At 66.4% G+C, this 222,452-nt stretch carries 226 protein-coding genes, 3 tRNA genes and 2 pseudogenes (2 of these 231 running past the window's edge); 114 read left to right on the top strand and 117 right to left on the bottom strand.

What is annotated here, in order from left to right:
• Positions 1-462: the 5' portion of a pyruvate, water dikinase regulatory protein gene (locus IFT67_RS11755; RefSeq protein ID WP_192238445.1), read on the bottom strand. The gene continues 372 nt to the left of window position 1, outside the view; 462 of the gene's 834 nt are visible here — the first part of the coding sequence; the start codon lies at positions 460-462; the stop codon falls past the left edge of the window.
• A gap of 328 nt (positions 463-790) precedes the next feature.
• Here IFT67_RS11755 and hemE point away from each other — a divergent pair, with 328 nt between their 5' ends.
• The 4 genes from hemE to IFT67_RS11735 all read left to right on the top strand — a co-directional run bounded on the left by hemE (position 791) and on the right by IFT67_RS11735 (position 4,805).
• Positions 791-1,840 (top strand): uroporphyrinogen decarboxylase, encoded by a 1,050-nt coding sequence (hemE, locus tag IFT67_RS11750; protein ID WP_192238685.1) that lies wholly within the window; start codon positions 791-793, stop codon positions 1,838-1,840.
• Positions 1,837-2,298, top strand: a complete 462-nt coding sequence (locus IFT67_RS11745; protein ID WP_192238444.1) for a CopD family protein — start codon at positions 1,837-1,839, stop codon at positions 2,296-2,298. The genes hemE and IFT67_RS11745 overlap by 4 nt, the downstream gene beginning before the upstream one ends.
• Before the next feature lie 302 nt (positions 2,299-2,600).
• Positions 2,601-3,857 (top strand): transcription termination factor Rho, encoded by a 1,257-nt coding sequence (rho, locus tag IFT67_RS11740; protein ID WP_031395107.1) that lies wholly within the window; start codon positions 2,601-2,603, stop codon positions 3,855-3,857.
• Between the two features lie 228 nt (positions 3,858-4,085).
• The gene (locus tag IFT67_RS11735) at positions 4,086-4,805 is read left to right on the top strand and encodes a TerC family protein (RefSeq protein WP_192238684.1); all 720 of its coding nucleotides are present in this window, start codon (positions 4,086-4,088) and stop codon (positions 4,803-4,805) included.
• Positions 4,806-4,920: 115 nt separating this feature from the next.
• Here the strand turns inward: IFT67_RS11735 and IFT67_RS11730 are convergent, their stop codons facing one another.
• Both IFT67_RS11730 and IFT67_RS11725 read right to left on the bottom strand, forming a co-directional pair.
• A complete protein-coding gene (locus IFT67_RS11730) occupies positions 4,921-5,622 on the bottom strand; it encodes a dienelactone hydrolase family protein (protein WP_192238443.1) in 702 nt (233 codons plus the stop codon).
• Positions 5,619-6,131: a methylated-DNA--[protein]-cysteine S-methyltransferase gene (locus IFT67_RS11725; protein ID WP_244647338.1), complete on the bottom strand. Its 513-nt coding sequence runs from the start codon at positions 6,129-6,131 to the stop codon at positions 5,619-5,621. Before IFT67_RS11725 ends, IFT67_RS11730 begins: the two co-directional genes overlap by 4 nt.
• Positions 6,132-6,145: 14 nt before the next feature.
• On the opposite strand from IFT67_RS11725, the gene IFT67_RS11720 reads away from it, so the two are divergent.
• The 6 genes from IFT67_RS11720 to IFT67_RS11695 are packed head-to-tail and all read left to right on the top strand — an operon-like array spanning position 6,146 to position 11,846.
• Positions 6,146-6,379, top strand: a complete 234-nt coding sequence (locus tag IFT67_RS11720) for a DUF6489 family protein (RefSeq protein WP_192238442.1) — start codon at positions 6,146-6,148, stop codon at positions 6,377-6,379.
• A gap of 7 nt (positions 6,380-6,386) precedes the next feature.
• Complete coding sequence (mnmE, locus tag IFT67_RS11715) at positions 6,387-7,664, top strand: tRNA uridine-5-carboxymethylaminomethyl(34) synthesis GTPase MnmE (RefSeq protein ID WP_192238441.1); 1,278 nt, start codon at positions 6,387-6,389, stop codon at positions 7,662-7,664.
• A 54-nt stretch (positions 7,665-7,718) separates the two neighbouring features.
• Positions 7,719-9,554: a tRNA uridine-5-carboxymethylaminomethyl(34) synthesis enzyme MnmG gene (gene mnmG, locus IFT67_RS11710; protein ID WP_192238440.1), complete on the top strand. Its 1,836-nt coding sequence runs from the start codon at positions 7,719-7,721 to the stop codon at positions 9,552-9,554.
• Between the two features lie 59 nt (positions 9,555-9,613).
• The gene (gene rsmG / locus IFT67_RS11705) at positions 9,614-10,171 is read left to right on the top strand and encodes a 16S rRNA (guanine(527)-N(7))-methyltransferase RsmG (protein ID WP_244647337.1); all 558 of its coding nucleotides are present in this window, start codon (positions 9,614-9,616) and stop codon (positions 10,169-10,171) included.
• A complete protein-coding gene (locus IFT67_RS11700; protein ID WP_056487592.1) occupies positions 10,168-10,950 on the top strand; it encodes a ParA family protein in 783 nt (260 codons plus the stop codon). Before rsmG ends, IFT67_RS11700 begins: the two co-directional genes overlap by 4 nt.
• Positions 10,947-11,846: a ParB/RepB/Spo0J family partition protein gene (locus IFT67_RS11695; protein WP_192238438.1), complete on the top strand. Its 900-nt coding sequence runs from the start codon at positions 10,947-10,949 to the stop codon at positions 11,844-11,846. Before IFT67_RS11700 ends, IFT67_RS11695 begins: the two co-directional genes overlap by 4 nt.
• 276 nt (positions 11,847-12,122) lie before the next feature.
• Here IFT67_RS11695 and holA read toward each other — a convergent pair whose 3' ends face one another.
• From holA to IFT67_RS11675, 4 genes are read right to left on the bottom strand one after another with little or no spacing between them, the layout of a single operon-like run.
• Complete coding sequence (holA, locus tag IFT67_RS11690; RefSeq protein ID WP_192238437.1) at positions 12,123-13,142, bottom strand: DNA polymerase III subunit delta; 1,020 nt, start codon at positions 13,140-13,142, stop codon at positions 12,123-12,125.
• Positions 13,139-13,669, bottom strand: coding sequence for an LPS assembly lipoprotein LptE (gene lptE / locus IFT67_RS11685; protein ID WP_192238436.1), 531 nt, complete (start codon positions 13,667-13,669; stop codon positions 13,139-13,141). The genes holA and lptE overlap by 4 nt, the downstream gene beginning before the upstream one ends.
• On the bottom strand, positions 13,666-16,254 hold the full coding sequence (gene leuS / locus IFT67_RS11680; protein WP_192238435.1) for a leucine--tRNA ligase: 2,589 nt from the start codon (positions 16,252-16,254) through the stop codon (positions 13,666-13,668). The genes lptE and leuS overlap by 4 nt, the downstream gene beginning before the upstream one ends.
• An 11-nt stretch (positions 16,255-16,265) precedes the next feature.
• Positions 16,266-16,697 carry a DUF3576 domain-containing protein gene (locus tag IFT67_RS11675; protein WP_056053843.1) on the bottom strand — a complete coding sequence of 144 codons (432 nt, stop codon included), beginning with the start codon at positions 16,695-16,697 and terminating at the stop codon, positions 16,266-16,268.
• 291 nt (positions 16,698-16,988) lie between these two features.
• Between IFT67_RS11675 and IFT67_RS11670 the strand changes: the two genes are divergently transcribed.
• The gene (locus IFT67_RS11670) at positions 16,989-17,696 is read left to right on the top strand and encodes a hypothetical protein (RefSeq protein ID WP_183037995.1); all 708 of its coding nucleotides are present in this window, start codon (positions 16,989-16,991) and stop codon (positions 17,694-17,696) included.
• Positions 17,697-17,824: 128 nt separating this feature from the next.
• Here the strand turns inward: IFT67_RS11670 and IFT67_RS11665 are convergent, their stop codons facing one another.
• The gene (locus IFT67_RS11665) at positions 17,825-18,385 is read right to left on the bottom strand and encodes a thiamine phosphate synthase (RefSeq protein ID WP_342450608.1); all 561 of its coding nucleotides are present in this window, start codon (positions 18,383-18,385) and stop codon (positions 17,825-17,827) included.
• A 22-nt stretch (positions 18,386-18,407) separates the two neighbouring features.
• Between IFT67_RS11665 and IFT67_RS11660 the strand changes: the two genes are divergently transcribed.
• Both IFT67_RS11660 and IFT67_RS11655 read left to right on the top strand, forming a co-directional pair.
• Complete coding sequence (locus tag IFT67_RS11660) at positions 18,408-19,082, top strand: YggS family pyridoxal phosphate-dependent enzyme (RefSeq protein WP_192238434.1); 675 nt, start codon at positions 18,408-18,410, stop codon at positions 19,080-19,082.
• Entirely contained in the window at positions 19,079-19,759 is a 681-nt protein-coding gene (locus IFT67_RS11655) for an HAD-IA family hydrolase (protein WP_192238433.1), read from the top strand. The genes IFT67_RS11660 and IFT67_RS11655 overlap by 4 nt, the downstream gene beginning before the upstream one ends.
• A gap of 135 nt (positions 19,760-19,894) precedes the next feature.
• On the opposite strand, the gene IFT67_RS11650 is transcribed toward IFT67_RS11655, so the two are convergent.
• The 6 genes from IFT67_RS11650 to IFT67_RS11625 form a co-directional block, all read right to left on the bottom strand.
• Positions 19,895-20,377 (bottom strand): ElyC/SanA/YdcF family protein, encoded by a 483-nt coding sequence (locus IFT67_RS11650; protein ID WP_192238432.1) that lies wholly within the window; start codon positions 20,375-20,377, stop codon positions 19,895-19,897.
• 29 nt (positions 20,378-20,406) lie between these two features.
• A complete protein-coding gene (gene ribA / locus IFT67_RS11645; RefSeq protein WP_192238431.1) occupies positions 20,407-21,453 on the bottom strand; it encodes a GTP cyclohydrolase II in 1,047 nt (348 codons plus the stop codon).
• Positions 21,450-22,232 (bottom strand): exodeoxyribonuclease III, encoded by a 783-nt coding sequence (locus tag IFT67_RS11640; RefSeq protein ID WP_192238430.1) that lies wholly within the window; start codon positions 22,230-22,232, stop codon positions 21,450-21,452. Before IFT67_RS11640 ends, ribA begins: the two co-directional genes overlap by 4 nt.
• A 351-nt stretch (positions 22,233-22,583) precedes the next feature.
• On the bottom strand, positions 22,584-23,213 hold the full coding sequence (locus tag IFT67_RS11635) for a LolA family protein (RefSeq protein ID WP_192238429.1): 630 nt from the start codon (positions 23,211-23,213) through the stop codon (positions 22,584-22,586).
• Positions 23,214-23,419: 206 nt separating this feature from the next.
• Positions 23,420-24,808 carry a carbohydrate porin gene (locus IFT67_RS11630; protein ID WP_192238428.1) on the bottom strand — a complete coding sequence of 463 codons (1,389 nt, stop codon included), beginning with the start codon at positions 24,806-24,808 and terminating at the stop codon, positions 23,420-23,422.
• A 124-nt stretch (positions 24,809-24,932) separates the two neighbouring features.
• Positions 24,933-27,245, bottom strand: a complete 2,313-nt coding sequence (locus tag IFT67_RS11625; RefSeq protein WP_192238427.1) for a DNA translocase FtsK — start codon at positions 27,243-27,245, stop codon at positions 24,933-24,935.
• Positions 27,246-27,406: 161 nt separating this feature from the next.
• On the opposite strand from IFT67_RS11625, the gene IFT67_RS11620 reads away from it, so the two are divergent.
• The gene (locus IFT67_RS11620) at positions 27,407-28,621 is read left to right on the top strand and encodes a UbiH/UbiF/VisC/COQ6 family ubiquinone biosynthesis hydroxylase (protein WP_192238426.1); all 1,215 of its coding nucleotides are present in this window, start codon (positions 27,407-27,409) and stop codon (positions 28,619-28,621) included.
• On the opposite strand, the gene IFT67_RS11615 is transcribed toward IFT67_RS11620, so the two are convergent.
• From IFT67_RS11615 to IFT67_RS11595, 5 genes are all read right to left on the bottom strand, one after another.
• The gene (locus IFT67_RS11615; RefSeq protein WP_192238425.1) at positions 28,611-29,225 is read right to left on the bottom strand and encodes a DUF2238 domain-containing protein; all 615 of its coding nucleotides are present in this window, start codon (positions 29,223-29,225) and stop codon (positions 28,611-28,613) included. The two genes, IFT67_RS11620 and IFT67_RS11615, sit on opposite strands and share 11 nt — an antisense overlap.
• 51 nt (positions 29,226-29,276) lie before the next feature.
• Positions 29,277-29,936: an alpha/beta fold hydrolase gene (locus IFT67_RS11610; protein ID WP_192238424.1), complete on the bottom strand. Its 660-nt coding sequence runs from the start codon at positions 29,934-29,936 to the stop codon at positions 29,277-29,279.
• A 40-nt stretch (positions 29,937-29,976) separates the two neighbouring features.
• A complete protein-coding gene (locus tag IFT67_RS11605) occupies positions 29,977-31,278 on the bottom strand; it encodes a CitMHS family transporter (protein ID WP_056064457.1) in 1,302 nt (433 codons plus the stop codon).
• 229 nt (positions 31,279-31,507) lie between these two features.
• Positions 31,508-33,001 carry an OprO/OprP family phosphate-selective porin gene (locus IFT67_RS11600; RefSeq protein WP_192238423.1) on the bottom strand — a complete coding sequence of 498 codons (1,494 nt, stop codon included), beginning with the start codon at positions 32,999-33,001 and terminating at the stop codon, positions 31,508-31,510.
• Positions 32,998-34,080, bottom strand: a complete 1,083-nt coding sequence (locus tag IFT67_RS11595; RefSeq protein ID WP_192238422.1) for an ABC transporter substrate-binding protein — start codon at positions 34,078-34,080, stop codon at positions 32,998-33,000. Before IFT67_RS11595 ends, IFT67_RS11600 begins: the two co-directional genes overlap by 4 nt.
• Positions 34,081-34,189: 109 nt before the next feature.
• Between IFT67_RS11595 and IFT67_RS11590 the strand changes: the two genes are divergently transcribed.
• The gene (locus IFT67_RS11590; protein ID WP_200912584.1) at positions 34,190-34,855 is read left to right on the top strand and encodes a response regulator transcription factor; all 666 of its coding nucleotides are present in this window, start codon (positions 34,190-34,192) and stop codon (positions 34,853-34,855) included.
• On the top strand, positions 34,845-36,239 hold the full coding sequence (locus IFT67_RS11585) for a sensor histidine kinase (protein ID WP_192238421.1): 1,395 nt from the start codon (positions 34,845-34,847) through the stop codon (positions 36,237-36,239). Before IFT67_RS11590 ends, IFT67_RS11585 begins: the two co-directional genes overlap by 11 nt.
• 125 nt (positions 36,240-36,364) lie before the next feature.
• Here the strand turns inward: IFT67_RS11585 and IFT67_RS11580 are convergent.
• Positions 36,365-36,439, bottom strand: a tRNA-Gly gene (locus IFT67_RS11580).
• Between the two features lie 165 nt (positions 36,440-36,604).
• Between IFT67_RS11580 and IFT67_RS11575 the strand changes: the two genes are divergently transcribed.
• The 7 genes from IFT67_RS11575 (at position 36,605) to IFT67_RS11545 (ending at position 44,579) form a co-directional block, all read left to right on the top strand.
• Positions 36,605-37,387: a hypothetical protein gene (locus IFT67_RS11575; RefSeq protein ID WP_192238420.1), complete on the top strand. Its 783-nt coding sequence runs from the start codon at positions 36,605-36,607 to the stop codon at positions 37,385-37,387.
• Positions 37,356-38,825, top strand: a complete 1,470-nt coding sequence (locus tag IFT67_RS11570) for a Y-family DNA polymerase (protein ID WP_197983059.1) — start codon at positions 37,356-37,358, stop codon at positions 38,823-38,825. The genes IFT67_RS11575 and IFT67_RS11570 overlap by 32 nt, the downstream gene beginning before the upstream one ends.
• A 7-nt stretch (positions 38,826-38,832) precedes the next feature.
• Positions 38,833-42,357: an error-prone DNA polymerase gene (locus IFT67_RS11565; protein ID WP_192238419.1), complete on the top strand. Its 3,525-nt coding sequence runs from the start codon at positions 38,833-38,835 to the stop codon at positions 42,355-42,357.
• 314 nt (positions 42,358-42,671) lie between these two features.
• Positions 42,672-43,568 carry a tetratricopeptide repeat protein gene (locus IFT67_RS11560; protein WP_192238680.1) on the top strand — a complete coding sequence of 299 codons (897 nt, stop codon included), beginning with the start codon at positions 42,672-42,674 and terminating at the stop codon, positions 43,566-43,568.
• The gene (locus tag IFT67_RS11555) at positions 43,565-44,206 is read left to right on the top strand and encodes an LON peptidase substrate-binding domain-containing protein (RefSeq protein ID WP_192238418.1); all 642 of its coding nucleotides are present in this window, start codon (positions 43,565-43,567) and stop codon (positions 44,204-44,206) included. The genes IFT67_RS11560 and IFT67_RS11555 overlap by 4 nt, the downstream gene beginning before the upstream one ends.
• A gap of 35 nt (positions 44,207-44,241) precedes the next feature.
• Positions 44,242-44,391, top strand: a complete 150-nt coding sequence (locus tag IFT67_RS11550) for a hypothetical protein (protein WP_192238417.1) — start codon at positions 44,242-44,244, stop codon at positions 44,389-44,391.
• A 2-nt stretch (positions 44,392-44,393) separates the two neighbouring features.
• Positions 44,394-44,579 carry a Trm112 family protein gene (locus IFT67_RS11545; protein WP_192238416.1) on the top strand — a complete coding sequence of 62 codons (186 nt, stop codon included), beginning with the start codon at positions 44,394-44,396 and terminating at the stop codon, positions 44,577-44,579.
• A 10-nt stretch (positions 44,580-44,589) separates the two neighbouring features.
• On the opposite strand, the gene IFT67_RS11540 is transcribed toward IFT67_RS11545, so the two are convergent.
• Together IFT67_RS11540 and IFT67_RS11535 are read right to left on the bottom strand one after the other, a co-directional pair.
• Positions 44,590-45,756: an alpha-hydroxy-acid oxidizing protein gene (locus tag IFT67_RS11540; protein WP_192238415.1), complete on the bottom strand. Its 1,167-nt coding sequence runs from the start codon at positions 45,754-45,756 to the stop codon at positions 44,590-44,592.
• A gap of 26 nt (positions 45,757-45,782) precedes the next feature.
• Complete coding sequence (locus IFT67_RS11535; RefSeq protein ID WP_192238414.1) at positions 45,783-46,580, bottom strand: class II aldolase/adducin family protein; 798 nt, start codon at positions 46,578-46,580, stop codon at positions 45,783-45,785.
• Positions 46,581-46,675: 95 nt separating this feature from the next.
• On the opposite strand from IFT67_RS11535, the gene IFT67_RS11530 reads away from it, so the two are divergent.
• The 3 genes from IFT67_RS11530 (at position 46,676) to IFT67_RS11520 (ending at position 48,645) form a co-directional block, all read left to right on the top strand.
• A complete protein-coding gene (locus IFT67_RS11530; protein ID WP_192238413.1) occupies positions 46,676-47,341 on the top strand; it encodes a Crp/Fnr family transcriptional regulator in 666 nt (221 codons plus the stop codon).
• 41 nt (positions 47,342-47,382) lie between these two features.
• Positions 47,383-48,174 (top strand): DUF72 domain-containing protein, encoded by a 792-nt coding sequence (locus IFT67_RS11525; RefSeq protein ID WP_192238412.1) that lies wholly within the window; start codon positions 47,383-47,385, stop codon positions 48,172-48,174.
• Positions 48,175-48,501: 327 nt separating this feature from the next.
• A complete protein-coding gene (locus IFT67_RS11520) occupies positions 48,502-48,645 on the top strand; it encodes a hypothetical protein (protein WP_192238411.1) in 144 nt (47 codons plus the stop codon).
• A 259-nt stretch (positions 48,646-48,904) separates the two neighbouring features.
• On the opposite strand, the gene IFT67_RS20620 is transcribed toward IFT67_RS11520, so the two are convergent.
• Complete coding sequence (locus IFT67_RS20620; protein ID WP_244647336.1) at positions 48,905-50,554, bottom strand: uroporphyrinogen-III synthase; 1,650 nt, start codon at positions 50,552-50,554, stop codon at positions 48,905-48,907.
• Entirely contained in the window at positions 50,551-51,456 is a 906-nt protein-coding gene (gene hemC / locus IFT67_RS11505; RefSeq protein ID WP_244647335.1) for a hydroxymethylbilane synthase, read from the bottom strand. The genes IFT67_RS20620 and hemC overlap by 4 nt, the downstream gene beginning before the upstream one ends.
• Positions 51,457-51,520: 64 nt before the next feature.
• Here hemC and tsaD point away from each other — a divergent pair, with 64 nt between their 5' ends.
• The 3 genes from tsaD to IFT67_RS11490 are packed head-to-tail and all read left to right on the top strand — an operon-like array spanning position 51,521 to position 54,088.
• On the top strand, positions 51,521-52,546 hold the full coding sequence (gene tsaD, locus IFT67_RS11500) for a tRNA (adenosine(37)-N6)-threonylcarbamoyltransferase complex transferase subunit TsaD (RefSeq protein ID WP_192238409.1): 1,026 nt from the start codon (positions 51,521-51,523) through the stop codon (positions 52,544-52,546).
• Complete coding sequence (locus tag IFT67_RS11495) at positions 52,543-53,520, top strand: NAD(P)H-dependent glycerol-3-phosphate dehydrogenase (RefSeq protein ID WP_192238408.1); 978 nt, start codon at positions 52,543-52,545, stop codon at positions 53,518-53,520. The genes tsaD and IFT67_RS11495 overlap by 4 nt, the downstream gene beginning before the upstream one ends.
• 58 nt (positions 53,521-53,578) lie before the next feature.
• A complete protein-coding gene (locus IFT67_RS11490; protein ID WP_192238407.1) occupies positions 53,579-54,088 on the top strand; it encodes an MmcB family DNA repair protein in 510 nt (169 codons plus the stop codon).
• Positions 54,089-54,231: 143 nt separating this feature from the next.
• Here the strand turns inward: IFT67_RS11490 and IFT67_RS11485 are convergent, their stop codons facing one another.
• Positions 54,232-54,840: an ankyrin repeat domain-containing protein gene (locus tag IFT67_RS11485; protein ID WP_244647334.1), complete on the bottom strand. Its 609-nt coding sequence runs from the start codon at positions 54,838-54,840 to the stop codon at positions 54,232-54,234.
• Between the two features lie 79 nt (positions 54,841-54,919).
• Here IFT67_RS11485 and IFT67_RS11480 point away from each other — a divergent pair, with 79 nt between their 5' ends.
• Genes IFT67_RS11480 through IFT67_RS11470 form a run of 3 tightly spaced genes read left to right on the top strand, consistent with a single transcriptional unit; the run spans position 54,920 to position 56,611 of the window.
• Positions 54,920-55,501 carry an SCO family protein gene (locus IFT67_RS11480; RefSeq protein ID WP_192238679.1) on the top strand — a complete coding sequence of 194 codons (582 nt, stop codon included), beginning with the start codon at positions 54,920-54,922 and terminating at the stop codon, positions 55,499-55,501.
• Positions 55,498-55,932: a YcgN family cysteine cluster protein gene (locus IFT67_RS11475; RefSeq protein ID WP_133020171.1), complete on the top strand. Its 435-nt coding sequence runs from the start codon at positions 55,498-55,500 to the stop codon at positions 55,930-55,932. Before IFT67_RS11480 ends, IFT67_RS11475 begins: the two co-directional genes overlap by 4 nt.
• Positions 55,933-55,936: 4 nt before the next feature.
• Complete coding sequence (locus IFT67_RS11470; RefSeq protein ID WP_192238406.1) at positions 55,937-56,611, top strand: YgjP-like metallopeptidase domain-containing protein; 675 nt, start codon at positions 55,937-55,939, stop codon at positions 56,609-56,611.
• On the opposite strand, the gene IFT67_RS11465 is transcribed toward IFT67_RS11470, so the two are convergent.
• The 5 genes from IFT67_RS11465 to IFT67_RS11445 are packed head-to-tail and all read right to left on the bottom strand — an operon-like array spanning position 56,587 to position 62,083.
• Positions 56,587-58,773, bottom strand: a complete 2,187-nt coding sequence (locus IFT67_RS11465) for a transglycosylase domain-containing protein (RefSeq protein ID WP_192238405.1) — start codon at positions 58,771-58,773, stop codon at positions 56,587-56,589. The two genes, IFT67_RS11470 and IFT67_RS11465, sit on opposite strands and share 25 nt — an antisense overlap.
• A 44-nt stretch (positions 58,774-58,817) precedes the next feature.
• Positions 58,818-59,228: a peptide-methionine (R)-S-oxide reductase MsrB gene (gene msrB / locus IFT67_RS11460; RefSeq protein ID WP_192238404.1), complete on the bottom strand. Its 411-nt coding sequence runs from the start codon at positions 59,226-59,228 to the stop codon at positions 58,818-58,820.
• Between the two features lie 31 nt (positions 59,229-59,259).
• The gene (locus IFT67_RS11455) at positions 59,260-60,348 is read right to left on the bottom strand and encodes an NAD(P)/FAD-dependent oxidoreductase (protein WP_192238403.1); all 1,089 of its coding nucleotides are present in this window, start codon (positions 60,346-60,348) and stop codon (positions 59,260-59,262) included.
• Entirely contained in the window at positions 60,327-61,007 is a 681-nt protein-coding gene (locus IFT67_RS11450) for a methyltransferase domain-containing protein (protein ID WP_192238402.1), read from the bottom strand. Before IFT67_RS11450 ends, IFT67_RS11455 begins: the two co-directional genes overlap by 22 nt.
• A complete protein-coding gene (locus IFT67_RS11445; protein WP_192238401.1) occupies positions 61,004-62,083 on the bottom strand; it encodes a type III polyketide synthase in 1,080 nt (359 codons plus the stop codon). Before IFT67_RS11445 ends, IFT67_RS11450 begins: the two co-directional genes overlap by 4 nt.
• Before the next feature lie 501 nt (positions 62,084-62,584).
• On the opposite strand from IFT67_RS11445, the gene IFT67_RS11440 reads away from it, so the two are divergent.
• From IFT67_RS11440 to IFT67_RS11415, 6 genes are all read left to right on the top strand, one after another.
• Entirely contained in the window at positions 62,585-63,046 is a 462-nt protein-coding gene (locus IFT67_RS11440) for a winged helix DNA-binding protein (protein WP_107963338.1), read from the top strand.
• A 327-nt stretch (positions 63,047-63,373) separates the two neighbouring features.
• The gene (locus IFT67_RS11435) at positions 63,374-64,318 is read left to right on the top strand and encodes a hypothetical protein (protein WP_192238400.1); all 945 of its coding nucleotides are present in this window, start codon (positions 63,374-63,376) and stop codon (positions 64,316-64,318) included.
• A 26-nt stretch (positions 64,319-64,344) separates the two neighbouring features.
• The gene (locus tag IFT67_RS11430; RefSeq protein ID WP_192238399.1) at positions 64,345-64,818 is read left to right on the top strand and encodes a DUF11 domain-containing protein; all 474 of its coding nucleotides are present in this window, start codon (positions 64,345-64,347) and stop codon (positions 64,816-64,818) included.
• Between the two features lie 55 nt (positions 64,819-64,873).
• Positions 64,874-65,992 (top strand): DUF11 domain-containing protein, encoded by a 1,119-nt coding sequence (locus tag IFT67_RS11425; RefSeq protein ID WP_192238398.1) that lies wholly within the window; start codon positions 64,874-64,876, stop codon positions 65,990-65,992.
• Between the two features lie 122 nt (positions 65,993-66,114).
• Positions 66,115-71,091: a DUF11 domain-containing protein gene (locus IFT67_RS11420; RefSeq protein ID WP_244647333.1), complete on the top strand. Its 4,977-nt coding sequence runs from the start codon at positions 66,115-66,117 to the stop codon at positions 71,089-71,091.
• Between the two features lie 18 nt (positions 71,092-71,109).
• Positions 71,110-71,364 carry a hypothetical protein gene (locus tag IFT67_RS11415; protein WP_192238397.1) on the top strand — a complete coding sequence of 85 codons (255 nt, stop codon included), beginning with the start codon at positions 71,110-71,112 and terminating at the stop codon, positions 71,362-71,364.
• Between the two features lie 42 nt (positions 71,365-71,406).
• Here the strand turns inward: IFT67_RS11415 and IFT67_RS11410 are convergent, their stop codons facing one another.
• Both IFT67_RS11410 and IFT67_RS11405 read right to left on the bottom strand, forming a co-directional pair.
• Positions 71,407-71,559: a hypothetical protein gene (locus IFT67_RS11410; RefSeq protein ID WP_175518116.1), complete on the bottom strand. Its 153-nt coding sequence runs from the start codon at positions 71,557-71,559 to the stop codon at positions 71,407-71,409.
• Positions 71,560-71,638: 79 nt separating this feature from the next.
• Positions 71,639-71,725: transfer RNA gene (locus IFT67_RS11405), tRNA-Leu, on the bottom strand.
• A 112-nt stretch (positions 71,726-71,837) separates the two neighbouring features.
• Between IFT67_RS11405 and IFT67_RS11400 the strand changes: the two genes are divergently transcribed.
• Positions 71,838-73,214: an MATE family efflux transporter gene (locus IFT67_RS11400; RefSeq protein ID WP_244647332.1), complete on the top strand. Its 1,377-nt coding sequence runs from the start codon at positions 71,838-71,840 to the stop codon at positions 73,212-73,214.
• On the opposite strand, the gene IFT67_RS11395 is transcribed toward IFT67_RS11400, so the two are convergent.
• Entirely contained in the window at positions 73,211-74,029 is an 819-nt protein-coding gene (locus IFT67_RS11395; RefSeq protein ID WP_192238396.1) for an MJ0042-type zinc finger domain-containing protein, read from the bottom strand. The genes IFT67_RS11400 and IFT67_RS11395 overlap by 4 nt on opposite strands.
• Before the next feature lie 152 nt (positions 74,030-74,181).
• Here IFT67_RS11395 and ftsE point away from each other — a divergent pair, with 152 nt between their 5' ends.
• Genes ftsE through IFT67_RS11375 form a run of 4 tightly spaced genes read left to right on the top strand, consistent with a single transcriptional unit; the run spans position 74,182 to position 77,013 of the window.
• Complete coding sequence (gene ftsE / locus IFT67_RS11390) at positions 74,182-74,910, top strand: cell division ATP-binding protein FtsE (protein WP_056054749.1); 729 nt, start codon at positions 74,182-74,184, stop codon at positions 74,908-74,910.
• Positions 74,910-75,803 (top strand): cell division protein FtsX, encoded by an 894-nt coding sequence (locus tag IFT67_RS11385; RefSeq protein ID WP_192238676.1) that lies wholly within the window; start codon positions 74,910-74,912, stop codon positions 75,801-75,803. The genes ftsE and IFT67_RS11385 overlap by 1 nt, the downstream gene beginning before the upstream one ends.
• Positions 75,800-76,336, top strand: coding sequence for a YdcF family protein (locus tag IFT67_RS11380; protein ID WP_107963345.1), 537 nt, complete (start codon positions 75,800-75,802; stop codon positions 76,334-76,336). The genes IFT67_RS11385 and IFT67_RS11380 overlap by 4 nt, the downstream gene beginning before the upstream one ends.
• Entirely contained in the window at positions 76,333-77,013 is a 681-nt protein-coding gene (locus IFT67_RS11375; RefSeq protein ID WP_133029803.1) for a lysophospholipid acyltransferase family protein, read from the top strand. The genes IFT67_RS11380 and IFT67_RS11375 overlap by 4 nt, the downstream gene beginning before the upstream one ends.
• Positions 77,014-77,173: 160 nt before the next feature.
• Here the strand turns inward: IFT67_RS11375 and IFT67_RS11370 are convergent, their stop codons facing one another.
• Together IFT67_RS11370 and hisC are read right to left on the bottom strand one after the other, a co-directional pair.
• On the bottom strand, positions 77,174-78,082 hold the full coding sequence (locus IFT67_RS11370) for a prephenate/arogenate dehydrogenase family protein (protein WP_192238395.1): 909 nt from the start codon (positions 78,080-78,082) through the stop codon (positions 77,174-77,176).
• The gene (hisC, locus tag IFT67_RS11365; RefSeq protein WP_192238394.1) at positions 78,082-79,191 is read right to left on the bottom strand and encodes a histidinol-phosphate transaminase; all 1,110 of its coding nucleotides are present in this window, start codon (positions 79,189-79,191) and stop codon (positions 78,082-78,084) included. Before hisC ends, IFT67_RS11370 begins: the two co-directional genes overlap by 1 nt.
• A gap of 103 nt (positions 79,192-79,294) precedes the next feature.
• Between hisC and metX the strand changes: the two genes are divergently transcribed.
• The 4 genes from metX to IFT67_RS11345 all read left to right on the top strand — a co-directional run bounded on the left by metX (position 79,295) and on the right by IFT67_RS11345 (position 81,978).
• Complete coding sequence (gene metX, locus IFT67_RS11360; RefSeq protein ID WP_192238393.1) at positions 79,295-80,461, top strand: homoserine O-acetyltransferase MetX; 1,167 nt, start codon at positions 79,295-79,297, stop codon at positions 80,459-80,461.
• Positions 80,458-80,892, top strand: coding sequence for a GNAT family N-acetyltransferase (locus IFT67_RS11355; RefSeq protein WP_192238392.1), 435 nt, complete (start codon positions 80,458-80,460; stop codon positions 80,890-80,892). The genes metX and IFT67_RS11355 overlap by 4 nt, the downstream gene beginning before the upstream one ends.
• Positions 80,889-81,488: a methionine biosynthesis protein MetW gene (metW, locus tag IFT67_RS11350; RefSeq protein ID WP_192238391.1), complete on the top strand. Its 600-nt coding sequence runs from the start codon at positions 80,889-80,891 to the stop codon at positions 81,486-81,488. Before IFT67_RS11355 ends, metW begins: the two co-directional genes overlap by 4 nt.
• A gap of 103 nt (positions 81,489-81,591) precedes the next feature.
• A complete protein-coding gene (locus IFT67_RS11345; RefSeq protein WP_192238390.1) occupies positions 81,592-81,978 on the top strand; it encodes a response regulator in 387 nt (128 codons plus the stop codon).
• Here IFT67_RS11345 and IFT67_RS11340 read toward each other — a convergent pair.
• The 6 genes from IFT67_RS11340 to IFT67_RS11315 all read right to left on the bottom strand — a co-directional run bounded on the left by IFT67_RS11340 (position 81,968) and on the right by IFT67_RS11315 (position 88,041).
• The gene (locus tag IFT67_RS11340; RefSeq protein ID WP_342450607.1) at positions 81,968-83,500 is read right to left on the bottom strand and encodes a sensor histidine kinase; all 1,533 of its coding nucleotides are present in this window, start codon (positions 83,498-83,500) and stop codon (positions 81,968-81,970) included. The genes IFT67_RS11345 and IFT67_RS11340 overlap by 11 nt on opposite strands.
• A 5-nt stretch (positions 83,501-83,505) precedes the next feature.
• Positions 83,506-84,102 carry a single-stranded DNA-binding protein gene (locus IFT67_RS11335; protein WP_192238389.1) on the bottom strand — a complete coding sequence of 199 codons (597 nt, stop codon included), beginning with the start codon at positions 84,100-84,102 and terminating at the stop codon, positions 83,506-83,508.
• A gap of 8 nt (positions 84,103-84,110) precedes the next feature.
• On the bottom strand, positions 84,111-85,985 hold the full coding sequence (gene feoB, locus IFT67_RS11330) for a ferrous iron transporter B (RefSeq protein WP_192238388.1): 1,875 nt from the start codon (positions 85,983-85,985) through the stop codon (positions 84,111-84,113).
• Between the two features lie 9 nt (positions 85,986-85,994).
• Positions 85,995-86,270, bottom strand: coding sequence for a FeoA family protein (locus IFT67_RS11325; RefSeq protein ID WP_060526089.1), 276 nt, complete (start codon positions 86,268-86,270; stop codon positions 85,995-85,997).
• A gap of 128 nt (positions 86,271-86,398) precedes the next feature.
• Positions 86,399-87,052: a COQ9 family protein gene (locus IFT67_RS11320; protein ID WP_192238387.1), complete on the bottom strand. Its 654-nt coding sequence runs from the start codon at positions 87,050-87,052 to the stop codon at positions 86,399-86,401.
• The gene (locus IFT67_RS11315) at positions 87,049-88,041 is read right to left on the bottom strand and encodes a DMT family transporter (RefSeq protein WP_192238386.1); all 993 of its coding nucleotides are present in this window, start codon (positions 88,039-88,041) and stop codon (positions 87,049-87,051) included. Before IFT67_RS11315 ends, IFT67_RS11320 begins: the two co-directional genes overlap by 4 nt.
• Positions 88,042-88,092: 51 nt before the next feature.
• On the opposite strand from IFT67_RS11315, the gene IFT67_RS11310 reads away from it, so the two are divergent.
• Positions 88,093-89,181, top strand: a complete 1,089-nt coding sequence (locus IFT67_RS11310) for an alkene reductase (RefSeq protein ID WP_192238385.1) — start codon at positions 88,093-88,095, stop codon at positions 89,179-89,181.
• A 235-nt stretch (positions 89,182-89,416) separates the two neighbouring features.
• A complete protein-coding gene (locus IFT67_RS11305; RefSeq protein ID WP_244647330.1) occupies positions 89,417-89,911 on the top strand; it encodes a hypothetical protein in 495 nt (164 codons plus the stop codon).
• 3 nt (positions 89,912-89,914) lie between these two features.
• On the opposite strand, the gene IFT67_RS11300 is transcribed toward IFT67_RS11305, so the two are convergent.
• The 11 genes from IFT67_RS11300 to gltX all read right to left on the bottom strand — a co-directional run bounded on the left by IFT67_RS11300 (position 89,915) and on the right by gltX (position 98,210).
• Positions 89,915-90,313: a hypothetical protein gene (locus IFT67_RS11300; protein WP_192238384.1), complete on the bottom strand. Its 399-nt coding sequence runs from the start codon at positions 90,311-90,313 to the stop codon at positions 89,915-89,917.
• Between the two features lie 24 nt (positions 90,314-90,337).
• Positions 90,338-91,153 (bottom strand): DUF1206 domain-containing protein, encoded by an 816-nt coding sequence (locus IFT67_RS11295; RefSeq protein ID WP_192238383.1) that lies wholly within the window; start codon positions 91,151-91,153, stop codon positions 90,338-90,340.
• A 252-nt stretch (positions 91,154-91,405) separates the two neighbouring features.
• Positions 91,406-91,603: a DUF4169 family protein gene (locus tag IFT67_RS11290; protein WP_107963360.1), complete on the bottom strand. Its 198-nt coding sequence runs from the start codon at positions 91,601-91,603 to the stop codon at positions 91,406-91,408.
• Positions 91,596-92,141 (bottom strand): GNAT family N-acetyltransferase, encoded by a 546-nt coding sequence (locus IFT67_RS11285; RefSeq protein WP_192238382.1) that lies wholly within the window; start codon positions 92,139-92,141, stop codon positions 91,596-91,598. The genes IFT67_RS11290 and IFT67_RS11285 overlap by 8 nt, the downstream gene beginning before the upstream one ends.
• Positions 92,138-92,560, bottom strand: a complete 423-nt coding sequence (gene ribH, locus IFT67_RS11280; RefSeq protein WP_192238381.1) for a 6,7-dimethyl-8-ribityllumazine synthase — start codon at positions 92,558-92,560, stop codon at positions 92,138-92,140. Before ribH ends, IFT67_RS11285 begins: the two co-directional genes overlap by 4 nt.
• Positions 92,560-93,714, bottom strand: a complete 1,155-nt coding sequence (gene ribB, locus IFT67_RS11275; RefSeq protein ID WP_192238380.1) for a 3,4-dihydroxy-2-butanone-4-phosphate synthase — start codon at positions 93,712-93,714, stop codon at positions 92,560-92,562. The genes ribH and ribB overlap by 1 nt, the downstream gene beginning before the upstream one ends.
• On the bottom strand, positions 93,698-94,309 hold the full coding sequence (locus tag IFT67_RS11270; protein ID WP_192238379.1) for a riboflavin synthase: 612 nt from the start codon (positions 94,307-94,309) through the stop codon (positions 93,698-93,700). Before IFT67_RS11270 ends, ribB begins: the two co-directional genes overlap by 17 nt.
• Complete coding sequence (gene ribD, locus IFT67_RS11265; RefSeq protein WP_192238378.1) at positions 94,309-95,268, bottom strand: bifunctional diaminohydroxyphosphoribosylaminopyrimidine deaminase/5-amino-6-(5-phosphoribosylamino)uracil reductase RibD; 960 nt, start codon at positions 95,266-95,268, stop codon at positions 94,309-94,311. The genes IFT67_RS11270 and ribD overlap by 1 nt, the downstream gene beginning before the upstream one ends.
• 20 nt (positions 95,269-95,288) lie before the next feature.
• Entirely contained in the window at positions 95,289-95,636 is a 348-nt protein-coding gene (locus tag IFT67_RS11260; RefSeq protein WP_056053696.1) for a hypothetical protein, read from the bottom strand.
• Positions 95,637-95,691: 55 nt separating this feature from the next.
• Complete coding sequence (locus IFT67_RS11255) at positions 95,692-96,357, bottom strand: TonB family protein (protein ID WP_192238377.1); 666 nt, start codon at positions 96,355-96,357, stop codon at positions 95,692-95,694.
• A 527-nt stretch (positions 96,358-96,884) separates the two neighbouring features.
• Positions 96,885-98,210, bottom strand: a complete 1,326-nt coding sequence (gene gltX / locus IFT67_RS11250; protein WP_192238376.1) for a glutamate--tRNA ligase — start codon at positions 98,208-98,210, stop codon at positions 96,885-96,887.
• Between the two features lie 97 nt (positions 98,211-98,307).
• Here gltX and IFT67_RS11245 point away from each other — a divergent pair, with 97 nt between their 5' ends.
• Positions 98,308-99,246 (top strand): ribose-phosphate pyrophosphokinase, encoded by a 939-nt coding sequence (locus tag IFT67_RS11245; RefSeq protein WP_055874773.1) that lies wholly within the window; start codon positions 98,308-98,310, stop codon positions 99,244-99,246.
• Positions 99,247-99,490: 244 nt separating this feature from the next.
• Here the strand turns inward: IFT67_RS11245 and IFT67_RS11240 are convergent, their stop codons facing one another.
• Together IFT67_RS11240 and IFT67_RS11235 are read right to left on the bottom strand one after the other, a co-directional pair.
• Positions 99,491-99,820 carry a PilZ domain-containing protein gene (locus IFT67_RS11240; protein WP_056064110.1) on the bottom strand — a complete coding sequence of 110 codons (330 nt, stop codon included), beginning with the start codon at positions 99,818-99,820 and terminating at the stop codon, positions 99,491-99,493.
• A 44-nt stretch (positions 99,821-99,864) separates the two neighbouring features.
• Positions 99,865-100,395, bottom strand: a complete 531-nt coding sequence (locus IFT67_RS11235) for a sterol desaturase family protein (protein WP_192238375.1) — start codon at positions 100,393-100,395, stop codon at positions 99,865-99,867.
• A gap of 198 nt (positions 100,396-100,593) precedes the next feature.
• Here IFT67_RS11235 and sucC point away from each other — a divergent pair, with 198 nt between their 5' ends.
• The 4 genes from sucC (at position 100,594) to IFT67_RS11215 (ending at position 105,158) form a co-directional block, all read left to right on the top strand.
• Positions 100,594-101,796 (top strand): ADP-forming succinate--CoA ligase subunit beta, encoded by a 1,203-nt coding sequence (sucC, locus tag IFT67_RS11230; RefSeq protein WP_056053980.1) that lies wholly within the window; start codon positions 100,594-100,596, stop codon positions 101,794-101,796.
• A gap of 372 nt (positions 101,797-102,168) precedes the next feature.
• Positions 102,169-102,915, top strand: a complete 747-nt coding sequence (locus IFT67_RS11225) for an electron transfer flavoprotein subunit beta/FixA family protein (protein WP_192238374.1) — start codon at positions 102,169-102,171, stop codon at positions 102,913-102,915.
• A 96-nt stretch (positions 102,916-103,011) separates the two neighbouring features.
• Positions 103,012-103,941, top strand: coding sequence for an electron transfer flavoprotein subunit alpha/FixB family protein (locus tag IFT67_RS11220; protein WP_192238373.1), 930 nt, complete (start codon positions 103,012-103,014; stop codon positions 103,939-103,941).
• A 458-nt stretch (positions 103,942-104,399) separates the two neighbouring features.
• A complete protein-coding gene (locus IFT67_RS11215) occupies positions 104,400-105,158 on the top strand; it encodes an energy transducer TonB (RefSeq protein ID WP_192238372.1) in 759 nt (252 codons plus the stop codon).
• On the opposite strand, the gene IFT67_RS11210 is transcribed toward IFT67_RS11215, so the two are convergent.
• Positions 105,144-106,274, bottom strand: a complete 1,131-nt coding sequence (locus IFT67_RS11210) for an acyltransferase family protein (RefSeq protein ID WP_244647329.1) — start codon at positions 106,272-106,274, stop codon at positions 105,144-105,146. The genes IFT67_RS11215 and IFT67_RS11210 overlap by 15 nt on opposite strands.
• A 95-nt stretch (positions 106,275-106,369) precedes the next feature.
• On the opposite strand from IFT67_RS11210, the gene IFT67_RS11205 reads away from it, so the two are divergent.
• Complete coding sequence (locus IFT67_RS11205) at positions 106,370-107,611, top strand: dipeptidase (protein ID WP_192238371.1); 1,242 nt, start codon at positions 106,370-106,372, stop codon at positions 107,609-107,611.
• A 145-nt stretch (positions 107,612-107,756) separates the two neighbouring features.
• Here IFT67_RS11205 and IFT67_RS11200 read toward each other — a convergent pair whose 3' ends face one another.
• The 6 genes from IFT67_RS11200 to IFT67_RS11175 form a co-directional block, all read right to left on the bottom strand.
• Complete coding sequence (locus IFT67_RS11200; RefSeq protein WP_192238370.1) at positions 107,757-108,992, bottom strand: MFS transporter; 1,236 nt, start codon at positions 108,990-108,992, stop codon at positions 107,757-107,759.
• The gene (locus IFT67_RS11195) at positions 108,992-109,525 is read right to left on the bottom strand and encodes a hypothetical protein (protein WP_192238369.1); all 534 of its coding nucleotides are present in this window, start codon (positions 109,523-109,525) and stop codon (positions 108,992-108,994) included. The genes IFT67_RS11200 and IFT67_RS11195 overlap by 1 nt, the downstream gene beginning before the upstream one ends.
• A 60-nt stretch (positions 109,526-109,585) precedes the next feature.
• A complete protein-coding gene (locus IFT67_RS11190) occupies positions 109,586-110,611 on the bottom strand; it encodes a histone deacetylase family protein (protein ID WP_192238368.1) in 1,026 nt (341 codons plus the stop codon).
• Positions 110,612-110,702: 91 nt separating this feature from the next.
• Complete coding sequence (locus IFT67_RS11185; RefSeq protein WP_192238367.1) at positions 110,703-111,260, bottom strand: 2'-5' RNA ligase family protein; 558 nt, start codon at positions 111,258-111,260, stop codon at positions 110,703-110,705.
• A 217-nt stretch (positions 111,261-111,477) separates the two neighbouring features.
• The gene (locus IFT67_RS11180) at positions 111,478-113,043 is read right to left on the bottom strand and encodes a lysine--tRNA ligase (RefSeq protein WP_192238366.1); all 1,566 of its coding nucleotides are present in this window, start codon (positions 113,041-113,043) and stop codon (positions 111,478-111,480) included.
• Positions 113,044-113,100: 57 nt separating this feature from the next.
• The gene (locus IFT67_RS11175) at positions 113,101-113,406 is read right to left on the bottom strand and encodes a hypothetical protein (RefSeq protein ID WP_192238365.1); all 306 of its coding nucleotides are present in this window, start codon (positions 113,404-113,406) and stop codon (positions 113,101-113,103) included.
• Positions 113,407-113,711: 305 nt separating this feature from the next.
• On the opposite strand from IFT67_RS11175, the gene IFT67_RS11170 reads away from it, so the two are divergent.
• Entirely contained in the window at positions 113,712-116,411 is a 2,700-nt protein-coding gene (locus IFT67_RS11170; protein WP_192238364.1) for a helicase C-terminal domain-containing protein, read from the top strand.
• 8 nt (positions 116,412-116,419) lie between these two features.
• The gene (locus IFT67_RS11165; protein ID WP_192238363.1) at positions 116,420-116,956 is read left to right on the top strand and encodes a SixA phosphatase family protein; all 537 of its coding nucleotides are present in this window, start codon (positions 116,420-116,422) and stop codon (positions 116,954-116,956) included.
• 260 nt (positions 116,957-117,216) lie between these two features.
• On the opposite strand, the gene IFT67_RS11160 is transcribed toward IFT67_RS11165, so the two are convergent.
• Complete coding sequence (locus IFT67_RS11160; protein WP_192238362.1) at positions 117,217-117,741, bottom strand: YceD family protein; 525 nt, start codon at positions 117,739-117,741, stop codon at positions 117,217-117,219.
• Positions 117,738-118,244: a ubiquinol-cytochrome C chaperone family protein gene (locus tag IFT67_RS11155; RefSeq protein ID WP_244647328.1), complete on the bottom strand. Its 507-nt coding sequence runs from the start codon at positions 118,242-118,244 to the stop codon at positions 117,738-117,740. Before IFT67_RS11155 ends, IFT67_RS11160 begins: the two co-directional genes overlap by 4 nt.
• A 134-nt stretch (positions 118,245-118,378) precedes the next feature.
• Between IFT67_RS11155 and IFT67_RS11150 the strand changes: the two genes are divergently transcribed.
• The 7 genes from IFT67_RS11150 (at position 118,379) to IFT67_RS11120 (ending at position 125,955) form a co-directional block, all read left to right on the top strand.
• The gene (locus tag IFT67_RS11150) at positions 118,379-118,882 is read left to right on the top strand and encodes an outer membrane protein assembly factor BamE (protein WP_107963376.1); all 504 of its coding nucleotides are present in this window, start codon (positions 118,379-118,381) and stop codon (positions 118,880-118,882) included.
• 273 nt (positions 118,883-119,155) lie between these two features.
• A complete protein-coding gene (locus IFT67_RS11145; protein ID WP_192238361.1) occupies positions 119,156-120,556 on the top strand; it encodes a glycosyl transferase family protein in 1,401 nt (466 codons plus the stop codon).
• A gap of 25 nt (positions 120,557-120,581) precedes the next feature.
• A complete protein-coding gene (locus IFT67_RS20615) occupies positions 120,582-121,577 on the top strand; it encodes a hypothetical protein (RefSeq protein ID WP_244647327.1) in 996 nt (331 codons plus the stop codon).
• 83 nt (positions 121,578-121,660) lie between these two features.
• Complete coding sequence (locus tag IFT67_RS11135; RefSeq protein WP_107963395.1) at positions 121,661-122,575, top strand: sulfite exporter TauE/SafE family protein; 915 nt, start codon at positions 121,661-121,663, stop codon at positions 122,573-122,575.
• Positions 122,576-122,585: 10 nt separating this feature from the next.
• Positions 122,586-123,344, top strand: coding sequence for a TIGR02186 family protein (locus IFT67_RS11130; RefSeq protein ID WP_244647326.1), 759 nt, complete (start codon positions 122,586-122,588; stop codon positions 123,342-123,344).
• A gap of 196 nt (positions 123,345-123,540) precedes the next feature.
• Positions 123,541-125,193 carry an ATP-binding protein gene (locus tag IFT67_RS11125; protein ID WP_244647371.1) on the top strand — a complete coding sequence of 551 codons (1,653 nt, stop codon included), beginning with the start codon at positions 123,541-123,543 and terminating at the stop codon, positions 125,191-125,193.
• Between the two features lie 84 nt (positions 125,194-125,277).
• A complete protein-coding gene (locus IFT67_RS11120; protein WP_192238359.1) occupies positions 125,278-125,955 on the top strand; it encodes a hypothetical protein in 678 nt (225 codons plus the stop codon).
• Positions 125,956-125,982: 27 nt separating this feature from the next.
• Here the strand turns inward: IFT67_RS11120 and IFT67_RS11115 are convergent, their stop codons facing one another.
• Positions 125,983-127,494 (bottom strand): peptidoglycan DD-metalloendopeptidase family protein, encoded by a 1,512-nt coding sequence (locus IFT67_RS11115; protein ID WP_192238358.1) that lies wholly within the window; start codon positions 127,492-127,494, stop codon positions 125,983-125,985.
• Positions 127,495-127,692: 198 nt separating this feature from the next.
• On the opposite strand from IFT67_RS11115, the gene IFT67_RS11110 reads away from it, so the two are divergent.
• The 9 genes from IFT67_RS11110 to IFT67_RS11070 all read left to right on the top strand — a co-directional run bounded on the left by IFT67_RS11110 (position 127,693) and on the right by IFT67_RS11070 (position 135,323).
• Positions 127,693-130,185: a helicase-related protein gene (locus IFT67_RS11110; RefSeq protein WP_192238357.1), complete on the top strand. Its 2,493-nt coding sequence runs from the start codon at positions 127,693-127,695 to the stop codon at positions 130,183-130,185.
• Between the two features lie 7 nt (positions 130,186-130,192).
• A complete protein-coding gene (locus tag IFT67_RS11105) occupies positions 130,193-130,486 on the top strand; it encodes an RNA-binding S4 domain-containing protein (RefSeq protein WP_192238356.1) in 294 nt (97 codons plus the stop codon).
• Positions 130,487-130,740: 254 nt separating this feature from the next.
• Positions 130,741-131,082, top strand: coding sequence for a ferredoxin FdxA (gene fdxA, locus IFT67_RS11100; protein ID WP_031393648.1), 342 nt, complete (start codon positions 130,741-130,743; stop codon positions 131,080-131,082).
• 206 nt (positions 131,083-131,288) lie between these two features.
• Positions 131,289-131,822: a CarD family transcriptional regulator gene (locus tag IFT67_RS11095; protein WP_056053923.1), complete on the top strand. Its 534-nt coding sequence runs from the start codon at positions 131,289-131,291 to the stop codon at positions 131,820-131,822.
• Positions 131,823-132,193: 371 nt separating this feature from the next.
• The gene (locus tag IFT67_RS11090; protein WP_192238355.1) at positions 132,194-132,505 is read left to right on the top strand and encodes a hypothetical protein; all 312 of its coding nucleotides are present in this window, start codon (positions 132,194-132,196) and stop codon (positions 132,503-132,505) included.
• Between the two features lie 39 nt (positions 132,506-132,544).
• A complete protein-coding gene (locus tag IFT67_RS11085; RefSeq protein WP_244647325.1) occupies positions 132,545-133,360 on the top strand; it encodes a hypothetical protein in 816 nt (271 codons plus the stop codon).
• Between the two features lie 24 nt (positions 133,361-133,384).
• Positions 133,385-133,726, top strand: a complete 342-nt coding sequence (locus IFT67_RS11080; protein ID WP_206757930.1) for a Rap1a/Tai family immunity protein — start codon at positions 133,385-133,387, stop codon at positions 133,724-133,726.
• Between the two features lie 91 nt (positions 133,727-133,817).
• Complete coding sequence (locus IFT67_RS11075) at positions 133,818-134,549, top strand: head GIN domain-containing protein (RefSeq protein WP_192238353.1); 732 nt, start codon at positions 133,818-133,820, stop codon at positions 134,547-134,549.
• A 54-nt stretch (positions 134,550-134,603) separates the two neighbouring features.
• Positions 134,604-135,323 (top strand): GIN domain-containing protein, encoded by a 720-nt coding sequence (locus tag IFT67_RS11070; RefSeq protein WP_192238352.1) that lies wholly within the window; start codon positions 134,604-134,606, stop codon positions 135,321-135,323.
• 77 nt (positions 135,324-135,400) lie between these two features.
• Here IFT67_RS11070 and IFT67_RS11065 read toward each other — a convergent pair whose 3' ends face one another.
• Positions 135,401-135,805 (bottom strand): DUF1489 family protein, encoded by a 405-nt coding sequence (locus tag IFT67_RS11065; protein ID WP_056053914.1) that lies wholly within the window; start codon positions 135,803-135,805, stop codon positions 135,401-135,403.
• A 43-nt stretch (positions 135,806-135,848) separates the two neighbouring features.
• Complete coding sequence (gene mgtE, locus IFT67_RS11060) at positions 135,849-137,258, bottom strand: magnesium transporter (RefSeq protein WP_192238351.1); 1,410 nt, start codon at positions 137,256-137,258, stop codon at positions 135,849-135,851.
• A gap of 108 nt (positions 137,259-137,366) precedes the next feature.
• On the opposite strand from mgtE, the gene IFT67_RS11055 reads away from it, so the two are divergent.
• Positions 137,367-137,825, top strand: a complete 459-nt coding sequence (locus IFT67_RS11055) for a peptidylprolyl isomerase (protein ID WP_055882191.1) — start codon at positions 137,367-137,369, stop codon at positions 137,823-137,825.
• Positions 137,826-137,945: 120 nt separating this feature from the next.
• Here the strand turns inward: IFT67_RS11055 and IFT67_RS11050 are convergent, their stop codons facing one another.
• Positions 137,946-138,830 (bottom strand): LysR substrate-binding domain-containing protein, encoded by an 885-nt coding sequence (locus IFT67_RS11050; protein ID WP_056487937.1) that lies wholly within the window; start codon positions 138,828-138,830, stop codon positions 137,946-137,948.
• Between the two features lie 282 nt (positions 138,831-139,112).
• Between IFT67_RS11050 and IFT67_RS11045 the strand changes: the two genes are divergently transcribed.
• From IFT67_RS11045 to IFT67_RS11035, 3 genes are all read left to right on the top strand, one after another.
• Entirely contained in the window at positions 139,113-141,386 is a 2,274-nt protein-coding gene (locus IFT67_RS11045) for a CDC48 family AAA ATPase (protein WP_192238350.1), read from the top strand.
• A gap of 127 nt (positions 141,387-141,513) precedes the next feature.
• Entirely contained in the window at positions 141,514-141,978 is a 465-nt protein-coding gene (locus IFT67_RS11040; protein WP_192238349.1) for a nuclear transport factor 2 family protein, read from the top strand.
• A gap of 35 nt (positions 141,979-142,013) precedes the next feature.
• Positions 142,014-142,568, top strand: coding sequence for a TetR/AcrR family transcriptional regulator (locus IFT67_RS11035; RefSeq protein WP_244647324.1), 555 nt, complete (start codon positions 142,014-142,016; stop codon positions 142,566-142,568).
• Between the two features lie 15 nt (positions 142,569-142,583).
• Here IFT67_RS11035 and IFT67_RS11030 read toward each other — a convergent pair whose 3' ends face one another.
• A complete protein-coding gene (locus IFT67_RS11030; protein WP_244647323.1) occupies positions 142,584-143,906 on the bottom strand; it encodes an MFS transporter in 1,323 nt (440 codons plus the stop codon).
• On the bottom strand, positions 143,903-144,226 hold the full coding sequence (locus IFT67_RS11025) for an antibiotic biosynthesis monooxygenase (RefSeq protein WP_192238348.1): 324 nt from the start codon (positions 144,224-144,226) through the stop codon (positions 143,903-143,905). The genes IFT67_RS11030 and IFT67_RS11025 overlap by 4 nt, the downstream gene beginning before the upstream one ends.
• Before the next feature lie 183 nt (positions 144,227-144,409).
• On the opposite strand from IFT67_RS11025, the gene IFT67_RS11020 reads away from it, so the two are divergent.
• Positions 144,410-145,024: a class I SAM-dependent methyltransferase gene (locus IFT67_RS11020; RefSeq protein WP_192238347.1), complete on the top strand. Its 615-nt coding sequence runs from the start codon at positions 144,410-144,412 to the stop codon at positions 145,022-145,024.
• A gap of 209 nt (positions 145,025-145,233) precedes the next feature.
• On the opposite strand, the gene IFT67_RS11015 is transcribed toward IFT67_RS11020, so the two are convergent.
• Positions 145,234-146,394: a phospholipase D-like domain-containing protein gene (locus IFT67_RS11015; protein WP_192238666.1), complete on the bottom strand. Its 1,161-nt coding sequence runs from the start codon at positions 146,392-146,394 to the stop codon at positions 145,234-145,236.
• 118 nt (positions 146,395-146,512) lie between these two features.
• Here IFT67_RS11015 and rpoZ point away from each other — a divergent pair, with 118 nt between their 5' ends.
• A complete protein-coding gene (gene rpoZ, locus IFT67_RS11010) occupies positions 146,513-146,857 on the top strand; it encodes a DNA-directed RNA polymerase subunit omega (RefSeq protein ID WP_133020221.1) in 345 nt (114 codons plus the stop codon).
• Between the two features lie 453 nt (positions 146,858-147,310).
• On the opposite strand, the gene IFT67_RS11005 is transcribed toward rpoZ, so the two are convergent.
• Both IFT67_RS11005 and IFT67_RS11000 read right to left on the bottom strand, forming a co-directional pair.
• On the bottom strand, positions 147,311-147,982 hold the full coding sequence (locus IFT67_RS11005; protein WP_056487962.1) for an RlmE family RNA methyltransferase: 672 nt from the start codon (positions 147,980-147,982) through the stop codon (positions 147,311-147,313).
• The gene (locus IFT67_RS11000) at positions 147,979-149,040 is read right to left on the bottom strand and encodes a Ppx/GppA phosphatase family protein (RefSeq protein ID WP_244647322.1); all 1,062 of its coding nucleotides are present in this window, start codon (positions 149,038-149,040) and stop codon (positions 147,979-147,981) included. Before IFT67_RS11000 ends, IFT67_RS11005 begins: the two co-directional genes overlap by 4 nt.
• 164 nt (positions 149,041-149,204) lie before the next feature.
• Between IFT67_RS11000 and IFT67_RS10995 the strand changes: the two genes are divergently transcribed.
• A tRNA-Gln gene (locus IFT67_RS10995) sits at positions 149,205-149,278 on the top strand.
• A gap of 444 nt (positions 149,279-149,722) precedes the next feature.
• Here the strand turns inward: IFT67_RS10995 and IFT67_RS10990 are convergent.
• Positions 149,723-150,286 (bottom strand): TetR/AcrR family transcriptional regulator, encoded by a 564-nt coding sequence (locus IFT67_RS10990; protein WP_197983030.1) that lies wholly within the window; start codon positions 150,284-150,286, stop codon positions 149,723-149,725.
• Between the two features lie 122 nt (positions 150,287-150,408).
• Between IFT67_RS10990 and bdcA the strand changes: the two genes are divergently transcribed.
• The gene (gene bdcA, locus IFT67_RS10985; protein WP_192238345.1) at positions 150,409-151,122 is read left to right on the top strand and encodes an SDR family oxidoreductase; all 714 of its coding nucleotides are present in this window, start codon (positions 150,409-150,411) and stop codon (positions 151,120-151,122) included.
• Positions 151,123-151,141: 19 nt separating this feature from the next.
• Entirely contained in the window at positions 151,142-151,795 is a 654-nt protein-coding gene (locus tag IFT67_RS10980; RefSeq protein ID WP_197983029.1) for an NAD(P)-binding domain-containing protein, read from the top strand.
• 480 nt (positions 151,796-152,275) lie between these two features.
• Here the strand turns inward: IFT67_RS10980 and IFT67_RS10975 are convergent, their stop codons facing one another.
• Together IFT67_RS10975 and IFT67_RS10970 are read right to left on the bottom strand one after the other, a co-directional pair.
• Positions 152,276-153,118, bottom strand: a complete 843-nt coding sequence (locus IFT67_RS10975) for a hypothetical protein (protein ID WP_192238343.1) — start codon at positions 153,116-153,118, stop codon at positions 152,276-152,278.
• A gap of 69 nt (positions 153,119-153,187) precedes the next feature.
• Positions 153,188-153,403 carry a hypothetical protein gene (locus tag IFT67_RS10970; RefSeq protein WP_192238342.1) on the bottom strand — a complete coding sequence of 72 codons (216 nt, stop codon included), beginning with the start codon at positions 153,401-153,403 and terminating at the stop codon, positions 153,188-153,190.
• Between the two features lie 379 nt (positions 153,404-153,782).
• Between IFT67_RS10970 and IFT67_RS10965 the strand changes: the two genes are divergently transcribed.
• Together IFT67_RS10965 and IFT67_RS10960 are read left to right on the top strand one after the other, a co-directional pair.
• Positions 153,783-155,273 (top strand): exodeoxyribonuclease VII large subunit, encoded by a 1,491-nt coding sequence (locus IFT67_RS10965; RefSeq protein ID WP_192238341.1) that lies wholly within the window; start codon positions 153,783-153,785, stop codon positions 155,271-155,273.
• Positions 155,274-155,450: 177 nt separating this feature from the next.
• Positions 155,451-155,609 carry a hypothetical protein gene (locus tag IFT67_RS10960; RefSeq protein WP_192238340.1) on the top strand — a complete coding sequence of 53 codons (159 nt, stop codon included), beginning with the start codon at positions 155,451-155,453 and terminating at the stop codon, positions 155,607-155,609.
• Positions 155,610-156,200: 591 nt separating this feature from the next.
• Here the strand turns inward: IFT67_RS10960 and IFT67_RS10955 are convergent.
• The 6 genes from IFT67_RS10955 to IFT67_RS10930 form a co-directional block, all read right to left on the bottom strand.
• Positions 156,201-156,863, bottom strand: a complete 663-nt coding sequence (locus tag IFT67_RS10955) for a hypothetical protein (RefSeq protein WP_192238339.1) — start codon at positions 156,861-156,863, stop codon at positions 156,201-156,203.
• Between the two features lie 25 nt (positions 156,864-156,888).
• A complete protein-coding gene (locus IFT67_RS10950; protein WP_192238338.1) occupies positions 156,889-157,485 on the bottom strand; it encodes a hypothetical protein in 597 nt (198 codons plus the stop codon).
• Between the two features lie 109 nt (positions 157,486-157,594).
• Positions 157,595-159,364 carry a pYEATS domain-containing protein gene (locus IFT67_RS10945; RefSeq protein WP_192238337.1) on the bottom strand — a complete coding sequence of 590 codons (1,770 nt, stop codon included), beginning with the start codon at positions 159,362-159,364 and terminating at the stop codon, positions 157,595-157,597.
• Positions 159,361-160,554 (bottom strand): hypothetical protein, encoded by a 1,194-nt coding sequence (locus IFT67_RS10940; RefSeq protein WP_192238336.1) that lies wholly within the window; start codon positions 160,552-160,554, stop codon positions 159,361-159,363. Before IFT67_RS10940 ends, IFT67_RS10945 begins: the two co-directional genes overlap by 4 nt.
• A 7-nt stretch (positions 160,555-160,561) precedes the next feature.
• Entirely contained in the window at positions 160,562-161,686 is a 1,125-nt protein-coding gene (locus IFT67_RS10935; protein ID WP_192238335.1) for a hypothetical protein, read from the bottom strand.
• Positions 161,687-161,689: 3 nt separating this feature from the next.
• The gene (locus IFT67_RS10930; RefSeq protein WP_192238334.1) at positions 161,690-162,523 is read right to left on the bottom strand and encodes a gasdermin; all 834 of its coding nucleotides are present in this window, start codon (positions 162,521-162,523) and stop codon (positions 161,690-161,692) included.
• 161 nt (positions 162,524-162,684) lie between these two features.
• On the opposite strand from IFT67_RS10930, the gene IFT67_RS10925 reads away from it, so the two are divergent.
• Positions 162,685-163,770 (top strand): helix-turn-helix transcriptional regulator, encoded by a 1,086-nt coding sequence (locus IFT67_RS10925; RefSeq protein ID WP_192238333.1) that lies wholly within the window; start codon positions 162,685-162,687, stop codon positions 163,768-163,770.
• A 1,200-nt stretch (positions 163,771-164,970) separates the two neighbouring features.
• Here IFT67_RS10925 and IFT67_RS10920 read toward each other — a convergent pair.
• Positions 164,971-165,612, bottom strand: a complete 642-nt coding sequence (locus IFT67_RS10920; RefSeq protein WP_244647321.1) for a TlpA family protein disulfide reductase — start codon at positions 165,610-165,612, stop codon at positions 164,971-164,973.
• Positions 165,613-165,628: 16 nt separating this feature from the next.
• Between IFT67_RS10920 and argH the strand changes: the two genes are divergently transcribed.
• The 5 genes from argH to IFT67_RS10895 are packed head-to-tail and all read left to right on the top strand — an operon-like array spanning position 165,629 to position 170,244.
• A complete protein-coding gene (argH, locus tag IFT67_RS10915; protein WP_192238663.1) occupies positions 165,629-167,011 on the top strand; it encodes an argininosuccinate lyase in 1,383 nt (460 codons plus the stop codon).
• Positions 167,008-167,250: a hypothetical protein gene (locus tag IFT67_RS10910; RefSeq protein WP_192238332.1), complete on the top strand. Its 243-nt coding sequence runs from the start codon at positions 167,008-167,010 to the stop codon at positions 167,248-167,250. The genes argH and IFT67_RS10910 overlap by 4 nt, the downstream gene beginning before the upstream one ends.
• Before the next feature lie 11 nt (positions 167,251-167,261).
• Positions 167,262-168,524 carry a diaminopimelate decarboxylase gene (gene lysA, locus IFT67_RS10905; protein ID WP_192238331.1) on the top strand — a complete coding sequence of 421 codons (1,263 nt, stop codon included), beginning with the start codon at positions 167,262-167,264 and terminating at the stop codon, positions 168,522-168,524.
• Positions 168,509-169,294: a precorrin-2 dehydrogenase/sirohydrochlorin ferrochelatase family protein gene (locus IFT67_RS10900; RefSeq protein ID WP_197983028.1), complete on the top strand. Its 786-nt coding sequence runs from the start codon at positions 168,509-168,511 to the stop codon at positions 169,292-169,294. The genes lysA and IFT67_RS10900 overlap by 16 nt, the downstream gene beginning before the upstream one ends.
• The gene (locus tag IFT67_RS10895; RefSeq protein ID WP_192238330.1) at positions 169,291-170,244 is read left to right on the top strand and encodes a zinc transporter ZntB; all 954 of its coding nucleotides are present in this window, start codon (positions 169,291-169,293) and stop codon (positions 170,242-170,244) included. Before IFT67_RS10900 ends, IFT67_RS10895 begins: the two co-directional genes overlap by 4 nt.
• Before the next feature lie 3 nt (positions 170,245-170,247).
• Here the strand turns inward: IFT67_RS10895 and IFT67_RS10890 are convergent, their stop codons facing one another.
• The 18 genes from IFT67_RS10890 to IFT67_RS10805 all read right to left on the bottom strand — a co-directional run bounded on the left by IFT67_RS10890 (position 170,248) and on the right by IFT67_RS10805 (position 186,469).
• Entirely contained in the window at positions 170,248-170,646 is a 399-nt protein-coding gene (locus IFT67_RS10890; protein WP_192238329.1) for a flagellar export chaperone FliS, read from the bottom strand.
• On the bottom strand, positions 170,646-172,178 hold the full coding sequence (fliD, locus tag IFT67_RS10885; protein ID WP_192238328.1) for a flagellar filament capping protein FliD: 1,533 nt from the start codon (positions 172,176-172,178) through the stop codon (positions 170,646-170,648). The genes IFT67_RS10890 and fliD overlap by 1 nt, the downstream gene beginning before the upstream one ends.
• A 57-nt stretch (positions 172,179-172,235) precedes the next feature.
• A complete protein-coding gene (locus IFT67_RS10880) occupies positions 172,236-173,378 on the bottom strand; it encodes a flagellar type III secretion system protein FlhB (RefSeq protein WP_192238327.1) in 1,143 nt (380 codons plus the stop codon).
• Positions 173,378-174,151: a flagellar biosynthetic protein FliR gene (gene fliR / locus IFT67_RS10875; protein WP_082441389.1), complete on the bottom strand. Its 774-nt coding sequence runs from the start codon at positions 174,149-174,151 to the stop codon at positions 173,378-173,380. The genes IFT67_RS10880 and fliR overlap by 1 nt, the downstream gene beginning before the upstream one ends.
• A 127-nt stretch (positions 174,152-174,278) precedes the next feature.
• The gene (fliQ, locus tag IFT67_RS10870; protein ID WP_055874447.1) at positions 174,279-174,548 is read right to left on the bottom strand and encodes a flagellar biosynthesis protein FliQ; all 270 of its coding nucleotides are present in this window, start codon (positions 174,546-174,548) and stop codon (positions 174,279-174,281) included.
• A gap of 4 nt (positions 174,549-174,552) precedes the next feature.
• The gene (fliP, locus tag IFT67_RS10865) at positions 174,553-175,500 is read right to left on the bottom strand and encodes a flagellar type III secretion system pore protein FliP (RefSeq protein WP_192238326.1); all 948 of its coding nucleotides are present in this window, start codon (positions 175,498-175,500) and stop codon (positions 174,553-174,555) included.
• Complete coding sequence (locus tag IFT67_RS10860; protein ID WP_055874442.1) at positions 175,497-175,751, bottom strand: flagellar biosynthetic protein FliO; 255 nt, start codon at positions 175,749-175,751, stop codon at positions 175,497-175,499. Before IFT67_RS10860 ends, fliP begins: the two co-directional genes overlap by 4 nt.
• Before the next feature lie 5 nt (positions 175,752-175,756).
• Positions 175,757-176,047 carry a flagellar motor switch protein FliN gene (fliN, locus tag IFT67_RS10855; RefSeq protein ID WP_056054132.1) on the bottom strand — a complete coding sequence of 97 codons (291 nt, stop codon included), beginning with the start codon at positions 176,045-176,047 and terminating at the stop codon, positions 175,757-175,759.
• Positions 176,044-177,006, bottom strand: coding sequence for a flagellar motor switch protein FliM (locus IFT67_RS10850; protein ID WP_192238325.1), 963 nt, complete (start codon positions 177,004-177,006; stop codon positions 176,044-176,046). The genes fliN and IFT67_RS10850 overlap by 4 nt, the downstream gene beginning before the upstream one ends.
• Positions 177,007-177,009: 3 nt before the next feature.
• The gene (locus IFT67_RS10845; protein ID WP_192238324.1) at positions 177,010-177,633 is read right to left on the bottom strand and encodes a flagellar basal body-associated FliL family protein; all 624 of its coding nucleotides are present in this window, start codon (positions 177,631-177,633) and stop codon (positions 177,010-177,012) included.
• Between the two features lie 16 nt (positions 177,634-177,649).
• Positions 177,650-178,813 (bottom strand): flagellar hook-length control protein FliK, encoded by a 1,164-nt coding sequence (locus IFT67_RS10840; protein ID WP_192238323.1) that lies wholly within the window; start codon positions 178,811-178,813, stop codon positions 177,650-177,652.
• A gap of 834 nt (positions 178,814-179,647) precedes the next feature.
• Positions 179,648-180,073 carry a hypothetical protein gene (locus tag IFT67_RS10835; protein WP_192238322.1) on the bottom strand — a complete coding sequence of 142 codons (426 nt, stop codon included), beginning with the start codon at positions 180,071-180,073 and terminating at the stop codon, positions 179,648-179,650.
• 1 nt (position 180,074) lies between these two features.
• Entirely contained in the window at positions 180,075-181,400 is a 1,326-nt protein-coding gene (locus IFT67_RS10830) for a FliI/YscN family ATPase (protein ID WP_192238321.1), read from the bottom strand.
• Positions 181,394-182,131, bottom strand: a complete 738-nt coding sequence (locus tag IFT67_RS10825) for a FliH/SctL family protein (protein ID WP_192238320.1) — start codon at positions 182,129-182,131, stop codon at positions 181,394-181,396. Before IFT67_RS10825 ends, IFT67_RS10830 begins: the two co-directional genes overlap by 7 nt.
• The gene (fliG, locus tag IFT67_RS10820) at positions 182,124-183,134 is read right to left on the bottom strand and encodes a flagellar motor switch protein FliG (RefSeq protein ID WP_056485113.1); all 1,011 of its coding nucleotides are present in this window, start codon (positions 183,132-183,134) and stop codon (positions 182,124-182,126) included. The genes IFT67_RS10825 and fliG overlap by 8 nt, the downstream gene beginning before the upstream one ends.
• A complete protein-coding gene (fliF, locus tag IFT67_RS10815) occupies positions 183,131-184,807 on the bottom strand; it encodes a flagellar basal-body MS-ring/collar protein FliF (RefSeq protein WP_192238319.1) in 1,677 nt (558 codons plus the stop codon). The genes fliG and fliF overlap by 4 nt, the downstream gene beginning before the upstream one ends.
• A 1-nt stretch (position 184,808) precedes the next feature.
• On the bottom strand, positions 184,809-185,171 hold the full coding sequence (gene fliE, locus IFT67_RS10810) for a flagellar hook-basal body complex protein FliE (RefSeq protein WP_187504370.1): 363 nt from the start codon (positions 185,169-185,171) through the stop codon (positions 184,809-184,811).
• Positions 185,168-186,469 carry a sigma-54 interaction domain-containing protein gene (locus IFT67_RS10805; RefSeq protein WP_192238318.1) on the bottom strand — a complete coding sequence of 434 codons (1,302 nt, stop codon included), beginning with the start codon at positions 186,467-186,469 and terminating at the stop codon, positions 185,168-185,170. Before IFT67_RS10805 ends, fliE begins: the two co-directional genes overlap by 4 nt.
• A gap of 288 nt (positions 186,470-186,757) precedes the next feature.
• On the opposite strand from IFT67_RS10805, the pseudogene IFT67_RS10800 reads away from it, so the two are divergent.
• Together IFT67_RS10800 and IFT67_RS20990 are read left to right on the top strand one after the other, a co-directional pair.
• Positions 186,758-188,164: pseudogene (locus IFT67_RS10800) on the top strand (flagellin); the annotation flags it as partial.
• Between the two features lie 291 nt (positions 188,165-188,455).
• Positions 188,456-188,710, top strand: a pseudogene (locus IFT67_RS20990) (flagellin); the annotation flags it as partial.
• A 141-nt stretch (positions 188,711-188,851) separates the two neighbouring features.
• Here the strand turns inward: IFT67_RS20990 and IFT67_RS10795 are convergent.
• The 9 genes from IFT67_RS10795 to IFT67_RS10755 all read right to left on the bottom strand — a co-directional run bounded on the left by IFT67_RS10795 (position 188,852) and on the right by IFT67_RS10755 (position 196,239).
• Positions 188,852-189,811 (bottom strand): hypothetical protein, encoded by a 960-nt coding sequence (locus tag IFT67_RS10795; RefSeq protein WP_192238316.1) that lies wholly within the window; start codon positions 189,809-189,811, stop codon positions 188,852-188,854.
• A 109-nt stretch (positions 189,812-189,920) separates the two neighbouring features.
• Positions 189,921-190,670, bottom strand: a complete 750-nt coding sequence (locus IFT67_RS10790; protein WP_342450605.1) for a FliA/WhiG family RNA polymerase sigma factor — start codon at positions 190,668-190,670, stop codon at positions 189,921-189,923.
• Positions 190,667-192,727 carry a flagellar biosynthesis protein FlhA gene (gene flhA, locus IFT67_RS10785; protein WP_192238315.1) on the bottom strand — a complete coding sequence of 687 codons (2,061 nt, stop codon included), beginning with the start codon at positions 192,725-192,727 and terminating at the stop codon, positions 190,667-190,669. Before flhA ends, IFT67_RS10790 begins: the two co-directional genes overlap by 4 nt.
• A gap of 3 nt (positions 192,728-192,730) precedes the next feature.
• Positions 192,731-193,576 (bottom strand): lytic transglycosylase domain-containing protein, encoded by an 846-nt coding sequence (locus tag IFT67_RS10780; protein ID WP_192238314.1) that lies wholly within the window; start codon positions 193,574-193,576, stop codon positions 192,731-192,733.
• Positions 193,577-193,789: 213 nt separating this feature from the next.
• Entirely contained in the window at positions 193,790-194,107 is a 318-nt protein-coding gene (locus tag IFT67_RS10775; protein WP_192238313.1) for a flagellar protein FlgN, read from the bottom strand.
• Positions 194,094-194,411: a flagellar biosynthesis anti-sigma factor FlgM gene (gene flgM, locus IFT67_RS10770; protein ID WP_192238312.1), complete on the bottom strand. Its 318-nt coding sequence runs from the start codon at positions 194,409-194,411 to the stop codon at positions 194,094-194,096. Before flgM ends, IFT67_RS10775 begins: the two co-directional genes overlap by 14 nt.
• A 96-nt stretch (positions 194,412-194,507) precedes the next feature.
• Complete coding sequence (locus tag IFT67_RS10765) at positions 194,508-195,002, bottom strand: flagella basal body P-ring formation protein FlgA (protein ID WP_192238311.1); 495 nt, start codon at positions 195,000-195,002, stop codon at positions 194,508-194,510.
• Positions 194,999-195,535: a hypothetical protein gene (locus tag IFT67_RS10760; protein WP_192238310.1), complete on the bottom strand. Its 537-nt coding sequence runs from the start codon at positions 195,533-195,535 to the stop codon at positions 194,999-195,001. The genes IFT67_RS10765 and IFT67_RS10760 overlap by 4 nt, the downstream gene beginning before the upstream one ends.
• Complete coding sequence (locus tag IFT67_RS10755; protein ID WP_446740814.1) at positions 195,532-196,239, bottom strand: motility protein A; 708 nt, start codon at positions 196,237-196,239, stop codon at positions 195,532-195,534. Before IFT67_RS10755 ends, IFT67_RS10760 begins: the two co-directional genes overlap by 4 nt.
• A gap of 574 nt (positions 196,240-196,813) precedes the next feature.
• On the opposite strand from IFT67_RS10755, the gene IFT67_RS10750 reads away from it, so the two are divergent.
• From IFT67_RS10750 to IFT67_RS10690, 13 genes are all read left to right on the top strand, one after another.
• On the top strand, positions 196,814-197,092 hold the full coding sequence (locus IFT67_RS10750) for a flagellar basal body rod protein FlgB (RefSeq protein ID WP_056485319.1): 279 nt from the start codon (positions 196,814-196,816) through the stop codon (positions 197,090-197,092).
• Between the two features lie 3 nt (positions 197,093-197,095).
• The gene (flgC, locus tag IFT67_RS10745; protein ID WP_056485088.1) at positions 197,096-197,506 is read left to right on the top strand and encodes a flagellar basal body rod protein FlgC; all 411 of its coding nucleotides are present in this window, start codon (positions 197,096-197,098) and stop codon (positions 197,504-197,506) included.
• Between the two features lie 2 nt (positions 197,507-197,508).
• Positions 197,509-198,195 carry a flagellar hook assembly protein FlgD gene (locus IFT67_RS10740; RefSeq protein ID WP_192238309.1) on the top strand — a complete coding sequence of 229 codons (687 nt, stop codon included), beginning with the start codon at positions 197,509-197,511 and terminating at the stop codon, positions 198,193-198,195.
• Positions 198,196-198,225: 30 nt separating this feature from the next.
• Positions 198,226-199,494, top strand: coding sequence for a flagellar hook protein FlgE (locus IFT67_RS10735; protein ID WP_192238308.1), 1,269 nt, complete (start codon positions 198,226-198,228; stop codon positions 199,492-199,494).
• Positions 199,495-199,518: 24 nt separating this feature from the next.
• Positions 199,519-200,271 (top strand): flagellar basal-body rod protein FlgF, encoded by a 753-nt coding sequence (flgF, locus tag IFT67_RS10730; protein ID WP_192238307.1) that lies wholly within the window; start codon positions 199,519-199,521, stop codon positions 200,269-200,271.
• Between the two features lie 13 nt (positions 200,272-200,284).
• Positions 200,285-201,073: a flagellar basal-body rod protein FlgG gene (gene flgG, locus IFT67_RS10725; RefSeq protein WP_192238306.1), complete on the top strand. Its 789-nt coding sequence runs from the start codon at positions 200,285-200,287 to the stop codon at positions 201,071-201,073.
• 5 nt (positions 201,074-201,078) lie between these two features.
• A complete protein-coding gene (locus IFT67_RS10720; protein WP_192238305.1) occupies positions 201,079-201,768 on the top strand; it encodes a flagellar basal body L-ring protein FlgH in 690 nt (229 codons plus the stop codon).
• Between the two features lie 10 nt (positions 201,769-201,778).
• Positions 201,779-202,870: a flagellar basal body P-ring protein FlgI gene (locus tag IFT67_RS10715; protein ID WP_192238659.1), complete on the top strand. Its 1,092-nt coding sequence runs from the start codon at positions 201,779-201,781 to the stop codon at positions 202,868-202,870.
• Entirely contained in the window at positions 202,867-203,205 is a 339-nt protein-coding gene (locus IFT67_RS10710; RefSeq protein WP_192238304.1) for a rod-binding protein, read from the top strand. The genes IFT67_RS10715 and IFT67_RS10710 overlap by 4 nt, the downstream gene beginning before the upstream one ends.
• Positions 203,202-204,548: a flagellar hook-associated protein FlgK gene (flgK, locus tag IFT67_RS10705; protein ID WP_192238303.1), complete on the top strand. Its 1,347-nt coding sequence runs from the start codon at positions 203,202-203,204 to the stop codon at positions 204,546-204,548. The genes IFT67_RS10710 and flgK overlap by 4 nt, the downstream gene beginning before the upstream one ends.
• 5 nt (positions 204,549-204,553) lie before the next feature.
• Positions 204,554-205,474 (top strand): flagellin N-terminal helical domain-containing protein, encoded by a 921-nt coding sequence (locus IFT67_RS10700; RefSeq protein ID WP_192238302.1) that lies wholly within the window; start codon positions 204,554-204,556, stop codon positions 205,472-205,474.
• A 109-nt stretch (positions 205,475-205,583) separates the two neighbouring features.
• Positions 205,584-206,447, top strand: coding sequence for a flagellar motor stator protein MotA (gene motA / locus IFT67_RS10695; RefSeq protein WP_107963454.1), 864 nt, complete (start codon positions 205,584-205,586; stop codon positions 206,445-206,447).
• A 20-nt stretch (positions 206,448-206,467) separates the two neighbouring features.
• The gene (locus IFT67_RS10690) at positions 206,468-207,373 is read left to right on the top strand and encodes a flagellar motor protein MotB (RefSeq protein WP_192238301.1); all 906 of its coding nucleotides are present in this window, start codon (positions 206,468-206,470) and stop codon (positions 207,371-207,373) included.
• A gap of 87 nt (positions 207,374-207,460) precedes the next feature.
• On the opposite strand, the gene IFT67_RS10685 is transcribed toward IFT67_RS10690, so the two are convergent.
• The 5 genes from IFT67_RS10685 to IFT67_RS10665 all read right to left on the bottom strand — a co-directional run bounded on the left by IFT67_RS10685 (position 207,461) and on the right by IFT67_RS10665 (position 211,886).
• Positions 207,461-207,952: a Ros/MucR family transcriptional regulator gene (locus IFT67_RS10685; RefSeq protein ID WP_107963542.1), complete on the bottom strand. Its 492-nt coding sequence runs from the start codon at positions 207,950-207,952 to the stop codon at positions 207,461-207,463.
• Positions 207,953-208,391: 439 nt separating this feature from the next.
• Positions 208,392-209,243 (bottom strand): S1/P1 nuclease, encoded by an 852-nt coding sequence (locus IFT67_RS10680; protein ID WP_192238300.1) that lies wholly within the window; start codon positions 209,241-209,243, stop codon positions 208,392-208,394.
• Complete coding sequence (locus IFT67_RS10675) at positions 209,240-210,160, bottom strand: isoaspartyl peptidase/L-asparaginase family protein (protein ID WP_192238299.1); 921 nt, start codon at positions 210,158-210,160, stop codon at positions 209,240-209,242. The genes IFT67_RS10680 and IFT67_RS10675 overlap by 4 nt, the downstream gene beginning before the upstream one ends.
• Positions 210,157-211,296, bottom strand: a complete 1,140-nt coding sequence (locus IFT67_RS10670) for an acyltransferase family protein (RefSeq protein WP_192238298.1) — start codon at positions 211,294-211,296, stop codon at positions 210,157-210,159. Before IFT67_RS10670 ends, IFT67_RS10675 begins: the two co-directional genes overlap by 4 nt.
• A gap of 68 nt (positions 211,297-211,364) precedes the next feature.
• A complete protein-coding gene (locus IFT67_RS10665; RefSeq protein WP_192238297.1) occupies positions 211,365-211,886 on the bottom strand; it encodes a DUF1993 domain-containing protein in 522 nt (173 codons plus the stop codon).
• Positions 211,887-212,001: 115 nt separating this feature from the next.
• Between IFT67_RS10665 and ispG the strand changes: the two genes are divergently transcribed.
• From ispG to IFT67_RS10640, 5 genes are read left to right on the top strand one after another with little or no spacing between them, the layout of a single operon-like run.
• Positions 212,002-213,138 carry a flavodoxin-dependent (E)-4-hydroxy-3-methylbut-2-enyl-diphosphate synthase gene (ispG, locus tag IFT67_RS10660; RefSeq protein ID WP_192238296.1) on the top strand — a complete coding sequence of 379 codons (1,137 nt, stop codon included), beginning with the start codon at positions 212,002-212,004 and terminating at the stop codon, positions 213,136-213,138.
• Positions 213,139-213,174: 36 nt separating this feature from the next.
• Positions 213,175-213,462, top strand: coding sequence for an AbrB/MazE/SpoVT family DNA-binding domain-containing protein (locus IFT67_RS10655; RefSeq protein WP_192238295.1), 288 nt, complete (start codon positions 213,175-213,177; stop codon positions 213,460-213,462).
• Positions 213,459-213,839 (top strand): PIN domain-containing protein, encoded by a 381-nt coding sequence (locus IFT67_RS10650; protein WP_192238294.1) that lies wholly within the window; start codon positions 213,459-213,461, stop codon positions 213,837-213,839. Before IFT67_RS10655 ends, IFT67_RS10650 begins: the two co-directional genes overlap by 4 nt.
• Positions 213,836-214,735, top strand: a complete 900-nt coding sequence (locus IFT67_RS10645) for a DMT family transporter (protein WP_192238293.1) — start codon at positions 213,836-213,838, stop codon at positions 214,733-214,735. The genes IFT67_RS10650 and IFT67_RS10645 overlap by 4 nt, the downstream gene beginning before the upstream one ends.
• Positions 214,732-215,208, top strand: a complete 477-nt coding sequence (locus tag IFT67_RS10640; RefSeq protein ID WP_192238292.1) for a GNAT family N-acetyltransferase — start codon at positions 214,732-214,734, stop codon at positions 215,206-215,208. The genes IFT67_RS10645 and IFT67_RS10640 overlap by 4 nt, the downstream gene beginning before the upstream one ends.
• 82 nt (positions 215,209-215,290) lie before the next feature.
• Here IFT67_RS10640 and ppa read toward each other — a convergent pair whose 3' ends face one another.
• From ppa to IFT67_RS10625, 3 genes are all read right to left on the bottom strand, one after another.
• Positions 215,291-215,866: an inorganic diphosphatase gene (ppa, locus tag IFT67_RS10635; protein ID WP_107963463.1), complete on the bottom strand. Its 576-nt coding sequence runs from the start codon at positions 215,864-215,866 to the stop codon at positions 215,291-215,293.
• Positions 215,867-215,940: 74 nt separating this feature from the next.
• Complete coding sequence (locus IFT67_RS10630; protein WP_192238291.1) at positions 215,941-217,854, bottom strand: M61 family metallopeptidase; 1,914 nt, start codon at positions 217,852-217,854, stop codon at positions 215,941-215,943.
• An 82-nt stretch (positions 217,855-217,936) separates the two neighbouring features.
• Positions 217,937-218,590: a DUF1345 domain-containing protein gene (locus IFT67_RS10625; protein ID WP_107963465.1), complete on the bottom strand. Its 654-nt coding sequence runs from the start codon at positions 218,588-218,590 to the stop codon at positions 217,937-217,939.
• Between the two features lie 49 nt (positions 218,591-218,639).
• On the opposite strand from IFT67_RS10625, the gene hisS reads away from it, so the two are divergent.
• From hisS to IFT67_RS10605, 4 genes are all read left to right on the top strand, one after another.
• Positions 218,640-219,971, top strand: coding sequence for a histidine--tRNA ligase (gene hisS / locus IFT67_RS10620; protein ID WP_244647319.1), 1,332 nt, complete (start codon positions 218,640-218,642; stop codon positions 219,969-219,971).
• Positions 219,968-221,041: a peptide chain release factor 1 gene (prfA, locus tag IFT67_RS10615; protein WP_192238290.1), complete on the top strand. Its 1,074-nt coding sequence runs from the start codon at positions 219,968-219,970 to the stop codon at positions 221,039-221,041. The genes hisS and prfA overlap by 4 nt, the downstream gene beginning before the upstream one ends.
• An 81-nt stretch (positions 221,042-221,122) precedes the next feature.
• On the top strand, positions 221,123-221,986 hold the full coding sequence (gene prmC / locus IFT67_RS10610) for a peptide chain release factor N(5)-glutamine methyltransferase (protein WP_192238289.1): 864 nt from the start codon (positions 221,123-221,125) through the stop codon (positions 221,984-221,986).
• 256 nt (positions 221,987-222,242) lie between these two features.
• Positions 222,243-222,452, top strand: the start of a protein-coding gene (locus tag IFT67_RS10605) for a DUF4167 domain-containing protein (RefSeq protein WP_192238288.1). It continues 1,023 nt past the right edge of the window; 210 of the gene's 1,233 nt are visible here — the first part of the coding sequence; it begins with the start codon at positions 222,243-222,245; its stop codon lies off the right edge, out of view.

The following is a 222,452-nucleotide window of genomic DNA, read 5'->3' as shown; positions in this document are numbered from 1 at the left end:
CGACGAGCGCGACACGCCCGCGAGGACGATATCGGCCTCCTCCCATTCCTCCCACGCGATCCCGTCGTCGTGCGCGATCGTCCACTGGATCGCGTCGACGCGCGCGAAATAGGCGGCATCGAGGACGTGCTGGCGTCCCGGCCGCGCCTTCGCCTGCTGCCCGAGCAACCCGGAAAGCGCGTCGTTCACCGGGTCGAGCGGCGCCACCGCGGGCAGCCCCAGCGCGAGGCAGCGTTGCTCTAGGATCCGCCGCGTTGCGGGGTTCACGAGCGTGAACACGACCAGCCCCGGGTTCTGCGCGATCTCCTGGAGGATACGCTCGAGATGCGCTTCGGTCCGCACCATCGGCCAGAAATGGCGGACCGTCTCGACGTCGTCATATTGCGCCAGCGCCGCCTTCGCGATGTTCTCCAGTGTCTCGCCGGTCGAATCCGACAGCAAGTGAAGGTGGAGCCGCATCATCGGCGTTTTATCCCCAGCGGGAGGCTGGCTGGGCGTGAATCTGTGGATAACATGGGGAGAACGGCTAGCGTAACTCGTCCGCCTCGCCAAGCGACGGGTGCGCCGTGGATAACACCGATTCTATCCACACCGCCGCGCACAGGGCCGGATTTTATCCACAGGCTGTGGGTAACGGGGAGCCTTGAATCGAATCAGCGCGTTTGTGGCGGTGCGCGAGGGTCAAGCTGTTGGCAATTCCGGGATCACCGCATAAGTCCCGGGTTCAACCGCCCAACCACTGCAACAACCTATTTCTTGAATCTTCTTATAGTAGAAGAAGGGTGCTCCGCTGACCGATCCGACCCCCAACTCGCCGACCTTCAAGCCGCTCCTGGCGACTCTTCGCGGAGAGCGTCAGACCGTACCGCCGCTGTGGCTCATGCGGCAGGCGGGGCGGTATCTCCCCGAATACCGCGAACTGCGCGCCGAGAAGGGCGGGTTCCTCGCGCTCGCGACCGATCCCGACGCCGCAGCCGAGGTGACGCTCCAGCCGATCCGCCGGTTCGGGTTCGACGGCTCGATCCTGTTCTCGGACATCCTGATGATCCCGTGGGCGCTGGGACAGGATCTGAGCTTCGGGGTCGGCGAGGGGCCACGTCTCGAGCCGGCGCTGGTAGACCATGCTCTCGATCGGTTGCAGCCGGTGATGGGGCGGCTGGAGCCGGTCTACGGCACCGTCGCGAAGGTCGCCGCTGCCTTGCCTCCCGAGACGACGTTCCTGGGCTTTGCGGGGTCTCCCTGGACGGTCGCGACCTATATGGTGGCGGGCAAGGGCTCGAAGGATCAGTCCGAGACGCGGCGTTTCGCGTATCGCGACCCCGATGCGTTCGGTGCGATCATCAATGCGATCGCCGACAACACCGTCGAGTATCTCGTGCGGCAGGTCGAGGCGGGTGTCGATGTGGTGCAACTGTTCGACAGCTGGTCGGGGTCGCTATCGCCCGCGCAGTTCGAGCGCTGGGTGATCGCGCCGACCGCGTCGATCGTCGAGCGCCTCCACGCGCGTTGCCCCGGCGTGCCGATCATCGGCTTTCCGAAGGGGGCAGGGGGCAAGCTCCCGGCCTATGCGCGCGAGACGGGTGTCGATGCGATCGGGCTGGACGAGACCGTCGATCCGGTCTGGGCGCACGCATCGTTGCCCGCCGACATGCCGGTGCAGGGCAATCTCGATCCGTTGGCGTTGATCGCGGGCGGGGCGGATCTCGATGCGGCGATCGACCGGATCCTCGCGGCGTTCGTCGAGCGTCCGCACGTCTTCAACCTCGGCCATGGCATCCTTCCCGACACGCCCATCGCGCATGTCGAGCAGCTGATCGCCCGCGTAAGGAGCACGACATGAGCGGAGTTCTGGGCGCTGCGTACGACTGGGTGAAGGCGGCGCATCTGATCTTCGTGATCTTCTGGATGGCGGGGCTGTTCATGCTACCGCGCTACCTCGTGTATCATCAGGAGGCGCTGGCGGCCGGTAACACGACCGAGGCGGCGAACTGGGTCGAGCGCGAGAGCAAGATCCGCCACATCATCCTGACGCCGGCGATGATCGTCGTTTGGGCGCTGGGGATCGCGCTGGCGCTGAACCTGGGGCTGGCGGACGGCGCGCCGGGGTTGGGGTGGCTGCACCTGAAGCTGCTGATCGTATTTCTGCTGACGGGATATCACGGCTGGGCGGTCGGCTATGCGAAGAAGCTCGCCGCGGGGAAGCCGACGCTGGCGGGGAAGCAGTTGCGGATGCTGAACGAGGTGCCTGCGCTGGCGGTGACGCTGATCGTCGTGCTTGTGATCGTTAAGCCGTTCTGACTTCCTGATCCTCCCCCGCCAGGGGGAGGTGTCGCCGGAGGTGACGGAGGGGGAGGAACGCGCAACAACCGTTGTCCTTTCCTCCCCCTCCGTCTGGCAAGTGCCAGCCACCTCCCCCTGGCGGGGGAGGATTGAAGGGGCCGCTTGACTAACCCGCCCCCCAATTCTAACCCCCTCTCCCAACACGGCCTCCTGGCGTCCTGCCCGGTCGTGGGTTCCAGCAGACTCGTCTCGCCCAGTTCCGCTTCCCAAGCGCACCGCCGAACGAGCGTTCTCCCGTTGATTGCTATCCGGAAATCCCCATGCATCTCAAAGACCTGAAGAAAAAGAAACCCGCCGAGCTGGTCCAGCTGGCCGAGGAACTGGGGGTCGAGAGCGCCTCGACGCTGCGCAAGCAGGACCTGCTGTTCGCGATCCTGAAGGTTCAGGCGGACAATGGCGACCAGATCATGGGGCTCGGCACGATCGAAGTGCTGCCCGACGGCTTCGGCTTCCTGCGCTCGCCGGAATCGAACTATCTGGCGGGGCCGGACGACATCTATATTTCGCCGAACCAGGTGCGGAAGTTCGGCCTGCGCACCGGTGACACGGTCGAGGGCGAAATCCGCGGGCCGAAGGATGGCGAACGCTATTTCTCGCTGGTGAAGCTGACCGCGGTCAATTTCGACGATCCCGACGTCGTCCGCCACCGCGTCAATTTCGACAACCTCACACCGCTCTATCCCGAGAGCAAGCTGACGCTCGATCCCGCCGACCCGACCGTCAAGGACAAGTCGGCGCGCGTGATCGACATCGTCTCGCCGCAGGGCAAGGGCCAGCGCACGCTGATCGTCGCCCCGCCGCGCGTCGGCAAGACGGTCATGTTGCAGAACATGGCCAAGGCGATCACCGACAACCACCCCGAGGTGTTCCTGATCGTCCTGCTGATCGACGAGCGCCCCGAGGAAGTCACCGACATGCAGCGCAGCGTGAAGGGCGAGGTGGTCAGTTCGACCTTCGACGAACCCGCGCAGCGCCACGTGCAAGTCGCTGAAATGGTGATCGAAAAGGCCAAGCGCCTGGTCGAGCACAAGAAGGACGTGGTGATCCTGCTCGACTCGATCACGCGTCTGGGTCGTGCCTACAACACCGTCGTGCCGTCGTCGGGCAAGGTCCTGACCGGTGGTGTCGATGCGAACGCGCTGCAGCGTCCGAAGCGCTTCTTCGGTGCCGCACGCAACATCGAGGAGGGCGGTTCGCTCTCGATCATCGCGACCGCGCTGATCGATACGGGCAGCCGCATGGACGAGGTGATCTTCGAGGAGTTCAAGGGCACCGGCAACTCGGAAATCGTGCTCGACCGCAAGGTCGCGGACAAGCGCATCTTCCCGGCGCTCGACGTCGGCAAGTCGGGCACCCGCAAGGAAGAGCTGCTGGTCGACAAGGCCAAGCTCAGCAAGATGTGGGTCCTGCGCCGTATCCTGATGCAGATGGGCACGATCGACGCGATGGAGTTCCTGCTCGACAAGATGAAGGATTCGAAGACCAACGAGAATTTCTTCGATTCCATGAATCAATAACCGAGTGCGGCCTGCGCCAAGCTGGCGCAGGACTCGCACCGGTTCGGCCGGCGGGGCGTAAGCTCCGACCGACGACATGGGCTTTGCCCATGTCCGCCAAGAACACCCAAGACGGCACGCGAGAGCATGGCTTTCGCGTGCCGCTTTGCTATTAATCACTATGAAAACCGCCACTCCGCCCGCGGCGTGGCCACGTCACCGGGAGCTGACATCTTGAGTATCATCGCCATGCTGGCCGCCGCCGCATCGAGCACCGTGGGCCCCGGCTCGCCGCTGGAAATCTGGCAGCATATCGTCGCCGACTTCTCCAACCTGGGCGACCCGAAGGCGCTCGCCGCGTTCGGATCGGTCCTGATGATCGACCTCGTCCTAGCGGGCGACAACGCGATCGTCGTCGGCGCACTCGCCGCTGGCCTTCCCGCCGACCAGCGCAAGAAGGTCATCCTGATCGGTATCGGCGCGGCACTCGTCCTGCGCATCTTCTTCGCGTTGATCGTGACGTGGCTGATGGGGATCGTCGGGCTCATCTTCGCAGGCGGCCTGCTGCTGCTCTGGGTAAGCTGGAAGTTCTGGCGCGAAATCCGCGAGGGCGCGGAGAACGCCGGGTCCGAGGAGATCGAGGGCGACGAGCGATCGGGTATCCGTTCCTCTAAGGGCTTTGCAAGCGCGGCCTGGGCGGTCGCCGTCGCCGATGTGTCGATGAGCCTCGACAACGTCCTGGCGGTAGCGGGCGCGGCGCGCGAGCATCCCGGCATCCTCGTTATCGGCCTGCTGCTGTCGGTTGCGATGATGGGCCTCGCCGCGAACTACATCGCGCGCGTCATCAATAAGTATCGCTGGATCGCGTATATCGGCCTCGCGGTGATCCTCGTGGTCGCGCTGAAGATGATCTACGAAGGCTGGGTCGGCACCGGCGAGACGCTCGGGATCATCTCGCTGCTGCGTTGATCGCGGGGGCAGTTGGGATAAGGAAAAGGCCTCGCCGGGATCGTCCGGCGAGGCCTTTTTCATGTCTGCCGTCAGCACCCCGTCACCCGGAACAGGGGCGACGGGGAGGACGTGGTCAGCCAAAATTATCCGCGAAGAACTTCGCCGTCCGCTCGTCCGCCAGCTTGGCCGATGCATCCGAGCGACGCTCGCCGAACTCGGTCGCGAAGCCGTGGTCCTCGCCCGCGTAATCGTAGATCGTCACCTTGGGGTGATCGTCGAGCCCGGCGTGCATCGCCGCCTGTGCGTCCTTGTCGACGAAGTGATCCTCCTCCGGCACGTGCAGCAGCACCTGGTGTGCGATCGCGTGCTTTTCGCCGAGCAGGCCGTCGATCCCGACGCCGTAATAGCCGACGCTCGCATCGACGTCGGTCCGCGCCGCGGTCATGAACGCGAGGCGCCCACCCAGGCAGTAGCCGACCACGCCGACCTTAGCGTCGTCACCGAGTTCGCTACGGACGGCACGGATGCTCGCCTCGATATCGGCGATACCCTTGTCTTGGTCGAATTGGCCCATCAGTTCGAGCGCGCGGTCGAACTCGGGCTTGATGTCCGGATCGAGTTCGATGCCCGGCTCGAGGCGCCAGAACAGGTCGGGGGCGATCGCGAGATAGCCGGCCTCGGCGAGCGTATCGCACTTGCGGCGGATCCCGGCGTTCACGCCGAAAATCTCCTGGATCACGACGATCGCCGCCTTTGGCGTGCCTGCCGGGGTCGCGCGATACGCGGTGAATTCGCCATCGCCCGCGAGCGTAGCGATCTTGGTAGTGTTCGTCATAACAGTCCTCCTGGCGGCCGCTCGTGGTCGAGCAGCCGGGATTTGGTGATCGGGCCTTCCCCCGCGGAGTACGCACCAAGCGCTCCGCCGGCTCCAAGGATTCGGTGGCAGGGGACGATGATCGGAAAAGGATTGCGCGCACACGCCTGGCCGATCGCGCGCGGGCTGGAGCCGATCGCCTTGGCGAGCGCGCCGTAGCTTGCCGTGGTGCCGTAGGCGATGTCGACGATCGCTTGGCGAAGGTCGGCACCGCGTGGGGTAGGGGAGAGCGCGAGTGGCAGGTCGAACTCGGTCAGCCGTCCGGCGAAATACGCGTCGAGCTGGCGCAGTGCTTCCAGGATCGCGGGGGCATCGCTGGTCGAACCATCCTCCACGCCGATATCGATCGCGTCGATCCGGTCCCCGGTGCCGGTCACGCGGACCAGACCGATAGGCGTTGCGATCGAGGCGGCATCGCGCGCATACATTACCCAGCTATGCAGCGCCGCGATGGACCGCTCAAGCGTCATCAAGGGTGCGTCACATGAAGATGAATATCGAGATCGAATGCACGCCGGAGGAGGCGCGCCGCGCGGTCGGGCTGCCCGACCTGACGCCGATCCACGACCGCTATATCGCGATGATGATGGAGGCGATTCCGGACGGCCAAATGAAGCCCGAGATGCTCGAGTCGATGATGCGCGGCTGGCAGCCGATGGGCGAGGCGGGAATGGCGATGTGGAAGCGCATGTTCGACAGCGCGACGAAAAGCGGCTGAGTTTCCCGTGAAGACGATTTTCGCGGTATCGAGCGGACGACCGCCAGCGGCGATTGCCGTCGTTCGGGTGAGCGGGCCTCAGGCGTTTGCTGCGGCCGAGGCGCTGGCGGGACCATTGCCGGTGCCGCGCCATGCCAGCCTCCGGGGACTGCGGGACAGCTATGGGGCGCTTCTCGATCGCGCGCTGGTGATCGCGTTTCCGGGACCCGCGACGGCGACTGGCGAAGACCTGGTCGAGTTTCATTGCCACGGTGGTCGGGCGGTGATTGCGGCGGTCGAGCGTGCGTTGTCGGGGATGCCCGGCCTTCGTCATGCCGAGTCGGGCGAGTTCACGCGTCGCGCGCTGACCAACGGCCGCATCGACCTGACCGAAGCCGAAGGGCTCGCCGACCTTCTCGAAGCCGAGACCGAGAGCCAGCGCGTCGCTGCGATGACCGCGGCGGAAGGTCGCGTCAGCCAAGCCGTCCGCGGCTGGATGGACTCGGTCGCGATGCTGTCTGCGCGGATCGAGGCGATGCTCGACTTCGCCGACGAGGACGACGTCGCGAGCGATACCGCGGCGTTCGATGCGATCGTCTCGGAGATCGCTGCGCTCGCGGCGCAGATCGAGGCGGTGGTCGACGCCCCTCTGGTCGAGCGGCTGAAGGATGGACTACGAGTCGTCATTGGTGGCCCACCCAACAGCGGCAAGTCGACGCTGCTCAACCTGCTCGGCGAGCGCGATGCGGCGATCGTCTCGCCGATCTCGGGAACGACGCGCGACCGGATCGACGTTCCGGTGACGCGGAACGGTATCGCCTATGTGCTGACCGACACTGCGGGTTTGATCGACACGCTGGACCCGATCGAAGCGATCGGTGTCACGCGCGCGGAAGGTGCGCTCGCCGCAGCGGACATCGTGATGTGGCTGGCCGATACCGCGCCGCCCCGCGCCGATGCGATCTGGATTCATGCGCGCGCCGATCTGCCGGGGCGGGGGGAACTGCCCGCTGACCGGACATTGGCGGTCTCGCAGAACGACCGGGAATCGCTCGATGCCCTTTGGGGTGAACTGCATCGGCGAGCGATTGCGATGCTGCCGCGTGGCGATGAGATCGCATTGAAGCAGTACCAGCGTCGGCAGTGCGCTACGGCGGTTGAGGCTCTTCGGTATCGAAGCTCGGACGCGCTTATCGTTGCGGAACAGCTTCGACAGGCTCGCGCGATGCTCGCCGGCGTCCTCGGCCTCGATGCCACCGGGGAGATGCTCGACGCGCTGTTCGGACGTTTCTGCATCGGGAAGTGATGTTCCACGTGGAACATCTTTGACGCGTCGGTCGCGGCGTTCTACGGCCGTGACATGTTCGATGTAGTGGTGGTTGGCGGTGGCCATGCCGGAACCGAAGCCGCAGCCGCAGCGGCGCGGAGGGGCGCGCGTACTGCGCTCGTGTCGTTCGACGCTGCGCATATTGGCGCGATGTCGTGTAATCCGGCGATCGGTGGGCTCGGTAAGGGACACATGGTTCGCGAGGTTGACGCGTTCGACGGGCTGATCGGGCGCGCGGCCGATGCTGCCGCGATCCACTATCGGATGCTCAATCGGAGCAAGGGTTCGGCGGTGCAGGGACCTCGGATCCAAGCCGATCGCCGCCTCTATTCCGGTGCGATCCAGGCGATGCTTGCGGCCACGGCAGGGCTGTCGATCGTCGAAGGCGAGGCGACGGCGTTGCATTTTGACGGCGATCGCGTGGCGGGTGTTGTGCTGGCGGATGGCGCGATCGTGGCGGCACGAGCGGTCGTACTGGCGACCGGCACGTTTCTGGGCGGACGTATCTTCCGGGGTGACGATCGCGAGGAAGGGGGCCGTATCGGCGAGCGCGCCGCCAAGCCACTCGCTGATCAGCTGCGCGCACGGAACCTGCCGATGGCGCGGCTGAAGACGGGGACGCCACCGCGGCTTGATGGTCGGACGATCGAATGGGGCGCACTCGCAGAACAGCCATCGGACCTCGATCCCTGGACGATGTCGCCAATGACCCGCGCGCGTCCGCTCCCGCAGATCGCGTGTGCCATCACGCGTACGACCGACCGGACGCACGCCATCATCCGTGAGGCATTCCATCGGTCGCCGCTGTTTACCGGTGCGATCGAGGCGGCGGGGCCGCGTTACTGCCCGTCTATCGAGGACAAGGTGCACCGGTTCGGCGACCGGGACGGGCACCAGGTTTTTCTCGAACCCGAGGGGCTCGATGACGCGACGGTCTATCCGAACGGGCTGTCGACGTCGCTGCCGGTCGAGGTCCAGGCGGCGATGCTGGCTAGCATTCCTGGGCTCGAGCGCGTCAAGATGACGATGCCGGGCTATGCGGTGGAGTATGATTATATCGACCCGCGGGCGCTTGATACGCGGCTTGCGCTGGGAGCGATCGAGGGGGTGTTCTGCGCGGGGCAGATCAACGGCACGACCGGGTATGAGGAAGCGGCGGGGCAGGGGCTCGTCGCTGGGCTCAATGCAGCTGCGTATGCGTGCGATCTGGCGCCGGTGATCCTGGATCGTGCGTCGAGCTATCTCGGGGTGATGATCGACGACCTCACGCTGCAAGGGGTGACCGAGCCTTATCGGATGCTCACGGCGCGGGCGGAGTTCCGGTTGTCGTTGCGCGCGGACAATGCGGAGACGCGGCTGGGTAGGATTGCGGAGGCGGCTGGGTGTCTTGGACCCGAGCGGTTGGCGCATCAGCATGCGCTGGCCCGGGATCGCGCCCGTTTCCGCGCGGCGCTCCACGAGGAGCGGACTGCGACCCATGTGGCCGATCAGGGCGTGGCGATTGGTCGAGATGGTGCGCGGCGGACTGCGTTCGACTGGCTCCGGTTCGAGGGCGTGACGCTCTCGCATGTCGCGCCGGATGCGGCCGCAGAGATCCCGGCGGCAGTCGTTGACGAAGTGTTAGAGGACGCGCGCTACGCCCCGTATATCGAGCGGCAGGCGCAGGAGGTTGCGCGGTTGCGGGCGGACGAGGCGATCCGGTTGCCGGAGGATCTTGCCTATGACCGCGTACCGGGCCTGTCGAACGAGATGATCGATCGCCTGAGTGCGGCTCGGCCGACGTCGCTGGCGGCGGCGGCGCGGGTGCGGGGGATCACCCCGGCGGCGTTGTCCGCGGTATTATTGCATACAAAACGAGTACCAGCATGACCGAAGACGACGCACAGAGCTGGACCACCGAGCGGTTCGGGGCGGCAACGACCGAGCGCTTGAACGCGTTCGTCGCGATGGTCGTCGAGGAAGCGCCGCACCAGAATCTGATTGCGCCGTCAACGATCCCAACGATCTGGGATCGGCACGTGGTGGATTCGCTTCAGTTGGTTGCGCTTGCGGGGGCGGATACGTCGTCGAAGCGCTGGCTCGATATCGGTACCGGCGGGGGGTTTCCCGGTATGGTCGTTGCATTGGTTCGCGAGGGGCCGGTCAATCTGGTCGAGCCTCGGCGTCGTCGTGCGGACTTTCTCCAGCTCTGTGTCGCGCGTCTAGGCCTTGGCGACCAAGTCCGCGTTCACGCGTCGAAAGTCGAAAATGCGACCGCGGATGCGTCGATCATTTCCGCTCGTGCGGTCGCGTCGTTGCAAAACCTTTTGCGTGGCGCGGCGCACTGCGCCACAACGGAGACGCGGTGGTTGCTTCCTCGGGGGCGTTTCGACGAGGAGGAGCTGGCCGCGCTCAAGCAGCATTGGCGGTTTATGTTCCACGTGGAACAAAGCGTCACGAACCCGGAGTCGTCGATCGTGGTTCTGGATCGGGTAAGCGCGCGATGATCACCATCGCGGTCGCCAATCAAAAGGGTGGGGTGGGCAAGACCACCAGCGCCATCAACCTCGCGACTGCGCTGGCCGCGACAGGCATGCGCGTGCTGTTGGTCGATCTCGATCCGCAGGGCAACGCGTCGACCGGGCTCGGAATCGGCCATTCGCAACGCGAGCGGTCGAGCTACGACGTGCTGGTCGGGGAGACGTCGATCGAGGAAGCGGTGGTGCACACGCGCGTACCACGGCTCGATATCGTGCCAGCGACGGTCGACCTGTCGGGGGCGGAGATCGAGCTGGTCGACTTCGACGCGCGCACGCACCGGCTCGATCGCGCGGTGAAGGCGGCGCAGGGGCCGTGGGACATCGCGCTGATCGATTGCCCGCCTTCGCTCGGGCTGCTGACGATCAATGCGATGGTCGCGGCGGACTCGCTGCTGGTGCCGCTGCAATGCGAGTTTTTCGCGCTTGAGGGGTTGTCGCAGTTGTTGAGTACGGTCGAGCGCATCCGCCAGCGCTTCAATCCGGGTCTGTCGATCCTGGGGGTGGCGCTGACGATGTTCGATCGCCGGAACCGGTTGACCGACCAGGTCTCGGCGGACGTTCGCGCGGTGCTGGGCAAGGTCGTGTTCGAGACGGTGATCCCGCGCAACGTGCGGCTGTCCGAGGCGCCAAGCCACGGGTTGCCCGCGTTGATCTACGATCACCGGTGTTCGGGGTCACAGGCGTATATCGCACTCGCGCGTGAACTGATCGGCCGGCTTCCGGCAACTGCGCAGGTTGCGGCATGAGCGACGGTAACAAACGTGGTCGCCCGGGGTTGGGCAGGGGTCTCAACGCGTTGCTCGGCGAGATGGCGCGCGAGACGCCGGTATCGGCCGATGGTGCGGCGCAGCAATCGTCGGGTGTGCGGATGCTGCCGGTCAGCTCGCTGTCGCCGCATCCCGATCAGCCGCGGCGTCATTTCGACGAGGCTATGCTCGACGAGCTGGCCGCGTCGATCGCGTCGCGGGGGCTGATCCAGCCGATCGTGGTGCGGCCGCACGGGCATGACTATCAGATCGTCGCGGGTGAGCGGCGCTGGCGGGCGGCGCAGCGCGCGCGGCTGCACGAGGTGCCGGTGGTCGTTCGCGACTTCGACGATGCCGAAACGCTCGAGATCGCGCTGATCGAGAACATCCAGCGCGAGGATCTCAACGCGATCGAAGAAGCTCAAGCGTATCAACGGCTGGCGGGCGAGTATGGGCATACGCAGGAGGTACTCGCGAAGATCGTCCACAAGTCGCGCAGCCATGTCGCGAACCTGCTGCGGCTGCTGGAGTTGCCGGCGCAGGTGCAGTCGCAGGTGGTCGATGGGTCGCTGTCGATGGGGCATGCTCGGGCTTTGCTAGGGTCGCCGGACGTGGAGTCGCTGGCGGACCAGGTCGTGTCGCGGGGGCTGTCGGTGCGCGAGACCGAGAAGCTGGCGCGCGATGCGAAGCCTGGGCGGAGCCGTGGCAGTGGTGGGTCGTCCGAGCCTCGGGTACCGGATGCGGATATCGCTGCGTTGGAGCGGCAGTTGGCGGATTTGCTCGGGTTGCAGGTGAAGGTGGCGCATACCGAGACTGGGGGGACGTTGACGTTGAATTACTCGACGTTGGATCAGCTCGATATGGTTTGTCAGCGGTTGACGGGCGGGGCGATCTAATCACGCGCTCCGTTCGTGCTGAGCGAAGTCGAAGCACCTGTGCACTGGACCATCCTTCGACTTCGCTCAGCACGAACGGGGGATAGTGGAGGTGGAGGGTGGAGGGAGGACTACAATCTCCGTCATCCCGGCGGAAGCCGGGACCCACGGTTGCGGTCCGCTTCGTTAGCGATCGCACCCTGTCCATGGGTCCCGGCATGCGCCGGGATGACGGAAGGTGGCGGGCGGGAGGCGGACGCGAATGCGAATGCGAATGCGAATGCGGTTGCAGATGCGTTAGTTTCGCCGTGCGATCGCTTGGGATAGCGCCACCACCGCTGCCTCCGCCACCACCCCGCCAGCGTTCCCCGATGCCATGATCGCCCGCTCGGCGGTCCGGACGCGCTGGATCGCAGTGGCGAGCATTACCGGCGACCAGCGGCGCAACGACCTAGCCGTGCTGGCCTCTTCCTTGAAGAACACCCGGTGGCGTTTCATCACGGCGTCGACCGCCTCGCCGCGGTCGATTTCGCCGCGCATGTCGGCGAGCGCGATCAGGCGGCGGACGAGTTGGCGGAGCCAAGGGATCGGCGAGGTGCCGGCTTCTTCGAGCACGGCGAGTTCGGCACCGAGATCGTCGACCCGGCCTTCGATCACCGCATCGATCGCGCGGCCCATTTCCGCATCGCCGAGGTCTGCGCCGACGGCATCGAGCGCGTGGTGATCGAGATCCGCGGGACGATCGGGCGCGGCATCGAGGTACAAAGCGAGCTTCTCGATCTCTCGCGAAATGACGGCGCGGTCGCCTCCCGTTGTATCGACGAGGCGGCGGGCGACGCCGGGGGCGGGGCGGAGGCCGTTCTCGTTGGCGATCGTCGTCGCGAGGCGTTCGGCGTCCTGCGCGGTCGGGGCGTAGCAGGCGAACGCCATCGCGCGCGGGGAGTCGATCGCGAGCTTGACGATTTTGGCGGTCGATTTGACGGTCGGGGCGATCGCGACGACCGGGTTGCCGACGCGCTCGGCCGCCAGGAGGTTGGTGAACGCTTCGAGGCTTTCCTCGCCGGCCGAGGCGACGCGGACGAACCGGGCCCCGGCGAACAACGATAGCGACGCGGCTTCGTCGGTCAGCCGGCCCGGATCGCCCTTCAGCGTCGAGCCGTCGAGATCGACGCGTTCGGCATCCGCGCCCATCGCCTTGGCCAGTACGCGGGCGAGGTCGCTTGCGCCGGCCTCGTCGGGGCCGTGGAGCAGGTACAGGCGGATGTCGCCCCCCGGCTTGGCCAGCGCACCGCGGATCTGGCCGGCGCTGGCCTTCACTTGGCGGGCGAGGTGGCCTGCGCCGCGGCGACCGCAGGCGTGTTGCGTGCGTACAGCGCAACGCGCGCGACGATCTGGTCGGCGACGATCTGCGACAGGCGTTCGAGCGCGGTATTCTCGGCGGCGATCGTCGCATATTCGGAGCGGACGACGTCGATGCCGGCGTCGGATCCCGCGGTCGCATCGAGCAGCACCGAATTGTCGCCGATCCGCACGAGTTGATAGCGCGCGCGCAGTGTCCGGCGTTCGCGCGAGACGCTGTCGTCGGTGCGGACGCCGAGGCCGCTGATCGTGTCGTCGAGGCGGATGTCGATCCGGTAGAGCGCGGGTGCGCCGTTCGACGGCAGGCGGTCGCGTAGCGCGGTGGCCATCAGCCAGCCGTTCTTGCCCGCGATCGGCGCGATCTCGACCTGGCCGAGCGCGCCCGCGACCGGGCCACTGCTGCCGCCCGCGTAGAGCGGGTGCAGGCCGCAGCCGGACAGTGCGGGGGCCAGCGCGAGCGCGCCGAGGATCGCTAGGCGCTTCATGCGACGATGTTCACGAGACGGTCGGGCACGACGATCACTTTCCGGGGCGGCTTGCCCTCGAGCAGGCGGACGATCTTCTCGGAGGCGAGCGCGGCGGCTTCGACATCGTCCTTCGGCGCGCCCTTAGGGAAGACGAGCGTGTCGCGCAGCTTGCCGTTGACCTGCACGGCGATGGTCACCTCGTCGTCGACCAGCATCGCCGGATCGACGATCGGCCAGGCGGCGTCGGCGATCAGGCCGTCATTGCCCGCGGTCGCCCAAGCTTCCTCGGCGACATGCGGGACCATCGGGCTGACGAGCAGCAGCAACGTGCGGATCGCCTGTTCGCGGTCTGCGGAGGGCGCGGCCTTCTCGATCGCGCTGCACAAGGAATAGAGCCGCGCGACCGCCTTGTTGAACTGCAGGGCGTTGATATCGCTCTCGATACCGACGGTCGTGCGGTGGCAGAGTTTGCGCAGTGCGATGTCGTCGCCCTCGGCCTTGGCGGCGTCGTCGGACTCGATCAGGCGCCAGAGACGCTGGACGAACCGCCACGCGCCTTCGATGCCGGATTCGCTCCAGGGGAGATCGCGTTCGGGGGGCGAGTCGGAGAGCACGAACCAGCGCACAGCGTCGGCGCCATACTGGTCGACGATCGGCTCGGGATCGACGGTGTTCTTCTTTGACTTCGACATCTTCGTCACGCGGCCGACCGTCACGGGGCCTCCGGTCGCGATCTCGATATACCCTGCATCGGTCTTGCGGACTTCGTCGGGAGACAGCCACTTCGTCTTCACCGGCGCGTCGCTCGAATCGTCGTCGTCGGTGTCGGACTCCGGCTGCGCATCGCCGGTCTCGCCTCGGCTATACGTCTCGTGCGTGACCATGCCTTGCGTGAACAGTCCGGCGAACGGCTCGGCGATGTCGAGCATGCCGATATGCTTCAGCGCGCGCGTCCAGAAGCGGGCGTAGAGAAGGTGCAGGATCGCGTGCTCGACGCCGCCGATATACTGGTTGACCGGCAGCCACTTCTCCGCACCCGACCGGTCGAACGGCTTGGCGTCCGGCTGGCTGGCGAAGCGGATGAAATACCACGACGAGTCGACGAACGTGTCGAGCGTATCGGTCTCGCGGCGCGCGTTCGCACCGCAGGACAGGCAGGGGACGTGCTTCCAGGTCGGGTGTCGATCGAGCGGGTTGCCGGGGACGTCGAACGACACATCCTCTGGTAGGACGATCGGCAGCTGGTCCTTGGGCACCGGCACCGCGCCGCATGCGTCGCAGTGGATGATCGGGATCGGCGTGCCCCAGTAGCGCTGGCGGCTGACACCCCAGTCGCGCAGGCGGAACACGGTCGTGCCCTTGCCCCAGCCTTCGCCCTCGGCGCGCTCGATCACGACGCGCTTGGCATCCTCGATATCCATGCCGTCGAGGAAGTGCGAGTTCACGATCGTGCCGGCGCCGGTCCAGGCGGTGTCGCCGACGAACACGGGGGCCTCGTCATCGCCTTCGCTGACGACGCGCTTGACGGGCAGGTCGTATTTGCGCGCGAAATCGAGATCGCGCTGGTCGTGTGCGGGCACGCCGAACACCGCGCCGGTGCCGTATTCCATCAGCACGAAGTTCGCGATGTAGACGGGGAGGTGCCACGTCTTGTCGAGCGGATGCACTGCGCGGATGCCGGTGTCGAAGCCGAGCTTTTCCTGCGTGTCGAGTTCGGCCGCGGTGGTGCCGCCACGCTTGCAGAGTTCGATGAAGGCCGCGGCGTCGGGGTTCGTTTCGGCGATAGCGCGCGCGATCGGGTGATCGGCGGCGACCGCGACGAAGCTGGAACCGAACATCGTGTCGGGGCGGGTGGTGAAGACCTCGACCGAGCCGATGCCGGTCGCGTTGCCCGCCAGCGCGAACTTGAACTGCAGGCCCTGGCTGCGGCCAATCCAGTTTTCCTGCATCAGCTTGACCTTGTCGGGCCAGTGCTCGAGCGCGCCCAACCCGTCGACCAGCTCGTCGGCGAAGTCGGTGATCTTCAGGAACCACTGCGACAGCTTCCGCCGCTCGACCAACGCGCCCGAGCGCCAGCCGCGACCGTCGATCACCTGCTCGTTGGCGAGCACGGTCATGTCGACCGGGTCCCAGTTTACCGCCGATTCCTTGCGGTACACGAGGCCCGCCGCGAACAGGTCGAGGAACAGCGCCTGCTCATGGCCGTAATATTCGGGCTCGCAGGTGGCCAGCTCGCGCGTCCAGTCGAGCGCGAAGCCGAGCCGCTTCAGCTGCGCCTTCATCGTCGCGATGTTGGCACGCGTCCAATTGCCCGGATGCACGCCCTTTTCCATTGCCGCGTTCTCGGCCGGCATGCCGAACGCGTCCCAGCCCATCGGATGGAGCACTTCCATGCCCTTCATCCGACGGAACCGCGCGAGCACGTCGCCCATCGTGTAGTTCCGGACATGCCCCATGTGGATGCGCCCCGACGGATAGGGGAACATCTCGAGCACGTACGAACGCGGCTTGGTCGACAGGTCGTCCGCGGCGAACGTCTTGCGCTCGTCCCAGACCTTCTGCCACGCCGCGTCCGCCTTCAACGCATTGAAACGCGACGCCATTATATCAGTCCTCAGCCCGCGATCGAGGCGCGGCGCAGGTCGCGGGCCTTGGTCAGGATAATGTCCTCAAGCTTCTGCGTGGTCGCGGCCTGGACCGGCGACGAGACCCACTGGCCATTGCGGTTGACTTCGCGGAGGGCGGCGACACGCAGTGCATCGGCGCGCAGATCCTGGTCGAGGATCGACACGGTGACCTTCATGCGCTCGGTCGGCGTCTGCGGATTGATGTACCAGTCGGTGACGATCACGCCGCCATTGGAGTCGGTCTGGAGCAGCGGCATGAAGCCGAGCGTGTCGAGGCTCGCGCGCCACAGGTAGCTGTTGACGCCGATCGTCGTGATCTTCGACGCGGCGAGATCCGCCTTGGGACGCGCCGATCCGCCGCCGCAAGCGACGAGAGGCAGGGCAAACAGCACGACTGCGATACGCGAGCGGCGGAACATGGGCATCATCCTGGCAAGAAAATCAGCCCTTGCTCTACAGGCGAGCCCGCGCGCCCGCAAGCAGACGCCGGCGTGCGCGACGAGCGTACGCGCGGGGGGCTGGCCCGACTGGGAGAACAACCGATTCGGTAGCGCTATCGCGGCGATCTGTGTGCTGATTGCAACACTGTCCGACAATTCGGCGGCGAAGGGTGGGAATGGGCGGTTCTGCGGCCTTTGCTGTGGATCAATTCATGTTAGATGCGGTTTAACAGGATCCGATTACGGGATTCGAAGGACAGATTCGTTGTGATGACGCGTGGGGGAATAGTTGGGGTGGTTGCCGGGGCGCTTGTCGCCACCGCCGCAATCGTCGCGCCTGCCTTCGGCGCCAGCGAACAGCCCGCCCGGATCGCCAAGCATAACGTCGCCGCGGTTCGCGGTATCGGATCGTTCACGCCGGCCGCTGCCGACCCCCGCCTTGCCGCGATGTTTGCGCGCGGTGGCTTCGACGCCGGCAGCTTCCGCTTTACGCCTGCCGAGACGCGCCAGGACAACCGCGCGGTGACCGTCGCGGTCCGTGCGCAGACCAACCGCGGTGTTGCGAACACGGCCAGCCTCGCTTCGACCACGCCGACCGTCGGTATCGCGCCGATTGCCTACAACCTCGGCATGTCGGTGGGTTGGAAGCGGTTCGCGATTTCGGGTGACGTGAACAAGCTCGATCTCGGCGTAATGCCGGGTGGGCGTGAGGCGGCTGACCTTGCGGTGAGCTACAGCGCCAAGCGGTTCAGCGGGACGGTGAAGGCTGCGGCGGATCGGCCGCTGTCGAGCGCACCGCGCCTCGTCGAGGATGCACCAAGCTATTCGGTCGATCTTGGCGGGTCTTACGCTCTGACGCGTAGCCTCGCAGTGACGGCTGGCGTGCGGTACCGGTCGGACCGCGAGCGCTTCGTGAAGGTCGATGACGACCGTCGCGACAGCCAGGCCGTGTATCTGGGCACCGCCTTCCGGTTCTAGACGTCCGACGGAGCGAGGCTCGTCGGAAATCGGGACCGATCGTGGCTAGCTGGATCGGGGTGGTGCGCAACTCTCCCTTCCCGTCATCCTGACGAAAGTCAGGATCCAGAGTAACCGATCGCTGCGTCTCATGGCACTGGATCCTGACTTTCGTCAGGATGACGGCGTACTGTAGGTAGCCACGCATCGATCGCGGCCCAGCCGTGGAAGCCGAACCGCTGGATGCGCCGCCAGCGCGACTCGGTCATCCCGCCCAGCGCGATAACCGGTATCCGGAGTCCCCGTCCGATCCGCATAGCCTGCGCCGAACCAAGGCTGGCCACACCCGGGTGCGATCGGGTCACGTGGATTGGCGACACGAACAGGGCAGATGCTCCGGCGCGCTTTCCTGCCAACGCTTCGCTGCGCGAATGGGCTGGCCAGGTTCTGAGTCCATCAGTACGTGCTCGACCATGCACCCCGTCCGCCGCGACCGTGCACTCTTCAGCCACCACCACGACCAACCTGCGCGCCTTGGCCAAGCGCATAATCCGCTGCAGCAGCGCACGGCGTTCCCGCGCAGACGTAGCGTAATGCCGAAACACCACCCCGGATCCCGGCGGCAACCGCCTGAGCGCGAGCCACAAGGCGTCGCCCATCCGCTCGTCCGTCATCAGCCAGCGCGCGGGAATGGGGTTACGACGGGCCACGCCGCTGCCTATAGCGCGCCGCATGATTGCTGACGACACCACCAAATTGCAGGCCATCCGCACCCGGATCGCCAAGGCCGCCGAGATCGCCGATCGCCGCGTTACCGACGTGACGTTGATCGCGGTCTCCAAGACGCATCCGGTCGAGGCGATCGAGCCGCTGCTCGCCGAGGGCCAGCGCGTGTTCGGTGAGAACCGCGTTCAGGAAGCGTCCGAGAAATGGCCGGCATTGCGCGAGAAATATCCCGACGTCGAACTGCACCTGATCGGCCAGCTCCAGTCGAACAAGGCGGCCGAGGCGGTGGCGTTGTTCGACTGCATCCACGCGGTCGATCGCCCGTCGCTGGTCACCGCGCTAGGCAAGGCGATGGAGGCGAGCGATCGTCGGCCGGACTGCTTCCTCCAGGTCAACATCGGCGACGAGCCGCAAAAGGGCGGCTGCGCAATCGCGGACCTGCCTGCGCTGGTGGAACAGGCGCGCGCCGCCGGTTTGCCGATCGCGGGGCTTATGTGCTTGCCGCCCGCGGATATCGAGCCGGCGCCGTATTTCGCGTTGCTCTCGAAACTCGCGCGCGACCACGGGCTGACCGGGCTCAGCATGGGCATGTCCGACGATTTCGAGACCGCGGTGACGATCGGCGCGACTCATGTCCGGATCGGCAGCGCGTTGTTCGGCGCGCGGGGGACGGGCGCGTGAGCATTTCGGTTCGGTTCGACGCGCTGCTGTTCGACTTCGACGGCGTGCTGATCGACAGCGAAGCCGTCGGCAACCGCCATATCGCCGAATGGCTTACCGCCGCCGGACACCCGACCAGCGCCGAAGATTCGATGGCGAACTTCATGGGGCTCGCCGGGCCGCAGTTCATCGATGCGATCGAGCGCTGGATCGACGGGCCGCTCCCCGAGGAGTTCTACGCCGCGCGCAAAGCCGAGGACGAGCGCGTGATGGCGGCCGGCGTCGACGCGATCGAGGGCGCCGTGGCGTTCGTCCGTTCGCTCCCTGCCGATTTGCCCAAGGCTATCGTCTCGTCGAGCCCGGTCGCGTGGATTGCGCGGCATCTGGAGCATATCGGCTTGCGCGATGCGTTCGGCGACCATCTCTATAGTGGGCGGGAGCATGTGACGAACGGCAAGCCGGCGCCTGATCTGTATCTGTTTGGCGCGCGGCAGTTGGGCGTCGATATTGCGCGGACGGCTATCCTGGAAGATTCGCCGGTGGGTGCGACTGGGGCGGTGGCTTCGGGGGGCTATGTCATTGGTTTGTCGGCGGGGTCGCATTGCAATGCCGAGCATGGTGCGCGGTTGAAGGCGATTGGTGTCGACGCGCTGGCGGAGAGCTTCGAGGACGTGACCCGGTTGATTGGAAGCATTTGATCGAAGCCTGGGGGCTCCTGCCTCCTTGTTCTCCCGCGAAGGCGGGAGCCCAGTCTGGGTCCCCGCCTTCGCGGGAGAACAACCTAGACGACGGCCAAGGGTGCTCCGCTCGACCAGCGTGGAGGCGATGTCCGCTTAGCCCGCCCGCTTCCGCCGCCAGATCGCACTGATCCCCGCGACCAGATCATACGGGATCGCCGCCGCCTCGCGCGTGCGCATCTTGAGCTGGTACCGTCGGCTCCCGCCATGCGGCACGTGGATCGCACTCGCGGGCATGCCGAGCATCGCGAACAGCATCCGGATACGCGGCTGATGATACCCGTCGGTGCAAATCATGCACTGCGCATACTGCCCCGCGCGCGCGAAGGCGGTCGCCGCGACGACGCTTTGCAACGTGTCCACGCTGGCTTCGTCGAGATGGATACGCGACCTGTCCACCGTTTCTGCCAGCACATCCGCCATCACCGATGCTTCCGAAGGCCCATGCGTGCCCTTCGCGCCGGAGCAGAACAGGTCCGCATCGACGTAGCGCGCCGCCGCCGCCGCTGCGAAGGCGATGCGGCGGGCAAGCGTCGGGCTGGGACTGCCATCGGGCCGAACGGCCGCGCCGAACACCACGATCAGGCGCCGTGAGGGAGGAATGTCGGTCAGAACTGATGCCCCGTGCGGTCGCGCTTGGTCGCGAGATACTGCGCGTTGTGGGGGTTCGAGGGGAGGAAATGCGGCACGCGTTCGATCACCGTCACGCCCGCTGCTTCGAGCCCGGCGACCTTGGCGGGGTTGTTGGTCAGCAACCGAATCTCGCGCTGGCCGAGCAGCGTCAGCATCCGCGCCGCCACCCCGAAATCCCGCGCATCGACCGCAAAGCCGAGCCGGGTATTCGCGTCTACCGTGTCGAAGCCCTGATCCTGCAACGCATACGCGCGCAGCTTGTTGACCAGCCCGATCCCGCGACCTTCCTGCCGCAGATACAGCAGGATACCCCAGCCGCCATGCTGGATCGCGTGGATCGCGGCGTGCAACTGCGGCCCGCAATCGCACTTGAGGCTGCCGAGCACGTCGCCCGTCAGGCACTCGCTGTGCAGGCGGACGAGTGGCGGCTGGCCTTTGGGCTGGCCGATCCGCAGCGCGATATGCTCGTCCGCGCTTTCTGGACTGCGGAACGCGACGATCTCCGCATCCTCCGCGCCTTCGACCGGAAGCCGCGCGCGTGCCGCGAGTGTCAGGCGGTTCGCGTCCTCGTGTGCGTCTATATCTGCGGTGGTTATGCCGACTTCGGGCTCGCCGGCGCCGAGGAAGAAGGCGGGCAGGAGTCCGGCGATCCTCGCAAGGCGTAATGCGGCGGCGGCCGCTTCGGGATCGGTTACCGGGAGCGTACGGAACGGACCCTTCAACGGAGTCGCCAGGTCGAACTGCGGATCGGCCAGCGCGGTCGCGGCGGCGAAGTCGATCCAGGGGGCGCGATCGACGAGCACGGGCTCGGTCGGATCCGCGGCCGCGAGCTGGTTCGCGAGCTTCAACGTCGTCGCCCGACCCGACGAGATCAGCACGCCGCCATTCGCCTCGGGATCGAACGCCGCCAACCGCTCTGCATCCGCCGTCTCGACCGCAAGCAGCACCAGCCCGTCGATCGCGATCGGCCAGCCACGTCGTAAAGCGTCCACCGCGCGTGCCGCTGCGCGAGGATTACTCAAAACGCAAACTCGGTCATGATAGGAACGTGGTCGGACGGCTTCAGCCAACTCCGGCAGCGTTCGTAGACGTGATGCGACACCGCGGCTTCGGCGGCGGCACCGGTTGCCCACATATGATCGAGCCTTCGCCCGCGATCCGAGGCTGCCCAATCCTTGGCGCGGTAGCTCCACCAGGTGAACAGGCGGGCGGGGGCGGGGTGGAAATGGCGGCCGAGATCGACCCAGTTGCCGGCCGCCTGCAACTTGCCGAGTGCCTCGACCTCGATCGGGGTGTGGCTGACGACGTCGAGCAACTGCTTGTGGCTCCAGACGTCCGATTCGAGCGGGGCGATGTTGAAGTCGCCGACCAGGATTGTCGGGCCTGGCAGCGTTTCGGACCAGGTCGTCATGCGTTCGATGAAGTCGAGCTTCTGGCCGAACTTGGGGTTCACGTCGCGATCGGGCACGTCGCCGCCGGCGGGGACGTAGACGTTTTCGAGCCGTACGCCGTTCTCCAGCCGGACGCCGATGTGGCGCGCCTCGCTGTTCGCCTGCCAGTCGAAGCGGTCGTCCTCGACGATCGGCACGCGGCTCAGGATCGCGACGCCGTGGTGCATGCGCTGGCCGTGCAGGACGATGTGTTCGTAGCCAAGCGCGCGGAACGCCTCCAGCGGGAAGTCGCCATCGATGACCTTGGTCTCCTGCAGGCACAGGATGTCGGGCTGCTCGTCGCGCAGAAACTGTTCGACGATAGCGATCCGGAAACGGACCGAGTTGATGTTCCAGGAGACGATCTTCACGAGCGCGATGTAGCGTTGCGGGGGGGTGGGGACAAGGAACGCTGCTGAGGGGTGGAAGAAGGGAAGAGCTGAGAAGATCAGAAGGCGCCACGGGCAAAGCCCATGTCGTCGACCGGGCTTTGCCCGTCGGCCGCGCTTGAGCGAGTCAGGCAAATCTTTTTGCCTGCCGCTCTACGCGAAAGACCCTCGCTCCGGGGGCATGGAGCGAGGGCCGACTCAGCGTTCGTCACGCAGGCAAGAAATGGGGAAACCATCCGGGCAACAGGGGGAAAAATCCCGGATGCCCCACATCCGCGAGCCACTCTCTAAGGGCCCGAACCTGTCGCTTGCATGAATGACACGGATTTTATGTTACTTTCTTACACCCGTGCGGCGCGGATCGTTCCAGCGGAAAGTGTTGTCGCTGACCGCTTCGCCGAACTTCTGGTTGGTCAGGCGGATCGTCGTGCGGTTGTTCTGGCTGTCGAGCGCGACCCAGCCCTGCAGCATCAGCCCGCCCGGCGCACTCGCATTGCGCACGAATACCAGCGTGATCCGGCCATATTCCGGGTGCTTCGGATCGTTCGCCTCGACCGACACGATCCGCTGGTCGTAACCGGGCACGAGCTTGGCATAGCGCGTGATGTCGCGGGTCGGATCGAGCAGCACGCCCAGCGGCGAGTTCTTGATCGGCCAGCGCTGCACCTGCTTCACCGAATAATCGATGAAGGTCAGCGCGCCGCCCTCCGCGACGATTAGGATCGGCACGCCCTTTTCGTACTGGAAACGCAGCTTGCCGGGCTTTTTCAGCGTCAGCACGCCGGTCAGCACCTTGCCGTTGCGATCCGCCTGCGAGAAATTCGCGGTCATCGTCTCGACCGATTGCAGGTGCTTCTGCACGGAAGCCAGATCACCGGTCGCCTGCGCGGCGATCGGGGAGGGCACGGCGGCGACGGACAAAGCGGCGATCGTCGCGATCACCGCGGGGCGGGTATTGAACATCGAAATCTCCTCAAGGGGCGACCGTTGCCCGCCCGCGCTTGAACCGCCACTGAATTCGGTGAGCGGCCACCACACAACCGCATCCGTCATCCTGACGAAAGTCAGGACCCAGAATCAAGCAGGGCAGCGGGTGTTACTCGGGGTCCTGACTTTCGTCAGGATGACGGGAGGCGGACGGCGGTCACCGTGTAAAGTCGATTCCCCGGCTACAGCGTAATCGCGCCCTTCAAGCCCAGCACGCCGACGTCGTTCGCATCATGCACGCCGCCGGGGTTGTGGATGAACTGCACGTTCGGCCGCAACTCGAGCCACTTGGTCGGATGCACGCTGTAATAAATCTCCGACGCGTATTCCGCATCCTGCACCGCGGGTTGCGTCGGATCGAGCGTCTGGCCCTTCGCCACGCGCCCGTTAACGTTGGTCCGCGCCACGCCGAAGCCGAGGATGTCGCCCGGCCGCCACGGCACCAGCCCCTTGTAGAACAGCCCCGCGGCGATCTGATTGTCGGTGGTCGAGGTCGCGCGATCGGCCTGCGTCGCGTTTAGGAACACGCTGAGCCCGGTGACCGACTTGCCGTCCTTCGACGTGCCGGTGATCTGTTGCTGGATGTTGAGATACACCCCGTAGCACGCGTTGCGGCGCAGCGGTTCGAGCCCGGTGATCGCGATCGGCCGACGGTTCACATCGTAGAACACGTCGTCGCCGTTCGAGGTATTGACCCAACCGCCGACCTTGTACGCGCCGACTCGACCGTCATCGTCGCCACGTCGCCATTCGGCCTCGACGGGAACCAGTACGCCCGTCGCGCCGTGGAAATGGCCTATCACGAAGTCGTTATCGAGGTTGCGCGGGTTTACCTCGTACGCGGCGGTTTTCAACGCGAGGTGATCGTTGATGTCGTAGCGCAACCGCGCGCCCCATTGGCTGATCGGCCAGTTCTGCCAGTAATCGCCGTTCAGATTGCCCGGCTGCGCGCCGCAAAAGCTGAGGTTCTGGAAATAGCACGAGAAGGACGCGAAATCCTCGCCCGGATTGGTGCGGCCGATCTTCAGTTCGAGCTTCTCGCCGAGCATCTGCTCGTACCAGAATTGCGTCAGTCGGACGGTCTGCCCGCGGCCGTACACCTCCTGAACCTGTTGCAGCACGCCGAGATTGGCGTCCGCACCCAGATCGCGACCACGGCGGTAGGTGACGGTCGCTTGGAACGCACCGCCCCTGAGGCCGACGACCTTGTCGAGATCGAGCAGCACGCCGACGTCGAACTGGCCGGTCTCGCGCAACAGTTTCCGGTCGCCACCGGAGAAATTATACGCGCTTTCCGAGGCATAGCGTGCGCTGAGCCCAATGCCGCGATCCGCCAGGCGTTTGCGGATGTCGAACCAGTCGGCGAACAGGCCGGGCGGCGGGGTCCGCTGCGTATCCGCGGTCAGCGCAGAGGGCGAGAGATCGCTGTCACGGCGAACGCCGGAGCGCGGGCGGTGCTGCGTGTCGGTCGCGCTGCTGCCGGGGGTCTGCTTCGCGGTATCCTGCGCGAAAACCTGACCGGGTAGGGCGAGTGCCACCGCTGCCGCTGCACAGAACCGCCGATACCCCATTACGCCCACCTGTTTTCGTAACTTATATCAACCCCGTATACCGGGTGTCGGCTGATCGAAACCCTCGACAGGCCAAAGGGACTCCAGGAATCCTCCCCCGCCAGGGGGAGGATCGAATCCGACCCTAGATCGCATGCCCCTCGGTATCGCGCAGCACTTCGCGGCGGCCGACATGATCGGGGCGGCCGACGATGCCGTCCTTCTCCATCCGCTCGATCAACCGCGCGGCGGAGTTGTAGCCGATCCGCAACTGGCGCTGGAGCCACGAGGTCGACGCCTTCTGCGACTCGCACACCAACTGGATCGCCTGACGGTATTGCTGGTCCTCCGCCGAATCCTCACCGGTCGGCGAGCCCTCCAGCGCGAAGCTCTCCTCGGGCTCCTCAGTGACGGAGGAGATGTAATCCGGCAGCCCCTGCGAGCGCCAGTGATCCGCCACCAGCCGCACTTCGTCGTCGGTCACGAACGGGCCGTGGACGCGGACGATGCCCTTGCCGCCGGGCATGTACAGCATGTCACCCTTGCCCAGCAGCTGCTCGGCGCCCTGTTCACCGAGAATGGTCCGCGAATCGATCTTCGACGTAACGTGGAAGCTGATCCGCGTCGGCAAATTGGCCTTGATGACGCCGGTGATGACGTCGACCGACGGTCGCTGCGTCGCCATGATCAGGTGGATGCCCGCCGCCCGCGCCTTCTGCGCGAGCCGCTGGATGAGGAATTCGACCTCCTTGCCCGCGGTCATCATCAGATCGGCGAGCTCGTCGACGATTACGACTATCTGCGGCAGCACGTCGTATTCGAGCTTCTCCTCTTCGTACATCGGCGCGCCGGTATCCGGGTGATACCCGGTCTGGACCTTGCGCCCGAGCGGCTGCCCCTTGGCCTTCGCACCGCGCACCTTATCGTTGAAACCGGCGAGGCTGCGCACGCCGACGGAGGACATCTGGCGATAGCGATCCTCCATCGTCTCGACCGCCCATTTCAGCGCACGCACCGCCTTGGCGGGATCGGTGACGACCGGCGACAACAGGTGCGGAATGTCGTCGTACATGCTCAGTTCGAGCATCTTCGGATCGATCATGATCATCCGGCACTGGTTCGGCGTCAGCTTGTACAGCAGCGACAGGATCATGCTGTTCAGCCCGACCGACTTGCCCGAGCCGGTCGTGCCCGCGACCAGCAGATGCGGCATCGGCGCGAGATCGGCGATCACTGAATCGCCCGCGATGTTCTTGCCGAGGATGATCGGCAACTGCGCCGATTGGTCCTCGAACGTCTGACTCCCAACGAGTTCGTGCAACGAAACCGCCTCGCGCCGCGCATTCGGCAGCTCGATGCCGATCACGTTGCGCCCCGGGATCACAGCCACACGCGCGGAGATCGCGGACATGTTGCGCGCGATATCGTCGGCCAGCGCGATTACGCGGCTCGCCTTGATGCCGGGCGCGGGTTCGAGTTCGTACATCGTCACGACCGGGCCCGGCCGGACCTCGATGATCGATCCCTTGACGTGGAAGTCGTCGAGCACGTTCTCGAGCAGCCGCGCGTTGCGCTCCAGCCCCGCCTTGTCGATCACATTGCCCTGGCTCGGCGGCGACGGCGTCAGCAGGTCGAGGCTCGGCAACGTGAAATTGTCGCGCAGGTCGAGCGACGACTGGCGCTCCTTCGGCTTGGCCTGCGACGGCGCGTTCTGGCGATCCGCGATGACGGGAGCGGGACGCGGGTCGGGCTCGGCGACCGCACGCGGCTCGACCGGTTTCCGGGTCAACGTCAGCGGTTCGTCGTCGTCCTCGTCGATCTCCGCAAAGCCATCATAGCCGAGCGCCTCGGTGCGGTTGCGGCGGGGGAGGCGCCATTTGCGCTCGCCGAGATCGATCTCGATGCTCTTGCCCCAGACGATCGCGCCGGCAATCGCCGCGACCAGCCCGATCGCGCGCGCGGACCAGAGTTCGGCGACCGGCTGGCCGATGAAGCTCAACGCCCAGTGGACCGCGCTGGAGACCGACAGGCCGATCACGCCGCCCCAGCCGGCGGGCAGCGCCAACACCGACGTGCCCGACACGAACGCAAGCGCGCTCGCCATCAGCGCAACGCCGATCGCCGCGCCGCGCACCATCCGCACCCAATGCCCGAGCGGCGCGTCACGCCACAGTCGCATCCCGAGAATCGGTCCGATCGGCAGCAACAGCGCGACCGCCGGCCCAAACAAGGTGAGCGCGATGTCCGCGAACCACGCGCCCGGCGGCCCGACCAGATTGGCGGAGTCGCCGCCCGATGCGGTGTTCAGCGCGGGGTCGCTCGGGTGATAGCTCGCCAGCGCCAGCGCCATCAGCAGCGTGCCGACGAACAATGCGATCGCCGCGATCAGCGCGCCGCTGCGGACGGCACCCGCCTTCACCGTCTCACGCCACAAGGCTGGCTGCGCGCGGCTGGCCATGACCCGTATTCTCCAGATTCAACTAAATGGTGAAGTTTCAACTTAATGTTGAAAATTCATCGCGCCGGGCGGGTTCGACGTCAAGCACCGCGCGACAACACGGGTTAAGCTGCGCCCGGATCGTCGTTGGCAGCGACCCGCGGTCGGGATAAAGCGGCGGCATGGACACAGATGTAATCATCCTCGGTGGCGGGCTGGTCGGCGCGACCCTCGCCGTGGCGCTCGACGTGCACGGCATTTCGACGATCGTGATCGACCCCGCCGACCCCGCGGTGACGTTGGCCCCCGGCTTCGACGGCCGCGCGTCCGCGGTGGCGAGCGCGAGCCACCGGATGCTCGACGCGATCGGCATCGGCGCGACGCTGGCGGGGCAGGGCTGTGCGATCCGGCAGATTCGGGTGAGCGATGGCCTCGAGCCCGGCGCACTCGATTTCGTCCCCGCCGCGGACGACGGCGCGCTCGGCACGATGTATGAGAACAAGCTGCTCCGCCGCACGCTGTTCGATGCCGCGACCGCCGCGCCGCACGTCGACCTTCGCATGCAGACGCGGGCGACGTCGGTCGACCGCGTCGAATCGGGCGTCACCGCCACGCTGGACTCGGGCGCCGTCATTCGCGCGCCGCTGTTGATCGCCGCGGAAGGCCGCAACTCGCCGACGCGCGAGGCCGCCGGGATCACGATCGCCCGCTGGTCGTACGAGCACACCGCGATCATCGCCGCGTTCCACCACGAGCGTTCGCACGAGGACGTCGCGTACGAGATCTTCTACGCGAGCGGCCCGTTCGCGCTGCTACCGCTGCCCGATGATGCCGATGGCCATCGCTCCGCGATCGTCTGGACGGTCGACTCGAAGAACGCGCCCGGCATGCTCAAGCTCGGCGACCGCGCGTTCCTCGCCGAAGCGGAAAAGAGCATGGGCGGCTTCCTCGGCAAGCTCTCGATGGCCACCCCGCGGTCGAGCTATCCGCTCGGCTTCCACCACGCTGCGCGGATCACCGATACGCGGCTCGCGCTGGTCGGCGACGCCGGCCACGGCATCCACCCGATCGCCGGGCAGGGCCTCAACCTAGGCTTCCGCGACGTCGCGACGCTCGCCGAAGTGCTGGTCGAGGGCAAGCGGCTCGGCCTCGACCTAGGCGACGCGGCGCTGCTCGCGCGCTACCAGCGTTGGCGCGGACTCGACACGTTCATGACCGCGGCCGCCACCGACACGCTCACCCGCCTGTTCGGCCTCCCCGGCAAGACCGCCAGCGCCGTACGTCGTTTTGGCATCAGCGCGGTCAACGCGATCCCGCCGCTCAAGGATCGATTCATGGCGGAAGCACGCGGTGAGTCGGGTGACTTGCCGAAGCTATTGCAGGGTCTCAAGATCTGAGGCCGGTAATCTGCCTGTCGTGAACGCGGGATAGCAGGAGCAACGCGAGTATGGCGCCGATCAGGCACATCAGCATGTCCCACTGCGTATCCCACGGGTCGCCCTGCGTCCCGAGAAACGCGTCCGCGCCTTGGCCGAGCGCGACGGCGGCGCCGAACTCTATCAGTTCATACAAGGCGCTGACGGACAGGCAGTAGGCGAGGACGGTGACCGTCAGCAGCCGGCGAGACGCGATGCTGCCGGTCCGGATGAGGATCTCGCGCAGCACGATCGCGGGCACGAAGCCCTGCATCAGATGGCCAAACCGATCATAGGGATTGCGGGCGAGGTGCAGCCAATCCTGCACCGCGAAACCGATCGGTACGCGCGCATAGGTGTAGGCGCCGCCCAGCATGAGAACGAGGCCGTGGAGCGCGATCAGCACGAGGGCGAGCGTCGTGAACGCGAAGCTGCGTCGCAGAGCGACCAATATGGGGAAGGCGATGAGGACGGGTGCGATCTCCATCCACCACGTCGCGCGATCGGCGGGGGCCCAGCCGGATGCCAAGAGCCCGATCGACCACAGGATTGCCAATATGGGAAGCCGGCGGTCGGTCGAGGTCATGATGCGCTTTCGTCGAAGGGCAGGGTCCTTGTAAGGGGCCCTCCTAATCGATCAGCCGGTCTTGAGCCACTGACGGAGCAGCGCGGTGACTTCGCCGGGACGCTCCATTGGTGCGAGGTGACCGCAGGAGCGCAGCATGTGAAACCGCGAGCCGTCGATCCGCGCACTCAGCGCGCGTGCGTCGTCGGGGGTGCAGATCAGGTCGCGGTCGCCGACCGCCACCAGCGTCGGGACGTGGATCGCGGCGATCGCCTCGCTGATGTCGGGGCGTGCAAGCAGCGCGCGTTGCTGGCGTTCGAAGACGGTCTGGCCGACGCGTTCCGCCATCGCCTGTGCGGGGCCGGCGACGATCGCGGTCAGGCGCGGGTCGGCGTGCGGCGCGGTCGCGAGCAGGCCCTGGCCGACGACGGTGCGCGGGCGCACCTCCATCGACGCGCGGGTACCGAACAGCGCGATCCGCTCGATACGGTCGGGGGCTTGCCGTACCATCTCCATCGCGACGTAGCCGCCGAGGCTGACGCCCGCGACCGCGAACCGTGGCGGTGCGCTGGCGAGCACGCGTGCGGCCATTTCGGACAGCGTGTCGTCCTGCGAGAGGTCGCCGAACTCGACCTGTGCAATACCCGCAAGATCGACGATCTGGCGGGCCCAGAGCTGGCCGTCGCAGCCCATCGCGGGGAGCAGCATCAGCGGTGTACGCGGTCGGACCATGCGAAATCTCCGGTAGCGGCGGGTTGCGGGGATGCTCACCTCAGGCGACGAACGGGAAGGCGAGCGCGATCATGCCGACGATCGTCATCACCACGCAGACGGCGATCGCGGGCACGAGCGTGAAGCGCTGGTGATCGGCGAGGTCGATCCCGACCAGGCTGACCAGCAGATAGGTCGACGGCACCAGCGGGCTGAGCAGGTGGACCGGCTGGCCCATCAGCGACGCGCGGGCGATCGCCTCGGGTGCGACGCCGTAATGCGCGCCGGCCTCCGCCAGGATCGGCAGCATCCCGAAATAGAACGCATCGTTCGAGATGAAGAAGGTGAACGGCATGCTCAGCACCGCGGTGATCGGCGCCATGTACGGCCCGAGCGCGGGCGGGATCACGCCGACCACCGCCTTGCTCATCGCCTCGACCATGCCGGTGCCGCCGAGAATCCCGGTGAAGATGCCCGCCGCGAAGATCAGCGACACCACCGCCAGCACGTTGCCGGCATGCGCGGAAATGCGCTCCTTCTGGTCGGCGACGCCGGGATAGTTGACGATCATCGCGATCGCGAACGCCAGCATCATCAGTACCGATAGCGGAAGAATGCCCCAGACCAGCAACGTCAGCAGTGTGATGACGAGCGCGGCGTTGAACCAGATCAGCTTCGGCCGCCGGGCTTCAGGGTATTGCGAGACAGCCATGCCGGTGAACTCGGTGTCCGCGGTGATGCCCGCTTCACCCATCCGGACGCGCTCCTTGCGGCCGAAATACACGGCCAGACCGATCAGGAAGGCGAGGCCGGCGATCATGCCGGGGATCAGCGGCAGGAACAGCGTCGCCGGATCCAGCTTAAGCGCACTTGCGGCGCGCGCGGTCGGCCCGCCCCACGGCGTCAGGTTCATGATCCCGCTCGTCGTCATCAACAGGCAGACGAGGTACAGCCGGTTCATGTTGAAGCGCTTGTAGAGCGGCAGCAGCGCGGCGATCGTGATGATGTAGGTGGTCGACCCGTCGCCATCGAGGCTGACGAGCGCGCAGAGCACGACCGTCCCGATCAGGATCCGCATCGGATCGCCGTGGACCATCCGGATCAGCCGCCCGACCAGCGGATCGAACAGGCCTGTGTCGGTCATCGTCGAGAAGAACAGGATCGCGAACAGCAGCATGACGCCGGTTGGCGCGAGGTTCTTGATGCCGTCGATCATCATCGGGCCAAGACCCGCGGCCTCACCCGCGAACACGCCGAAGATCGACGGGATCACGATGAGCGCGACCAGCGGCGTCATCTTCTTGGTCATGATCAAGGTCATGAACGTGGCGACCATCAGGAAGCCGAGCAGGGCAAGGTTCATCGCATCGTCCTAGGAAAGGGCGTGAATAGGGGGGTGGGGGTGGCAGACGTCGCCGCCGTTACCTTTGCGGGGGCCGCTACACGGGCGGCCGCAAGCACCCCGTCATCCTGACGAAAGTCAGGATCCAGGGTTACGGAGCGTGGTCCCTCGTGGCTCTGGATCCTGACTTTCGTCAGGATGACGGAGGGGTGGGGCCGGGCCGTCGTGGCAGATCGCATGCCGGCCAACATCAGAAGGTGACGCCGACGCGGGCGCTGAGGGTCTGGCCGCTGTCGTTGCCGACATAGTCGCCGGCGCGGTTGTCGGTGTTCCACTGGATCGCGTTCACCTGGAAGCGGGTGAAGGAGTTCAGGTACCAGTTGACGCCGACGGTCGCCGCCCAGCCGTCGCCGCCGGTCAGCAGATTGTCGAAATCGAGGCTTTCGTAGCGTGCGGTCAGCTCGATCGCGCCGACGCCGCCGTCGAAGGTCGGCTTCAGCACCTTGGGCTGGCCGAAACTGCCGAGCCGCGGGTTGTACGGCGGCAGGTCGCCGGTCAGGAACAGACCGCCCGAGACGCTCCACGCCTTGCTGACGAAATCGGGACGCCCGCCGTCGAGCCGCGCGTTGCGGCGGCCCGCTTCGCCCATCACCCACAATGGCCCGCGATAGCCGCCGAGCTCGACGCCGTAGCCGGTCGTGCCGGTGCCGCCGATCAGCGGCCCGGTCGACACGCGTAGCGCGCCGTTGAAGCGGCCGCCGATCACCGTGTTGCGAGTCAGCGTGCCCGCGACCGACGACAGCGACTCGTCGAAGCCCCACGCGCCGATGTGCAGCACGCCGGTATCGGACTTGATCGGGTTCCAGTGCGCGCGGCCGAGCACCGTACGGCTGTCGCCGACGGTCTGCGTGCCATCGATCCGGTCGCCAGTGATCGTTACCGAGGCATGGCCGGTCTTCCAGAAGATGCGCGGCATCACGCCGATGCCGTAGAAACCGCGCTGGGGGATGATCGCGGTCGAGACCGTGGTGCGCTCCAGGAACGGGGTCGAGTCCGAGCCGGTCGAGCCTTCGAAGCCGCGATCGTTGAACAGGTGACCGGCTCGGACGTCGTAGTCGAGGCCCGGCTTGATCTTGTTGCGCCAGCCGACGAACGCGGTGACGACGTCGACCTCGTTCTCCGAAAAGTCGCTCTCGAACTGGTAGAAGAAGTGCGTGCCGACGCCGCCTTCGAGGCCGAGGCGGAGTGCGCGCATGCCCGTCGTGGTGATGTTGCGGCCGTCGTACTTCGAGCCGAAGCTCGAGCTGACGTCGGTCAGGATGCGACCGCGCGGCTTGAACGTGTAGACGCCGTCCGCGGAGTGGAAGACGGGCAGGCCGGCGCCCCATTCGGTGGTCACGCCCGACGGATTGTCGCGGGCGGCGACCGCCTGCGCGACGCTGCGGTCGGCTGGACCTGGCGGTGCTAGCTGCGGCGCGAACGGCAGCGTGCGGCGCGGCTCGTTGTTCTGCGCGACGGCCTGCGGTGCCGGCTGCGACGGCGCTGCGGGCGCGGACGCCTGCGCGACGGCGGCGTTATTCTCCAGCCGGTCGAGCCGCGACTTCAGCGCGGCGATCTCGGCGGCCTGCGCACGGACCAGCGCCGCGAGGTCAGCGTCGGTCGGAGGCGATGTCGGGACCTGGGCCAGCGCCGGCGTCGCGGCGATCAGCGCGAGTGCGGCGCACCCGGTACGGAAGAGAGTCATTGTTGGGCTCCGGTGGCGAGAATCGCGGTCCAGTCGCGCAGGAAACGCTGGCGCTTGACGCGGTCGAGGTTGACGAGAAGTTGTGGCCCCACGCGGATCGGTCGCGCCTGGCTCGAGGGAAGACGGCGCGCGGAAACGTCGGTGCGGACCGGCCACAGGCTGCGTTTCGCGAGTAGCGACTGCCCTTCGCGCGACAGCAGGAAATCTAGGAACAGCTTCGCCGCCGCGGGGTGCGCGGCCTCGCGGGCGATGAACGCGATCCGCGACGTGACGATCGTATAGTCCTGGAGGAACGCGACGCCGATGCGGGGATCGGTCCGCGCCCGTTCCACCGCGTAGGAGCCGATCACGTTGTACGCGATCGCCTGCCGCCCCTCGGCGACGCCGCGCAGCATCGGCTCGCTGGTGCGCGACAGCACGGGCCTGGTCGCGGCGATCGCCTCGAGCAACGACCGCGTGTCGCGCGTGATCGCGAGATCCTCCGAGAGATACAGATAGCCGACATTCGAGCGCGCCGGATCGAACGTGGTCACCCGGCCTGTCAGGGCGCGCGCATTCTTCCGCAGCCATGTCTCCAGCGCGGCGTGCGTGCGCGGCACTTGCGCGGGCGGCACGAGGCGCTTGTTGTAGACGATCCCGATTGGCTCCGCGGTGACGCCGAAGCCCATGTTCTTCCACACCGACACGGGCGGCAGCGCGGGCTTTTCGGGGCTCGCATAGCCTTGCGCGAAGCCGTCGTTGATCAGCTTAACCTGCAGGTCCATCGCCGACGACCAGACGAGATCGGCGGACATCTTTTTCGCGCGCGTCTCGGTGACGAAGCGGCGATACATCTCGGTCGAGCCGATGTCCGCATACAGCACGGTGATGCCCGGATAGCGTTTCCGGAACGCGGCGACGACCGGCAGCAGTTCTGCGCGATCGGCATTGCCGTAGATCCGCACCTGCCGCTCGGCGCGCGCATCGGAGATCAGCTGGTCGTAGGAGCGCGGGTAGTTGGCAGGGCGCTGCGCCGCGGCCGTCGCGGCAAGCGCCGACAGCCCGGTCAGTATCGCGATCTTCACTAAAATGCGTGCCATCGTCTCTCTCCTCGCCTTCCGTCTCTGTGTTCGGATAGACTGCAACGGTGGAGTACGAAGCGAACCTGTCACCAACCTTTCACGCCGATCGGGCGCAGGACGAGCCGTTGTGCGCATCCTGCTGATCGAGGACGACGCGGCCCTCGCGCGCAGTATCGCGGCATTGTTGCGCGCCGGCGGCAACGCGGTGGATCACGTCGCGACCGGTGAGGAGGCGCTGTCGGTGGTCGCCGGCGAGCCCTATGCGCTGGTGATCCTCGATGTCGGACTGCCCGGGATCGACGGCTTCTCGGTGCTCGAAACGCTGCGCCGTCGCGGCGAGCGGGTGCCGGTGCTGATGTTGACCGCACGCGATGCGCTCGACGACCGGGTGCGCGGGCTCGACCTCGGCGCCGACGATTACCTGCGCAAACCGTTCGAGCCCGAGGAACTGGAGGCGCGGGTCCGGGCGCTCGGCCGGCGGCGCGGCGGCGATCCGCTGCCGGTGCTGAGCGTCGGTACGCTGACGATCAACCGCTCGACCGGCGACGCGGACATCGCAGGCCGTGCGCTCGACCTGCGTCGACGGGAGCGCGCGGTGCTGGAGGCGCTCGCCACCCGAGCCGGTCGGGTCGTCCCCCGCGCGCTGCTGATCGGCGAGGTGTTCGGGTTCGACGAGCCGGTCGGCGACAACGCTATCGAGGTTCACGTCACGCGGCTGCGGACCAAGCTCGCGCCCGACGGCCCCGGCATCCGCACCGTCCGCGGGGTCGGCTATATGCTCGATGCCGGCTGAGACGCGGACTCCCGCGCTACGCACGCGCCTGCTGGTCGCGGTGCTCGGGCCGTTGCTGGCGGCGGCGATCCTGATCGGCGTGGTCGGTGCGACGCTGATCGCGGACGTCGTTCGGCGCACCAACGATCGCGTGCTCGGCGGTGCGCTCGGCGCGATCGCCGAGACGGTGCAGGTAGAACGCGGCGAGGTGACGCTCGACCTGCCGTCCGCTGCGTTCGGGATGCTGGAGAATACCGAACGCGACAACGTCTATTACCGCGTCGCCGTCGGCCCGGACCTGCTCACCGGCTACGCGGATCTGCCAGCGCCCGATCCCGCGACGCTCTCGATCGACGTGCCGCGCTACCGCTTCGCGCGCTACCGCGGCCAGCAGATCCGCATCGCCGAAGTCCGCCGCTCGCTTCCCCGGATCGACAAGCCCGTGATCGTCCAGATCGCCGAAACGCTCGACAACCGCGGTGCGCTCACCCGCCGGCTGATGCTCGCGCTGCTGATCGGCGAATGCGTCCTCGTCGGCGCTGCCGCGCTGCTTCTTCGTCCTGCATTAGGATGGTCGCTCCGTCCGCTCGCCCGCCTCCGCGACGCGGTGGAGGCACGCGATGAACGCGCGCGTCCCGATTTCTCCCCGCTCGACACCGGCCCGCTCCCCAGCGAACTCCGCCCGCTCGCCGGCGCGTTCGACCGCCTGCTGGCGCAGCTCGACACCGCGACCGTCGGCGTCCGCCGCTTCACCGCCGACGCCTCGCACCAGATGCGTACGCCCCTGTCGGTGCTGAAGGTCCAGGTCGCACTTGCCCGCCGCGGCTCGGGCCCCGAACGCAGCGTCGCGCTCGACGAGATCGCCGACGCGGTGGTGCGTCTCGAACGCCTGGTGACGCAGTTGCTGGCGTTGGCGCGCGCCGAGGAGGCGGGCGTGTCCGCCCCGCTCGAGGCGGTCGACCTGCGCGAAGTGGCGGCCGCAGTCATCACGCGCCAGATCAAAAGCGCGATCGAAGCGGGCATCGACCTGACCATAGAAGGCGACCCCGAGGTCAGCCACGTCGTCCCCGGGCACCGCACGCTGATCTTCGAGATCGTGTCCAATCTGATCGACAACGGCATCCGCTACAACCGGCGCGGCGGCACCGTCTCGGTCAGGCTCCAGACGACGCCGTCGGAAACGTCGATCGCGGTCGTCGACGATGGTCCGGGCATCGCGCCCGAGCACCGCGACGCCGCATTCGATCGGTTCGTCCGGCTGGATGCTGCCGGCAGCCCGGAGGGGAGCGGTCTCGGCTTGGCGATCGTACGCTCGGCGGCGACCCGCCTCAACGCGGACGTCGCATTCGGCGATGCGGACACCGGCACCACGATAATCTTGAGATTCGCGCGCACCAAGCGATGACGATCGCGTCATGCGGATAGGGCGAAGGCGCTGGCAAGAAGGATTTTCAGGCGATCGGTGATTAATCACGATGACGCTGGACCGTCGTTTCGACGGTGTGTCAGTATCCCAACGATTGGGAAAACTGGAGCGGGCGAAGGGATTCGAACCCTCGACCCCAACCTTGGCAAGGTTGTGCTCTACCCCTGAGCTACGCCCGCTCTGGCGCCTATGTCTCCGGTCTGAAGCGACACGGTGACTGGGTGAGGCGCGCTGTTAGCCCGGTGTTTCCGGGACGGCAAGCGCCTTTTCAACTTTCGTGTGAAATTTGCTGCAGACACGATTCCGCTTGGCGACTCCGGCACTAGAACATTACAAGAACAATTGTGAACGAGTCGCTTGCCTTGATAGCCCGCCTGAAGCGGATCGCCACGGTGGGGATGCCGACCCAGGGCGACGATCGCGCCGACGATGCGTGGCTGACGCAGGGCATGGCGAAGGCGCAGTTGCACGAGGTTTTTGCGACGATCGATGATTCGGCGAGTGCCGCGGGGTTCGCGGTCGCCTCGATATTGGCGGCAAAGGCAGCGCCGGTGATGTGGCTGCGGACCGAGGCCAGCGAGCGGCAGGGGGGCAGGTTACATGCGACCGGGCTAGTCGAGATGGGGCTCGACGTGACGTCGCTGGTGCTGGGACTGGTCGAGGACGAGGCGAGCTTGCTACGCGCCGCTGCCGATGCTGCGCGGTGTCATGGGCTCGGCACGTTGGTGATGGAATCCTGGGGCAGGGCGCCCGGACTCGACCTCACCGCGACGCGGCGGCTGATGCTGGCGGCCGAAGCCTCGGGCGTGACGATCCTCAGCCTGCGCATCGGTGCCGAACCGGTACCGAGTGCGGCCGCGTCGCGCTGGCGGGTGGCGGCATCCCGCTCCCGGCTGCTGGAAGCCGACGCACCTGGCAAACCTGCCTTCGACATCGAATTGCTACGCCGACGCGGAGGCCAGGCCGGGCTTCGCTGGCGTGTGGAGTGGGACCGTGACGCGCACATCTTCGACCAAAACGCCTTCGCCTCTGGTGATTCCGCGGCGCTACCTGGCGCTGGTATTCCCGTGGCTGCCGATCGAGCGGCTGCGGACGATGCGGCCGCATCTGTTCGTCGGACGGGCTGAGACGCCGATCGCATTCGTCGAATCGGTCTCGGGTGGGGTCCGTCTGAAGTCGCTCGATCGCGAGGCGGTGCGGGCCGGACTCCAACCAGGGCTGACGCTCGCCGACGCACGGGCGCGTGTACCGGAGCTGGAGGTGTACGAGCATGACGCGCATGCCGATCACGAATGGCTCGAGCGGCTCGCGGACGGGTGCCAGCGCTATACGCCGTCGGTCGCGCTCGACGAGCCCGATGGCCTGATCCTCGACATCGCCGGGTGCGTGCACGAGTTCGAGGGCGAACGGCGGCTGGCTGCCGATCTCGAGGAGCGGCTTGCGCGGCGGGGTGTGCTGGTGCGGCATGCGTTCGGCGACACGCCCGACACGGCGCGCGCGCTGGCGCGGTTTGCCGGAGCGCCGGCGCCGGATGAAAAGCGCGCGGTCAAGCGATTGCCGGTGGCGGCGCTCGGTCTGGACGAGGATGCGACGACCGCGTTGTCGCGCGCAGGGCTGAAGACGGTCGGCGACGTGATGGCGCGGCCCTTGGCGACGATCGCCGCACGGTTCGGCGAGGAGGCGGCAATGATGATCCGCCGGCTCGACGGCTCGGTGAAGGGGCCGATCGTCGCGCGCCGGACGGTGCCGAAGATCGGCGTCGAACGCCGCTTTGCCGAACCCATCGCACGCACCGAATACGCACTCGAGATGCTGGCCGAACTCGCCACCGAAGCCGCGGCTCAGCTTGCCGATCGTCACGAGGGCGGCCGCCGCTGGGAAGCGCGCCTGTTCCGCGCCGACGGCCTCGTCCAGCGCCTGCGAATAGAGACCGGTCAGCCGACACGCGACGTAGCGTTATTGATGCGATTGTTCCGCGAGCGGATCGACAGCCTCGCCGATCCGCTCGATCCGGGATTCGGCTATGATCTGGTCCGGCTCGACGTGGCATTGGCCGAGAAGCTCGACGCGTCGCAGTTGAAGCTGGAGGGCGGCGAGGCGCAGAAGGGCGAGGTCGCGCAGCTCGTCGACCAGCTCGGTACGCGACTGGGTCGGACGCGCGTCCGCCGGTTCTCCGCACGCGACAATCATATTCCCGAACAGGCCGAACTGATGCTCCCTGCCGCCGAAGCGCCCGCGCCAACGCCGTGGATCGCGCCCGAAACCGACGAACCGCCGCTACGGCCGATCTACCTGTTCGACCCGCCACAACCGATCGAATCGATGATGGCGGAGGTCCCCGACGGCCCGCCGCACCGGTTCCGCTGGCGCCGTACCGTCCACGACGTGGCGCACAGCGAAGGCCCGGAACGGATCGCCGGCGAATGGTGGCGACGCCAGGACATACCGACGCGCGATTACTACCGCATCGAAGACCGCCGCGGCCGCCGCTTCTGGATCTTCCGCCACGGCCTGTATTCCGAGATGGAGGCACCCCGCTGGTACCTCCACGGCGTCTTCGCGTGAGGATCGGATGAACGGGCGGGCCGCGCCAGCGTTCGCGGAACTGGTCGCTGCGACCAACTACTCGTTCCTCGATGGCGCGAGCCACCCCAGCGACATCGTCGGCCGCGCGATCGAATTGAAGCTGGCCGGTATCGGCATCGCCGATCGCAATACGGTTGCCGGCGTGGTCCGCGCCTATGATGCCTTGGAACGCGCCAAACGAGGCCAGCTCGGTGCGAAGCTGCCGCCGTTCGATTTCAAGCTGGTGGTCGGCGCGCGTCTCGTATTCGCCGACGGTACGCCGGACATCATCGCCTATCCCGCAACCCGGGCCGGATGGGGACGGCTGACGCGGTTGCTGACGCTGGGCAACCGGCGGGCAGAGAAAGGCGGCTGCATCCTCGGCTTCGACGATCTGGTCGCGCATCTCGGCGAAATCCTGTTGATCGTCATGCCCGAGTGCACCGCCCGGCCGGTGGTCGCGCACAAGGATTTCGTGCTTCCCGTCCGCAACGATGCCAGTCTCGAGGCTACGCTTGTCGCGCTCCGTCCGCTTGCGCGGCGATCGGTGTGGCTTGGGGTTACGATGCCGCATGGCGGTCGCGATCGGCGACGCCAGACCCGGCTGGCCCGGATCGCCGTCAAGGCGCGCGTGCCGATCCTGGCGACCAACGACGTGCGTTATGCGGTCGCCGACGATCGCTCGCTTCACGACATCGTCACCTGCATCCGTGAGGGCACGACGATCCAGCGTGCCGGCAAACGGCTCGGTGCCAATGGCGAACGCCATTTGAAGGATGCGGACGAGATCGCACACCTTTACCGCGACCGGCCGCACGCCATCGCCGAGACGGCAAAGCTGCTCGCGCGGATCGACTTCACGCTCGACGAACTTAAATACGAATATCCGCATGAGCCCGTCCCCGCAGGCTGGGACCCTCAGGGATGGCTGGAGCACCTCGCCTGGCAATCGGCGATCGACCAATATGACGGCTATGTGCCGGACAAGCTGCTGGCATCGCTGCGCGACGAGTTCGCGCTGATTCGGCAACAGGAATACGCCTATTACTTCCTGACGGTCCACGACATCGTCCGGTTCGCACGCAGCGCCGATCCGCCGATCCTGTGCCAGGGACGTGGATCGGCCGCCAACTCGGTGGTTTGCTACGTGCTCGGCGTCACGTCGGTGGATCCGATGAAGCATGACCTGCTGTTCTCGCGCTTCGTCTCGGCCGAACGTAGCGAGCCGCCCGATATCGACGTCGATTTCGAGCATGAGCGGCGCGAAGAGGTGATGCAGTATATCTACGGGCGCTACGGTCGGGAGCGCGCGGCGATCGCCGCGACCGTCATCCACTTCCGATCGCGCAGCACCGTGCGCGAGGTCGGCAAGGCGCTCGGCTTTACCGAAGACGTCACGCAACGCCTGACCAGCACGGTTTGGGGCAGCTTTTCGAACCGTTTCCCGGAACGTCGCTTTGCCGAAACGGGGTTCGATGTCGCCAATCCGGAAATCGCCCGGTTGCGGGACATGGTCGAACGGCTGCTCGAATTCCCGCGCCACTTGTCGCAGCATGTCGGTGGGTTCGTGCTGACCCAGGGACGCCTCGACGAGATCGTGCCGATTCATAATGGCGCGATGGAGGATCGCACGTTCATCGAATGGGACAAGGACGATATCGATTGCCTCGGCCTGATGAAGGTCGACATTCTCGCGCTCGGGATGCTGACGTGCATCCGCAAGAGCTTCGATCTGATGCGACAGCACGGGCTCGGCGATCATGAACTGAAGACGATCGCCAACGACGAGAATCCGGACGTCTATAATATGCTGTGCAAGGGTGACAGCATCGGCGTCTTCCAAGTCGAGAGTCGGGCGCAGATCAACATGCTGCCCCGTCTGAGACCCCGGAAACTGTACGATCTGGTGGTTCAGGTGGCGATCGTTCGGCCCGGGCCGATCGAAGGCGACATGGTGCATCCGTATTTGCGGCGGCGGGCGAAGAAGGAGGTGGTGGTCTATCCCTCGCCATCGCCAGAGCATGGCCGAAGCGACGAACTCGAAGTGCTGCTTGGCGAGACATACGGCGTGCCGTTGTTCCAGGAACAGGCGATGAAGCTGGCGATCGTCGCGGCAAAGTTCACACCCGACGAGGCGAACGAACTTCGGAAATCGATGGCGACGTTTCGCAAGGTCGGAGGGATGAACAATTTCCAGGCCAAGCTGATAGGCGGCATGGTTGCTCGTGGGTATGAGGCAGAGTTCGCAGAGCGGTGTTTCAAGCAGATCGAGGGGTTTGGGTCCTACGGGTTTCCCGAGAGCCACGCGCTGTCGTTTGCGCGGCTGGTGTATGTGTCGTCGTGGATCAAATGTTTTCACCCGGCGGTGTTCTGTTGCGCGCTACTCAATTCGCAGCCGATGGGGTTTTATGCGCCGGCGCAACTGGTGCGGGATGCCGTGGAGCACGGGGTTACCGTGCTGCCGGTCGACGTGAATGCGAGTGGGTGGGATAACAGCTTATCCTCCCCGGCACGGGGAGGGGGACCGCGCGAAGCGGGGTGGAGGGGGGCTTCAGCGGACGTATCGCTGGCGGCTGGGCCTGTTACGAGCGCGGCGTTTGGGGATGCTAGTCTTCCAAGCGGGACGTCCGCGGCGGCCCCCCTCCACCATCCTGCGGATGGTCCCCCTCCCCGTTCCGGGGAGGATGTGCGGCTCGGGTTTCGGCAGGTGGATGGGTTTCGGAAGGATTGGGCCGACGAGATCGTTCGCGTTCGGACCACACCGTTCGCTAGCATCGAGGACCTCGCGCGGCGCGCCAATTTGCCGCAGCGGGCGATGAACCTGCTTGCCGATGCGGATGCGTTCCGGTCGGTGGCGAAGGAACGGCGCGAGGCTTTGTGGGATGTGCGCCGGACCCCGCCCAAGCAGCTTGCGCTGTTCGCGGCGGCAGAGGTGCCCGAGCTTGGCGCAGAGCCCGACGCGCACCTGCCAGCGATGCCGCTGTCCGAACAGGTGGCGGCGGATTACCAGACGACTCGGCTGTCGTTGAAGGCACATGCGATGCAGTTCCTCCGCGAACGCTTTGCTGCTGAAGGTATCCTGTCGAGCGCACAGGCCAACGCGACCAAGGACGGGCGGCGTGCGAAGGTGGCGGGCGTCGTCCTGGTCCGCCAGCGCCCCGGCAAGGGCAATGCGATCTTCGTGACGATCGAGGACGAGACCGGGATCACCAACGGGCTGATGTGGGCGCGCGACTTCGAGGCGAACCGCCGCGCGGTGATGGCATCGCGGCTGATGGTGCTGGAGGGCGTGATCCAGCGCAGCGAGGAAGGCGTGACGCACCTGATGACGTCGCGGGTGCAGGATCGCACCGAGATGTTGCGGCTGTTGTCGGAAGATCAAGCGCTGGAGCCGCCGCTCGCGCGCGTGGACGAGGTGATCCGCCCCGTCCTCCCACGCGGCCCTGACGGACGGACACCGCGTGCCCAGCATCCGCGTGCCCAGCATCCCCGGGACGTCCGCGTCCTGCCCAAATCGCGCGACTTCCATTGATTCCAATCCCGTCTCGGATCCCGATCTCGTCGAGCCCAAGGCCCGTCTCGAATCCTACGGCCGTCACCCCAGCGAAAGCTGGGGTATCTCACGTGGCACGCGACCACCGCCTCACGGGGATACCCCAGCTTTCGCTGGGGTGACGGGTCTGGGGTGACGGACCAAGGATCGACGGGCCGCTTCAACGGCGCCGCCGCCACGTGGAATTTCGACCGCGATGCTCTACAGGTGGCCTCTAGAGGTGGCATTCGCCGCGGGGGCGCCCCAGATAGCACGCGAGAATTACACGGGAGTTGAACTTGGCCACGCTTGGAATGTCCCCCGCGGAGAAGGACGCCGTCGAGGCGTTCCGTCGCGATGTCGTCGAACCGTCGATGACCAGCCTCGTGATCATCGATTTCTGGGCGGAATGGTGCGGGCCGTGCAAGGCGCTGACGCCGACGCTGGAGAAGGTCGCCGCCGATTATGCCGACAAGGGCGTCGTGCTGGCGAAGGTCGATACCGACAAGAACCAGTTCATCGCCGCGCAATTCCAGATCAAGTCGATCCCCACCGTCTATGCGATGTTCCAGGGCCAGCTGGTCGCCGACATGACCAGCGCGCGCACCGAATCGCAGCTGCGGGTGATCCTCGACCAGTTGCTCAAGCAGCTGCCGATCGAAGCCGGCGCAACCGACGCGGTGCCCGACGTCGAGCCGTTGATCGCGATCGGTGAAGAGGCGCTCGCGGCCAATGACGGCGAGCGCGCACTGGGCATCTTCCGCGAGATCGCCGAGATCGCGCCCGAGCATCCGCAGGTCCATGCCGGTTTCGTCCGCGCGCTGGTCGCGACCGGGCAGCTTGACGAGGCCTCGGACTGGTTGGCGAACCTCGATCCGGCGATCGCCAAGGACCCGGCGATTACGCGCGCACAGGCGGCGCTTGCGCTCGCACAATCGGCCCCGCCGGTCGCGGATCTGTCGCCGCTGCTGGCCGCGGTCGAGGCGAACCCCGACGACCTGCAGGCCCGGTTCGCGCTCGCCAATGGCCAGATGGCGGCGAACGATCGTGATGCGGCGGCCGACACGTTCCTCGGCATCATCGCCACCGAGCGCGACTGGAACGAGGGCGCGGCGCGGACGCAGTTGCTGAAATTGTTCGAGGTCGTCGGGCTCGAAGACCCGTGGGTGTCTGGACAGCGACGCCGCCTGTCTGCGATCCTGTTCGGATGACCACCGAGTCCGCCCCCCCGCGCGCCACCACGCGACTGTCGATCTTCCCGCTGCCGGGGGCGCTGCTGTTCCCCGGCATGCACCTGCCGCTGCACATGTTCGAGCCGCGCTATCGGGCGATGATCAGCGATGCGATGGCGCGCGACCGGCGGATCGGGATGATCCAGCCGCGGGGCGGACCGCATGACGACGCGGATGCGCTGTACGACGTCGGCTGCGTCGGCAAGATCGCCGAGGTCGAGGCGCTCGACGATGGCCGTTACAACGTCGTGCTGGAGGGCATCGCGCTGTTCCGGATCGTTCGCGAGTTGGACGTGACGACCGCGTTCCGCCAGGTCGAGGCGGAATTGCTGCCGTTGATCGAGGACGACGCGCTGTCGCTCGGCCGGCGCTCGTCGCTGGAACTGGAGTCGCGTCGTTTCGCCGACATGCAGGGCTATGCCGTGGATTGGGATGCGGTCGGTCGGCTCGACGACGAGAGCCTGGTCAACGGTATCGCCCAGATCGCACCGTTCGATGCGGCCGCCAAGCAGGCGCTGCTCGAGGCGCCGGATATCGAGCAGCGCGCCGAGCTGATCATCCAACTGATGCAGTTCTTCGGCCGCCACGACGGTGACGAATCGGTGACGTTGCAGTGAAGTCGCCCAGCAAGGGTCGCGCGCATGGCGCCGTGATGATGATCGGCATGTTCTTCGCCAACCTCTTCGATCCGAAGAAGATCACCGCGATCGAACACGTCGCGACGCAGCGGCGGATCGGCAGCGAGTCCAGTCGCATTGCCCAGGCCGCCGCGGCGTCGCCTTCCCGGGGCGAAGGATTTTGACGATGAAACCGCTGGATCCCTGGCTGCTCGAACGTCTCGTCTGCCCGATGACGCGCACGCCGCTTCGCTATGACGAGGCCGCGCAGGAACTGATCTCGGACGCTGCCGGGCTCGCTTACCAGATCCGCGATGGCGTGCCGGTGATGCTGGTCGAGGAAGCGCGCCGGCTCGACGAGACCGCCGCCTGATCGTCTCGTTTCAGTACCCCGTCCGCGTCGCGCCGGCCTCTCGGACGGCAGCGAGCGTCGGGTAGCCGTTTACCGCCATCAGCAGGTCGGCTTCGGCGAGGATGCACTTCAGCACATGCGCCGCGCCGTTCGCGCCGTCGAGCGCCAGGCCGTACGTGTAGGGCCGGCCGATCCCGACCGCGGTGGCGCCGAGTGCGAGTGCCTTGACCACGTCGCTCCCTGACCGAACGCCGGAGTCGAACAGTACCGGCACGGCCCCGCTGGCCGCGACCACCGCGGGCAGCATGTCGATCGCGGCGATCCCGCCATTCGCCTGGCGTCCGCCGTGGTTCGAGCAGTAGATTGCGTCCGCCCCCAGATCGATCGCGCGCCGCGCGTCGTCGGGGTGGCAGATGCCCTTCAGGACGATCGGCAGCTTGGTCATCGATCGCAGCCACGGCATGTCGTCCCACGTCAGCACCTTGCCGAACGTCCCCGCCCATTGGCGTACGGCGGCCGCCACATCCTCACGCGGCGGCTTGGCGAGCATCGCGCGGAAGACCGGGTCGCTGAAATAGTTCTCCAGCACATGGCCGCGCAATTGCGGGAAGTTCGCGACGTTCAGGTCACGCGGGCGCCAGCCGGTGACCCAGGTGTCGAGCGTGACGACGATCGCCTTGTATCCCGCCGCCTCGGCACGGTGGACGAGGCTCTCGGCGAGCGGCTTGTCCTTGGGCGTGTAGAGCTGGAAGAAGCCGGCCGTGTCGCCCATCGCCGCGGCGACGTCCTCGAGCGGATCGTTCGACAGCGTCGACTGGATCAGCGGAACGCCGGTCAGCGCGGCCGCCCGCGCGGCGGCGAGATCGCCATGGCCGTCCTGCGTGCACATCCCGTTGATCCCGACCGGGCTCATGAAGATCGGGCTGGGCAGCGTCATCCCGAACAGGTCGATCGACAGGTCGCGGCGCGTGGCATCGACCATCATCCGCGGCGTCATGCCCCAGTGCCGGAACGCGTCGGCATTCTGGCGCTGCGTAAACTCGTCGCCGCACCCGCCCTGCAGATAGCCGAGCACCGACGGGGGCACCGCCGCTGCCGCCCGAGCCTCGAGCGATGCGAAATCGACCGGGACTTTCGGGACGACCCCGGCGAGTCCGGCGAAATAGATCTCGTTCTGGTAATCGCCGTAATGCGGCATGCGTTGCCCTCCGAAGCTGGTCGCGATCAGTCCCGATAGCCCGGATTGACGCGGTCGAGCTTGCGTAACAGCGCGGGCCAGGCGAGTCCGTCGGCGAGCATGCGGATGCCTGCACCGCTCGATTGGCCCTCGACCTTCTCGGCGACGCCCTGGTTGGGGTTGTTCAGATTCTCGCGACCGGCGCTCAGCATCAGGACCTGCGCCTCGCAGGCGCGTTCGAGGAAATACATTCGCAGGAACGCCTGCGGCACCGACTCGCCCACCGTCAGCGTGCCATGGTTGCGCAGGATCATCGCGTTCTTGGTGCCGAGATCCTGCACCAGCCGCTCGCGTTCCTCCAGTTCCGTCGCGATGCCCTCGAAGTCGTGATAGGCGACGTCGTGCCCGGCAATCATCGCCGTCTGCGTATGCGGGAGCAGCCCTTCGGCCATCGCCGATACCGCCTGGCCGTGTGGGGTGTGGAGATGCAGCACCGCGACCGCTTCGTGGCGTGCGGCATGGACCGCCGAGTGGATCACGAAGCCCGCGCGGTTGACCGGGGCAGGGGTGTCCATGACCTTGTTGCCGTCGACGTCGATCTTGACCAGCGACGACGCGGTGATCTCCTCGAACATGTGCGTGTACGGGTTGATCAGGAAATGATGCTCGGGGCCGGGGACGCGCGCCGAGAGATGCGTGAAGATCAGATCGTCCCAGCCGTACAGCGCGACCAGCCGGTACGCGGCGGCGAGATCGACGCGCAGCGCCCATTCTTCGGCCGATACCTGATCCTTGATCGTCGTTGCCGCCGCCGTCGGTTCCATCGCCTTCAATGCCGTTGCCATCATCCGCCTCCTTATGTTTGACCCCTTGTACGACCGGGCTTCGACAAACTTTGTCTCGATGGTGACAATCCCGAAATTTCGCCTAGCCTTGCGTGATGCACGATCCGGATCACGCAATATTGGCGGCCGATAGCTGGTTCGGCGCGATACCGACGGGCCGTCGCGAGCGCCTGTTGCAGGAGGCACGAGTCGAGGTGCTGGAGAACGGCGCGCGGATCTACGGCTCGGGCGATCCGCCGAACGGGCTGTGGGCGGTTCTGGATGGGCAGGTCCGGTTGAAGGGCTTGTCCGCCAATGGTGCCGAACTGCTCGCGCTGATCGTGCGGCCGGGGACTTGGTTCGGGGAATTGTCGACGCTGGACGGCCATCCCAGGCCACATGACGCGACGGCGTTCGGCACGGCGCGACTGCTTCATGTGCCGGTGGCGGCGTTTGCGCGGGCGGCGGCGGCGGACCCGGAGCTTTACCGCGATCTCGGACTGCTCGTGTGCGCGCACCAACGCACCGCCTTGCGGTTCATCGCGCAGAGCGTGGGGCAGTCGATCCGGGTGCGACTGGCGCAGGCGCTGATGCGTGCGTCGCAGGCGGGCGATGGTCGCATCACGATCCGCCAAGAGGAGCTGGCCGGCGTGGTCGGCATCGCACGCCAGACGCTCAACCGGCACCTGAAGCGGTTCGAGCGCGATGGCCTGGTCGCGGTGGCCTATGCGCAGGTTCGCATCCTCGACCTGCCGGGACTGCGCGGCGTCATCACCGAATAGGGCATCGCCAAGCGCTTCTCCCACGCGCTACACTCCCGCCCATGACCATCAGAATCGGTATTGGCGGCTGGACCTACGAGCCGTGGCGTGGGACCTTCTATCCGGAGAAATGGCCGCAGAAGCGCGAGCTCGGCTATGCCGCCGAGCACGTCACCGCGATCGAGATCAACGGCACCTATTACGGCAGCCAGAAGCCGGCGACGTTCGCATCCTGGGCGAAGGCGGTGCCCGACGGGTTCGTCTTTTCGCTCAAGGCGTCGCGCTATTGCACCAACCGGAAGGTGCTGGCCGAGGCGGGGGAGTCGATCGCCAAGTTCACCGGTCAGGGGATCGTCGAGCTCGGCGACCGGCTTGGACCGATCCTGTGGCAGTTCATGGCGACCAAGAAATTCGACGCCGACGATTTCGCCGCATTCCTGAAGCTGTTGCCCACCAAGCAGGACGGGCTCTCGCTGCGCCATGCGATCCAGGTCCGTCACGAGAGTTTCGCGGTGCCGGAATTCGTCGCGATGTGCCGCGATGCGGGCGTCGCGATCGTCTTCGCGCAATCCGCCGAATACCCGGCGATCGCCGACGTGACCGGCGACTTCGTCTATGCGCGACTGGAGGATGCCGAGGAGCGCTTCGTCGCCGGCTATGCGCCGACCGCGCTGGACGGATGGGCGGACAAGGCGAGGATCTGGGCGGCGGGGGGACGGCCTGACGGTCTGCCCTATGTCGAGGACGCCGCGCCGGCGAAGACGCCCTGCGAGACGTTCATGTTCTTCATCAACGGCGCGAAGGTTCGCGCACCCCATGCAGCGATGGCGCTGATCGAGCGAGTTCGAGAGTAAGTCTGGCAGTAATTATTCTGGTAATGCTTTCGCGGGCGGTGAGGTTCGATATGTTGCCGACATGGCTACAAGTCGGTCGATCGTTCAGAGAAAATCCGATACGGTAGTTCAGGACCGCAATGGTCCGTGCGATCGACCTTACTGTATTGAAGGGAGCGCTCGATGAAGTTGGCAGTATCATGTGCCGTCATGTGCTTTTCGACGATGGCAAATGCACAAGCTTTCCAGCCGCCTCAGTCCTACACACCCTATTCGGATCCCTTTCGCGGGATAGACCCGGATCGCGATGTCTTGCGCGGTCGTGGATGGGGGGGCGATACGCCGACGATGCGGCAGCAACGGGAAAAGCGTGTTGCCGCGTTCCGGATGAAGGTGGCGAACCTCGTGACGCTCAAGAGCGGGACGCTTTCGGACGCGGACCAGAAGACCCTGAGGCACGAATATACCAAGCTCCTCTATCGCAATCGGTAAATGTATTCTGGGGCAGCGAGCAGCATGAACCACGCCGCCAGCAGAGGATGCGATCCCGAAAGCGGTCGTTGATCCTCCGAGGTTCGGGTCGGGATAACGGTCCAATGGTGGCGACGCGGATCAGCGGCTCTTGGAAATATCGCTGGAACAGCTCGCCAGCGGCCTGCATTCCGAAATGATGGCCCTGCAACGTGCTTGTCCGACACCGATCATGCGCAATGGAGGCATTCCCCATAGAGCGGTGCGGCAATCGATCGGCTTAGATCCCGTCGGACTCGGGAGCGGTCGTCTCGACCGGCGTGGCGGGGATCACCACCGGCGCCGGCTGAGGCTGTCCGGCCTGGCCGATCAACGCGGTGTTTTCGATCACGTCGAGCGCCTGGCGTGCGACGACATAGCGCCGTGCAGCATCCATCCAGTTGCCGGCCTGGGCGGCGCCGGGCAGGCGCGCGACTTCGGCACGTGCCGCCTCGACCTGGCCCGCGCCCAACAAGCGGCGCGCACGGGCGAGGCGATCCGCCGGCATCGGCGAGGGGGTGCCCGCCTTGCGGAGTACCACGAGCGTGTCGATCTGATGCTGGACGGTATCGAGCCAGTTCTCGCCGGTCGAGCTGGTGATGTCCGGTGCGATCGCGTCGAGCCCCTGGCGCAGATCTTCCAGAGTCACCGGTTGGCGTGCGGCCTGGATCAGCAACGTCGTCGCGCGGGGCTGCGCCTGGCCGAACCGCAGGCGTACCTGCTCCTCCAGATAGCCGAGCCCGACGCCGCGATCGAGCGCACGGCGAGCCGCGAAGGCCACCAGCAGCCCTTCGGCGCGCGTAGCCTGCGCGCCGGCGGCGGCGGCATCGGTGGTGATCGTGGCCGTGCGCGCCTCGAGTGCGGTGAGCTGGCCGGCCAGCGTCGCCTCTCGCGTGGCCAGGACCGTCGTATCGATCGGTGCCGCTGCCTGCGGCTCACCGTCCGGACCTAGCGGTTGTGCGGGGATATAGCCCGAATTGCCGGCCGCCAGCTTTTGCCGCGCAGCGGAGGACGCGGCCGCCGTCGCCTGCGTGGCCTTGAACCACGGCAGCATCTTCGCCGCATAGGCCATCAGCCCGAGCCCGGCGATAAACGCGAGCGCGGTGAGGGCGATGATGACGCCCATTCTGGGTCCGCGTGCCCGTGGGCGATCGGTCGGCACGTAGTCGCTCATGGCGTGCTTATCCCCGCCATCCACCGGATGGTCAATCGCGCGTATGTTCGCACGTGCAGCAGCGAGTGCTACGAGTGCCGGATCGCTCGGTTGCGGGGCGATCGAGACGGTCGCCCAGCCGGTTCCGGCCACTTCGGCGACGGCTGCGCTGATCGCGGCGATCTCTATCCCGGACCGGTCGATGCCCGCCGTATCGAGCATAGCCTTCAACCCGGCCGCGGCGCGTTCGGAGTGCAGCAACACGACGGTATCGGCGAACGACTGCGCCACCGTCGCGTCGATCGGCACATCATCGCTCGCGTAGACCGTAATGGCCTCGATCCCGTCGCCGGTCGGGGCACGATCGCGCCCGGCCAAATGCAGCAGTCGCGCAAAACCGCGATCGCGCGCTTCGGAAACGGCATCGCGCGCGTCGCCCGACCCGGTCACCGCGACCGCAAAGCCCGCGTCGGTCGCTACCGCCGCCGTCGCGGCGCCGACGGCGACCACCGGCAGGCGCTTCAACGCGTCCAGTCCTGCACCGCCATGCCGCACCGCGTTCGCGCTGGTCAGCAACAACCCGTCGAACGCTGCCGGATCGGGCGCGCTCCAGTCGACCGGCGTTACGGCGAACAGCGGAACCTGCCGTACGTCGAGCCCTAACGCCCGCAGCGCCGCCGCAGTCCGCGCATTGCCGGGCTCCGGCCGCACCACGACGACCGCGTGAGGCGACGTCATGCCGCGAACAACCGGCGGACGCTGGCCGGCGCGCGCGTGAGAAGGTCTATCGCCAGCATCGTGCCCAGATCCTCGCCCGCGCCGCCCTCGATCGATCCGGCGACGTCGCACGTCCCGTCCTCTGCGATCAGCTCGGCGCGCAACGTCAGCGTCTCGCCTGCCAGCGACGCGAGAGCTGCGACCGGCGAGTGGCAATCCGCCCCGAGCCGGGCGAGCAACGCGCGCTCGGTCAGCACGCACAGGCTGGTGTCGGCATGGTCGATCGCGGCGACGATCGCGTGCGCGGCGCTACCGTCGAGGACCTCGATCCCGACCGCCCCCTGCGCCGGTGCGGGCAGCATGATGTCGGTCGGGATCGCATGGCCGTCCTCGCGCCCGAGGCGATCGAGCCCGGCGGCGGCGAGCAGCGTGGCATCCATCTCGCCGCTCGCCACCCGGCCGAGCCGCGTGTCGACGTTGCCGCGGATCAGCACGATCTCCAGGTCGGGCCGCAGCCGCAGCATCTGCGCGCGGCGTCGCGGCGAACTCGTCCCGACGACGGCGCCCGGGCGCAGGTCGGCAAAGGTCTCCGCACCGATCAGCCGATCGCGCACGTCGGCCCGCGGCAGCATCGCGGCGATCCTCAGCGTGTGCGGCCGGATCGTCTCGACGTCCTTCATCGAATGGACCGCGCAGTCGATGTCGCCGTCGTGGAGAGCGCGGTCGAGCTCCCTGGTCCACAGCGCCTTGCCGCCGATCTCGGCGAGCGCGCGATCCTGGACACGGTCGCCCGTCGTGCGGATCACAACCGTCTCGACCTTGTCGGGCGACCAGCCATGCGCCGCGCACAACGCATCGCGGACCAGGCCTGCCTGGGTGAGCGCCAGCGGCGAACCGCGCGTACCGAGCCGAAAAACTGTCATGCTGGGTGCCATGCAGAAAGGGGCACCCTTCGACAAGCTTCACGCAGGCCTATACATACACGCGATGATCATTCTCGGCATCGAATCCTCTTGCGACGAAACCGCCGCCGCGCTCGTCACCGGCGACCGGCAGGTCCTCGCGCATCGACTGCTCGGGCAGGAAGCGGCGCACGCTCCGTTCGGCGGCGTCGTCCCCGAAATCGCCGCGCGCGCGCATGTCGAGGCGCTGGAGCCGTTGATCGTCGCGGCGCTGACCGACGCGAAGCTGACGCTGGCCGATGTCGATGCGATCGCCGCGACCGCTGGGCCGGGGCTGATCGGCGGGGTGATGGTCGGGCTCGTCACCGGCAAGGCGCTCGCGCACGCCGCGGGGAAGCCGTTGATCGCGGTCAATCATCTCGAAGGCCACGCGCTGTCGCCCCGCCTGTCGGACCCGGACCTGGAGTTTCCGTATCTGCTTCTGCTCGTGTCGGGCGGGCATTGCCAGTTGCTGCTGGTCGAGGGCGTCGGTGCGTATCGGCGCCTCGCCACGACGATCGACGATGCGGCGGGTGAGGCCTTCGACAAGACTGCCAAGCTCTTGGGCTTGGGCTTCCCCGGTGGCCCTGCCGTCGAGCGCGCTGCGGCGTTGGGGGATCCCAAGGCCGTCCCATTGCCGCGCCCGCTCAAAGGCTCGGCCGAACCGCATTTCTCGTTCGCCGGCCTTAAGAGCGCGGTCGCGCGCGTGGTCGGCCAATATTCGCCTGAGGACATCGCCGCCTCGTTCCAGGCGGCCGTGGTGGACTGCCTGATCGACCGCACGACCAAGGCTTTGCGGACTTCGCATGGCGCGACCGCGCTCGTCGTCGCGGGCGGAGTCGCGGCCAACACGGCGGTCCGTACCGCGTTGCAGGGTCTTGCCAGCGCACACGGTCTCCGCTTCGTCGCGCCGCCCTTGTGGCTGTGCACCGACAACGCCGCGATGATTGGTTGGGCAGGGGCCGAGCGGTTTGCCGCGGGCCTCACCGACCCGCTCGATGTCGCCGCGCGTCCGCGCTGGCCGCTCGATCCGAATGCCGAAGCGGTGCGTGGCGCAGGGGTGAAGGCATGAAGATCGGCGTCATCGGTGGCGGGGCGTGGGGCACGGCACTTGCGCAGGTTGCAGCCTATGGCGGTCGCGAGGTGATCCTGTGGGCACGCGAGGGCGCGGTGGTCGAGTCGATCAACACCGCCCATGAGAACACGCTGTTCCTTGGCGGCGTCGCGCTGTCGCCGACGATCCGCGCTACCGACGACCTCGCTGCGCTGGCCGACATGAATGCGATCCTCGTAGTCGCGCCCGCCCAGCACGTTGGCAGCGTCCTAGCCGCCGCCCCGATCGGCCGCATTCCGCTCGTGCTCTGCGCGAAGGGGATCGAGGCGGGGAGCAAGCGTCTCGTCGGCGAGGTCGCGCGCGCGGTACATCCGGAGGCGCCGATCGCGGTGCTTTCGGGACCAACCTTCGCGCACGAAGTCGCCGCCGGGTTGCCGACCGCGGTGACGCTGGCCTGCGAGGATGCGGCGCTTGGCGAGCGGCTCGCGACACGCCTCGCGGCCCGCCATTTCCGCACCTACGCCTCGACCGACGTCGCGGGTGCGGAGATCGGTGGCGCGGTGAAGAACGTCCTCGCGATCGGTTGCGGCGTGGTCGAGGGGGCAGGGCTAGGCCAGAATGCGCGCGCCGCCTTGATCGCGCGCGGGTTCGCCGAGATGACGCGGTTCGGACTGGCACGCGGCGCGCGCGCAGAGACGCTGGCCGGGCTTTCCGGGCTGGGTGATCTCGTACTCACCTGCTCCTCGACGAGTTCGCGCAACTTCTCGCTGGGTGTCGGCCTTGGGCGCGGCGAGTCGGCGGCGACCTTGCTGGCGGACCGCCGGACCGTCGCGGAAGGCGCCTTTACCGCCCCCGTCCTGCGCGAAGCTGCACGCGACGCGCGCGTCGACATGCCGATCACCGAAGCGGTCTGCCGCCTGCTGGAGGGCGCGCCGGTGAGCGACGTCATCGGCGACCTGCTCGCCCGCCCGCTGAAGGGCGAGGCGGGCTGACCGCCAGGCGATCCGCGAATGGGCTTGCCTCGTTCGCGGATTGTTCTATTTCCGCCGGATGCTCGACATGCCGCCGGACTCCTGCATCGACAAACCTGGATCGCCTCCCGATTCGGTAATGTGCGCCGCCGACGTGGCGCGCGGCGTGATCCGGATGTTGCTGCGCCACGACCTCACCGCGATGACCGAAGTGCCGCTAGACGGTGGCCGCCGTGCCGACCTGATGGCGGTAGATGCGCGTGGCCAGATCGTGATCGTCGAGATCAAGGTGTCGCGCGCGGACCTGCTAGGCGACGGGAAGTGGCCGGATTATCTCGGGCATTGCGATCGGTATTTCTGGGCGGTCCCGGCCGGGTTCGACGTCGGGCCGCTGAACGGGCCCGCGTTCCTGCCGGAGCGGACGGGGATCATCGTCGCGGATCGCTATGACGCGGCGATCGTGCGCGAGGCGCATACCGAGCCTCTGCCGGCGCATGTGCGGAAACGGTGTACGCTCGCCTTCGCCCGGCGCGCGGCACGGCGGCTGATCGCGCAGATGGACCCGGACGCTGACGGGCTGGCATTCTGAGTCCGTCATCCTGACGAAAGTCAGGATCCAGGGCCATGAAGGATAGCCTTTGGTTACTCTGGATCCTGACTTTCGTCAGGATGACGGGGTTGAGGCCAAATGCGTTTCTACGAAGTAGATCGGTGGCAACCCTGGGGGAAAGATCAGAACTTCGGGCCCGAAACCGCCTTGCGCACCTTCTTCGGCGCGTCTTCCAGCAGCTTGCTCACGATCGGGTTGCGCCCATCCTGCTTGGCATAGGCGCGCGCGGACATGCCCGCCATGATATCGGCCTGATCGGGATCGGCGTTCTCGGCCAGCAGCACCCGGATCATCCCCACGTCGCGGCGCTGCACCGCGCGGATCAAGGGAGTCTCGCCCGCCGAGTTCGCCAGGTTAGGGTTCGCGCCAGCCGCGGTCAGGATCGGGATCATGTTCGTCTGGCCCAGCGTCACCGCGAGCAGCAGCGGCGTATTGCCCTTGCCGTCGCGCAGGTTCGCGTCCGCGCCCTTCTGCAGCAGGAAGCGCAGATACACCTCGTCGCCGCGCTTGATGACGATGTGGAGCGCGCCTTCGCCGCTGGTCACGTCGCGCGTGTTGATGATGTTGCTGCCGGGCTTGCCGAGCATCTCCAGCACCTCGTTGTTCTTCGCGTCGCGCACCGCGGACAGGAACTTGTACCCCTCCGACTGGCCTTGCGCGAACGCGGGCGCCGCGACGCAGGCGAGCGCAGGCGTCAGGAGGGTAGCGGCGAGCATCAGGCGGATACGCATCGAGAGACTTCCTTGGTTCGTCCTGGATATCGGGTGACGCTTGCGCCGCAGTGGCGAACAGATCAAGGCTGGCGGGACCATGGCCCTCCGTTTCCTTCTCATACCGGCACTCACCTTATCCGCGTGCACAGCCTCGGCACCGCCCGCCAAACCGCCGCTCGAAGGCGCGCGGATCGGCGGCGCGTTCACGCTGACCGACCAGAACGGGAAGACCGTCACCGAACAGGCGTTCGCAGGCAAATACCGGATCATGTATTTCGGCTACACTTTCTGCCCCGATGTGTGTCCGACGGATGTCCAGGCGATCGGCGCCGCGGTGAAAAGGCTCGAGGCGAGCGACCCTTCGCTCGCCGCGAAGATCGTGCCGGTGTTCGTGACCGTCGACCCGGCGCGCGATACCCCTGCGGTACTCAAGCAGTTCGTCTCCGCCTTCCACCCGCGGATGGTCGGCCTCACCGGCACCGACGCGCAGATCGCCAAGATCAAGACCGAGTATGCGGTGTATTCGAGCAAGGGCGACGCCTCGCCGGGTGGCGGCTACCTCGTAAACCACTCTCGCCAGGCCTATCTGATGGACCCGGACGGCAAGCCCCTCGCTTTGCTGCCGCAGGAACAAGGGCCCGACGCAGTGGTGACAGAAATCAAGCGCTGGGCCCGGTGAGCGCGCGCTTCTGGGAAGATACGCCGATCGACCAGCTCGACCGCGGCCAGTGGGAAGCCTTGTGCGACGGCTGTGGCAAATGCTGCATTCACAAGCTCGAGGACGAGGATACGGGGGAGCTCGTCGCGACCAACGTCTCGTGCCGCCTGCTCGACCGGCGCAGCGGGCAATGTTCGGATTACCGTCACCGCCACGCCTATGTCCCCGAATGCGTGCGGCTGACGACCGGCAACGTCCGCGGGATCGACTGGCTGCCGTCGACCTGCGCGTACCGCCTGCGCGCGGCCGGCGAGCAACTGCCCGAATGGCACTATCTCGTCTGCGGCGACCGCGAGGCGGTCCACCGCGCCAAGCAATCGGTGCGCGGCTGGACGATCAGCGAGGACGAGGCCGGCGAGCTCGAATATCACGTGATCGACCGGGAACTGTGACGCAGTGATAGAAGGCCTGGAGATCGTCCGTCACCCGCGCGCACGCCGTGCGCGTCTGTCGATCGATCCCGCGAGTGGCCGGGCAAGGCTGGTCCTTCCCAAGCGTGCGGCGTTGAAGCAGGCGCTGGCCTGGGCAGAGGACAAGGCCGGCTGGATCGCCGAACAGCGCGCGCTGCTCCCCCAGCCGCGCCCGTTCGTGCCCGGCGCGGTCCTCACCGTCGCTGATGAGCCGCTGACTATAGAGTGGACTCCCGGAAGCCGCCGCACCGTCGTTCTTGAAGGCTCGGTGCTGTCGCTGTCAGGCCCCCCCGAAACAATCGGGCGTCGCGTCGAGGCTTGGCTCAAGCGCACCGCACTCGCCGTGCTGGAAACCGAAACCGCCGAATACGCCGCCAAGGCGAAGGTAACCGTTACTCAGGTCGCAGTCGGCGATGCCAAGGGCCGCTGGGGCAGCTGCGCGTCGAGCGGCATCATCCGCTACAGCTGGCGGCTGATCCTGGCGCCGAGCTGGGTGCGTCGCGCCACGGTCGCGCACGAAGTCGCGCACCGTGTCCACATGAACCACGCGCCCGTCTTCCACGCGCTCGTGGAGCAATTGTACGGCGAAGACCCGACGCCCGCGCGTGTCTGGCTACGCACGCACGGCGCGGGGCTTCACTGGTTCGGGCGCTCTTCCTGATCGCTCTGGAAGCGCTGCGTCTGCACCTGATCGCGTGGCCCATCTCGGGGCACATCGCGTTGGAGCGGTTGCCGCCCCGCCGGTGACGGCTCGCGCCGCTCACGCCCGGTGACCCGGTCGATCCAGTCCTGATTCAACTGCTGCGGCGGTGGAGCCGGCGCCGCTTCGGGCTGATCCGCATCGGGCCGCGGGATCGTGTCGCCGGTCTGCGCATCGGTCGGCACGGGCGGCTGGCCCTGCTCGATCGGATTGCCGTCCGCATCGACCGCCATCTGGCCATTGTCGGGCTGCCCGAAATAGCTCTCCTCATCGGGCTCGAGCTGCCACTCGGGCAATGTCACCTTCGTATCGAACTGCTCGATCGGACGGTTGGCCGTCGCGGGCTTCATGAACGCCGCCCACGCCTTGGCGGGCGCGGTGCCGCCGTGCAGGCCGGCGATCGGCTTGGCATCGTCGCGACCCATCCACACGCCCGTAGTGATCCCGCTGGAGAAGCCGAGGAACCAGCCGTCCTTCGATGCAGTGGTGGTGCCGGTCTTGCCCGCGACCGGCCGACCGATCTGCGCCGCACGCCCGGTGCCGGTGTTGACCGCGGTCTGCAGCAGATCGGTCATCTCGGCGGCGACATAGGGCGCGACCAGCACATGGCTGCGGTCGACTTCGTGCGTGTAGATCGTCTGCCCGTTGGCCGTGACGCGCGTGATCCCGTACGGCGTCACCGCGACGCCCTTGCTGGCAACCGAGGCGAACGCGCGAGTCATGTCGATCACGCGGACTTCCGACGTGCCCAGCACCATCGACGGATGCACGTTGACCGGTGTGGTGATGCCGAACCGCCGTGCCATGTCGGCGACCGTGTTGAAGCCGACCTCCTGGCCGAGCTTGGCGGCGACGGTGTTCAGCGAATAGGCGAACGCGGTCCGCAGCGAGACCGCACCGGAATTGCGCCGCGAATCGTTGCGTGGGCTCCAGCCGTTGATCGTGACGGGTTCGTCGACGATCGAATCCTCCGGCTTGTGACCCGCCTCCAGCGCGGCGAGATACACGAACAGCTTGAACGACGAGCCCGGCTGGCGGACCGCCTGCGTCGCGCGGTTGTAAATCGACGACACGTAATCCTTGCCGCCGACCATCGCGCGCACTTCGCCGCCACGATCGAGCGCGACCAGTGCGCCCTGCGCTCCGGGAGGTGCATTCGCGCGGATCGCGTCGTCCGCCTGGCGCTGCATCGTCAGGTCTAGCGTCGTCCAGACTTCCAATGGTTCGGTCGTTTCGTCGATCAGCGTATCGAGCTGCGGCAACGCCCAGTCGGTGAAGTACCGGACGCTGTTCTGCTTCGGCTCGGGCGCGAGTTTCAGCCCAGAGACATCGGCATCGGCAGCCTCGGACGCGGTGATCGCGCCGGTTGCCTGCATCGTCTCCAGCACGACACCGGCGCGGCCCATCGCGGCCTCGGCATCGGCGGTCGGCGAGTAGTTGGACGGTGCCTTGACGAGGCCGGCGATGACCGCAGCCTCGGCGAGGCTCAAATGATCCGCGCCGTGGCCGAAGAATTTCCGGCTGGCCGCGTCGATCCCGTAGGCGCCGCCGCCGTAATAGACCTTGTTGAGGTACAGTTCGAGGATCTGGTCCTTCGAAAACTTCCATTCGAGCGCGAACGCCAGGATGCCCTCGCGGAATTTACGCCCGAACTTCTTCTGGTTGTTGAGGAAGACGGTCCGCGCGAGCTGCTGCGTGATCGTCGACCCCCCTTGCGTCCAGTGACCGCGATCGAACCGCACCTTCACGGAGCGCGCGATGCCGACCGGATCGATGCCGAGATGCGAGCGGAAGCGGCGATCCTCGACCGAGACGGTCGCGTCGCGCATCACCTTGGGGATCTGGCCGTAGGGCAGCCACTCGCCGAAGCTCGGTCCCATCGACACGATCACCGTGCCGTCGGCGGCATGGACGCGGATCATCTGGCCGTTGGGCGAGGACTTCAGGCTGTCGAAACTGGGCAGCTGCGACATCGCGATGTAGACCGCGATCGCCAGCGCACCGAGCGCAAGGACACCGATCCCGACCATGACCTGGAGAAAGACGACCAGCCGCCGCCGCCAGCGTGACGCCGGGGGAGTTGGGGACCGACGGGACGGGGGAGCAGAACGCGTACGAGCCATGTGGCCGCAGAATTACGCGCGATGGTCCCGCCCTACAAGCGACATCAGGCCGCGACGTTCGCTTTGCGCGGTCGGAATTCGAGCGAGAGCGAGTTCATGCAATAACGCTGCCCGGTCGGCGGCGGACCGTCGGGGAAGACGTGGCCCATATGGCTGTCGCAGCGCGCGCACCGGGTTTCGATACGCGTCATGCCGTGGCTGCGATCGGCGTGATCGGTGACCGCACCGGGGCGGATCGGCTGGGTGAAGCTGGGCCAGCCCGAGCCGGAATCATATTTGTCCGCGCTGTCGAACAGCTCGTTGCTGCAGGCTGCACAGCGGTAGATACCATCGGCCTTGTTATCGGTCAGAACGCCGGCGAAGGCGCGCTCCGTGCCGCCCTCGCGTAGTACGTGATATTGCTCCGGGGTGAGCCGCTTGCGCCATTCGGCCTCGGAAAGATTGAGCTGGTCCATGGACATGCATCTCGTGCTGGCGGGGCGGCCTTCAAGATTGCCCCAATCTGGTTGCGTTGGCGATGACCTGGATCAGTGTGGGGCGAAGGAAAGGGAGCAGCCATGCGGCGCGTTCGCTCTCGGCGATGTGGCGGACGATGCCGGCTATGCCGATCGGGCGGGCGAGGCGGCGGGTGAAATCCTCCTGCCATGATGACGCGGCGGCGGGGCCACCGTTCTCGTAGGCGCGCGCGGCCGCGACTCCGCTGGCGAGCGCGATGCCCATGCCTTCACCGGCGAGCGAGGGGATCACGCCGGCCTGATCTCCCAGTCGGAAGAGCGCATCGGCACCGTTGCGCTGGCGCCAGCCATAGGGAACGTTGGCGATCGCATCGATTTGCGCGATCGGGTCGATCAGCGCTACCCATTCGCCAAGCGCGGGCATCTCTCGGCCGAGGACTTCGAGTAATTGCGCGGGGGAACCTGCCGCCTGAAGCCGCGAACGATGGACCGCCATGCAGAGGTTCGCGGTGCCATCCTCCTGCATCGCCAGCCCTGCATAGCCGCGGTCGAACAGGTGAAGCTCGATGCCGCCGGCGAGCGCTTTGCCTAGCGCAGGCGAGGGGGCGATCCTTACCCGGATCCCCAAGGTCGGGTCGGCACCGCGAGCGTCGTCGGGGCGCGCCATTCCGCGAACGTCGTGCTTGCCACTCGCGAGGAACAGCGCGTCGGCCACGATCGTCGCGCCGTCTGCGAGCCGTGCGCTCGTCCCGTCGATCTCGCGTACGGTGACGCCGCGCTCGACCGGCGTGCCCAGCCGTTCGGCTTCAGCCAGCAGGACCGTATCCAGCCGGTGGCGGGTAACCGAGACTGCCGGATGGGGGAGGGCGGCCTCCGCGCGGCGATTGCCTGCGAAAATACGCGCACGCGTCACGCGTTCGGGGTTGAGCGTGTCAGGATCGATCCCGAGACCGGCGAGTGTTTCCAGCGTCCGCCAACTGAGAAACCCGCCGCATATCGCGTCACCGGTTTCGCGCGATCGCTCGACGAGCAAATGCGGCAGGCCGGCACGCGCCAACCGAATCGCGGTCGCGGCGCCGGCGAGCCCGCCGCCGACGATCAGCGCAGGCGTTCGACGCATAACCGGAACGGGAATACGCGGCGGACTCTCGCCTCGGTGATGCCGGCCTCGGCTAGCAGCGGTGGCCATTCGTCGGGTCGATAGCTGCGCGCGATCGACAACGTCCCGTCGTGCCGGACGATCGGATGCCAGCGCGCGATCGTCGCCAGGACAGGGAAACCCCAGTGCGCAAAGCCGTGCCGGTGAAGGTCGTTGACGAACCAGCCCGAGCTCGCATGGCCCTCCATGAACCGGAGGAACGCGATCAGCTGGTCGTGGCTCATATGATGCGCGACGAGGCTGCTGACGATTACGTCCCACGGCTCATGCGCGAGGTCGGCATAGTCGCCCGTGACGTAGCGGATGTCGCCGCCATGCGCCCGCGCCGCCTGTTCGCTGCGCGGGTTGAGATCGACCCCGACCAACTCCGCCTCGATATCCTTCACCTTCGCCCAGCGTGCGATTCGCCGCAGCATGTCGCCATCGCCGAACCCGACGTCGAGCAGTCGGAAGCTCTTCCGCCCCGCCGTGGCGCGCGTAAGGAAGTCGAGAGTCGGGCGGCGCGCCATCGTCACCGTGTTGACCGTCGCGAGATCGCCGACGACGTCTGCATAGGTCGCCGCGTCGAGGTCGTCGGCGTCCATCAGCTCTTCGGCCTGGCTGCGGACCGCGAGGCTCATGCCGCGCTCCGGAATCCGAAGCCCTCCGCCGCGAGGCCGGGCCCGAACGCGAGTGCCACGCCGTGCTCGACCGGCGGCCCGGCGAGCAGTCGCTCGAACACGAACATCAGCGTCGCCGACGACATGTTGCCGTTCTCCGAAAGCACCTGACGCGAGGCGGCGAGTGCATCCGGTTTCAGATCGAGCGAATGCTCTACCGCGTCGAGGATCGATCGGCCGCCGGCATGCACGGCCCAAGCGTCGATCTCGTTCGGCTTTCGCCCGTCGCTGACGATATCGCGGAACGCCGCATCGGACAGCGCGGTGGCGATCCGTCCGGGAACCTCGCCCGACAGATGCATCGCGAACCCCGCATCGGTGACGTCCCAGCGGATCAGGGTCTCGCTGTCGGCCAGCGTCGCGGCGAACGGCGTGTCGAGCGCGAACCCGGTGGGGTCCGCCGTCACCAGCGCCGCCGCGGCACCATCGCCGAACTGGAGCATCGCCAGCAGCGATTCGAGTTCGCTCGCGGGTTGCAGGTGCAGCGTGGACAGTTCGACGGTCACGACCAGTACGCGCGCCCGTGGCTCGGATCGGACGATGTGGCGGGCGCTGCGCAACGCGACGACCGCGGCATAGCAGCCCATGAAGCCGATCAGCAGCCGCTCGACGCTGGACGCGAGGCCAAGCCGCCGCGCGATGATCTGGTCGATGCCGGGCGCGACAAAGCCGGTGCAACTCGCCACCACGAGATGCGTGATGCCCTCGACCGCGATCTTGTCGCGCAACGCCTCGATCGCGCGGATCGCCAGATCGGGGGCGTGCTCGGCATATAGCGTCATGCGGGCGGCCGTTCCCGGATGCGGCTCGACCGCGTAGAAGCCGGCATCGTCGATCGGCGAACCACCGTTCGCGGTCGGCGGCAGCACCGACCAGCGGTGAGCGATGCCCGATCGTGCTGCCATCCGGTCGAACACGCGTTCCGCGCGTGCATCGACCCGCGTACGCGCCCAGCCAATGAAGGCGGTGTGGATATCATGACCGGGAACTGCGGAACCGACGGCATTCAGATAAGCGGACACGATACCCTTTCGCATGCGATCGAGCCCTAACGCACCACCCGATCAAACGGCCTGCGTCTGACCACGGGGGAATCGATCCGGCATCGAACAGGGTGTCTGTAAACGATGGGGACCGCCGATGACATCGTTTCGGCATCGCTGGCGTCCCGGAACGGTTCGCGCCCGATATCGGCGATCGAGCCGAATCCCGAGTCTGGCAAATATACGAACTGCGTTTTCAAGAGGTCGACCTGGAATGCGCAATATCTAAACCATAATGGATTGATTTAATCGATCGGTATTGGATCGATTAAGGGAAATATAGTCGGCGATGTGCATTCGATCTTCATATGGTTACCGATTTTTGCAGGTTTGGGTTGAATTTGCGGTGCGGTAGTCGACAATGACGGTGCGTCGGACCTGTTCGTCCGCACGTCCGGTCGGTTCGGTTGGCGACATGCGATAGCGGCTACAGGCTGCGGGCATCGTTTTTCGGCTGGGTGTCGGGTGTAACAACGGGGGCAAGGGGAGCCTTGAGTGAAAAACGAGTCCGTCGTCGAGTTGATCAAGGATCTGACCGCAAAGCTGTCGGCGGTCGCCGAAGAGTTCAATGGACGAGTCGCGCAAGCCGCGGAGCCAGTACCGGTCGGCGATGAGCCAAGCGACGACGCGCTCATCGAACATGCCACCCTGGTGCTCGCGGAACGACGGATGCGCCGCAAGTTCCTCCCCGCAGAACTGTTTCACGAGCCCGCCTGGGACATGCTCCTCGCGTTGTTCGCATCGCGCGACGATCGGATGCCGATGAACATCAAGGCGCTGGTCAGCATGTCCGACGCGCCTGTCACCACCTCGCAGCGCTGGATCGAGCATCTCCACAAGCTGAAACTGATCGACCGCGTCATCGATCCGACCGATCGACGACGGATCGAGGTGTCGCTGAGCCATGTCGGCGACCAGGCCATGAAATCCTACCTGCGCGCGCTGCTGAAGCGATAACCACCGGGGATTTTCGCCAACGTCCGCGTTCGCGTCGTTGCCGGAAGTATGCCGAGGAATTCTACAGAATTGGCATCCTGATCCGTTATGGTTCTTTGCCGAAGACTAAACATGCCGAACCGGATGTTGTTGTATTAAGTATCAAAATGCAGCTGCAAAAGTCCGTTTTGAGTTGGTAGTATTTGATTAAGTGGCGGTGGACAATTTGGTCTCGATCAAAGGATTGGGACAAAATTGGTTCGTCGTATGTCAGGATGTGCAGGAGAAAACGGCGCGCTTCGGTGCGCTTGCGTGGCTTTGCGCCTCGCCTGCATGATCGGGACTGCGATGTCGCAATCCGTCCCGGCGCAGACGTTTTCGGATGCTGCTACGGGGACGCCCGCCGGTACGCCGATCGTCAACACCGCGGCGCTTCGCTACGATCTTGGCGGAACGACGGGATCGACCACGTCGAACACCGTCTCGATCATCGTCGCCGAGCGGCTGGACGTCGCGCTGGTGCGCGATGGGCAGGGCGCGATCGTCGTCACGCCGCGCCCGCTCGCGATCCCCTTCACGCTGACCAACCGCGACAACGGCAACGAATCGTTCGTGCTGGCAGCCAGCGTGTCGCCGGGTGCGGTCGCGTTGCAGGCGCTGGTGATCGATGCCGGTGGCGACGGCGTCTACGATCCGGCCAAGGATAGCGCGCCGGTCGACGGCAGGACGCCGCCGCTCTCGCCCGGCCAGTCGATCAAGCTGCTGGCGATCGTCGTCGCCCCGGCCGGCACCGCCGCGGCGAATGCTACGCTGACCGTTACCGCGCGCTCGACGACGGGGTCGGGCCAGACCGGCAGCGCGTATGCCGGCATGGGCGATGGCGGCGGCGATGCGGTGGTGGGGCGGACCGGCGCGATCGCCACCGTTGCGGTCCCGCTCGGCACCGCGCTTGCCGGCCCGGCGCTGTTCAAGAGCCAGTCGGTGCGCGCCGCGGACGGATCGCAGAACGCCGTGCGCGACGCGGTCATCACCTACACGCTCGAAGCGCGCTTCAGCGATGCCGTCACGGGCGCGCGCATCGTCGATCCGATTCCCGACGGCACCGTTTTCGTCCCCGGCAGCCTCATGCTCGACGGCGCCGCGCTGACCGATGGCGCGGATGGCGACGCGGGGCGCTTCGAAGCGCCCGGCGCGCAGGCGGGCGCCACCCCGCGCGGCGGGATCGCCGTCGCGCTCGGCCAGGTCGCCGCGGCCTCGGTCCACACCGTCCAGTTCAAGACCAAGATCCAATGACCAGACATCTCAAGAGGAGCACGTTCATGATCACACGCCCGATGATTGCCATCGTTCTCGCAGCTACCACTGGCACGGTGTCCGCCGCGGCGGGTCCGTTGCAGGTTACCAGCAGCATCCTGGTCGAGAGCCGCAGCGCCGCGGCCGACGGCACCACGCGCGTCGCGTTGGTCAAGCCTTCGAAGGTGACGCCGGGCGACAAGGTGATCTTCGTCCTCGCCTATCGCAACACGGGTGCGCAGCCGCTCGCCAACGTCGTGCTGGCTAACCCGTTGCCGCGTCAGATTTCCTACCGCTCGGCCAATCCCGGTTCGCCCGCACCCGACGTGTCGGTCGACGGCAAGACTTTCGGTTCGCTTGATTCCCTGCGCGTCCGCAGCCTCGACGGCAGCACGCGCGCGGCGAGCCCCAACGATGTCACCAGCGTCCGGTGGCGCCTCGCGAGTCCGATTCCGGCCGGCGCGCAAGGCCAGTTCGCGTTCCAGGCCGTCCTGAAATGATCCCGTTCTCTCACTCTCCCCAAAACTAAACACACCGCAGAAGGAAGACTTAGAAATGCATGCAACAGGGGTAATACGCACGTTGCTGGCCGGATCGGCCGCCATCGTGTCGATCGGTACTGCCAACGCGCAGACGCCGGGTCCGGCGGGTACTGCCGCGGGGACCACGATCACCAACACCGCGCAGGCGAGCTACACCGTCAACGGCGTGCAGCAGACCGCGGCATCGAACGCAGCGACGTTCGTGGTCGATCGCAAGGTCAACCTGACCGTCGTCCCGGCGACGCAGAACAACACGCAGGTTTCGGTCGGCCAGCCCAATGCCGTCGTCGCGTTCCAGCTGACCAACAACACCAACGGTACGCAGGACTTCCTGCTGTCGGCGAGCCAGACGCCGATCCAGAACCTGTTCACGGCCGATAACTTCGACGTGAGCAACATCCGGATCTTCGTCGATTCGAACGGCAACGGCACGTATGACGTCGGCGTCGATACCGCGACCTACATCAACGAACTCGGTGCCGATCAGATCGCGACCGTGTTCATCGTCGCCGACGTGCCGAACCAGCAGACCGCCGCGCTTGCCGGCATCACGCTGATCGCGCAAGTCGCAGCGGGTGGCAATGCCGCGGCACAGGGCACGGCGCTGACCCCGAGCATCCTCGCCAACGACGACAATGCAGTCGATATCGTCTTTGCCGACAATGATTCGGACGGTCTCGGCGCCGACATCGCCTATAATGGGCAAGGGCGCGCTTCGCTCGGTTACGAGATCACGACGCGCAACGTCGCGCTGACGGTGACCAAGTCGTCGGTGGTGGTCTCCGATCCGGTATCGGGCGTGCTGTTGCCCAAGGCGATTCCGGGCGCGGTCGTGCAATATTGCCTGGTGGTCAACAATGCGACGCTGCTGGTGCCGGCGAACAACGTCAATTTGACCGATCTCGTCCCCGCCAACACCACCTATGTACCGGGCTCGATCACCATCGGTGGGCTTGGTGTCGGTGGCGCATGCGTGCTGAACGGCTTCCCGGCAAATGATGACGGTTCGGCAATCCCGCTCACCCCCTTCACCGGTTCGTACAATGCCGGGACGAAACGGGTGACGGCAACGATCCCGACGCTGCTCGGGGGAACGTCGGTCGCGGCAAGCTTCCGCGTGACGATCAACTAAACCCGCCCTCGCGAACAAGGAACGACCGATCCCGGCGCGTGGCGACACGTGCCGGGAGAGGACCCTTCATGTCCAGCTTTCGTCGCCTTTCGCGCCTTTGCGCGCCCTTGTTGGGAGCCCTGTTGGGTCTTGCCGCTGGCACGATGCCGTCGGCAGCGCAGACGGGCGCCCCGACGGGTCGTATCCAGAACACCGCAACCCTGTCGTTCGACGATACGGGTAGCGACTCAGGGGTACGCACGGTGCCGTCCAACATGGTTTCGCTCGACGTGAACCGCGCCAAGCGTCCGACCACGCTCACATTCCATCTGCCGCCGCCCAATTACGAGCTCAAGGGCGCGACGTGTCAGACCTCCCCCAGTTTCCAGTTCACCCCCGCGCCGATCGACGCCGAGACCTTCGCGAAATCGCCTTGGGTGGCGGCGATCGATATCTATGCCGACATGCTTCTGGTGCTCGACAACCAGGCCGGCAATCATGATCCCGACGTGCGCGAGACGTCGATCATCAACGTCGACGTCGGTACGCTCCACACGACATTGGCGCTGACCGAGACCGCGGTCGACAGCGGCATCTTCGCCGGCGGGATCCCTGCGACCGCGACCGGCAAACACCCCGAGTTGCAGGCCTGCGACGTCCGCAACATGCGCGGCGCGACGATCAAGCTGAGCTTCGTCGAGGACGGCTACAGTCTCGCCTCGATGGCGTCGCTGCTGATCGATCCGGCGGGCTACACGTTCGATTCACGCACCGGCGCGCTGGTCGACGGCACGACCGTGTCGCTGGTCGACGAGAGCGGCCAGCCGGCGACCGTGTTCGGCGACGACGGCGTCAGCCGCTATCCCTCGACGGTCGTAACGGGCGAGGCCGTTACCGACGCCAGCGGGCGCATCTATCCGGGCGAGACCGGGCGCTATCGCTTTCCGTTGTCCGCGCCGGGCCGGTATTTCCTGAAAGTCGCACCGCCCGGCACCTATACCGCGCCGTCGACCGTCGACCGCGCCACGCTGGCCGCGTTGAAGGACCCACAGGGCAGGCCGTTCATCCTCAACGACACGAGTTTCGGCGGCGCGCTGACGCTGTCGACGCCCGAGCCTTTTTCCGCCGACATTCCGCTGGATAGCCCCGGCGCGGGCACGCTGCTGCTGACCAAGGTCGCCTCCGTCCGCGAAGCCTCGCCAGGCGATTTCGTCCAGTATCTGCTGCGCATCACCAACCGCGATTCGATTCCCGCGCGGGGTCTGCACGTCGCCGATACCTTGCCCAGGGGCCTGCGCTACGAACGTAATTCCGCGCGCGGCGGCGACGAGCCGACCGTGTCGACCGACGGTCGTAGCCTCGACTTCGCGATTCCGGTGCTCGCCGCCGGTGGAACCGCAGAGCTGAAATACGTCGTCAGCATCGCACCTGGTGCACCCACCGGCGAGGCGCTCAATCGCGCGCGTGTCGCGGGGCAGGGTTCCATCACCAGCAACGAAGCCGCCGCCTCGGTGCGCCTGCGTCCGCTGCTGTTCACCGACGCGATGACGATCATCGGCCGCGTGACCGAGGGGAATTGCGGCGATCCGGTCGACAAGCGCAAGGGCGTGCCCGGAATCCGCCTGCTGATGGAGGACGGCACCTTCGTCGTCACCGATCGCGACGGCTTGTACCATTTCGAAGGCGTCCGCGCCGGCCGCCACGTCGTCCAGATCGACACCGCGAGCATCCCGGCGACGCACGCACCGGTCGCCTGCGACATCGACACGCGCCAGGCCAACAGTCCGATCTCGCGGTTCGTCGAGGGCGATGGCGGGCTCCTGAAGCGCGTCGACTTCCAGCTGAAGCCGACTGGAATCGCTGCCGTCGCCGATGCCGGCCTCCCTGTCGCGATTGCCGACGACGCCACCGCCGCGGGCAACCGCGACTGGCTAGGCGCTGGGCAGGCCGCGGGGGTCGACTGGCTGTTCCCAAGCGCCGACTACAACCCGCGTGCACCGATCTCTCGTGCGGTCGTCAAGCACCTGCCCGGCCAGCGCGTCGCGCTGACGATCAACGGCAAGCAGGTCGAGCCGCTCGCGTTCGACGGCACCGACGCGCGCGACGGCAGCCCCGTGGCGGTGTCGCGCTGGTCGGGTATCCCGCTGGTCGACGGCGACAATCATCTCGGCGCACGCATCCTCGCCGCGGACGGCAGCGTCGTGAAGGTCCTCGATCGCGTGGTGCATTTCTCGGGTGCGCCGGTCCGCGCGGTGTTCGATGCCGCGAGCAGCCGTCTCGTTGCCGATGGCCTGACCCGTCCGCTGATCGCGGTGCGCGTGACCGACAAGACCGGGCGGCCGGTTCGCGCAGGCACGCTCGTCCCGTTCACCGTCGACCAGCCCTATACCGCCGCCGTCGAGGCCGAACTCGAACAGGGCCGCCAGCTTGCGGGCCGCGAACGCTCGGCGACCACCGCGCGCGTCGTCGGCGACGACGGCCTCGCCTTCATCGCGCTCCAGCCCACCACGCAGGCCGGCGCCGTCCACGCGGTCGTCTCGCTGACCGAGGACAAGCTGGTCCACACGCACGAGATCCGCGCCTGGCTTGCCGCGTCCGCGAAGGATTGGGTCGTCGTCGGCTTCGGCGCGGGCTCGCTCGGCTACGACATGCTCAGCAAGCGCCAGTCGGGCCTGCCGCGGTCGCAGCGCAACAGCGTCGTCACCGACGGCCAGCTCGCCTTCTACGCCAAGGGTCGCGTCAAGGGCTCGTGGCTCGCTACGATCGCGTACGATAGCGACCGCAAATACGATCCGCAGCGCGGGCTGCTCGGCACGATCGACCCCGACCGCTACTACACCGTGTACGGCGACGGCTCGCGCCAGGGCTATGACGCCGCCACCCGCCGGAAGCTGTACCTGCGGCTCGAGCGTCGGGAATTCTATGCGCTGTTCGGCGATTTCGAGACCGGCTTCACCGACACGCAGCTGACCCGCTACAACCGCACGCTCAACGGCGTGAAGGCCGCGTACGAGGGCAAGCGGGTCCGCGCGACCGGGTTCGCCGCCAACACCGACACGCTGTATTCGCGTGACGAAATCCAGGGCAATGGGCTGTCCGGCCCCTACCGGCTGTCGGGACGCAACATCGTGCCGAACAGCGACAAGCTGCGGATCGAGACGCGCGATCGCTTCCGCTCCGAACTGATCGTCGCGACCACCGAGCTGACGCGGCACATCGACTACGACATCGACACGTCGATGGGCACGGTCCGCTTCCGCCAGCCGATCCTCAGCCGTGATTCGAACCTGAATCCGATCTTCATCGTCGCCGACTACGAGGTCGAGGGCGGCAAGTCGGCCAAGCTCGCCGCCGCTGCCCGCGTTGCGACCAAGCTTGCGAACGGTCGCGTCGAAGTCGGTGCGGCGGTGATCCGCGACGAGACGGTCGGCAAGGCCACCGTCGTCGGCGCCGACATCAAGGCGCGCGTGACCGCCAACACCGAACTGCGCGGCGAGATCGCCAAGGGCGGACGCCTCGGGCTTGGGCAGGGCCTCGCCTATCTCGCCGAAATCGATCATCACGGCTCGAAGCTCGATCTGCTCGCTTACGCTCGCCAGCAGGATACCGCGTTCGGTGTCGGCCAGCAGAACCTCGTCGAGGCGGGTACGCGGAAGTTCGGGCTCGACGGCCGCGTGCGGCTGACCGATCGGCTCAGCATCACCGGTGTCGCCTGGCACCAGCAGCAGCTCGACAGCGCCGGCACGCGCACTGCCGCCGACGCGCGCCTCGAATATCGCCGCGACTCCGGCACGATCTTTGTCGGCGGCCAGTACGCGTCGGACAAGGGCATGGATGGCCGCAACCGCGACAGCCGCTTGATCACCCTCGGTGGCAGCCAGGCGCTGTTCGGCAATGCGGTGACGATCACCGCCCAGACCCAGTTCGCGCCCGGTGGCGACAGCGACAGCGTCGACTTCCCGGTCCGCCACCAAGTGCAGCTCGCCTACCGGATCACGCCCGGCATCCGCCTGATCGGCGGGTACGAGATCGCCAAGGGCGACGGCTATGTCGCGCATACCAAGCAGTTCGGCGTCGACGTCGCCCCCTGGACCGGCGCCAAGCTTATGAGCACGCTGAACCAGCAGGCGATCGGTGAGAACGGCGCACGCACCTACGCGCAATACGGGCTCAGCCAGTCGGTGCCGCTCGGCAAGCACTGGACGATCGATGGCACGCTCGACGCCAGCAACACGCTGAAGGGGCAGATCCCCGATGGCGCGGTGGTCAACGCGTTCCAGCCTGTCACCTCGGGCGGCTATGTCGGACAGGACCAGACCAACGGCGATTACGCTGCGGCGACACTCGGCGCGACCTATCGTCAGGCGCGCTGGTCGGTGAACGGGCGGCTCGAATACCGCAACGCCGACAGCGGCGATCGCTGGGGGATCACGACCAACTTCCTGCGCACGCTGGGGCAGGGCAAGACGCTCGCATCGAGCATCAAGGCGTACACGATCAAGGACAAGACCGGCGCGGTCGCGACCTATGCCACCGCCGACGTCGCGCTTGCGTTCCGCCCGCTCGACAGCCGCTGGTCGCTGCTCGAACGGCTCGAACTGCGGCATGAGAGCGCGGACTCGGGGTTCTCGGACTCCAATGCGCTCGGCGTGCCCGCCTATGGCGGCGGCGATCAGGTGACGACGCGGGCGATCAACAACCTCGCGGTCAACTATCGTACCGGCCCCGAAGGGCTTGGCCACGGCACCGAGGCGACGCTCTATTACGGCGCGAAATACGTCGCCGGGCGATTCGCCGACGATACCTATGACGGCTATATCGACGTCACCGGGTTCGAACTGCGCCAGGACATCGGAACGCGGATCGACGTCGGCGTGAGCGGATCGGTCCAGCATGCGTGGTCGCGCGGCGCCTGGTCGTGGAGCGGCGGGCCGTCGGTCGGGGTGTCGCCCGCGCAGAACATGTGGCTGACCGCCGGCTACAACGTCTCGGGCTACCGCGACCGCGATTTCGAGGACGACCGCTACACGCGGCAGGGGCCGTTCGTCACGATGCGGCTGAAGTTCGACCAGACGACGCTCGGTGGCGCCACGCGCGCGCTGTTCGGTGGTCGACGTTAATTACAGGGAGAAAGATATATGCCGATGCCGAGCCAGCCTACACCCATGCCGCTGCCGCGCGACTTTACCGATCACGGCCCATGCGTCGAAGACCTCGCACGCGAGTTCGCCAAACAGGACGCCGCAACGAGCGAGGCGCTGATCGAGACGCTGGCGACGCAGGCGATCCGGCAATGGCGGCTCGACGATGCGACGTTCTGGCAACGGGTGAAGTTCCAGGCGCGTATGATTCGTGCGCAGACCGGGGCAGGGGCGCCGGCGGGGCGGCACTGAATCCAGATACCCCCCTGGTGGGGGAGCATACTAGCGCGGCGCCTATTTCTCGTCGGTGGTGAGCTTCACCTTGTTGGGCAGCTTCTTCCCCTTGGTTCGGCGCGAGGGCAGCTGAACCGGGTTCTTCTTCTTCCACTGCGCAAAGGTCATCGGGCCCTCGGGGGTCTCGATGATCGTGTCGTCTATCGAACTCATGCAATACCTCCGCCAAGCCCAACGCATCACATGCCAAGGGGGGACCCTCGAAGGGGGTGTTTACTCGATCTGTAAAAAATGGTGCGGCCAAGAAGACTCGAACTTCCACGGGCTTTCGCCCACAACGACCTCAACGTTGCGCGTCTACCAGTTCCGCCATGGCCGCCCATGAAACATCACCGGGCGGACCCGGCATCTGGTAGGCGAGCGCCACTAGCAAGGGTTTGAACGCTACGCAACGCCCTTTGCGAAAAAGCGTTCGTCCGGTACCGCAAACGATGCCCGCACCCTTTCTCTCTACCGATACGCAGGCCGATCTGAGGGTCGAGACGCGGCGCGTTCTCGCGCTGGCGTGGCCGGTGATGCTGACCAGCCTCAACTGGACGATCCTGCACGTCACCGACGTGATTGTCGTCGGGCTGGTCGGCGCGCACGAGGTGGCGGCGCTGGGGGCGAGCCGATCGCTGACGTTCATCGCGATCGTCACCGGGCTTGCATGGCTGTCGGGCGTGCTCGTCCACACCGCGCGCGCCGACGGGGCGGGGGACCTGCCGCGGACCGGGCAGGTGCTTCGCGAAGGGCTCGTGCTGGGGTTGCTGCTCGGGCTCGTCGTAGGTGTCGTGATGTTCGCGTTCGCGGACGCGATGCTCGCCGGGATCGGCGTCGCGCCGGCGCTGGTCGAGCCGGCCGGGCGGGTTGTGCGGGTGATGGCGTTCACCTATCCGCCGCAGTTGATGATCGTCGCCGCCAGCTTTTTCCTGGAGGGCGTCAGCCGGCCACGCCGTGTCGCGGTGGTCAACCTGTCGATCCTGCCGCTCAACGCGGTGCTGGCCTGGGCTATGTCGGGCGGTCATCTCGGGCTGCCGGCGATGGGGGCGGTCGGGGCGGCGACGGCCACCGCGATCGCGTCGGGATTGGGGGCGGTCGGGATGATCGCCGCGGCGCTGACCCTGCCGCGCGCAAAGGAGCGCGGCGTTCGGCGAATCGATCTGGCCGCCTGGCGCGGCGTGCCGGCCGGAATCGCGGCGCTGGCGGTGTTCGGGATCGTCCCCGCGGTCGCGTCGGGGCTGGAGCTCGCCGGCTTCTCGATCCTGATCGCACTGTCGACGCAGTTCGGCGACGACGTCGCGCACGCGTTCCAGATCGTGTTCTCGGTCCACAATGTCACGTTCGGGTTGGCGCTTGGGCTTGGCTCCGCGTGTGGCGTCCGTGTCGGCAATGCGGTGGGCGAGGGGGATCCCAAGGCCGGTATCTCGCGCGCGCTGATCGCGACCGGGTTGTCGATGCTCGCGCTGGGCGTGTGCGGGATCGTGCTGATCGTCGCGCGGGGACCGATCGTCGCGGCGTTTCCGGCCGATGCCGCGACTCATGCGGTCGCGCTGGCGATGCTGCCGGTGTGGGCGCCGTTCATCCTGTTCGACGGCGCGCAGGTGGTACTCGTCTACGCGCTCCGCTCGCTCGGCGATCAGGTGGTCGCGGGCGTGAACAGCATCGTCGCGTATTTCATCGTCACCGGTGGCGCGGGCTGGTGGCTGGTGCGCGCCGGCGTCGGGCCGATGGCACTGGTCTATGCCTCCGGGCTCGGGATGCTGACCGCGGCGCTGTTGCACGGCGCGCGGTTCTGGATCGTGAGCCGGCGTTTGCGGCGCGCCTAGCGGGTCGCCTCGCCCGCAAAGCTCAGTTCGAGGCGCTTCGAGTTCGCCGGCACGTTCAGCGTCGCGGAGTTGAAGTCGATCGCGCCGCCTGGCGCCAGCGTGCGCTGCTGCGGGGTGATCGTCCAGCTATAGACCAGCCGTCCCTGCGCATCGCGGAGTTCGGCGCGGATGTCGGGCACGCGCTGGCGCTGGTTCGACGGGTTGGTGACTTGGCCGCTGACCGCGAACAGCTCGGAGCCGTTATCCAGCTCGCGCCGCTCGATCGGATTATCGCGCAGCCGCAGCGGAGTCTCGTCCGTGCCCAGGCCAAGGCCGAGTTTGGCCACGACGCCCGGCGCGCCGAGATAGACGATCGATCCGACCGCGATCAGCATCAGCAATCCGGCGAGCACGGCCGCGACCGTCCACCACCGCGCCGTATTGCGCCGCGCCTTGAACGGCGGTCGCTCGGCAAAGGCGTCATATTTCACGACCGGATCGGCGGACACCGCCGCGTGCGTTGCAGATAGGGGTGCTGCAGAGACGGGTTCGGGCGCAGCTGGAACATACACCGGCGGCGCAGGCGTAACCGGAATAGCCGGTGTGAAGCGCTCGGTCGGTGTCGCGATCGGCGGGCGCGCCAGCGGAGCGAGCGGCGGCGGCATGGGCGCGAGCGGCGTCGGCTCGGGGATCTCCAGCGCGTCCTCGACCAGGGGTGCGGGCGCCTGGAACCAGCTATGCTTGCAATTGGCGCAGCGCACGGTGCGCCCCTCGGTCCCGATCGCGCTGTCGGGAACCAGATAGCGCGTGCTGCACTCGGGACATTGGAGGATCATGGATGCGCTTCACCAGCGGCCGCTGGAGCGCGACCGGTCTTGTGCCGAATAAGCACGCTGCCCGCATAGGTGGCAAGCTTGAAGCGGCGCGCGCTTTCATGCGAAAGCGCCGATACGGGCATCAAGCGGGCGAAAGCGGGCGCAACCACGTCATGGCGAATATCGTCCAATTCGAGAATGTCGGGCTTCGTTACGGCACGGAGTCAGATTCGGGACCGGACGCCGGGCCGGAGACGCTGTCGGACCTCAGCTTCACGCTGCGCAGCGGTGCGTTCTATTTCCTGACCGGCGCGAGTGGCGCGGGGAAGACCTCGCTACTGAAGCTGCTGTATCTCGCACAGCGGCCGACACGCGGCGTGATCCGGCTGTTCGGCGAGGATGCGGTGGTGTTGTCGCGCGACCGCCTGCCCGGTTTTCGGCGGCGGATCGGCGTGGTCTTCCAGGATTTCCGGCTCGTCCCGCATCTGTCGACCTGGGACAATATCGCTTTGCCGTTGCGCGTGGCGGGAATGCCCGAGGCGGATATCGAGCAACCGGTGCGCGAGATGCTCGCCTGGGTCGGGCTTGGTGACCGCGCCGACGCGCGCCCGGCGACGCTGTCGGGTGGCGAGCAACAGCGCGTCGCGATCGCGCGTGCCGTCATCGCACGGCCGGAAATCCTGGTCGCGGACGAGCCGACCGGCAATGTCGATCCCGATATGGCCGAGCGGCTGCTGCACCTGTTCGAATCGCTCAACAAGCTGGGGACGACTGTCGTCGTAGCGACGCACGACTTCCACCTGCTCGGGCGGATACCGGGCGCGCAGATGATGCGGCTCGATCGCGGGCGGCTGCTCGATCCGACCGGCTCGCTGCGCTATCCGCCGACGCGGCCAGAATGATGGGGGTGTCGAAGGCGCGATCATCGGCCGAACGCCGCGTGCTCGACGAAGCCGGTGGCCTGCGCGCGATGACGTGGGTGATGGCGATCATGCTGTTCCTGACGATGCTCGCCGCGGCCCTGGGACTGGCGACCGCGGGTGCGGCGCGGTTGCTCGATCGACAACTGGCGGGGCGGTTGACGGTGCAGGTCGTCGATGGTGATCCGGTGCGGCGTGATGCGGTTGCCGCGCGCGTGCTGGCGGCGCTGCGGACGATGCCGGCGGTCGCGACGGCGACGCCGGTCGATCGCGCCGAACTCACGCGGCTGCTGCAACCCTGGCTCGGGTCCGACGGCGCCGACCCACAATTGCCCGTGCCGGCGATGATCGACGTCGACCTGGCCGATCATGACGGGGCGGCGGCTGTGCGCGTCGCAGCGGCAGTGCGCCGCCTGAGCCCGATCGTCCGCGTCGACCGCCACGAAAGCTGGATGTCGCCGGTCAACGACGTGATGCGCTCGCTGACGTTCCTTGCGCTGGCGCTGGTCCTGCTGATGGCGAGCGCGACCGCCGCGGTCGTCGTGCTCGCAGCGCGCGCGGGGCTTCAGACGCATCACGCGACGATCGCGGTGATGCACATGCTCGGCTCGACCGATCTGCAGGTCGCGCGGTTGTTCCAGCGGAGGATCGCACTCGATGCGACGATCGGTGGTGTCGGCGGCGGCGTCACGGCGTTGCTGGTGATCGCGTTCATCGGCATCCGGTTGCACGGGCTGGGCTCCGAACTGCTCGGCGGCGTAACGCTCGGCGGAGTCGATTGGGTGGTGCTTGCGCTGCTCCCGATCGCGTTCGTCGTGCTGGCCACGCTCGCCGCCCGCGTGACGATCGTTCGCGCGTTGAGGCATATCCTGTGATCGTGCGGTTCCTCGGCATTCTGGGCCTCGCCTGGGCGTTCGGGTTCGCGGTGTTCATGCTGCTTTTGCCCAAGCCGCTTGACGGTTTCACCTCGGATGCGATCGTCGTGCCGACCGGTGGGGCAGGGCGGATCGACCGCGGGATCGCGCTACTCCGCGATCACCAGGCGAAGCGGATGTTGGTGACGGGCGTTGCCCCGGGGGTGCGGCCGATCGATCTCGCGCTGGAATATCGGACGTCGCCCGCGTTGTTCGCGTGCTGCATCGATCTGGGTGCGGACGCTGTCGATACGCGGTCGAATGCCGAGGAAACGGCGCAATGGGTGCGCGTGCACAAATACCGGTCGGTGCGGCTGGTGACGTCGGACTGGCATGTCGCGCGCGCGCGAATGGAGCTGGCGGCGGCGCTCGACAAGAACGTCGTGATCCTCGGCGATGGCGTGCCGGGGACGCCGCGGCTCGGGACTTTGGTCAACGAATATAACAAGTTGATCCTTCGCCGGATCGCATTGTGGATTGGATATGGCGGATGATCTGGCTGCGTAACTGGGCGTTCATGCTCGTTTTCTACACGATCTCGGTGCCGATCGTGGTGACCGTGCCGATCTCGGCGCTGTTCGGCTCTCGCGCGGTGATCGTCCATTCGACGATCTGGACGCGCTTCCACCGCTGGTGCGCGCGCGCGATTCTCGGCGTGCATATCCGCGTGGAGGGGACGCGGCCGACCGAGCCGGCGTTTTATGCGTGCAAGCATCAGGCGATGTTCGAGACGCTCGAATTGCAGGCGTTGCTCGATGGCCCGGCGATCGTGTTGAAGCGCGAGCTTGCGGATATCCCGGCCTGGGGCTGGGCGGCGCGGCGCTACGGCGCGATCGTCGTCGACCGCGAGGCATCGGCGACGGCGATGCGCAGCATGATGCGCGAAGCGACCGCGGCAAAGGCGACCGGGCGCTCGATCCTCATTTTTCCGGAAGGGACGCGGGTGTCGCCGGGCGAGCATCCGCCGCTGAAGCCGGGGTTTGCCGGGCTGTATCGTGCGCTAAAGATGCCGACGGTGCCGATCGCATGCGACAGCGGGCTGGTGTGGCCGAAAAAGGGACCGAAGCTGCCGGGGGTGATCACGTTCCGGTTCGGCGAGGTGGTGCCGCCGGGCCTGCCGCGCGAAGAGGCGGAGCAGCGAGTCCATGCGGCGATGAACGCACTGGATTAACGTCAGGGGGGCACCCCCCTAGCATTCCACCACCCCGGCGAAGGCCGGGGCCCAATTGGGGGACATCGCGAATGCACGTTGCGCGTCGTTACTCCAGCCTACCCAATTGGGCCCCGGCCTTCGCCGGGGGGCATTCTTAGGTACGGCGCGGGCTCAGCCCTCAACCATGCGTACGCCCGAAATCCTGGACGTCGTCGTCCTGGCCCTGCTCGACGATGCTTCGCCGGATCGCCCGGGTTCGCGTAAACAGGTCGAACAGCGCATCGCCATCGCCCCAGCGGATCGCGCGCTGGAGATGGCTCAGGTCCTCCGAGAAGCGTTGGAGCATCTCCAGCACCGCCTCGCGATTGTTGAGGAAGATGTCGCGCCACATGGTCGGGTCCGACGCCGCGATCCGCGTGAAGTCGCGGAACCCGCCGGCGGAATATTTGATGACTTCCGACTGCGTCACCTCTTCCAGGTCGCCCGCGGTGCCGACGATCGTATAGGCGATCAGATGCGGCAGATGGCTGGTGACGGCGAGGACGCGGTCGTGATGCTCGGGCGCCATCGTCTCGACCTGCGCGCCAAGCCTGCGCCAGAATTCGGAGACGCGCTCGACTGCGACCGGGTCGGCGCCTTCGGGGGGCGTGACGATGCACCAGCGGTGGCGGAACAGCGTCGCGAACCCAGCCTCCGGGCCGCTCCGCTCGGTGCCTGCCACTGGGTGCGCAGGGATGACGGTCGCGTTGGGCAGTGCCTCGGTCAGCGCGCGGACGATCTCGGCCTTGCAGCTGCCGACATCGCTCACGATCGCATCTGCCGGGAGTTCATTCGCGAACTCGGCGGCGACCTCGCCCATGATGCCGACGGGCACGCACAGGATCACGAGGTCGGCGTCGATCACCGCCGCGCCGGCCGAGTCCGCGACGTCGTCACAGAATTGCAGCCGGTCCGCGGCTTCGCGCACGCTCGCGTCGGCGTCGTAGCCGGTGACGCGGACCGTCGGCATCGTCGCCTGCACCGCGCGCGCCACCGACGAGCCGATCAGTCCCAGCCCGATGATCGTGACGCGCGCGAACGGCAGCATCAGGCGGCTTCGACCAGGTTGCGCAGCGCCGCAGTGACTCCGCGCGTTTCCGCCTCGGTGCCGATCGTGATGCGCAGTGCGTTGGGCAGGCCCTGACCCGGTAGCCAGCGGACGATGTAGCCCGCGTCCATCAGCCCGTGATACGCGGCGTCGGCGGTCAGCTTGCCCTCGAACAGCACGAGCACGAAGTTCGCCTTCGACGGTACCGCACGAAGCCCGGCATTGCCCATCTGCCCGATCTGCTCGACGAACCAGCCGCGCCACGTGTCGTTGTGCGCGCGCGTTGCGTCGACGAAGGCGGTGTCGCCGATCGCCGCGACGGCGGCGGCCTGCCCCGCGGTGGTCACGTTGAAGGGGGCGCGGATGCGGTGCATCGCGTCGATGATCGGCGCGCAGGCATAGCCCCAGCCGATCCGCTCGGCCGCGAGGCCGTGGATCTTCGAGAAGGTCCGCGTCACCAGCACGTTCGCCTCGGTCATCGCGAGTGCCAAGCCCGCATCGTCTTCCTCGGGCGAAAGATATTCGGCATAGGCCTGGTCGAGCACGAGCAAGACCGACTTCGGCAACCCTGCATGCAACCGGGCGATTTCAGCGCGCGGGGTGAACGTGCCGGTCGGGTTGTTCGGGTTGGCGACGAACACCACGCGGGTGCGCTCGGTGACCGCGGCAAGGATCGCGTCGACGTCGGTCGCATAGTCGCGGTCGTCGACGATCACCGGCTCCGCGCCGACGCGGCGTGTCGCGATCTCGTAGACCGCGAAGCCGTAGCGGACGTGGATGATCTCGTCGCCGGGCCCGGCATAGGCGCCCGCGACCAGATGCAGGATCTCGTCGGAGCCGGTGCCGTAGATCACGCGCGCCGGATCGAGGTCGTAATGCGCCGCCAGCGCCTCGCGCAGTTCCGCCGCGCCCGCATCCGGATAGCGCTCCAGCGTGCGGTCGGCGGCGTCGAATGCGGCCTTGGCGGCGGGGCTGGTGCCGAGCGGGTTTTCGTTCGACGACAGCTTGATCACCGTGCGGCCATCATCGGTCGTCGAGCGGCCGGGCGTATACGGCGCGATCCCCAGGATCCAGGGCTTCGGCGCAGGGGCGGGCGTGATGTTTGTCATGGCCGCGGGACATAGCGGGCGCGGTGGCGCGGTGGCAATCTTTGTGCGTGGGGGAGGATCGAGGAAGCGGACCACCACCGCGCTGGCATGACGGCGGCCGCTTATGGTAGCGCGCGGCATGCTCGACACGCCTGCCATCGACCCCGGGACCGGCCACGACACCGACCAGCGCTTCGGTCTCGCGCGGCGCGTCACGTTGCCGGGGCCGCTCAGGCTCGATGGCGGCGTGCTGCTGTCGCCAGTGGATATTGCGTACGAGACCTACGGGACGCTCAACGCCGACGCCTCGAACGCGGTCCTGATCTGTCATGCGCTGACCGGCGATCAGCATGTCGCCTCGCACCACCCGCGTACCGGCAAGCCCGGCTGGTGGACGCGGATGGTCGGTGAGGGGAAGCCGATCGATCCTGCGCGGCACTTCGTCGTCTGCGCCAACGTGCTCGGCAGTTGCATGGGGACATCGGGGCCGGCGACGATCAACCCGGCGACCGGACGGCCCTGGGCGATGAGTTTTCCGGTCATCACGATCCGTGACATGGTGCGCGCGCAGGCGATGCTGCTCGACCATCTCGGCGTCGGCGTGCTGCACGCGGTGGTCGGCGGATCGATGGGTGGGATGCAGGCGCTGAGCTGGCCCGCGACCTTCCCCGACCGCGTAAAGGCGTGCGTCGTGATTGCTTCGACCGCGCGGCATACCGCGCAGAACATCGCGTTTCACGAGGTCGGGCGGCAGGCGGTTATGGCCGATCCGAACTGGCGGGGGGGCGAGTATCACGACGACGACGCACCGACCGCGGGGCTCGCAGTCGCGCGGATGGCGGCGCACATCACGTATCTGTCCGAAGCCGGGCTCACCGAAAAGTTCGGGCGCCGCCTTCAGGCGCGCGACGCGAAGTCGTTCGGGTTCGACGCCGATTTCCAGGTCGAAAGCTATCTGCGCCACCAGGGGCTCGCGTTCACCGACCGGTTCGATGCGAACTCGTACCTCTACATCACGCGCGCGATGGACTATTTCGATCTGGCCGAAGAGCATGGCGGTTTGCTCGCCAACGCGTTCCGCGCCACCAAATCGCGGTTCTGCCTCGTCAGCTTCGACACCGACTGGCTGTATCCCACCGCCGAATCGCGTGCGATCGTCCAGGCACTGAACGCAGCCGGCGCACCGGTCAGCTTCGTCGAGCTGTCTAGCCCGTATGGCCATGACGCGTTCCTGCTGGAGGCGCCCGATCTCAACCGCGTCGTCGACGGCTTCCTGAGGGCCGGCCGATGACGATCATCCTGTCCGACGACGCGAGCAAGTTTCAGGTCGACCGAATCCACGGCTGGCTTGCGAGCAGCTATTGGTCACCGGGGATCGAGCGCGGTCTGGTCGAGCGCGCGATCGCCGGGTCGCATTGTCTCGGCGCGTACGAGAACGAGCAGCAGGTCGGCTTCGCGCGGATGATTACGGATCACGCGACGTTTGCGTGGCTAGCGGACGTCTGGGTCGACGAGTCCGTACGCGGGCAGGGGCTCGGGCGGCGGATGGTGAGCTGGTTCCTGGAGCATCCGTCGTTTGCCGGGTTGCGCAGGTTCGGGCTCGTCACCGCCGACGCGCACGGCGTGTATGCGGACCTTGGTTTCCATCCGCTGGTTCGTGCCGATCGCTACATGGAGAGGCTCGCGCCGGGCCTCGCCGAGCAATTGCGGAGTGCGCCATGACGCCCCCTGAGACATTGCGGACCGACCTTGCCGTAATCGCCGAGAACGTCGCGCAGGGTAGCCGCGTGCTCGACATCGGCTGTGGCGATGGCGCGCTCATGGCCGCACTCCGTGATACCCGCGACGTCGACGCACGCGGGCTGGAGATCGACGCGCACAACGTGGCGTCGGCGGTCGCCCGCGGGCTGTCGGTGATCCAGGGCGATGCGGATATCGACCTTGCCGGCTATCCCGACGCCAGCTTCGATTACGCGATCCTGAGCCAGACGTTGCAGACCGCACGCGCGCCCGATCTCGTGCTCGATCACCTGCTGAGGATCGGCCGGCGCGCGTTCGTGAGCTTCCCCAATTTCGCGCATTGGCGTGTGCGGCTGTCGCTGCTGTGGGGCGGGCGGATGCCTGTGACGCGACAATTGCCCGAGAGCTGGTACGACACGCCCAACATCCACCACGTCACGATCGACGATTTCCGCGCCTTTGTGAAAACACGCGGGATTACTGTCGAGGATGCGTGGTTTCTGTCTGGCGACAAGCGCACCGGCGCGGGGGGTGCCAACCTGCTCGCCGAGCACGCGGTGTTCCTGCTGCGACGGTAATCGATTGCAGGAATTTGGGGGAATCAGGCCATATCGGGACAAGCGGTTGATCTAAATCACCGATTTGGCGGAACCGATCAGCGGGCGACTGGTTACTTCGCCGATGACCAAGACCGCCCTCATTGTCGAAGACGAAATCTTCGTCGCACTCGACCTCGAGAGAATCCTCATGGATGCCGGCTACGGCGTCGCGGGGATCGCGGCGGACCGCGACAGCGCGATCGCGGCGGCACCGGGGTGCAACTTTGCGTTCGTGGACATCAATCTACGCGACGGACCTACCGGGCCTGAGATCGCCAAGCGTATGGCGCAGGATTACGGCGTCAAGGTCGTGTTCGTGACCGCCAACCCCGCGCAGATCGGCGATGCACAGTGCCTTGGGTACATTCGCAAGCCGTTCAGCGATGCGGCGATCCTGGCCGCGGCGGCGCTGGCCTGCAACGACGATCCAATCGCCCATGACGACGTAATCCGCGTGGTCAGCGGCTAAACGCAGCCTTCGGGATCGTCAGGTCCACGATCAAGCCGTCATCGTTCCAGGTCCGATTCACGCTACCACCCAGCTGACGCACCGCGCTCATTTCGATCAACTGCGTACCGAAACCCGCTGGAGTCGTCGGCTTGGCGACGGACGGGCCACCCTGTTCGCACCAGTTCAAGCTCACCGTGTCGTCGTTCGCCGTGACAGCGATCCGAACCGTGCCGAGTTCGGTCGCAAGCGCGCCGTACTTCGTCGCGTTGGTGGCGAGTTCGTGAAACAGCAACGCAAGCGGCGTGGCCGAGCGATCATCGATCGTCACGTCGTCGCCGGTGACGCTGAGACGTGCGCCGTCGATCCGCTGATACGGCTCGAACAATTCCTGCAACAGGCCGTGCAGACTGTTCTGCGCAGCGGCCGGACGCGAGTTCGCGCTGTGCGGGCGGACGAAGTCGTGCGCGCGGCCGAGCGCGTTGATCCGGTGGCGCAAGTCCGTCGCAATCCCCGCAAACTCGGGCTTCCCCCGCGCGGAAAACGCGATCAGCCCGGCGATCACCGCGAAGATGTTCTTGATCCGGTGGCTCAGCTCCTGGCTGATGATCTCGCGCTCTTCATAGGCGAGCTTCTGTTCGTGGATGTCGGTGCACGTCCCGAACCAGCGCGTGATCGCACCGTTTTCGTCGCGTACCGGCAGCGCACGGCCGAGCACCCAGCGGTATGTGCCGTCGAAATGCCGCAGCCGATATTCGATGTTGTACGGCTCGCCGGTATCGAGCGACTGGCGCCAGATCGCCCAGGCGCGATCCTGATCGTCGGGATGGAACATGTCGTTCCAGCCTTCGCCATCGGTCGTTCCCGTGGGAGCACCGGTGAACTCGTACCAGCGTGCGTTATAGTAATCGTGGAAGCCGTCGGGCAGCGTCGACCACACCATCTGTGGCATGGTGTCGGCGAGCGTGCGGAACTTCAGGTCGCTCGCTTCCAGCGTACGCCGCGCCTCGGCCTCTGCCATCGCCTGTTCGCGCGCGGAGCGGCGATCGTCGAGCCGGCCCATCGCTGCCTTGGCGAGCAATGTGAGGCCATCGCGCTGGAACCGGGTCAGGCCTTCGCGAGGCGCGCTCGCTAAAACGCAGAGCGCCCCCAGCGGCACGCCCTCGCTGGAGACGAGCGGCGCACCGGCGTAGAACCGGACATAGGGTTCGCCGGTCACCAGCGGGTTGTCGACGAAGCGCGGGTCGGCCTGCGCGTCGGGGACTTCCATCACCTCGTGATGGTGCATCGCGTGCGCGCAGAACGACATGCTGCGCGGCGTCTGCTCCATGTCGAAGCCGGTCCGTGCCAGAAAACGCTGATATTCCTCCTCGACCAGGCTCAGCAACGCGACCGGGGCGCCGCAGAGCTCGGCTGCGAACGCCACGATATCGTCGAGCTGGCCCTTCGCGCGCGCACCGGCGACGTCGTAGGCCGAGATCACGCGAGAGCGCTCGGCCTCGTCGAACGTGGCGGTCTTGGGAACGGAATACAGCGTCGTCACAGAGATCAGAACGGCACGTCGTCGTCGAGATCGTCCGAGAAGCCGCCGGTCTGGCCGAAGCTGCCGCCGCGTGCGCCGCCGCCGCTACCGCCACCCGAGGGTGCGCTGCCACCACGACCACCGCCGCCGTAACCGCCGCCGCCGCCCGACGAACCACCGCCGAAGTCGTTGCCGCCACCGCCGCCTGCCCAGTCGTCGCCACCGCCGCGGCTACCACCGCCGCCGCCTGCACCACCGCCTGCGCCGCCGTTCGGGCCGTCGAGCATCGTCAGGACGCTGTTGAAGCCCTGCAGCACGATCTCGGTCGAATATTTGTCCTGGCCCTGCGCGTCCTGCCACTTCCGGGTCTGGAGAGCGCCTTCGATATAGACCTTCGAGCCCTTGCGGAGATACTTCTCCGCGACGTTCGCGAGACCTTCGTTGAAGATCGCGACCGAATGCCATTCGGTCTTTTCCTTGCGCTCGCCCGACATCTTGTCCTTCCAGGACTCGGATGTCGCGATGCGCAGATTGACGACCTTGCCGCCGTTCTGGAACGCCTTGCTCTCCGGGTCGCGACCCAGATTGCCGACGATGATGACCTTGTTAACGCTGCCTGCCATGATGCCCCTCAGAGGCCGGCGAACACCGCCAGCCAGTATGTAATGCCAGCCATGATGTAGGCGGCGGCGAACAAATAGCCAACCATGAACGCCGGCCATTTCCAGCCATTTGTCTCGCGGCGCGTGACGGCGATCGTCGAAATGCACTGCGGCGCGAACACGAACCACATCAGGAAGGCGAGCGCGGTCGGCAGGCTCCAGCGGCCGCGCAGGTTCTCGATCATCGCCTTGCCGCCCTGGTTGCTGTCGGGATCGTCGATCGCATAGACGGTGCCGATCGCCGCCACGGCGACTTCGCGCGCGGCCATTGCCGGGATCAGCGCGAGGACGATGTCGCGGTTGAAGCCGATCGGCGCGAAGATCGGCGCGATGCCGTTGGCGATGCGGCCGGCGACCGAATAATCGACCGCCGAGATCTTCGGCGCGCCGGCGGGCTGCTCGGGCGGCTTGGGGAAGCTCAGCAGCACCCACAGGATGATCGTCGAGGTCAGGATGATGCCGCCGGCGCGCTTCAGGAAAATCTGCGCGCGGCTCCACAGGCCGATGCCGACGTCGCGCCACTGCGGCCATTGGTATTTGGGCATCTCCATCATGAATCCCGACGACACGCCCTTGGTCACCGTCCGGCGCAGCACCAGCGCGGCGACGAACGCGCCGACGATGCCCATCACGTACAGCCCGAGCATCACCAGCCCCTGCAACCCGACGAACGGCAGCACCTGCGTGTTGGGGATGAACGCGCCGATGATCAGCGTGTAGACCGGCAGGCGCGCAGAACACGTCATCAGTGGCGCGATCAGGATCGTGGTCAGCCGGTCCTTCTCGTCGTCGATCGTCCGCGTCGCCATGATGCCGGGAATCGCGCAGGCGAAGCTCGACAGCAGCGGAATGAACGCGCGGCCCGACAGCCCGACGCTCGCCATCACCCGGTCCATCAGGAACGCCGCGCGGACCATATAACCGCTGGCCTCGAGCACGAGGATGAAGAGGAACAGGATGAGGATCTGCGGCAGGAACACGATCACCGCACCGACGCCTTTGATCACGCCATCGACCAGCAGCGAGCGGAGCAGCGAATCGGGCATTTCGGCGGTCAGGAACCCCTGCAACGCGGTGAAGCCCGCATCGATCGCGTCCATGAACGGCTGTGCCCAGCTGAACACCGCCTGGAACATCAGGAACATGATTGCGAGCAGCAGGATCGGGCCCGCGACCGGGTGCAGCGCGACCGCGTCGAGCATGTGCGTCCAGCGGCGGACTTGTGTCTCGGACACGGTCGCGGACGTCGCGATCTGGCGTGCGCGGCGCTGGAGCGTGACGATGTCGTCCTGCACGCTGCCGTCGGATTTGCGCAGGCGCATTGGGCCGTTGACGACGATGCTTGAGAGTGCGGCCTTCAACTCGTCGAGGCCACGCTTGCGCACCGCGACGGTCGGGATCACCGGGACGCCGAGCTCGCGTTCGAGCACTTTCGGGTCGAGCTTCAGCCCGTCGCGCTCGGCGAGATCGACCATGTTGAGCGCGACCACGACCGGCAGGCCGAGCGCGATCAGCTGGAGCGTGAAGCGGAGGTGATTGTCGAGATTGGCGGCATCGACGACGACGACCAGTGCGTCGGGAAGGCGCTCGCCGTCCTGCGTGCCGGTGACGACGTCGCGGGTGACGCGCTCGTCGGGGGAGGAGGGTTCGAGGCTGTACGCGCCGGGCAGGTCGACCAGCTCTACGGGCCGGCCGTCGTCGAGCATCAGCCGCCCGACCTTCCGCTCGACCGTGACGCCGGGATAATTGCCGACCTTCTGGCGCGCACCCGTGAGCGCGTTGAACAGCGCGCTCTTGCCGGCATTGGGATTGCCGACCAGCGCAACCAGCGGTGCTGCGTTCATTCTAAAGGATTATTCGGCCGCGGCCGGCATTGGCGAGACGTGGATCGCGCCCGCGACGGCACGACGCAGCGCGACGGTCATGCGGCCGATGCGACAGGCGATCGGACCTTGGCCGAGCGTCGCACGGTGCAGGACCTCGACATCGACACCCTCGTCGAAGCCCAGTTCGCGCAGCCGACGCGCCTCCGGCCCAGCGAGCCGCGCCCATTCGATCGCGGCGACAATCGCGTGCTGCTTGCGCGGCAGGGTTTCGAGGCTGACGGAACGATCGGGGCGAGTGTCCATGATGCGACTGATTATCAGTAACCCCGGTCGAAGGAAAGCCCTAACCGCGGTTAGTTACTACCGCCTCCACGTCGCGCCATACGGACGAAACTTAGAGGACAGAGTTACTTAGCGGACCGTTCCCGACTTCAGGCGGTCGGATAGCGCAGCCGGCCGACGAATCGCGACAGGCTGAAACCGTGCTCAGTGCGCTTGAGGAACCCAGCCTTGGCCTTCTCGAACTGCATGATCCCGTCGATCCGGCGACCAAGGAACGCGCGCGTTTCGGCCAGACCTTCGCTTTCGTCGTCCAGGAAGACCGTGATCGTCGACGCGTACACGCCGAGCAGGATCGTCCGCTTGGTGTAATAATTATAGTCGGTCGCGACGTCGCCGGCCGCACGCCAGATCGTGTCGACCGTCCGCCAGCCAAGCCGCGTCGCCTTCGCCAGGTTCTGCGGCAGCGCGAGGATCGCGAGCGCACGCCGCAGCGATTCGCGGTCGATCGACGTCGCGTCGAGCCGCGCCTCGACCAGCACGGTGATCTTCTCGCGGATCTTCATGAGCGCCAACCGCTCGGGCGGCACCGCGGCGAGCATGACGCCATCGATATGCGCGAACCACGCGTCGATCATGTCGACCGGGCCGTCCTTGAACGCGAGCGCGGCGATGTCGGTGTCGATCCCCTCGGCCTGCGCGGCCATGTCGCGCGCGGCGTCGCTCCAGCCGTCGAACGCCGCATTGGCAGCGATACCGGGGGCGAGCAGGGCGCGGATTTCGTCGAGCGTAAGGTCTTGGGTCATACCGTCTCCTGCCGTTCAAAATCAGGCGTATCAAGCGTGTCTTCAAGGGGGACTTCCGGGGGAGGTCCCCGACGGACGAGCACCAGCGCGACCGCCACCATCACGACACCGACCAGATCCGCCGCACCGAGCCGCTCGCCATAGACGAGCCAACCTACGATACCGGCGACCACCGGCTGGATCAGCAGCGCGATCCCGATGACCAGCGGCGTGAAGCGGCCGAGCGCATAGATCATCAACCCCTGGCCGAGCACCTGGCTGCAAAGGGCAAGCCCGATCAGCGGCCCCCAATGCGTCGGCATCACGCGCTCACCCATCGCCAGCGCGAATACGAGCATCGGCACGATCCCCGCCAGCGTCGCCAGCGTCAGCGCGGACATCGGCGCCAGCGTCGCCCGTGCCCGCGCCATCAGGACGAAATAAACGGTGTAGAGCAGCCCCGCGAGCAGGCAGAACAGATCGCCCGCCAGGTTCTTCGCATCGAGCTGATACGACCGCCCGAGCAGCAACGCGCCGCCCGCCGCCGCCAACGCGAGCGCGAACCCTTGCGTCCGCGTCGGCCAGCTGCGCGCGATCAGGAACCCGTAGATCGGGAAGATCAGCGTCGCGACGTTGCCGAACAGCGTCGCATTGGCGAGCGTCGTCCGCAGGATCCCGAGATGCCACGTGCCGAGATCCGCCGCGAAGCACACCCCACCTGCGAGCAACCCGGCCCATAGCTTCCACCCGAGCCGCATCGGTCGCGCGCCCTGCTGGACCGCGAGCACGACCAGAAACGGTACCGCCAGCGTCAGCCGCCAGAACCCCGCAGCCACCGGCCCGACCTCGGTCGCGCGGACGAACCAAGGCCCGAACGCCAGCGCGACGTTCGCCACCAGCAGCGCCGCAAAGGCGATAAGTCCTGGCGCGGCAACACTTTCCGCAACCGGCGTCAAACCGCGCGCGGTATCGGGCACGCTAGATAATCTTTGCGGGTCGGAGCGATGCATGCCGCCCTGTAGCCTCCTATCTTCCGCCCGTCAGGCCAATAAGGAGCCCCCATGCCTAGCCTTTTCGATCCGATTACCCTTGGTGCCGTCGAAGCGCCGAACCGCATCATCATGGCGCCGCTCACCCGCGGGCGTGCCGACAGGGATGCGGTGCCGACCGACATCATGGTCGAGTATTATACGCAGCGTGCGAGTGCCGGCCTGATCATCTCGGAAGCGACCGGCATCAGCCGCGAAGGCCTCGGCTGGCCGTTCGCGCCGGGTCTGTGGACCGATGCGCAGGTCGCCGCCTGGAAGCCCGTCACCGACTCGGTCCATGCCGCCGGCGGCCGGATCGTCGCGCAGCTGTGGCACATGGGTCGCCAGGGCCATTCGTCGGTCTACGAGACGCAGCCCGTGTCGTCGTCGGCAACCGCGACCGAAGGCCAGGCGCACACGTTCGAGGGCAAGAAGGATTTCGAGGTCGCGCGTCCGCTCGAGACCAACGAGATTCCGCGCCTGCTGAACGACTATGAGCTGGCAACGAAGAACGCACTCGCGGCCGGCTTCGACGGCGTGCAGATCCACGCGGCGAACGGCTATCTGATCGACCAGTTCCTGCGCGACAACGCCAATTTCCGCACCGACGAATATGGCGGCGGAATCGAGAACCGCGTCCGCCTGCTCCGCGAAGTCGCCGAGCGCGTCATCTCGGTCGCCGGCGCCGATCGCGTCAGCGTCCGCCTGTCGCCCAACGGCGATTCGCAGGGTGTCGACGACAGCAACCCCGAGGCGCTGTTCACCGCCGCCGCAAAGGCGCTGTCCGATCTCGGCATCGCGTTCCTCGAACTGCGCGAGCCCGGCCCCGACGGCACCTTCGGCAAGACCGATGTGCCGAAGCTCAGCCCGGCGATCCGGAAAGTCTTCAAGGGCGTGCTGATCGTTAACTCGGACTACACGACGGTCGAGGAGGCACAGGCCGAGCTCGATTCGGGCAATGCCGACGCGATCACCTTCGGTCGCACGTTCATCGCGAACCCGGACCTCCCCGAGCGCCTGCGCACCGGCGCACCGCTTGCGAAGGACGACGCGAAGACGTGGTACAGCCAGGGTCCCGAGGGATACATCGACTACCCCGCGCTCGAGACTGCCAACGCGTAACCCGCGTACGCCAAGTCGCGACCTTGCTTCGACTGCCCATCCTAACACCGTCACCCCAGCGAAAGCTGGGGTATCCCTCATGGCTCGTGACATTCGCCCCACGGTGAGATCCCAGCTTTCGCTGGGATGACGGAGGGTGGGGAGACGACCTAGAGCCTCTGGTCACCCGCGCCGCCATCGCTTAGCAGCGCGCTTCCGCGCTCTGGGTAGCGTACCGGTGACGACAGGACATCTAATGACCGACGGCTGGCCGAGCGGCGGCAGGGGAACGGGGCCGCTCATGCCCGGCACCGCCGACCGGGCCGCAAAGCGCGCGGAGGAGCGTGCCAACGGCCGCGAGCAGCGCGCGAAGGAGCGGCTTGCCGCGTCCGAACAGCGATCCGAATCGCGTGCCGCACAACGCGACCTCCAGTCCCAGGAACGCGAACGCGCCCGCGAAAGCCGGCGTATCGAGGAGGATCAGCGGATCAAGGCGCGGCTCGATGCGCCGCCGACCAACGATGTCGAGGCGTTGAAGATTTCCAAACGCCGCCGCTCGGGCGCGCTCGCGCGCAGCGGCGCGGAATCGAAGACCGACCGCGACACCCGTAGCTACAAGACCATCGTCGACACCGCGCGGATCCGCACGCTCGCCGATCGCGGCGCGTCGGTGGCGGGCCTTGCCGGCGCGTTCGGCATCACGATCGAAGAGGTTGAGGCGGCTTTGCTGGAAACGGCCCCGCAGGACTAGGGGTTAGGTGGCGGTACGACCCCCGGCCAGCCATGCCTTCGCCTCATCGATGTCGAGGAACGTCCGGCAATTCTCGGCCTTCAGATAACGTTCGGTCTGGAGCTTGGCCAAATGCGAGGCGACAACTGCAGCGATCGGCGCCGACGTGACCTTCAGCGCCTTGGGCATCATCGCTTCGAGCGCGTCTATGACCTTCAACGGCTGGATCGCGGCCTTGCGCAGATCGGCCAGCACGACGAACCGGCCATGATACAGCCGTGCCGCCGTACCGCGCGCGAGCAGTTCGGCGGAGAACGCCGCGGTCGTCGCAACCGACCAGAACCCCTCGGTGACGATAATGAGCGTCTTGGTCGGGGTGTCGAAGCTGATCGTGTACATGCTGCCGTCCGCTAGCATCGGCACCTTAACGATATGCTGTCGTTCACTTTAATCGGTCCCTGGCAGGTCGACATGGAGGCGCCGGAAGCGAGCTTCGACCAGACTGTACGCACCGAACAGCGCGAGACCGATCCCGGTCAGCGCGAGCAGCCACTTGCCGCCGGGTTGCGATTGCAGCCGCTCCAGCGCCTCGGCCACTCCGCCCGCGTCGCTCGCATGGGCGGTCCAGGCGGCGAGTCCGAACAGCCCCGCGACGATGAGGAACACCAGCGCGCGCGCGCCGTAGCCGATCCGGCCCATCGTGCAGACATAGCCGGGCGCGGGGGCATCGCCGCGCAGGTCGTGGATGAAGTCGCCGCGCCATGCCTTTTGCGCCTGCTGGAACGCAGCGACCAGCACGCCGACCGCGACCGCGCCGACCAGCACACGTCCGGCCGGCTGATCGAGCAGCAATGCGGTCCAGTCGCGCGCGCTTTCGTCGCCGGGCGAGACCGCGATCTTCGCCTTGCCCAGATCGAGCGCGAGCCGCGTCGCGGTCCAGGCGAGGATCAGATGCGCGATACCGCTGACGACATGGCCGATCCGCTTGAGGCTGCCCTTGGCATCGCGGGTGATCTGCTCCGGGTTCGCCGCGGCCTCGGTTAGCCGCCAGATCGCATAGCCGAGCAGCCCCGCCGCGACGATCGCCAGCAGCACCGGGCCGAGCGGTCCGCCCGCCATCGACCCGATAGCGCCCTGGTTGTCGGCGATCTCGCCACCGTGCAGCGCCGCGTCGACCGCGAACCAGCCGACGAGGATATACACGACGCCGCGCGCGGCAAAGCCGAGCTTGGCGAGCCACGTCGCATTCGCATCCGAGATCATGATTGCCCCCTTGTTACGCAGGCATAACGGTGCGCGACGTGGGACGTTCCTGCGCAGGGGCGGGCTAGGCGGTCGAGGCCGCGACTGTCTTCAGGGTGCACGACCGACATTCGGTAAGCGAGCTGCTATTTGTCGAATGCGGACCTCATCGATCCTCCCCCGTCAGGAGGACTATCGTAGGTTGGACCTTGGTTCGGTCTGGCGCTCGCAAGGGGAGGGACACGTATCGGCCGTCAGAAGGGTAAGGAGCGGTTATTCCTCGAACGTGTCGGACGTGGAATCGAGCCGCGCGCCATCCAGCGTCTTCTCGATCCGAGTCTTCGCAGCCGCGTCGGCCGCCTTCTCGGCCACCGTCCGCCCGAACAGCCGGCGGTTCTGATCCGCGCGCACCGAAGCCTCGTCTCGCGCGCGCTGCTTCCGGACGAGCCGCAGGTTGATCACGTCACCCATGCCCTGCTCTCCGCGCCCGCCAGTCGGCGGCGCTCTGGCCCCAATCGTCCACCGGCAGCGCTTCGAGCGGCGGGGGGAGTTTCGTTCGGCCGCGGTTGGTCGACCCGAGCTGTTGCGCAAGCGCGATCGACTCGGCGTTGTCGGGTGCGATGGTGTGGATGATGTCGGTCCAGCCGAGCACATCCACCGCATAGTCGATCGTCGCCGTCGCGGCCTCGCGCGCGAACCCGTGACCGGCGAACTGCGATGCCAGTCCCCAGCCGATTTCCGTCCCCGGCCAGTCTTCGGGCTGCCACGGACCGACGCGGCCGATCCATTCGCCGGTATCGCGCAATGTCACCGCGAACATCGAGAACCCACGGATGCTCCACGCGCCTGCCATCGCGCACAGCCCACGCCAGGCGACGCTGCGCGACTGCACACCACCGAGATGGCGCATCGTGACGGGATCGGCGTGGAACGCATACCACGCCTCGGCATCCTCCGGTCCCAAGGGCCGAAGCAACAGGCGCTCCGTCAGGAGCGCCGGCGCGGTCATGCGATGAAGCGGTCCTTGAGCGCCAGCATCGCCAGCGCCGCGTTGGCTGCACCGCCGCCCTTGTCGCCTTCGGTGGGCTTTGCGCGGGTCAGGGCTTGCGCCTCGTTCTCGGTGGTCAGGATGCCGTTGCCGATCGCCAGGCCGTCCATCGTCAGCTGCATGATCCCGCGTGCGCTTTCGCCCGCGACGATCTCGAAATGATAGGTCTCGCCGCGGATCACGACGCCCAGCGCGACATACGCGTCGAACGTCTCGCTCTCGGCCGCCAGCGCGATCGCGCCGGGGACTTCGAGCGCGCCGGGCACGGTGATCGTCTCGTAAGTGTGGCCGGCGGCTTCGATCGCGGCCTTCGCGCCCTCGACGAGCAGGTCGTTGAGGTGATCGTAGAACCGGGCTTCGACGATGAGGAGATGCGCCATCAGTTGCTCTTTTCGGTGTTCAGGGACGCGATCGGGCGCTCGCCGACGATCGACAGGCCATAGCCGTCGAGGCCGACCAGCGTGTGATGCGTGTTGGTGATCAGCACCATGTCGTGGACGCCGAGTTCGGTCAGGATCATCGCGCCGACGCCGTAGTCGCGCAGTTCCTCCATGTCCGGCGTGATCTCCGCACCCGCCTTCTTCATCACCGCCGAGGTGAAGGTGTTGCTGCGCGGGCGGTTGATGACGACGATCACGCCGGCGCCTTCGTCCGCGATCATCTGCATCGAGCGTGCGAGGATGCGGCCGCGTTCGCCCGATTCGCCGAAGATGTCCGCAAATGGCGACAGCGCGTGCATGCGGACCAGCGTCGGCTTGGCGGGGTCGATCTTGCCCTTGACCAGTGCGACCTGCTCGGTGCCGGTCGCCTTGTTCCAGAATGTCAGCGCGCTCCAGTCGCCGCCCCATTCGGACGTGAACTTGGCCTCGGCGCGCTTCTCGACGAGGTGATCGTGGCGGCGGCGATAGGCGATTAGATCGCGGATCGTGCCGATCTTGACGTTGTGGAACTGCGCGAAGGTGACAAGATCGTCCATCCGCGCCATCGTGCCGTCCTCGTTCATGATCTCGCAGATCACGCCCGAGGGGTTGAGCCCGGCCAGCCGTGCGACGTCGACCGCCGCCTCGGTATGGCCGGCGCGGATCAGCACGCCGCCGTCGCGTGCGACCAGCGGGAAGACATGGCCGGGGGTGACGATGTCCGGCTTGCCCTTGGTCGCATCGACCGCGACCGCGATGGTCCGCGCGCGATCCGCGGCCGAGATGCCGGTGGTGACGCCTTCGAGCGCCTCGATCGACACGGTGAACGCGGTCTCGTGCCGGGTGCCGTTGTTGCGGCTCATCAGCTCGAGCCCGAGTTCCTCGGTCCGCTCCCTGGTCAGCGCGAGGCAGATCAGCCCGCGACCGAACTTCGCCATGAAGTTGATCTTCTCCGGCGTCGCCATCTGCGCTGGGATGACGAGGTCGCCCTCGTTCTCGCGATCCTCGTCGTCGACCAGGATGAACATCCGGCCGTTGCGCGCCTCGTCGATGATCTCTTCGGGGCTGGAGAGGTAACCGTGCTTGAGACGGGCGAGTTCAGCTGGCTTTGACACGGTAATGCTCCATGCGTTGGAGATAGCGGGCGAGGACGTCGATCTCGATATTGACCGACTGCCCCATCTGGATCGTCCCGAGCGTCGTGACCGCCCAGGTATGCGGGATGATGTTGAGGCCGAACTCGACCTCCCCATCGATGTCTTGAACGCTGTTTACCGTGAGCGAAACGCCGTCGACCGTCACCGATCCCTTGGGTGCGATGAACGGCGCGATGTCGGCCCCTGCGCGGATCGTGACGCGGTGCGATCCGCCTTCTTCCGCCAACGCTACGATGGTGCCGAGGCCGTCGACATGGCCCGTGACGATATGGCCGCCGAGTTCGTCGCCGAGCTTCATCGCGCGTTCGAGGTTGAACTTGCGACCCTCGGTCCATTGGTCCTTGGCAGTGCGGCTAATCGTCTCGCCCGAGACGTCGACCGCGAACCAGTTGGGGCCTTTGTCGACCACGGTCAGGCAGACGCCCGAGCAGGAGATCGACGCGCCGAGATCGACAGTGGCGGTATCATAGGCGGTGCTCACGACTACACGCGTATCGCCGGGCGATTCCACGGTTGTGACAGTGCCGATGTCGGTGACGATTCCGGTGAACATTATGCCTCGTTTCGTTCGCGCTCGTAGACCTCGAGCCGGTCCATGCCAAGTTGCCGCGCATCGACGATTACCCAGCGACCATGTGCTTTAGTCAGGTCCGTGAGGCCGATGTCGCGGAGTGCGGGCTTGCCGCCGCCGATCAGGATCGGTGCGCGGTAGAGAAGAAGCCGGTCGACCAGATCTGCCGCGAGGAATGCCGACGCTACGGCCGCGCCGCCTTCGACGAGGATGTGGTCGACGCGGGGGAGGGTGGCGATGTCGTGCGGAGCGGCGATGACGGTCCATCCGGGCAGGTCTTGGACGGTCGCGGATAAAAGTACGCGCATCGAACCGCGAGCTTCCAGCCCCGGTACCCGCACGTCGAGTCGCGGCGCATCGGCATCATACGTGCCGCGCCCGACGAGGATCGCTTCGTGCCGACTCCGCTCGAGATGCGCGTGGGCGCGGGCTTGCGGGCCGGTGATCCAACGACTCGAGCCGTCCGGCATCGCGATGCAGCCGTCGAGCGAGGTCGCAAGCTTCAGGGTGACGTGCGGGCGATCGAGCGCTTGGCGGGTGAGAAAGCCGGCCATCGAACGTCTGGCTTCGTTCACGCGAACACCGCGCGTCACCGCAATGCCAGCGGCCTCCAGCCGGGCAAACCCCTGGCCCGCCGTTCGTGCGTCGGGGTCTTCGAGGGCGGCGACGACACGCGCAATGCCTGCCTCGATCAGCAACCCGCTACACGCCGGTCCACGTGGAGACTGATGCGCACACGGTTCGAGCGTAACGTAGGCCGTAGCTCCCCGAGCCTTCGCGCCAGCCTCGGCCAGCGCCATCGCCTCGGCATGCGGACGTCCGCCGACCTGCGTCCAGCCGCTCCCGACCACCCGGCCTTCGCGCACGACAACGCAACCGACATTGGGGTTGGGCGCAGTCCGTCCTCGGCCGCGCTCGGCCAGTGCCAGCGCGGTACCCATCCAACGCGCGTCAGCCTGGGTCAGATCCCCATGGCCTTCAGCTTGTCGTCCAGCCGCTTGAACGACGCGCGCTGTGCATCCTCGCGGGCCTTCTGCTCGGCGAGCGCCTTGGCCTTGATCGGCGCATCGATCTTCTGCTGTGCGATGATCTGCGCATCGGTGCGATCCGCGGGCCACTGCTCGACGTAGATGATCTTCGGCCGGTATTCCTTCTCGACGTACGAATCCTTCATGAACGCGTAGATCAGGAAGCTGGTGACGCAGAGCGCCGCCACGAGAAAGATGAGCTCGTACGGCCGGCGCTGGCTGAGGAAGAGCCGCAGGTCGCGATAGGCGACGATCGGCGTGAAACGACTGAAAAAGCCCATGCGCGCCAAGATAGGGGGACGGAGCCGGCTAGGCCAGCCCCGTACCTCGCAAGCTTCAGTTCTGGAGCACGAACGTCAGCGCCATCGACCGCCATGCCTCGACCGGAACGCCGTCGCGTGTCGCCGGCTTGAACCGCCATTTTGCTAGCGCGCGGTCGAACGTCGCGCGGTAGAACGCGTCGGTGGTCGCGCTGACCCGCTCGATCTGTTTCACGCGACCGTCGACGCCGACCAGCACGCGCACCACGACCCGGCCCTCGCGCTCGGCGCGGCGTTCCTCGGACGGGTAACTCGGCTGGAACTCGGCGGCGTAGCGCGGGTCGATGCCGGGCTGGACGAACAGCGGCGGCAGTTTCGGCGTATCGACCGCGACGGTCCCGGTGCCCGTGCCTTCGACTCCGATCGGCGGCGTGTAGGGGAGCGGATCGGGCGCGACCGTAAAGCCGTTATCGGTCTGCGTTGGTACCTGCGGGATTGGCGCATCGGGACGCGGGGCAGGGCGCGGTTGCTGGCGGATCAGCGGATCGGCGGGCGGGGTTGGCTCGGGCGGCGGGGGCGGGGTGTACGGGACATAGGTGACGAGCGGCTTGTCGGGCATGAAGGGCAGCACGTGAGGCGTTGCAAAGAACAAGGCTCCGATCACCGCGCTGTTGATCGCCAGTGCGACGCCAAGGCTCCCGGGATTGAATCCGCCCGTCCGGTTCAGTCGATCCGCGTACATTACCGTCTCCTTCGCATCTCCTCGAGGATGGCGGCGAGATAGGTACCGCCGGTTGGGATGGTACATCATTACATTTCGGAGGCAAGAGGTTTGGAGGGGCGGTGAGGGAATGTCTTGGGCGCTATTTTATCGACGTTTCGTCGGCGTCGAATACGATCGCGATTTGCTCGATCAGCCGGAATGGTTCGACGCACCAACCGATCAGTTTTGCAGCGTTCTCAGTCCCACCGCCACCACCCCGGCGGAGGCCGGGGTCCAGTTGGGGGACATTGCTAACTGAAGCCGGCGCTACGTTACTGCGACCTTTCCAACTGGGCCCCGGCCTCCGCCGGGGTGGCGGCGTTGGGGAAGGTGGAACGCTTCTTTCGACCGCAGCTAAAGTGACCGCGGCGAAGTATAGTTATTACGATCGGATCGGCTGCAGCCCGCCCTTCCTTGTTCTCCCGCGAAGGCGGGAGCCCAGACTGGACTCCCGCCTTCGCGGGAGAACATGCTCTCTTAGGGACCGGGCCTCCAGGAACGCCAGCTCAGCGCGCCGCCAACCGCTCCAACGCCCGCTCGCGCCCGATCAAGGGCAGCAACGCCGCCATGTCCGGCCCATGATCACGCCCCGTCAGCGCGCGCCGCAACGGCAGGAACAACGCCTTGCCCTTACGCCCAGTCTCCGCCTTCAACCGCGCCGTCAGCGCGTGCCAAGGATCGCTCGACCAGTCGATCTCCCCAGCCGCCGCCAACGCCTGATCGAGATACGCCGCATCGACGTCGCCCTCGATCGCAACCGGCCCCTCGATCACCCCCCACCAATCCGTCGCGTCGGCTAGCGTCACCAGGTTCGGCCGCACCGCCTCCCAAGCCGCCACATCCATGCCCTCGGGCAACCGCGCGGCCACCGCCTCATACGGCAGCGCATGCAAAATCCGCGCATTCAACGCCGCCAGTTCCGCCTCGTCGAATCGCGCCGGCGCGCGCCCGAACCGCGCAAAGTCGAACCCCGCGATCAGCGGCGCGGCGTCGGCGATCGGCTCGACCGGGTCGCTCGTCCCGATCCGCGCGAGCAGCGCGCGCACCGCCTGCGGCTCGATCCCGACCTCGCGGAAATGATCGACGCCGAGCGACCCGAGCCGCTTCGACAGCTTGCCCTCCGCACCGGTCAGCAACGCCTCGTGCGCAAACCGCGGCGGCGCGACGCCGAGCGCGGCGAACATCTGCAACTGGAGCGCGGTATTCGACACATGATCCTCGCCGCGCACCACATGAGTCACGCCCATCTCGGCATCGTCGATCGCCGACGGCAGCATATACAGCCACGACCCGTCCGCGCGCCGGATGACCGGATCGCTCATCGTCTTCGCCTCGAAATGCGCCACGCCGCGGATCAGGTCGTCCCACGCGATCGCCGAGTCGTGATCGAGCTTGAACCGCCAGTGCGGCTGCACGCCGTCCGCCTCGAGCTTCGCCCGCGCATCGTCGTCCAACGCCAGCGCCGCGCGGTCATAGATCGGCGGCAACCCGCGCCCCGCCTGGATCTTACGCTTGAGGTCGAGCTCCTGCGTCGTCTCGTACGCGGGATACACGTGGCCGCTCGCGACCAGTGCGGCGAACCGCGCCTCGTACAGCGCGAACCGTGCCGACTGCCGCTCCTCCGCGTCGGGCGTCATCCCGAGCCAGTCCAGATCGGCACGGATCGCGTCGACAAAGCGCTCTTCGCTGCGTTCGGGATCGGTGTCGTCGATCCTGAGCACGAACTTGCCGCCCTGCGCGCGCGCGAACATCCAATTGTGGAGCGCGGTGCGGATATTGCCGACATGCAGCCGGCCGGTGGGCGAGGGGGCGAAACGGGTGATCACGGTCATCCCGCCGCTGTACGGAGCGGCGCGGCGACGGGCAAACCCTTCCACGACACGATTCGTGCGCCTAAGGGGTGCGCGTGATCGAGCGGGGAAGACTTTCATGAAACTGATGACCGGCAATTCGAACCTGCCACTCGCGCAGGAGATCTCCGCTTATCTCGAGATCCCGCTGACCGACGTGAGCGTGCGCCGCTTCGCCGACGAGGAGGTCTTCGTCGAGATCAACGAGAACGTCCGCGGTGAGGACGTGTTCGTGATCCAGTCGACCGGCTATCCCGCCAACGACAACCTCATGGAATTGCTGATCATGATCGACGCGCTGAAGCGTGCGTCGGCGCGGCGCATCACCGCGGTGATCCCGTACATGGGGTACGCAAGGCAGGACCGGAAGCCAGGCCCGCGCACGCCGATTTCGGCCAAGCTGGTCGCGAACCTGATCACCGTTGCCGGTGCGAACCGCGTGCTGTCGGTCGATCTGCATGCCGGCCAGATCCAGGGCTTCTTCGATATCCCGACTGACAACCTCTACGCGGCGCCAGTGATGTCCGCGGATATCCTTGCACGGTTCAAGGGCAAGAACTTGATGGTCGTGTCGCCGGACGTCGGCGGCGTGGTGCGCGCGCGCGTGCTCGCCAAGCGACTCGACAACGCCCCGCTCGCGATCGTCGACAAGCGCCGCGAGCGCGCTGGCGAGTCGGAGGTGATGAACATCATCGGTGAAGTCGAGGGACGCTTCTGCATCCTGATCGACGACATCGTCGATTCGGCGGGCACGCTCTGCAACGCGGCCGCTGCGCTGAAGGAAGCGGGGGCAGAGGATGTCGTGGCCTATGTCACGCACGGTGTTCTCTCGGGTGGCGCTGTGGCCCGTGTCGAAGGATCGGAACTGCGCGAGCTGGTGATCACCGACTCGATCGGGAATCACGAGGTGATCAAGGGCGCACACGGCAAGATCCGCCACCTCCAGATCGCGCCGCTGCTCGGCGAGGCGATCAAGCGGATTGCGGACGAGACGAGCGTATCGAGCTTGTTTGACTGACGGACGCAGGCGCGGCCAGCCCGCGCCGATGCTCGCATAGCGGGCAGCGTCCGACTCGGCCGGCGGTTCGGTAATGCCGAACCGACCGACGGCGGCTTTGCCGACGTGGTGCTACCGTTCGCAGTAAAACATGTTGAAGCGGTTTACGGTCGGCAAAGCCGCCGTCGGATGGGTTCGCCTTGGCGATCCACCGGCCGAGCCTGCGATTGCGCACCGCTACGCGTGCGCACCGGCGTTGCCGCGTCTATCGCTGGCTTAGCGCCACGATATGCTCGAACACCGCCGGGTGCAGCGGCTTGGCAAACGCGCAGCCATATTTGAACTTGTCACGCCACGCGACCACTGCTTCGAGCGCCGCCAACCCCGGCAGCGTCAGCCACACCACCGTCCCGGGCCACAAGGTGAAGCTCGTCTCCGCGCGAAACCCCGAGAGCGACAAATCCGTCACCTCGATCTCGAATCGCGTCTGACCCCGATCGCGCAGATGCGCGCGCATCTTGACGGCCTTGCGTAGCGCCTGACGGAGCTCCTCGCCGGTCGGTTCGGCGGGGGGGATGGGGACGGGCTGTGTCATGTCCGGAACACTGCTCCCCAAGTGGTTACCATTCTCCAAACGCCTTACGATTCGGCGGCTTGGGATTTGGCGGAGCGCGGCTGGACCGGGGCACGGATACCGGCACGCGAGCGTCGCTTGAGTTCGGCCTTCAGATCCTCCGGCCTTGGCGCGACGAGGAAGCCGAAGCTCACATTGCCCTCCTTGGTCTCGACGACATGATGCAAGCGGTGCGCCTGGACGATCCGCTTCATGTACTTCGACTTGGGCAGATACCGGGTCGGGATCCGCTGGTGCACGATCACGTCGTGGAACCCGAAATAGATCGCGCCATAGGCGGCGATTCCCGCACCGATCCAGGCGAACCCAGGCCACCAGCCGAGTTGCACGCCGCCCAGCAACAACACGAACGACGGCACCGCGAAGATCGCCGCATACAGGTCGTTCAGTTCCCAATTACCGTGACGCGCGCGGTGGTGACTCTCGTGCAGGAACCAGCCGAAGCCGTGCATGATCCAGCGGTGCGCGGCATAGGCGAACGCTTCCATGCCGATCACGGTACCGAGGAACAGGAGGATGCCGAGCCAGTTCGCCATGTACGTCATATAGGGGCGGTAAAGCGCCACGGCAAAAGGCGAATTGTCCTAGTGGAAACCGAGTTAATTCCGCGCGCAAACCGCCTTGCTGCAAACGAGACGCAACTGCAAATGCCTTAAGGGTGGATTTGCCGCGCGCCCTGTGCTTTACGCCGAACCAATTCCCGAGTTTCCTAAAAATTGCGTGGAGCCTTCCCGATGAACATCCATGAATACCAGGCCAAGGAACTGCTGGCCAAGTTCGGCGTCCCCGTGCCTGCCGGTTTCGCGGCACTGACCGTCGAGGAGGCTGTCGAAGCCTCGAAGAAGCTTCCCGGACCGCTCTATGTCGTCAAGGCGCAGATCCACGCCGGCGGCCGCGGCAAGGGCAAGTTCGTCGAGCTCGGCCCCGACGCCAAGGGCGGCGTCCGCCTCGCCAAGACCGAGGACGAGGTTCGCGCGGCAGCGACCGACATGCTCGGCAACACGCTCGTCACCATTCAAACGGGTGACGCGGGCAAGCAGGTCAATCGCCTGTACGTCACCGACGGCGTCGACATCGACAAGGAATTCTACCTCGCGCTGACGCTCAACCGCACCACCGGCCGGGTGATGATGGTCGTCTCGACCGAAGGCGGCATGGATATCGAGGCGGTCGCCCACGACACGCCTGAGAAGATCCAGTCGATCGACATCGACCAGGCGACCGGCTTCATGCCGCATCACGGCCGTGCCGTCGCTGCCGCGCTGAAGCTCACCGGCGATCTCGCCAAGCAGGCTGCGAACACCGCGTCGAAGCTGTATGACGCGTTCATGGGCACCGATGCCGAGCAGATCGAGATCAACCCGCTCGCGGTCACCAATGACGGCAAGCTGATGGTGCTCGACGCGAAGGTCGCGTTCGACGGCAACGCGCTGTTCCGCCACAAGGACCTGCTCGAACTGCGCGACGAAACCGAGGAAGATCCCGCCGAGCTCGAAGCGTCGAAGTACGACCTCGCCTACATCAAGCTCGACGGCGACATCGGCTGCATGGTCAACGGCGCCGGCCTGGCGATGGCGACGATGGACATCATCAAGCTGAACGGCATGTTCCCGGCCAATTTCCTCGACGTCGGCGGCGGCGCCAACAAGGAGAAGGTGACCGCGGCGTTCAAGATCATCCTCGCGGATCCGAACGTGAAGGGCATCCTCGTCAACATCTTCGGTGGCATCATGAAGTGCGACATCATCGCCGACGGCATCGTCGCCGCGGCGAAGGAAGTGAACCTCTCGGTGCCGCTCGTCGTCCGCCTCGAGGGCACGAATGTCGAGAAGGGCAAGGAGATCCTCGCGAACTCCGGTCTGGCGATCGTGCCTGCGAACGACCTCGGCGATGCCGCGAAGAAGATCGTCGCAGAGGTGCAGAAGGTCGCGGCATAATCGCGACTGACCACGCATACTGATTCTGCGAAAAACGGGGCTCGGGCGGAAACGTCCGGGCCCTTTTTCGTTGGGTTGGATGCCAGCTTCACGATCCTGCCCCGCCAGGGGGAGGTGGCACCGAAGGTGACGGAGGGGGAGGGCACGGAACCGAGGTTTTCCTGTCCTCCCCCTCCGTCTGGCAAGCGCCAGCCACCTCCCCCTGTCGGGGGAGAATTCGCTGAAATTACGGCTGGTCCGGCCGCCATCTCGTCGTGACGCTACGGCACAGCGATGATTCCGTACCGCACTTGCGAAAACGGCTCGAAACGGCCATCTGTCCGGCCAACGCCGTAAGGCGAAAAGACGATATCGACCTTGGAAGGAACCCCGATGAAGGTGCTGGTGCCGGTCAAGCGCGTGCTTGACTACAACGTGAAGCCCCGCGTGAAGGCGGACGGAACGGGCGTCGATCTGGCGAACGTCAAGATGAGCATGAACCCGTTCGACGAGATCGCGGTCGAGGAAGCGATTCGTCTCAAGGACAAGGGCGTGACCGAGATCGTCGTCGTCTCGATCGGCGAGCAGAAATCGCAGGAAACGCTGCGCACCGCGCTCGCGATGGGTGCAGACCGCGCGATCCTCGTCGTCAGCGAGACCAAGGTCGAGCCATTGGGCGTCGCCAAGATCCTCGCCAAGATCGTCGAGGAGGAAAAGCCCGACCTCGTGATCCTCGGCAAGCAGGCGATCGACGACGACAACAACCAGACCGGGCAGATGCTCGCCGGCCTCCTGAACTGGGGCCAGGGCACGTTCGCATCGAAGGTCGAGATCGTCGACGGTTCGGTCAACGTGACCCGCGAAGTCGATGGCGGCGCGGAGACGGACACGCTCAAGCTGCCCGCGATCATCACCACCGATCTCCGCCTCAACGAGCCGCGTTACGCGTCGCTGCCGAACATCATGAAGGCGAAGTCGAAGCCGATGGCGCAGAAGACCCCCGCCGATTTCGGCGTCGACGTGACGCCGCGCCTGACCACGCTGAAGGTGGTTGAGCCCGCCAAGCGCTCGGCCGGGATCAAGGTCGCCGATGTCGACGCGCTGGTCGGCAAGCTCAAGGAAATGGGCGTCGCCAAGTAATCATCCGTTCGCCCTGAGCGAAGTCGAAGGGTATGCCCCAAGCAAGGGGACTTCGACTTCGCTCAGCCCGAACGGAATTTTGGAAAAGGTTTTGTCATGAAGACATTGGTTTGGGTCGAACATGACGGTCAGGCCGTCAAGGATGCCACGCTTTCTGCCGTAACCGCGGCAAGCCAGCTCGGCGAAGTTCATCTGCTGGTCGTCGGCCAAGGCGTCGACGGCGTCGCTGCCGAAGCCGCGAAGATTGCTGGTGTCGGCAAGGTACATGTCGCGGACGACGCTGCGTTCGCGCATGCGCTCGCCGAGAACGTCGCACCGCTGATCGTCGAACTGATGGCCAGCCACGACGCGTTCGTCGCGCCGTCGACCACGCACGGCAAGAACATCGCCCCGCGCGTGGCAGCGTTGCTCGACGTGATGCAGATCAGCGACATCCTGTCGGTCGAGAGCGAAGACACGTTCACGCGCCCGATCTACGCCGGCAACGCGATCGCGACTGTCCAGTCGATCGACGCGAAGAAGGTCATCACGGTGCGCGGCACGGCGTTCGCCAAGGCCGCGACCGAAGGTGGTTCGGGCGAGATCGAGGCGGTAGCCTCGACCGGCGACAAGGGGCTGTCGACCTTCGCCGGCTCGGAGATCGCCAAGAACGAGCGTCCCGAGCTGACCAGCGCGAAGATCATCGTCTCGGGCGGCCGCGCGCTTGCCTCGAGCGACCAGTTCCACGCGATGATCGATCCGCTGGCGGACAAGCTCGGTGCCGGCGTCGGTGCCTCGCGCGCCGCGGTCGACGCTGGCTACGCCCCGAACGACTATCAGGTCGGCCAGACCGGCAAGATCGTCGCGCCGGAAGTGTATGTCGCGGTCGGCATCTCGGGTGCGATCCAGCATCTCGCGGGGATGAAGGACTCGAAGGTCATCATCGCGATCAACAAGGACGAGGACGCGCCGATTTTCCAGGTCGCGGACATCGGCCTGGTCGGCGATCTGTTCAAGATCGTGCCGGAATTGACGGCGAAGCTGTAGGCCTGAGCGAGGCGTGCAGCAGCACGCCGCTGCGAACCAGCGAAGCGCAGGTTCGCACGCGAAAGGCCGGCCGGCGGCGCTCCAGCGCCGACCGACGACGCGGGATTTACTCCCGCGTCGCGCGCCAAGAACGGGCGGTGTGACGTAGGTCGCACCGCCCGTTCTAGTGTCTGCCGAACGTACAGGTCTGCCGACGCCGAACCGATTTTGTTTCCAAACCCAGGTCTATTTCACACAAAGTGACCACCTCCCCGGCGAAGGCCGGGGCCCAATTGGGAAACGGAGGTAACGACGGACGGTCCTTCGTTAGATCGACCTTTCCACTTGGACCCCGGCCTGCGCCGGGGAGGTGCATCTGTCGAAGCCGGATACGTACCAAATACGTCCGGAGTACCGAGATCGTTCGTGCGCCCTCAAGCGCAGTTGCCGCACAATGCCCGCCTCCCCAACTACCCAGTATGTACGGCGTCCACTCGAACGCGCGCGACCGCCTGATATCCGCGGCCAGCGCCTCACTACTCTGCGCCGTCATTGGCTACGCGCTGATCTTCGGCCTCGGCGTCAGCATCCCCACGGCTATTCCCGACGCGCTGAAGACCTTCGCCGTCGGCCCTACACCGCCGCCCCCGCCGCCCGAAAAGATCGTTCCCCGCCCCGCGAAAAGCCACCGTCCCGAAGGCGCGTCATCCCCTGCGAACCTCCGCTCGAAGGCGACCGAACTCGTCGTCCCGAAGCCGATCGTCCCCCCGATCGTTCCACCGCCCCCGGTTATCGCCACACTGAGACCAGGCCCCGGCAACGACGCCACGACAGGCACCGCGCCCGTTCCCGGACCAGGGACCGGCGCAGGCGGCGAAGGGAACGGCACCGGTAGCGGGCGCTCCGGAAATGGCGACGGCGATGGTGGCGACGAGACGCCGCCCCGCCTGCTGAAAGGCCGCTTCAAGAACAAGGACTTTCCCAATGCCGAGGCGGTGATCGGCTCGGGCGGGATCGTCGGCGTACGCTACACGGTCGAGACCGACGGCAGCGTCACGCACTGCCTGGTCACGCACTCCAGCGGCAACGCGGTGCTCGACGCGACCACCTGCCGCCTGATCGAACTGCGCTTCCGCTACCGCCCCTGGCTCGACGCCGCCGGCCGCCCGGTGCGCTCGACCGTCGTCCATAACCAGGAATGGGTGAACCAGCTCGATCCGCCGTCACGCGGTAACTGAAGCCGATCGCCCCAGCCGGCCGCCACTGAGCACCCGCGCGATTGACGGCGAGAGCGCCATCAGCACCTGCCCCAGAGCGATCGTGACGCCGAGCACCAGCAACGGCTGGACCAGCAGATATGCCGGATACAGCCCCGCCCCCAGCGCGCCGGTCGCCAGCCCGATCATCGGCCCGAACAGCCACAGCAGCACCAGGTGATCGCAGAATGCGAGGAACCCGTAGCGCTCGATCCCGCGCAACCGATCCGCAAGTTTGCTTCCCGCCAGCGCCCAGGCGAGCCGCCAGAACAGCACCGCCGACGCCAATCGAAACACGATGTCGAATGCCGCCATCAGATGCGGATGTGCATCGAAGAACGCGTTCCCGAGCAGCGCGGTCCACAGCCGCGGCGCGATCAGTAGGACGAATGGCAGCGCGCATAGGGCGACAGGCCACCCCGCCACCCGCTCCGCCACGCCAGATCGCCGCGCGGCGATCCCAGCGGTAAAGAAGAGCAGGATCTGTGGCCGCAGCAACAACGGGACGTGCACCCCGGACACGCTCCACACCACCGCGATCAGCGCGACCGCCGCCAGCCACGCAGTCGACGCGCGTACCAGCAGCGGCGCGAACATCATGCAGAGGAACAGGTCGCGCAGGAACGGCATCTGCACGTTGACGTCGTTCGCATGGACGAGCGGCACCAGTTCGTTCAGCGTCCAGCCGATGCTCGTCGGCGTTGGTGCCTTCAGGTCGCCGAACGTCGCCGCCGCCCCCACCAGCAGGATCGCAATCGCGTTCCACAGCAGCATCGGCAGCAGGATCGTTCGCGCCTTGCCGAGCAGGAATGCGCCGTAGCGCTGGCGCGTCGCGGTCGAGACGACCAGCCAGCCGGAGATCATCCCGAGCAGCGGCACCGCGCTACGTCCGAACACTTCACCGAGCACCGTTCGCAGCACCGCCTGCCAACTGAACGCCACCGCCGCCAATTCCTCGGCAGTACGTCCGGTCCAGGCGTGGACGTAGACGATCCCCATGATCCCGATCAGCCGCGCGATCGCGATCGCGGTGGACAAGCGCGTGTCGCTGGTCCGGGCACTGCTTCCGACGGGTGCTTCGGTCGATCTGGTCTTCAAGTCCGCCACTTCGCGCTGGTTCGGCGCGGCGTACCCGGCTTGTCGCGCGCGATCACCTCCTTCAGGATGAAACGGCCGTCACGGGGGACCAAGAGATGATCGCCGCCTTCCTGCTCATCGCCGCGCAGTCGAGCCCGGCCGCCGTGCCGGACCCGCAGATCGCGCGGCGCGTCGCGCGCGTGCTGGAGCGTAGCCCGGTGATCGACGGGCATAACGATCTCGCCTGGGAGATCCGCGAGCTGCACGACGCGAAGGTCGAGGCGGTCGATCTCTCGGTCGACACCGCGCGGCTGCCAAACCCGCTGCAGACCGATATTCCCCGGCTGCGGAAGGGTCATGTCGGCGGGCAGTTCTGGTCGGTCTACATCCCCGCCGATGCGCCGCGCGCGGTAGAGATGACGCTGGAGGAGATCGATATCGTCCGCCGCTTCGTTGCCGCCAACCCGGCGGCGTTCGAACTGGCCACTACTGCCGCGGATATCCGACGGATCGAGAAGGCGGGGCGGATCGCCTCGCTGATCGGCGTCGAGGGCGGGCACCAGATCGACGGGCGGCTGTCGGTGCTGCGCCAGTATCGCGCGCTCGGCGTGGCCTATATGACGCTGACGCACGGCAAGAGCTTGAACTGGGCGGACAGCTCGACCGACGCAACACGTGCCAACGGGCTGAGCGATTTCGGGCGGCAGGTGGTCGCCGAGATGAACCGGATCGGGATGATCGTCGACGTGTCGCATGTGTCCGACGCGACGATGGCCGCGGCGCTGGCGGCGACCAAGGCGCCGGTGATCGCCTCGCACTCCAGCGCGCGAGCGATCACGGACGCTCCGCGGAATATCTCCGACGACCTGCTTCGCGCGATCGGCGCGAACGGCGGCGTGGTGATGGTGAACTTCTACCCGTCGTTCTTGTCGGGGGAGTGGCGCGCCTGGGACGTTGCGCGCTCAGCCTATGCGAAGTCGGTCGGCGTTCCGGCGAACGTCTATGGCGCCAAATCGCCTGCGCCGCTGGTGGCGTGGGACACGGCGCATCCGGAGCCGCAGGTCACCGCCGCGACGGTCGCCGATCATGTCGAGCACATCGCGAAGATTGCCGGTCACGATCATGTCGGGATCGGCGGCGATTTCGACGGGATCCAGGGGACGGGGCCGATCGGCCTGAAGGGCGTTGACGGCTATCCGCTGCTGTTCGCCGAACTGGCGCGGCGGGGGTGGAGCGATGGCGATATGGCGAAGCTGTCGGGCGGCAACGTCCTGCGCGTCATGGAGCGGGTCGAAGCGGTCGCGAAGAGCATGGCGGGTATGCCGCCGGTTGATGCAACGGACGTGGCGTCGCGGTAGAAGGGACGAGTGCTCGTTGCCCGAGTTTCGACCCACCCCGCCAAATCCCGTCACCCCAGCGAAAGCTGGGGTATCCCTTCGTATCAGATGACACGTGCCAAACGACGATATCCCAGCTTTCGCTGGGATGACGGTGGGAGGTGCGTCACGGATCCGGCATTCGCTGCGGTACCGGCGGCTCCACCACCAGCGGCGGCACCGTGCGCAGCACCAGCCCGATCACCAGCGCCGCCACGCCCAGCAGCAGGCAGAACGCGGTCACCCCGGGCCACCCGGCGTGCGTCCACGCGAACCCGCCGGCCGATCCCAGCACGCTCGACCCCATATAATAGAAGAACAGGTAGAACGCCGCCGCCTGCCCGCGTGAGCCTTGCGCCCGGCGGCCGACCCAGGCGCTCGCGATCGAATGCGCGCCAAAGAAGCCGATCGTCACGACCGCAATCCCGGCGATCACCAGCACCAGAGGAGTCATCGCGGTCAGCGCGACGCCGGCGATCAGCAGCACGACGGGTATCCAGAAGACCTTCCGCCGCCCGAGCTGTCCCGCCAGCGTCCCGAACTTCGCCGAACTGACGGACCCGAGAACATACAACAGGAATACTGCGCCGACTGCCGCCTGGCTGAGGCCGTAGGGCGGGCTCATCAGCCGGAAGCCTGCATAGTTATAGATCGTGACGAACACGCCCATCAGCAGGAACGCCTCAAGATACAGTAGCGGCATCGCGCGATCGGTGAACAGCGACCCGGCACTCCGAAGCAGTGCGCCCGGTCGTCCCACGCTCGGCGTGAAATTGCGCGAGAGCGGCGCGAGCCGGCGGAACGCCTCCGCCATCGCGAGGCCTGCGACGCCGACCGCGGCGAGCGCCCAGCGCCAGCCTTCGAGATCGGCGACGATGCTCACGACCAGTCGCCCCGCCATCCCGCCGAGTGCGCTGCCCGCGATATACAGCCCCATCGCTGCGCCGACCGAGCCCGAATCGACCTCCTCCGCGACATAGGCCATCGCTACCGCCGGCACGCCCGCGAGCGCGACGCCGGTCAGGAACCGCAGCACGAGCAACCCGCTCCACCCCGGCACGGCCGCCGCCGCCAAGGTCAGCGCGCCGGCCGCGAACATCGCCGCGATCATCAACGGGCGGCGGCCGACGCGGTCCGAGACGAATCCCGCGAACAGGATGCCGATCGCCAGCGGTCCGGTCGCGAGCGACACCGCCAGCGATGCGCCCTCCGCAGTCAACCCGAACTGCGCGGCGAACAGCGGCAGCAAAGGCTGCACCGAATAGAGCAGCGAGAAGGTCGAGAAGCCGGCAAACAGCATCGCGAGCGTCAGGCGACGATAGGCGGGCGTGCCGATCGCGATGGGAGTCGAAGCGGGGTCCATCAACCGACCGGACGCTTGAAGTAATGGAACGGCAACCACGACGATATGAGCCGCCACCCGTGCACTGCCATCGCGTCGGTATCCGGGCCGATCCCGACCATCCGGCGATACTCCCACGCGCGATCGGTCTGGACGAAGATCAGCCGGAACATGCCGGTGCCGACCAGTTCGCGGCCGTTTGCGCCTTCCTCCGCCATGATCGCCATCTCGTTGAACGCGTTGGCGCCTTGGCGGACGATATGGTCGGTGTCTTCGATCTCGTTGGCACGGCCCCCGCCGAAGCGCTGCTGCGCCGCCTGCTTGCTGATGCCGATCAGCGCACCGATCTCGGTCCAGCTCAGCCCGGCGCGGCGACTGGCGTCGATCCAGCGATGCAGCGCCAGCCGTGCCTCGTCGGCGACGACATGTGCGGCCTTGATCATCGGTGGATATTCATCGCGTGCCATGCCAGCGAACGGGGTGCGTTCCTCCTGCCACGCCAGCGCAAGGCTGGCGGCGCGCTGGCGAAGATCAGTTTCGTCGGATGGTGTCATGGCGCGCTCTCCGTCAAGATAATCTTGACGACGCAGCATTGGAGCACTGATCCACCATCGTCAATATGTTCTTGACGATGCATCGAGCCCTGCGAGAAACGCCGCCACGTTATGGCCTAGTGCGTCGACCGCGTATCCCCCTTCCATGACGATGACGGTCGGCCAGTTGCGTGCCGCGATATCGCGCGCGAGGACCGCGTAATCTGGCGTGGTCAACTTGAAGTGCGAGATCGGATCGCCCTCCCACGTGTCCGCGCCGAAGCTGACGACGAGCAGGCCGGGATCGAACGCGGCGATTGCGTCGAGCGCGGTGGTCTGCGCGGCCCGGAAGGCGTCGATCTGCGTGCCGTGGGGGAGGGGAAGGTTCAACGTAGTGCCCAGCCCTTCGTCATCTCCCGTTTCGTCGGCATGGCCCCAGTAGAAGGGGTAATCGGTCTTGGGATCCGCGTGGACCGACGCGTAGAACACGTCGCCACGGGTGTAGAAGATGTCCTGCGTGCCGTTGCCGTGGTGATAGTCGATGTCGAGAATCGCGACACGCGCGACACCGGTATCGCGCGCGGCCTGTGCGGCGATCGCGGCGGTGTTGAGGTGGCAGTATCCGCCGCAATAGTCTGCGCCGGCATGGTGACCGGGCGGGCGGCACAGCGCGAACGCGGCGCGGTCGCCGTCGAGTACGGCGTGCGTCGCGGCGAGCGCGGACTGTGCGCTGCCGTAGGATGCGGCCCAGGTCTCGGGCGTGATCGGCGTGGTGGCGTCGAAGCTGTGCGCACCGATCAGCGCGTCGATCCGGGTGAGGTCGAGCGCACGGCGACCACGGATCGGGAAGGTGTAGGGGATTGCGTCGCCCTCGCGTCCGGCTTCCCGCCAAAGCCGGGCCGCGTCCTTCAGGAAGGTGACATACGCCGCGGGGTGGACGGCCAGGATTGGCGCCTCGCCGCGATCCTTGGGCACTTCGATCGGACCGAGCGCGCGCAGGATCGCATCGACGCGCCTGGGCGTCTCCGCATAGGCCGTGAATGCACCGTTGTGCAGTTCCCACGCTGGTGCATGGGTCCGCTGGGCATCATCGAAGAACAGCCGCATTGTCGCTCCTTGCTGCGCGGTCACGAGGGAAGAACCAACCGATCGCCTCGCGGGTCCTACCGGGTTGCGCGCGTTCGGCAAATTCGAGCGCCTAGAACAGCGCCAGTTGCCGATCGTCGTCGCCACTGAGCAACCAGCGGCCGATCACGTCGTGGCGTGTCCGGCCGACATGGCTGTGGACCAGTACGAACGCGTCCGCGGTCCAGTCGATCGGCGCGATCGCTTGCGTGAAGGGCAGGCCATCGCGGTAGCCGAGCGTCATGTGCGGGCTGAACCGATAGCCTTCGCGAGCGCGCAAACCTGCAGCCTCGCGTGCTACTGCGATTCGCTGATGTAGTGCCGCGAGCGAGGCGTTCTTGTGGCGCGGACGTAGCGCGATGGATCGCTCGCTACCGACCGCTGTGTCGAACTGGAGCGCGAACGGCGCGGCTTCGACCGTATCGCCGATCGCCTTTAGGTCGCGTTCCAGCGCGGTCGAGACGCGGTCTTGGTCGTCGAGAATGTCGATCGTGACGTGCAGATGCTCGGGGCGCAGCTTCTGCTCGGGGCCGTCGAACCACGCTGCCGCCTCGGTGATCTGGCGTGCGAGCGGGAGTGGCGGGCGGATCGCGAAGAACAGGCGATGACGGGCGATTGGCTGGTGGAACATGCCGGATTCCGAATCGGGGGAGGAGAGCCTGTTGCTAATATGTTCTACGAAAATCGTCTAGGTAGCGCGCGAGATCGAACCACTCAAACACCACCCCGGCGAAGGCCGGGGCCCAATTGGAAAGGGCACAGTAACGAAGAGTGAAAGCCAGTTAGCAACGTCCCCCAATTGGGCCCGGGCCTCCGCCGGGGTGGTGCATCTTTGTTAGTTCGCCCTTCTACCGCGCCAACGCTTCCGCGATCAGCTTCCGCGAGTTCGCCACGCCGTAGAGCGCGATGAAGCTCCCCATCCGCGGACCCTGCTCGGAACCGAGCAGCGTCTCGTACAACGCCTTGAACCAGTCGCGCAGGTTGTCGAACCCGCCGGTCTTGCCGATCTCGTAGACGATGTTCTGGATGTCTTCCGCGCTCGCCTCAGCCGGCAACGCGGCGAGTTCCGCGTCGAGGCGCTCCAGCGCCGCGACCTCGACCCCCTCGGGCGCGCGACGCTTCAGCGTCGGCGCGACGAAATCGCGACTATAGGCCAGCGCATAGCCGATCAGCCGGTCGAGCTCGGGGTATTTGGCCGCCGACGCATCCCGCACATAATTGGCTAGATACCCCCAGACCTGCTCCTTGCTCGCATCGCCCATCACCCCGACGAGGTTGAGCAGCAGCCCGAACGTCACCGGCAGCTCGCCGGTCGGCAGCTTGCCATCATGGATGTGATGCACCGGATTGCCGAGCTTCTGCTTCAAGTCCTGGCCCGCATAATTGCCGCGGAACTGCCAATACTCGTCCACAGCGCGCGGGATCACGCCCATGTGCAACGACTTCGCCTTCTTCGGCTCGCGATACGCGTAGAACGCCAGTGATTCCTCGGGGCCATAGGTCAGCCATTGCTCGAGGCTCAGGCCATTGCCCTTCGACTTCGAAATCTTCTCGCCATTCTCGTCGAGGAACATCTCGTAGTTGAAGCCCTCGGGCGGACGGCCGCCGAGTACGCGCGCGATCTTCGACGACTGAGTCACCGAATCGATCAGGTCCTTGCCCGCCATCTCGTAATCGACGCCGAGCGCGACCCAGCGCATCGCCCAGTCGACCTTCCACTGGAGCTTGGCCTTGCCGCCGAGCACCGACTGCTCGATCCGCTGGCCCTCATCCTCGAACGCGATCAGGCCCGCGTCGGCGTCGATCACCTCGATCGGCACCTGGAGCACGATGCCGCTGGTCGGCGAGATCGGCAGCACCGGCGAATAGGTCGCGCGACGCTCGGCCCGCAGCGTCGGCAGCATCACGTCCTGGATACCCTGGAAGTGGCGAAGCACGCCCTTCAGCGCCTCGTCGAAACGCCCGCCGGTGTAATATTCTGTCGACGACGCGAACTCGTAGTCGAAGCCGTAGCGGTCGAGGAATTCGCGCAGGATCGCATTGTTATGCGCGGCAAAGCTCGAATGCGTACCGAACGGATCTGGGATCTGCGTCAGCGGCTTGCCGAGATGTTCACGCAGCATGTCGCCGTTGGGGACATTGTCCGGAACCTTGCGCAGCCCGTCCATGTCGTCCGAGAACGCGATCAGCCGCGTCGGCGTATCGCTCAACGCGTGGAAGGCGTTGCGCACCATCGTCGTGCGCAACACCTCGTTGAACGTGCCGATATGCGGCAGGCCCGACGGACCATAGCCCGTCTCGAACAGCACCGGATCGCCCGACTTGCCGTTCGGATAGCGCTTGAGGAGTTTGCGCGCCTCCTCGTACGGCCAGGCTTTGGACTCGAGGGCGGCGGTGCGGAGTTCGTCGGTCATGATGCATCGCGACTAGCGTGTGCACTCTGATCCGTCACCCCCACCGCCGCATACCTATCAGCGGCAACGATCCTTCGCGGTGATCGTGCGGTCGACCGCACGGCCGCCGAGCGCACCCGCCGCGCCGCCCGCCAGCGTACCGAGCAGCCCGCCGCCGACTGCATTGCCGAGCACCGCGCCGCCGACGCCGCCTGCGACCAGACCGGTCGTGCCGCTCGAATGGCGGCAACGATTGGCGCGGTAACGACGGTCATGCCCGCGATATTCGCGCTTCGAGCGCGCCTCGGCTTTGCCCGTGGGGATCACGGCAGCCGCCGGAATTGCGAGCGAGAGCGCGCTCAGCGCCATGAGAAACTTCCGCATAATGATCGTCCCTGTTGATGTAGATAAAGTTCGGTATCGATAAGTGCGCAACGCACGTGAACCGTGCCGGTTGCGTAACGGCCGATATGGGGGCCGATCTATGATCCTCCCCCGCAAGGGGGAGGTGGCTGGCCCTTGCCAGACGGAGGGGGAGGCAAGGGTTACATCTGTTCCGTGTCCTCCCCCCTCCGTCGCCTACGGCGCCACCTCCCCCTGGCGGGGAGGATTGCTTCGACATTCATCTCGGAAGCATTCGGGTCTCACAAAAGGTTGCCCTTTCGTTCTCATTGCAGCAAGGTCGCGCGGTGCTTCGCTATCCTGCCCTCCACGCCAGCCACGCCGGCATCTGGATTGCGAACGCGGACGGCGCGCGTCCGATCGGGCGGGGCGAGGCGATCCGCATCGCCGCCGATACGCCGGTCATCATGCTCAACGCGCCGCTGGTCGGGCAGCGACTCGGGTATCCAGATCTGTCGGGGCTCGATCTGCTCGAACTCTACGCGTTCCTTCGCCCTGCGCAGTTCGCGGTGCCGACACCGAAGGGGATTGCGCGGGTTACCGGGCTCGACGTGCCGACCGAGGATGCGGAGGTTGCTCCGTTTCTGCTGCGGGCGGCGGAGGCGATGCTGGCGCTTACCGATGGCGACTGGCCCGAGCGTGAGGGCGCGTGGACGGCGGCGCAATCGCTGTTCCGCCTGCGCTGGCCTTGGGCGCCGGTCGTTGCCGAGCGGCTGAAGAAGCCGGCGGTCAACGAACGCTGGCTGTTCTCGTCGCTCCCCGAATGGGAGGAGCATGCGCCGCGACCCGCCCCGCGTACCGTCACGATCGAGCCGGGTGATGCGGAGGCGCGGCTCGTCGACCTCACCGGCCACGGCGCCGAGGAACGCCCCGGCCAGCGCGCCTATGCAGGCGCCGCCACCGCCGCCTTCGCGCCGCGGGCGATGCGCGACACGCCGAACCTCGTCCTCGCCGAGGCGGGGACCGGGATCGGCAAGACGCTGGGGTATCTCGCGCCTGCGTCGCTATGGGCGGAGAAGGCGGGCGGGGCGGTGTGGATCTCGACCTATACCAAGACGCTGCAACGCCAATTGGGGCAGGAGACCGCGCGGCTCTATCCCGACGCCGCGATCCGGAAAGCCAAGGTCGTCACGCGGAAGGGCCGCGAGAATTATCTCTGCCTGCTCAATCTGGAGGATGCGCTGCAAGGCGGCTTCGCAGGGCGGGCGGCGATCCTTGCGCACCTCGTCGCGCGCTGGGCCGCGTATAGCGCGGACGGCGACATGGTCGGCGGTGACCTGCCCGGCTGGCTGCCGACGCTGTTTCGCCGCAACGGCTCGACCGCGCTGACCGACCGGCGCGGCGAGTGCGTCTATGCCGGCTGCCCGCATTACCGGAAATGCTTCATCGAGCGCGCCGCCCGCGCCTCGTCCGACGCCGACATCGTCATCGCCAATCACGCGCTGGTTATGGTCAACGCCGCACGGGGCCGCGAACTCGCGACGCGGCCGACGCGGTACGTGTTCGACGAGGGGCATCATATCTTCGACGCCGCCGATTCGATGTTCGCGACCGCGTTGACTGGTGCCGAGACGATCGAATTGCGCCGCTGGATACTCGGCCCCGAATCGAGCGGTCGCGGGCGGCGGCGGGGGCTCGCCGCACGCCTTTCCGATCTCGCCAGCTATGACGAACAGGGGGCAAGGGCGATCTCGGACGCGGTGACCGCAGCGGGGGCGCTGGCGTCCGACGGCTGGCTGCAACGCCTCGGCGAGGGTGCGCCGTTCGGGCCGATCGAGACGCTGCTCGCCGCCGTCCGGGGGCTGACCTACGCGCGGGCCGAACAACCGGGCGACGCGGGGTACGGTTTGGAGACCGAACTCGCTGAACCCGACGCCACGCTGATCGAGGCCGCCGCGCCCGCCGCCGCCGCCCTCGACGCACTCGTCCGCCCGCTCGTCACGCTCGGCCGCCGCCTCGAAGCGGTGCTCGCCGAAGCGCCGGACTGGATGGACGCGCCGGCCCGAGCGCGGGTCGAAGGCGCGATCGCCTCGATCGGCTGGCGCGCGGAGACGGTGGCGTCGTGGCTGTCGCTGCTCGCGCGCGTCGGCGGGCCGGTCGACGGCGATTTCGTCGACTGGCTCGCGGTCGACCGGATCGAGGGCCGCGAGTTCGATATCGGGCTGCATCGCCACTGGCTCGACCCGACGCGGCCGTTCGCCGAGATCGTGCTCAAACCTGCCCACGGCGCGCTCGTCACCTCCGCGACGCTAACCGGCGGCGGCGATTGGGAAGTTGCCGAAGCCCGCGCCGGTGCGCCGCATTTGTTGCGCCCGGCCGCCCGGTTCGAGGCGAAGAGCCCGTTCGATTATACCCGCCAAGCCGAAGTGCTGATCGTCACCGACGTGAAGCGCGGCGACATCGGTGCGCTCGCCAACGCCTATGCGCAGGTGATCGTCGCCAGTTGTGGCGGCACGCTCGGGCTGTTCACGGCGATCCGGCGTCTGCGCGGCGTGCATGGGCGCATCGCCGATCGACTCGCGCGCGAGGGCCTGCCGCTCCACGCGCAGCACGTCGATCCGATCGACACCGGCACGTTGGTCGACATTTTCCGCGACGATCCCGGCGCGTCGTTGCTCGGCACCGATGCGCTGCGCGACGGCGTCGACGTACCGGGCGAATCGCTGCGGCTGGTAGTTATGGAGGGCGTGCCTTGGGCTAAACCATCTGTTCTGCACGCCGCTCGCAGGCTGGCCGGTGGTGGTTCGGCATATGACGACCGGCTCGTCCGCGCGCGTCTGGCGCAGGCGTTCGGCCGGCTTATCCGGCGCGCGGATGACTCCGGCGTGTTCGTGATGCTGTCCGCTGCAATGCCTTCGCGGTTGCTCAGCGCGTTCCCGCCGGGCGTCCCGATTGCCCGCGTCACGCTCGAAGAAGCGGTGGCCCGAGTCGCAAGCCGGCTTTCCTCACGGGTCCCGGTAGGGCATGAAAGCCGCGAACCGGCTTGAGGATTGCCATGAAGACGTTGACGCTGTTGCGCCACGCCAAGTCCGGCTGGGACGATCCGGTCGCGCGCGATTTCGACCGCCCGCTCAACGCCAAGGGCAAGCGTGCCGCGGCAATGGTGGGCAGGCACATGCGGTCGCTGGGATTGGCGTTCGATCATGCGATCGCGTCGCCGGCGGTTCGGGTTTCGGAGACCTTGGAGCAGATCGAATCGGGCTATGGTCGGACGATCGCGCCGAACTTGGATCGGCGTGTGTATCTGGCTTCGGCGGCTACGTTGCTGGATGTGGTGCATGGGTTCCCTGCCGAGGCTGAGAGCGCGTTGCTGGTCGGGCACAATCCCGGGTTGGAGGATCTTGTCCTGATGCTAGTTGCGGACGGGGCCGATCCGCTGCGCGACGCGGTCGAGGACAAGTATCCGACGGCGAGCATTGCCGAGCTTCAGTTCGAGGGGGAATGGGGGGATGTCGCGGCCGGTACGGCTCGCCTGACCCGCTTCATCCGCCCACGCGATCTCGACCCGACTTTAGGCCCCGACGCTGACTAAAGCATTGTTTCCCCGCGAAGGCGGGGACCCAGACTGGGCTCCCGCCTTCGCGGGAGAACAAGGGGGTGGGAGTGCGCCGCCAGACGCGTACCATTTAAGTAGGCCCCACCCCGGCGAAGGCCGGGGCCCAGTTGGGGGACGTCGCTAACGAAGGGCAACGCTTCGTTACGCCCTCCTTTCCAACTGGGCCCCAGCCTTCGCCGGGGTGGGGCGGGTGTATGGATTCGCTAATCCTTGCCGCGTACTACACAGCAGACCGCTCAGCTCTTCCCCGCCATCCTAGCCTTCAAATCCGAGAACGCATTCGCCGGCCGGAACTCGGCCTCGCTGATCACCCCAGCCGCTGCCAGCGCCGCCGCCGCATTAGGCCCCCTTGGAAACGGGTCGATCGCCAGCGCCAGCGTATCCGCCGCCGCTTCGCCAAGATCGATCGTGCCGCCCTCGATCGCGACCGTGTCGAGCGCATCGTCCGACAGTTCGACCTCGTCGCCCTCCGAAACCAGTTGGTCGACGAACAGCAGCGCGACGGGTTCGTCGATCTGCGTGTCGAGCGGTTCGTCGGTCACCGAGCACGCCTGCACCGCAGCCCCGGTCACGCGGCCCTTTACGACGATGCCGCTGTCGGTTCGCTTGATCCCCAATCGCGCGTCGAGTCGCATGATCGACAGCAGGTCGAACCGCTTCGCCAGTGCCGCGCGCTCGTCCTCGGTCGCGGCGATCTCGACGATCCGCTCGCGCTCGCCGATCGTGTCAAGGCGTTCGGGGCGGCTGAACTCGGGCTTCACGGCAATTCTCCAGATAACAAATTTGGTAGTGGCGTCGCAGCTAGCCCCGCATGAAAGGTCATCACCGACTCGCGGACATGCGCCAGCGCGGCATCGTCCGGTGCTGCGCCCCGGTACAGGTTCCGCACCAGAGCCGGCGCGATATCGCCTGCTGCAAGCCCATCCCGATAAGCACCAAGACGGCCGCCAAGCATGCTCATCATCTTGCCGATATGCTTGCCGACGATGATGTCGCCGATCCCGATCTCACGGAGCTGCCCGTCCATGTCGTCGACGAACCGTTCCGCCAGCCGCGCTGCGGGTTCGCCGCCGGCGGGCTCCGTCTCGAGCCGCAGCATGACGATCGCCAGCAACGTCGCGATCATGTCGAAGCGGCCGTCGACGGTGTCCGGCACCGCGCCCTCCCGATACCAATGTTCCGCGCGGGCCCGGCCGACTACGGCGTTATACAGCGGCAGCGCCTCGTCGGGCTTCTCGCCGAGCAGTCTTCCCAACCAGCTCAAAATCTATCGTCCTCAACACGAAGCCGCGCTTCGGCTTGTTTGCCCGCGCATCCTCGCATATCGAGGCGATCGGCGGCCGATGCAATCGCGTGGGACCCGTCACGTGTTTTCGCGTGCCCCGGTTGGGAGTTTATATGAGCGTGTTTTCCGCCCGTACGGGTCTCGCCGCAGCACTTGCGGTCGCCGCATTGGCCAGTGGGGGCTGCACCCAGTTGCGCTCGCACCAGGGCTATGTCGTCGATACCGACCTCGTGAACTCGGTCCAGCCGGGCGTCGACAACCGCCAGTCGGTGCTCGCGACGCTTGGCAAGCCGACGCTTGCCGGACAGTTCGACCAGGGCGACTGGTATTATCTCGCGCGCGACAGCCGCAACCTCGCGTTCCGTAACCCGCGCCCGAACGCGCAGATCACGCTGCAGATCAGCTTCGACGCGAAGGGCACCGTCACCGCGATCCGTCGCGGCGGTCTGGAGCAGGTCGCCTCGATCAGCCCATATGGCAAGAAGACGCCGACGCTCGGCCGCCAGCGCGGGTTCTTCCAGGATCTGTTCGGCAACATCGGCACGGTCGGCGCGGCGGGGGCCGGCGGCAGCGGCGGTGGCAGCAACACCGGCGGCGGCGGTCGCGATCGGCCTTAAGCTACGGGTATGACGTCTGCAGCCTGACCTGCGAGGGTTAGGCCGCACCGCGCTACACCGCGGTGCGGCCGGGCCGGGCATTGGTCGGCACCGATCCCGAAAGGGGGGAAAGGGATCAAGGACGTAATGTTCGCCGGGCAGGAAGGTTCAGCCCGTGCAGCAAGACGCGAGAGATATTTCCTAAACATCCGATTCCGACCCGAATGAATCCGAAACGGACATAACGTGGCGTACCTCCATGCAGCGGGGGTGCACGTGACCGAGTCGTTGTGGATGATCGACGTTTTCGCGCGCGAAACCATGTTGTTCGCGGGCGTCGGGCTGTTGTTGGGCGGGCTCGACGATCTGCTCATCGACGTGATCTTCATCGTGCTGCGGGTTCGGTACGGACGCCGCCCACGCCTGACGCTCGCGACATTGCCACCTCCCTCTCGACCCGGTCGGATAGCCGTGTTCGTCGCCGCCTGGGACGAGGTCGCGGTCATCGGCGGAATGCTGGCGACCGCGCTGGCACGCTACGATCACGACGACTACCGGATCTATGTCGGCGTCTATCCCAACGATCGCGGCACGATCGATGCCGTCGCGGAGGTTGCGCAACGGGATGCGCGGGTCCGAATGGTGATCGGCCCGCGTGACGGACCGACGACCAAGGCCGATTGTCTCAACACCTTGTGGCGGGCTCTGCGCCGTGACGACGCGCGGGAGACGCTGCAGACCAAGGCGATCGTGCTCCACGATGCCGAGGACGTTGTGCATGCGCAGGAGTTGCGCGTCTTCGACAGCCTGATCGACCGATACGAGGTGGTGCAGCTGCCGGTGCTGCCGCTGGTCAATCGCGGCGCAAGGCTCGTGTCGGGTCATTATGCCGACGAGTTCGCCGAGTCGCATGCAAAACAGATCATCGTCCGGACCGCGCTCGGCGCGGGAATGCCGCTCGCCGGTACCGGATGTGCGATCGCGCCCGACGTGCTGGCGATGATCGCCCAGGCGCGCGGCGGAGACCCGTTTGATGCCTCCAGCCTGACCGAGGATTACGAGCTTGGCCTGCGCCTCGCCGAACTCGGCGCGCGGGGCATCTTTGCGCGGGTCGCCGCGGACGATGCGGGCACCGTCGTCGCGGTCCGTGCCTATTTCCCCGGTACGATGAGGGAGTCCATTCGCCAGAAGACCCGGTGGATGACGGGTATCGCTCTCGCCGGCTGGGATCGCACCGGCTGGGGGCGGCCGCGCGCGTTTGCCGATCACTGGATGCGGATGCGCGACCGGCGCGCACCACTGGCGGTCGTGATCCTCGCGGTCGCCTATATCGCCATTCCGGCGTGGGGCGGATCGCTGCTGCTCCACTGGGTCTTCGGCGAAACATCCCCCTATGCGAACCCTGTCTATCCGGCGGCATCTCGGTCGGTCGCGTTCTGGCTGCTGGTCGCCAACGCGGCGCTGCTCGCGTGGCGACTCGCGATCCGCATGCTTTTCACCGGCCGCAGTTACGGGGTGCGCGAAGCGATGTGGTCGCTTCCACGGTTTCTGGTCGGCAATCTCGTCTCGCTGGTCGCCGCGCCGCGCGCCGTGATCCTATACATCGGCATGCTGCGCGGTGCCGCGCCGGTGTGGGACAAGACACGCCACGATTTTCCGGACATGCCGTGCGCTCAGTCGACGGTTTCTCCATGAGAGCCCCCGAGACCGTCCGAAACCGATGACCGGCGGACGCCCGCTGCGGTTCCTCGGATTGGCGCTGGGCGGTTGGGTGCTGATCCGTGTCGCGTTACTGATCCCCGAGATCGGTTCGATCCCGCCATCGGACGTGGTTCCCCGCTTGATAAAGGTTCTCGTGCCCGACGTTGCGGCCGCGGTTTTTCGCAGCGTGTCGGCACCGGTCCGCTCGACACAGGTGGTCGAGATCGCAGGGTCGCCAACGCCGATCGCCGTGGGAAGGGTATCGTTTCCGAGAGCCGTCGAACCGCCTCTCCAAGACGCCAATGTGGCTCGGCTCTCACCACCCGACGCCGAGCATCGGCCCGCTTCGATCCCGTCGCCTAGCGCGCCGCCTGCCGCCGCCCGCGGCTTGCCCCGATTGAATGGCAGCGCGTGGTTGCTCGTCCGCGGCGGCCCTGCCGGCACAGTCTCTGGCGGGCAGCTCGGCGCCTCGCAGGGTGGCGTCCGACTGACCTATGCGCTTGGCACCCGGCGTCGGTTTGCGCTGGCAGCACGCCTTGCCGCACCCCTCAAGGGTGTCGGGCGCGAGGCGGCGCTCGGCATCGAATGGCAACCGACCCGCCTACCGGTCCGGTTGGTGGCCGAGCAGCGCTTCGTCCTCGACGGCGGACGCGGCGGCCCCACGATCGGGGTGATCGCCGGCTATGGCCCGTCCGACATAGCCCCGGGCATCCGCCTCGAAGCGTACGGCCAGACCGGTGCGATCGCGCGCGATGGCGTCGAAGCGTTCGTCGATGCCTCGGCACGTTTCACGCATCCGCTCGGCAAGTTCGGCGGTGCACGCGCCGATATCGGTCTCGGTGCCTGGGGCAGTGCCCAGCGCGGCGCCAAGCGCTTCGATATCGGCCCGACGATCGTCGCCACCGTTCCGGTCGCCGGCAGGACGATCCGCCTCGCGCTCGACTGGCGCGAACGGATCGCCGGCAGCGCGCGGCCAGGCTCGGGGCCGGCGTTCTCGATCGGCAGCGATTTCTGACACTCGCCGCACGACCAAGCCGATGCAGATCCATGTTTGTCCAGCCTAGCCCCGCGCGCGCAATCCGGTGTAACGCTGAGGGCGTGGATCTGTATCTCCCCGTCGCCAACCTGTCGGTCAACGCGCTCGTCATCATCCTGCTTGGCGGAGGCGTCGGGCTGTTGTCGGGGATGTTCGGGGTCGGTGGAGGCTTCCTGACGACGCCGCTGTTGATCGTCTACGGCATTCCGCCGACCGTCGCCGCCGCCTCGTCCGCGAGCCAGGTGACCGGCGCGAGCGTGTCGGGTGTATTCGCGCATTTCCGCCGCAAGGGCGTCGATACGAAAATGGGCGGCGTGCTCGTCGCGGGCGGTGTCGTCGGATCGTTCTTCGGGGCGTGGCTGTTCCGGCTGCTCCAGCAGAGCGGGCAGATCGATACGGTGATCGCGATCGTCTACGTCGTGATGCTCGGCTCGATCGGCAGCATGATGGCGAGCGAATCGGTTGGCACGATCCGCCGCGCGCGCACCGGCCGACCGCCCAAAGCCCGCAAGCGCCGCCACCACCCACTCGTCGCCGCGCTTCCCCTGCGTACGCGCTTCTACGCGTCGGGCCTGTATATCTCGCCGCTCGCGCCGCTGTTGCTCGGCTTCTTTACCGGCATATTGACGATCCTGCTCGGCATCGGCGGCGGCTTTATCCTCGTGCCGGCGATGATCTACCTGCTCGGCATGGCGACGTCGGTGGTGGTCGGCACGTCGTTGTTCCAGACGCTGTTCGTCACCGCGGTCGCGACGATGGTCCATGCCACCACGACCAAGGCGGTGGACATCGTCCTCGCGGGGTTGTTGCTGCTCGGTTCGGTCGTCGGCGCACAGGTCGGCGCGCGGTTTGCGACCAAGTTCCGTCCGGAATATCTGCGGCTCGCGCTTGCCGTCATGGTGCTGCTGATCGGCGTGCGGATCCTGCTTGGTCTCGTCTGGCGCCCCGAGGAGATCTTCTCGGTCACGTTGTCGTGAGCGCCGTGGCATGAAGCCTTGGCCATTCCTGCTGCTCGCGCCGCTGCTGATGGCGCAGGCCAAGCCCGTGCTCGTGCCCGACGTCTCGCAACGCAATATCGAGATCGCGTACAGCTTCACCGGTGCCGAACTGCTCCTGTTCGGCGCGATCCTCTACCCCGGCGGTCGCTTGCCGAGCGACGAGCATCCGACTGAAATCGTCGTGGTAGTGAAGGGGCCGACGCAATCGATCCTGATGCGCGAGAAGGAGAAGGTCGCGGGGATATGGGTCAACGCCTCGCGCCTGCGGTATCGGTCCGCGCCCAGTTTCTACGCGATCGCCTCGTCCAAGCCGATCGACCGTCTGGTCGACGATCGCACGCGGGCGATCTACGAGCTCGGGCTCGACAGCCTGCAACTGTCCCCGGCTTCCAGTGCGCCGGTCGATACGCAGGATCGTTTCCAGAAGGGGCTGGTCGATCTGAAGCGTCGTGCCGGCCTGTATTACGAGGCTCCCGGCGCGGTCGAGATCACCGACGGAGTCCTCTACCGCGCCCGCGTCTCGATCCCTGCCCGCGTGCCCGTCGGCCGCTTTACCGCGGAGACGTTCCTCATCCGCGACGGTCGCGTGCTGGCGGCGGCGGTGCGCGATATCGACATCCGCAAATCGGGCTTCGAGCGGTTCGTCGCGCGCGCCGCGGATCGTTCGTCAGTGATGTACGGGCTGGTCGCGGTCGCGCTGTCCGTATTCCTGGGCTGGGCCGCGGGTTGGATCGCGCGCAGACTGTAGCGATCGTCGGACGCAGAATTGGCTACAGTCGAAGTATCGTCTCGGGGTCGTCCGGCTCGGATCGTCGACATGGTCGTCACCGGATATTTACGCCTTGGGTGCCACAGTCGCTGTAATGACTGGAGATCTTGCCGGAATGAGCGACTTGTCGGGCCATGATGCGTTCCTGCGGGCAGTACCGTTAACCGGCGGACCGATGGTCGCGCCGGGGATATCGCCCGCCGCATCGGCTGCCCCCGCTGCATCGTGCTGCCCCGCCACACCGATCGGCGTCGTCTTCGCAATCGCCGGCTCCAGCAGTCGCGTACTGCTCGATCGCGCCGCGCTCGGTGCGGCGTCGGTCGATACCGATCCCGTGGTCGCGGCGGCGGGGCAGGTCGGCAGTCAGGTGAAGATGCGCGTCGGTACGACGTGGCTGGTCGCCAACATCCGTTCGCTGAAGCTCGAGGACACCGCCGGCACCTGCATCTCCGCCGAGATCGATTTCCTCGGCGAAGGCGACGAGGAGCAACTGACCGGCAGGCTCTACAAGTTCCGCCGCGGCGTGACGCGCTATCCGATGCCGGGTTGCGAGGTGGTCCCGATCACCACCGCCGACCTGCAGCAGGTCTATGCGGCTCAGGACCGCGCCAATATCGAGGTCGGCATGGTCTATCCGACCACCGATATCCGCGCCGCGCTGTATGTCGACGCGATGCTTGGCAAGCATTTCGCGCTCGTCGGATCGACCGGTACGGGCAAGTCGACCAGTGCCGCGCTGATCCTCCACCGGATCTGCGAGATGGCGCCGCAGGGGCATATCGTGATGATCGATCCGCACGGCGAATATGCCGCTGCGTTCAGGTCGAACGGCGCGATCTACGACGTCTCGAATTTGCAGATGCCGTATTGGCTGATGAATTTCGAGGAGCATTGCGAGGTTTTCCTCACCAGCAGCGGCTCCGCACGGCAGTTCGACGCGGATATCCTCGCCAAATGTCTGCTCGCCGCCAAGGCCAAGAGCCGCCTGGGGCAGGAGATCGCCAAGCTCACCGTCGACGCGCCGATCCCATATCTGCTGAGCGACCTGACGACGATCATTAGCGCCGAGATGGGCAAGATGGACCGGGCCGGCGATACCGCGCCCTATCTGCGGCTCAAGGCGAAGATCGATGAGATCAAGGCGGACCCGCGCTACGGCTTCATGTTTTCGGGCATGCTCGTCGCCGACACGATGGCGAGCTTCCTCGCGCGCATCTTCCGCCTGCCTGGCGACGGCAAGCCGATCTCGATCATCGACGTCTCGGGCGTGCCATCGGACATCACCTCGGTGGTGGTCGCGGTGCTCGCGCGGATGACGTTCGACTTCGCGATCTGGTCGCGCAACGAACCACAGCGCCCGATCCTGCTCGTCTGCGAGGAGGCGCATCGCTACATCCCGGCGGGGGCGGAGACGAGCAGTTCGGTCGGCCGGATCCTCGGCCGGATCGCCAAGGAAGGCCGCAAATACGCCGTGTCGCTGGGGCTTATCACGCAGCGTCCGTCCGATCTCGCGGAAGGCGTGCTGTCGCAGTGCGGCACGATCATCGCGATGCGCCTCAACAACGACCGCGACCAGGCGTTCGTCCGTGCCGCGATGCCGGAGGGCGCGCGGGGGTTCCTCGATTCGATCCCCGCGCTGCGCAACCGCGAATGCATCATTTGCGGCGAAGGCGTGACGATCCCGATCCGTGTTTCGTTCGACGGGCTCGAGGAGTCGAAGCGCCCGGCGTCCGGCGACCCGCTGTTCTCCGAACTGTGGCGCGACGTCGGCGGCGAGGACCAGATCATCGGCCGCACGATCCAGCGCTGGCGGGCACAGGGCAAATAGATCGCCCGGTGATGCTCGCAACCTGGCGGGTTCGACGGTAGAAAGCTGCGAGTTGGCGCTCGTATCGCCGTGTTCGGAGGGTTCATGATCGACCGTGCGATTGTCCTCACGCTTCCCATGATGCTCGCCACGCCATCCGCGGCCGCTCCCGCCGCTCATCGATGGCCCGGCGATATCGTGGGCAGGGCGGAGAGTCTCGCTGCCCTCCAGTCGCTGGAGATCGACCTGCTCACGCGAGACAGCGCGACGTTGGCGCTGGACGACTGGTGCGCGCGCCACCGGATGGCTGCGCCGGGAACCAGGATCGTCGCGGATCGCGATACCGCGGCGGTCAAGGCGCCGACGGCGGACCAGCGGCGGCGGCTCGGCGTCACCGATCAAGAGCCGATCCGCTATCGAAGGGTGCGGCTGCGATGCGGCACCCATGTGCTGTCCGAAGCCGACAACTGGTATGTTCCGTCGAGATTGACCGCGGCGATGAATGCCGCGCTCGATACGAGCAACACGGCGTTCGGACGCGTGGTGCAGCCGCTCGGGTTTCGACGCCAGACGCTGTCGGCGCGGCTCTTATGGTCGCCGTTGCCGGACGGCTGGGATAGCGGGGCACCGATCCCCGCCGGACCGCCGATGCTGCAAATTCCCGAGCATGTGATCGAGAACCGGGCGCTTCTCGTCACGGCGGCGGGAACGCCGTTCAGCGAAGTCGTCGAGACCTATACCGGCGCCGTGCTCGATTTTCTCCCACCATCGGCGCACGACTAGGTCCGGCGGTCCGGGACCGCGTGATCGCTAACCGCCGACGCGGACTGCCAGCAACTGCGCAACCTTCGCCTTGAACGCGCGGAGTTTCTCGCCGGACAGCGCGGCCACGCTCGCGAACGAGACCGAGCGCGGATTGATCGCCGCGCCATTCTTCCACACTTCCCAGTGGAGATGCGGGCCGGTCGACATGCCCGTTGAGCCGACATAGCCGATCACCTGGCCGGCGCGCACCCGCGTCCCCGAGCCCACCGCGATCCGGCTCATATGGCCGTAGCCGCTCGCCATCCCGCCACCGTGCACGAGCTTGACGAAATTGCCGTAGCCGCCGGTCCGCCCGGCGAACGCGACGATGCCGTCGGTCATCGCGTGGATCGGCGAGCCGTAGGCCGCACCGATATCGAGGCCCTTGTGCATCCGCGTGAAGCCCAGCAGCGGGTGCATGCGCAGCCCGAAGCTCGATGTGATCCGACCTACCACCGGCATCCCCGACACGGCGCGCCGCTCGGTCTGTCCGTTCGCGTCGAACCAGCCGCCGCGGTTGGACTCTTCGTCGGCGTCGACGTTTGCCGCGTCGGGCGCGAACCGCACGAGTTGCACCTTGCGGCGCCCCTGGTCGATGCCGGCGAAGAGGAGATCGCCGATCCGCGTCTCGCCGGTCGCGGCACGCTCGCGCTCGACGATCACGTCGAAGCTGTCCGCCGCCGTCACGTCGCGGCCCAGCGAAAGTCGGGTCGAGATCGCCTTGATGAAAGACTCGACCGCCTTTGCGGGGACGCCGGCGGCGCGCGTGGAGCGGTAAAGGCTGGAGCCGACCAAGCCCTGGATCCGCAGCGGCGTCGAGTCGACCGCGATCGGCCTGCGGTTCACGGTCAGTCCGCCCGCACCGCGCGTTAGCGACAGCGCGAGATCGAACCGCGCGCGGACATCGAGCTGTTCCAATGGCCGCGCGACGGTGCGGTCCGGCCGGCGCCCGAGGGTGAGCGCGATCCGCGTGCCGGCTGGGATCGATTTGGGATCGACCGACTGTGCGACCAGCGCCGCGGCGGCCTCGGCATCGTTCCGGCCGACGCCGGCACGCATCAGCGCCCGGTCGAACGCATCGCCCTGGCCCAGCGTCGCGGACAGTTCGAGCGTCGGGCGTTCGGGCACGTCCGCGAGCGGTGCGACGAGATCGTTCGCCGCCATCCGCCGCCCGGTGGTCGCGCCCTGGGCAAGCGGCGCGATGCCCTGCGCGCGCGTCTCCTCCCACTCTGCACCGGCAAGCGGCGAGGGCGCCGCACCGACCAGTGGCCTGAAATTCGGTGCGAGCGCCCAAGTCGCTGCGCACAAGGCGGTGCATGTCGCAAGCCCGCGCCACCAATCGAGGCTGCCGATGCGGTGGCCGAGATCGGGCACCCAGTCGATCCGCGCGGCATGATCGCGCAGAACGTCGACGGGAGAGGGCGCGCGAGCAGCGGCAGGCGGCGAAAGCGCGCGACCGAATGCCGGGCTCGCCGTGCCGCCGGCCAGTTCGAAGCCTTGATCGTTACGAAGATACACGCAGGCCCGCCCCGATGTTGCCGTTCCCCCGGCGCTCAAGGCGTCGTTGTGGTCGATACATGCTAAAGTCAAATTAACCGATGTGTACGCACGACTAAGTTTGCGGCGAGATGGGGCTGCACGGGGGCAGGACGTAATCTGCAAGGAAACTCTGCGCAGGTCATTGCGCACGCAGACTTTACCCCCGATGTTGCTGGGATGAACGACGGCGCGAACGACGGGATCACGGCGGTTCTCGGCCCGACCAACACCGGCAAGACGCACCTCGCGATTGAGCGGATGTGCGCGCATTCAAGCGGCATGATCGGCTTTCCTCTGCGATTGCTGGCGCGCGAGGTTTATGACCGCGTGGTGTCGATCAAGGGCGCGAACCGGGTCGCGCTAGTCACCGGCGAAGAGAAGATCGTGCCGCCCGATGCGCGCTGGTTCCTGTGTACAGCCGAATCGATGCCCGATCGCGACGTCGCTTTCGTCGGGTTGGACGAGGCGCAATTGGGGGCGGATCCGGAGCGCGGGCACGTATTTACCGACCGCCTGATGCGCGCGCGGGGGCGGGAGGAGACGATGATCCTCGGCTCCGAAGCGCTGCGACCGATGATCAAGAAGCTCGTCCCCAGCGCGGAGATCGTCAACCGGCCGCGCTTCTCGACGCTCACCTATGCGGGCGCGAAGAAGATCAGCCGGTTGCCGAAACGCTCGGCGATCGTCGCGTTCTCGGCGGAGGAAGTGTACGCGGTCGCCGAGATGCTGCGGCGTCTGCGCGGTGGCGCGGCGGTGGTGATGGGGGCGCTGAGTCCTCGTACCCGTAACGCGCAGGTCGCGATGTTTCAGGCGGGGGAGGTCGATTATCTGGTCGCGACCGACGCGATCGGCATGGGGCTCAACATGGATGTCGCGCATGTCGCGTTCGCCAGCCTCAACAAGTTCGACGGCAAGCGCCAGCGTCGGCTGACGGTGGCGGAAATGGCGCAGATCGCGGGGCGTGCGGGCCGGCACCAGCGTGATGGCACGTTCGGCGCGCTGTCGGACGACGGCCCCGGCGCGTTCCTGCCCGAGGAAGTGCTGGCGATCGAGGAGCACCGGTTTCCGCGGCTCGAGAACCTCTATTGGCGACAGGGCGAGCCTGACTTCTCCAGCATCGACGCGCTGGTGGCTAGCCTCGAAGCGCGCCCGCCTGCCGGCGTTTTGCGCGCCGCCCCCCAAGCACTAGATCTCGGCGTCTTGAAGCGGCTGGCCGAGGAGGGCTGGGTCCGCGAACGGGCGCGGCATCCGGCAATGGTCGCGCGACTGTGGGCTGCATGCGGCTTGCCCGATTTCCGCAAAGTCGGCCTCGACCCACATGCGCGGTTCGTATCGCGGGTATTCGGGCATTTGAGCGAGGGGCGGGGGCATATCCCGCACCAGTGGTTCGCCGACGAGATCGCGCGGCTCGATACGGTGGCGGGCGATGTGCCGGTGATCGCGGGGCGGATCGCGGCGACGCGGATCTGGGCGTATATCGCGCAGCGCTCCGACTGGCTGGCCGAGCCGACGCTCTGGGCCGCGCGTACGGCCGCGCTCGAAGAACGCCTGTCGGATGCGCTGCATGCGAGCCTGACGCAGCGGTTCGTCGACAAGCGCACGACCGCGTTGATGCGTCAGATCGGGGCGGATGCGGGCGCGCTGCCGGTAGTGATTGGGCCCGAGGGCGAGGTCATGGTCGAGGACCATCCGATCGGTCGGCTCGACGGGTTCCGGTTTACCGTCGCGGCCGATGCGCGGGCGGGCGACAAGCGGCTGTTGCTCGCGGCGGCGGAGAAGCGGCTTACCGGGGAACGTTCGCGGCGTGGGCAGTCGCTGGTCGATGCAACCGACGCCGATATCGCGCTCGACGATGCGGCGCAGATCATCTGGGCGGGTTACCCGGTCGCCAAGCTTGGCGCCGGGCCGTCGTTCGCGCGGCCGAAGCTTATTCTCGACCGCTCGCTCGACTGCCTCGACAAGCCCGCGCGGGAGCGGATCGAGGCGCGGCTGGCGCTGTGGCTCGGGGGGATGCTCAAACGGCGGATCGCGGTGCTGGTCCACCTTGCCGAATTGAGCCGTGATCCCAACGCCACGCCGGCGTTGCGTGCCGTAGCCAGCGCGATCGAGGAGGCTGGCGGGATCCTGCCGCGGTTGCCGATGCGGCTTGCGCTCGACGCGATCGACCCCGAGGAGCGCAAGCGGTTGCGGAAAATCGGGATCACGGTCGGGGCGCTCGACCTGTTCGATGCGCGGTTGCTGAAGCCTGAGTCGGCGCGGTGGCGGCGTATCCTCGCGGCAGCCCGCGGTACGACGATCGCCGCCCCGCGAGATGGGGCGACGGTACTGCCACGTGGCAGCGAAGGTGCGGTTCTTGAGGCGGGGTTCCGTCCGCTCGGACTCCAGGCGGTCCGGATCGACCTGATCGAGCGCATCGCGCGGGCTGCACACGACTCGCGGCAGGGTCGCACGCCGTTCGCGCCCGATCCTGCGCTGGCCACCTCGATCGGCGTCGATGCAGCGTCGCTGGAGCGGTTGATGACCGAACTCGGGTTCAAGGCGGTGGCGGGGGACACGCCGCGCTGGGTCTGGCGTGGGCGTCCGCCAGCCCGGGCTGTGGCTCCGACGCCGATCGATCCGTCGCGGCAGAACGCCTTTGCCGGGTTGGCCGCACTGGTCCGCCATGGTTGAAGGCGCGATGCGGATCGATCGATTCCTGTGGTTCGTGCGGCTCGCGAAAACGCGCAGCGCCGCGCAGGCGATCGCCGAGAAGGGGCATCTCCGCATCGACGGCCGCCCGATCGATCGCGCGCACTGCCCGGTGCGGGTTGGCAACGTCCTGACCTTCGCAGCAAACGACCAAGTCCGCGTCATCCGGATCGAGGCGCTGCCAGCGCGGCGGGGGCCGGCGCCCGAGGCGCAAGGATGCTATCAGGATTTGATTGCGGGGAAGACGCCGGCCGGTACCGTCCGCGACCCGGCTTCCGAATGACCGACGAGGCTCGACACGAGCGATCGCCGTCATCCTGACGAAAGTCAGGACCCAGAGCCACGAGACGCTGTCCTTGGTATCCTGGGTCCTGACTTTCGTCAGGATGACGGAGGAGGGCTTGAACAGTGTGGGATCGAAGCGACAAAGCCTGATAACGTCTCGCAGAAGGCTTGCTATGATTGACGCGAGGGGCAGGCGCGCATAGTCGCTGGCGCGTTCGTCGCCGGAAAGGAATCCGGCCCAGGAGTTCTGCAATGACCTACGTCGTCACCGATGCCTGCATCCGCTGCAAGTACATGGACTGCGTGGAAGTGTGCCCGGTCGACTGCTTCTACGAGGGCGAGAACATGCTGGTGATCAATCCCAGCGAGTGCATCGACTGCGGTGTGTGCGAGCCCGAATGCCCCGCCGAGGCGATTCTGCCCGACACCGAGAGCGGGCTGGAGCAGTGGCTCGAGCTGAACACGACCTTCTCGGCGCAATGGCCCAACGTCACGCGCAACGACAACCAGACGCCGCCGGATGCCGACGCGATGAAGGGCGTCGAGGGCAAGTTCGACAAGTATTTCTCGCCGGAGCCGGGCGCTGGCGACTGATTGATCGCAGTTAGGTCAAGCCGCCTGCCATGTGCGGCGTACGTGCGGCTGGTAATTTTGTTGCAAAGCTGCTACTCACGTCTGTGACGGGCGTGACGACGGAAGTCGTGCGCCTGGCGTGAGTTAGACCTATCCCTCCCCCGATGCAGCAGCGACGAGTCCTTCGTCGAGGCGTCGCGGTGAGGCCTGATCCGGAAAGGCCCCAAATGGCTGCCAAGGCACTGTCCTTCGATGTCGGTGATTTCGTCGTTTATCCCAAGCACGGGGTCGGCCGTGTGATCGAGCTCCAGCGCTCGGAAATCGCCGGCATGACACTGGAACTCTACGTCCTCCGGTTCGAGAAGGAGCGCATGACGCTCCGCGTGCCGACCAACAAGGCCGAAAGCGTCGGCATGCGCAAGCTGTCGTCCGACAAGACGATGCGCGAGGCGATGGATACGCTCAAGGGCAAGCCCAAGGTCAAGCGCACCATGTGGTCGCGCCGTGCGCAGGAATATGAAGCGAAGATCAACTCGGGCGACCTCGTGTCGATCGCCGAAGTGGTCCGCGATCTGTTCCGTGCCGACGACCAGCCCGAGCAGAGCTATTCCGAGCGCCAGATCTTCGAAGGCGCGACCAGCCGCCTCGCGCGCGAACTGGCGGCGATGGAAGAGCTCGACGAGCCCAAGGCGCAGGAGAAGATCCTCGACATCCTCCGCGCCGCCGCGGCTATCTACAACAAGGACAAGGTGCCGGCGTAACGCTTGGTTCCTTGATGCGACGAAGGGGCGGTCCTGCGGGGCCGCCTTTTTCGTTTTGGGGATCGGCAGTCCCCTCCCTGATAGCGGGGGAGAATTGCAGGGCGATCCGAGGGCTTCTCGCCTACTATCTCGTCCTTTGCCGGATACGCGCAAGTATAGTGCGAGGTAATACTGGTTCACGGCGCTTTTCTGAACGTAACCTTGCTACAGGTCAAGAAAACGACCGGCAGTATCGTTACGCCCGAAATTCAGTCGTAGATGCCGGCGCGAACTACTCTCGCCGCACGGAGCGAACGTCTCGCCGGATATCGATTGTTATTCGGCCGTCTCTCCGCTGACTGACGCCATCCATGTTTGGAAAGGTTAAGTCTATGCGTACGAATCTCCCGAAATACCCGACGGTTGCCCTGATCCTCATCGCCGGTATCGGCCTTAGCGGCTGCGCCACGAAGGGCTTCGTCCGCGAGCAGATCGCCGTGGTCAACACGCGCATCGATGGCCTCGATGGGCAGTTGCGCACGGTCGAGGGTACGTCCGGCCAGGCACTCGCCCAGGCTCAGGCCGCTGCCGGCCAGTCGCAGCAGAACGGCCAGCGCATCGATCAGCTGACCGGCCGCGTCGACGGTATCGACCAGCAGGTCCAGCAGCAGGCGAAGCAGCGCCAGCGCAAGCCGCGCGGCTAAACCGATCTTCGCACGCGCTTGCATCGACGGACGGCCCTGTTGGACACGCCCATCTTGATCCCGGGCATCTTGATCCCCGGCATCTGGTCCACGGGGCTGTTCCGCCGCGTTTGCCGTACGGGCGCGGTCGCCGCGCTGACGCTGGCGCTGGTTGCCCCAGCGTCGGCGGCTCCGACGAAGGCCGCTCCGGCGAAGGCTACGCCGGGTGCGGCCAAGGCGCGCAAGGCCAAGGCTCCAGCGCGTTCGCGGACCAAGGCCAAGACCGCGGTGGTGGCGCCGTTGGTGCTCCCCCCGCAGTCCGAACCGGCGAGCCGCATGCTCGCGTGGATCACGGCCGAACACGACAATAAGGGCCTGCCCTATGTCGTGATCGACAAGCAGGCCGCGTCGCTGCTGCTGTTCAGCGCGAAGGGCGAGTTTCTCGGCCAGACGCCCGTGCTGCTCGGCGTCGGCATCGGCGATGACTCGTCGCCAGGGGTCGGCGCAAAGAATCTTGCCGATATCGGTCCCGCCGAGCGCACCACGCCGGCCGGTCGGTTCGTCAGCAAATTCGGGCGCGCCTTTGGTCGCCAGCGCGTCATCTGGGTGGATTACGCCAATTCGGTCGCGCTGCATGCGGTGATCACCACGCACAAGAGCGAGCACCGCGTCGAGCGGCTGCTGTCGCCGACGCCCGACGACAACCGCATCAGCTTCGGCTGCATCAACGTTGGCACCAAATTCTACACCGGCAAGCTCAGCCCGCAGTTCCAGAAGAAGGGCGGGGTGGTCTATATCCTGCCCGACACCAAATCGCTCGACGACGTATTCCCGCGCGTGCGCCTGCTGCCCTATGTAAGCGCTGCTACCGGCTGAAAAGCCGGCCTGTGCGAAGGGACTATGATGATCTTGCTGATGCTTGCCACTCTCGCTCCGGCCGATCGAGCGCCCGATCGACCAGTGGTTGTGAGTTCGCTCACGACCCAGCAGCTCCTGGAATTCTGCGAAGGCAAGGATAGCGATCCTTCCGCCAATTTCTGCACCGGCTACATTCTCGGCGAATTCGACGCCCTCTCGCTGTCGGGCGACATCTGCCCGCTCCCGGCCCGCGCCTCGAACGTCAAGGTGGCTGCAGCCGTCCGAAAGTATCTGCACGCGCGTGCCAAGAAGACGGGGACCGGCGCGCCATCTTTCGTCGTGCGCGATGCGCTGCGCGACGCCTACCCGTGCAAGCGCGGCTAGCATGTCTGGCCCCGACGAGCGGCCTCGCATGAATTAGCCTTGCGGCGTTCCGCATCAGGTGTATTGTTCGCGCAACACACAGGAGGATGCGATGAACTTTCTTGCGCTTGGACTGATCATTCCTCTCGCGGCCTGCTCGTTCAGCTGGAACAGTGACGACGAGGGTTCGGCCGCAGCGGCCTCTGGCTCGGGGACGACCCGCACATATCAGGTTGCCGGTTTTAACGGCATCGACCTGCGCGGATCGGACGACGTCGATGTCCGCGTCGGCACCGGTTTCTCGATCCGCGCGGAAGGGCCGAGCGAGCAGCTCGACCGGCTGCGGATCGATCGCGACGGCGACACGCTCAACATCGGGCGCAAGACCGGGACGAGCTTCGGCTGGAACAAGGGCGCCAAGGTCAAGGTGTTCGTCACGTTGCCACGGCTGACCGAGGCCAACGTCTCCGGATCAGGCAACATGGCGATCGATCGCATCGAGGGCGGCGGGTTCGCGGGCGGGATCGCAGGCTCCGGCAATCTCTATGTCGGCACGATCCAGGTCGACGATGCGAAATTCTCGATCGCAGGCTCCGGCACCGCGCGAGCGAGCGGTTCCGCGCGTGATCTGAAGGTCGAGATCGCCGGTTCGGGCGACCTCGACGGCACGAAGCTGCGCGCGCAGTCGGCGAAGATCGAGATGGCGGGGTCGGGCAGCGTCCGTGCGGTCGTCAACGGCGCGGCCACGGTCGACATGATGGGATCGGGCGATGTCGATCTCGGCCCGAACTCGCGCTGCACGACGTCGAAGATGGGCTCGGGGCGTGTCCGCTGCGGCGGCTGATCCGCCACGCCATCCCGCTTGCGTGACGACACGGAAGTGGCGACGATCGTGAGCATGAGATTCCTGCTCGCACCGTTGCTGCTCCTCTCGTCGCCCGTACTCGCGCAGGCGCCCGTTCCCGGCCGGACCGTTTCGGTCGGCAGCTTCGACCGGGTCCGCGTCGAAGGACCGTTCGAGGTCCGCGTCACGATCGGCTCGCCGCGCGCGACGATCACGGGGTCGCGCAGCGACGACGGGGTCACGGTCCGCGTAGATGGCACCACGCTCTCCGTTCGCAAGGGCGCCGGCGGCTGGGGCGAGCAACCGCGCGGCGGCGGCGCGAGCGGTCCGATCGTCGTCACGCTCTCGACCCCCGGGCTCACGTCCGCGAGTGTCGCGGCGGGCGGGCGACTGACGATCGCGAGGATGCGCGGGATGCGCGTCGACGTGACGGTCAGCGGCAACGGGAGCCTGGCCTTGGCCGCGGCCGACACCGATCAGTTGAACGCGACGGTGATCGGCACCGGCCAGATGACGCTTGCAGGCCGCGCGGCTAGGGCGCGACTGGTGACGAGTGGCCCAGGGGCGATCGATGCGTCGGGCTTGGCGGTCAACGATCTGACCGTGCACCTCGACGGGGTAGGGGAGACCAAGGCCGCGGCGCGCTACACCGCGCAGGTCACGAATGCGGGCCTGGGAAGCGTGACGGTAACCGGACCTGCAAAATGCCGTGTCGATTCGGCGGCAGGTGGTCCGGTAGTGTGCGGGAAACCGGGCGGGAGCGGGGAGCCGTAAGGGTATTCGAGTCGGGCGAGGTCGGTCCGAGATACCCGCCCCGCAAGTGCTTCGGGAAGCGGGCTCGGACACTCATGTTAGATCAGCGCCAACTCCGCCAGCTTCGTCATCAACGCCGGCGGCATCACGTCCAAGCCGGTCGCATCGCCCCCCAGATCGAGCGGGGCGTCCGCGCCTTCCAGATACCGCCAGCCCTGATGCGCGCGCTTGGGCCGGGCCTGCACGAGGACCAGCTTCGGATCGATGTGGATCGCAACGCGCCCCTCTTCCGCCTCACCGAACCCGAGGATCGGCGAGCGGGCGATCAGTTGGTGCTTGAGGATCCAGAACATCGAACCCTGACCCGCGACCTCCTCATGCCGCTTGGGCAGATAGCGCGTCGTCAGGAACACCGGCCCCTCTTCGCCACGCAGCCGGAGCCGCTCGGCGAGGTGGTCGACGCTTTCCGCGCCGAACGCGACTTTGGTGAGGTGGAGCGGCATGGCGTTGGAAATGGGCCTTAAACCGCCCCAGTCAACCGGCCGATCAACCGTGCAGGCCCCACAATGCCGCCAGCCCGAGGAACGAAAAGAACCCCATCGTGTCGGTCATCGTCGTCACGAACACCGCGGACGACACCGCCGGATCGATCCGGAACTTGTCGAGCGTCACCGGCACCAGCACGCCTGCAAGCCCCGCGGTCAGGTTGTTGGTCAGCATCGCCGCCGCGATCACGATCGAGAGATCGGTGTTGCGGAAGATCACGTACGTCCCGAGCCCGATCAGCGCGCCCAGCATCACGCCGTTCGCCGCCGCGATGCGGAACTCGCGGCCGATCATCCGCCGCGTATTCGAACTCGTCAGCTGGTTGGTCGCGAGCGCACGCACCACCACCGCCAGCGTCTGCGTGCCGGCGTTGCCACCCATCCCCGAGACGATCGGCATCAGCACCGCGAGCAGCGCGAAGCTCGCGATCGTCCCCTGGAACAGCCCGACGACCGACGATGCGACCATCGCGGTGCCGAGATTGACCACCAGCCACGTGAAGCGCGTCCGCACCGTCAGCCGGATCGGCTCGTTGATGTCGCCGTCGCCCGCGCCTGCCAGACGCAGCGTATCCTCGCCCGCCTCTTCCGAAATGATGTGGACGATGTCGTCGACCGTGATCATGCCGACCAGCCGGCCGCCATGATCGACCACCGCGGCGGAAATCAGCGCGTATTTCTGGAAGCGCAGCGCGACCTCCTCCTGGTCCATGTCGACCGGGATCAGCGTCTGCTCGCGCTTCATCACGTCGGCGATCGCGATCCCGCGCGGGGTGCGCAGCATCCACGACAGCTGGCACGTGCCGATCGGCTTGTGCGCGGGATCGACGACGAAGATCTCCCAGAAATCGGTCGTCAGCTCCTCGTGCCCGCGCAGATAGTCGATCGCATCGCCGACGGTCCAATGCTCGGGCACCGCGATCAGCTCGCGCTGCATCAGGCGACCGGCGGATTCTTCGGCGTAACTCAGCGCCTCCTCGATCGCCGCGCGATCGTCCGGGTCGAGCGCGCGCAGCACCGCGCGCTGCTCGTCCTGGTCCATGTCCTCGATGATCGCGACCGCATCGTCGGTATCGAGTTCGGACGCGAGATCGGCGACCTGGTGCGGCTCGAGCGCATCGATCAGATCCTCGCGGACGTAATCGTTCATCTCGGCGAACACGTCGCCGCCGAGCAGGTCGGTGACCGCACGCGCCAGCGCCGCGCGATCTTCCTGCGGGGTCAGCTCGAACAGATCGGCGATGTCGGCCGGGTGCAACGGCTCGACCAGCGCGCGCGCGCCCTCGTCGTCGCCGTCCTCGACCGCATCGAGCACCGCCCGCACGAATTCGGGACGCAGATGGTCGTCGCGATCGAGCTGGTTTTCGGGCTGGGTGTCGGTTTCGACCTCGGGAAGCTCGAGTTCGCTCATGGCTGCCTCCCTTAAAAGATGCGCGTTTGGGCCCTAACGCGGCGCGCGTGCATTTGCCAGTCGGAGTGCGGCTCCCTATCTGCCGCGCATCAATTCAGGAGAACATGAATGGCTGACACCCCCGAAACGCTGACGCTGACCCTCGATGGCGGCGACGTCACGATCAAGTTCCGCCCCGATCTGGCCCCGAAGCATGTCGAGCGCATTGCCGAGCTGGCGAACGAAGGCTTCTACGACGGCGTACCTTTCCACCGCGTGATCCCGGGCTTCATGGCGCAGGGCGGTGACGGTGGTCGCGGCGACGGCACCGGCGGGTCGACCAAGCCGAACCTCAAGGCGGAATTCTCGGCCGAGCCGCATGTCCGCGGCGTCTGCTCGATGGCGCGCACCAACCAGCCCGACACGGCGAACTCGCAGTTCTTCATCGTGTTCGACGACGCCCGCTTCCTCGACAAGCAGTACACCGTCTGGGGCGAAGTCACCGACGGCATGGACCTGATCGATGCGCTGCCCAAGGGCGAGCCCCCGCGCACGCCGGGCAAGATCGTCAAGGCTCGCGCGGCGTAAGCTGGATTCCCCTCCCGCCCGCGGGAGGGGCTAGGGGAGGGCGCGACGTACGGACTGGCGTCCGGTTAGTGAGGCACGACCCTCCCCCGACCCCTCCCGCAAGCGGGAGGGGAGTAGCGGTCACACCTCCGCCACCGTCCGTATCAGCCAGTCATGGAACAGCTTCACCGGCTTGGTCTGCAACGCCCGTGGGCGGCAGACGAACCAGTAGCTGTACGGGCTCTCCACCTCGATATCGAACAGCCGAACCAGTCGCGGATCGTTCGCATCCTCGAAGTGGCTCGCATGCATGAATGCGACGCCGAGCCCCTGTGCGGCCGCCTCCAGCATCAGCGCCCCCGAATCGAAATGATCGATCGCCAGCGGCTCGATATCGTCTAACCCCGCTGCCGTTCGCCACGCGGTGAACGTATCCGTCATGTCGCGGTGTACCAGCGCCGTCAGTGTCGAGAGCTGTTCTGGCCGCGTGACAGGGTCCGCGCGCTCCAGCAGGCTCCTTGCCCCGATCACATAGACCGAATTCCGATCGAGCCGCCGCGCGTAGAACGCCGGGTCGATCTCGCGCGAGAGCGCGATCACCGCGTCCAGTCCATCGCCAAGCCGCGACACCAGATGCGCCGCAGTGTCGATATCGAGATGCAGCTCCGGGTGCGACGTCCTAAGCTCGCCCAGACGTGGAAACAGTTTCTGTGAGGCATAGAGCGGCAGTATCCCGAGACGCAGCCGCAGCACCTCGGTCGTGCTGGTCAGCGATTCGACCGCGTCCGACAGTGAGTCGAGCACCGGTGCGATCTGCGCGAGCAGCCGCTCACCATCCGCATTCAGCACCATCGCCTGATGCCGCCGCGCGAACAGCGGCTTGGCGATGAACCGCTCCAGGCTCTGCACGCGCCGGCTGAGCGCAGGCGCGGACAGCGCCAGGTCCTCAGCGGCGGCCTTGATCGACCCCAGCCGCGCGACCTGCACGAACGCCTCGATAGCCCCCAATGGCGGCAGCCTGCGCATGATTCCTCTTTCGACTCGACAAGTGTGACAATGACCGCTGGACGCATTCATGCATGCGATTGCAGTTAGCGCAATCGTAGCTGATCCCTTCGCACTTGCAACACGAACCGTCTCGCCGCAAAAAGACCTCGCCTTTCAGGCATCCTCTCCTAAAAACTTTCACGGGCTGGCCTTCATTGGCCGGCCCTTTTTTTGTGCGTTTTTCGGAAGCGCGAACGGGGCCAGTCCTCGAAACCGCGTGGTGCACCCCCCATTTGATCCTTCGAGTTCGAAGGAGTCGAGATGCCCGATAGCGAAATCCCCACGCGAAAAATCCAGGTCGCTAATGCGCGTCCCGAAGACAGCGGCCGCGGCCTGGCACATTTGCCGCGCGCGTTGATGGCGACGCTCGGCATCGGCGAAGGCGACGTGATCGAGATTCTCGGCAAGCAGAACACGCCCGCGCGCGCCGTCGGTCCGTATCCGGAAGACGAAGGTCTCGACATCCTTCGCATCGACGGTCTCCAGCGTGCCAATGCCGGCGTCGGCTCTGGCGATTTCGTCGAGGTGCGAAAGGCCGAATCGAAGCCCGCAACTCGCGTCGTGTTCGCGCCAGCCCAGCAGAACCTCCGCCTCCAGGGTTCGACCAACGCACTCAAGCGCACCTTCCTCGGCCGGCCGATCTGCCAGGGCGATATCGTCGCGACCGCGGGGCATCAGCGCGTCGGCAACATGCCGCCCAACGTCCAGCAGTTCATGAACGCGCCGGCCTATGCGCTCCAGGAGATCCGCCTCGCGGTGATCGCCGCCAGCCCCAAGGGCGTGGTGCACATCGACGAAAATACCGAGATCGAACTCCGCTCCGAATACGAGGAGCCACAGGCCGCACGGCGCGCCGACGTCACCTATGACGACATCGGCGGCATGGCGCAGACGATCGACCAGCTGCGCGAGATGGTCGAACTGCCGCTCCGCTACCCCGAACTCTTTCAGCGGCTCGGCGTCGATCCACCCAAGGGCGTGTTGCTGCATGGCCCTCCCGGCACCGGCAAGACGCGTCTCGCGCGCGCCGTCGCCAACGAATCCGACGCGCAGTTCTTCCTGATCAACGGCCCCGAGATCATGGGCTCGGCGTACGGCGAGTCCGAGTCACGCCTCCGCGAAGTGTTCGAGGAAGCCGCGAAGGCAGCACCGTCGATCGTGTTCATCGACGAGATCGATTCGATCGCGCCGAAGCGTGGCCAAGTGTCGGGCGAAGCGGAAAAGCGTCTCGTCGCGCAGTTGCTGACGTTGATGGACGGCCTTGAATCGCGAGCGAACCTCGTCGTTATCGCGGCGACCAATCGGCCCGAGGCGATCGACGAAGCGCTCCGTCGGCCGGGCCGCTTCGACCGCGAGATCGTCGTCGGCGTGCCGGACGAGCGCGGCCGTCGCGAGATTCTTGGCATCCACACGCGTGGCATGCCGCTTGGCGACCGTGTCGATCTCGATGAACTGTCGCGCACCACCTACGGCTTTGTGGGCGCCGATCTCGCCGCGCTGACCCGTGAGGCGGCGATCGAGGCGGTTCGCCGGATCATGCCCAAGCTCAACCTTGAGGAGCGGACGATCCCGCCCGAAGTGCTCGACGAATTGTCGGTCACGCGGGAGGATTTCCTTGGGGCGCTCAAGCGCGTCCAGCCATCGGCGATGCGCGAAGTCATGGTGCAGGCGCCGACCGTGCGATGGGCCGATGTCGGCGGTCTCGACGATGCGCAGATGCGGCTGAAGGAGGGCGTCGAACTCCCGCTCAAGAACCCCGACGCGTTCCGCCGTCTCGGCATACGGCCGGCCAAGGGCTTCCTGCTCTACGGCCCCCCCGGCACCGGCAAGACGCTGCTGGCAAAGGCGGTCGCGCGCGAGGCGGAGGCGAACTTCATCGCCACCAAATCGTCCGACCTGCTCAGCAAATGGTACGGCGAAAGCGAACAGCAGATCGCCCGCCTGTTCCAGCGCGCACGCCAAGTCGCGCCGTGCGTGATCTTTATCGACGAACTCGACTCGCTCGTGCCCGCGCGTGGCAGCGGCGCGGGCGAGCCGCAGGTGACCGAGCGTGTCGTCAACACGATCCTTGCCGAGATGGATGGGCTGGAAGAGTTGCAGTCGGTCGTCGTGATCGGCGCGACCAACCGTCCGAACCTGATCGACCCGGCGTTGCTCCGCCCGGGCCGGTTCGACGAACTCGTCTATGTCGGCGTCCCCGACAAGGCCGGCCGTCGTCGCATTCTCGGCATCCAGACCGAGAAGATGCCGCTGGCGTCCGACGTCGACCTCGATCGCCTCGCAGACCGCACCGACCGTTTCTCGGGTGCAGATCTCGAGGACGTCGTCCGCCGCGCCGGCCTGGTGGCGTTACGCCGCTCCATCGACTCGACCGACGTGACGATGGCCGACTTCGAAGGCGCGCTGAAGGAGTCGCGCGCCAGCGTGACGCCAGAGACGGAGCGGGAATACGAACAGATGGCCGCCCGCTTGAAGCAGGACGCGACGGCCATTCAGCCCCTGGGCTTCGCGTTCCCCAACAAGGCGGACGATTGATCCTCGCTTCCCACCCGGTTCACGCCGGGTGGGAAGATGGGCGTAGCGAGCTTGTCACCGGGATCATCGTTGCACGCAGCATGGTCATGTTGTACCATTCGGTACAAGTTGATCGATAGGTGCCGCCATGTCCCGACCGCCACTGCCTCCATTCACGCATGAGACCGCCGCGCAGAAGGCGCGCATGGCGGAGGACGCGTGGAACAGTCGCGATCCGGACAAGGTGTCGCTGGCCTACACGCACGACAGCGTCTGGCGGAACCGGGCCGAATTCCTGACCGGTCGCGAGGCGATCGTCGCTTTCCTGACGCGCAAATGGGCGGCGGAACTCGACTATCGCCTCATCAAGGAAGTCTGGGCGCATGACGGCAACAGGATCGCGGTGCGGTTCGCCTATGAATGGCGCAACGACGCCGGCGACTGGTTCCGGTCCTATGGCAACGAGAATTGGGAGTTCGACGACGCCGGGCTGATGGCGCGCCGCATCGCCTCGATCAACGACTGCGCGATCGCGGACGGCGACCGCAAGTTCCATTGGCCGCTCGGCCGTCGCCCCGACGACCATCCTTCGCTGAGCGATCTCGGCCTCTGACCGCGAAGCGCGTCCTGACCAATCGCGCCGACGCCTTGCCGGCACTGGCCGAGGTGTTTCGCGAACATGGCTTCGAGGGCGCCAGCCTGTCGACGCTCTCGAAGGCGACCGGGCTCGGCAAGGGCAGCCTCTACAATTTCTTTCCCGGCGGGAAGGCGGAGATGATGGACGCCGTCCTCGCCGAGATAGACGATTGGTTCGTTACGACGATCTTCGTGCCGTTGGAGCAGGCAACCGACCCAGCATCGGCGATCACCGCCATGATCGAGGATGTGACGGTGTATTTCCAGTCCGGGGGGAGGGTCTGCCTCGTTGGCTGGCTCGGTCTGGGCGCCTCGGGCGATGTTTTCGCAGTCCGGATCAGCGGGTATTTCGCGCGCTGGATATCGGCCTTGGCGCACTGCCTCGAAGCGAGCGCTCTTCCGTCATCGCTGGCCCTGCGCCTCGCCGAAGACACGGTTGCAGGGATTCAGGGCGGGATCGTCCTGGCGCGCGCGTTGGATGAGGACGCCGCATTCGTGCGGATCGTCCGTCGGTCAGAGGGGGTTTTGCTCGACGCAGTGGCATGTCACGGCAGGTCCGATGCGTAACCGGCCTGACCCAGCTTAAACGTCTTTCGCATCACGCAGCGAAACCCAAGCATAGGCGATCATCACGACGCAGGCCGCGCCCGCAACTAGATAGGGCAGCGAGTGCTGGGCTTCGTACAGGCCGACCCCGATCGAGGGCCCCAGTACGAAGCTCGCGCCGTTGATCGACGTCACCTTGCCCGCGACCGAGCCTTGCGCGCTTGCACCGACCGCGAGCGAAGAGCCCGCCGTGAACCCCGGCCGCGTGAAGCCGAAGCCAAGGCTCGCCAGCGCGTAGGCCGTGGCGATCGTGTAGAGCGACGTCGCAATTCCGGTCAGCGCGGTGCCGGCCGCCGCGAGCACGAGACCGGTCAGCACGAGTTGCCGCGGAGTCATGTTCAAGCGCGGGATGATGCCCCATTGCGCGAGCAACGCAGCGCCTGCGCCCATCATCAGGACGATGCCGGTCGGCTCGAGCGCGAGCGCGGGCGCGAGGTGGAGGCGGTCGATCACGAGGAAGCCGATCGCTTGGCCCGTCATCGCCTGCGCGTGGCCCATCACCAGCCCGGCGATCATCCACGCGCGGATGCGGGGATCGGTATAGCCGACATGCTCGATATGCGATCCGGTCGCGGCGGCGACCGAGGCGCCGGTGGGGGCGCCGCCGATCGACGGGTAGGCCGAACTCGCGCCGTGCGTCTCGTGCGGCGCGACGATCTTGTCGTCGGGCAGCATCCGCCGCACCGTGATCCACACCGCCACGCCGAACACCGCGAACAGGAACGCGGGGCCCGCCAAGCCGATCTCGACTCCGCCGATCGACCCGAGGATCAGGTACGGCGCAATCGCCGGCCCCAGGATGGTGCCGAGCCCGAACGCGGAGGCGAGCAATGTCAGCGCCTTGGTCCGTTCCTCGCGCGTCGTCTCGCCAGCCACGAGCGCCTGCACCGCGGGCGGTGCGGCGGCGCCGAACGTGCCGTAGATCAGCCGCCCGCCGATAAAGCACAGGAACGCGGTCGTGCCGCCGATCCACGCGTTGATCCCCGCGAGCAGGAACACGCCGCACAGCGTGAGCGAGACGCTGAACCCGCCGACGCCGAGCAGGATCATCGCGCGCCGGCCATGCTTGTCCGACCGGTTCGCCCAGAACGGCGCGGCGATCACCCACAGCAACGCCGACACTGAGAACGCCGCTGCCACCGCGCTGTCGGCGACTCCAAGCGACCGCCCCAGCGCGGGCAGCACCGATTGCAGTGCGGTATTTCCCGCGGCGATCGTCAGCATCACGAGGAACATCAGCGCGAAGCGGCGGTCGATCTTCGGGCCGTCCGTCGATGCGCCGATCATCGGGCCGGTCATGGCCGTGTCCAATGATAGGCACGCTCGATCCGCGCGACGTTGACCGAATAACTGTCGTACCAGAGTGCCCGCCCGCGTTCGCGAATCGCGGTGTGCTCGGGTTGGTCGCGCCATGCGATCGCCGCGGCGTCGTCCGCCCAATAGCTCACGGTAATTCCCATGCCGCCTGCCTCGCGCGCGCTGTCGACGCCGCGATAGCCGGGCTGCGCCGCGGCCAGCGCACCCATCGCCGCGGCGGCCTCGTCATAGCCGGCGGCGTCCGTGTCGTTACGGATCGACACGAAAATGACGGCGATCTGTCCAGTCCGATCATTCTGCATGGCGGATGCTTAGGGGAAGCCTTACACTTGGCAAAGTCGCCGGAACCACTTGGCGCAACACGACTTCCGCTTCGGTTCGTCGCCCGATGCAACCCGCGGCCCTTGAAACGCGTTCGGAATTCGTGCGACGGGAGGGCCAAAGCCTCGCCATCGTTTGCGAGACCCCTGATCGTAAGGAACGCGATGCCCAGTTCGACCACCGCCACCCGGCGTGCACGCAGCCGACCAGCCGGCGTGCCGTCCCCGTGGCAGATGTTCTTTTCAGGGTTCCTGAAGCACCCGGTCATGGTCGGCTCGATCGTGCCGTCGTCGGACAAGCTGATCCGCAAGATGCTCGGTCCGGTGGACTGGGCGAACTGCAAGCTGTTCGTCGAATACGGCCCGGGTGTCGGCACCTTCTGCCGCCCGATCCTCGACCGGATGGCGCCCGACGCCAAGCTCGTGGTGATCGATACGAACCCAGAGTTCATTCAGTATCTTCGCCACACGATCACCGACCCGCGCTTCTTCGCGGTGCTCGGCTCGGCGGACGAGGTCGAGACGATCGTCGCCGACCACGGCTTCGAGAAGGCGGACTACGTGTTGTCGGGGCTGCCCTTCTCGACGCTTCCCCCCGGCGTCGGCCCCGCGATCGCGGCTGCGACGCACTCGGTCCTGCGCACCGGCGGCGCGTTCTTGGTCTATCAGTTCTCGCCCAAGGTGAAGGACTTCCTGACCCCGCATTTCGAGTCGATCGACCACGACATGGAGTGGTGGAACGTACCGCCGGCGCAGTTGTACTGGGGTTGGAAGGACTGAAGCAGGCGCGGCAACGTCCGCGCCGACGCGCAAGCAAAGCGCCGCGCATCTTTAGGCCCGGCCGGCGGTTCGGCTAGAACTAGCCGAACCCGTCCGACGGCGGCTTTGCCTTCGGCGCTGGTGGAGCTTGTGCCAACTTGTCCTTCGATACGCCGTCTCGATACGGTGCTTTGCGCCTACTCGATGGCTACTCAGGACGAACGGGGAGGCTACTCGTCGATCCCGAAGTTCAGCCCACGCGACAGGCTCGGGTCCAGCACCGCTACGACGAAATACGCGCCGAGCTGTTTCAATCGCTGCACCCAACCGGTGTTCGCCTGGTACAACTCCTTGGTCACCTCGGTCGACTTGGCCACTTCGCCGTCGATATACTCCCGGACATGCGCTGCGAACGCCGCATCCTCGATCCGCAACATCAGTTCGAGGTTGATGAACAGGCTGCGCATGTCGAAGTTGGCCGAGCCGATATGGACCGCGTCGTCGATTACGTAGAGCTTCGTGTGCAGCTTGGTCGGCTGGTATTCGAACAGCCGCACGCCCTTTCGCAACAGGCCGGCATAAGTGAACCGCGCGGCGGCGATCGTTGCGTTGTTGTCCGATTTGCTCGCGGTCACGATTCGGACGTCGGCCTGCCGCCGCCCCGCCTTGTCGAGCCGACGCAACAGCGCGGGACTAGGCGTGAAATATCCGGCGATGATATCGATCCGTCGCCCGCGCCGCATGTCGTCGCGCACCGCGCGTGCCCAGGGCGACAGTTTCCGTGTCGGCCCGCCGATCAGCCACCGCGTCGGGCCCTGGGTCTCGCTCCAGTGCGACAGCGCCGCGTTCAGACGACGCAGCTTGCCCTTCGGCTCGTGGATCCAGTCCTTCAGCGCATCGAAATACCCGGCCAGTCGCCCTGCCGCGGGACCTTCGACCAGTAATCCCAAGTCGCGCCACGCCTGCTCGGCAGCGGTGCCGAAATAATCGTCCTCGATGTTGAAGCCGCCGATGATGATCCGCGTTTCGTCGGCGAGTGCGAGCTTCTGATGGTTGCGGAGCAGGTAGCGGCGTCCGAACCGGGCGGAGAACCGGCAGACCGAAACGTTGGCGGCTTCGAGCGGCTCGAAGAAGGCGTGCGGGGCATCGTCGCTGCCGAAGCCGTCGACGATCAGCGCAACCTCGACCCCGCGCTTGGCAGCGGCAATGAGCGCGGCGTTGACGCGCTTTCCGGACTCGTCGTCGGCGTAGATGTAATAGAGTATGCGCAAGGTTCGCTCGGCGCCGTCGATCAGCGCCAGCACCGCGTCGAGGCGCCGGGGACCAGTGTCGAGCAGCGTCATCTGGTTGCCGTCGACGGTGAAAGTCGGCTGTGCCGCAAGATCGTCCATGGCATGCGTGATGGACATGGGGGACGCCGGAGGCAAGCCGCGGCGGATTTCTTGACTTTGCAGGCCGCCCCCCGTAGGCGACGCATTCTCATTCTATCGTTGTTACGAAGGAAGCCGCATGGCGCGCGTTACCGTCGAGGATTGTGTCGACAAGATCCCCAACCGGTTCGACCTGGTGTTGTTCGCGGCCCAGCGTGCGCGCCAGATCTCGGGCGGCGCCGAACTGACGCTCGACCGCGACCGCGACAAGAACCCGGTCGTCGCGCTGCGCGAGATCGCCGACGAGAACGTCAAGCCGACGCATCTCAAGGAGCAGGTCATCCAGGGCCTGCAGAAGGTTCGCGTCGACGACGACGACGAGGTCGATGCCGTCGGCAGCTTGGCGGCTTCGGCCGAGGCTCTGCGGCTTACCGCTGCTGCCCCGCCGCGGAACCAGAATCTCGGGGCTGATTACGAGGGTTGAGGCAGCAGGATTAGCGAAAGCTAATCCGCGTCTCGGCCGAAACCCCGGCCGGCGGGCATAGCCCGACCGACGACGCGGCTTTGCCGCGGCGCGTGAAATAGAAAGAGCCCGTGGACCCCAAGGGGTCCGCGGGCTTTTTCTTTATACCCTCTCTCTAAAGAGGAGAGGGAAGGGGCCCGCGGCACTTGCCGTGGGAAGGGTGAGGGCACGGGGTGAAGTAGATGGCCCGTTCGTCATTCCCGCGGAGGCGGGAACCCATATTGGCTGCCCTCGTGAAATCGCGGGCACCTGAGTATATGGATCCCCGCCTTCGCGGGGAAACAAGCTTATACTTGACCCCGACTACCTGTGCTCCTGGTACCACCCCAAAGCAAAGCGCCACGGCGAAGCCGCGTCGTCAGTCGTTGCTGCGCAACGCTGGCCGGGGTCGGTCCGCGACGCGGATTAGCTAGGCTAATCCGCTGACCGACCCTTAAACCCCTGCGCAACCACGAACCACTCGACTGACCCCTTGCGGCTCGCCGGCGGCTTGGCATGCTTCACGGTCTTGAAGTTCCGCTTCATCTCCGCGACCAGCTCCGAATCGGCCCCGCCCGCGAACACCTTCGACACGAACGTCCCGCCCGGCTCCAGCACCTCGCAGGCAAAGTGCAGCGCGGTCTCGACCAACGCCATCGTCCGCAAAGCATCGGTCTGTGGATGCCCGACCGTATTCGCGGCCATGTCCGACAGCACTAGGTCCGGCGCGCCGCCCAGCGCTTCGATCAGCTTGCCCGGCGCGGCATCGTCGAGGAAATCCATCTCGAAGATCGTCACGCCCTCGATCGGATCGACCGGAAGCAGGTCGATACCCACGACCGTCGCCTTGGGTATCCGCCGCCGGATCACCTGTGCCCAGCCACCCGGCGCAAGACCGAGATCGACCACGCGTTTCGAGCCGCGGATGAGTTCGAACCGCTCGTCGAGCTCGATCAGCTTGTACGCGGCGCGGCTGCGATAGCCGTCCGCCTTCGCACGCTTCACATACGGATCGTTCAGCTGACGCTCGAGCCAGCGCGTCGACTGCGCGGTCCGCTTCCGCGCCGTGAGCACGCGGACGTGCCCGCCCGAGCCACCGCGGCTCATGCTGCGATTCCCGACTTGCCGGGCTTGGGAGACCCCATCAGCCGGCGTAAAATCCCTTCGCGAATACCGCGGTCGGCGATGCCGAGCCGTTCGGCGGGCCACAAATCCATGATCGTCTCCAGAATGGCACAGCCCGCGACCACCAGGTCGGCGCGCTCGTTGCCGATGCACGGCAGCTTGGCGCGCTCCGTGATCGACATATGGGAAAGGTCGGCGCTGATCCGCCGCATCGCCGACGCGGGCACGATCAGCCCGTCGACCACCGAGCGGTCGTAATGGCTGAGCCCGAGATGCAGGCTGCCGAGCGTCGTCACCGTGCCGCTGGTGCCGAGCAGCCGCGGCCGCTCGATATGCTGAGGCAAGCGCGCGGCGAACCCCGCAAAACTGTCCGCGACGACCTGCCGCATCCGCGCATACGCGACACGGCGTCCGTCCTCGCCCTCACCTCCACCGGCATGTTCGGTCAGCGACACGACGCCCCACGGTGCCGAATGCCAGTCGAGCACGGTCGGGATCGGCGTCGAGGTATCGACCAGCACCAGCTCGGTAGATCCGCCACCGATATCGAACACCAGCGCGGGATCCTCCCCCGGCTCGATCAACGCATGGCAGCCGAGCACCGCCAACCGCGCCTCTTCCTCGGCGGAAATGATGTCGAGATGGATGCCCGTTTCGGCGAGCGCGCGTGCGATGAACGCAGGCCCGTTCGACGCCTGCCGACACGCTTCCGTCGCGACAGATCGCGCCAGTGTTACGTTGCGCCGCTGCAACTTGTCCGAACACACGCGAAGCGCCGCTATCGTCCGCTCGATCGCGGCATCGCTCAGCTTGCCGGTCGAGGCCAATCCCTCGCCCAGCCGGACGATTCGCGAGAACGCATCGATCACCGCGAACCCGCCAGCCTGCGGTCGCGCGATCAGCAACCTGCAATTGTTGGTGCCGAGATCCAGCGCGGCAAACGCCTGCGCATCGGCCCACCGCCCACGAGAGGGCCGGGTCGCCGCCGGACGGGCAGGACTACCCTGCCGGAACGGCATTCGGGTGGAAACATCCCCCATCGCCGTAAAACTCGCTATCTATGTCTGCCGCCGCGGGAAAATACCCGCCCGGTGCTTGGACACGAATGTAGCGCAGCGCGGCGATTACGCAAGCGAAGTGGCGGAACGGCATCATCTTGGCGTTGACAGCCTTGGCGGCCCCTCGTAGAGCCCGCCCTCGCTGATGCCCCGTCGTCTAATGGTAAGACTGCGGTTTCTGATACCGCCTATTGAGGTTCGAATCCTCACGGGGCATCCAGCGCGTTGACGGCCCAAGCTAACTCAGTGCTTGATGCAAAGCTAAGTTGGGTCTGTGTAGCTGGCAGCTGGTCACCGGCCTTGCCTCCCTATCGATCTAGCGCTGCTGGCATCTCACGGTGACGGCGGTGCGATTTTGCGGCTTATCGACGCGAACTCACTGCCGATCGTGGTATCCTTTGACACCTAAACCGGTCCGCCTTGATAAGAGCTACCCTGCTGCGCGGTGGCATCGCCCCACAGGCAGACGCTTAGGCGGGTAAACCAGTCGTGCTAGCAGGGCCGTTCGTTCCCCCTGACCTTTCCCGTTTCTCCATCTCCGAACGGCAATTTCGGAAAAGAGCGATCGGGAACAGATTCTGGGAAAGCGAAACCCATAGGCGTCCGTCCGCCCGAGCCGGGCACACAGTATCTCGATGGCCGTTCCTTGACGGGAACGTCGTGTTCACTTTTCCCGACCTTGCCTATCAAGCGCGAACGTCTGTTCAAGACCGACTCCTGCGAGACGGGCGGTTGCGAGCAGGCGATCAAAATTGTGCCCGTTACGGGCGCTGGCGGACAGCCCGGCCATTACGGTGCTCATATAATCTTGGATACACGCGGCTTGATCGGGATAACGGGCGGCAATGAATCGATAAATCGCCTCCTCCCCAGCCGTAATGAAAGCGCCAGCAGCGCCTTTTGCTTCTCGGTCGGCGCAGCGCGCACCCTCGATGACGAGGCAACCCGCCGCGCCGGGATCGGCTGCGTAGCGCCGGGCCGCCTCCTCCAGCACCGCCACGAGACACTCCGCGATCGGTCGGTCCGCGCTTAGCAGATCGGGCAGCGGGATCGCGCCCTGGGCGGCATAACGATCGAGGATGCGGCTGTAGAGGTCTGCCTTGCTACCAAAGGCGGCATAGAAGCTGGGCGGATTTATACCGATCGCCTGGGTGAGGTCAGCGACGCTGACCGCATCGTAGCCGCGGGCGTGAAACAGGCGCTGGGCGGTCGCGACCGCTTCGTCCAAGTCGAACTGGCGCGGTCGGCCACGTGTGCGGCGGTTTTCTGTTTGCTCCACTACAAATACCTTGACGCGCGGGTTGAACCAATTATGTAGCGGATCGTAAGTTATGGATCAAGGAGGGTGCGATGGGTGCGTTCGAGGGAAAATCCGTTCTTGTGCTTGGTGGTAGCCGCGGAATCGGCGCGGCAATCGTTTGGCGCTTTGCCGCGGATGGCGCGACCGTGGTCTTCACCTATTCCGGCTCGCGAGACGCAGCCGAAGCGTTGGCGGCCGAGACGCGCAGCACGGCCGTGGAGACGGACAGTGCGGATCGCGACGCGGTGATCGCCCGCGTGAAGGACAGCGGCGCGCTCGACGTGCTGGTCGTCAATGCCGGCATCGCCGTGTTCGGCGACTCGCTGGACCAGGACCCGGACGCGATTGACCGGCTGTTCCGGATCAACGTTCACGCGCCATATCATGCATCGGTCGAGGCGGCGCGCCAGATGCCCGAGGGCGGGCGCATCATCGTTATCGGATCGGTGAACGGCGATCGGATGCCCGTTCCCGGCATGGCGGCTTACGCGCTCAGCAAGTCAGCGCTGCAAGGGATGGCACGTGGGCTGGCACGCGACTTCGGGCCCCGCGGGATTACGATCAACGTCGTGCAACCCGGTCCGATCGACACCGACGCCAACCCGGCAGACGGACCGATGAAGGATCTGCTGCACGGCTTCATGGCGATCAAGCGTCACGGCCGGCCGGAGGAGGTCGCGGGCATGGTGGCATGGCTCGCCGGACCGGAGGCAGGGTTCGTCACCGGCGCCATGCACACCATCGACGGCGCATTCGGTGCCTGATCCGCTGGAGCGCTCAACTATGGCCACCATCGGCATCATTGGTGCGGGGGAGGTCGGCAGCCAGATCGCCCGCGCCGCCATCGCGAACGGCTACCGGGTGGTGATCGCCAACTCGCGCGGACCGGATACATTGGCGCGCTTGGTCGCCGAACTCGGGCCCGACGCCCGCGCCGCGACCGCTGCCGATGCGGCCGAGGCGGGGGATTTCGTCGTGGTGGCGGTCCCCCTCAAGCTCGCCACCGACATGCCGGTCGAGCAACTGGCGGGCAAGATCGTGCTGGACACCAACAACTACATGCCGTGGCGTGACGGGCGCTACGCCGTGGTAGACGTCGGTGAGAAGACGGAGCACGAGCTACGGCAGGAACAGCTCCCCACCTCTAAGGTCGCGAAGGCGTTCACGCACATTCAGGCACCGCGCCTGTTCCTGTCGGCGCGGCCATCTGGCACGCCGGGGCGGCACGCGCTGTCGGTATCAAGCGACCACCCCAAGGCGGTGGAGCTGGTCACGCGGCTTTACGATCAGTTCGGCTTCGATACGGCAGACAACAGTCCACTTAGCGAGTCCTGGCGGAGCGGCCCAGGTCAGCCCGCATGGCACGCGCACGAACATCAGACGCTCCCCGAGTTGATCGTGAACCTTGCCAAGGCGAGACGGCTCCCGCTGAGGTAGAACGGTCGGCTCTGCCTTTCTCGAAACTCGATCATTTTTGGGAAAGTAGGCGAAGCGCGCGAGGGTCGAAGACCATGCAGTGTCAAAATGCGGCGTTCTAAGTCAAAATTCTTTTCACAAATTAATGACACGCCGCGAATTATACCGGCTGCTTGCAGCCGGGTTTTGGTGTCAAAGGACACGTGGGCTACCCAACTACTGTCATAATGACCGAGACATGACTGCTGACGAAGCAGAGATCGAGGGTTTCGATCGGCGGGTATGCAAGCTATTTGCAACGTTCAGATCGCGATTGAGCCATTAATCAGTGAAGCGCTGAAAGACCGTCAAGGTCGTCGCCCTCAAACCGTATTTTCAACCTTTGTTCCGACGGAACCTTCCAGGCGCGTGCCATCGGGCACCTAGCTATCGAACGAACGGATAGGTCGCCGCGACCCAGCCGGCGTCATCGATCGGGCCGATGTAAAGATCCTGGTTCTCCTAACCAGGCGTCTGAACGTGAAGAAGACGGCGCACGCTTTGGGGAACCGCCAACTCACCGAACTGAGCCACAAGCAGGATCGCACATGCTGCGACAGCGGCAAAACCGTGCTCGAGCCGAGCCTGTCTGAACTTCTCTTCCCTATCGTGCTTCACGGCGTTGTAGGCGCTGTACCATTCAAGCGTACTCGTGGCTCTCATTACGTCCCAATGCTCGAACGGCTGGAAGGCATCGAGGTCGGGATAACCCGGAAACAAGACCGTGTACTGTTTCAATCGTAGGGGTTCGGCTAGCATCGCATAATCATACGTAGATGCCTTCTTACCCTTGTCGCGTCCGTTGGCGACCAGCACCCCGCGGCAATGCATCTCAACTTCTGTCGCAGCCAACAGGATCAGGTTTCGAATCGCATGCCCATGAACCGACAGCGTCTCTCGCGTGGGTTCGACGATACGGCAGATGGCCTCTAGATCCGCGGCAAGGGTCTGCAACTGAGCCTGGGCCCCGACGAGGAACCTCGTCTCCATCGCCTGATCGGGAGCCTGCATCCCCGAATATCCGTCTCCGAAAACCGGTCGGGCCATGCGCCGATGGTAGACGCCCGGTGCGCGTGGCATCCGGAGGAAGGGACCCGGAGCCTCCAGACCGTCCATCCAGGGCGTCTGACGCCTGATGGTCGCCCATATGCTCTCACCGGCGTCAGCTCTGAAGTGGGTTCCGACGCCGTCTTCGGGGGACATGACGTTCATGCATGAAGCGGTCCCATCCGAAAACCGCCATAACTGAGGACTCGTGCCGTCATCCGGATATCGGAGGTACCACTCGTCGATCTCGTTGCTCATCAGTCGTTCCCCGCACCCACCGTATGATCGGGCCGACACTGAACCCGAGGGTCGGCGAGGGGCCTCCTGCTACGTCTCATAGGAGGCATGTTCGGTGAACGTCGAGTTCGACGAGAGCGGCGGCGCGCCTGGTTGTTCAATCGAGCCGACGTGATCGGACTGTCGGGCCGGGTCGTGACGAGCAGCGAGTTGTGCGCCCGACATCTGCTGAAACCGAAGACCGCCGCCGCCACCGTCCAAAGGTCCAAGCTGCGGCATCTCGAGTTCGGCTTCGACAGGACACACGCGGTTCCGGCGTTCGATGCCGTTCTCGAGAGGCGGAACACCAGAAGAGCCGAAAAAAGATGAGTGGTCGCGGTACGTTGCCGTCCGAATCCCACCGGGTAGAGGCGTGGATGCGTTCACGAACCCGATCTGCGGCTGGTCGTTCCTTGATTAGCCTGCTGCAAGTCGCGACCTTGACGACGTGCACATCGCGACGGTCCCGAGCGAGTAGATCCTAATGCTCGAAACGAAGCCGTCGAACGGCGATGTCGCCACGCCCAATGCATCGGTCGGACTCAGGGCCTACCTCGACGACGTGTCTGCGGTCGTAAGGCGCGTGCCCTCGACCTGGGTCCGATGCGAACTCCACGCGCTCAAGGTCACGGAGCGCTTCACGCGAATGGAATTCATCGAGGTCGATCGCGACGGCAAGCAGATCGCCAGGGTTCAGGGCGGCTGCTGGTCGGCGGCGTGGCAGCGCATCGATAGAGAGTTCAGAGCCGCCGGCCTGATGCTGGAGGCCGGCTCGCAGGTCCTGGTCAGACTCCAGAGCAGTCTGCACCCGACGTTCGGATTCCAGATCGTCGTCACGGACGTCGACCTGACCTTCGCACTGGGCGATCTGAACGCGCGCGCGCAGTCCATCAGAAAGCATCTGCAGGACACGGGCATCTGGAACCGGAACAGGTCGCTTCCGCTGCCGGTCGACTTCGTTCGGGTGTCGGTGATCGCACCCGCGGGGGCGGCGGGTCTCGGGGACTTCCGTTCGACAGCCGTTCGGCTCGCGGGTGCGGGCCTGACCGAGTTCGTGTACCACGAGGTGCCGTTCCAGACCCGTGACGCACCGTCGAGGATCGTCGACGTTCTCCGCGGCATCTACCGGTCGTGCAGCGTCGATGCGACCCGGCAGTGCGCGGTGGCGATCATCAGAGGCGGAGGTGCTTCGGCCGATCTCGCTTGGCTGGTCGATCAGAAGCTCGCCAAAGCGGTCTGTCGCATGAACGTGCCGGTCATGACCGGCATAGGCCATGAGCGCGACCGCAACCTCCTCGACGAGATATCCTGCATTCCCTGCGATACGCCTTCGAAGGTCGTCGAGCACATCCGATCGACGATCACCCGCGCCGCACTCGATAGGCAGCGTGCGCAGGAGGCGATCCAGACGCGGGCGGCCCAGATCGCGACTCGCCACGAGGCGGCGGTGGCCTCGGTACGGACCGCCATCGACCGTGACGGCATGGAGACCGCAAGGCTAGCGGAAGCGAGCGTCCGGAGCACGGCTACCGGACTACAGCCCGGTGCGCGCATGCTCCTCGACGACACGCGAAGCGCGGTCACCTCCGTCCGAACGGCGATCGACCGGCACACTCGGGATACGGTGCGCCTCGCCGAGACGACCGTTCGTACGACGGCGACCGCGCTCAAACCCGGTGCTCGCGCACTACTCGAGGGGATGCGGACGGCTCTCGACGAGGCCGCTGAATGCGCTCGCGGGGCGGCGGGCGAGCGCCGGGAATTGGCTGACCGAGCGGTCCGAAACCTGCTCGCATCCATCACCTCATCGGTCGAGACCACGATCCGTCCGCTCGAGCTGGGATCGGGCAAAGCGCTCGGTGAAATCAGCGCCAGGCTCGAGGCCCTCCACCAAAGCGCATCCGACAAGATGGGCAGCGTGCACCGGGACATCGTCGAAGCCGCCGAACGCTCGACGAGCCTAGCGGGCGAGGTGGTGACCGGCCTGCGCCAGGAAGCGATCCGGGACGCCGGGAGAAGTCTGGACGATTGCCAGTCAGCCATCGCGATCGTCCGCGAACGAGCGGAATCGCTTGATCCTCGAACGGTCCTCGCAGCCGGCTACGCCATTCTACAGATCCGATGGGGGTGCCGCTGACCGGCGTTGCCGCCGTCAGGGTAACGGGTCTGGTCACGGCGGAGATGCGTGACGGAGGCATAACTCTAAGAAACACCGATGCGAACGAGCAAGGAGAAGCGTCAGGATGAACGATAGCGTGAGTATCAAAGGAGCAGGCGAGCCGCCCCGACGAGGTTCGCGGATGCCTATGCCGAGTTGCAGGCGATCGCCGCCAAGTTGAAGCCGGAGCCGGGGCAGATACCCGACGTGGACGCGATCGAACCGCTGGTGAGACGCGCGAACGTGCTCGCGGCGCATTGCCAGGAGCGCATCGAGGCGGTCCGCAAGCTGATCGGAGAGCAGGCTTCCTCCTGATCCGTCGTCACATCATCCCGCTCTTCAGGTCTGCGTTCGCCCCCTGACCATCAGACTCGGCACGGCCGAGCGACGCCCGCGCCTATGCCGATCAGGGGTTGACAAAATGGCGGAGCAGGTCATCGATCGTGCTTTCGGGTTCGCCGAGACATTCGGCCCTTTTGGCGACGCTGGACGCCCTAGGGAAGTCTGGTCGTGCCCGAAAGCACGTGGAGCGTCCGGTGGGAGGGGTCGCCGAAGGGCATGCGCGCCGTCGCATCGCATGGCCTGTCCCTGTCCGCCGTCACTTGGGCGAACCCATCGGAAGCGGCGGGGGGACCTCGACTGGGTAGGGTTACGTCCGGTCGACTCCGACATGATACGACAAGGTTCGCAGTCGAACGGGGGGCGGGGGGCAGATCCCCGCTTCGTCGGCGATCGCAGAAGAGGCTTCGTCGCTTTCGATCTCTCCCGACGCCGCAGGCGTGGGGGGGGGGGGGCTACGCCGTCTTCACGCTTCGAAGGGGTCGTCACGACCGGTTCGCCTGCGTTGCCGAACGACCGGTTCGATCTTCCCGCCGTCGAAACGAACGGCGTCCGCCGGTGGTCGGGCTAGCGTTCGTTCCCAGCCGACCATACGGCTTCGGCCAAGTCACCGATCCGGTAGCTGACCAACTCGCCATCGGCGCACGTGCGGGAGTCGTGGCCTGCGTCCTCGATCAGGCCGTTCCCCTGTTCATCGAGGATCAGGTGCGTCCATTCGTGGGCCAGCGTGTTTATCATCGCCGATCGATCAGGACCGCCCGCATTCCACTGATCGAAGCGCAGGTTCCTGATCTTGATCCGGCGCGTCGCCGGGTTCGTCGCAGCTTCGGCTCGCCAAGGCTTACCGGCGATGACCCAGTAATCGGGTATCCGGGACTTCAGGAGGTACAGAAGTTCCGGACCGCCTATCGGCTTCTGATCCGTGCAGGTGAGACGCAAGGAAGCACCCTTCAGCCGTCGCGCGAACTCGTCAGAAGCGAAGGTCGTGCAGACCGCGACGCGTGCCTCCTCCATCGCCTTGGCCTTGAGCGGAGGAAGTCGGCCGATGTCGACGGCCGGGCATCGCTGACCGAGGCCTGCCCGCTTCGTGTCCAGCCCACCGGGCTGCGCTTCCGACGGAGCGGCGGGCCGTGCGAATGGTGCGCCAGCGAGAAGCATGGCACCTGCGACGCAACCGAGGATCCGAGCGCCCCGCTTCGGCAGCGAGCGCCGGAACGACGCGAAGAGCACCCGGGATGGCCTCCGCAGCATCTCGTCAGGCCTCCAACAGCGCATAGGGAACGGTCGTCCTGTTCCACTTCGATCCGAAGTGGCGTTGCGCCTGATCCATGGCGGCGGAGATGAAGCTCTCCCACTGCCCGGGATAGATCGTCTGACAGCCGAGGCTCGACGTGCCCGCCCAGCCGCCGTTATGGATGTTGATGCCGAACCTACCGGTTTCGGCGTAGTCGACGCCGACGCCGTCGCGCATCACCGTGACATCCCCGCCGGTCTGGCAGAGAGCCATGTAGATGCCCTTGTGCATCCCGAACCGATGCGCACGCCACAGGCCGACGGTAAGCGAGGCCATGCCTTTGCCTTCTCCCGTTCCGCGGCCCTTCCTGACGCGCGAAGGGTCCGTATTGCCGTTGTAGCTTCCAAAGAAATTGGGGCTCACCAGAAAGATGGCGTCGTCGTAGATGCCGCGGTCGTTGCGCCCCGCGATCCCCATATGATCCTTGTAGTAGCCGCGGATGCCGACCACGATCAGCGGATCCTCGGCCTGATCGATCACATGCCCCGCCGCGTCGAGCTTCTCCATCAGGTCACCATAGCTCAACCGGGGTTTGGTTTCGGGCACGATGTTGGGCATGGGCTGTTCCTCTTTTGAGACATGACGTTCGTCACAGTTCCCGGACGAGTCGCGGGGCGTCCGGCAGCGTCGCCAGATCGCGTTCGAGTTCGACTCCTAGGCGTGGCAGCTAGACCCCGACCGTGAAGCCGCCCCAACTGCGCACCGTCAGCGTGGCATTGCGGCCGCTGAACATCACCTTCACCCATTGCGGCGAGAAGGTCGGGTGCAGGCAGAACCAAGCGACATCGCCGAGCTCCACCGCCGAACCCAGCGAGGCTTCCACCGTCAGGCCGATGCTGACGGAGCCGTGCTCCTCCTTACCGAACCGGGCCCGAAGCGCATATCCGCCCTTCTTATCCGATCCCTGGAACCGCGATCGGTTGGGATCGTCGCGAGGACCCGGATTCCGGTCGAGCGCCGGGCAGGAATCGGGTCGAGCATCGCTGGCCCCGGTGCGTTCGAATGTCGTGTCCCGCTTCTGCAGACCGCTCTTGGGCGCCCGATCGGGCGCCGTGTCGAAGCTGATCCTCCCCGCCGCGATCCCCCCCTGCATCACCACGGTCGCGTCACGCGCCCCGAGTCGGCCGCTCGGGTTGCTCTGGGGAACGTGGCCCTCCCTTTCCCGAAGCGACTGTTCGTCCGGCGACAGCCACGAGAAGGCGACGCCGGCGCTGCTCCGCAGGGCGGAGAGCTGCCGCGAGTCGTGCCCCAGCGTGCGAACCCGTTCCGCCGACCCGGGCAGTCGTGTCGCGAGCTCCGACGCTTCGAAGAACCGCTCAAGTCCGGCAACCATCTCGGCGAACAGCCGATTGGAGTAGCTGTAGTAGGGCGTACCGATCGCGAACGCACGCTCGAGCAGGGTCACGGCCCCGGTCGTGGCCGCCTCCTGTTCGGCGACGGATGCGCCAGCCGCGAACAGGAGGTGCTGCGCCCGGATCACGTGCGCGTCGAAGGCCCAACCGGCCCTCCTGACGAGCGCCTTCGTCCACCGGTCCTCCAGCGATCCGAACACCTCATGGAAACGCGTCGCCAACAGCCCCGCGAGAATGGCCGTCCAAGGATCGTCGGCGTCGGGGCCTACGAGTTGGTCGAGCTGCTCCGCCCGCAGCAGCGTCTCGCGGACCGACGCCGCGTCGTCGGAGCTTCCGGCATCAAGCGTGCGGGCCAGGGCGCGTATCCTCGGATCTATCGGCATCACCTGGACGCCGACATCGGCGGACGCGAGAGGCGAGGGCGTTATCGTGATCGAGGTGCCTGCTCGATGCATCGGGACCAGCAGGCGCTCATGCCGCAACCGCTCGATGGATAGGGACAACCAGACGCGCTCGCCGTTCCAAGGTGTCCAGTCCCGCTCGGGCCGGACCTCGATCTGCAGCTGACCACCGGACAGCTGGGGAACCGCAGTTCCGACGAAGGGAACAATACCGTCCTGCCGGTCCGCCCGCTCCTGCGACAACGCGACGGTGAACCTTCGCTCGTCGGATGGTATCTCCAGCGGTTCCAACGCGTTCGCGCGTTCGCCGAACGTGGCTGGTGAAGAGACGACGCTTGCATCCTCCTCCTCCGGCGGTCCCCCGCCGAACAGCGCCATGTCCAGTGCCTTGCGGTCGACCTCGCCGAGGACGCTCGTCTCGCTTCCCGTCGATGCGAGGGCAGCGAAGAGTGGGATGGCGACGCTATTGGCGATGCCCGGCCTGACCTGAAAAATCGCCGACTGCGGAGTGACCCCCGCAGGGCTGATCTCGACGGAATAGAATCCCGGCGGCACCGAAGGGGCGCTGAACCCTCGAGTGTCTGGCGTAGCGATCCAATCCGCCATCGTTCCTTCGGGACTGGTGATCCGGACGCGCCCGATCGAAAGGTCCATCGGCGCTTCGAAATGCAGACTCGTCGTCATGACATGCCCACCGGGATGCGCTGGTCGAACAAAGCCTGGGTCGGAATGAACAGGCTGGAGTGGAACGGGGGCGGCAGCTGATCGGGGGCGATGGCGACGGCGTATCGCGGCATCCGTCCTGCAGGAACCGCCGTGTGCCAGGCATTCGACGACCTCGCCTGCTTGCTGGTGATCCAGGGCGGGTTCGGATCGTCACGGTCGCTGACGTGCAGATCGAACATCGTGCCTCCATCCTCGGGATCGGTAAGGATCACCAACGGAAGGACCGGTGCCGCAGGATGCAGGATGGCATGGACATCGTTCTGGGAGAGCACGAGCGACGGCTCGAACTGTCTCTCCTCCCAGTGTCCGAAGTAGACGCGCCTTAGATTCTTGAGGTCGAACATGACGTTGGTCGGCGTTATCGCCCAGCGATTGCCCTCCCACCGCGCCGATGCGCCGCTCAGCGCGCGCAGCAGGACTTGGGTGAACCGCCCGGCCTTGGCGATCACCCCGCCGCCGCCGTCCAGCAATTCGCCCTCATAGGCGAGCATCGCCGACGGTGCGGCACGGAGCAGGGAGACCTTGTCGCGGACGGGCGCGAAGGACAGCGGGGCCGGGTAGAAGCGGGTCTGGAGCGGCTTGTCGAACTCCAGCGAAAGAAGGAATTCGGCACATGCGTCGGAGAACATGAACGCGCATCGGATCTGCTTCGTACGACGCAGCGCCTGTGCGAGTTCGCCCACGTTCAGGTGCGACCAGGGGTTGCTTTCGGACGCGTTCAGGTCCTCGAGAAAGAGGATGGGGTCACCGGCCCGCATCGCTCCGTGACCACAGCAGTAGAACAGTGCCACGTCTCCCTCGCGCGCTCTGAGGCGTTCCAACCAAGCGGTTCCCGCAGCATGAACATGGTCGGCGGTCGCGGTTCCGATCGCGACCGGAGACGTCCATGGATATCGCATGTCGGCCTCCGATGGGTCGGATATCACGACCTCCAAGCTGGCGAGCGGCGCGGCGAGTTCGCCCCCGTTCTCGAGCAACCACTCGCACACCAGCTTTGCGCTGTCCGCGGCGCTCGGCAGGTTGGGGACGTCGGCCAGAACGCCGAGGCCGCCCCACGCGGGATCGCGGTGCGGATAGTCGCCGACCCCGATCACGAAAGCGTGAGTCATCGGTTTTGAACCATAGGTCGGCGGGGGAAGCAGGTTCATCGACGTCTCACAACAGCCCGAATTCGGTCAGTCGCGAACGGCAGCGGGCATGGAACTGCGGACGTTTGAAGTAGGTGGTATGGGCCGACACGAGTCCGGTGACGGAATCGAACGCCAAGTCCTGAACGTCATCGAAGACGCTCGCGGCCGTGAACGCCAGCGGGTCGATCGGATCGAAGACGTTCAGCCATCGTCTGACGCAAGCCGGCCTCGGTGCCCGTGCGCCGTCGATCGGCCCAGCGCCGAGCGCACCGACGGTTTGGAACAGGCCCGGTTGCGAGCCGACGGTCAGCAGCGCGTCGATCCTGAGATCCGGCGGGAGCCCGCTCGACGGGTCCTGCAGCATGTCGCATGCGATAACGCCGCCCAGGCTGTGTCCGATCACGATCAGCGGCCCTCGACCGGCCATCGAAGCAGCGTGCGCCGTCTTGAGAGCCTCGCGTACGGTGGCCCTTATCCGATCGCGTATTCCGCCCTCGCGCAGATAGACGAGAACATCACCCAGAAACAGCGCGATCGCAGGACTGACCCTCTCGCGAACCGCCCCGAACCCGATCGTCGATGCCGTGTTGCGGATGCGATCGCTTATCGCGCTCGCCGCGGACATGAACGGGTTCAGGATGCCGAGGCTGCGGTCGCCTCCGGTCATCAAGCGACCGGCGATGGCTCTGTCCGTGACGGCCCCCTTCAGAAGCGTGTGTCGCCCCGTGGCGATCTCGTCGGCCGCTCGGCCGAAGGCGGCCACTTCGGCGCTGGTGAGCGAACGCTTCAGCTCTTCCGCATGGTCGATCAACTGAACGAACAGGGCGTCGAGTGCCACCACCTCGTTCTGAGCCGCGACGTCGCCGAGCGATGGGCCGGTCGGATCGCCAGCGGTCCGGTCCGACATGCCTCCCCCGAGTCCTGCGCCAAAGGCGCCGCTTCCGAGCGAGAAGGTCTTGATCGCCCCATGCGTATCGAACACGCGTCGGTCGATCCTGGGCACGATGTCGCCCCACAACGGCGTGTGGATGTCCGTCGCGGTACCCTTGAACAGAACGGCGCGGAAGAGCGCGTCGCGGTTGGCGACCGTCTCGGCATATCCCGCGTCGCCGCGCGTCGCGACGCCGTGCACGAACACGAGCTGTGCCACCGTTCAGTGCTCGCCGAGCGCGTCCGGCCCGACGCGCTCCAGACCGCTCAGGGCACCTTCGAAATCGGCGAAGACCAGCGCGGCTGCGCCGCCGCCGATCACGCTGAAACTCGCGCTTCCGGCCTTCACCGGGCGGAAGACCAGGTCTATCTCGTCGTCGTCGCCCCGCGTACCGGCTGACAACTCTATCGCCACGAAACCGAACGCCAGATCCGTGCTGCCTTCGTATGTGACCGTGGAACTCGATTCGCTCTCCGACCCGACCGATACCGATCCGCCGACGGCGGCCTGTATGACGGGCACGTCCAGATTAAGCGCCGTATTGTCCGAGCGGTAGGCGGTGACGCCGATCCTCCTGGAGGTGACGACCTCAGTCAGCACGTACAGGTTGCCTGCGCCGAACAGGTATTTCTTCAGAATGGGATGATCCCATCTGATCGCCGCGCTCGTCAGATAATCGCCGATGCTGATGGTGTTCGCTCGGTGCCGTGTAACCTCTTCGTACGCGAACTGCACGTTACGGGCCGACGCATAGGAGGCCGCGACGCCGATGTTGCCGCCCATCGCCCCGAGAATATCGCCCAGCACGTCGAGCCCGAGCGACAAGGGCAGCTTGCTGCTCTTCCGACCGTTGATGTTCGCGGCAACGCCGCGGTCGATCTGCGGCAAGGCTCCTCCGGGTTGCACGACGAGCTGATCGAGCCTCCCGATGATTCCGCAGGCGCCCTTGTATTCTCCGAGCAGCTGGACCGGTGCGATGTCCTCCTGCGGTTGCAGAATGGTGTTCAGATTGAGCGATTTGAGGTGCTCGACCGATTTGTCGGTGCAGATGCCCATGGTGTTGCCCCTCCTATGCTGCGCACACGTGCTCGAACCTTCTTCGGGACAGGAGCACTTCGATCCGACCGCGACTCCGCACCCGTGACGACGACTCAGCCTATGTACGGCGCCGACTCCCTCAAACCCTCATTTGTGGTATGCTCATGACGGGGGGAGCCATGGATCTGCTGCTCGACGACATATACGACGCCGGGGTCTCGCCCGAGCGCTGGCCGACGCTTCTCGATCGACTGGCGATTGAGCACGGAGCGCGGGGCGCGGTGCTGTTCCACGCCACCGATGACAGCAGTGCGATGCTAGTCTCGCCACGCATCGAGGGGTTCGCGAACGCCTACCATGGGGGCGGTTGGATGTCCCCCAATGTCCGTGGCGAGCGGATGCTGCGCGAGCATGCACCGCGCTTCCAGACGGATACGGACTACTGGTCGGTGCGGCAGATGGAGTCGATGCCCGTCTACCGGGACTTCCTCGTCCCAGCGGGATACGGCACCGGCGTCGGCACCGCGATCCAAGGAACGAGTCACGACATGCTGGGTCTGACGATGGAGGGCCTGACCTGCGACGCTGCCGCCCGGCGGGTGCTGCCTCGGCTGGACCGCCTTCGTCCCCATCTCGCGCGCGCGGCCAGTCTGTCGATGCGGCTCGGGCGCGTTTGGTCGCATACGGCCGTCGCGGCGCTCGAAGTCGCAGGTACGGGTGCAGCGGTCATCGCCCCGGACGGGCGTTTGCGTGCGGCCAATGCGTGCTTCGGTGCGAGCATGGGTGACCGGGCGACGGAGATGCGTGGACGGCTGCACTTCCGTCATCCCGCTGTCGCATCGCGGATCAACGACGTGGTCCACCGCGGGGCCTTCGACCCCGAGGCCGCCGTCAGCATACCGATCCCGCCGGGCGACGATCGCAGCGCCTGCGTTCTGCATCTCATTCCGCTGCGTCGCAGAGCGCGCATCATCTTCGAAAGCGATGGGTTGCTGCTGATCGTCGCCGACCCCGACAACCGCGCCATGCCCGAAGCCGGAATGCTACGACTCCTGTTCGATCTGACGCCCGCGGAGGCCGCGCTCGCCGCGGAACTCGCAGTAGGGCGCTCGCTGCAGGAAGCCGCCAGCCGCAGGGGCATACGCCACTCCACCGCCCGGGCCCAGCTGCGTTCCATCTTTCTGAAGACGAGCTGCCGTCGGCAGGGAGAACTCGTGTGCCTTCTGACGGGGCTGACCGGTCACAGGGCTGACCTGTACGCGTAGTCGCATGTCGGGCGAACCCCGCGATCCTGTGCGTGCCTTCCGAAGTTGTCTCCGGGCACGCAAAGTCTCGCCGGCGTTTCGGCGCTCATGAAGGATCGCGGAATTCGTCAGAGATCCTCACAGTCCCGATTGGTCAGTTCATTCGAAGACCGATCCGCGTCGTTGGTTCCTCGTCGTCCTCATTGCATCGTCGGGAGCGTCTAGCATCCCCGGAAGCTCGTCGTTGGGTGAGCGGACGGTCGTGACCAGTCCAGCGTCGAAGTTCGGATCGATTGATCTGTCAGAGATTTTACCACGCTTTCAGTGATCGATGCTCGCGCAGCTGCAGCTCGGGAGACGAATGCGCTGACGGGATCGTAGCGCTGTTCTGCAAGCTGTCGGGGAACGTGGAAACCGGAGAATTCGCGGATGGTTCATTCGACTTGGCAACCACCTGGGGGATGTTCACCGAATGGTGATGGCGTTGCGCCCGACTTGCAGACAAGCATCCGAACCTGAATTTGATTGTCTCTGAACCCATGGAAGGGGCGACTGAGATCGAGTTCGCTGGAGCAACCACTTGCTCATACCTCGCAAATGGGCACTTGGACGCAGGAGCTGGTTTTGTCGGTACCTGCGAACCATGGCGATAGCGGATACTGGAGCACACGCTCGCCCATGCGTCGGCGCTCCGAAATCTTCAGATCCGCCTTCCAAGTTAGCCCGCAACTGTTGCTGATCATCCATCGTAGCCCGAAGCCGATGGCCTTATCTCGTCCCGGTCAAAACCCCCCCCGGAAGTTAGTCGGCAGGGGGCAAGCCGCAGCGCGATCTGATCCAGCTTCGCCGTTCTTATCAGGAAACTCGTTTTTTTGAGCAGGACTTAGCTTGGTAGCTTCTCTAACCAGCCCCGACTTAATTTGGAAAAATGCCGCCGCCCTCGGCAAGCTGGATATATCGTTAGCTTGGGCCGTCACGCTTCCCGCCTATGCGGTTGACCCAGCACCGAGCGGCAATTTTCAGACCCAGGCGATTTTCAGACCCCGCGGTGCATTCCTCGATATCGTACGCCGGTTACGCCGCAGCACTCGGTTCGTCGTATTTCGACGATTTTCGATGTTGTTTACACCCCCGGGATCGCAACACGGGTTAAGGTGGCGCGCCGGTCCGCCATCAACCTTTGGCTCGTCACCAAGGCGGGCCGGCACATCGTTTCGAGGATTAGGACGCTTCGGCGATCAGCTTTGCGGCCGCGGGCGTGTTCCATTCGTAGCCGCCGGTCATCCGCCACACTTCCTTGCCCGCCGAATCGTACAGAATCGTGGTCGGCAGGTTCGCCTGATAGGCAAGGCTGAGTCCCAGCTTCGGATCGAGATACGGCTTGAGCGTCGTGAACTTCTTCGCGGCAAAGAACGGCGTCACCTTCTCCGCGCCCTGTAAATCCTGGCTGACCGCGATCACCTTAACCTTGCCCTCCAGCGACTTGGCGGCGGCGTCAAGCATCGGCATCTCGGCGACGCACGGCGCGCACCAGGTCGCCCACATGTTGAGCAGCAACGGCTTGCCCTTGAACGACGCGAGCGTGACCGACTTCCCGTCGGGGGCGGTGAAGGCGACCGTCGGACCGGTCTCGCCCTTGTGGCTGCGGTCGAGCTTTTCGGTGCTGGTGGCCGGACCGGTCGCCTCGTCCGGAGCGGGGCCAGACGCGACCTCGTCGGCGGACACGGCGTTTGCCGTGACGACGTTTGCTTGCTCCGGCGCGGGCGATTTCCTATCGCAGCCGGCGACCAGCAGGCCCATCCCCATCACGGCGGCGATCGGCCCAGACTTTAACAGCGAATTGAACACAGGATTCGAGAACATGGACGGTTCCAATTCGATGTGGGGCGGGCGGTTCGCCGAGGGGCCGGCAGCGGTCATGCGCGAGATAAACGCCTCCATTCCCTTCGACAAGCGGCTCTGGCAGCAGGATATTGCCGGCTCGAAGGCGCATGTCGCGATGCTCGGCAAGCAGGGCATCGTTTCGGCGGAGGATGCCGCGACGATCTCGGCGGGGCTCGACACGGTCGCAGCACATTATGCCGAGCACGGCGTCGAGGAGGATCTGGTCCTCGAGGACATCCACATGCAGACCGAAGCGCGGCTGGCCGATGCGATCGGACCGGTCGCGGGGCGGCTGCATACCGCACGCTCGCGCAACGATCAGGTCGCCACGGATTTCCGGCTGTGGGTGCGCGATGCGATCGACCAGGCGCTGGCGGCGCTCGCCGGGTTCCAGGAAGCACTGCTGACTCGCGCGGCAGAGCATGCAGATAGCGTGATGCCGGGCTTTACGCATCTCCAGTCCGCGCAGCCGGTGACGCTCGGGCATCACCTGATGGCGTATCATGCGATGATTTCGCGCGACGTCGGGCGGTTCGCGGATGCGCGGGCAAGGATGAACCGATCGCCGCTGGGCTCGGCGGCGCTCGCCGGGACGGGTTTTCCGATCGATCGTGCGATGACCGCCGAGGCGCTCGGCTTCGACGGGCCGATGACCAATTCGCTCGACGGCGTCAGCGACCGCGACTTCGCGATCGAGTACCTCACCGCGGCGACGCAGACTTCGCTGCACCTCTCGCGGCTCGCCGAGGAGTTCGTGCTGTGGGCATCGCAGCCGTTCGGGTTCGTCGCGCTGAGCGATCAATGGTCGACCGGCAGCTCGATCATGCCGCAGAAGCGCAATCCGGATGCCGCCGAGCTGGTACGCGGGCATGCCGGGCGGATCCTCGGCTGCATGACCGCGCTGATGGTGACGATGAAGGGCCTGCCGCTCGCCTATTCGAAGGACATGCAGGACGACAAGCCGCCGGTGTTCGAGGCACACGACCTGCTCGCGCTATCGATCGCGGCGATGACCGGGATGGTCGAAAGCGCGACGTTCCGCACCGATCGGATGCGCGGGCTGGCCGAGAGCGGCTTTGCAACTGCGACCGATCTCGCCGACTGGCTGGTGAGGGAGGCTGGCCTCCCGTTCCGCGAGGCGCATCACGTGACCGGGCGTGCGGTCAAGCTGGCCGAGGAGCGCAAGGTCGCGCTCGATGCGCTGCCGATCGAGGACCTGAAGGCAATCGATGCGCGGATCGACGAACGCGTGTACGGCGTGCTGTCGGTCGACGCGTCGGTCGCTAGCCGGACCAGCTTCGGCGGCACCGCGCCCGACAATGTACGCGCTGCGATCCGCGCGGCGCGTGCCGAGACAGCTGGGGGAGAGACGGCATGAAACGGCTTTTTGGCATCGTGGGATTGGCGCTGGCGCTGACCGGCTGCGGCGCAGCGGACGGCCTCGTGCCGGCGGAGGGCAAGACGCTCCCGGCCGCGCCTTACGGTGCGAAAACACCGCCGACTGCCGCGCAGTTGCTGACCCCCACGACGCAGCAACGCCCGCAGCGCAGCGACGAGCTGCTCACCACGTCCCAGCCGCGCCGCAGCGACGAGTTCGACCTGCCGCCGCCGAATTGAAGACCTGAACCATGGATCATTTCGCCTATCGTGACGGTGTCATGCATGCCGAGGACGTCGCCCTGCCGGCGATCGCCGAGGCCGTCGGCACGCCCGTCTATGTCTATTCGACCGCCACCTTCCGCCGCCATGCGCAGGTGTTTCGCGACGCACTGAAGGACGCCGGACGCGTCCACCTGGCCTATGCGATCAAGGCGAACCCCAATGTCGCGGTGCTGCGCGTGCTGGCCGACGAGGGCTACGGCGCCGACGTCGTCTCCGCGGGCGAGATGCAGCGCGCTTTGGCGGCGGGCATCCCGGCGTCGGACATCGTCTTCTCCGGTGTCGGCAAGACGCGGCGCGAACTGGCGCAGGCGCTCGATGCAGGGATCGGCCAGTTCAATCTCGAGCTGGAGGAGGAGGGCGAAGTCCTTGCTGCGCTCGCCCATGCGCGCGGCGAACGCGCGCCGGCGGTGTTGCGCGTGAACCCCGACGTCGATGCCGGCACGCACGCGAAAATCTCGACCGGGCGCAAGGAGAACAAGTTCGGCGTCGCGATCGACCAGGCTGTGGCGATGTTCGACCGGCTGTCGAAGCATGACGGCCTCGACCTGCGCGGCGTCGCGATCCACATCGGCAGCCAGCTCGCCGATCTCGCGCCGCTCGAGGCCGCCTATGCGCGGATCGGCGAGTTGGTCGCGGAATTGCGCGCCGCGGGGCACACGATCAGCCGCGTCGATCTCGGCGGCGGTCTCGGTGTGCCCTACAAGCCCGACGACGTACTGCCGAGCCCCGCCGACTATGGCGCGATGGTCGCCCGCGCGACCGCCGACTGGGACGTCGAACTCATGTTCGAACCCGGTCGGGTGATCGCAGGCAATGCGGGTGTGCTTCTGACCGAAGTAATCTGGGTGAAGCCCGGCGTCGTGAACCCGTACGTCATCGTCGACGCCGCGATGAACGACCTCGCGCGCGTCGCGATGTACGATGCGTATCACGACTTTGTCGCGGTCGAGCCGACCGGCGATCGGATGACCGCCAACATCGCCGGGCCGGTGTGCGAGACCGGCGACACCTTCGCGATGGGACGCGATATCGACGCGGTGAAGTCGGGCGATCTCGGCATCTTTCGCACCGCCGGCGCATACGGCGCGACGATGGCGTCGACCTATAACAGCCGCGCTTTGGTGCCCGAGGTGCTGGTGGACGGCGACCGGTTCGCGGTGGTCGCCGACCGCATCCACCCGGAGACGATCCTGGCTGCCGAACGCGTGCCGGAATGGCTCAAGCGGTGATACTCCAGAGCCTGCCGCTGTTCGTGAGGCTGGCAGGGCGCCCGGTGATCCTGCTCGGCGAGGGCGAGGCGGCGGATGCGAAACGGCGGTTGCTCGATCGCGCAGGGGCGGACGTCGTCGGTGAAGATGCTCCGGCGTCGCTCGCGATCGTCGCGATCGACGATGAGGACGAAGCTCTAGCGGCGGTCGCGCGGCTGAAGTCGCGCGGTATCCTGGTCAACGCGGTCGATCGTTCGGCGCTGTGTGACTTCACGCTGCCCGCGATCGTCGACCGTGCCCCGGTGCTGATCGCGATCGGCACGAGCGGCGTGTCGGCCGGCTTGGCCGCGGCGTTGCGGCAGCGGCTGGAGGCGCTGATACCCGCCGATCTCGGCAAGCTGGCACTGGCATTGCAGGCTGCGCGGGGGGCCTTGCGAAAGCGCTGGCCCGATATGGGGGAGCGTCGCCGTGCTCTGGCGACGGCGATGGCGGAAGGCGGCTTGCTCGATCCGCTGTCGCCGACGCATGACGTGGACGCGTGGCTAGCCCCGACAGCTACGCCCGCTGCAAAGCGCGACGTGGCAATAACCCTCGTTCTGCTTTCCGACGATCCCGAGGACCTGACGTTGCGCCAGGCTCGCGCGCTCGCCAGCGCCGACCGGGTCTATCACGGCGCTGATGTCCCTGCGGCGATCCTCGACCGCGCGCGCGCCGATGCCGCGCGGCTGTGCGCGGCGATGCCCGCCGATCCCGGCACCGGCCTGTCGGTCGAGGTCGAGATGGCACTATGAGCGGTTTTGCGTTCCGGATCGTCGATGGGAAAGCGACCCGCGTCAACGTCAAGGAAGCGCTCACCTGCACAGCCGACCTCGTCTGGGTGCATTTGTCGACCACCGCCGAGCATGCGCAGGCGTGGCTCCGCGACGAGGCCAAGCTGCTCGACTATGTCGTCGATGCGCTCACCGCGACCGAGACCCGGCCGCGCTGCGAGGCGGTTGGCGATGGCGCGTTCCTCAACCTTCGCGGCCGATCGAAGGAGGAGCTCGACACCTCCGACCTGCTCGCCTCGGTGCGGATCTGGGCGGTGAAGGGTCGCGTGTATTCGGTTACGCGGAAACCGTTGATTGCGGTCGCCGACGTCGAGAAGATGGTCGAGCGCCACGAGGTGCGCGATCCGGGCGACCTGATCGCCGCGTTCGCGACCGCGATCACCACCGATCTCGATCCCGACGTGGCCACGCTCGGCGACGAACTCGACGATTGCGAGGAACAGCTCGACGCCAACCGCGTGTTCGAACTGCGCCGCGCGGTCAGCAAGGTGCGCGTCGCGGCTATCGGCTACAAACGCTTCCTCAGCCCGCAACGCGCCGCGCTCGAGAAGCTGGCGGCGTTACCCGGCGACTGGCTCGCTGACGACGACCGGCTGCATCTGGCGGCGGCGGCGGACCGTGCCGCGCGGATGGCGGAGGAGCTGGAATCGATCCGCGAGCGCTCGGCGCTGATCCACGAGACGCTGACCGACCTGCGCGCCGAACAGATCGACAACCGCTCGCTGATCATATCGATCGCGGCGATGGTGTTCCTGCCGCTGACGTTCCTGACCGGGCTGTACGGCATGAACGTGAAGGGCCTGCCCTATGCCGAGGAGCCGTGGGCGTTCGATGCGATCGCCGGCGCGTGTCTGGTGATCGCGGTGGGTGTCTTCGCGTATTTCTCGATGCGGCACTGGTTCAAGCGGTAGAGCCTACGCGGCGCTGGCGGTCCGCCAGGCCTGCGCGATCTCGTCGAGCATGTCGGCCGAATCGCGGAACGGTCTTGGGTCATGGCCGATCGAGGCGTTGACGATGGTCTTCCGCGCACCGGCATAAAGCCGCGACAGCGTTTCTGACACCTGGCCGCCATTCTCGAAATCGAGTCCGGCCTCCAACGCGAACAGGATTGCGGTCGCGCGCGTGACGCGCTCGCTCTTGATCGAGAATTTGCGGTTTTCGCAGGCCCAGCCGGCCGCGCGCAGGGCCGCGACGAGCTCCTTGTAGAGCAGCTGCACCAGCGCCGGGCCATCCGCGGTCGCGGTACGACCGACGGCATCGATCTGGCGATAGGTGGCGAACGGGTCTCGCGCGAGGGTAGAAGCGTAGGCCATCAGTCGCTCTTGTTCCACGCTGCGATCTGGTTGGTGAGGAAGGTCTGCGTCGATTTATACGCCGACACGCGGGAGTTCATGCTCGCATATTGCTGAGTCAGCCGCGTCGTCATCTGATCGGCCTGCGCAGTGATCTTGTCCTGCTCTTTGGCGACATCGCTCTGCGCGGCGGTGTAGCGCGCGGTCGATGCGCCGAGACCGGCGGTCGTGCTCGTCGCGCTTTTTGCCAACGCGCCCAAGACGACGGACAGCCCTGCCGGATTGCTCGTCGAGGGTGCGAACATCGCTTCGATCCCGGCGGGGTTGGTGCTGATCTGCTTGGCGAGCTGTGCGGTATCGACACGGAGCGTGCCGTCGCGGTTGGTCGCGACGCCAATCTCGGCAAGCGTGGTCGGCACGCCTGGTGCCGCCCCGGTCGCCAGCGGCTTGAGCGTCAATGCCTTGAGCGACCGCAACAGCGATGCCGCGGCGGGATCGGCGCGCAACACGCCGGTCACCGGATCGGTCTGTTCGTTGATGATCGCGAGGATCTGGTTGTAGGTCTCGACCACGTCGTTGACCGCCTGGGTCAGGCCATCGGTCGGCGGGGTGCTCGACAGCGTGACGGGCGCCTTGGATACCGTGCTGAGCTGAAGCTTCACGCCGTCGACCAGATCGCTGATCGTGTTGCTTGATCGCTCGACGGGGATGCCATCAACCGTCAGCTGCGCGTTCAGCGCGCTGCTGGTGACCTGCGTGTTCTTTGCCCCGGGGCCGATGTCGATGACATCGGTTGCGCCCTTCAGCGTGAACGCCTGCGCATCGCCGGTCGCGCCCTTGACCGACAGGAACGCGCCGCCCTTGCCGTCCGACACGACCGAGGCGGTGACGCCACTCTTCGTAGCGTTGATGGACGCGGCGACCGTGTCCATGGTGTCGTTGGCGCCGACAATGATCGTGAAGACGGTGCGCTTGCTGACGTCGGGATCGAGCCCTGCCCATATCGCTTCATCCGTTCCCGCCTTGACGCTGTTGCCCTTCGCATCGGTATAAATCCCGGTACCGACCGTGAGCGTCAGGTTACCGGACCCCAGCGGCTTGGTACGATCCATCGCGACCTTCGTCCCCGCGACCTGAGCGGTAGCGAGGCGGGTCACCGAAATCGTCGACGACAGTGCCGAAACCTTGGCACCGCTGATCGCCGTGGCCGAAATCGAACCGGTGTCGGAACTGGTCGGCTGCGTCTGCAGCGTGCCCCCCTTTACCAAGCTGTCGAGCGCGCTGGAAAACGTGGTGATCGCGCTTTTCAGCGAACTGATCCCAGAGATTTGCGACGTCAGTGCGGTCGACTTCGCCGTCAATGCGGCGTTCTTAGTCGCGAACTGCGCGGTTACCAGCGCGGGGACGAGCGTGCCGGTATCGATGCCCGACCCTGAATTGAGCGATTTCAGCAGCGACTGCGTTGCCGCGTTCATCACGCTCTGCGCGTTGGCGGGAGTCGCTGCGGGTGTCGGGGTCGGCGTGGCCGTCGTGCTGGTGGTCGATGTTACCATGGTAGAGTCCCTGCACGTGCGCGCTCATCTGTAAGAACGGCTACGCGGCGCGAATGTTTAGGCCTGCTTCATGCCGTTTTCGTCGAACCGCGCATCCTTCGGCACGGTCACGAACGGCTGGACTCCGGGCGTGGTCCCGCCCGCCGCCGCGTTCAGCCCGAACACGAAAGCAAGCACGGTCGCGATCGCGGTGTAGAGGTCGTCGCGGACCTCCTGGCCTTCCTTGCTCGTGTAATAGACCGCGCGGGCGAGCGTCGGGTATTCGAGGATCGGGACCTTGCCTTCGCCGGCCAGTTCGCGGATCGCCAGCGCGGTCGCGCCGCGCCCCTTGGCGACCACCACCGGCACCTGGTCCCTGCCGCGATCATAGCGCAGCGCCACCGCGAAGTGCGTCGGATTAGTCAGCACGACATGCGCCTCCGCAACCGATTTGCGTAAGCCCCCGCTGGCCATCGCGCGCATCTTGGCGCGCATCTGGCCCTTCGCCTCGCCATTGCCCTCGGTCGACTTGTGCTCGTCCTTCACCTCCTGCTTCGACATCCGCATCTTGCCCAGGCGGCGGATGATCTGGATCGGCAGGTCGATGCCGGCGATCGCGCAGAGGCCGAACGCCATCGCGATCAGGATGCCCTTGAAGATCCCGCCAAGCGTCGACAGCGCCTGGTTGAGATCCGCGGACGAGGCGAGGCCCATCGTGGAATGCGCGGCGTTCCACAGCATCCAGCCGCCGATCGTGCCGAGCAGGATGACCTTCAGCAGCGACTTGCCGAGTTCGATCCAGCCGTTTGCGCCGAAGATCCGCTTGAGCCCCGCCGCCGGATCGACGCGGCTGTATTTGGGCGCGAGCAAGCCGCCGTTGAAGCCGAGCGAGCCGAGCCCCGCCTGACTCAGGATCGCGGCGCCGATGCTGACGATGAACAGAGTTATAAGCGATGGCGCGAGCTTGCCGCCGGCTTCCATCAGCGGGCGCCACGGGGAGAAATCCTCGACGTCGGCGTGCGTGAACTGGAAGCTCGAGCTCATGATCGCCTTGCACGCCGAGATCAGCGTGGGGCCGGCGTAGATCAGCCAGGCGACGCCCGCGAGCATGCTCAGAGCGGTCGCGAAATCGCGCGACTTGAGGATGTCGCCTTTCTCGACCGCATCCTTCTTGCGCTTGGCGGTTGGTGCTTCGGTCTTTTCGCCCGAATCCTCAGACATCAGCCGAGCACCAGGTTTTCGGTGGCGGCGAGGCCTTCGCGGACGATAACGAGCATGTAATCGCCCATCGTCGGGAACGCGATCGCCAGCGTGACGACGCCGACCGCGAGGCTGGCGGGGAGACCGACCGCGAACAGGTTGAGCGAGGGCGCAGCGCGGCTCAGCATGCCGACGACGATATTGAGGCACAGCAGCAGGAAACCCACTGGCAACGCGAGCAGCAGGCCGGCGAGGAACGCATAGCCGCCGAAGAACGCGATCGCCTTCAGCCGCTCGACGCCGATCCACGCGGCCCCCGGGGGGAGCACGTCGTAGCTCTTCACGAGCAGGTCGATCAGGATCAGGTGGCCGTCGACCGACAGGAACAGCAGCGTCAGCATGATCGAGAAGAACTGGCCGAGCGCTGGGGACGACTTGCCGTTCTGCGGATCGATCGAGGACGCGAAACCGAGCCCCATCGCGCCGCCGATCACTTCGGCCGCGATCATCGGCGCGGCGAACGCGATTTGGAGCACGAAGCCGAGCGCGAGGCCGACAAGGGCTTCGGCGGCGGCGGAGAGGATGGTGGAGACGGCGAAGATGTTCTGCGGCGGCACGATCGGATGCGCAGCGAGCACGAGGAACCCGATCGCGCCCGATAGCGTGACGCGCACGGTCAGCGGCACCGAGACGGAGCCGAACACCGGCGCCGCGATGAACGTCGCCCCGATGCGGATCATCACGAACACCAGCGCCCAGAGCTGCGGCTCGATCGAGAGGCCGAAGCCCAACACTACTTGCTTCCCCTCCCGCTTGCGGGAGGGGTCAGGGGAGGGCGCGACGTACGTACTGGCGTCCGGCTGGTGGGGCACGCCCCTCCCCCGACCCCTCCCGCAAGCGGAAGGGGAGCAGCAAGTGCGGTCACTTCACCAAGTCCGGGATGCGCTCGAAAATCCCGATCGTGAAATCGCTCAGCAGACCTAAAATCAGGCTCCCGAAGATCAGGATCGACACCGCGACCACGACCAACTTGGGCACGAACGACAGCGTCTGCTCGTTGATCGACGTCGCCGCCTGGATCATGCCCAGGATCAGCCCCGCCAGCAGCGCCGGGATCAGGATCGGCGCACTGGCGAGCGCCAGCACCCACATCGTCTGATTCGCGACGGTCAGGAAATATTGCGCGTCCATGCGCTCAGGTCGCGAACGAGTTGGCGAGGCTGCCCATCGTCAACGCCCAGCCGTCGACCAGCACGAACAGCAGCAGCTTGAATGGCATCGAGATGATCGTCGGGCTCAGCATCGCCATACCGAGCGACATCAGCACGGTCGCGACGACCAGATCGATGACGATGAACGGCAGGAAGATCAGGAAGCCGATCTGGAACGCGGTCTTCAGCTCGGACGTCACGAACGCCGGTAGCAGCACCGAGAACGGGATGTCGGTCGGCGTCGCATAGGGCCCGGATTTCGCGATCTGCGCAAACATAGTGACGTCCTTGATCCGCGTCTGCTTGACCATGAACGCGTGCAAGGGCACGCCGGCGGTCGTGATCATCTGCGTGCCGGCGAGCTGCCCGGCGGCATAGGGTTGGATCGCGGTCGTGTTGATCTGGCTGATCGTCGGCGCCATGATGAAAAAGCTGAGGAACAGCGACAGCCCGAGCAGCACTTGGTTCGGCGGGGTCTGCTGAAGCCCGAGCGCCTGGCGCAGGATGGCGAGCACGATGATGATCCGCGTGAAGCTGGTCATCATCAGCAGGATGCCCGGCAGGACCGTGAGCAGCCCCATGATGATGAGGACTTGCAGCGAAAGCGACAGCGAGCCGCTCTGGCCGGTGTTGCCCGCAGCCTGTCCGCCAAGCTGGCCGAGTGCGCGATCGACCGCGTCGCCGACAGCGGGGTTGGTCGGGGCGGGGACGGCCTGTGCGAAGGCGGGCATCGCGAGGAAGAGGGCGAGCAGGACGGCGAGGCCTATCCACAGCCATGCGTTTGCGCGTGGGCGCGGCGCAGAATTATGCAGCGCACCGTTCGTGGCTCCTGGATTCCCGCGTACGCGGGAAAACGGTTTGGCGGTCGATGCGGCGAACAGGGCAGGGCCCGAGCCTTTCCGCGTCACCGTCGGACGAGCGACCGCGGTCATGCGTCGACCTTGTCGATCAGGTGCACGCCGCCACGGCCGACCGAAACCAGCAGCCGGCGGCCCTCGAAATCGATCACCGCGAGGCGCAAGCCCGGCGAGATCATCATCGTTTCCTTGACGCCGATCAGCCGCGTCGAAGGCTTGCCCGGCATCCGGCTCTCGAACTTGCGCCACAGGTACAGGCAGCCGAACATCAGTCCGCACACCAGCGGGAGCAGGATGACGAGCTTGAGGATATAGGTCCAGAGCATCGGGTTCAGCCGCGCTTGTCTGGAGACACGAGCTCGGTCATCCGCACGCCGAAGCGCTCGCCGACCGTGACGACTTCGCCGCGCCCGATCAGCGTGCCGTTGACGAACACGTCGAGCAGCTCGTTGGCCTGGCGATCGAGCTCGATCACGCTGGATTCGCCGAGCGCGAGCAGTTCGCGCAAGGTCAGGCTGGTCGAACCGATCTCAACGGTCAACTTGACATCAACATCCTGGAGCAGCCGGAAATTGGCGGCGACGGCAGCATCTACGGGGAAGCCTCCGGTCATGTCGTTCATGCTGCAAATCCTTCGTCGAAACTGGTAATCGAGGTGAGCTGGATGGCGGCGAAGCCATTGGATGTGCCGACCGTGCCGCAGCCGAGCCGGTTGTTGCCGACCATCACCGGCACGTCGCCCGAGATGGTGATCGGGATCACGTCGCCGGGCTTCAGGTCCATCAGCATCGTCAGCTTGACGACCGGCTCGGCGAGCACCGAGCGGATCGGGAAGCGCACGTTCATCGCCGCCCGGGTCAGCTCGGTGCGCCAGGCTGGATCGGGCTCGGCCGACTTGCCGACGACCTTCGCGGTCAGCGACGGCGCATGCGGCTTGAGCGCGGAGACGGGGTAGACGAGATCGAGGAACACCGGCTTGGCGGCGCCCGCGGCGATGCCGAAGCGTGTGACGATCATCGCGTCCTCGCCGTCGAGATCGGCGATCATCGCCGGGTTGACCTCGACGCGGGTCGGCAGGAAGTCGAACCGCGCCATCGGCTCCCACGCGGTCTTCAGCGGCGCGGCGATCATCTGGCCGATCCGCGCGACCATCGCCTCGGCGGCAGGCGAGAATTCGGTCGGCAGCGTGTGCGGCGCGGCGCCGGTACCGCCGAAGAACATGTCGAGCATCTCGAGCACGAACTTGCCGTCCATGATGCACAGCGCCTGCGCCATCCCGGGCGTCATGATTAGCGGCAACCACGCGGTCAGCGCATCGCTGCGCTCCGCGCGGTAATCGGTGAAGCGCTGGACCACCAACGGCTCGGCCCAGCAGCGGACCTCTTGGCGCAGCAGCGGCTCGAACACGCCGCGCAAACCGCGCGCGAACCGTGCCGAGAGATGCTGCAACGAATGCAGGTCGCCGAACGGATTGAGCTTGGCCCCGCCGAGCACGCCCTGATGCAGCACGCCGTCCTTGGGCGCGCTGGAGCGATCCCGATCGCGTCGCTCGCGTGTCTTTGCTGAGGCCTCGTTAACCATGCTTCACTGAACAACGAAACTGGTAAAGTAAACGTTACCGATGCCGCCGAAGCCTTCCTTCTGCTTCAGCGTATCGTTGATAGATTTGGCGAGTCGGACCTGCAATTGGCGCTTGCCGTCGCTGCTCATCACCTGCTCCTCGGTGGTGTCGCCGAGCGTCATCAGGATGGCCGAACGGACCGCGATATCGTTGGTTTTCAGGTTGGTGATGACGGTGTCGTCATACGGTGTCGACACCGCGATCCCGACCTGGACGAAGTGTACCGAATCCTGGAGATTCGACATGAAATCCTTCTCCATCGGGTAGTAGGTCGAGGCGTATTTGTCGCCGCCCTGCCCTTCCGGGGTCTTCATGCCGTGGTTTTCGGGCGCTGCGTCATCGCCACCATGACCGCCGCCTTCGCCGCCCTCGGGAGCATGCTTCTGCTCGCTCTTGGGGAGGAGTTTGGGCTTGCCGTCGTCGACCTCGGCGTGGCCGCCACCTAACAGTCCGGCGCTGCTGGCATAGACGCCCGCACCGATGCCGCCGCCGACGAGCACCAGCAGCGCGACGCCGCCGATCAGCATCGTCTTCATCTTGCCCTTTTTCTTCGGGGCCGCGTCCGCAGTATCTTTCTTGTCGCTCATGTCAGGGTCCTTCAGGTCAAGCGATTCGGGTGTCTTCGGTGGGGTCTGCGATCACGGTGGATGCCGCGGTCGCGCGATTCGGCGCGTTCGTGGTTGCCGGTGCGCGCTGTTGGCTGGAACCGGCGTTGCTGCCCGCAGTGTCATCGCCGAGCATGGCTTGGCCGAGCTTCAGCCCTCGCGCTTCGGCCAGCTCGGCCAGCCGCGGCTGCGCATCGGCGAGCAAGGTCCGCGTCGCAGCCTGTTCGGCGTTGAAGTGGACGTGGACGGTGTCGCCATCCTTCCTCATCGACACGTCGATCGCGCCGAGCGCATCGGGGGTCAGGCGGATCCGCGTGTCGGTCGCGTTGGCGGCGTCGCGGAGCATGTCGATGCGTTCGATCATCGCGTGCGGCCAGCGCTCCTGCCGCATGTCCAGCGCGGCATGCTGCGCCGCCGCGGGTGCGCTCTGCACGAGCGGTGCAGGGGCAGCCGATCCGAACACGGACTCGAGCGATCCCGTCTTCGCTTCGGTGTCGTCACGCGCCTTGGAGGCCACCTGGATCGCCGCGCCGAACACCTGAGCCGCCGATGCGACCGTGCCGGGTTGCGGCTGAACCGCGCCGGGCTGCGCCACCGCAAGCGCGACCGGCGCCGTCGCCTCGGTCGTGGTCCAGCGCGGCGTGCCGATCACGGGGGGTGTCGCCGTCATTATCGGCACAGCGTCCGCTGAGGCGTCGGTCGGCACCGGACTGCGACCCGCCACCGTGCCATATCCAGCACTCGCCGGCATCGCGAACGGCACCGAAGAGCCCATCTGGACTGCCGACACCCTCTGCACCTCCATCATAGCCGCACCGAGGGGCGCCTCAGCGATCGGCGGCGGTGGCGAGGCGAGTACTCCCATGAGCGGTTGGGTGATCTGGCCGCCTTGGCCCGAAGTCCTCGCCATAGGCTTCGCCGTGCTTCCGGCTTTCACGAACTCCGGGACCTGCGGGGTAAGGAGCGTCGTGTTCGGGGCAACCTCACCGACCTGCGCGGGCAGCGGCAGGCTTGCGACCGGCGGCGCGACAGCACTGCTGCCAGGCATTTTTGCAAGCAGGTACGCCGTATCCGGTAGCGCCTGATCGTGAGGGATCCCGCCAAGCAGGGCCGGGTCGGCCAAGGCTGGGCGGGGCGCTACGGCAGGCACCGGCTCAGCCATTGCCGCGCTCCCGCCCGACGGCAGGTTCGCCGAACGCTTCGGTGCGGCGCGGGCCGCGGCCCCAGTCGGTTCGTCCGGCGAGGCACGCCCGTTCGGAAGGTCGGGACTATCCATCGCCCCGCGAGCCGCTTGCCTGTTCGCCGCCGGCTTTAGCGCGGCTTCAGGGGATGCCGCAACGACGTCAACAGGGCTTGAGCGGGTGGGAGATGGCGTGGCTGAAGCGACTACCTCGGGGCTCGCGGTGTCGGCAACCGCGGGGGCGACGAGCAAGGGCTGCATGACCCCGTCGTGTCGCGGTACTTCAGTAGGAGGCGCCTTGGTTGGCTCGGAACGTTCGGCAGGTACCAGATCGTCCGTTTCCACGCCTTGTTCGCTTCGGGATGAACGGGGAGGACGTGCGCCAAGCGCCTGCCGCCCAGCGGTGAGAGCCGGACGTACGGGAACCGGCACCGCTACCGTCGCGGGTAGAAGCGCGGCGTCCGGTATCACCAGTGACGCGTCCGGCTTGGTCGCCACGGGTTGGGGCGTAATCGCGGCCTGCCACGAGACTGCGCCGCCGCCGGCAAGAGCCGCGATCGGCAATCCGTTGCCGGTCGCGGCCCAGTCCTGCCGGGCGGAGGACGGCGATTGGAGATCGGGCGGCACGTCCCCGGTCGTCGCAGCGGGGGGCGCATCGTCGCTGGCCTGCGCAAAGGACTCCGCGAAACTGCCCGCTCCACCGCCTGCGACACCGCCCGCCTGTTGCGTGGTGATCGCTCGCAGGGTTGGGGACGTCGGAGAAAGGGTCGCGGTCTGGATCATTCGGGCACTCGGGTTCGGGCGTGTGCCCGTCACTCAGCAAGGATCGTGCCGAACCTTCCGGAACGCCGGTGCATCTTCCATTTCGCGGATCGCCTTCAGCACCGCATCGGCGTCTGCGCGGGCAAGCAGCTTTTCCACCGCGCTCTGATCGCGCTTGGCGGCGCGGGTCGCTTCGGTCGCGCGTTCGACATGGCGCTCGGCAGCGCGGACGCGTTCGACTGCGGCGGTGGCGGACTGGTGCAAGCGTTCGCGGTAATGCGCCGACGCCCCCAGCGACACCGCGGCGAGCGTCTCGTGGACCGGCGCGACCGCTTCGGCGAGCAGCGCGATACGGCCAGACAGCGTTTGTTCGCTGGCAAACTTGTCGTGCGCGCGCGCTTCGTCAGCACGGGTCAGCCCGAGCTGGAGCGTGCGGACGCGGTGGATGCGCGCCAGCGTCTTGCCGCGGGCATCCGCCATATCAGCCGCCGAACACGCCGGTCAGCTCGGCGACCGCGTCGTTCAACGAGACGTTTTCGTCGGCGTCCTGGCGGATATATTCCATGACTGCCGGGTGGCAGGCGATGGCGGCGTCGATCGCCGGATCGGCGCCGTGGCGATAGGCGCCCATCAGCACGAGATCGCGGTTTTCCTCATAGGTGGCGAGGTGGCGGCGGAGCGTGCGCGCGGCCTTGGCATGAGGGCCGTCGACGATATCGGTCATGACGCGGCTGACCGAGGGGCCGATGTCGATCGCGGGGTATACGCCGCGCTCGGCGAGTTGGCGGTTGAGGACGATGTGGCCGTCGAGGATCGAGCGCGCGGAATCGACCACCGGGTCGTTGCCGTCGTCGCCGTCCGCCAGCACCGTGTAGATCGCGGTGATCGAGCCGCCGGTGTGGACGTCGACGCCCGCGCGCTCGATCAGGTTCGGCAGCATCGCGATGGCGGACGGCGGATAGCCGCGTGCGGACGCGGGTTCGCCGAGTGCGAGGCCGATTTCGCGACCAGCGTGGGCGACGCGGGTCAGCGAATCCATGATGAGGAGCACTTTCTTGCCCTCGTCGCGGAAGGATTCGGCAATCGCGTGCGCCCGCAGCGCGCCGCGGATGCGGAGGACGGGCGAATGGTTGGCGGGGACGGCGACGACGACCGAGCGCTTGCGCGCTTCGCCGGCGACCTTGGTCTCGAGGAAGTCGGCGACTTCGCGGCTGCGCTCGCCGATCAGGCCGATCACGATCACGTCGGCCTGCGCGGCGCGGACGATCATGCCGAGCAGCACCGACTTGCCGACGCCCGAGCCGGCCATGATGCCGACGCGCTGGCCCTGGCCGATCGTCAGCAGGCCGTTGATCGCGCGCACGCCGACGTCGAGCGGTTCGAGCACGCGGCCACGGTCGAGCGGCGACTGGAGTTTCCCCGCAAGCGGCCAGCGTCCGGCGCCGCGGATCGGGCCGAGGCCGTCGATCGGCTTGCCGGCGCCGTCGACGACGCGACCGAGCATGGCTGCCCCGACTTCGGCCTCGCCCGGCGCGCCGATCGGCTTGACCGGTGCGCGCGGAAGTAGGGCCGCGGCGCCGCCGAGGTTCATCATCAACGTGCGGCCGTTGCGGAAGCCGATGACTTCCGCCTCGACGCTCGCCGCGCCTTCGCCGACCTGGCAGACGGTGCCGACCGGCAGCGTGAGGCCGACCGCCTCCATGAGCAGCCCGTCGAACGAGGCGAGCCGGCCGGAGACCTTTGGCTTGGCGACGAAATCGGCGTTGGAGAGGGTTTCGAGATAATCGGCGGTAAAGCGGTTCAGCATTTGGGCACCGGCACGCGATCGATCGCCTGCGCCAACTGGTCGAGCCACAGTTCCGGACCGTCCTCGACGATCGTCGACGCGCTTTCGAGCACGAAGCTGCCGCGCGCGACGCCGGGATCGCCGGCTGCGAAGATCGTCTTCGGCAGTCGGCCGTCGAGCAGCGCGACATCGTCCGGGTGGACGCGGAGCAGCGCGGATTCGGCAGAATCGGACAGGAGTTCAGCGGCGGTCTCGATCCGGCCGGCGAGGACGTCGGGGGCGATACCGACTTCACCGACAAGTTTCGAGACCAGGAACAACACCGTCTGGCGGAGCTGGGCGGCGACGCGGTCGCGGTCAATCCGGTCGTTGCCGAGCGCCGTGGCGAGGTCGCCGAGCAACGCGCCGTCGCGTGCGGCCGTCTCCTGCGCGGCGGCGGCCGCAGCGGCGAGACCTTCCGCGTAGCCGGCGGCATGCGCGTCGGCGAGCGGATCGATGAATGACGATTCGCTGACCGGATCGAGCGGATCCCAGCCCGCGGTCGGGTTCACGTCCTTGTCGGCGGGGCTGAAATGCTTCGGGGCACTCGGCTCCGAAGTAAAGTTCGGGGACGCGACATTGGTCGGCCGCGCCGTCACCCGCTCGCGGATATCCGCCGCGGCGAACCCGGAGGGCGGCGCAAATGCGCTCGCCAGGATGTGCGCGGTCGTCGTGTGGCGCGACGCGAAGCCCGCGGTGAAGCCGTTAGACATAATCGTCTTCCCCCCCGCCCATCTGGATCGTGCCGTCCTTCGCGAGGCCGCGCGCGATCGCGATCATCGCTTTTTGCGCTTCGAGCACTTCGGCGAGTTTCATCGGTCCGCGAGCCTCCATCTCGTCGCGGATGCCGTCGGCGGCGCGCGCGGACATGCAGCCGAGGAAACGGTTGCGGATCGTCTCGTCGACGCCCTTCAGCGACTTGGTCAGGATCTCGCTATCGACGTTGCGGATCAGCGTACCCAGGTTCTTGTCGTCGAGTTCGAGCAGGTTGTCGAAGACGAACATCGCCTCCTCGATCGCCTTGGCGACGTCGCGGTCGATCTTGAACAGTTTCGGCATCACGCGCTGTTCGGTCGCTTTGCGCGCGCCGGACAGGATCTTCGCCGCCTCGCGCGTGCCGCCCAGCGTCACGCCGGCGCCGGTCGAGCCCGTGCTGGTACGATTGGCGAGCAAGGTGCGCAGCGTATCGACCGCCTCGGGCGTGATCGGCCCAAGCCGCGCGATGCGGTGGAGGATGTCGGGCTGGACCGCGTCGGGCAGCAGCTCGAGCACCTGGCCGCCGACCGATGCGTCGAGGTTGGCGATCAGGACGGCGGCGATCTGCGGATGCTCCTTCTCGATCATCGCGGCGATCTCGGGCGCGTCGAGCCAGTCGAGCAGTTCGAGCTCGCACGCGGCCTCGGCCGGCGTGATCCGTGCGAGCACGCTCTCGGCCTTTTCGCGGCCGAGCGCGCGGTTCATCACCGCCTCGATCTTGGGGCGGGGGTCGAACCCGATCGCGGTCCGCTCGCGCGCGCGGTCGACGAAATCGTCGAGCACGTCCTCGACTTCCTGCTCGGACACGTCGGCGACCTTGAACATCGCTGCGCCAAGCTGGCGGACTTCCTCCGGCTCGAGCTTCTGGAGGATGGCCGCGGCCTCCTCCTCGCCGACGAGCATCATCAGCACCGCGGCGCGCTCGACGCCGGTGTAGGTTCGGATGGCGACTTCGCTCACTTCGCGTCCGCCTTGATCATGTCGCGCACGGCCAGCGCGGCGCGCGTCGGATTGTCGCGGGTGAAGCCGCGGACCGCACCGATGCGGTCGTCATAGCCGCGCGTGTTCTCGAGCTGGTCGAGGCTGACGGGGGCGGCGACGCCGATCCCGGCGGGCGCGCCCTCGCCATCGACCTCGCCGATCGGCTGGCCGAAGGCAGGACGCGTGGTGGCATCCTCGCGCTTCTTCATCAGCGCCTTGGCGATCGGGCGGACGCCGAGCAGCAGCACCAGCAGCGCGATCAGGATCGCAGTGCCGTTGCGCGCGAGCACCGGCAGCCACGCATTGTCGTACCAGGCGGGGCCGGCAGCGGCATCGGTGGCGCCCGCGAACTTGCGGCTGATGACCGTCACGTTGTCGTTGCGCGCCTGATCGAAGCCGACCGCGCTCTTCACGAGATCGCTGATCTGGTTGATCTCCATCGCGGTGCGGCGGCCCTTGTCGGGATCGCGCAGGAGGACGGCGACCGAGAGGCGCTTGACCCCGCCCGGCGTGGCGCGCGTGACCGACACTTCGCGGCCGAGGTCGTAGGCGCGCTGATACTGGTCGGACTGCTTCATCGCGTCGGGGGCAGGGCCGCCGGCGACCGGCTGCGCACCGGTGTTGCCGGTCGCCGGCTGCGGGGTGGAGAGCGTGCTCGCGGCAGGCGGCGTGTTGCTCAGCGCACCGGGGATTCCGCCCGGAGCAGCGCCCGCGCCGTCCTTCTGGTTGCCGGTCCAGTTGCCCGTCTCGGCGCGCAGGACGCCCTGCTTCTCGTAGCTTTCGCGCGTCGCCTGGCTCTCGTCGAGATTGACGTCGGCCTGCACCTCCGCGGTGAAATTGCCTGCGCCCACGAGTGGCGTCAGCAGCGCGATTAGCTGGGTGCGATACTTGTCCTCGACGCGGCGCTGGATATCGATCCGCGCGTCGCTCGCCGCCCCTGCACCGTCGTTGCCGCCGGCTTTGGTGAGCAGTGCGCCCATCTGGTCGACGATCGTGACGGCCTCGGGCTTCATGCCGGGGACCGACGAGGCGACGAGGTTGATGATCGAGCTGACCTGCGCATCGCTCAGCGAACGGCCGCCCTGCAACTTCAGGATCACCGACGCCGACGGCGCGGCGTTGTCGCGCACGAACACCGAGGCTTCGGGCATGGCGAGATGCACGCGCGCCTCCGCAACCGCGTCGATCTCCTCGATCGACTTCGCCATTTCGGATTCACGCGCTTGGCGGAGACGTTCGCCTTCGACCGCGCGCGAAACGCCCATCGGCAACTGATCGAGGATCGCATAGCCGCCGGGCGCCGCTTTCGGCAGGCCCTGGCCGGCGAGCAGCATCTTTGCGCGGCTGTAATCGTCCTCGCCGACGGTCAGCGCGCCGGTGCCTTCGTCGATATGGCTCTTGATGTTCGCCGTCGTCAGCGCGGACGTGACCGCGGCCTTGTCCGAATCGGGGAGGCCGCTGAACAGCGTCTTCTGCGTCGGCGTCGACAGGCTCATCCACGCAAGCGCGGCGGCCGCAATGAGGCCGACCATCAGCGCCATCGGCAGCGAGCGACGGACCGCCGGCTGCGCAAACGCGCCCTTGATCTGCTGGAGGGGGTTGGCGAACCGTTCGGTGCCGCCGGGCGACGTGGGGATGAGTGCGGTGCTCATGTCAGACCGGCATGCTCATGATATCCTTGTAGGCGGACAGCAGCTTGTTGCGGACCTGCAACGTCGCCTCGAAGCCGACCGACGCCTGTTGGCGGGCGAGCATCACCTTCGCGATGTCGACCGTCTCGCCGCGCTCATAGCTTTCGCTGAGCTTGGCGGCCTGGGTCTGGCCGTCGTTGACGCTCTTCAGCGCGGTTTCCATCGTGTCGGCAAAGCTGGTCGGCTTGACCGTCTCGGTCGGCGCGACGTTCCCGGCGGCACCAGCGCGCGAGAGCGCCTGGTTGCGTTCGAGGATCTGCGAGCGCAGCGCCATGACGCGGTCGACGCTCATCGCGCCGCCGCCAATGCCTGAGACGCCGCTCATGCCGAGGCTGCCCAATTCTGTGCGCTGCCGATGTCGTCACCCTGTTCGCGCGCCTTGGCGAGGCGATAGCGCAGCGTGCGTTCGGAGATGCCGAGGCGCTTGGCGGTCTCGATACGGCTGCCGTTGCACGCCTTGAGCGTCTCGCGGATCGCCGCGAACTCGCTCATCTGGACGATGTTACCCAAGGTCTCGGGTTCGGCCGGCGTTGCGACTGGTGCGATCGGCGTCACTGAAGCTGTGCGCTGAAAGGTCATCGTCACCGGACGGTCGAACACGATGTGGTTCGCCTCGATCGTGTCGCCGCCGCAGAACAGCAGCGCGCGCTGGATCACGTTCTCCAGCTCGCGGACGTTGCCCGGCCAGTCGTGCAGCATCAGCTGCTCGATCGCGGCGTGGCTCGGCCAGGGGATGACGTTGCGGTTGCCGGCATGACGCAGGATCAGCGTCGCGGCGAGCGCGGGAATGTCCTGCGGGCGCTCGGCCAGCGACTTGGTCGCGAGCGGGAACACGGCGAGGCGGTAATAGAGATCGGCGCGGAACCGGCCGGCAGCGACTTCGGCGTGAAGATCGCGGTTGGCGCAGGCGATGACGCGGACGTCGATCGGCTGCGGCACCGAGGCACCGAGCGGCACGACCTCGCGCTCCTGCAACACGCGGAGCAGCTTTGCCTGCAATTGCAGCGGCATCTCGGCGATCTCGTCCAGCAGGATGGTGCCGCCATTGGCTGCGCGGAAAAACCCGTCGCCGCCCGCCGACGCGCCGGTGAACGCGCCCTTCTGGTGACCGAACAGCAGCGCTTCGAGCATCGATTCGGGGAGCGCGGCGCAGTTGATCGCGATGAACGGCTTGTCTTTCCGCGCGGAGCCGTTGTGGATGGCGCGGGCGAGCACTTCCTTACCGGTGCCGGTCGGGCCGTTGATCAGCACGGTGATGTCGGCGGCGGCGACGCGCTCGGCAAGCGCGAGCAGCGCGAGCGATTCGGGGTCGGCGGCGGTCGGCATCTCGGGCCCACCGATCAGCGCGCGCGCGAAGCCGTTGCCGACCGCGGTGTCCTCTGCGGCAAAGCTGATCCGCGCCGGTGAACCGTCACGCGACGGGGTCACTTCGCGCCCCTGGCAACCGATCACCACGGTGCGGGCGGGGGCGGTGATGCCCTCGCCATCCGCGACCAGGAGCAGGTCGTTCGGCCCAGGCTGCGCGGTCTCGAACGAGCCCACACCGAACCCCTGCGCGCGCAGCGACGAGACGAGCGCGTATTTCCGCGAAGTGACTGCAGCTGATGGAAAAATCGAACGCATGGAAAGGGCCCCCTGAACGAATCGGGGAATGCACCACTATTGGTAAATTCGTGGTTAAACGCTGCCGGCACCGGCAAGTTATTTCCGGGCGCACCCACGCGGGCACACGCGGACATATACCGGGCACGTTCGCGCGCGCGGAAGCGCTCGCCTGCGTGTGCCAGCCCGCGCGCGAAGCCGAATTTTTTCCCTAAATCTCCGCGGAAGCCGGCCGTTACTCACTTTGACGGCACGGGACTTCGCCATGGGGGCGGCGCGGATCGTCTGACACTTTACGGAGTTTTCGCTATGACTGTTATCGGAACAAACGTCTCGGCGCTGCGATCGGCAAACGCGTCGAACAGCGCGAGTAGTGCACTGGCGACGTCGATGGAGCGCCTGTCTACCGGCAAGCGTATCAACTCCGCGAAAGACGACGCTGCCGGCCTCGCGATAGCCAGCCGCATGGGCAGCCAAGTCAAGTCAATGGCCGTAGCCGTCCGCAATGCAAACGACGGCATCTCGATGGCGCAGACCGCAGAGGGCGCACTTGGTGAGGTCACCAATATGCTGCAGCGCATGAAGGAACTTGCAACGCAATCCGCCACCGGCACGCTGGGTTCGTCGGAGCGCAAGGCACTTCAGTCGGAAGTCACTCAGCTGACGTCGCAGATTGATTCAATTTCCAAGACAACGAACTTCAACGGCATCAACCTGCTCGACGGTTCGTCGAAGAACGTTAAGCTCCAGACCGGTACCAACGCGAGCGAAACGACTTCGATCTCGTTTGCTGGCGTATCGAGCAACGACCTCGGTTTGTCGGCGTCGAGTGCTGCGGGTCAGGTGACGACGGGACGGATTGGTACCCCTGGTACGGCGTTGGCACTCGCGGACGTAACATTCAACGGCGTTTCGGCTTTCTCTGCGGCTAACCCGACGATCAACAACGCCACCACGCTAGTTGCCGCAGTCAACGCCAACACCGCGGCAACCGGTGTAACCGCCACTGCGTACAATGAAGTCAGCGGTTCTGCACCGACTGGTACGTCATGGGCTGCTGGCGACCTGTCAATCAACGGCGACAGCGTTGGCGCGGCGTCGAGCGTCGACGAACTCGTGAGCAACATCAATCGTGATGTCGCCGGGGTGACGGCGAGTCTAAAAGACGGCAAAATCGTCCTAACCAATGACACGGGATCCGACATCACGATCAACGCCGGCGCCAATGCAGGAGCATCCAAAGCCGGCCTCACAGTTGGCGGAAATGCTGGTTTTGTATCGTTGAAGACAGCTGACGGAAGTGATCTCAAGATCGCGGGGACGGCTGACGCCGCCGAGCTTCAAGCGCTCGGTCTAAACAAGACTGCCGACAATGGCGGTGTCACAGGAACCGTGGTTACAAACACCGCGTTTGCCGCGACCCAGAAGCTGTCGATCAATGGAATTGCGATTGGTGCTTCAACGGACGCGAGTGCCGCCTCCAAGGCTGCTGCGATCAATTCGGCGTCCGCGAAAACTGGCGTCGTTGCTAGTGCGAAGACGACGGTGACTGTCGCTTTCGATCCAGCTCAGTTCGACGGAACGAACTCGATCAGCGTCAACGGCGTCGAGATCAAGCCCGCGGATGGTAAGATGGACACCGTTGTCGCTGCCATCAACCTGCAGAAGGCGAATACCGGGGTAAGCGCTAGCGCCGATAAGGACGGCAAGCTCGTGCTGACTTCCGAAGCCGGTGCCAACATTACCGTGGATAACAAGGACACGACCAATGGATCTCCGCTGGCGACTAGCGGTCTGAAGGACGGAAACGGTAGTGCGGTCACGCTTGGCACGGCCGCCTACGGTTCGATATCGTTGACCAGCGTTGATGGAGCATCCATCCGCGTAGATGGCAGTGACGCCAGCGCGATGGGCTTGGCGAAGCAAGGTGGTACCGCAGGAGCAGGTCTGGGCGGTAAGGCGTTGTCGATTGAAACTCAGGATGCGGCGTCCGCGGCGATGGCGAAGATCGACGCAGCGCTCGACAAGGTTTCGGCGACGCGTGGTGATCTCGGTGCAATCCAGAACCGCCTGCAGGTGACGGTCAACAACCTGACCACCACTTCGACGAACCTGTCGGAAGCCAAGAGCCGCATCGAAGACACTGATTTCTCGGCGGAAACGACGGCTCTCGCTAAGGCGCAGATCCTGAGCCAGGCATCGACCGCGATGCTCAGCCAGGCGAACCAGAGCCAGCAGAGCGTTCTGAAGCTGCTTCAGTAATCCGGACCGGCACCGGCACCGCCCCCCAAGGGTATCGGTGCCGATCGGACCCGCCTTGCTTCCCAGAAGCGGGGGGCGGAGAAAACCTCGGTGGCGCAAGCCACCGGGGTTTTTGCGTGTCTGGCTCCTTAGCGCTCCCGACTAGAACGAGAAGGACGTGAGCAGCAGCACACCGAGCTGGCTGGTCTCGCGGTAGCGCACTTCGATTTCGCCCGCAGGCAGCACAGCGTCCGCTATTATACCCTTGCCAAGGACGCGGACGCTCGGGTCGACGACCGCGCCGATCCCGAAGTTGAAGCTTTCCTTGCTGTCCGGGCTGCGGCGAAAACCGACCATGATGCCCATGCCGATCGCATCGATCACATCGTCCGATCCGGGGCGCAAGGCGATGAACGGCCCTATGCCCCACATCTTCTGGCCCGGTGTGATGATGTTGCCGTAATCGTCCCGGTCGTCCGCGTAATTCCTCGATCCGAAGAGGAAGCTCTTGTTCGGCGTGAAGAAATAGTGCGACTCGAGCATGATGCGGGCGTTGACGTTGTTCTTGTCGGTGACGCGAACGATGCCGTTGGAGTCGAGCATTGCCGTACCGATGCGGTCGCTGCTGCCCACATCGCCTGTGTATGAAACGCCGATACCGAAATCCAGTCCGCCGAACGGTTGGCGCCCGGCACCGGCACCGGCACCGGCAGAAGCGTCGGCGGGCGGCTTGTCGGGTTTGTCGGATTTGGGCGGCAATACCTCGGTACTGGTGCTCGTCGTATTCGTCGTCTTTTGACCCGAGCCATCGGGGGCTGCCGTCAGGGTGACCGCAGTCGTGGTGACCGTCTTGTTGGATGGGAGACTCGCGGGTGCCGTTGCCGCGATGCTGTCGGGCGTGGAGTCACGGTCCAGCGCTTTGAGTTCCGATGCGATTACGGCTTCACGCATGGACAGATCGGTCCGTGCCTTTTCGCGTTGTTCGAGCAATTCGGCGCGCCTGGCTTCGCGCCACTGGTCGGCGAGCTGAGCCGAGGTCCGCGTTTGCGCGGTCGCACGCTCGGGCGATAGCGCGATCATCAGCGTCAGTGTGGTTACTGCGATGGATCTAATCGTCGTCATGGTCGCCCCCCGATAGCTCGAAGGGAAAGATGTTGCGGGAAGAGTGCTTGGTCTACAGGAGGTAGCTCCGTATTGGAGGCAACACCTCAGTAGTAAATTGCCGGTCCGGTCAGATTTGCCGTGCCAGCGCCTTCTTCAGCTTCGCATGCGCGGCTGCCTTTATCTGGCACACCCTTGCCGATCCTACGCCGAAGACTTCGCCGATCTCTTCGAGGTTGAGTTCATCGACATAGTATAGCTGGATCACCTGCGCTTCGCGTTCCGGCAAGGCGGTGATGGCGGCGATCAGGGCTTCGCGCATGTCGCTGTCGGCGAGCTGCTCGAATGCGTCCGGCGTGTCGTCGGCGAACCACGGGAGGTCGTCCGCATACATCTCGTCGATCGAGTCGAAGCGGATCGAGTCGGCGGTGACGTAGTCGGTGCGGAGTTTTTCGATCGTCACGCCGATATGCTCTGCGATCATGTCTTCTCCGGGAGCCTTGCCCGTGCGGGCGGTTAGCGTCGAGATCGCTTCGGCGTACTGGCGGCGGCGGCGCATCGCGCCGCGCGTGCTCGTAGCCTGGCGGCGGAGTTCGTCGATCATGCTGCCGCGCAGGCGGGTGATCAGGTAGGTCTTGAACGGAAGCCCGCGCTCGTCGAAATTCGCGGCGGCTTCGACCAGCGCGACCAGGCCGACCTGGATCAGATCCTCGACCTCGACGCTGCTGCTCATGCTGCCGTGGACGTGCCAGGCGATCCGGCGGACGAGCGGCAGGTGCTGTTTGACGAGCTGGTCCGCGTCGCCGCCGGGGCGTTGGTGCGGGCGGTACGTCAAAGGCTGGGCATCGGCGAAGGCGCCGCGCATCGGGAGGGCGCTCACGCTGCGAGCGCCTGCTGCGAGGCGCCGATGACCGCGACGACTTCGACCGCCTTCTCCTCGGGCACTTCGAAGAACGACATGACCGGCGTATCGGGCAGGCACGTCCGCACCAGCTTGCGGATGGCGATGCGGATGGTCGGCTGGACGACCAGCGCGAACGGTTTGGCCTCGGCGATCAGCGGTTCGGCGGCGCGTTGCAGCGCCTCGACGATGCGGCGGCCGAGATCGGGTTCGATGACGTGGCGGCGCGATTGATCGGCGCGCATCGCCTGGCCGAGCAGACCTTCCAATTGACCCTCCAACGTCATGACGCGCAGCGGTTCGCGCACGCCGCACAGTTTCTGGATGATGAGCGCGCCGAGCTCGGGGCGGATCGTCTCGATGATCTCCTCGGCGTCCTGCGTGCGCTGCGCCGCGACCGCGATCGCGCCGGCGATGCGACGGAATTCCTTGAGCGGGACGTTCTCCGCGAGCAGGCCTTTCAGGACCTGAGTCAGCGTCGTGATCGGCAGCGGCGCGAGTGCCGCGACCAGTTGCGCGGCGCGCTCCTTGAGGCCGTCGAGCAGCGCCTGTACTTCGTCCTGGCCGAGCAACTCGGACGCGTTCTGGCCGAGCAGGTGGTTGAGGTGCGTCGCCATCACCGTGCCGGGATCGACCACCAGATAGCCTGCACCGGTCGCCGCATCGGCATCGCCCGCATCGACCCAGGTGGCGTCGAGCCCGAAGGTGGGATCCTTGACCTTCTTGCCGAACAGGTCGCCGAACGCCTGCCCGGTGTCGAGCGCGAGCATCTCGTCGGGCGACACGGTGTCCTCGCCGACGACGACGCCGTTGACGAGGATGCGATAGACGTACGGCGCGAGGTTGATGTCGTCGCGGACGCGAACCTGCGGCACGACGAAGCCAAGTTCCTTCGACAATTGGCGGCGGACGCCGGTGATGCGCCCCATCAGCGGCGACCCGCGACGCTCGTCGGCGAGCGGCACCAGGCCGTAGCCGATGTCGAGATTGACCTGCATGCCGTCGGTGACTTCCTCCCAGCCGATCTTCGACTGGTCGATCGTCTCGACGGGGACGACCACGACGGGGGCAGGGCGGCGCTCGATCTGGCGCAGCTTCCACGCGACGAATCCGGCGATCGCCGCGGCGGGCAGGATCACCATGTGCGGCATGCCGGGCAGGATGCCGAGCAGCGCGAGGATCACCGCGACCGGCGTCCAGGTGCGGGGCGACCCGAACTGGCCGCCGATCTGGCCGGCGAGATCCTTGTCGGAGGTGACGCGCGTCACGATCGAGGCGGCCGCGATCGACAGCATCAGGCTCGGCAGCTGCGCGACGAGCGCGTCGCCGATCGCGAGCAGGATGTAATTGTGCGCGGCATCCGCGATCGTCATGCCGTGGCTGACGGGGCCGAGGATCAGGCCGCCGATGATGTTGGCGGCGAGGATCAGCATCGCCGCGACCGCATCGCCCTTCACGAACTTCGACGAACCATCCATCGAGCCGTAGAAATCGGCTTCGGTAGAGACTTCGACGCGGCGCGCCTTGGCTTCGTCGGGGGTGATCAGGCCGGCGTTGAGGTCGGCGTCGATCGCCATCTGCTTGCCTGGCAGCGCGTCGAGCGTGAAGCGCGCGCTGACTTCGGAGACGCGGCCGGCGCCCTTGGTGACGACGATCATGTTGATGATCATCAGGATCGCGAAGACGAAGATGCCGACGACGTAGTCGCCGCCGATCAGGAACGTGCCGAACGCCTCGATCACATGACCCGCCGCGCTCTCGCCTTCGTGGCCGTGGACCAGCACGATGCGGGTGGAGGCGACGTTGAGGCCGAGGCGGAAAAGGGTGGCGAACAGCAGGACGGTCGGGAAGGCGGAGAAATCGAGCGGCTTCTGCGCGTTCAAAGCGACCATCAGCACCGCGAGGCTGATCGCGATGTTCGCTACGAAGAAGATGTCGAGCATGAACGCCGGGATCGGCACGACCATGACGAGCACGAGCAGCAGGATCGCGAGCGGCAGGACCGACGCGCGCGCGTTGGAGAGGATGCGGTTCATCGCTTAGCCGCCCAACCGTGCGAGCATCATGTAGGCGAGCCGCGCGGTATCGGGGGTCGGGCGGAGGATGCTGGCGGCGGCCTGCGTCGTCTTGCCGGTGAACTTGCCCATTGCCGTGGTCGCCCACGCGAGCGCGTCGTCGGCGCTTTCGTTGTTGCCGGTGATGACCGTGCTGCCATTCATGTCGAGCGCCTGCGCGGCGTAGTTGGCGGGTGTCGCGGTCGCGCTTGCCCCTGCGGCGGCACCGCCGAGCTTGTCGGCGAACCGGTCGTAGATCGCCGACAGCGTGCGCGGCTGGTTGTTCGAATCGTAGAAGACGTTGTGGTTCGCGCGCGCCGCGGCGGGGAAGAGCGCGGCGCCGCTGGCTTGTGGGTTCGCCTGCATCGTTTTCAGGAACTTGGTCGCGCCACCGAGCCCCATGAAGTGCGCCATATAGAGGTCGGTGCCGGACGCCGGGCGGTTCAGCGTGACTTCGAGCGACGCCTTGTTATCCGACGCATATTCGGCGGCCATCAGCGAGGCTGCGTTGGGATCGTTGCGCAGCGCGAGGATCGCCGCCTTCGTGCCGGCATCGCCAACCGAGAGGCGGCCGCTCGACGACTGGCCGATGCTGTTCGCAGCCCACGCCATGCCGTGCTCGGCGCCGTGCTTCTTGACGACGGAGAGCCAGCTCTGTTCGATGAACTGGTAGAGGCCCGATGCGCTCGACGTGCCGGCCTTGGCATTGGCGTTGAGCCCGCTCTCGAGCTTCGCCTGGCCCAGCAGATAGTCGAAATCCACGCCCGTCTTGCTGCTCGCAAGCGCGATCGCGGACTGGATCCGGCCGGTAGTGATAGGATTGACGGTCATGCCCGTGTGCGGTGCCCCTGGTTCAGGGGGTGCTCAGCAAGGGGCGTGCCAGTTTTGGTGTTCGTTCCGCCGCCAATCGTCATTCCCGCGGAGGCGGGAACCCATACTGGCTAGCCGTGCGGTAGAATCGCATGCGCTGGAGGATATCGATCCCCGCCTGCACGGGGATGACGAAGCTGAGATGGCGGAGGTTAGGAAGAGTGGGCGCGCTACTTAAGCGTACGCCGCCCTCAACCCCGGCCGATACCCGGCAACGGCACCGTCGCCGGTCAGGGTTTGCAGGCGGCGGCGAACATTTGCCGCCATCAAATTGGTGTAGATCCGGCACGTCTCGTTGAGCCGGTTCGCTTCGTCCGCCAGCTCGCGAATCTCGGTGCCCGCGGGGCCGGTGCCCAGCAACGCGACCTGTTCGATTCCGGCGAGCTTGTCCGCGGTCGCGCGCTCGAGGCTAGCGACGTCGTTCGACTTCAGCGCGGCGATCTCGGCATGCAGCGCGTCGATCACGCAGATCAGGGCTTTACGCCGCTTCATTGGAATTCCAGGCGAGGCTGAGCGCCATCAGCCGATCGGCGATGGTCGCGGGAAGGATGGGGAAGGTGCCGCTTGCGATCGCCTTCTTGATCTCGGCGACGCGCGTCGCGTTGATCGGCGGCGATGAGGCCATCGTCCTGGCCAATGCCAACGAGTCCGAGAGGACCGGGTTCTGCGCCTGTGCCGCGGCTTGCGGCGAGGGCTGTACCGGAGTCTGAACGGGCGTCGTCGGCGTCGTGGCGGCGACGCGCACGACGGAACGATCTCCTGCTACTGACGGCTTCGCGCCGATCGAGTCCACCATGTCCGCATCCTTTGGTTTGCGATGACATCAGCAGGAACGGCCGCACGGCCAAAAGCTTTAGCAAGATTAATCTGTTTGCCGAATTTAGCGCGGACCTCAGTTCGACCAGCCGGGCAGCGTCGCGTGGCCAGCCTCGACGGCGATCGCCTGGACCGGCGTACGCGTGTCGTCGACCTTAACCATGAAGCGGCCGCCGGGTGCGGCATCGCCCATCGCGACGCCCTCGCGGCTGATCGAGAAGCCCTCCGTGCCCGCCTCGATCACGATCGGATCGCCGCGCTTGATGACTGGCGCGACCTTCACGGCTGGCGCGAACGAGGCGGCGACCGCGGCGGGCGCGTTGGCCGGGCGGACGACCTGCACGAAGATCCGCCATGCCGGCCCCGCGCATGATACGACCACCGCGTCATGCTGTTCGGAGCGCCACGACAGCGACACCGTAGGGCAGGTCGCGAGCCGCAACCTCGCGTCGATCGGCGTGCGTGCGCCACCCTCGGCGCCCGTCGGCCGGCCGGTGAACGCGGCAACCGAGCGATCGAGCGCGGCGGTATCCTGGAAGCTCGCGGCCATGAGCAGGAACGGGATGATCATTGAGCGGTCCTTTGAACGTCACCCTGTGGGGGTTCGCCGACAAAGGCGACGGAGACGATGGCGGCGCGGCGGCCGGGTTTGGTGGCGGTGACGATCGCGACGCGGGACGGCGCGACCGCAGCGAGCGCAGCGGCAACCGTGCGCGCGCGGTCTGCGGCTAGGATCGCGGCGCTACCGGTGACGCGGTCGATATCCGCGGACGTGCCGTCGGTGGAGCCGGTGACGGTGAGCATGACGCGAGGGTCGCGTGCCGCTTCCCGCGCCCAGGCGACGAGCGCGCCCGGCGTGGTCGGCAGGATCGCCGAACCCGGCGCGAAATCGAGGATGCCGGCGGCGGCTACGGGCATCGGCGTCGGCTCGGTGTCGTTCGCGCCGAAGCCTTCGCGGATACCCTTTGCCAAATCCTTGCCGCCGATATGTTGGGTCGCCTGGAGCAGCACGAGGAAACCGACCAGCAACAGCGCGAGGTCGGCGAGCGTGATCAGCCAGAGCGGCTTGCCGGTCGGCGTATCGGGATACTCGCTCGCGTTCACGCGACGGTGGCCAGAACTGGCGCGCCATAACCGCGCGGTGTCTCGCGTTCGGCCAGCGCGACGAGCGGCGCTTCGATACGCGCGCGCTCGAACGCCTCGTTGCGCCCCTGCGCGCGCAGGCGGTTGGCGATCGGCATGAACAGCAGGTTTGCGAACAGCGCGCCGTACAGCGTGGCGAGCAGCGCCACCGCCATCGCGCCACCGATCGCGCCGGGATCGCTCATCGTCGCGAACATCTGCGCGAGGCCGATCAGCGTGCCGACCATGCCCATTGCGGGCGCGACCTCGGCAGCACCGGCCCAGACGTCGGCGGCGGCGACGTGGCGTTCTATACGGGCGCGACGGCGATGCTGGACGAGCGTCGCGACGTCGGTCGCAGAGCTGCCGTCGACGATCGCGGCGATGCCGGCGGCGACGTCACTGTCGGTGATGACCGAGCGATCGAGCGCCATCACGCCGTGGCGCTTGGCGATCCGCGATAGCGCAGTGATCTGGAGCAGCAGCGGATCGGCATCGAACCGGCCGCGGCCGAGCGTCGTGACCGCGGCCAGCGCGCGGCCGAGGTCGCGGAAGGGCGTGCGAAGAACGACGGCGACAGCGGTGCCGCCACCGACGATGGCGAGCGCTGCGGGGTCGAGCAGTTGTGCGAGCGTGATCATGTGCGTGGGGCGATGCAAGGGGCGGGCCAGTTGCATACCCGTCATGCCGGGCACTTCGGCTACACTCAGGAGAGCCTCGTTTCGCAACCACCAATCCATGTCGTCGATGGCTTCGGGTTTGCGGAGCGATGGGCCCGGGACAGGTCCAGCGTGGCGGGGTGGGTAGGGAGCCGCAACTCCTCGCCCAAATCACTACCCCGGCGGAGGCCGGGGCCCAATTGGGGGACGCCGCTAACTGCGGATGCGCTTCGTTACTGCAACCTCTCCAATTGGGCCCCGGCCTCCGCCGGGGTGGTGGAGATGGCGGAGTGACAGCGCCCCCTTCCTTGTTCTCCCGCGAAACATAGTGGTGGGGCGGGGCGCCGGGTGTTGCCGCCCCAACGCGCCGAGCGGCAACCGCCTTGCCGCCCGCCCCTGCAACACCGGCAATCTCTTGCCGTTCGCCTTGCCGCCGCGTTGCCGCCTCCCGGCAAACCGCCATTCCCTACCCTGATCGCCAAAACTGGCACGGCCATTGCTTATGTCCGGTTGCGCAATGGTTGCGCCAGGAGACGGGCTTGTGTCAGGCGACACGCTTTTCGGGGTTCACGGGGCGGCACTCGAGGTGCGCTCGCAGCGCATGGGTGTGCTGGCGTCGAACATCGCCAACGCCTCGACGCCCGGCTTCAAGGCGCGCGACATCGATTTCCAGGCCGCGCTCGCGTCGGTCGAGAACGATGGCGGCACCAATGCCGCAACCAAGTTCCGCATCCCGACGCAGACCTCGATGGATGGCAACACCGTCGAGCTGAGCCAGGAGCAGACCGCGTTCGCCGAGAACGCCGTCCAGTATCAGACGACGCTGTCGTTCCTGAACGGGCGGATCGGCCAGATCACCCGCGCGCTGAAGGGAGATTAAGCCATGTCCAACCAGCCCATGACGATCTTCCAGGTCGCCGGCCGCGCGATGTCCGCGCAGCTCGTCCGGATGAACACCACCGCGTCCAACCTCGCCAATGCCGGCGGCACCGCCGGGTCCGCCGAGGCCGCCTACAAGACGATGAAGCCGGTGTTCCGCACCAGCTTCGATGCGGCGAGCGGCATGTCGACGGTCGACGTCGAGCGCGTCGTCACCGCCGGTGAAGCGCCGACCAAGCGCTACGACCCCGACAACCCGATGGCCGACAAGGATGGCAACATCTTCGAGGCGGCGGTCGATGAAACCCGCGAGATGGTCGACATGATGGAGACCGCCCGCAGCTACCAGAACAACATCGAAGTGATGAACACGGCCAAGTCGCTCATCATCGATACCCTCAAGCTAGGCCGCTGATCATGGCAACCTCCTTCGACTCCACGCTCTCCAGCATCGGCATTACGCGCTCGTCGGCTGCCACGGCCACAAAGACGACGACGGCCGCTGCGGCAGGTTCGCTCAACCAGAACGACTTCCTGAAGCTGATGACCGCGCAGATGCAGAACCAGGACCCGTTCAACCCGGTCGACAACACCCAGATGGTCGCGCAGATGGCGCAGTTCTCTTCGCTCGCCGGCATCTCCGAGATGAACACAACGATGAAGGCGATCTCCGACAAGCTCGGCGCGACCAGCGCGAGCGATGCGATGGGGTATGTCGGCAAGACCGTCCTGACCGAGGGCGGCACCGCGTACGGTCGTACCGGCGGCGGGATCGCGGGTTCGGTCGAGCTGGCGGGCGCGGCGAGCGGCGTCAACGTCACGATCAGCGACGCGAACGGCGCCGCGCTCCGGACGCTGGCGCTCGGGCCGCAGGCCAAGGGCACCGTCGGCTACGATTGGGACGGCAAGGACGCGGCCGGCGCGGATGCCGGCAGCGGCCCGTTCACCGTCAGCATCAACGCGCAGAACAACGGCACCACGGTCGCCGCGACCGGGCTGGTCTGGGCGCCCGTCCAGTCGGTTTCGACCACCACCGGTTCCACCATCCTCACCCTTCCCGGGATCGGCGAAGTGCCGGTCAGCGCAGTCCGCCAGATCGGCTGATCGCACCCTCGATTTCAAGGAGTTAAACGCATGTCCTTCTACACTTCGCTTTCCGGTCTCCAGGCATCGCAGACCGAGATGTCGACGATCTCGCACAATCTGGCGAACGTCTCGACCAACGGCTTCAAGAAGAGCCGCACCGATTTCGCCGACGTGATCGCATCCAGCGTGTCGGTCGCGCCATCGCAGCAGATCGGCTCGGGCGTCATGGTCAAGGGCAACCGCCAGCAGTTCGCGCAGGGCAATCTGATCCAGTCGGCAAACGCGCTCGATCTCGCGGTGTCGGGCGACGGTTTCTTCGTGGTGAAGCCCGAGACCGGCTCGTCGCAGGTCAACTTCACGCGCAACGGCGGCTTCCTGGTCGATGCCGATCGCTTCGTGGTCGATTCGAACGGCAGCCATCTCCAGGTCTATCCGGTCGACGGATCGGGCAGCGTCGTCGCCACCGGGCTCCAGTCCGCGATCAGCCTGCAGCTGCCCGAGACGAGCGGCACCGCGGCCCCGACCAAGGCGGTCACGCTGGGCGTCAACCTCAACGCGAGCTCGAAGCTCCCGACCACCGCGACCTTCGATCGCTTCGATCCGTCGAGCTACAACCAGTCGGCGCAGACCACCGTCTACGACGCGTCGGGCAACGCGATGACGCTGACCAATTATTTCAAGCGCACCTCGGTCTCGACCGATGCGAACACGCCGAGCACGTGGGAAGTCCACAGCTTCGTCGGCGACAAGGAACTGATGACGGGCGGCGTTGCCGGTTCGACGATGACGTTCGACGGAGCGGGCAAGCTGACCGCGCCGACCGCGCCGATCACCTATGACGAGTTCACCACCGCCGGTTCGGCGACCCCGCAGCAGATCGCGTTCAGCTTCGGCGACGCCACCACGCAGAAGGCGAGCGCGTTCGCGGTCAACTCGCGGACGCAGGACGGCAAGGCGGTCGGCCAGATCCAGGGCGTGACGATCGACGAGAAGGGCATCGTCAAGGCGAGCTTCTCGAACGGCGACACGCAGGCGCTCGGCCAGGTGATGCTCGCCAATTTCTCGAACCCCGAGGGCCTGCGCCAGCTCGGCAACAGCTATTGGTCGTCGACCGGCGTGTCGGGCACCGCAAAGCTGGGTGAGGCGGGCTCGAACGGCTTCGGCAACCTGATGTCGGGCACGATCGAGCGGTCGAACGTCGACATCACCGAGGAGCTGGTCAGCCTGATCGCGGCACAGCGCAATTTCCAGGCGAATTCGAAGGCCCTGGATACCGCCAGCCAGATTTCGCAGACCATCTTCAACATCCGCAGCTAATCGACAGCGGACGGGGGACCCTGAATGGACAAGCTGGTCTATACCGCGGCGACGGGCCTGCGCGCGCACATGGCGGCGCAGGCGGCGATCGCCAACAACATGGCGAACGCGTCGACGACCGGCTTCCGCGCCGATCGCGTGGTGTTCGACCGGCTGAACCTGAAGGGCGACGGCACCGCGCTGGAGGCACGCGCGCCGACGTCGGAAGAAGTCACCGACGCGGACCGCGCACCCGGCGCGATCCAGTTGACCGGTCGTCCGCTCGACGTCGCGATCACCGGCACCACCGCATGGCTGGCCGTCCAGGCGTCGGACGGCTCCGAAGCCTACACGCGGCGCGGTGATCTGGAGGTTGCGCCATCGGGCGTGCTCCAGACCGGCGACGGGCATCCGGTGATCGGCTCGGGGGGGCCGATCACCCTGCCGCCCTACCAGTCGCTGTCGATCTCGGCCGATGGGACGATCTCGATCATCCCGCAGGGTGGCGACGCGAAGGACCCGCAGGTCATCGACAAGCTCAAGCTCGCCGACACCAAGGGGTCGGACACCGTCAAGGGGCTCGACAACCTGCTGCGCGTCAAGGGCGGGGGGACGCTGCCCGAGGATCTCGATGCGAAGGTGCAGGGCGGTGCGATCGAGGGATCGAACGTCAACATGACGCGAGCGCTGGTCGACATGATCGAGAACCAGCGCAGTTACGAAGTCCAGGCCAACATGTTGAAGTCCGCCAAGGACATGGATGAAAGCGGTGCATCGCTGATGCGCCTGCCGAGCTAGAAGGAACCGACGAATGTCATCCGCAGCCATGCATATCGCGCGTACCGGGCTCGACGCCCAGGATACCCGCATGCGCGTCATCTCGAACAACCTCGCCAACGTGAACACCACGGGCTTCAAGAAGGACCGTGCGGCGTTCGAGGCGCTCGCCTACCAGACCGTGACGACGCCCGGCGCGCAGAGCACCGCGGAGACGAAATACGCCACCGGGCTCAACCTCGGCACCGGCGTCCGCCTCCAGGGTACGGCGCGGATCGACACGCAGGGTGCGATGCAGACGACCGGCAACAGCCTCGATCTCGCGCTTGACGGCGATGGCTATTTCCAGGTGCAGATGCCCGGCGGCACGCTCGGCTATACCCGCGCCGGCAATTTCTCGCGCTCGGCCGAGGGCCTGCTGGTCACCAGCGAAGGCTATCAGGTGCAGCCCAGCATCACCGTCCCCGAGGGTACGACCGCGATCACGGTCGGCTCCGACGGTACCGTGTCCGCGACCGTTCCCGGCCAGACCGAGGCGACGCAGATCGGCCAGATCCAGGTTGCCAACTTCCCGAACGGCGCAGGGCTCCAGGCGACCGGCGACAACTACCTCGTCGAGACCGCCGCCAGTGGCGCCGCCAATGTCGGCGTCGCTGGGCAGGACGGTCGCGGCAACATCAAGCAGGGCATGCTCGAGGCGTCGAACGTCAACGTCGTCGAGGAACTCGTCGACATGATCGAGACGCAGCGCGCGTACGAGGTCAATTCGAAGATGATCTCGGCGACTGACGACATGCTCAAATACGTCAACCAGAACATCTGATCGTGATGCGCAACGCTCCTTTCGCCGCGCTCGCCGGCACGCTCCTCATCGCCGGGCTCGGCGCGTCCCCGGTGGACGCCAGCCTGTTCGGCAAGAAGGCACCGCCCGAGGATTTCTCGGTCGCGCGCCCCCTGCCGGTCGTGCCGGTGCCGGTCGTCGCGACCGGCTCGATCTTCCAGGCGCAGGACGGCTACGCGGCCCTCTATGAAGGCTGGCGCGCGCGCAAAGTCGGCGATCCGCTGACGATCGTGCTGGTCGAGCGCACCGCCGCGTCGAAATCGTCGGGTTCGAAGCTCGACAGCAACGGCGGGGCGAGCATCACGCCGCCGACCACCGGCGCGCTCAACCTGTTCGGCAAGAGCGATGCGACGATCAGCGGCGGGCGCAATTTCAACGGCACCGGCGCCGCCGACCAGGCGAACTCGCTGTCGGGTGAAGTCAGCGTCACCGTCGCGCAGGTCTATCCCAACGGCACGATGCTGGTGCAGGGCCAGAAGCGCGTCACGCTCAACCGCGGCGATGAGTTCCTGAAGATCAAGGGCCTCGTCCGTACCGCCGACGTGGATGCGAACAACCGCGTGCTGTCGACGCGAGTCGCCGACGCGCAGATCTCGTACACCGGCAAGGGCGACGTCGCCCGCGCCGGCCGCCAGGGGTGGCTCGGCCGCTTCTTCTCCGTCGTCAGCCCTTTCTAAGGCCGTGACCATGCGCTTCCTGCTCGCCCTCCTCGCATCGCTCCTGATCGCCGCGCCGGCCTCGGCCGACCGGATCAAGGACCTTGGCGGGTTCCAGGGTATCCGTTCGAACCAGCTGACCGGCTACGGCATCGTCGTCGGCCTGCCAGGCACGGGCGACGACAACCTCGAATACACCGTGCAGTCGTTGAAGGCGGTCGCATCGCGCTTCGGTCTGCAACTGCCGCCGTCGGCGAACCCCGGCATGAAGAACGCGGCGGTGGTGATGATCACTGCCGAGCTGCCGCCGTTCGCCAAGCCTGGCCAGCGCCTCGACATCACCGTCGCGTCGATGGGCAAGGCCAAGTCGCTTCGCGGTGGCAGCCTGATCATGACGCCGCTGCTCGGTGCCGATAACCAGATCTACGCGATGGCGCAGGGCAATCTCGCGGTCGGCGGCCTCGGTGCAGAGGGCGCGGACGGGTCGAAGATCGTCGTCAACGTGCCCTCGACCGGGCGCATCCCCGAGGGCGCCACCGTCGAACGCGCGGTCGCGACCGGGTTCGACAGCGCGCCGACGCTGACCTTCAACCTCGCGCGTGCGGATTTTACGACCGCGCAAAACGTTGCGGGGGCGATCAATTCTAAGCTCGGCTTCGGCAGCGCGCAGGCGATCGATGCGGTCTCCGTCGCAGTTCGCGCGCCGATCGGCGCCGATATCCGCGCGACGCTGATGTCGACGATCGAGAATCTCGACGTCGTCTCCGCCGAGCCGTCCGCCAAGGTGATCGTCAACGCGCGCACCGGCACCGTGGTCATCAACTCGGCAGTCCGGGTCGGCCCGGCGGCGATCACGCACGGCAAGATGACGGTGCGGATCGACGAGAAGCCGCAGGTCAGCCAGCCCGCGCCGTTCAGCCAGGGCCAGACCGCGATCACCCCGAACAGCCGCGTCGCGGTCGAGGAGGAGCGTCGCCCGATGTTCCTGCTCGCGCCCGGTCCCAAGCTTGCCGACATCGTCAAGGCGGTGAACGCGATCGGCGCATCGCCGGCCGATCTGGTCGCGATCCTCGAGGCGCTGAAGGAAGCCGGCGCGCTCAAGGCCGAGTTGATCGTCCTGTGAGCCCGCTCACCGCACCCCTCTCGCCGACGGCCGCTTCGGCGACCGGCATCTCGACCGACACCAGCCGCCTCAAGTCGAAGGACAATCTCGACAAGGCCGGCAAGCAGTTCGAGGCGGTCTTCACCGGCATGATGCTGAAGAGCATGCGCCAGGCGAAACTTGCCGACCCGCTGTTCGATTCGAAGGCGATCGATACCTTCACCGACATGCAGGACGGGCTGGTCGCCAAATCGATGGCCGAGCATACGCCGCTCGGCATCGGCAAGGCGATGACCGATTTTCTGAGCAAATCGCAATCCGATCTTAACCAGACTGCGGCAGACTCACCGCCATGAGCGATCTCCTCTCGATCGGCGCCTCGGGCGTTCGCGCCTACCAGACCGCGTTGTCGACGGTGTCGGAGAACATCGCGAACACCGGAACGGTCGGCTATACCCGGCGCACGACGACGCTGGCCGAGGTCTCCTCGGTCAATGGCGGGATCAACGCGCGCAACTCGGCGACCGGCAGCGGCGTGATCGTCGTCGGCGTCGGTCGCAGCGCCAACGCGTATCGATCGCAGGCGGTTCGCTCGGCGGGCACCGATCTCGGCAAGACCGAGACCAGCGTCGCCTGGATGAGCCGGATCGAATCGTCGCTCGGCGACAACAAGCTCGGCGATCGCCTCACCAGTTTCTTCAGTTCGGCGCAGACCCTGTCGGCCGACCCGACCTCCGTACCGGCGCGCGCGGTCATGCTCGAAGCGGCGAAGACTGCTGCCCAGGCCTTTGCCGCGACCGGCAAGGCACTCGATACCGCCGCGACCGAACTCGATTCGTCCGCGTCGCAGGCGGTCCAGTCGCTCAACTCGCTCGGTACCGCGCTTGCCAAGGTCAATGACGGGCTCGCGCGGACGCCGCCGGGATCGTCGAGCGCGGCGCAGCTCGCCGACCAGCGCGATCAGTTGCTCGACCAGATGAGCACGCTGACCGACGTCAGCACCGCGTTCGACGATCTCGGGCGCGCGACGGTTCGGCTCGGTGGCACCAGCGGCACGGTGTTCGTCGTCGGCAACCAGAGCGGACAGGCGTCGTTCGCGCGCAACGACGAAGGCGCGGTGCAGTTCGCGGTCACGCGCGACGGTGTCACGACCGACCTGTCACCGACGGGTGGCGCGCTCGCCGGAATGGCCGAGGGCGCGCAGCGTATCGCCGCGGCGCGCGAATCGCTCAACGGCATCGCCAGCGACTTCACCAAGCAGGTCAACCTGGTCCAGGCGCAAGGCCTCGATCTCAGCGGTAAACCGGGCGCCGCTCTGTTCGAGACCGGGACCAATCCCACCGATATCACCGTCTCGCTGACCGATCCGCGCGGGATCGCCGCGGCCGGCGCGACCGGCGGCGTGCGCGATGCGTCCAACCTCGCCGCCTTGCAGGCGCTTCGGACCAGCGGCGGGTTCGAAACGCGGACCACCACGCTGATCGCCGGCAACGCCGCCGCGCTCGAACAGCGCAAGACGGTTGCCGATGCGCAAGGTGCGATCCGCGACGGCGCGGTCGCGTCGCTTGCCTCTTCGTCGGGTGTCGACCTGGATAGCGAGGCGGTTGACCTGCTGCGCTTCCAGCAGGCCTATCAGGCGTCGAGCCGCGTGATCCAGACCGCGCGCGACACGTTCCAGACCATCCTCGATCTACGGTAACGCTCATGCAGATCGCCACCAGCCTCTTCTACGATCGTGCCGCGAGCACGATGGCCTCGCTCACCGGCAAGGCGGATGCGCTCCAGACGCAGATTTCGACGACCAAGCGGTTCTCCGCGCCGTCGCAGGACAGCGTCGCGTATCAGCGGTTGGCCGGGCTCGCGCGCGATACCGCGAACGACAAGGCGTATGCCGCGAACCTCGATACCGCCGCATCGGTGCTGACGCAGGCCGATACCAGCCTGACCGCGATCACCGATCAGTTGCAGAGCGCGGCGGAGCTCACGACGCAGGCGCTGAACGGCACGCTCAACCCGGCGAACCGCAAGGCGATCGGGGTCCAGCTCGCCGGTATCGTCGCGACGCTCGCCAATCTCGCCAATGCCAAGGACGCCCGCGGCCAGGCGTTGTTCGGTGGCGCCGATGGAGCGCCTGCGGTCGCCACCAATGGCACCTACGCGCTCGCCGGAAAGCCCGTATCGGGTATCCCGATCGGTGACGGCCAGAGCATCCAGGCGAACGAAACCGCCGCACGCATCTTCACCGTCGGCGGCAAAGCCAACGCCGAAGGCGGCATCGATGGCGGTATCAATACCCTGGAAATGCTCTCCGCCATCGCGACCGCGCTGCAATCTGACGATTACACGCCGGGCGCGCTCGATACCTCGCTGAAAGACATCAGTGCGGCATCGGATCAGGTGTCGATGGTCCAGTCGTCGCTTGGCGCTCGGGCGGCGCGAGTCGATCTTGAGGCGGCGCGGTTGAAGGATACCGGCGTGGACCGCGAAGAGACTCGCTCGGCGCTCGAGGACACCGATATCCCGACGGCGGTGGTCGAGTTGCAGAAGACGATGACGATCCTGTCGGCGACGCAGGCCAGCTTCTCGAAGCTCTCGGCGCTGTCGCTCTTCGATTATCTTCGCTGACCGTTTTTAATTGCGCAGGCGCGCATCTGGTAACCGGTTGGCTACCAAATCCGGTTAATTCTCTGGCGACGTAAGTGCCGCTGTCGGCCCTGGGGGAATTTCGAACACCATGTTTCCGGTCATCGGCATCGTCGTCCTGCTCGTCATGGTGTTCGGCGGATTCGCCTTCACCGGCGGCGCGCTCGGCCCCGTCATGGAGGCTATCCCGCACGAGATGCTGATCATCGGTGGTGCCGCTGCCGGCGCGCTGATCATCGGCAATTCGGGCAAGGAGCTGAAAGGTCTCGGCGCCGGCCTGGGCAAGGTCTTCAAGGGGCCGAAGTACAAGAAGCAGGATTATCTCGACGTCATCTTCCTCGTCAGCAAGCTGATGAAGATGCTGCGGATGGACGGGCCGATCGCGCTCGAGCCGCATGTCGAGGATCCGCAGTCGTCCGCCGTGTTCGCCGAATACCCGAAGCTCCTGAAGGACAAGGCGCTCATCAACCTGATCGCCGATACGCTGCGCCTGGTCGTGGTGTCGTCGGGTACGCTCGACGTGCATGCGGTCGAAGAGGTCATGGATCACTCGATCAAGACGCATCATCATGAGGAAGAGGCGGCGCACGGCACGCTCGCCAGTCTCGCCGACGCATTGCCCGCGCTCGGCATCGTCGCGGCGGTGCTCGGCGTGGTGAAGACGATGGGCTCGATCGACAAGCCTCCATCGATCCTGGGCGCGATGATCGGCTCGGCGCTGGTCGGCACGTTCATGGGCGTGCTGCTCGCCTACGGCATCGTCGCGCCGCTCGCGAACCGGCTGAAGCAGGTGCTCGATGCCGACGCGTCGATCTACGATGTGGTGAAGCAGATCATCATCGCCTCGCTGCACGGTCATCCGCAGCCGCTGGTGATCGAGGCCGCGCGCTCGGGCATCGCGCACAAGAACCAGCCGGGCTTCGCCGAAGTCTTCGACGGGCTTCGTGGCAAGTAAGATGGGAGGCAAGTAACGTCATGGCCGCGCGCGCGCCCCACGGTACGAACCAGCCCCCCAAGGTCATCGTCAAGAAGATCTATATCGAGGGGCATGGCGGCCATCACGGCGGCGCGTGGAAAGTCGCGTACGCCGATTTCGTGACTGCGATGATGGCGTTCTTCCTGCTGTTGTGGATCGTCGGCGCGACCAACGAGAAGCAGCGCAAGGGGATCGCCGATTACTTCGCGCCGACCATCCTCAACACGCGCTCGCTGGGCATTGGCGGCGGTGGGCTGTTCGGCGGCGAATCGATCCTAGACAAGTCGCGTCTCGGGCCGAAACCGGGCCAGACCAGCATGGCGCAGCTTGCGATTCCCGACGCCGGCCTCGGCGGTCCTTCCGCCGGTACCGGAGACAAGGGCTCGCTGAAAAGCCGCGACGCGCTGACCAAGGAAGATCGCAAGAATTTCGAGGCGATGCGCAAGCGCGTGCTCGCCCAGATGTCGAGCAACACCAAGCTGTCGCGGCTCACCAGCCATGTTCGCTTCGTACCGACACAGGATGGCATGCGGATCGATCTGGTCGACGATGCGGATTATTCGATGTTTGCGCTCGGTACCACCGCGCTCGATCCCGAAGCGTCGGTGCTGATTGGGATGATCGCAGGCTCCGTCCAGGGCCTGCAGAACCCGATCATGATCCGCGGCCATACCGACAGCGTGCCGTATGGCGATCCGCGCGCGATGAACAACTGGATGCTGTCGTCGGGTCGCGCCGAGGCTACGCGGCGGCGCCTGCTGGCGGGTGGAACGCCGGAAGCACGGTTCGAACGCATCGAGGGGGTTGCCGACCGCGAACCGCTGATCGTCAAGAACGCCGCGGACCCGCGCAACCGACGCGTGGCGATCACCTTGCTCTATCGGCGCGGTACATTCGGAAAATAGCGGGCCACCGTAGGCTCCTCTGCACGACAAAAAAAAGGACCGGTGCCGCGAGGCGCCGGTCCTTTTTCATACGCGAACTGCAACCGCTTACTCGGCGGCGGCAGTCTCCGTCTTGCGCTTGCGCGGGGTGGGCGCAGCAGCGTCGGTCTTGAGCGGACCGGGCTTGCGGCCGAGGCCGATCTTCTTCGCCATCGCGCGACGGCTTTCCGAGTAGTTCTCGGCGACCATCGGATAGTCGGGCTTCAGGCCATAGCGTTCGCGGTACTCGGCGGGCGTCATGCCGTGCGTCGCGAGATGACGACGCAAGGTCTTGTACGACTTGCCATCGATCATCGAGATGATGTGATCTTTCGACGCCAGCGATTTGCGCGCCGTCACCGCAGGCGTGTATTCGGTAGCCGCTTCGACCGGTGCAGCTTCGGTCGAACTGCCCAGCAACGCAGCAACCGTCTCGTGCATCTTGCCCAAGAAGGCGGGGACATCGTCAGCCGAACTCCGCGTGTTGGGGTTGCCAAGCCAAGCAATCGTCAGCTCGGTCGCGAGTTCTACGGCGTTCAGGTCAGTGGTATCTTCGGCCATGTTGCACTCCATTGTTTGTGAGCGCCGTAACGGCGCGCAACATCGTGTTCAACAGCAGAGCGATGGAATCCGTATAATAAATTGTAAAAATGGACATTGGAAGGTGCGATGTAGGCAAATGGGTTCATTTTGATTGCTTTACATCAAGCTGGGCATGCTCGTTCGCCAAGGCTGCAACGCGGCGAGGAAATCTGCGATAGCAACGGACCGTCGACCGCCTAGCGGGACGAGAAGCGCATACCATCAAGGCGGGTGGCAACCCGACCGTTCGTGCCAAGCCACCGAACCCTGGTTATCCATTCCGTCAGCCGCGCCATCGTCGGTCGGTTAGGATCAGCCAATCGAGACCGCGATTCCGTAAGTATCGAAACCGGCGGTTTATCCGTGGAGCACCGCCACCCGCACGATATGATTTGATCCTTGCTGGCGTGTGGAAGTTTCAGCCGAGCGCCTTGTCGAGCAGTTTGGCCAACCGAATACCCCCGCGGCGAACCTCTTCGCGCGACACCGGCACCATCTTGGCGATCGTCGCATCGTCCATCTTCACACGTGCCGGAACCGTACCGCACGCGTCGCCGCCAAGTGCCGCCGCATACGCCTCATGTGCGGCTTCCCAGGACTCCCGGCTCCAGTCGGTGACCGTCCCCGCGCCGATCTTCGCGCGCTCGGCCGCCGGATAGCGCCGCACCAGCGACGGCGGCGTCGAGATCGCGCGCTCCGCCAGCGGGCCATCCCAGATCGAGTGCAGGTTGAACCGCGCGGGGCCGTAGATGCCGTAGTCCGCCTTCACGTCGTTGCCACCCTTGTCGTGACGGTCGCCCGCATGAAGCGGCTGGTGGAGATCGCCGACGAAGTGGATCAGGAACGCGAGCGCAACGACGCGATCGCGGGGCAGAGTCGACTTGTCGCGGAGCATCTTCACGTCGCGGTCGATCTGGTACGAGACGCAGTCGCCTTCCTTGCACGCCGGCGTCAGGTCGAACGGCGCGCAGATATCGACGTTCTGGTAATGCCAGCTGTACGCGAAACCGAAGCGCGTAGATCCGTCGTTCAGCTTCAGCGGCTTGATGCAGTCCGCCCAGACGCTGGCCTCCTCGATCGTGCCCGCGGGGCAGGTCGGGGTATCCAGCAATGCCTGTTGCGCGAGCAGTTTCCGGATCGCCGCCTTGGTCTTCGGCGTGACGTTGGCATAGGCGATCTGCGCAACGGTCTGGTGGCCGTACTCCCAGAACGCGGTGGCGGGGGAGGCGAGGCCGAGCGAGGCAATCGCGGCGAGGAGAAAGCGCTTCATGCCGGCTCGTTAGCGTAGATCGCGACCGTCCGGCTACCCTCGGACGACGCACGTCCGCGGTACATGCCGACGGTGTTGAAACCCCACGCCATGTCGCCGTCCGGTCCCGCGACGATCACGCCGCCGGTGCCGCCGAGCGCCTTTACTTCGGCGAGCACCGCGTCGGCGGCGATCTGGAGCGACTCGCCAGACAGACGGACGCGCGCGGCGATCTCGTGGCCGACGCCGACGCGGAGGAAGAACTCGCCCGAGCCGGTGCACGATACCGCGCAGGCGCGATCGTCGGCGAAGGTGCCCGCGCCGATCACCGGCGTGTCGCCGATCCGGCCCCAGCGCTTGCCGGTGACGCCGCCGGTCGAGGTGGCGGCGGCGACATGGCCGTGCGTGTCGCAGGCGACCGCGCCGACCGTGCCGTATTTCATGTCGACGTCGAACCCGCCGCCATCGGCCTGGAACTCGGCGAACTGACGGCGGCGTTCGTCGGTGGCGAACCACGCGGCATCCGCCTGGGGAAGGTCGCGTTCGAGCGAGAACGCATCCGCGCCCTTTCCGGCGAGGAAGACGTGGCGGCCATCGTCGAGAATCGCGCGGGCGAGGCCGACGGGGTTGCGCGTGGCGGTCGCTGCGGCGACTGCCCCCGCCGCCCGCGTGCGCCCGTCCATGATTGCGGCGTCGAGCTCCAGCGTGCCGTCGTGCGTGAAGACCGCGCCGCGCCCCGAATTGAAGTGCGGGTCGTCCTCCAGCACGCGCACCGCCGCCTCGACCGCGTCGAGCGCGCTACCGCCGTCCGCCAGCACCTTCGACCCAATGTCGAGCGCGCGCGACAGGCCGGCTCGCGCGCCCGCATCCTGCTCGGGCGAGACCATCTCGCTGTCGAGTTTGCCGGCGCCGCCGTGGATGACGAGGGTCCAGGTCATGCTGAATCTTTCGAGGGTAGGGCGCGAAGGCCGATGAGGGGACGGAGCGGCGCGATGCTGCGGCCGATCCAGTAGAAGGCGATGCAGCCGATCGTCGTCGCGGCGAGCAGGCACGCGAACTCCGCCCAGCCCGGCAGGCCGGCGGGGAGCAGCGCGTACATCACGAGAACGATGATCGTCTGGTGGATCAGGTAGAACGGGAATACCGCCTCGGTCAGCGTGCGGCGCCAGCGATGGTCGCGGTTCCAGTGGCGCTCGGCGATCCCGATCAGCGCGACGATCGCCCCCCATTGCTCGAGTGCGTGGGCGACGCCGTAGCCGGGGTAGATCCAGCGCGGCGCGACGATGTCCCCCGGCCATTCGAGCTCGACGCCGATGATCGCGCCATAGCCGAGCACCGCGGCGACGGCACCGACCTTCCACCAGCGCGCGATCGCCGCCATTGCGGGCTCGGAACGGGCTAGGCCGAAGCCGAACAGGAACGCGGGGAAATAGGTGACGTGCGCGACCCAGTCGCCGAACAGGGCTTGCGATTCCGCGGCCATCTGGAACCACCAGGCGTGGACGAACACGAGCCATGCGACGGGGAGGACGAGCACCGCCCAGCTGCCGAAGACCCAGTCGAACGCGCGTTGCAGCCAGTCGCCGCGGACGACGACCAGCCCGAGCGTCAAGACAGTCGTGTATACCCAGAGGTAGACGACGAACCAGAGGTGGTTCCAGGTCGGGAGCGACAGCCCGGCGAGCTTGCCGAAGCGGAAATAATCATGGGTCCAGAACGTCAGATAGCTGCCGGCATAGGCGTGCTTGGTGACCAGCTCGACCCAGGGTTGCGGCGGGACGATCACCGCCATGCCGAACAGCAGCGGCACCAGCAGGCGGTAGCAACGATTGGCGAAGAATCCGCCTGTGCCGCTCGACCGGTTGAGCAGCGCGCGGCTCGCATAGCCCGAGACGACGAACAGCAGCGTCAGCCGCCACGCGTTGCTCGCCAGCATCGGCAGCCGCACCCAGTCCTCGACATGGAGCGACTTCACATGGAAGTTCCACGGCACGAAGACCATGCCGATATGGTAGAGGATCAGCAGCGCGAACGCACCGATCCGCAGCCAGTCCATGCCATAATGCCGCGTCATCGCGCGGCCCTACGGGGCGGGGGCCGGTGCCGCAAGCGTCGGCCGGCTAAGGCGTTCCCCGCGCCGGTTCACGCCTTCATGCGCGGCGTGCCCATGAAGTCGCGCTTGCCGATCGGTACGCCCTGCGCGCGCAGGATCGCGTAGGCGGTGCTGGCGTGGAAATAGAAGTTGGGCTGCGAGAACGAGAGCAGGAAGTTCGCGCCGGTGAACGGCATGACGAACGTGCCGAACGCAAACGTCGTGTCGTTGTCGGCGAGCGCGTCGAAAGTGTCCCGGTCGATCGCTTCCAACGTGGCGATCGCGTCGCGCATCACGGTGTGGAGACCCGCGAAATCGGTCGGCCAGGCCGAACGGTCGGGCGCGAAGGTGCCGCCGCGGACGCCTTCGATCCCGCCGACCGAATGCGTCGCACACGCCTTCACCTGATAGCCGAACGGCAGCATGTCGTCGGCAAGCTTCGCGTCGATCAACGTCGCGGGTTCGATACCCTTTTCCACAGCGAATGCTTCCGCCTTGTCAAGCAGCGCGTCGACCGCGCGGAGAATCTGGAGGTTCGAGGGGATCGTCGCATCGTACAGGGACAGGGTCATCGCGTTCGCTCCAAAGGCCGTGCGCCGCTATGGCCGACGATCGCTACTCCGGCCAGCGATGTTCCGTTCCAGCGCGCAAGTCGCTATACAGGCCTCGAACTCCCGAGGAATCCCCATGTCCCTTCGTCCCTGGCGCGATATCACCCGCCGCAAGAGCCGCCAGATCATGGTCGGCAACGTCCCCGTCGGCGGCGATGCGCCGGTCACGGTGCAGACGATGACCAACACCCCGACCGACGACGTGCGCGCGACGGTCGACCAGATCCGGCGCTGCGAAGACGCGGGCGTCGACATCATCCGCGTGAGCTGCCCCGACGTCGAATCGACCGCGGCGCTCAAGCAGATCGTCCGCGCCAGCCGTGTGCCGATCGTCGCGGACATCCATTTCCACTACAAGCGCGCACTCGAAGCCGCCGATGCGGGCGCGGCGTGCCTGCGGATCAATCCGGGCAATATCGGCTCGGCGGCGCGCGTGAAGGAGGTCGTCGATGCGGCCAAGTCCAATGGCTGCGCGATTCGGATCGGCGTCAACGGCGGCTCGCTCGAGCGGCATCTGCTCGAGAAATACGGCGAGCCTTGCCCCGATGCGCTGGTCGAGTCGGCGCTCGATCATATCAAGCTGTTGCAGGACCACGACTTTCACGAATTCAAGGTCGCGGTGAAGGCGTCTGATCTGTTCCTCGCGGTGGCGGCGTATCAGCAGCTCGCCGAACAGGTCGATTGCCCGCTGCATCTCGGCATCACCGAGGCGGGCGGGTTCGTCGGCGGCACGGTCAAGTCCGCGATCGGGATGGGGAGTTTGCTCTGGTACGGGATCGGCGACACGATCCGCGTCTCGCTCTCCGCCGAGCCCGAGGAAGAAGTCCGCGTCGGCTTCGAGATCCTCAAGGCGCTCGGCATCCGCAACCGCGGCGTCCGCGTCGTGTCGTGCCCGTCGTGCGCGCGCCAGGGGTTCGACGTGATCCGCACCGTGCAGGCGCTGGAGGAACGGTTGCAGCACATCCGCACGCCGATGTCGTTGTCGGTGCTCGGCTGCGTCGTGAATGGCCCGGGCGAAGCGCGCGAGACCGATATCGGCATTACCGGCGGTGGCAACGGCAAGCATATGGTGTATCTCTCGGGCGTTACCGACCACCACGTCCAGGACGCCGACATGGTCGACCACATCGTCCGGCTGGTCGAGGCGAAGGCGGCCGAGATCGAGGCGGCGGACGAGGCGATGGCGGCGCTGGTGCCGGTGGCCGCCGAATAGGGGGTGTGGTAGGGTCACATCTCGCTGGAGGTGATCATGACCTATCACGCTAAAGTCGTCAGCGGGCAGATCGTCCTGCCTCCCGAACTGCGTCGCGATGCAGGGATCGAAGACGGCGACTCGCTGGTCATCGAGCTCAACCCGGACGGCGGGCTGACGATGAAGACCTACGCGCAGGTCGTCCGCGAGGTGCAGTCCGAATTCCGATCGATGGCAAAGCCTGCCGATCGTAATCTGGTCGATGAGCTATTGGCGGAACGTCGCGCCGATGCGGTCCGCGAGAACACCGAGATCGAGGACTGGCGGACGCGGCATACCGCGTGACCGTCGTTTTCGACCCGTCCACCCTGTTGGCGATTCTGAAGAACGAGACCGGTGCCGATGTCGTGATCGAGCATGCGCGCGGCGCAATGCTGTCGAGCGTCAATCTGGTCGAGGTCCGCAGCAAATTGTTCGAGATCGTGTCCGACGTCGATGCGGTGATCGCGAACCTCGATCGTCTCGAGATCGTGATCATGCCCTTCACCACAACGCAGGCGAAGATTGCCGCGGATCTGTGGCCTGTCGTCAAAGGCAGGAACGTGTCGATTGCCGACCGGGTCTGCCTGGCCTTGGCGATCGATCAGGCCGCGACCTTGTGGACTGCGGACAAGGATTGGGTGACGCTCGGTCTTGATCTGGATATCCGCCTGTTCCGATGACTTCTCGCATCGTGTCACCCGCTTTGGCCTTCGCGATCGCCGCGCTCGGCATCGGCCTGTTCTCCATGATGGATGCGGTGATGAAGTCGCTGGTCCTGGCGATCGGCGTCTATAACGCGCTGCTTTGGCGGCAGATGATCAGCGTCGGGCTCGGTGCGGTCGCGTGGAAGCTCGGGAACAGCGGGCGGCCGAGCGGGCGGGCGCTCAAGCTGCATCTGGCGCGCGGATTGGTGACGACGGTGATGGGGGTGCTGTTCTTCTGGGGGCTTGCACGCGTCCCGATGGCGCAGGCGATCTCGCTGACCTACATCGCGCCGATCCTCGCGCTGCTGCTTGGCGCGGTGACGCTGGGCGAGCGAGTCGGGCTGAAAACTGCGTTTGCGTCGATCGCCGCGCTCGGTGGCGTGGTGGTCGTGATGATCGGGCAGGGGCGCGAGGTGCCTGGACCCGAGACGTTCCATGGCACGCTCGCGATCCTCGGCTCGGCGGTACTGTATGCGGTCAACCTGGTGATCGCGCGGCTGCAGAGCCAGGCGGCGCGGCCGGGGGAGATCGCGTTCTTCCAGGCGCTCGTCATCACCGCGACGCTGGCGCTCGCCGCGCCTTGGCTCGCGGTGGTGCCCGAAGCGGTGCAGTGGCCCAAGCTCATACTCGCCGCCGGGCTCGCAACCGCGTCGTTGTGGCTGCTCGGCTGGGCCTATGCGCACGGCGATACCGGGTTCCTGGCGACCACCGAATACACGTCGTTCGTCTATGCCGCGGGCTTGGGTTTCCTGGTGTTCGGCGAGCGGGTATCGGCGTTCACGCTAGCGGGCGCGGCGATCATCGTCGTCGCGTGTTTGTACGCGGCGCGGCGGCGTGACATCGCGCAGACATCGATCGAGGCTAGTGCATGACCGTCATCCGTTCCGCCACCGCTGCCGATGTCGGCACGATCCTGCGCTTCGTCCGCGAACTCGCCGCGTTCGAGCGCGAGCCGGATGCCGTCGAGGCAACCGAGCCGATGCTGATGCAGGCGTTGTTCGGCGAGCGACCTGCCGCGGAAGCCTTGATCGCGGAGACCGCGGACGGTCCGCTCGGGTTCGCGCTGTTCTTCCACAATTTCTCGACCTGGACCGGCAAGCGCGGGCTGTATCTCGAGGATCTGTACGTCACACCGGATGCGCGCGGGCAGGGGGTGGGCGGTGCGCTGCTGGTGCATCTGGCCGGCGTGGCGCTCGATCGCGGCTGCGCGCGGTTCGAATGGTCGGTGCTCGACTGGAATGCCGATGCGATCGCGTTCTATCGGAAGGTCGGCGCGGTCGGGATGGAGGACTGGACGATCCAGCGGATGTCCGGGGATGCGTTGGTCAGGCTGGCGGGGCGGTAAAGGGCACGACCTGAGCGTGCCCTCACCCTTCCCACGGCGAGTGCCGCGGGCCCCTCTCCTGGCGGGGAGAGGGGAGTAGGTCTTACCGACCCGGAACGTCGTGGTCGTGTGGCTCTTCGCCGGCCTTCTTGGCTTCGTCGTAGCGCGCGATCGCCTCGATCGTGATGCGCTTGGCTTCCTCGGCGTCGCCCCACTTGCCGACGCGGACCCACTTCTTCTTCTCAAGGTCCTTATAGTGCGTGAAGAAATGCTCGATCTGCTCGAACACGATCTCGGGCACATCGGCACGGCCGCCGACGTTCGAGTAGTACGGGAATACCGAATCGACGGGGACGCAGACCAGCTTCTCGTCGCCGCCGGCTTCGTCTTCCAGGTTCAGCACCGCGATCGGCCGCGCGCGGACGACGCAGCCCGGAATGAACGGTGAGCGCGCGATCACCAGCGCGTCGAGCGGATCGCCATCGGGGCTGAGCGTGTGCGGCACGAAGCCGTAGTTCGCGGGATAGCGCATCGGCGTGTGCAGGATGCGATCGACGAACAGCGCGCCCGACGCCTTGTCGAACTCGTACTTCACGGGCTCGCCGCCGGTCGGCACTTCGATGATGACGTTCAGGTCTTCCGGCGGGTTCTTGCCGGTCGGGATGAGATCGATACGCATGGCGGTCCTTTCGAATATGACGGTGCCGGCGCTCCTCGTGTGGGGAGCGGCCGGCACCGGTAGATTTCAAAGGCTCAACGCGGCGTCAGCAGCTTGTCGAGCCCGCCTTCACCTGTACCCACCTTCTGCAAGCGCGGATAGCGCGGCCCGTCATGGTAATCGAGCGTGATATCCCGGAAACGGTCGTTGTTCTTGACCGTGAGGCGGATCGGCAGCTTCGTACCCTTCGCTGCGAGGATCGCCGCCTTGATCCGATCCGACGAATAGGCCTCCGCGTTGACAGCCTCGATCTCGGTGCCGACGTCGAGGCCGGCCTTGAACGCGGGGCTGTCCCAGATCGACGAGGTGACGACGCCCTCCTTGTTGATCACCATGCCCAGCGAATAGCTGACATCGGTGCCACGGGTCTTCTCGGCCTGCTTCAGATACGGGCTCTGCTCGGGGCCATAGACCAGCTTGTAGCCGTTCATCGCGAAGCCGTTGATCGGCGCGGGCTTGCCTGTCTCGGTCAGGCGCGTGTTGAGGAACGTCGCCCAGTCATAGGGGACGATCCCGTTCAGCGTCTTCGCGACGTCGGCGAAGGTGTAGGTCAGCTCGCCGTAATCGCCATCGCGGACGCCGAAAAAGGCCTTGGCGAAATCGTCGATCGACTTGGTCCCGCCGGACTTCTGGCGGAGCATCGCGTCGACCTCCATCCAGACCATCAGGCCCTCGTTGTAGTAATCCTCCGAGCGCTGCCAGCTGGTCCAGCCCTTCGGCTTGCGGGCCGAGATCACCGGATCGTTGGTCGTATCGATCAGCGGACGCCACTGGCGGCCCGGCGCGGTATCGTAGTTGCCGAGGATCGAGGCGTAACCGTCGAGCGTGTCCTGCTTGCTGACCAGCCCCGAGCGCGCCTGGAGCACATAGCCCCAGAACTGCGTCTGGCCTTCGTAGACCCACAGCAGCGAATCGCGCATCGGCGTGCGGAAGTCCGGCGTCCACAGGTCGGCGCCGCGGCGGAACTTGCCGTCCCAGCTGTGCGTGAACTCGTGCGGCAGCAGGTTGCGCGCGGCGGCGCCGGTTTCCCATTCGGTGAAATAGCCGGGGCGGACGCCGTTCTCGGAACTGCGATGATGCTCCAGCCCGATCCCGCCGAGCTGGTCGGTGATCGACAGCAGGAATTCGTAATGATCGTAGTGCTGCGCGCCGAACGTCTTGGCGGCTTGGTCGACGAGGCGCTTGTGCGCGTCGATCTGCTCGGGCTTGGCGGCGAGCTGGTCGGGGCTGTCGGCAAAGACGTTGAGATCGACGCGGGGGGAGAGCGGCCAGACCTTGCCGTACTTGCCCGCGAGCGTCGGCGAATCGACGAGGATCTCGTAGTTGGTCGTGTCGTAGCTGTAGGTCGATCCCGAGACCTTCGCCGGTACCGCACCCGCGGCGGTCCAGCCTGCCGGATAGGTCGCGGTCATCTTGATCGGGATCTGGCGCGTGAAATAGCCCGCAGGGTACAGGCTGACGAGGTTCGGCTGGAGGCTGATCATCGTCGGCGTCATGACGATGCGGCCCTGATCGCCCTTGGTCGCGGAGATGAACTGGAACTCGGCGACCAGCGTCTTGGCGCCGGTCGGCACGTCGATGTGGAACGCGAAGACGTCGACCGGATCGCGCGTCCAGGGGACGATCTTGCCATTCGCGCGGATCACGAGGCCGGCGAGCTTCTCGATCTCGCCGCGTGGGGAATGCGCGCCGGGCAGCCACTTCGGGTAGAGCAGCGCCATCGGGCCGGACTTGGCGACCGGGATCGTCTGCTTCACGCGGAAAATGCCGCGCTCGGTATCGGTCGCATCGACGTCGAGCAGCAGCGTGCCGGGATAGGGCGTGTCGACCGCGTCGGGAATGGTGTCGACGAACGGCACCGGCTGGGGTGCGGTGTTGCCTGCTGGAACCTGCGCTACCGCAGGAATAGCGGACGCGAGCAGGGATGCGACGATAAGCTTGCGGATCAAGGAAGGGCCTTCCGGCTAAGAGACGATGACCCGAGGTGTAATCGCGATAAAGGGCAGCCGTCCAGTCCTTTACCCGGTACCCTCAGCCAGCACTCCCGAGCACATTGATCGTGAACGCCAGCACGCCGATGTTGAACACAAACGCCGCCATGCACTGGCCGAGCGCGGCTTTGCGAACCCGGCGCGAGGTGATCTCGACGTCGGAGGTCTGGAACGTCATCCCCAGCGTGAAGGCGAAATAGGCGAAATCCCAGTAATCGGGTTCGTCGCAGCTCGGGAAGTCGAGCCCTTTGGCGTCCTTGCCGTCCGGATCGTCGACGTAATAGAGATGCGCATAGTGCAGCGTGTAGATCATGTTCGAGAACAGCCACGCGAGCGCCAGCGTCGAGATCGTCAGCGCGATGCCAACCGCGTCGTTCTTGCCCTGCAATTCCTTCGCCACTGCGACCAGGATGACCAGCATGATCGTGCCGCTGAACCCGAGCAGCACCGCGCGGTTGGCGTCGTTCTCTTCCGCCGCGCGACGCATCCGCTCGGCGCTGGCGTTGCGGAACAGCGTCGAGACCGCGATCAGGAACACGACCGCGGCGACGTCGAACGCGGCCATCGTGCCACGCCCGAGCCCGAAGCGCGGGATCAGCGTGGCCAGCCCGATCGCGAAGACCAGCACGAACAGGATGAAGCGCGGCGGGGCAACGCGTTGGCCGAGGCCCCAATATCTGGGTTTGTCGTTCATGCCACAGCGCTAGCGCTTAGCGGGGACGTCGCCTAGATACGCGCGCATCATGGCCAAGACAGAAACCCCGCGCCGCATCCGTGGCACCCAGGACATTTTCGGCGACGAGCAGCGCCGGTTCGCGCATGTCCTGTCGACGTTCGAGCGCGTGCGGGCGCTGTATTGCTTCCAGCGCGTCGATATCCCGGTGTTCGAGTCGACGGCGGTGTTCGCGCGCTCGCTCGGCGAGACGACCGATGTCGTGTCGAAGGAGATGTACACGTTCGAGGATCGCGGCGGGGACTCGCTCACGCTCCGCCCGGAGTTCACCGCCGGCATCGCCCGCGCCTATCTGACCGAAGGCTGGCAGCAGTTCGCGCCGATGAAGCTCACCACCAGCGGGCCTGTGTTTCGCTACGAGCGCCCGCAAAAGGGGCGCTTCCGCCAGTTCCACCAGATCGACGCCGAGGTGATCGGTGCGGCCGAGCCGGCGGCGGACGTCGAGCTGCTCGTGCTCGCGGACCAGCTGCTGCGCGAACTCGGCATTTCCGAGGGCGTGACGTTGCAGCTCAACACGCTGGGCGACGCGGCGACGCGCGACGCCTGGCGCGAGGCGCTGGTCGCGCATTTCGAAGCGCATCGCGGCGAACTGTCCGAGGACAGCCTGACCCGGCTCGAAAAGAACCCGATGCGGATCCTCGACTCGAAGGACCCGCGCGACCGCCCGATCGCCGACAGCGCACCGGACATCGACGCGTATCTGACGGACGAGGCACGCGCGTTCTTCGAAGCGGTGACCGCTGGGCTCGACGCAGCGGGTGTCGCGTGGGAGCGCAACGCGCGGCTGGTGCGCGGCCTCGATTACTACCGCCACACCGCGTTCGAGTTCGTGACCGACCGGCTGGGCTCGCAGGGGACCGTGCTGGCAGGTGGTCGGTATGACGGGCTGATCGGCTCGCTCGGCGGTCCGGAGACGGCGGGCGTTGGCTGGGCCGCGGGTGTCGAACGGCTGGCTATGTTGCTGGAGGAACCGGCAGCTCCCGAAATTGAAATCGTGGTAGTTCCTGCCGATCCAACTGCTTGGGATGTCGCCAATGCTTTGGTTGCCGGTTTTCGGCGTGCCGGAATTGTGACTGACATGGCATATAAGGGAAATCTCAAGCGGCGCCTGTCCAAGGCAGATGCTCAGAATGCCTATATGGCTATCATCGTCGGTGAGAAAGAAATCGAAAAGCAGGCATACACGCTGAAATTGTTACGTACGGGTGGGCAACTTGCGATTCCTGTCGGCCGTTTTGCCGCCGTACAGGGGTTAGTCCGCGAGACCGCATGGAGGCGTGACAAGGGCGCATCTGTTCGAACGATTTTGACGGAAGCGTTTGGGATTGGCGTCGACGAATGACCCAGATCTCCCCCGACCGCATCCGCGCGATCGAGGCGCGGCGTGATGAGCTGCAGGCGCTGATGTCGACCGGCGATCTCCCGTCCGACCGCTTCGTCGCGGTGTCGAAGGAATATGCCGAGCTCGAACCCGTCGCCCAGGCCGCCACCGAAGTACGCCGGCTACGGCAGGAGGCGGAGAGCCTCGCGTTCATGGCCGAGGATGCCGACGACGAACTCCGCGCGATGGCGTCGGACGAGCTGCACGAGAACCGCACGCTGCTTGAAACCGCGGATCGGAAACTCGCGCTCGCGCTGCTGCCGCGCGACTCCGCCGACGAACGCGCGGCGATGCTCGAGATCCGCGCCGGCACCGGCGGCGACGAGGCCGCGCTGTTCGCGGGCGATCTGTTCCGCATGTACCAGCGCTATGCCGAATCGCAGGGCTGGCGGGTCGAGATGATCTCCGGATCGTCGTCCGACGCGGGCGGCTTCAAGGAAGTCGTCGCCAGCGTCACCGGCCAGGGCGTGTTCGCCAAGCTCAAGTTCGAAAGCGGCGTCCACCGCGTCCAGCGTGTGCCCACCACCGAGGCCGGCGGCCGGATCCACACCTCGGCGGCGACCGTCGCGGTGCTGCCCGAGGCGGAGGAGGTCGACGTCAAGATCGACGACAAGGACCTGCGCATCGACGTCTATCGCTCGTCGGGGCCGGGCGGCCAGTCGGTCAACACCACCGACAGCGCGGTGCGGATCGTCCACATCCCGACCGGGCTGACGGTGATCCAGCAGGACGAGAAGTCGCAGCACAAGAACAAGGCAAAGGCCCTCCGCGTGCTCCGGACGCGCCTGTACGAAGCGGAGCGTGACCGGTTGCATGCCGAGCGCGCGGGCGCGCGGAAGTCGATGGTCGGCTCGGGCGATCGTTCGGAACGGATCCGGACGTATAATTTCCCGCAAGGCCGCGTGACCGATCACCGCATCAACCTGACGCTGCACCGCCTGCCGGAGATCGTCGCGGGCGAGATGGACGAACTGATCGGCGCGCTGGTCGCGCAGGACGAAGCGGACCGCCTGGCGCAGCTGGATGGCTGAGCGTTCCCCAGCCGCAACGGCATTCCCCTCCCGCTTGCGGGAGGGGTTAGGGGAGGGGCTTCTTGCTAAGGGTATCGCCCGGTGACAGCCCCTCCCCCGACCCCTCCCGCAAGCGGGAGGGGAGCAGTACGTGCAGCGATCGCCACCGCCGCCGCACGGTTCGCCTTCTCCGCCACCTCGCGTCTCGACGCGGAACTGCTGATGGCGCACGCACTCGGCGTCGAGCGCAACGCGATCCTCCTCGACCCGGATCGCTACGCCGTCCCAGACACGTTCCCCGCACTCGTCGAACGCCGCCTCCGTCACGAGCCGATCGCCTACATCACCGGCACCCGCGGCTTCTGGTCGATCGACCTCGCCGTCGGCCCTGGCGCACTCGTCCCTCGCGCCGACAGCGAAACACTCCTGATCGCCGCCCAAGCGCACTTCGCCGGCCGCGCCCCCGCGACAATACTCGACCTCGGCACCGGCCCCGGCACCCTACTTCTCGCCGCGCTCGACGAATGGCCCGCGCAAGGCCTCGGCGTAGACTATTCCCCCCAAGCGCTCGCCTACGCCCGCGCCAACGCCGCAACCCTCGGCATGGCCGACCGCGCGCACTTCATCCGCGGCAGCTGGGCCAGCGCGATCGTCGGCGAGTTCGACCTGATCCTCGCCAACCCGCCCTACATCGCTACCAACGAGCAACTCCCGCCCGAAGTCCAGAACCACGAACCCCACGCCGCGCTCTTCGCCGGCGCAGACGGGCTCGACGACTACCGCATCCTCGCCGAGCAGCTCCCCGCGCTGATCGCCCCCGGCGGCGCGGCGGTCATCGAGATCGGCTCGACACAGGCTCCCCCCGTCACCACGTTGCTCGAAGCGCGAGGTCTGCACGTCGCGCTCCACCACGACTATGGCGGCAACGCGCGTGCGTTAGTGGCAACCCACGCCCCCGCGACTTGAACAATATGGCGCTAAACCTCACATTTCGCTTGTAGTAGGTCCCTTGCGGCCGCTATCACGCGGGCAGGGGCACGCACTCTCGACGATTGGTCGGTTTAGAGCGATGACCCGCATCCTTCGCTTTGAGGTCGCTGCAGTCCGGCGGCCCTGGCAAGTTCGACGCACCGATCTCGTCTAGATCGTCGGTGCGCGACGGGGGTTTGCACCGCATTTCGGAGCACGACCAGATTTTGGTTCGACGACTGAGGACACAAGCTTGATCAACAACCGGCAAGCCGGCCGCCGTCGCGGTCGTGGCAACAATAATAATGGCGGCGGCGGTAGTGGTGGCGGTCAACGCCAGGGTGGCGGCGGCGGCCAGGGTGGTCGCGATACCGGCAACCGCATCGACAGCCGCGCGCGCGGCAACGCGAGCCAGCTGTACGAGAAGTACAAGAACCTCGCGCGCGACGCGCAGCAGCAGGGC

The organism is Sphingomonas sp. CFBP 13728, assembly GCF_014841895.1.
In the GTDB taxonomy this organism is placed as follows: domain Bacteria; phylum Pseudomonadota; class Alphaproteobacteria; order Sphingomonadales; family Sphingomonadaceae; genus Sphingomonas.
The sequence above is the reverse complement of the archived record's forward strand: the minus strand, read 5'-3'. Positions and strand labels throughout refer to the sequence as shown.

What these genes read in the sequence shown, in the direction of transcription:
- IFT67_RS11745 (WP_192238444.1), top strand. Translation starts at nt 1,837, where the DNA reads ATGAGCGGAGTTCTGGGCGCTGCGTACGACTGGGTGAAGGCGGCGCAT.
- rho (WP_031395107.1), top strand. Translation starts at nt 2,601, where the DNA reads ATGCATCTCAAAGACCTGAAGAAAAAGAAACCCGCCGAGCTGGTCCAG.
- IFT67_RS11735 (WP_192238684.1), top strand. Translation starts at nt 4,086, where the DNA reads ATGCTGGCCGCCGCCGCATCGAGCACCGTGGGCCCCGGCTCGCCGCTG.
- IFT67_RS11730 (WP_192238443.1), bottom strand. Translation starts at nt 5,622, where the DNA reads ATGACGAACACTACCAAGATCGCTACGCTCGCGGGCGATGGCGAATTC.
- IFT67_RS11725 (WP_244647338.1), bottom strand. Translation starts at nt 6,131, where the DNA reads ATGACGCTTGAGCGGTCCATCGCGGCGCTGCATAGCTGGGTAATGTAT.
- IFT67_RS11720 (WP_192238442.1), top strand. Translation starts at nt 6,146, where the DNA reads ATGAAGATGAATATCGAGATCGAATGCACGCCGGAGGAGGCGCGCCGC.
- mnmG (WP_192238440.1), top strand. Translation starts at nt 7,719, where the DNA reads ATGTTCGATGTAGTGGTGGTTGGCGGTGGCCATGCCGGAACCGAAGCC.
- IFT67_RS11700 (WP_056487592.1), top strand. Translation starts at nt 10,168, where the DNA reads ATGATCACCATCGCGGTCGCCAATCAAAAGGGTGGGGTGGGCAAGACC.
- IFT67_RS11695 (WP_192238438.1), top strand. Translation starts at nt 10,947, where the DNA reads ATGAGCGACGGTAACAAACGTGGTCGCCCGGGGTTGGGCAGGGGTCTC.
- lptE (WP_192238436.1), bottom strand. Translation starts at nt 13,669, where the DNA reads ATGAAGCGCCTAGCGATCCTCGGCGCGCTCGCGCTGGCCCCCGCACTG.
- leuS (WP_192238435.1), bottom strand. Translation starts at nt 16,254, where the DNA reads ATGGCGTCGCGTTTCAATGCGTTGAAGGCGGACGCGGCGTGGCAGAAG.
- IFT67_RS11675 (WP_056053843.1), bottom strand. Translation starts at nt 16,697, where the DNA reads ATGTTCCGCCGCTCGCGTATCGCAGTCGTGCTGTTTGCCCTGCCTCTC.
- IFT67_RS11670 (WP_183037995.1), top strand. Translation starts at nt 16,989, where the DNA reads ATGACGCGTGGGGGAATAGTTGGGGTGGTTGCCGGGGCGCTTGTCGCC.
- IFT67_RS11660 (WP_192238434.1), top strand. Translation starts at nt 18,408, where the DNA reads ATGATTGCTGACGACACCACCAAATTGCAGGCCATCCGCACCCGGATC.
- IFT67_RS11635 (WP_192238429.1), bottom strand. Translation starts at nt 23,213, where the DNA reads ATGTTCAATACCCGCCCCGCGGTGATCGCGACGATCGCCGCTTTGTCC.
- IFT67_RS11630 (WP_192238428.1), bottom strand. Translation starts at nt 24,808, where the DNA reads ATGGGGTATCGGCGGTTCTGTGCAGCGGCAGCGGTGGCACTCGCCCTA.
- IFT67_RS11625 (WP_192238427.1), bottom strand. Translation starts at nt 27,245, where the DNA reads ATGGCCAGCCGCGCGCAGCCAGCCTTGTGGCGTGAGACGGTGAAGGCG.
- IFT67_RS11620 (WP_192238426.1), top strand. Translation starts at nt 27,407, where the DNA reads ATGGACACAGATGTAATCATCCTCGGTGGCGGGCTGGTCGGCGCGACC.
- IFT67_RS11615 (WP_192238425.1), bottom strand. Translation starts at nt 29,225, where the DNA reads ATGACCTCGACCGACCGCCGGCTTCCCATATTGGCAATCCTGTGGTCG.
- IFT67_RS11610 (WP_192238424.1), bottom strand. Translation starts at nt 29,936, where the DNA reads ATGGTCCGACCGCGTACACCGCTGATGCTGCTCCCCGCGATGGGCTGC.
- IFT67_RS11605 (WP_056064457.1), bottom strand. Translation starts at nt 31,278, where the DNA reads ATGAACCTTGCCCTGCTCGGCTTCCTGATGGTCGCCACGTTCATGACC.
- IFT67_RS11600 (WP_192238423.1), bottom strand. Translation starts at nt 33,001, where the DNA reads ATGACTCTCTTCCGTACCGGGTGCGCCGCACTCGCGCTGATCGCCGCG.
- IFT67_RS11595 (WP_192238422.1), bottom strand. Translation starts at nt 34,080, where the DNA reads ATGGCACGCATTTTAGTGAAGATCGCGATACTGACCGGGCTGTCGGCG.
- IFT67_RS11585 (WP_192238421.1), top strand. Translation starts at nt 34,845, where the DNA reads ATGCCGGCTGAGACGCGGACTCCCGCGCTACGCACGCGCCTGCTGGTC.
- IFT67_RS11570 (WP_197983059.1), top strand. Translation starts at nt 37,356, where the DNA reads ATGCGGCCGCATCTGTTCGTCGGACGGGCTGAGACGCCGATCGCATTC.
- IFT67_RS11565 (WP_192238419.1), top strand. Translation starts at nt 38,833, where the DNA reads ATGAACGGGCGGGCCGCGCCAGCGTTCGCGGAACTGGTCGCTGCGACC.
- IFT67_RS11560 (WP_192238680.1), top strand. Translation starts at nt 42,672, where the DNA reads ATGTCCCCCGCGGAGAAGGACGCCGTCGAGGCGTTCCGTCGCGATGTC.
- IFT67_RS11555 (WP_192238418.1), top strand. Translation starts at nt 43,565, where the DNA reads ATGACCACCGAGTCCGCCCCCCCGCGCGCCACCACGCGACTGTCGATC.
- IFT67_RS11550 (WP_192238417.1), top strand. Translation starts at nt 44,242, where the DNA reads ATGATGATCGGCATGTTCTTCGCCAACCTCTTCGATCCGAAGAAGATC.
- IFT67_RS11545 (WP_192238416.1), top strand. Translation starts at nt 44,394, where the DNA reads ATGAAACCGCTGGATCCCTGGCTGCTCGAACGTCTCGTCTGCCCGATG.
- IFT67_RS11540 (WP_192238415.1), bottom strand. Translation starts at nt 45,756, where the DNA reads ATGCCGCATTACGGCGATTACCAGAACGAGATCTATTTCGCCGGACTC.
- IFT67_RS11535 (WP_192238414.1), bottom strand. Translation starts at nt 46,580, where the DNA reads ATGGCAACGGCATTGAAGGCGATGGAACCGACGGCGGCGGCAACGACG.
- IFT67_RS11530 (WP_192238413.1), top strand. Translation starts at nt 46,676, where the DNA reads ATGCACGATCCGGATCACGCAATATTGGCGGCCGATAGCTGGTTCGGC.
- IFT67_RS11525 (WP_192238412.1), top strand. Translation starts at nt 47,383, where the DNA reads ATGACCATCAGAATCGGTATTGGCGGCTGGACCTACGAGCCGTGGCGT.
- IFT67_RS11520 (WP_192238411.1), top strand. Translation starts at nt 48,502, where the DNA reads ATGCGGCAGCAACGGGAAAAGCGTGTTGCCGCGTTCCGGATGAAGGTG.
- IFT67_RS20620 (WP_244647336.1), bottom strand. Translation starts at nt 50,554, where the DNA reads ATGACGTCGCCTCACGCGGTCGTCGTGGTGCGGCCGGAGCCCGGCAAT.
- hemC (WP_244647335.1), bottom strand. Translation starts at nt 51,456, where the DNA reads ATGACAGTTTTTCGGCTCGGTACGCGCGGTTCGCCGCTGGCGCTCACC.
- tsaD (WP_192238409.1), top strand. Translation starts at nt 51,521, where the DNA reads ATGATCATTCTCGGCATCGAATCCTCTTGCGACGAAACCGCCGCCGCG.
- IFT67_RS11495 (WP_192238408.1), top strand. Translation starts at nt 52,543, where the DNA reads ATGAAGATCGGCGTCATCGGTGGCGGGGCGTGGGGCACGGCACTTGCG.
- IFT67_RS11490 (WP_192238407.1), top strand. Translation starts at nt 53,579, where the DNA reads ATGCTCGACATGCCGCCGGACTCCTGCATCGACAAACCTGGATCGCCT.
- IFT67_RS11485 (WP_244647334.1), bottom strand. Translation starts at nt 54,840, where the DNA reads ATGCGTATCCGCCTGATGCTCGCCGCTACCCTCCTGACGCCTGCGCTC.
- IFT67_RS11480 (WP_192238679.1), top strand. Translation starts at nt 54,920, where the DNA reads ATGGCCCTCCGTTTCCTTCTCATACCGGCACTCACCTTATCCGCGTGC.
- IFT67_RS11465 (WP_192238405.1), bottom strand. Translation starts at nt 58,773, where the DNA reads ATGGCTCGTACGCGTTCTGCTCCCCCGTCCCGTCGGTCCCCAACTCCC.
- msrB (WP_192238404.1), bottom strand. Translation starts at nt 59,228, where the DNA reads ATGGACCAGCTCAATCTTTCCGAGGCCGAATGGCGCAAGCGGCTCACC.
- IFT67_RS11455 (WP_192238403.1), bottom strand. Translation starts at nt 60,348, where the DNA reads ATGCGTCGAACGCCTGCGCTGATCGTCGGCGGCGGGCTCGCCGGCGCC.
- IFT67_RS11450 (WP_192238402.1), bottom strand. Translation starts at nt 61,007, where the DNA reads ATGAGCCTCGCGGTCCGCAGCCAGGCCGAAGAGCTGATGGACGCCGAC.
- IFT67_RS11445 (WP_192238401.1), bottom strand. Translation starts at nt 62,083, where the DNA reads ATGCGAAAGGGTATCGTGTCCGCTTATCTGAATGCCGTCGGTTCCGCA.
- IFT67_RS11435 (WP_192238400.1), top strand. Translation starts at nt 63,374, where the DNA reads ATGTCGCAATCCGTCCCGGCGCAGACGTTTTCGGATGCTGCTACGGGG.
- IFT67_RS11430 (WP_192238399.1), top strand. Translation starts at nt 64,345, where the DNA reads ATGATCACACGCCCGATGATTGCCATCGTTCTCGCAGCTACCACTGGC.
- IFT67_RS11425 (WP_192238398.1), top strand. Translation starts at nt 64,874, where the DNA reads ATGCATGCAACAGGGGTAATACGCACGTTGCTGGCCGGATCGGCCGCC.
- IFT67_RS11415 (WP_192238397.1), top strand. Translation starts at nt 71,110, where the DNA reads ATGCCGATGCCGAGCCAGCCTACACCCATGCCGCTGCCGCGCGACTTT.
- IFT67_RS11410 (WP_175518116.1), bottom strand. Translation starts at nt 71,559, where the DNA reads ATGAGTTCGATAGACGACACGATCATCGAGACCCCCGAGGGCCCGATG.
- IFT67_RS11400 (WP_244647332.1), top strand. Translation starts at nt 71,838, where the DNA reads ATGCCCGCACCCTTTCTCTCTACCGATACGCAGGCCGATCTGAGGGTC.
- IFT67_RS11395 (WP_192238396.1), bottom strand. Translation starts at nt 74,029, where the DNA reads ATGATCCTCCAATGTCCCGAGTGCAGCACGCGCTATCTGGTTCCCGAC.
- ftsE (WP_056054749.1), top strand. Translation starts at nt 74,182, where the DNA reads ATGGCGAATATCGTCCAATTCGAGAATGTCGGGCTTCGTTACGGCACG.
- IFT67_RS11385 (WP_192238676.1), top strand. Translation starts at nt 74,910, where the DNA reads ATGGGGGTGTCGAAGGCGCGATCATCGGCCGAACGCCGCGTGCTCGAC.
- IFT67_RS11375 (WP_133029803.1), top strand. Translation starts at nt 76,333, where the DNA reads ATGATCTGGCTGCGTAACTGGGCGTTCATGCTCGTTTTCTACACGATC.
- IFT67_RS11370 (WP_192238395.1), bottom strand. Translation starts at nt 78,082, where the DNA reads ATGCTGCCGTTCGCGCGCGTCACGATCATCGGGCTGGGACTGATCGGC.
- hisC (WP_192238394.1), bottom strand. Translation starts at nt 79,191, where the DNA reads ATGACAAACATCACGCCCGCCCCTGCGCCGAAGCCCTGGATCCTGGGG.
- metX (WP_192238393.1), top strand. Translation starts at nt 79,295, where the DNA reads ATGGTAGCGCGCGGCATGCTCGACACGCCTGCCATCGACCCCGGGACC.
- IFT67_RS11355 (WP_192238392.1), top strand. Translation starts at nt 80,458, where the DNA reads ATGACGATCATCCTGTCCGACGACGCGAGCAAGTTTCAGGTCGACCGA.
- metW (WP_192238391.1), top strand. Translation starts at nt 80,889, where the DNA reads ATGACGCCCCCTGAGACATTGCGGACCGACCTTGCCGTAATCGCCGAG.
- IFT67_RS11345 (WP_192238390.1), top strand. Translation starts at nt 81,592, where the DNA reads ATGACCAAGACCGCCCTCATTGTCGAAGACGAAATCTTCGTCGCACTC.
- IFT67_RS11335 (WP_192238389.1), bottom strand. Translation starts at nt 84,102, where the DNA reads ATGGCAGGCAGCGTTAACAAGGTCATCATCGTCGGCAATCTGGGTCGC.
- feoB (WP_192238388.1), bottom strand. Translation starts at nt 85,985, where the DNA reads ATGAACGCAGCACCGCTGGTTGCGCTGGTCGGCAATCCCAATGCCGGC.
- IFT67_RS11325 (WP_060526089.1), bottom strand. Translation starts at nt 86,270, where the DNA reads ATGGACACTCGCCCCGATCGTTCCGTCAGCCTCGAAACCCTGCCGCGC.
- IFT67_RS11320 (WP_192238387.1), bottom strand. Translation starts at nt 87,052, where the DNA reads ATGACCCAAGACCTTACGCTCGACGAAATCCGCGCCCTGCTCGCCCCC.
- IFT67_RS11315 (WP_192238386.1), bottom strand. Translation starts at nt 88,041, where the DNA reads ATGCATCGCTCCGACCCGCAAAGATTATCTAGCGTGCCCGATACCGCG.
- IFT67_RS11310 (WP_192238385.1), top strand. Translation starts at nt 88,093, where the DNA reads ATGCCTAGCCTTTTCGATCCGATTACCCTTGGTGCCGTCGAAGCGCCG.
- IFT67_RS11305 (WP_244647330.1), top strand. Translation starts at nt 89,417, where the DNA reads ATGACCGACGGCTGGCCGAGCGGCGGCAGGGGAACGGGGCCGCTCATG.
- IFT67_RS11295 (WP_192238383.1), bottom strand. Translation starts at nt 91,153, where the DNA reads ATGATCTCGGATGCGAATGCGACGTGGCTCGCCAAGCTCGGCTTTGCC.
- IFT67_RS11290 (WP_107963360.1), bottom strand. Translation starts at nt 91,603, where the DNA reads ATGGGTGACGTGATCAACCTGCGGCTCGTCCGGAAGCAGCGCGCGCGA.
- IFT67_RS11285 (WP_192238382.1), bottom strand. Translation starts at nt 92,141, where the DNA reads ATGACCGCGCCGGCGCTCCTGACGGAGCGCCTGTTGCTTCGGCCCTTG.
- ribH (WP_192238381.1), bottom strand. Translation starts at nt 92,560, where the DNA reads ATGGCGCATCTCCTCATCGTCGAAGCCCGGTTCTACGATCACCTCAAC.
- IFT67_RS11270 (WP_192238379.1), bottom strand. Translation starts at nt 94,309, where the DNA reads ATGTTCACCGGAATCGTCACCGACATCGGCACTGTCACAACCGTGGAA.
- ribD (WP_192238378.1), bottom strand. Translation starts at nt 95,268, where the DNA reads ATGGGTACCGCGCTGGCACTGGCCGAGCGCGGCCGAGGACGGACTGCG.
- IFT67_RS11260 (WP_056053696.1), bottom strand. Translation starts at nt 95,636, where the DNA reads ATGGGCTTTTTCAGTCGTTTCACGCCGATCGTCGCCTATCGCGACCTG.
- IFT67_RS11255 (WP_192238377.1), bottom strand. Translation starts at nt 96,357, where the DNA reads ATGTACGCGGATCGACTGAACCGGACGGGCGGATTCAATCCCGGGAGC.
- gltX (WP_192238376.1), bottom strand. Translation starts at nt 98,210, where the DNA reads ATGACCGTGATCACCCGTTTCGCCCCCTCGCCCACCGGCCGGCTGCAT.
- IFT67_RS11245 (WP_055874773.1), top strand. Translation starts at nt 98,308, where the DNA reads ATGAAACTGATGACCGGCAATTCGAACCTGCCACTCGCGCAGGAGATC.
- IFT67_RS11240 (WP_056064110.1), bottom strand. Translation starts at nt 99,820, where the DNA reads ATGACACAGCCCGTCCCCATCCCCCCCGCCGAACCGACCGGCGAGGAG.
- IFT67_RS11235 (WP_192238375.1), bottom strand. Translation starts at nt 100,395, where the DNA reads ATGGCGAACTGGCTCGGCATCCTCCTGTTCCTCGGTACCGTGATCGGC.
- sucC (WP_056053980.1), top strand. Translation starts at nt 100,594, where the DNA reads ATGAACATCCATGAATACCAGGCCAAGGAACTGCTGGCCAAGTTCGGC.
- IFT67_RS11225 (WP_192238374.1), top strand. Translation starts at nt 102,169, where the DNA reads ATGAAGGTGCTGGTGCCGGTCAAGCGCGTGCTTGACTACAACGTGAAG.
- IFT67_RS11220 (WP_192238373.1), top strand. Translation starts at nt 103,012, where the DNA reads ATGAAGACATTGGTTTGGGTCGAACATGACGGTCAGGCCGTCAAGGAT.
- IFT67_RS11215 (WP_192238372.1), top strand. Translation starts at nt 104,400, where the DNA reads ATGTACGGCGTCCACTCGAACGCGCGCGACCGCCTGATATCCGCGGCC.
- IFT67_RS11205 (WP_192238371.1), top strand. Translation starts at nt 106,370, where the DNA reads ATGATCGCCGCCTTCCTGCTCATCGCCGCGCAGTCGAGCCCGGCCGCC.
- IFT67_RS11200 (WP_192238370.1), bottom strand. Translation starts at nt 108,992, where the DNA reads ATGGACCCCGCTTCGACTCCCATCGCGATCGGCACGCCCGCCTATCGT.
- IFT67_RS11195 (WP_192238369.1), bottom strand. Translation starts at nt 109,525, where the DNA reads ATGACACCATCCGACGAAACTGATCTTCGCCAGCGCGCCGCCAGCCTT.
- IFT67_RS11190 (WP_192238368.1), bottom strand. Translation starts at nt 110,611, where the DNA reads ATGCGGCTGTTCTTCGATGATGCCCAGCGGACCCATGCACCAGCGTGG.
- IFT67_RS11185 (WP_192238367.1), bottom strand. Translation starts at nt 111,260, where the DNA reads ATGTTCCACCAGCCAATCGCCCGTCATCGCCTGTTCTTCGCGATCCGC.
- IFT67_RS11180 (WP_192238366.1), bottom strand. Translation starts at nt 113,043, where the DNA reads ATGACCGACGAACTCCGCACCGCCGCCCTCGAGTCCAAAGCCTGGCCG.
- IFT67_RS11175 (WP_192238365.1), bottom strand. Translation starts at nt 113,406, where the DNA reads ATGCGGAAGTTTCTCATGGCGCTGAGCGCGCTCTCGCTCGCAATTCCG.
- IFT67_RS11165 (WP_192238363.1), top strand. Translation starts at nt 116,420, where the DNA reads ATGAAGACGTTGACGCTGTTGCGCCACGCCAAGTCCGGCTGGGACGAT.
- IFT67_RS11150 (WP_107963376.1), top strand. Translation starts at nt 118,379, where the DNA reads ATGAGCGTGTTTTCCGCCCGTACGGGTCTCGCCGCAGCACTTGCGGTC.
- IFT67_RS11145 (WP_192238361.1), top strand. Translation starts at nt 119,156, where the DNA reads ATGATCGACGTTTTCGCGCGCGAAACCATGTTGTTCGCGGGCGTCGGG.
- IFT67_RS20615 (WP_244647327.1), top strand. Translation starts at nt 120,582, where the DNA reads ATGACCGGCGGACGCCCGCTGCGGTTCCTCGGATTGGCGCTGGGCGGT.
- IFT67_RS11130 (WP_244647326.1), top strand. Translation starts at nt 122,586, where the DNA reads ATGAAGCCTTGGCCATTCCTGCTGCTCGCGCCGCTGCTGATGGCGCAG.
- IFT67_RS11125 (WP_244647371.1), top strand. Translation starts at nt 123,541, where the DNA reads ATGGTCGCGCCGGGGATATCGCCCGCCGCATCGGCTGCCCCCGCTGCA.
- IFT67_RS11120 (WP_192238359.1), top strand. Translation starts at nt 125,278, where the DNA reads ATGATCGACCGTGCGATTGTCCTCACGCTTCCCATGATGCTCGCCACG.
- IFT67_RS11110 (WP_192238357.1), top strand. Translation starts at nt 127,693, where the DNA reads ATGAACGACGGCGCGAACGACGGGATCACGGCGGTTCTCGGCCCGACC.
- IFT67_RS11105 (WP_192238356.1), top strand. Translation starts at nt 130,193, where the DNA reads ATGCGGATCGATCGATTCCTGTGGTTCGTGCGGCTCGCGAAAACGCGC.
- fdxA (WP_031393648.1), top strand. Translation starts at nt 130,741, where the DNA reads ATGACCTACGTCGTCACCGATGCCTGCATCCGCTGCAAGTACATGGAC.
- IFT67_RS11095 (WP_056053923.1), top strand. Translation starts at nt 131,289, where the DNA reads ATGGCTGCCAAGGCACTGTCCTTCGATGTCGGTGATTTCGTCGTTTAT.
- IFT67_RS11090 (WP_192238355.1), top strand. Translation starts at nt 132,194, where the DNA reads ATGCGTACGAATCTCCCGAAATACCCGACGGTTGCCCTGATCCTCATC.
- IFT67_RS11080 (WP_206757930.1), top strand. Translation starts at nt 133,385, where the DNA reads ATGATGATCTTGCTGATGCTTGCCACTCTCGCTCCGGCCGATCGAGCG.
- IFT67_RS11075 (WP_192238353.1), top strand. Translation starts at nt 133,818, where the DNA reads ATGAACTTTCTTGCGCTTGGACTGATCATTCCTCTCGCGGCCTGCTCG.
- IFT67_RS11070 (WP_192238352.1), top strand. Translation starts at nt 134,604, where the DNA reads ATGAGATTCCTGCTCGCACCGTTGCTGCTCCTCTCGTCGCCCGTACTC.
- IFT67_RS11065 (WP_056053914.1), bottom strand. Translation starts at nt 135,805, where the DNA reads ATGCCGCTCCACCTCACCAAAGTCGCGTTCGGCGCGGAAAGCGTCGAC.
- mgtE (WP_192238351.1), bottom strand. Translation starts at nt 137,258, where the DNA reads ATGAGCGAACTCGAGCTTCCCGAGGTCGAAACCGACACCCAGCCCGAA.
- IFT67_RS11055 (WP_055882191.1), top strand. Translation starts at nt 137,367, where the DNA reads ATGGCTGACACCCCCGAAACGCTGACGCTGACCCTCGATGGCGGCGAC.
- IFT67_RS11050 (WP_056487937.1), bottom strand. Translation starts at nt 138,830, where the DNA reads ATGCGCAGGCTGCCGCCATTGGGGGCTATCGAGGCGTTCGTGCAGGTC.
- IFT67_RS11045 (WP_192238350.1), top strand. Translation starts at nt 139,113, where the DNA reads ATGCCCGATAGCGAAATCCCCACGCGAAAAATCCAGGTCGCTAATGCG.
- IFT67_RS11040 (WP_192238349.1), top strand. Translation starts at nt 141,514, where the DNA reads ATGTCCCGACCGCCACTGCCTCCATTCACGCATGAGACCGCCGCGCAG.
- IFT67_RS11030 (WP_244647323.1), bottom strand. Translation starts at nt 143,906, where the DNA reads ATGACCGGCCCGATGATCGGCGCATCGACGGACGGCCCGAAGATCGAC.
- IFT67_RS11025 (WP_192238348.1), bottom strand. Translation starts at nt 144,226, where the DNA reads ATGCAGAATGATCGGACTGGACAGATCGCCGTCATTTTCGTGTCGATC.
- IFT67_RS11020 (WP_192238347.1), top strand. Translation starts at nt 144,410, where the DNA reads ATGCCCAGTTCGACCACCGCCACCCGGCGTGCACGCAGCCGACCAGCC.
- IFT67_RS11015 (WP_192238666.1), bottom strand. Translation starts at nt 146,394, where the DNA reads ATGGACGATCTTGCGGCACAGCCGACTTTCACCGTCGACGGCAACCAG.
- rpoZ (WP_133020221.1), top strand. Translation starts at nt 146,513, where the DNA reads ATGGCGCGCGTTACCGTCGAGGATTGTGTCGACAAGATCCCCAACCGG.
- IFT67_RS11005 (WP_056487962.1), bottom strand. Translation starts at nt 147,982, where the DNA reads ATGAGCCGCGGTGGCTCGGGCGGGCACGTCCGCGTGCTCACGGCGCGG.
- IFT67_RS11000 (WP_244647322.1), bottom strand. Translation starts at nt 149,040, where the DNA reads ATGGGGGATGTTTCCACCCGAATGCCGTTCCGGCAGGGTAGTCCTGCC.
- bdcA (WP_192238345.1), top strand. Translation starts at nt 150,409, where the DNA reads ATGGGTGCGTTCGAGGGAAAATCCGTTCTTGTGCTTGGTGGTAGCCGC.
- IFT67_RS10980 (WP_197983029.1), top strand. Translation starts at nt 151,142, where the DNA reads ATGGCCACCATCGGCATCATTGGTGCGGGGGAGGTCGGCAGCCAGATC.
- IFT67_RS10975 (WP_192238343.1), bottom strand. Translation starts at nt 153,118, where the DNA reads ATGAGCAACGAGATCGACGAGTGGTACCTCCGATATCCGGATGACGGC.
- IFT67_RS10965 (WP_192238341.1), top strand. Translation starts at nt 153,783, where the DNA reads ATGGAATTCATCGAGGTCGATCGCGACGGCAAGCAGATCGCCAGGGTT.
- IFT67_RS10950 (WP_192238338.1), bottom strand. Translation starts at nt 157,485, where the DNA reads ATGCCCAACATCGTGCCCGAAACCAAACCCCGGTTGAGCTATGGTGAC.
- IFT67_RS10945 (WP_192238337.1), bottom strand. Translation starts at nt 159,364, where the DNA reads ATGACGACGAGTCTGCATTTCGAAGCGCCGATGGACCTTTCGATCGGG.
- IFT67_RS10940 (WP_192238336.1), bottom strand. Translation starts at nt 160,554, where the DNA reads ATGAACCTGCTTCCCCCGCCGACCTATGGTTCAAAACCGATGACTCAC.
- IFT67_RS10930 (WP_192238334.1), bottom strand. Translation starts at nt 162,523, where the DNA reads ATGGGCATCTGCACCGACAAATCGGTCGAGCACCTCAAATCGCTCAAT.
- IFT67_RS10925 (WP_192238333.1), top strand. Translation starts at nt 162,685, where the DNA reads ATGGATCTGCTGCTCGACGACATATACGACGCCGGGGTCTCGCCCGAG.
- IFT67_RS10920 (WP_244647321.1), bottom strand. Translation starts at nt 165,612, where the DNA reads ATGTTCTCGAATCCTGTGTTCAATTCGCTGTTAAAGTCTGGGCCGATC.
- argH (WP_192238663.1), top strand. Translation starts at nt 165,629, where the DNA reads ATGTGGGGCGGGCGGTTCGCCGAGGGGCCGGCAGCGGTCATGCGCGAG.
- IFT67_RS10910 (WP_192238332.1), top strand. Translation starts at nt 167,008, where the DNA reads ATGAAACGGCTTTTTGGCATCGTGGGATTGGCGCTGGCGCTGACCGGC.
- lysA (WP_192238331.1), top strand. Translation starts at nt 167,262, where the DNA reads ATGGATCATTTCGCCTATCGTGACGGTGTCATGCATGCCGAGGACGTC.
- IFT67_RS10900 (WP_197983028.1), top strand. Translation starts at nt 168,509, where the DNA reads ATGGCTCAAGCGGTGATACTCCAGAGCCTGCCGCTGTTCGTGAGGCTG.
- IFT67_RS10895 (WP_192238330.1), top strand. Translation starts at nt 169,291, where the DNA reads ATGAGCGGTTTTGCGTTCCGGATCGTCGATGGGAAAGCGACCCGCGTC.
- IFT67_RS10890 (WP_192238329.1), bottom strand. Translation starts at nt 170,646, where the DNA reads ATGGCCTACGCTTCTACCCTCGCGCGAGACCCGTTCGCCACCTATCGC.
- fliD (WP_192238328.1), bottom strand. Translation starts at nt 172,178, where the DNA reads ATGGTAACATCGACCACCAGCACGACGGCCACGCCGACCCCGACACCC.
- IFT67_RS10880 (WP_192238327.1), bottom strand. Translation starts at nt 173,378, where the DNA reads ATGTCTGAGGATTCGGGCGAAAAGACCGAAGCACCAACCGCCAAGCGC.
- fliQ (WP_055874447.1), bottom strand. Translation starts at nt 174,548, where the DNA reads ATGGACGCGCAATATTTCCTGACCGTCGCGAATCAGACGATGTGGGTG.
- fliP (WP_192238326.1), bottom strand. Translation starts at nt 175,500, where the DNA reads ATGACCGCGGTCGCTCGTCCGACGGTGACGCGGAAAGGCTCGGGCCCT.
- IFT67_RS10860 (WP_055874442.1), bottom strand. Translation starts at nt 175,751, where the DNA reads ATGCTCTGGACCTATATCCTCAAGCTCGTCATCCTGCTCCCGCTGGTG.
- fliN (WP_056054132.1), bottom strand. Translation starts at nt 176,047, where the DNA reads ATGAACGACATGACCGGAGGCTTCCCCGTAGATGCTGCCGTCGCCGCC.
- IFT67_RS10850 (WP_192238325.1), bottom strand. Translation starts at nt 177,006, where the DNA reads ATGGTTAACGAGGCCTCAGCAAAGACACGCGAGCGACGCGATCGGGAT.
- IFT67_RS10845 (WP_192238324.1), bottom strand. Translation starts at nt 177,633, where the DNA reads ATGAGCGACAAGAAAGATACTGCGGACGCGGCCCCGAAGAAAAAGGGC.
- IFT67_RS10840 (WP_192238323.1), bottom strand. Translation starts at nt 178,813, where the DNA reads ATGGCTGAGCCGGTGCCTGCCGTAGCGCCCCGCCCAGCCTTGGCCGAC.
- IFT67_RS10835 (WP_192238322.1), bottom strand. Translation starts at nt 180,073, where the DNA reads ATGGCGGATGCCCGCGGCAAGACGCTGGCGCGCATCCACCGCGTCCGC.
- IFT67_RS10830 (WP_192238321.1), bottom strand. Translation starts at nt 181,400, where the DNA reads ATGCTGAACCGCTTTACCGCCGATTATCTCGAAACCCTCTCCAACGCC.
- IFT67_RS10825 (WP_192238320.1), bottom strand. Translation starts at nt 182,131, where the DNA reads ATGTCTAACGGCTTCACCGCGGGCTTCGCGTCGCGCCACACGACGACC.
- fliF (WP_192238319.1), bottom strand. Translation starts at nt 184,807, where the DNA reads ATGAGCACCGCACTCATCCCCACGTCGCCCGGCGGCACCGAACGGTTC.
- fliE (WP_187504370.1), bottom strand. Translation starts at nt 185,171, where the DNA reads ATGAGCGGCGTCTCAGGCATTGGCGGCGGCGCGATGAGCGTCGACCGC.
- IFT67_RS10805 (WP_192238318.1), bottom strand. Translation starts at nt 186,469, where the DNA reads ATGCGTTCGATTTTTCCATCAGCTGCAGTCACTTCGCGGAAATACGCG.
- IFT67_RS10795 (WP_192238316.1), bottom strand. Translation starts at nt 189,811, where the DNA reads ATGACGACGATTAGATCCATCGCAGTAACCACACTGACGCTGATGATC.
- flhA (WP_192238315.1), bottom strand. Translation starts at nt 192,727, where the DNA reads ATGAACCGCATCCTCTCCAACGCGCGCGCGTCGGTCCTGCCGCTCGCG.
- IFT67_RS10780 (WP_192238314.1), bottom strand. Translation starts at nt 193,576, where the DNA reads ATGACCGTCAATCCTATCACTACCGGCCGGATCCAGTCCGCGATCGCG.
- IFT67_RS10775 (WP_192238313.1), bottom strand. Translation starts at nt 194,107, where the DNA reads ATGAAGCGGCGTAAAGCCCTGATCTGCGTGATCGACGCGCTGCATGCC.
- flgM (WP_192238312.1), bottom strand. Translation starts at nt 194,411, where the DNA reads ATGGTGGACTCGATCGGCGCGAAGCCGTCAGTAGCAGGAGATCGTTCC.
- IFT67_RS10765 (WP_192238311.1), bottom strand. Translation starts at nt 195,002, where the DNA reads ATGATCATCCCGTTCCTGCTCATGGCCGCGAGCTTCCAGGATACCGCC.
- IFT67_RS10755 (WP_446740814.1), bottom strand. Translation starts at nt 196,239, where the DNA reads ATGACGGGTATGCAACTGGCCCGCCCCTTGCATCGCCCCACGCACATG.
- IFT67_RS10750 (WP_056485319.1), top strand. Translation starts at nt 196,814, where the DNA reads ATGGGTGTGCTGGCGTCGAACATCGCCAACGCCTCGACGCCCGGCTTC.
- flgC (WP_056485088.1), top strand. Translation starts at nt 197,096, where the DNA reads ATGTCCAACCAGCCCATGACGATCTTCCAGGTCGCCGGCCGCGCGATG.
- IFT67_RS10740 (WP_192238309.1), top strand. Translation starts at nt 197,509, where the DNA reads ATGGCAACCTCCTTCGACTCCACGCTCTCCAGCATCGGCATTACGCGC.
- IFT67_RS10735 (WP_192238308.1), top strand. Translation starts at nt 198,226, where the DNA reads ATGTCCTTCTACACTTCGCTTTCCGGTCTCCAGGCATCGCAGACCGAG.
- flgF (WP_192238307.1), top strand. Translation starts at nt 199,519, where the DNA reads ATGGACAAGCTGGTCTATACCGCGGCGACGGGCCTGCGCGCGCACATG.
- flgG (WP_192238306.1), top strand. Translation starts at nt 200,285, where the DNA reads ATGTCATCCGCAGCCATGCATATCGCGCGTACCGGGCTCGACGCCCAG.
- IFT67_RS10720 (WP_192238305.1), top strand. Translation starts at nt 201,079, where the DNA reads ATGCGCAACGCTCCTTTCGCCGCGCTCGCCGGCACGCTCCTCATCGCC.
- IFT67_RS10715 (WP_192238659.1), top strand. Translation starts at nt 201,779, where the DNA reads ATGCGCTTCCTGCTCGCCCTCCTCGCATCGCTCCTGATCGCCGCGCCG.
- flgK (WP_192238303.1), top strand. Translation starts at nt 203,202, where the DNA reads ATGAGCGATCTCCTCTCGATCGGCGCCTCGGGCGTTCGCGCCTACCAG.
- IFT67_RS10700 (WP_192238302.1), top strand. Translation starts at nt 204,554, where the DNA reads ATGCAGATCGCCACCAGCCTCTTCTACGATCGTGCCGCGAGCACGATG.
- motA (WP_107963454.1), top strand. Translation starts at nt 205,584, where the DNA reads ATGTTTCCGGTCATCGGCATCGTCGTCCTGCTCGTCATGGTGTTCGGC.
- IFT67_RS10690 (WP_192238301.1), top strand. Translation starts at nt 206,468, where the DNA reads ATGGCCGCGCGCGCGCCCCACGGTACGAACCAGCCCCCCAAGGTCATC.
- IFT67_RS10685 (WP_107963542.1), bottom strand. Translation starts at nt 207,952, where the DNA reads ATGGCCGAAGATACCACTGACCTGAACGCCGTAGAACTCGCGACCGAG.
- IFT67_RS10680 (WP_192238300.1), bottom strand. Translation starts at nt 209,243, where the DNA reads ATGAAGCGCTTTCTCCTCGCCGCGATTGCCTCGCTCGGCCTCGCCTCC.
- IFT67_RS10675 (WP_192238299.1), bottom strand. Translation starts at nt 210,160, where the DNA reads ATGACCTGGACCCTCGTCATCCACGGCGGCGCCGGCAAACTCGACAGC.
- IFT67_RS10670 (WP_192238298.1), bottom strand. Translation starts at nt 211,296, where the DNA reads ATGACGCGGCATTATGGCATGGACTGGCTGCGGATCGGTGCGTTCGCG.
- IFT67_RS10665 (WP_192238297.1), bottom strand. Translation starts at nt 211,886, where the DNA reads ATGACCCTGTCCCTGTACGATGCGACGATCCCCTCGAACCTCCAGATT.
- ispG (WP_192238296.1), top strand. Translation starts at nt 212,002, where the DNA reads ATGTCCCTTCGTCCCTGGCGCGATATCACCCGCCGCAAGAGCCGCCAG.
- IFT67_RS10655 (WP_192238295.1), top strand. Translation starts at nt 213,175, where the DNA reads ATGACCTATCACGCTAAAGTCGTCAGCGGGCAGATCGTCCTGCCTCCC.
- IFT67_RS10645 (WP_192238293.1), top strand. Translation starts at nt 213,836, where the DNA reads ATGACTTCTCGCATCGTGTCACCCGCTTTGGCCTTCGCGATCGCCGCG.
- IFT67_RS10640 (WP_192238292.1), top strand. Translation starts at nt 214,732, where the DNA reads ATGACCGTCATCCGTTCCGCCACCGCTGCCGATGTCGGCACGATCCTG.
- ppa (WP_107963463.1), bottom strand. Translation starts at nt 215,866, where the DNA reads ATGCGTATCGATCTCATCCCGACCGGCAAGAACCCGCCGGAAGACCTG.
- IFT67_RS10625 (WP_107963465.1), bottom strand. Translation starts at nt 218,590, where the DNA reads ATGAACGACAAACCCAGATATTGGGGCCTCGGCCAACGCGTTGCCCCG.
- hisS (WP_244647319.1), top strand. Translation starts at nt 218,640, where the DNA reads ATGGCCAAGACAGAAACCCCGCGCCGCATCCGTGGCACCCAGGACATT.
- prfA (WP_192238290.1), top strand. Translation starts at nt 219,968, where the DNA reads ATGACCCAGATCTCCCCCGACCGCATCCGCGCGATCGAGGCGCGGCGT.